This is a genomic window from Streptomyces sp. BRA346, from assembly GCF_052851135.1.
In genome coordinates, this window is record NZ_JAIWIH010000005.1 from 225,350 (window position 1) to 456,035 (window position 230,686).

Annotated in this window: 168 protein-coding genes, 1 tRNA gene and 8 pseudogenes (2 of these 177 cut by a window edge); 96 read left to right on the forward strand and 81 right to left on the reverse strand. The window is 71.8% G+C overall.

The features are described from left to right. On the reverse strand, positions 1-68 hold the start of the coding sequence (locus LCH29_RS07880) for a quinone oxidoreductase family protein (RefSeq protein WP_446460974.1). 862 nt of this gene lie to the left of the window's left edge; only the first 68 of its 930 coding nucleotides appear in the window; its start codon is at positions 66-68; its stop codon lies beyond the left edge, outside the window. Positions 69-174: 106 nt separating this feature from the next. Here LCH29_RS07880 and LCH29_RS07885 point away from each other — a divergent pair, with 106 nt between their 5' ends. Next, positions 175-633, forward strand: coding sequence for a MarR family winged helix-turn-helix transcriptional regulator (locus LCH29_RS07885; RefSeq protein WP_446460975.1), 459 nt, complete (start codon positions 175-177; stop codon positions 631-633). A 64-nt stretch (positions 634-697) separates the two neighbouring features. On the opposite strand, the gene LCH29_RS07890 is transcribed toward LCH29_RS07885, so the two are convergent. The 6 genes from LCH29_RS07890 to fdhD all read right to left on the reverse strand — a co-directional run bounded on the left by LCH29_RS07890 (position 698) and on the right by fdhD (position 6,212). Continuing rightward, positions 698-1,060 (reverse strand): MerR family transcriptional regulator, encoded by a 363-nt coding sequence (locus tag LCH29_RS07890; RefSeq protein WP_446460976.1) that lies wholly within the window; start codon positions 1,058-1,060, stop codon positions 698-700. Positions 1,061-1,094: 34 nt separating this feature from the next. After that, positions 1,095-2,333 carry a serine hydrolase domain-containing protein gene (locus LCH29_RS07895; protein ID WP_446460977.1) on the reverse strand — a complete coding sequence of 413 codons (1,239 nt, stop codon included), beginning with the start codon at positions 2,331-2,333 and terminating at the stop codon, positions 1,095-1,097. A gap of 106 nt (positions 2,334-2,439) precedes the next feature. Beyond that, positions 2,440-3,198, reverse strand: a complete 759-nt coding sequence (locus LCH29_RS07900; protein ID WP_446460978.1) for an SDR family NAD(P)-dependent oxidoreductase — start codon at positions 3,196-3,198, stop codon at positions 2,440-2,442. Continuing rightward, positions 3,195-4,589 (reverse strand): MFS transporter, encoded by a 1,395-nt coding sequence (locus LCH29_RS07905; RefSeq protein ID WP_446460979.1) that lies wholly within the window; start codon positions 4,587-4,589, stop codon positions 3,195-3,197. Before LCH29_RS07905 ends, LCH29_RS07900 begins: the two co-directional genes overlap by 4 nt. A gap of 119 nt (positions 4,590-4,708) precedes the next feature. After that, positions 4,709-5,293 carry a TetR/AcrR family transcriptional regulator gene (locus LCH29_RS07910; protein ID WP_446460980.1) on the reverse strand — a complete coding sequence of 195 codons (585 nt, stop codon included), beginning with the start codon at positions 5,291-5,293 and terminating at the stop codon, positions 4,709-4,711. A 67-nt stretch (positions 5,294-5,360) separates the two neighbouring features. After that, complete coding sequence (gene fdhD, locus LCH29_RS07915; protein WP_446460981.1) at positions 5,361-6,212, reverse strand: formate dehydrogenase accessory sulfurtransferase FdhD; 852 nt, start codon at positions 6,210-6,212, stop codon at positions 5,361-5,363. Positions 6,213-6,376: 164 nt separating this feature from the next. Here fdhD and LCH29_RS07920 point away from each other — a divergent pair, with 164 nt between their 5' ends. After that, complete coding sequence (locus LCH29_RS07920; protein ID WP_446460982.1) at positions 6,377-7,054, forward strand: GntR family transcriptional regulator; 678 nt, start codon at positions 6,377-6,379, stop codon at positions 7,052-7,054. Between the two features lie 68 nt (positions 7,055-7,122). Here the strand turns inward: LCH29_RS07920 and LCH29_RS07925 are convergent, their stop codons facing one another. Next, positions 7,123-7,410 carry a ribosomal protein L7/L12 gene (locus tag LCH29_RS07925; RefSeq protein WP_446460983.1) on the reverse strand — a complete coding sequence of 96 codons (288 nt, stop codon included), beginning with the start codon at positions 7,408-7,410 and terminating at the stop codon, positions 7,123-7,125. A 191-nt stretch (positions 7,411-7,601) separates the two neighbouring features. Here LCH29_RS07925 and LCH29_RS07930 point away from each other — a divergent pair, with 191 nt between their 5' ends. The 16 genes from LCH29_RS07930 (at position 7,602) to LCH29_RS08005 (ending at position 29,745) form a co-directional block, all read left to right on the forward strand. Further along, on the forward strand, positions 7,602-8,783 hold the full coding sequence (locus tag LCH29_RS07930) for an ROK family protein (protein ID WP_446460984.1): 1,182 nt from the start codon (positions 7,602-7,604) through the stop codon (positions 8,781-8,783). A 1,360-nt stretch (positions 8,784-10,143) separates the two neighbouring features. Beyond that, a complete protein-coding gene (locus LCH29_RS07935) occupies positions 10,144-11,721 on the forward strand; it encodes a sugar ABC transporter ATP-binding protein (protein WP_446460985.1) in 1,578 nt (525 codons plus the stop codon). Continuing rightward, complete coding sequence (locus tag LCH29_RS07940; protein WP_446461282.1) at positions 11,718-12,809, forward strand: ABC transporter permease; 1,092 nt, start codon at positions 11,718-11,720, stop codon at positions 12,807-12,809. The genes LCH29_RS07935 and LCH29_RS07940 overlap by 4 nt, the downstream gene beginning before the upstream one ends. Then, on the forward strand, positions 12,806-13,858 hold the full coding sequence (locus LCH29_RS07945; RefSeq protein ID WP_446460986.1) for a substrate-binding domain-containing protein: 1,053 nt from the start codon (positions 12,806-12,808) through the stop codon (positions 13,856-13,858). The genes LCH29_RS07940 and LCH29_RS07945 overlap by 4 nt, the downstream gene beginning before the upstream one ends. 44 nt (positions 13,859-13,902) lie before the next feature. After that, on the forward strand, positions 13,903-15,114 hold the full coding sequence (locus tag LCH29_RS07950) for a Gfo/Idh/MocA family protein (protein ID WP_446460987.1): 1,212 nt from the start codon (positions 13,903-13,905) through the stop codon (positions 15,112-15,114). 13 nt (positions 15,115-15,127) lie between these two features. Next, entirely contained in the window at positions 15,128-16,129 is a 1,002-nt protein-coding gene (locus tag LCH29_RS07955) for a sugar phosphate isomerase/epimerase family protein (protein ID WP_446460988.1), read from the forward strand. An 868-nt stretch (positions 16,130-16,997) separates the two neighbouring features. Beyond that, positions 16,998-19,436: a PQQ-dependent sugar dehydrogenase gene (locus LCH29_RS07960; protein ID WP_446460989.1), complete on the forward strand. Its 2,439-nt coding sequence runs from the start codon at positions 16,998-17,000 to the stop codon at positions 19,434-19,436. Positions 19,437-19,517: 81 nt separating this feature from the next. Beyond that, positions 19,518-20,885 (forward strand): ThuA domain-containing protein, encoded by a 1,368-nt coding sequence (locus LCH29_RS07965; protein ID WP_446460990.1) that lies wholly within the window; start codon positions 19,518-19,520, stop codon positions 20,883-20,885. A 265-nt stretch (positions 20,886-21,150) separates the two neighbouring features. Next, on the forward strand, positions 21,151-22,239 hold the full coding sequence (locus LCH29_RS07970) for an inositol-3-phosphate synthase (RefSeq protein WP_446461283.1): 1,089 nt from the start codon (positions 21,151-21,153) through the stop codon (positions 22,237-22,239). Beyond that, the gene (locus tag LCH29_RS07975) at positions 22,236-23,684 is read left to right on the forward strand and encodes an SCO3242 family prenyltransferase (RefSeq protein ID WP_446460991.1); all 1,449 of its coding nucleotides are present in this window, start codon (positions 22,236-22,238) and stop codon (positions 23,682-23,684) included. The genes LCH29_RS07970 and LCH29_RS07975 overlap by 4 nt, the downstream gene beginning before the upstream one ends. Then, on the forward strand, positions 23,681-24,583 hold the full coding sequence (locus LCH29_RS07980) for a sugar phosphate isomerase/epimerase family protein (protein WP_446460992.1): 903 nt from the start codon (positions 23,681-23,683) through the stop codon (positions 24,581-24,583). The genes LCH29_RS07975 and LCH29_RS07980 overlap by 4 nt, the downstream gene beginning before the upstream one ends. Next, positions 24,577-25,176 (forward strand): EboA domain-containing protein, encoded by a 600-nt coding sequence (locus LCH29_RS07985; RefSeq protein WP_446460993.1) that lies wholly within the window; start codon positions 24,577-24,579, stop codon positions 25,174-25,176. The genes LCH29_RS07980 and LCH29_RS07985 overlap by 7 nt, the downstream gene beginning before the upstream one ends. Next, positions 25,176-26,063, forward strand: coding sequence for a TatD family hydrolase (locus LCH29_RS07990; RefSeq protein ID WP_446460994.1), 888 nt, complete (start codon positions 25,176-25,178; stop codon positions 26,061-26,063). The genes LCH29_RS07985 and LCH29_RS07990 overlap by 1 nt, the downstream gene beginning before the upstream one ends. 4 nt (positions 26,064-26,067) lie before the next feature. After that, on the forward strand, positions 26,068-27,252 hold the full coding sequence (eboE, locus tag LCH29_RS07995; protein WP_446460995.1) for a metabolite traffic protein EboE: 1,185 nt from the start codon (positions 26,068-26,070) through the stop codon (positions 27,250-27,252). After that, a complete protein-coding gene (locus tag LCH29_RS08000) occupies positions 27,249-28,643 on the forward strand; it encodes an alkaline phosphatase family protein (RefSeq protein ID WP_446460996.1) in 1,395 nt (464 codons plus the stop codon). Before eboE ends, LCH29_RS08000 begins: the two co-directional genes overlap by 4 nt. Positions 28,644-28,737: 94 nt before the next feature. Continuing rightward, positions 28,738-29,745, forward strand: coding sequence for a sugar phosphate isomerase/epimerase family protein (locus LCH29_RS08005; protein WP_446460997.1), 1,008 nt, complete (start codon positions 28,738-28,740; stop codon positions 29,743-29,745). Positions 29,746-29,769: 24 nt separating this feature from the next. Here LCH29_RS08005 and LCH29_RS08010 read toward each other — a convergent pair whose 3' ends face one another. After that, positions 29,770-30,924: an MFS transporter gene (locus LCH29_RS08010; RefSeq protein WP_446460998.1), complete on the reverse strand. Its 1,155-nt coding sequence runs from the start codon at positions 30,922-30,924 to the stop codon at positions 29,770-29,772. A gap of 2 nt (positions 30,925-30,926) precedes the next feature. Continuing rightward, a complete protein-coding gene (gene frc, locus LCH29_RS08015) occupies positions 30,927-32,096 on the reverse strand; it encodes a formyl-CoA transferase (protein WP_446460999.1) in 1,170 nt (389 codons plus the stop codon). Positions 32,097-32,233: 137 nt separating this feature from the next. Here frc and LCH29_RS08020 point away from each other — a divergent pair. Continuing rightward, a tRNA-Leu gene (locus tag LCH29_RS08020) sits at positions 32,234-32,318 on the forward strand. 140 nt (positions 32,319-32,458) lie between these two features. Here the strand turns inward: LCH29_RS08020 and LCH29_RS08025 are convergent. Then, entirely contained in the window at positions 32,459-33,085 is a 627-nt protein-coding gene (locus LCH29_RS08025) for a recombinase zinc beta ribbon domain-containing protein (RefSeq protein WP_446461000.1), read from the reverse strand. A 25-nt stretch (positions 33,086-33,110) separates the two neighbouring features. On the opposite strand from LCH29_RS08025, the gene LCH29_RS08030 reads away from it, so the two are divergent. Beyond that, positions 33,111-34,310: a hypothetical protein gene (locus LCH29_RS08030; RefSeq protein WP_446461001.1), complete on the forward strand. Its 1,200-nt coding sequence runs from the start codon at positions 33,111-33,113 to the stop codon at positions 34,308-34,310. 25 nt (positions 34,311-34,335) lie between these two features. Here the strand turns inward: LCH29_RS08030 and LCH29_RS08035 are convergent, their stop codons facing one another. Next, positions 34,336-34,593 (reverse strand): hypothetical protein, encoded by a 258-nt coding sequence (locus LCH29_RS08035; protein ID WP_446461002.1) that lies wholly within the window; start codon positions 34,591-34,593, stop codon positions 34,336-34,338. A 36-nt stretch (positions 34,594-34,629) separates the two neighbouring features. Between LCH29_RS08035 and LCH29_RS08040 the strand changes: the two genes are divergently transcribed. Continuing rightward, the gene (locus LCH29_RS08040; RefSeq protein ID WP_446461003.1) at positions 34,630-34,953 is read left to right on the forward strand and encodes a DUF6177 family protein; all 324 of its coding nucleotides are present in this window, start codon (positions 34,630-34,632) and stop codon (positions 34,951-34,953) included. Positions 34,954-35,222: 269 nt separating this feature from the next. After that, positions 35,223-36,887, forward strand: coding sequence for an N-6 DNA methylase (locus LCH29_RS08045; RefSeq protein ID WP_446461004.1), 1,665 nt, complete (start codon positions 35,223-35,225; stop codon positions 36,885-36,887). Here the strand turns inward: LCH29_RS08045 and LCH29_RS08050 are convergent. The 3 genes from LCH29_RS08050 to LCH29_RS08060 are packed head-to-tail and all read right to left on the reverse strand — an operon-like array spanning position 36,884 to position 42,170. Continuing rightward, complete coding sequence (locus LCH29_RS08050) at positions 36,884-39,043, reverse strand: UvrD-helicase domain-containing protein (RefSeq protein WP_446461005.1); 2,160 nt, start codon at positions 39,041-39,043, stop codon at positions 36,884-36,886. The genes LCH29_RS08045 and LCH29_RS08050 overlap by 4 nt on opposite strands. A 41-nt stretch (positions 39,044-39,084) precedes the next feature. Next, positions 39,085-40,344 carry an McrC family protein gene (locus LCH29_RS08055; RefSeq protein ID WP_446461284.1) on the reverse strand — a complete coding sequence of 420 codons (1,260 nt, stop codon included), beginning with the start codon at positions 40,342-40,344 and terminating at the stop codon, positions 39,085-39,087. A gap of 8 nt (positions 40,345-40,352) precedes the next feature. Next, positions 40,353-42,170 (reverse strand): DUF4357 domain-containing protein, encoded by a 1,818-nt coding sequence (locus tag LCH29_RS08060; protein WP_446461006.1) that lies wholly within the window; start codon positions 42,168-42,170, stop codon positions 40,353-40,355. A 134-nt stretch (positions 42,171-42,304) separates the two neighbouring features. Between LCH29_RS08060 and LCH29_RS08065 the strand changes: the two genes are divergently transcribed. Together LCH29_RS08065 and LCH29_RS08070 are read left to right on the forward strand one after the other, a co-directional pair. Further along, complete coding sequence (locus tag LCH29_RS08065) at positions 42,305-43,492, forward strand: helix-turn-helix domain-containing protein (RefSeq protein ID WP_446461007.1); 1,188 nt, start codon at positions 42,305-42,307, stop codon at positions 43,490-43,492. After that, positions 43,489-44,043, forward strand: coding sequence for a hypothetical protein (locus LCH29_RS08070; RefSeq protein ID WP_446461008.1), 555 nt, complete (start codon positions 43,489-43,491; stop codon positions 44,041-44,043). Before LCH29_RS08065 ends, LCH29_RS08070 begins: the two co-directional genes overlap by 4 nt. 215 nt (positions 44,044-44,258) lie before the next feature. Here the strand turns inward: LCH29_RS08070 and LCH29_RS08075 are convergent, their stop codons facing one another. Beyond that, positions 44,259-44,711, reverse strand: coding sequence for an ATP-binding protein (locus LCH29_RS08075; protein ID WP_446461009.1), 453 nt, complete (start codon positions 44,709-44,711; stop codon positions 44,259-44,261). Between the two features lie 162 nt (positions 44,712-44,873). Between LCH29_RS08075 and LCH29_RS08080 the strand changes: the two genes are divergently transcribed. Next, on the forward strand, positions 44,874-45,731 hold the full coding sequence (locus LCH29_RS08080; RefSeq protein ID WP_446461010.1) for a helix-turn-helix domain-containing protein: 858 nt from the start codon (positions 44,874-44,876) through the stop codon (positions 45,729-45,731). Further along, the gene (locus tag LCH29_RS08085) at positions 45,728-45,913 is read left to right on the forward strand and encodes a DUF397 domain-containing protein (RefSeq protein ID WP_446461011.1); all 186 of its coding nucleotides are present in this window, start codon (positions 45,728-45,730) and stop codon (positions 45,911-45,913) included. The genes LCH29_RS08080 and LCH29_RS08085 overlap by 4 nt, the downstream gene beginning before the upstream one ends. A 26-nt stretch (positions 45,914-45,939) precedes the next feature. Here the strand turns inward: LCH29_RS08085 and LCH29_RS08090 are convergent, their stop codons facing one another. Genes LCH29_RS08090 through LCH29_RS08105 form a run of 4 tightly spaced genes read right to left on the reverse strand, consistent with a single transcriptional unit; the run spans position 45,940 to position 59,890 of the window. Continuing rightward, positions 45,940-46,431 (reverse strand): hypothetical protein, encoded by a 492-nt coding sequence (locus LCH29_RS08090; RefSeq protein ID WP_446461012.1) that lies wholly within the window; start codon positions 46,429-46,431, stop codon positions 45,940-45,942. A 27-nt stretch (positions 46,432-46,458) separates the two neighbouring features. Continuing rightward, on the reverse strand, positions 46,459-50,520 hold the full coding sequence (locus tag LCH29_RS08095) for an Eco57I restriction-modification methylase domain-containing protein (protein WP_446461013.1): 4,062 nt from the start codon (positions 50,518-50,520) through the stop codon (positions 46,459-46,461). After that, complete coding sequence (locus tag LCH29_RS08100; protein ID WP_446461014.1) at positions 50,520-53,555, reverse strand: helicase-related protein; 3,036 nt, start codon at positions 53,553-53,555, stop codon at positions 50,520-50,522. The genes LCH29_RS08095 and LCH29_RS08100 overlap by 1 nt, the downstream gene beginning before the upstream one ends. Before the next feature lie 29 nt (positions 53,556-53,584). Next, positions 53,585-59,890 carry a protein kinase domain-containing protein gene (locus tag LCH29_RS08105; RefSeq protein WP_446461015.1) on the reverse strand — a complete coding sequence of 2,102 codons (6,306 nt, stop codon included), beginning with the start codon at positions 59,888-59,890 and terminating at the stop codon, positions 53,585-53,587. Between the two features lie 440 nt (positions 59,891-60,330). On the opposite strand from LCH29_RS08105, the gene LCH29_RS08110 reads away from it, so the two are divergent. The 6 genes and pseudogenes from LCH29_RS08110 (at position 60,331) to LCH29_RS08135 (ending at position 67,312) form a co-directional block, all read left to right on the forward strand. Then, positions 60,331-60,546 (forward strand): hypothetical protein, encoded by a 216-nt coding sequence (locus tag LCH29_RS08110; RefSeq protein WP_446461016.1) that lies wholly within the window; start codon positions 60,331-60,333, stop codon positions 60,544-60,546. Between the two features lie 426 nt (positions 60,547-60,972). Beyond that, a pseudogene (locus tag LCH29_RS08115) lies at positions 60,973-61,875 on the forward strand (non-reducing end alpha-L-arabinofuranosidase family hydrolase); the annotation flags it as partial. 349 nt (positions 61,876-62,224) lie between these two features. Beyond that, entirely contained in the window at positions 62,225-62,422 is a 198-nt protein-coding gene (locus tag LCH29_RS08120) for a hypothetical protein (RefSeq protein ID WP_446461017.1), read from the forward strand. Next, the gene (locus LCH29_RS08125) at positions 62,419-64,251 is read left to right on the forward strand and encodes an RICIN domain-containing protein (RefSeq protein ID WP_446461018.1); all 1,833 of its coding nucleotides are present in this window, start codon (positions 62,419-62,421) and stop codon (positions 64,249-64,251) included. Before LCH29_RS08120 ends, LCH29_RS08125 begins: the two co-directional genes overlap by 4 nt. Positions 64,252-64,295: 44 nt before the next feature. After that, on the forward strand, positions 64,296-65,276 hold the full coding sequence (locus tag LCH29_RS08130; protein ID WP_446461019.1) for an RICIN domain-containing protein: 981 nt from the start codon (positions 64,296-64,298) through the stop codon (positions 65,274-65,276). 53 nt (positions 65,277-65,329) lie between these two features. Next, complete coding sequence (locus tag LCH29_RS08135; RefSeq protein WP_446461020.1) at positions 65,330-67,312, forward strand: alpha-L-fucosidase; 1,983 nt, start codon at positions 65,330-65,332, stop codon at positions 67,310-67,312. A 24-nt stretch (positions 67,313-67,336) separates the two neighbouring features. On the opposite strand, the gene LCH29_RS08140 is transcribed toward LCH29_RS08135, so the two are convergent. Beyond that, positions 67,337-68,047, reverse strand: coding sequence for a FadR/GntR family transcriptional regulator (locus LCH29_RS08140; RefSeq protein WP_446461021.1), 711 nt, complete (start codon positions 68,045-68,047; stop codon positions 67,337-67,339). 290 nt (positions 68,048-68,337) lie between these two features. Between LCH29_RS08140 and LCH29_RS08145 the strand changes: the two genes are divergently transcribed. The 4 genes and pseudogenes from LCH29_RS08145 to LCH29_RS08160 all read left to right on the forward strand — a co-directional run. Continuing rightward, the gene (locus tag LCH29_RS08145) at positions 68,338-69,303 is read left to right on the forward strand and encodes a glycoside hydrolase family 6 protein (protein ID WP_446461022.1); all 966 of its coding nucleotides are present in this window, start codon (positions 68,338-68,340) and stop codon (positions 69,301-69,303) included. A gap of 248 nt (positions 69,304-69,551) precedes the next feature. Further along, positions 69,552-69,863, forward strand: a pseudogene (locus tag LCH29_RS08150) (arabinofuranosidase catalytic domain-containing protein); the annotation flags it as partial. Between the two features lie 181 nt (positions 69,864-70,044). Beyond that, positions 70,045-71,409 carry a glycoside hydrolase family 43 protein gene (locus tag LCH29_RS08155; protein WP_446461285.1) on the forward strand — a complete coding sequence of 455 codons (1,365 nt, stop codon included), beginning with the start codon at positions 70,045-70,047 and terminating at the stop codon, positions 71,407-71,409. A gap of 368 nt (positions 71,410-71,777) precedes the next feature. Next, positions 71,778-72,230: pseudogene (locus LCH29_RS08160) on the forward strand (alpha/beta hydrolase); the annotation flags it as partial. A gap of 35 nt (positions 72,231-72,265) precedes the next feature. Here LCH29_RS08160 and LCH29_RS08165 read toward each other — a convergent pair. The 4 genes from LCH29_RS08165 to LCH29_RS08180 all read right to left on the reverse strand — a co-directional run bounded on the left by LCH29_RS08165 (position 72,266) and on the right by LCH29_RS08180 (position 75,918). Beyond that, positions 72,266-73,009 carry a hypothetical protein gene (locus LCH29_RS08165; protein ID WP_446461023.1) on the reverse strand — a complete coding sequence of 248 codons (744 nt, stop codon included), beginning with the start codon at positions 73,007-73,009 and terminating at the stop codon, positions 72,266-72,268. 129 nt (positions 73,010-73,138) lie between these two features. Then, positions 73,139-74,464 (reverse strand): MFS transporter, encoded by a 1,326-nt coding sequence (locus tag LCH29_RS08170; RefSeq protein ID WP_446461024.1) that lies wholly within the window; start codon positions 74,462-74,464, stop codon positions 73,139-73,141. Next, positions 74,464-75,609 (reverse strand): PLP-dependent cysteine synthase family protein, encoded by a 1,146-nt coding sequence (locus LCH29_RS08175; protein ID WP_446461025.1) that lies wholly within the window; start codon positions 75,607-75,609, stop codon positions 74,464-74,466. The genes LCH29_RS08170 and LCH29_RS08175 overlap by 1 nt, the downstream gene beginning before the upstream one ends. A 123-nt stretch (positions 75,610-75,732) precedes the next feature. Then, positions 75,733-75,918, reverse strand: coding sequence for a hypothetical protein (locus LCH29_RS08180; RefSeq protein WP_446461026.1), 186 nt, complete (start codon positions 75,916-75,918; stop codon positions 75,733-75,735). A gap of 1,551 nt (positions 75,919-77,469) precedes the next feature. Here LCH29_RS08180 and LCH29_RS08185 point away from each other — a divergent pair. The 3 genes from LCH29_RS08185 (at position 77,470) to LCH29_RS08195 (ending at position 79,742) form a co-directional block, all read left to right on the forward strand. Next, positions 77,470-77,922 carry a DUF6153 family protein gene (locus tag LCH29_RS08185; protein WP_446461027.1) on the forward strand — a complete coding sequence of 151 codons (453 nt, stop codon included), beginning with the start codon at positions 77,470-77,472 and terminating at the stop codon, positions 77,920-77,922. Positions 77,923-78,008: 86 nt separating this feature from the next. Further along, positions 78,009-78,713: a DUF305 domain-containing protein gene (locus LCH29_RS08190; protein WP_446461028.1), complete on the forward strand. Its 705-nt coding sequence runs from the start codon at positions 78,009-78,011 to the stop codon at positions 78,711-78,713. A 132-nt stretch (positions 78,714-78,845) separates the two neighbouring features. Next, positions 78,846-79,742 (forward strand): F510_1955 family glycosylhydrolase, encoded by an 897-nt coding sequence (locus LCH29_RS08195; protein ID WP_446461029.1) that lies wholly within the window; start codon positions 78,846-78,848, stop codon positions 79,740-79,742. Between the two features lie 138 nt (positions 79,743-79,880). Here the strand turns inward: LCH29_RS08195 and LCH29_RS08200 are convergent, their stop codons facing one another. From LCH29_RS08200 to LCH29_RS08225, 6 genes are all read right to left on the reverse strand, one after another. Beyond that, complete coding sequence (locus LCH29_RS08200) at positions 79,881-81,917, reverse strand: MBL fold metallo-hydrolase (protein WP_446461030.1); 2,037 nt, start codon at positions 81,915-81,917, stop codon at positions 79,881-79,883. 5 nt (positions 81,918-81,922) lie between these two features. Then, a complete protein-coding gene (locus LCH29_RS08205; RefSeq protein WP_446461031.1) occupies positions 81,923-88,441 on the reverse strand; it encodes a hypothetical protein in 6,519 nt (2,172 codons plus the stop codon). A 53-nt stretch (positions 88,442-88,494) separates the two neighbouring features. Continuing rightward, positions 88,495-89,619: a DMT family transporter gene (locus LCH29_RS08210; protein WP_446461032.1), complete on the reverse strand. Its 1,125-nt coding sequence runs from the start codon at positions 89,617-89,619 to the stop codon at positions 88,495-88,497. Beyond that, entirely contained in the window at positions 89,616-90,929 is a 1,314-nt protein-coding gene (locus LCH29_RS08215; protein ID WP_446461033.1) for a family 43 glycosylhydrolase, read from the reverse strand. The genes LCH29_RS08210 and LCH29_RS08215 overlap by 4 nt, the downstream gene beginning before the upstream one ends. Before the next feature lie 353 nt (positions 90,930-91,282). Next, positions 91,283-94,354, reverse strand: a complete 3,072-nt coding sequence (locus LCH29_RS08220; protein ID WP_446461034.1) for an FAD-binding and (Fe-S)-binding domain-containing protein — start codon at positions 94,352-94,354, stop codon at positions 91,283-91,285. Positions 94,355-94,621: 267 nt separating this feature from the next. Continuing rightward, positions 94,622-94,894, reverse strand: coding sequence for a hypothetical protein (locus LCH29_RS08225; protein WP_446461035.1), 273 nt, complete (start codon positions 94,892-94,894; stop codon positions 94,622-94,624). Between LCH29_RS08225 and LCH29_RS08230 the strand changes: the two genes are divergently transcribed. The 3 genes and pseudogenes from LCH29_RS08230 to LCH29_RS08240 all read left to right on the forward strand — a co-directional run bounded on the left by LCH29_RS08230 (position 94,886) and on the right by LCH29_RS08240 (position 96,788). After that, the gene (locus LCH29_RS08230; protein ID WP_446461036.1) at positions 94,886-95,200 is read left to right on the forward strand and encodes a TetR family transcriptional regulator C-terminal domain-containing protein; all 315 of its coding nucleotides are present in this window, start codon (positions 94,886-94,888) and stop codon (positions 95,198-95,200) included. The two genes, LCH29_RS08225 and LCH29_RS08230, sit on opposite strands and share 9 nt — an antisense overlap. 56 nt (positions 95,201-95,256) lie before the next feature. Further along, positions 95,257-95,547 (forward strand): annotated as a pseudogene (locus LCH29_RS08235) (ornithine decarboxylase); the annotation flags it as partial. Between the two features lie 248 nt (positions 95,548-95,795). After that, positions 95,796-96,788: a Rieske 2Fe-2S domain-containing protein gene (locus tag LCH29_RS08240; protein ID WP_446461037.1), complete on the forward strand. Its 993-nt coding sequence runs from the start codon at positions 95,796-95,798 to the stop codon at positions 96,786-96,788. A 157-nt stretch (positions 96,789-96,945) separates the two neighbouring features. Here LCH29_RS08240 and LCH29_RS08245 read toward each other — a convergent pair whose 3' ends face one another. From LCH29_RS08245 to LCH29_RS08285, 9 genes are read right to left on the reverse strand one after another with little or no spacing between them, the layout of a single operon-like run. Further along, a complete protein-coding gene (locus LCH29_RS08245; protein ID WP_446461038.1) occupies positions 96,946-97,434 on the reverse strand; it encodes a hypothetical protein in 489 nt (162 codons plus the stop codon). After that, the gene (locus LCH29_RS08250) at positions 97,431-99,122 is read right to left on the reverse strand and encodes an AMP-binding protein (RefSeq protein WP_446461039.1); all 1,692 of its coding nucleotides are present in this window, start codon (positions 99,120-99,122) and stop codon (positions 97,431-97,433) included. The genes LCH29_RS08245 and LCH29_RS08250 overlap by 4 nt, the downstream gene beginning before the upstream one ends. Continuing rightward, positions 99,119-99,715 carry a hypothetical protein gene (locus LCH29_RS08255; protein ID WP_446461040.1) on the reverse strand — a complete coding sequence of 199 codons (597 nt, stop codon included), beginning with the start codon at positions 99,713-99,715 and terminating at the stop codon, positions 99,119-99,121. The genes LCH29_RS08250 and LCH29_RS08255 overlap by 4 nt, the downstream gene beginning before the upstream one ends. Further along, on the reverse strand, positions 99,712-100,869 hold the full coding sequence (locus LCH29_RS08260) for a beta-ketoacyl-[acyl-carrier-protein] synthase family protein (RefSeq protein ID WP_446461041.1): 1,158 nt from the start codon (positions 100,867-100,869) through the stop codon (positions 99,712-99,714). Before LCH29_RS08260 ends, LCH29_RS08255 begins: the two co-directional genes overlap by 4 nt. Further along, positions 100,866-101,138, reverse strand: coding sequence for a phosphopantetheine-binding protein (locus tag LCH29_RS08265; RefSeq protein WP_446461042.1), 273 nt, complete (start codon positions 101,136-101,138; stop codon positions 100,866-100,868). Before LCH29_RS08265 ends, LCH29_RS08260 begins: the two co-directional genes overlap by 4 nt. Further along, positions 101,135-101,407, reverse strand: coding sequence for an acyl carrier protein (locus LCH29_RS08270; protein WP_009713973.1), 273 nt, complete (start codon positions 101,405-101,407; stop codon positions 101,135-101,137). Before LCH29_RS08270 ends, LCH29_RS08265 begins: the two co-directional genes overlap by 4 nt. Positions 101,408-101,448: 41 nt before the next feature. Further along, a complete protein-coding gene (locus LCH29_RS08275) occupies positions 101,449-102,822 on the reverse strand; it encodes a class I adenylate-forming enzyme family protein (RefSeq protein WP_446461043.1) in 1,374 nt (457 codons plus the stop codon). A gap of 11 nt (positions 102,823-102,833) precedes the next feature. After that, positions 102,834-103,874 (reverse strand): 3-dehydroquinate synthase II, encoded by a 1,041-nt coding sequence (locus tag LCH29_RS08280; RefSeq protein ID WP_446461044.1) that lies wholly within the window; start codon positions 103,872-103,874, stop codon positions 102,834-102,836. Further along, positions 103,871-104,677 (reverse strand): 2-amino-3,7-dideoxy-D-threo-hept-6-ulosonate synthase, encoded by an 807-nt coding sequence (locus tag LCH29_RS08285; protein ID WP_446461045.1) that lies wholly within the window; start codon positions 104,675-104,677, stop codon positions 103,871-103,873. Before LCH29_RS08285 ends, LCH29_RS08280 begins: the two co-directional genes overlap by 4 nt. Positions 104,678-104,917: 240 nt before the next feature. Between LCH29_RS08285 and LCH29_RS08290 the strand changes: the two genes are divergently transcribed. The 3 genes from LCH29_RS08290 to LCH29_RS08300 are packed head-to-tail and all read left to right on the forward strand — an operon-like array spanning position 104,918 to position 107,932. Beyond that, positions 104,918-105,514, forward strand: a complete 597-nt coding sequence (locus LCH29_RS08290) for a flavodoxin family protein (RefSeq protein WP_446461286.1) — start codon at positions 104,918-104,920, stop codon at positions 105,512-105,514. Then, positions 105,511-107,070: an MFS transporter gene (locus LCH29_RS08295; RefSeq protein ID WP_446461046.1), complete on the forward strand. Its 1,560-nt coding sequence runs from the start codon at positions 105,511-105,513 to the stop codon at positions 107,068-107,070. Before LCH29_RS08290 ends, LCH29_RS08295 begins: the two co-directional genes overlap by 4 nt. Continuing rightward, a complete protein-coding gene (locus tag LCH29_RS08300) occupies positions 107,030-107,932 on the forward strand; it encodes a LysR family transcriptional regulator (RefSeq protein ID WP_446461047.1) in 903 nt (300 codons plus the stop codon). Before LCH29_RS08295 ends, LCH29_RS08300 begins: the two co-directional genes overlap by 41 nt. 208 nt (positions 107,933-108,140) lie before the next feature. Here the strand turns inward: LCH29_RS08300 and LCH29_RS08305 are convergent, their stop codons facing one another. The 3 genes from LCH29_RS08305 to LCH29_RS08315 all read right to left on the reverse strand — a co-directional run bounded on the left by LCH29_RS08305 (position 108,141) and on the right by LCH29_RS08315 (position 111,032). Continuing rightward, on the reverse strand, positions 108,141-109,499 hold the full coding sequence (locus LCH29_RS08305; RefSeq protein ID WP_446461048.1) for a sensor histidine kinase: 1,359 nt from the start codon (positions 109,497-109,499) through the stop codon (positions 108,141-108,143). Then, positions 109,496-110,200, reverse strand: coding sequence for a response regulator transcription factor (locus LCH29_RS08310; protein ID WP_446461049.1), 705 nt, complete (start codon positions 110,198-110,200; stop codon positions 109,496-109,498). Before LCH29_RS08310 ends, LCH29_RS08305 begins: the two co-directional genes overlap by 4 nt. A 67-nt stretch (positions 110,201-110,267) precedes the next feature. Then, positions 110,268-111,032, reverse strand: a complete 765-nt coding sequence (locus tag LCH29_RS08315) for a thioesterase II family protein (RefSeq protein ID WP_446461050.1) — start codon at positions 111,030-111,032, stop codon at positions 110,268-110,270. 234 nt (positions 111,033-111,266) lie between these two features. On the opposite strand from LCH29_RS08315, the gene fabD reads away from it, so the two are divergent. The 6 genes from fabD to LCH29_RS08345 are packed head-to-tail and all read left to right on the forward strand — an operon-like array spanning position 111,267 to position 135,653. Beyond that, positions 111,267-112,226, forward strand: coding sequence for an ACP S-malonyltransferase (gene fabD / locus LCH29_RS08320; RefSeq protein ID WP_446461051.1), 960 nt, complete (start codon positions 111,267-111,269; stop codon positions 112,224-112,226). 1 nt (position 112,227) lies between these two features. Continuing rightward, positions 112,228-112,485 carry a phosphopantetheine-binding protein gene (locus LCH29_RS08325; RefSeq protein ID WP_446461052.1) on the forward strand — a complete coding sequence of 86 codons (258 nt, stop codon included), beginning with the start codon at positions 112,228-112,230 and terminating at the stop codon, positions 112,483-112,485. A gap of 44 nt (positions 112,486-112,529) precedes the next feature. Continuing rightward, a complete protein-coding gene (gene asnB, locus LCH29_RS08330; RefSeq protein ID WP_446461053.1) occupies positions 112,530-114,521 on the forward strand; it encodes an asparagine synthase (glutamine-hydrolyzing) in 1,992 nt (663 codons plus the stop codon). Further along, positions 114,518-133,525 carry an SDR family NAD(P)-dependent oxidoreductase gene (locus tag LCH29_RS08335; RefSeq protein ID WP_446461054.1) on the forward strand — a complete coding sequence of 6,336 codons (19,008 nt, stop codon included), beginning with the start codon at positions 114,518-114,520 and terminating at the stop codon, positions 133,523-133,525. Before asnB ends, LCH29_RS08335 begins: the two co-directional genes overlap by 4 nt. Continuing rightward, positions 133,525-134,154 (forward strand): non-oxidative hydroxyarylic acid decarboxylases subunit B, encoded by a 630-nt coding sequence (locus tag LCH29_RS08340; RefSeq protein ID WP_446461055.1) that lies wholly within the window; start codon positions 133,525-133,527, stop codon positions 134,152-134,154. The genes LCH29_RS08335 and LCH29_RS08340 overlap by 1 nt, the downstream gene beginning before the upstream one ends. 23 nt (positions 134,155-134,177) lie before the next feature. Next, entirely contained in the window at positions 134,178-135,653 is a 1,476-nt protein-coding gene (locus LCH29_RS08345; protein WP_446461056.1) for a UbiD family decarboxylase, read from the forward strand. Here the strand turns inward: LCH29_RS08345 and LCH29_RS08350 are convergent. The 8 genes and pseudogenes from LCH29_RS08350 to LCH29_RS08385 form a co-directional block, all read right to left on the reverse strand. Further along, positions 135,643-135,930 (reverse strand): annotated as a pseudogene (locus LCH29_RS08350) (response regulator transcription factor); the annotation flags it as partial. The gene LCH29_RS08345 and the pseudogene LCH29_RS08350 sit on opposite strands and share 11 nt — an antisense overlap. A gap of 54 nt (positions 135,931-135,984) precedes the next feature. Then, positions 135,985-137,145, reverse strand: coding sequence for an LLM class flavin-dependent oxidoreductase (locus LCH29_RS08355; protein WP_446461057.1), 1,161 nt, complete (start codon positions 137,143-137,145; stop codon positions 135,985-135,987). Between the two features lie 36 nt (positions 137,146-137,181). Beyond that, entirely contained in the window at positions 137,182-138,381 is a 1,200-nt protein-coding gene (locus LCH29_RS08360; protein WP_446461058.1) for an SfnB family sulfur acquisition oxidoreductase, read from the reverse strand. 6 nt (positions 138,382-138,387) lie between these two features. After that, positions 138,388-138,942: an NADPH-dependent FMN reductase gene (gene ssuE, locus LCH29_RS08365; RefSeq protein WP_446461059.1), complete on the reverse strand. Its 555-nt coding sequence runs from the start codon at positions 138,940-138,942 to the stop codon at positions 138,388-138,390. 42 nt (positions 138,943-138,984) lie between these two features. Continuing rightward, positions 138,985-140,202, reverse strand: a complete 1,218-nt coding sequence (locus tag LCH29_RS08370) for an acyl-CoA dehydrogenase family protein (protein ID WP_446461060.1) — start codon at positions 140,200-140,202, stop codon at positions 138,985-138,987. 31 nt (positions 140,203-140,233) lie between these two features. Next, positions 140,234-141,373 (reverse strand): dimethylsulfone monooxygenase SfnG, encoded by a 1,140-nt coding sequence (gene sfnG, locus LCH29_RS08375; protein WP_446461061.1) that lies wholly within the window; start codon positions 141,371-141,373, stop codon positions 140,234-140,236. 451 nt (positions 141,374-141,824) lie between these two features. Further along, positions 141,825-142,787 carry an LLM class F420-dependent oxidoreductase gene (locus LCH29_RS08380; RefSeq protein ID WP_446461062.1) on the reverse strand — a complete coding sequence of 321 codons (963 nt, stop codon included), beginning with the start codon at positions 142,785-142,787 and terminating at the stop codon, positions 141,825-141,827. A 74-nt stretch (positions 142,788-142,861) separates the two neighbouring features. Next, complete coding sequence (locus LCH29_RS08385; protein WP_446461063.1) at positions 142,862-143,515, reverse strand: polysaccharide lyase family 7 protein; 654 nt, start codon at positions 143,513-143,515, stop codon at positions 142,862-142,864. A gap of 128 nt (positions 143,516-143,643) precedes the next feature. On the opposite strand from LCH29_RS08385, the gene LCH29_RS08390 reads away from it, so the two are divergent. Further along, positions 143,644-144,180, forward strand: a complete 537-nt coding sequence (locus LCH29_RS08390) for a DinB family protein (protein WP_446461064.1) — start codon at positions 143,644-143,646, stop codon at positions 144,178-144,180. On the opposite strand, the gene LCH29_RS08395 is transcribed toward LCH29_RS08390, so the two are convergent. After that, positions 144,172-144,585: a winged helix-turn-helix transcriptional regulator gene (locus LCH29_RS08395; RefSeq protein ID WP_009713940.1), complete on the reverse strand. Its 414-nt coding sequence runs from the start codon at positions 144,583-144,585 to the stop codon at positions 144,172-144,174. The genes LCH29_RS08390 and LCH29_RS08395 overlap by 9 nt on opposite strands. A gap of 98 nt (positions 144,586-144,683) precedes the next feature. On the opposite strand from LCH29_RS08395, the gene LCH29_RS08400 reads away from it, so the two are divergent. Then, positions 144,684-145,538 carry an alpha/beta fold hydrolase gene (locus LCH29_RS08400; protein ID WP_446461065.1) on the forward strand — a complete coding sequence of 285 codons (855 nt, stop codon included), beginning with the start codon at positions 144,684-144,686 and terminating at the stop codon, positions 145,536-145,538. 10 nt (positions 145,539-145,548) lie between these two features. Here LCH29_RS08400 and LCH29_RS08405 read toward each other — a convergent pair whose 3' ends face one another. Continuing rightward, a complete protein-coding gene (locus LCH29_RS08405; RefSeq protein ID WP_446461066.1) occupies positions 145,549-145,752 on the reverse strand; it encodes a hypothetical protein in 204 nt (67 codons plus the stop codon). A 70-nt stretch (positions 145,753-145,822) separates the two neighbouring features. After that, complete coding sequence (locus LCH29_RS08410; protein ID WP_446461067.1) at positions 145,823-147,295, reverse strand: MFS transporter; 1,473 nt, start codon at positions 147,293-147,295, stop codon at positions 145,823-145,825. A gap of 103 nt (positions 147,296-147,398) precedes the next feature. On the opposite strand from LCH29_RS08410, the gene LCH29_RS08415 reads away from it, so the two are divergent. Continuing rightward, a complete protein-coding gene (locus LCH29_RS08415; protein ID WP_446461068.1) occupies positions 147,399-148,268 on the forward strand; it encodes a helix-turn-helix transcriptional regulator in 870 nt (289 codons plus the stop codon). Here LCH29_RS08415 and LCH29_RS08420 read toward each other — a convergent pair. The 5 genes from LCH29_RS08420 to LCH29_RS08440 form a co-directional block, all read right to left on the reverse strand. After that, positions 148,244-148,951, reverse strand: a complete 708-nt coding sequence (locus LCH29_RS08420; RefSeq protein ID WP_446461069.1) for an AAA family ATPase — start codon at positions 148,949-148,951, stop codon at positions 148,244-148,246. The genes LCH29_RS08415 and LCH29_RS08420 overlap by 25 nt on opposite strands. Before the next feature lie 51 nt (positions 148,952-149,002). After that, positions 149,003-150,982, reverse strand: coding sequence for a GDSL-type esterase/lipase family protein (locus LCH29_RS08425; RefSeq protein WP_446461070.1), 1,980 nt, complete (start codon positions 150,980-150,982; stop codon positions 149,003-149,005). Positions 150,983-151,167: 185 nt separating this feature from the next. Further along, positions 151,168-152,499, reverse strand: coding sequence for a glucarate dehydratase family protein (locus tag LCH29_RS08430; protein ID WP_446461071.1), 1,332 nt, complete (start codon positions 152,497-152,499; stop codon positions 151,168-151,170). Continuing rightward, positions 152,496-153,476, reverse strand: coding sequence for a 5-dehydro-4-deoxyglucarate dehydratase (locus tag LCH29_RS08435; protein WP_446461072.1), 981 nt, complete (start codon positions 153,474-153,476; stop codon positions 152,496-152,498). Before LCH29_RS08435 ends, LCH29_RS08430 begins: the two co-directional genes overlap by 4 nt. Before the next feature lie 147 nt (positions 153,477-153,623). Further along, positions 153,624-153,833, reverse strand: a complete 210-nt coding sequence (locus LCH29_RS08440; RefSeq protein ID WP_446461073.1) for a hypothetical protein — start codon at positions 153,831-153,833, stop codon at positions 153,624-153,626. 52 nt (positions 153,834-153,885) lie between these two features. Here LCH29_RS08440 and LCH29_RS08445 point away from each other — a divergent pair, with 52 nt between their 5' ends. After that, positions 153,886-154,680 carry an IclR family transcriptional regulator gene (locus LCH29_RS08445; RefSeq protein WP_446461074.1) on the forward strand — a complete coding sequence of 265 codons (795 nt, stop codon included), beginning with the start codon at positions 153,886-153,888 and terminating at the stop codon, positions 154,678-154,680. A 483-nt stretch (positions 154,681-155,163) separates the two neighbouring features. Here LCH29_RS08445 and LCH29_RS08450 read toward each other — a convergent pair. Both LCH29_RS08450 and LCH29_RS08455 read right to left on the reverse strand, forming a co-directional pair. Further along, a pseudogene (locus LCH29_RS08450) lies at positions 155,164-155,709 on the reverse strand (amino acid permease); the annotation flags it as partial. Beyond that, positions 155,706-157,175, reverse strand: a complete 1,470-nt coding sequence (locus LCH29_RS08455; RefSeq protein WP_446461075.1) for an aldehyde dehydrogenase family protein — start codon at positions 157,173-157,175, stop codon at positions 155,706-155,708. The pseudogene LCH29_RS08450 and the gene LCH29_RS08455, both read right to left, overlap by 4 nt. Before the next feature lie 216 nt (positions 157,176-157,391). On the opposite strand from LCH29_RS08455, the gene LCH29_RS08460 reads away from it, so the two are divergent. Both LCH29_RS08460 and LCH29_RS08465 read left to right on the forward strand, forming a co-directional pair. Next, positions 157,392-158,030 carry a DUF1266 domain-containing protein gene (locus tag LCH29_RS08460; RefSeq protein ID WP_446461076.1) on the forward strand — a complete coding sequence of 213 codons (639 nt, stop codon included), beginning with the start codon at positions 157,392-157,394 and terminating at the stop codon, positions 158,028-158,030. Positions 158,031-158,072: 42 nt separating this feature from the next. Further along, the gene (locus LCH29_RS08465; RefSeq protein ID WP_446461077.1) at positions 158,073-161,495 is read left to right on the forward strand and encodes a hypothetical protein; all 3,423 of its coding nucleotides are present in this window, start codon (positions 158,073-158,075) and stop codon (positions 161,493-161,495) included. A gap of 17 nt (positions 161,496-161,512) precedes the next feature. Here the strand turns inward: LCH29_RS08465 and LCH29_RS08470 are convergent, their stop codons facing one another. Further along, the gene (locus LCH29_RS08470) at positions 161,513-163,096 is read right to left on the reverse strand and encodes a helix-turn-helix domain-containing protein (protein ID WP_446461078.1); all 1,584 of its coding nucleotides are present in this window, start codon (positions 163,094-163,096) and stop codon (positions 161,513-161,515) included. Positions 163,097-163,306: 210 nt separating this feature from the next. On the opposite strand from LCH29_RS08470, the gene LCH29_RS08475 reads away from it, so the two are divergent. Beyond that, positions 163,307-163,924, forward strand: a complete 618-nt coding sequence (locus LCH29_RS08475) for a hypothetical protein (RefSeq protein WP_446461079.1) — start codon at positions 163,307-163,309, stop codon at positions 163,922-163,924. Between the two features lie 115 nt (positions 163,925-164,039). Beyond that, a complete protein-coding gene (locus LCH29_RS08480; RefSeq protein ID WP_446461080.1) occupies positions 164,040-164,723 on the forward strand; it encodes a GOLPH3/VPS74 family protein in 684 nt (227 codons plus the stop codon). Positions 164,724-164,789: 66 nt separating this feature from the next. Here the strand turns inward: LCH29_RS08480 and LCH29_RS08485 are convergent, their stop codons facing one another. Continuing rightward, on the reverse strand, positions 164,790-165,206 hold the full coding sequence (locus tag LCH29_RS08485) for an SsgA family sporulation/cell division regulator (RefSeq protein WP_123099731.1): 417 nt from the start codon (positions 165,204-165,206) through the stop codon (positions 164,790-164,792). Positions 165,207-165,453: 247 nt separating this feature from the next. Here LCH29_RS08485 and LCH29_RS08490 point away from each other — a divergent pair, with 247 nt between their 5' ends. The 3 genes from LCH29_RS08490 to LCH29_RS08500 all read left to right on the forward strand — a co-directional run bounded on the left by LCH29_RS08490 (position 165,454) and on the right by LCH29_RS08500 (position 168,899). Continuing rightward, complete coding sequence (locus LCH29_RS08490; protein WP_446461081.1) at positions 165,454-166,977, forward strand: RNA polymerase sigma factor; 1,524 nt, start codon at positions 165,454-165,456, stop codon at positions 166,975-166,977. A gap of 108 nt (positions 166,978-167,085) precedes the next feature. Further along, positions 167,086-168,168 (forward strand): WD40/YVTN/BNR-like repeat-containing protein, encoded by a 1,083-nt coding sequence (locus LCH29_RS08495; protein WP_446461287.1) that lies wholly within the window; start codon positions 167,086-167,088, stop codon positions 168,166-168,168. 11 nt (positions 168,169-168,179) lie between these two features. After that, positions 168,180-168,899 (forward strand): endonuclease V, encoded by a 720-nt coding sequence (locus tag LCH29_RS08500; RefSeq protein ID WP_446461082.1) that lies wholly within the window; start codon positions 168,180-168,182, stop codon positions 168,897-168,899. A gap of 26 nt (positions 168,900-168,925) precedes the next feature. Here the strand turns inward: LCH29_RS08500 and LCH29_RS08505 are convergent, their stop codons facing one another. Continuing rightward, positions 168,926-170,203, reverse strand: coding sequence for a hypothetical protein (locus LCH29_RS08505; protein WP_446461083.1), 1,278 nt, complete (start codon positions 170,201-170,203; stop codon positions 168,926-168,928). A 221-nt stretch (positions 170,204-170,424) separates the two neighbouring features. Here LCH29_RS08505 and LCH29_RS08510 point away from each other — a divergent pair, with 221 nt between their 5' ends. Next, on the forward strand, positions 170,425-170,649 hold the full coding sequence (locus tag LCH29_RS08510; protein ID WP_446461084.1) for a lasso RiPP family leader peptide-containing protein: 225 nt from the start codon (positions 170,425-170,427) through the stop codon (positions 170,647-170,649). Between the two features lie 71 nt (positions 170,650-170,720). Here the strand turns inward: LCH29_RS08510 and LCH29_RS08515 are convergent, their stop codons facing one another. The 7 genes from LCH29_RS08515 to LCH29_RS08545 all read right to left on the reverse strand — a co-directional run bounded on the left by LCH29_RS08515 (position 170,721) and on the right by LCH29_RS08545 (position 177,616). Continuing rightward, a complete protein-coding gene (locus LCH29_RS08515; protein ID WP_446461085.1) occupies positions 170,721-172,610 on the reverse strand; it encodes an ATP-binding cassette domain-containing protein in 1,890 nt (629 codons plus the stop codon). Between the two features lie 179 nt (positions 172,611-172,789). Continuing rightward, a complete protein-coding gene (locus LCH29_RS08520) occupies positions 172,790-173,206 on the reverse strand; it encodes a lasso peptide biosynthesis B2 protein (protein WP_446461086.1) in 417 nt (138 codons plus the stop codon). Continuing rightward, complete coding sequence (locus tag LCH29_RS08525) at positions 173,203-173,499, reverse strand: PqqD family protein (RefSeq protein ID WP_446461087.1); 297 nt, start codon at positions 173,497-173,499, stop codon at positions 173,203-173,205. The genes LCH29_RS08520 and LCH29_RS08525 overlap by 4 nt, the downstream gene beginning before the upstream one ends. Then, positions 173,493-175,238 (reverse strand): asparagine synthase-related protein, encoded by a 1,746-nt coding sequence (locus LCH29_RS08530; RefSeq protein WP_446461088.1) that lies wholly within the window; start codon positions 175,236-175,238, stop codon positions 173,493-173,495. The genes LCH29_RS08525 and LCH29_RS08530 overlap by 7 nt, the downstream gene beginning before the upstream one ends. An 85-nt stretch (positions 175,239-175,323) precedes the next feature. Further along, entirely contained in the window at positions 175,324-175,494 is a 171-nt protein-coding gene (locus LCH29_RS08535) for a hypothetical protein (RefSeq protein ID WP_446461089.1), read from the reverse strand. A gap of 137 nt (positions 175,495-175,631) precedes the next feature. Continuing rightward, on the reverse strand, positions 175,632-176,822 hold the full coding sequence (locus LCH29_RS08540; RefSeq protein WP_446461090.1) for a M20 family metallopeptidase: 1,191 nt from the start codon (positions 176,820-176,822) through the stop codon (positions 175,632-175,634). A gap of 17 nt (positions 176,823-176,839) precedes the next feature. Continuing rightward, on the reverse strand, positions 176,840-177,616 hold the full coding sequence (locus tag LCH29_RS08545) for an XRE family transcriptional regulator (RefSeq protein ID WP_446461091.1): 777 nt from the start codon (positions 177,614-177,616) through the stop codon (positions 176,840-176,842). Between the two features lie 136 nt (positions 177,617-177,752). Here LCH29_RS08545 and LCH29_RS08550 point away from each other — a divergent pair, with 136 nt between their 5' ends. The 4 genes from LCH29_RS08550 to LCH29_RS08565 all read left to right on the forward strand — a co-directional run bounded on the left by LCH29_RS08550 (position 177,753) and on the right by LCH29_RS08565 (position 180,129). After that, positions 177,753-178,313 (forward strand): asparagine synthase-related protein, encoded by a 561-nt coding sequence (locus tag LCH29_RS08550; protein WP_446461092.1) that lies wholly within the window; start codon positions 177,753-177,755, stop codon positions 178,311-178,313. Next, positions 178,297-178,596 carry a PqqD family peptide modification chaperone gene (locus tag LCH29_RS08555; protein WP_446461093.1) on the forward strand — a complete coding sequence of 100 codons (300 nt, stop codon included), beginning with the start codon at positions 178,297-178,299 and terminating at the stop codon, positions 178,594-178,596. The genes LCH29_RS08550 and LCH29_RS08555 overlap by 17 nt, the downstream gene beginning before the upstream one ends. Continuing rightward, a complete protein-coding gene (locus LCH29_RS08560; protein WP_446461094.1) occupies positions 178,593-179,015 on the forward strand; it encodes a lasso peptide biosynthesis B2 protein in 423 nt (140 codons plus the stop codon). Before LCH29_RS08555 ends, LCH29_RS08560 begins: the two co-directional genes overlap by 4 nt. A gap of 88 nt (positions 179,016-179,103) precedes the next feature. Continuing rightward, positions 179,104-180,129, forward strand: a complete 1,026-nt coding sequence (locus tag LCH29_RS08565; protein WP_446461095.1) for a protein-L-isoaspartate O-methyltransferase family protein — start codon at positions 179,104-179,106, stop codon at positions 180,127-180,129. A 69-nt stretch (positions 180,130-180,198) separates the two neighbouring features. On the opposite strand, the gene LCH29_RS08570 is transcribed toward LCH29_RS08565, so the two are convergent. Beyond that, positions 180,199-180,699 carry a DUF1203 domain-containing protein gene (locus tag LCH29_RS08570; protein WP_446461096.1) on the reverse strand — a complete coding sequence of 167 codons (501 nt, stop codon included), beginning with the start codon at positions 180,697-180,699 and terminating at the stop codon, positions 180,199-180,201. A gap of 158 nt (positions 180,700-180,857) precedes the next feature. On the opposite strand from LCH29_RS08570, the gene LCH29_RS08575 reads away from it, so the two are divergent. From LCH29_RS08575 to LCH29_RS08600, 6 genes are all read left to right on the forward strand, one after another. After that, entirely contained in the window at positions 180,858-181,796 is a 939-nt protein-coding gene (locus LCH29_RS08575; RefSeq protein WP_446461097.1) for a dihydrodipicolinate synthase family protein, read from the forward strand. Then, on the forward strand, positions 181,793-183,241 hold the full coding sequence (locus LCH29_RS08580; RefSeq protein ID WP_446461098.1) for a sialate:H+ symport family MFS transporter: 1,449 nt from the start codon (positions 181,793-181,795) through the stop codon (positions 183,239-183,241). Before LCH29_RS08575 ends, LCH29_RS08580 begins: the two co-directional genes overlap by 4 nt. 100 nt (positions 183,242-183,341) lie before the next feature. Beyond that, on the forward strand, positions 183,342-184,508 hold the full coding sequence (locus LCH29_RS08585; RefSeq protein WP_446461099.1) for a CaiB/BaiF CoA transferase family protein: 1,167 nt from the start codon (positions 183,342-183,344) through the stop codon (positions 184,506-184,508). Positions 184,509-184,536: 28 nt separating this feature from the next. Then, a complete protein-coding gene (locus LCH29_RS08590; protein WP_446461100.1) occupies positions 184,537-185,751 on the forward strand; it encodes an acetyl-CoA C-acetyltransferase in 1,215 nt (404 codons plus the stop codon). 791 nt (positions 185,752-186,542) lie between these two features. Then, entirely contained in the window at positions 186,543-188,726 is a 2,184-nt protein-coding gene (locus LCH29_RS08595) for a 3-hydroxyacyl-CoA dehydrogenase NAD-binding domain-containing protein (RefSeq protein WP_446461101.1), read from the forward strand. 103 nt (positions 188,727-188,829) lie between these two features. Then, positions 188,830-189,690, forward strand: coding sequence for an alpha/beta fold hydrolase (locus tag LCH29_RS08600; protein WP_446461102.1), 861 nt, complete (start codon positions 188,830-188,832; stop codon positions 189,688-189,690). Between the two features lie 11 nt (positions 189,691-189,701). On the opposite strand, the gene LCH29_RS08605 is transcribed toward LCH29_RS08600, so the two are convergent. Further along, on the reverse strand, positions 189,702-190,439 hold the full coding sequence (locus LCH29_RS08605; protein WP_446461103.1) for a MerR family transcriptional regulator: 738 nt from the start codon (positions 190,437-190,439) through the stop codon (positions 189,702-189,704). Positions 190,440-190,637: 198 nt separating this feature from the next. Between LCH29_RS08605 and LCH29_RS08610 the strand changes: the two genes are divergently transcribed. Both LCH29_RS08610 and LCH29_RS08615 read left to right on the forward strand, forming a co-directional pair. Continuing rightward, positions 190,638-194,393 (forward strand): glycoside hydrolase family 2 TIM barrel-domain containing protein, encoded by a 3,756-nt coding sequence (locus LCH29_RS08610; protein WP_446461104.1) that lies wholly within the window; start codon positions 190,638-190,640, stop codon positions 194,391-194,393. 77 nt (positions 194,394-194,470) lie between these two features. Then, positions 194,471-195,319 carry an oxygenase MpaB family protein gene (locus LCH29_RS08615; RefSeq protein ID WP_446461105.1) on the forward strand — a complete coding sequence of 283 codons (849 nt, stop codon included), beginning with the start codon at positions 194,471-194,473 and terminating at the stop codon, positions 195,317-195,319. Between the two features lie 30 nt (positions 195,320-195,349). Here the strand turns inward: LCH29_RS08615 and LCH29_RS08620 are convergent, their stop codons facing one another. Next, a complete protein-coding gene (locus LCH29_RS08620) occupies positions 195,350-196,834 on the reverse strand; it encodes a M1 family metallopeptidase (RefSeq protein ID WP_446461106.1) in 1,485 nt (494 codons plus the stop codon). Between the two features lie 188 nt (positions 196,835-197,022). On the opposite strand from LCH29_RS08620, the gene LCH29_RS08625 reads away from it, so the two are divergent. The 5 genes from LCH29_RS08625 (at position 197,023) to LCH29_RS08645 (ending at position 205,656) form a co-directional block, all read left to right on the forward strand. Continuing rightward, positions 197,023-198,999: a Xaa-Pro dipeptidyl-peptidase gene (locus LCH29_RS08625; protein ID WP_446461107.1), complete on the forward strand. Its 1,977-nt coding sequence runs from the start codon at positions 197,023-197,025 to the stop codon at positions 198,997-198,999. Between the two features lie 87 nt (positions 199,000-199,086). Beyond that, positions 199,087-200,415: a M14 family metallopeptidase gene (locus LCH29_RS08630; protein WP_446461108.1), complete on the forward strand. Its 1,329-nt coding sequence runs from the start codon at positions 199,087-199,089 to the stop codon at positions 200,413-200,415. A 99-nt stretch (positions 200,416-200,514) separates the two neighbouring features. Continuing rightward, positions 200,515-202,317: a BCCT family transporter gene (locus tag LCH29_RS08635; RefSeq protein ID WP_446461109.1), complete on the forward strand. Its 1,803-nt coding sequence runs from the start codon at positions 200,515-200,517 to the stop codon at positions 202,315-202,317. A 198-nt stretch (positions 202,318-202,515) separates the two neighbouring features. Next, positions 202,516-203,550: an oxidoreductase gene (locus LCH29_RS08640; RefSeq protein ID WP_446461110.1), complete on the forward strand. Its 1,035-nt coding sequence runs from the start codon at positions 202,516-202,518 to the stop codon at positions 203,548-203,550. Positions 203,551-204,018: 468 nt separating this feature from the next. After that, positions 204,019-205,656, forward strand: a complete 1,638-nt coding sequence (locus tag LCH29_RS08645; protein WP_446461111.1) for an ABC-F family ATP-binding cassette domain-containing protein — start codon at positions 204,019-204,021, stop codon at positions 205,654-205,656. Positions 205,657-206,070: 414 nt separating this feature from the next. Here LCH29_RS08645 and LCH29_RS08650 read toward each other — a convergent pair whose 3' ends face one another. The 4 genes from LCH29_RS08650 to LCH29_RS08665 form a co-directional block, all read right to left on the reverse strand. Next, entirely contained in the window at positions 206,071-208,455 is a 2,385-nt protein-coding gene (locus LCH29_RS08650) for a Tex family protein (RefSeq protein ID WP_446461112.1), read from the reverse strand. 118 nt (positions 208,456-208,573) lie between these two features. After that, positions 208,574-208,717 (reverse strand): LPFR motif small protein, encoded by a 144-nt coding sequence (locus tag LCH29_RS08655; protein WP_446461113.1) that lies wholly within the window; start codon positions 208,715-208,717, stop codon positions 208,574-208,576. 188 nt (positions 208,718-208,905) lie between these two features. After that, positions 208,906-209,769, reverse strand: a complete 864-nt coding sequence (locus LCH29_RS08660; RefSeq protein WP_446461114.1) for an SCO6745 family protein — start codon at positions 209,767-209,769, stop codon at positions 208,906-208,908. A gap of 80 nt (positions 209,770-209,849) precedes the next feature. Then, positions 209,850-210,608 carry an enoyl-CoA hydratase/isomerase family protein gene (locus LCH29_RS08665; RefSeq protein WP_446461115.1) on the reverse strand — a complete coding sequence of 253 codons (759 nt, stop codon included), beginning with the start codon at positions 210,606-210,608 and terminating at the stop codon, positions 209,850-209,852. Between the two features lie 254 nt (positions 210,609-210,862). Here LCH29_RS08665 and LCH29_RS08670 point away from each other — a divergent pair, with 254 nt between their 5' ends. Continuing rightward, the gene (locus tag LCH29_RS08670; protein ID WP_446461116.1) at positions 210,863-211,447 is read left to right on the forward strand and encodes an ATP-binding protein; all 585 of its coding nucleotides are present in this window, start codon (positions 210,863-210,865) and stop codon (positions 211,445-211,447) included. Here the strand turns inward: LCH29_RS08670 and idi are convergent. The 3 genes from idi to galE form a co-directional block, all read right to left on the reverse strand. Further along, the gene (idi, locus tag LCH29_RS08675) at positions 211,380-211,994 is read right to left on the reverse strand and encodes an isopentenyl-diphosphate Delta-isomerase (RefSeq protein ID WP_446461117.1); all 615 of its coding nucleotides are present in this window, start codon (positions 211,992-211,994) and stop codon (positions 211,380-211,382) included. The two genes, LCH29_RS08670 and idi, sit on opposite strands and share 68 nt — an antisense overlap. A 54-nt stretch (positions 211,995-212,048) precedes the next feature. Then, on the reverse strand, positions 212,049-212,960 hold the full coding sequence (locus tag LCH29_RS08680) for a cation diffusion facilitator family transporter (RefSeq protein ID WP_446461118.1): 912 nt from the start codon (positions 212,958-212,960) through the stop codon (positions 212,049-212,051). Positions 212,961-213,070: 110 nt separating this feature from the next. Continuing rightward, on the reverse strand, positions 213,071-214,051 hold the full coding sequence (gene galE, locus LCH29_RS08685; protein WP_446461119.1) for a UDP-glucose 4-epimerase GalE: 981 nt from the start codon (positions 214,049-214,051) through the stop codon (positions 213,071-213,073). A gap of 404 nt (positions 214,052-214,455) precedes the next feature. Here galE and LCH29_RS08690 point away from each other — a divergent pair, with 404 nt between their 5' ends. From LCH29_RS08690 to hpnH, 15 genes and pseudogenes are all read left to right on the forward strand, one after another. Further along, the gene (locus LCH29_RS08690) at positions 214,456-216,372 is read left to right on the forward strand and encodes a DUF5941 domain-containing protein (RefSeq protein ID WP_446461288.1); all 1,917 of its coding nucleotides are present in this window, start codon (positions 214,456-214,458) and stop codon (positions 216,370-216,372) included. Continuing rightward, complete coding sequence (locus LCH29_RS08695; RefSeq protein WP_123106337.1) at positions 216,369-217,106, forward strand: phosphocholine cytidylyltransferase family protein; 738 nt, start codon at positions 216,369-216,371, stop codon at positions 217,104-217,106. The genes LCH29_RS08690 and LCH29_RS08695 overlap by 4 nt, the downstream gene beginning before the upstream one ends. Then, positions 217,094-218,167, forward strand: coding sequence for an iron-containing alcohol dehydrogenase family protein (locus tag LCH29_RS08700; RefSeq protein WP_179937639.1), 1,074 nt, complete (start codon positions 217,094-217,096; stop codon positions 218,165-218,167). Before LCH29_RS08695 ends, LCH29_RS08700 begins: the two co-directional genes overlap by 13 nt. After that, positions 218,133-218,924: a CDP-alcohol phosphatidyltransferase family protein gene (locus LCH29_RS08705; RefSeq protein ID WP_446461120.1), complete on the forward strand. Its 792-nt coding sequence runs from the start codon at positions 218,133-218,135 to the stop codon at positions 218,922-218,924. Before LCH29_RS08700 ends, LCH29_RS08705 begins: the two co-directional genes overlap by 35 nt. 11 nt (positions 218,925-218,935) lie before the next feature. After that, positions 218,936-219,808 carry a glycosyltransferase family 2 protein gene (locus tag LCH29_RS08710; RefSeq protein WP_446461289.1) on the forward strand — a complete coding sequence of 291 codons (873 nt, stop codon included), beginning with the start codon at positions 218,936-218,938 and terminating at the stop codon, positions 219,806-219,808. A 79-nt stretch (positions 219,809-219,887) separates the two neighbouring features. Next, positions 219,888-220,823, forward strand: a complete 936-nt coding sequence (locus tag LCH29_RS08715) for an ABC transporter permease (RefSeq protein WP_446461121.1) — start codon at positions 219,888-219,890, stop codon at positions 220,821-220,823. Then, positions 220,816-221,622 carry an ABC transporter ATP-binding protein gene (locus tag LCH29_RS08720; protein ID WP_446461122.1) on the forward strand — a complete coding sequence of 269 codons (807 nt, stop codon included), beginning with the start codon at positions 220,816-220,818 and terminating at the stop codon, positions 221,620-221,622. The genes LCH29_RS08715 and LCH29_RS08720 overlap by 8 nt, the downstream gene beginning before the upstream one ends. Before the next feature lie 474 nt (positions 221,623-222,096). Continuing rightward, positions 222,097-222,837, forward strand: coding sequence for a TetR/AcrR family transcriptional regulator (locus LCH29_RS08725; protein WP_039936968.1), 741 nt, complete (start codon positions 222,097-222,099; stop codon positions 222,835-222,837). Between the two features lie 368 nt (positions 222,838-223,205). Beyond that, on the forward strand, positions 223,206-224,117 hold the full coding sequence (gene hpnC, locus LCH29_RS08730; protein ID WP_446461290.1) for a squalene synthase HpnC: 912 nt from the start codon (positions 223,206-223,208) through the stop codon (positions 224,115-224,117). Next, entirely contained in the window at positions 224,114-225,064 is a 951-nt protein-coding gene (gene hpnD / locus LCH29_RS08735; protein ID WP_446461123.1) for a presqualene diphosphate synthase HpnD, read from the forward strand. Before hpnC ends, hpnD begins: the two co-directional genes overlap by 4 nt. Before the next feature lie 55 nt (positions 225,065-225,119). Then, positions 225,120-226,553 (forward strand): annotated as a pseudogene (hpnE, locus tag LCH29_RS08740) (hydroxysqualene dehydroxylase HpnE); the annotation flags it as partial. A 432-nt stretch (positions 226,554-226,985) separates the two neighbouring features. Beyond that, a pseudogene (locus LCH29_RS08745) lies at positions 226,986-227,864 on the forward strand (polyprenyl synthetase family protein); the annotation flags it as partial. A 124-nt stretch (positions 227,865-227,988) separates the two neighbouring features. Further along, a complete protein-coding gene (gene shc, locus LCH29_RS08750; RefSeq protein ID WP_446461124.1) occupies positions 227,989-229,932 on the forward strand; it encodes a squalene--hopene cyclase in 1,944 nt (647 codons plus the stop codon). Then, the gene (locus tag LCH29_RS08755) at positions 229,932-230,678 is read left to right on the forward strand and encodes a phosphorylase family protein (protein ID WP_446461125.1); all 747 of its coding nucleotides are present in this window, start codon (positions 229,932-229,934) and stop codon (positions 230,676-230,678) included. Before shc ends, LCH29_RS08755 begins: the two co-directional genes overlap by 1 nt. After that, positions 230,629-230,686: the 5' portion of an adenosyl-hopene transferase HpnH gene (gene hpnH / locus LCH29_RS08760; RefSeq protein WP_446461126.1), read on the forward strand. It continues 959 nt past the right edge of the window; 58 of the gene's 1,017 nt are visible here — the first part of the coding sequence; its start codon is at positions 230,629-230,631; the stop codon falls past the right edge of the window. Before LCH29_RS08755 ends, hpnH begins: the two co-directional genes overlap by 50 nt.

The following is a 230,686-nucleotide window of genomic DNA, read 5'->3' on the forward strand; positions in this document are numbered from 1 at the left end:
GGCGGATCGGCCTTCTCCAGGCGGAGGACGTCCGGGCCGCCGTGGGCGTGGAAACGGACGCGGCGCATGGGGCCTCCTGGGGCAAGGGAATTCATTGGGCGACCCAACGGTAGCGGGATTCATTGGGAATGCCAACGTTGGGAGTTCCCATGGTGTGCCGGGTACGCTGAGGCCATGCCCGAGACCCCGTTCGCCCCCGCCCGCATCCGCTCCCTGCCCAGCTGGCTCCTCGGTCGCGCCGCCGCCCGGGGGCACCGTCTGGTGGCGGAGGCGCTGGCCCGGGAAGGGATGCGGATGATGCATCACGCGGTGCTGTCCGCCGTCGCGGAGCTGGGCCCCGTATCGCAGGCGGAGCTGGGGCGCAGCCTCGGCATCGACCCCAAGGACATGGTGGGGATCGTCGGCGACCTGGAGGGCGAGGGCCTCGTCACCCGCAGCCCCGATCCGCGCGACCGCCGGAAGAACGCGATCGCCATCTCGGAGGAGGGCGAGCGGCGGCTGGTGCGGACGCGGCGGCTGGGCGACGAGGCCAACGACGAGCTGACGGCGGGGCTGAGCGCGGCGGAGCGCGAGCAACTGATGGCGCTGCTGCGGCGGGTGGCCGAGCCGGTCGAGCCGTGCCGCGAGGCGTAGGGGCCCAGGGGGTGTCTCGCCGATCATGCCGGGCTCCCGACGCCTGGCACGTGGGGGGCGCGGGTCAGTCCGTGGCGGACTGACCCGCCGTGATCACCAGGTCCAGCAGCGACCGCGATGTCTCCAGATCCTCGATCGCGGTCGTCATCCGGTCCCGCTCCCGCCGCAGTTGGCCCAGCAGATCCTGACAGGTCGGGACCAACCGCTCGCCGTCGTCGCGGACACACGGCAGGACCTGGGAGATGACCGCGGTGGACAGGCCCGCGGCGAGGAGGGCGCGGATGCGGTGCACCGTCCGCACATCGGACTCGCGGTAGACGCGGTAGCCGCTGGGCAGCCGGTCGGGCCGGAGCAGGCCCTGCTCTTCGTAGTAGCGCAGCAGGCGTTCGTTCACCCCGGTGCGCCGGGACAGCTCGCCGATGCGCATGGACTTCTCTCCTCCGGCTTCCCGACCTCCGCCGTCAGAGTTTACGAGCGCACATCACGTCGTCGAGCAGCGCCTGGACTTTCTGCTCGGCCGCGAGGAGCTGTTCGTCGTCGGACGTCGTGCCCGTGGTCATGACCACGACCGAGCGCCGCCCGTGGGCGTCGGTGGTGGCCCTGATCGTCCCGCCCGCCAGGTCGCCGCCGTGACCCCAGCGGGATCCGCCGCAGGTCAGCGGCTGCTCGGCCAGCCCGAGGCCGTAGCGCATCCCGGGGAAGGCCTTCTCGTAGTCCGCGTTGACGGCGACGGTCCGGCGCATCTCGGCGAGCTGCGGCGGCAGCAGCAGCTTCCCGCCCAACAGGGCGGCGTAGAACCGGCTCAGATCGCGATCGGTGCTGATCAGGGAGCCCGCGGCCCCCGCCCAGTTCACATTGCGGACGGTGGTGTCGGTCCACTCGGTCGAACCGGGGAAGCGCTCGTACGTATGCGCGTGCGGACCCCTCAGATAAGGGTCGTCGCCGGGCGCGTACGTGCCGGTCAGGCCCAGCGGGCGGACGATCCGTTCCTGGACCTCCTTGTCCCATGTTTTCCCGGTGACCTTCTTGATGATCATTCCGGCGAGGAGGTAGCCGGGATTGGAGTAACTCCACCGCGGATTCGGCTCGTCCTCGTCGGCGGGCGGGAAGTCGGGCCGGTGCTTCATCGCTCCGGCGACGATCTCCGCGGGGTCGATGTGGCGGTACCGGTTCTGCTCGAACGCCTCGGCCGTGTCCCCGGTCTCCTCCGTGGGGTCGTAGCGGTAGATGCCGCTGGTGTGCTGGAGCAGGTTGCGGATGGTGATCCGGCTGCCGTCGTTGCCGTTGCCGCTCACCACGCCCGGCAGCCACTTCTCCACCGGATCGCTCAGCGACAGCTTCCCCTCGGCGACCAGCTGGAGCACGACCGTGGCCACGAAGGTCTTGGTGACGCTCGCGGCCCGGTAGTTCGCCCCGTACGGCATGGGGCGGCCGGTGTTCCGCTCGGCCACGCCCGCGCGGGCACGGACCTCGCGGCGGCCGTCCCGAACCTCCACGGTGATGCCGGTGTATCCGGCGTCCCGGAGGATCCGGGCCACCCGCTGGTGCAACTCCTTCGAGGTGAGCGTGGTGGCCGCGGCGGACGCGGTGCGGTGATCGGCCGTGGCCGCCGGGACGGCGGCGGCGCCGACGAGCAGGGCGGCGGCCGCCGTGGCGGCCGCGGCGAGACGTAAACGGGCTGTTCTGATACGTCTGTTCATGTCGCCCCAGCCTGCCGGGGCGAGGGGGCCCGGACCATGGAGACGACCCCCGGACCCGGGTGGGGGCAGGCCCCGGGCCCTGGTGGGGGCAGCCCTACGGGTGAGATCAGGCCGAGGAGCCACTGTCCACGACCAGATCGGTGCCGACCACGGAACCCGCCGCCGGGGAGGCGAGGTAGAGCACCGCCGCCGCGATCTCGTCCGCCTCGGCGAGTCGGCCCAGCGGAGTCTGCGTCTTCATCCGCTCGGCACGGTCGGCCTCGGTCTCGCCGGGCAGCAGGGACATGGGGCCGTCGGAGGCGCCGGGGCTGACCGCGTTGATCCGGACGCCCTGGTGGATGTGGTCGAGCGCGGCCGCCCGGGTCAGTGCGGACACCGCCGCCTTCGAGGTGCTGTACGCGCCGACGCCCGGAACCCGGAGGTGGGCGCCGAGGTTGGACGAGATGTTGACGATGGCCCCGCCGCCGTTCTCCTTCATGTGGGCGATCTGGTGCTTCATGGCCAGCCAGACGCCCGTCACATTGGTGCGCAGCACCGCGTCCCAGTCCTCCTCGCTGACCTCGCCGACCGGCCCCTGGCCGCGGAGTATCCCGGCGTTGTTGACCGCGATGTCCAGCCCACCGAAGCGGCTGACGGCCTCGCGCACCAGATCGCGCAGTCGGTCGGAGTCGGTGACATCGGCGGTGACGGCGGCGGCCCGGCCGCCCGCGGCCTCGATGAGGCGGACCGTCTCGGCCAGGGTGGCTTCGGTGCGCCCCGCGGCCACGACGGACGCGCCCTCGGCGGCGAAGGCGAGCGCGATGGCACGGCCGAGGCCGGAGCCCGCGCCGGTGACGAGGGCGGTCTTGGCGGTGAAGCGGTTCATCGTATGGCTCCTTGTGCGGTGGAGGAGGGACGGCTCCGCTGGATGCGGAGGTTCAGGGCGGCGGCGGCCGCGAGCGCGGCCCCCGTCGCGGCGAGGGAGAAGGAGTCGCTGCCGAAGGTGAGCACGATGGCGAAGACCACCGTCGGACCCAGCTCCATCGCCGTGTTCAGCACCCCGCCGGCGAGCCCGGTCCGCCCGGGCGGCACACCGTCGGTGGTGAGGACCGCGGCCCCGGCGAAGGAGGCCGCCGTACCGGTCGGCAGCAGCATCAGCCCGGGCAGCAGCCCCGACGCGTACGGGGCGTGGGGGTCGAGCCCGGTGAAAGCCAGCAGGACGAGCCCGGCAGCGGCCGTGGCCAGCCCGGCGGCGGTGACCTTCCGTGGCCCGAAGCGGGCTATGAGCCCTCCCGCCAACCGGCCCGAGGCGAGCAGGGCGACGGCGAACGGCAGGAAGGCGGCCGAGGTCCGCAGCGGGGACCAGTCGCGGTCCTGCTGGAGGTGGAGCGAGAACGTCACGAAGGTCATCGCGGTCGCGCAGGCGCTCAACGCGATGGCCGTGAGGGCGAGGGCCCGCTGCCGGTCCGCCAGGAAGCGGGGCGGCAGGAGCGGATCTCCGGCCCGGCGCTCGGCGTACCAGAACGCGGTGAGCAGCGCGGCTCCGAGGAGCAGCGGCACCAGCACCCCGGCCGACGACCAGGGCAGGGCGTCGGTGACGACGAGCCCGTGACTGGCGAGCGTGATCCCCGCGGTGGCCAGCAGCGCGCCCGGCAGATCGAGCGTCCGGCCCGGGGTCGGCGCGGTGTCCGGAAGCAGCCTCGGCGCGAGCGCCAGGGCGGCCGCGGCCACCGCGAACGGTATGGCGAAGCTCCAACGCCAGGACAGCAGTTCCGCTATGACGCCGGAGAGCACGTTGCCCGCGGTCGCGCCGAGCACCGAGAGCCCGCCCCAGGACGCCATCGCCCTCCCGTACGCCGCGGGGGAGGGGAAGACGGCGCGCAGCACGGCCATCGCGGCGGGCGCGATCAGCGCCGCTCCCGCGCCCTGGGCGAAGCGTGCCGCGAGGAGGGTGCCGATGCCGGGGGCGAACGGGGCGGCGGCCGAGGCCGCGGCGAAGAGCGTGAGCCCGGCGCCGAGGGCTCGTCGCCCGCCGTAGCGGTCGGCGATGCGGCCACCGAAGAGCAGCAGCCCGGCGAAGGTCAGTCCGTAGGCGGCGCTCAGCAGGATCAGATCGGCGCGCTCCAGGCCGAATGCGCGCCCGATCTCGGGCAGCGGCACGGCGATCGCGGCGAGCGTGAAGATCAGCGTGATCTGGACGGAGCCGAGCAGGGCGAACGCCTGGCGCCGGCGCGTGCCGGTGGTGGTATCGCATGCGGCATCCGTGGCGGTGGTCATCCTCGTCCCCCAATTTTGACCGATCAGTTCAATATGTGGACATGAAAAAGGAGCGGCGAGGCGTCGCTCTTTCCTCAGTCCAGCAGTGCTCAGTCCAGCAGTGCTCAGTCCAGCAGTGCTCAGTCCAGCAGTGCCAGCGCCTGCTCCGCCGCGTCCCGTACCCGGGCGGGGTCGTCCGACGCCTTGCCCACCACCCGGAGCCCCTGGAGCAGGACGAACAGCATCCGCGCCAGCGCGCGGGGGTCGCGGTCCTCGGGAAGCTCCCCCTGGGCCTGGGCCCGTATCAACGCGGAGTGCAGCGGGGTCTCCACATGGTCCCAGCTCACTTCCACTCGGCGGGCCATCACCGGGTCGTGCGGGGCGAGTTCGGCCGCGGTGTTGGTCACCAGGCAGCCAGCCAGCCGCTGCTCCGGGGAGGCGGCCTCCTCGGCGAAGCGGTGCACCAGCGCCCGCACCGCGGGCAGTGCGGGGCCCGGCTGGGACAACTCGGCCAGCAGGGACGGGTCGCGGGTCTCCGCGTAGCGGTCCATCGCCTTCAGATACAGCTCGCGCTTGTTTCCGAAGGTCGCGTAGATGCTGGCGCGGCCGATGCCGAGGTGCTCGACGAGGTCCGCCATCGAGGTCGCTTCATAGCCGCGCCGCCAGAACAGCTCGAGAGCCGACTGGAGTGCGGCCTCCGGATCGAATTCCTTCGTTCTGGCCATGGGGAAACCCTAGCACCTATCCAGAACGGTCGGTCAATAACTCTTTCGAGGGACGGGGGCAGTGCCGTCAGGCGCCGCCGACCGCCGTCGGCAGGGCGAGCCGGTGCTCGCCCGCGTACACGTTCATCGACGTGCCGCGCAGGAAGCCGACCAGCGTCAGCCCCGCCTCGTCCGCCAGGTCCACGGCCAGCGAGGACGGCGCCGAGACCGCGGCCAGCACCGGGATTCCCGCCATGACCGCCTTCTGCGCCAGCTCGAAGGAGGCCCGGCCGGAGACCAGCAGCACGGCCCCGGACAGCGGCAGCAGTCCCTGCTGGACGGCTCGCCCGACCAGCTTGTCCACCGCGTTGTGGCGGCCCACGTCCTCCCGGACGTCCAGCAGCTCGCCCTCCGGCGTGAACAGCGCCGCCGCGTGCAGCCCGCCGGTGCGGTCGAAGACGCGCTGCGCGGCGCGCAGCCGGTCGGGCAGGGCGGTCAGGGTCTCGGGGGTGATACGGATGGGGGCGTGAGTGTCGTCCAGCCGCCAGCGCGCCGTGGTGCGGACGGCGTCCAGGCTGGCCTTGCCGCACAGGCCGCACGACGAGGTCGTGTAGACGTTGCGTTCGAGGGTGATGTCGGGGACGGGTACGCCCGGGGCGAGCTTCACGTCCACCACGTTGTAGGTGTTGGAGCCGTCCTCGGTCGCGCCCGCGCAGTAGACGATGTTCGCCAGTTCGTCCGCGCTGCCGAGCACGCCCTCGCTCACCAGGAAACCGGCGGCCAGCGCGAAGTCGTCACCCGGTGTGCGCATGGTGATCGCCAGTGGCCGTCCGTTCAGCCGGATCTCCAGCGGCTCCTCGGCCACCAAGGTGTCCGGGCGGGGGCTGACCACCCCGTCCCGGAGGCGGATGACGCGGCGTCGCTCAGTGACCCGTCCCATGTCGATCAGTCCCGGTTCTGTGCGTGGATTGCGTGCGGGGATGCGTGCGTGCTGGGAGGTCTCATTGTCCTGCACGTGACCCTGAGACCGTAGCCCCGGTGTGCGTAAACTGTAGACAATAACCAATCCGGGAATCCGGCCGACACCGATCCACAGGGGGCGCGATGCTGTCCAAGGGGCTGCCGCAGGGCGCGGTGCCGAGGCTGGAGCGGCCCGGGCCGCTGCGCGAGCGCGTCTACGAGGCGCTGCTCGAACTCATCACCACCCGCGCCCTCCGGCCCGGCCAGCACCTCGTCGAGAGCGAACTGGCGAGCCAGCTCGGTGTTTCCCGGCAGCCGGTGCGCGAGGCGCTCCAGCGGCTCAACACCGAGGGGTGGGTCGATCTGCGCCCGGCGCAGGGCGCGTTCGTCCACGAGCCCACGGAGGAGGAGGCCGACCAGCTCCTCACCGTCCGCACCCTGCTGGAAGCCGAGGCCGCGCGGCTGGCCGCCGCGGGCGCGGGACCGGAGGGGGTCGCGGCGCTGGAGGAGGTGTGCGCCACCGGTGAACGGGCCGTCCTGGACGACGACGTGGACGGCGCGGTGGCCGCGAACGCCGAGTTCCATGCCACGGTGATGGCGCTCGCCGGGAACGCGGTGCTGGCGGACCTGGCCGCCCAGGTGCACCGCCGGGTCCGCTGGTACTACACCCCGGTGGCCCGGCAGCGCGGCAAGCAGTCCTGGACCGAGCACCGCGAGCTGATCGCCGCCATCGCGGAGCGCGACGAACGGCGCGCCACGGAGATCATGCGCGCGCACACGGAGCACACGCGCCGCAGCTATCACGAGCGCCCCAGCGACTGACCGCCGAGCGCACCGGCTCCGCCGAGTGTCCCGGCGACTGACCGCTGGTCGGGCCCGTGCCCATGGCCTCAGCCGCGGGTCCCGTCCATGCGCTCGACCGCCTCCTTGGCCTCCTTGAGGTCCGCGTTCGTGATCTCGCGGTACTCCTTGATGGCCTGGATCTTCTTGTCCTCGCGCAGCAGGGCCGTCACCCGCTCCATGCCCGGCTCCTCCTGACGGATGCCCAGGTGATCGAGGATCAGGTCCGCCTTGCGCTCCAGTCGGGCGTTCCGGCGCTCCAGTCGCTTGAGGCGGGCTTCCAGGCTGCCGTACACCAGGACGACGACCACGAGGGTGGCAAAGCTGGCTATTTCCATGCCCGGAATGATAGCGGCGCGGCCCTGACGAGAAATCGCCCCTGCCGCCCCTCTAGTTTGTCCTTCCACAGGAGAAAGTCCGCATGGATTGCGGCGCAAGTTCTTCCCACCCCCGACAACCGCTGCTACGTTCCCCGTGAAAGCCCGACCATGTGCATGCCGATGACGGCGGGAGGGGCGGCGTGAGGCGCATGACGGCACGACCCGCGAACGCGCATCAGGCCCGGCTGCTCCGCCTGTTGCGCGACGGCGGCCCCAACTCCCGGGCTCAACTGGGCGATCAGATCGACCTCTCGCGTTCCAAGCTCGCCGTCGAGATCGACCGGTTGCTGGAGACCGGGCTGGTGATCGCCGACGGCCTCGCCGCCTCACGGGGCGGGCGCCGCTCGCACAACATACGGCTCGCGCCCGCCCTGCGGCTGCTCGGCGTCGACATCGGCGCCACCTCCGTCGACGTGGCCGTGACCAACGCGGAACTGGAGATTCTCGGCCACCTCACGCAGCCCATGGACGTCCGCGAGGGCCCGGTCGCGGTGTTCGAACAGGTGCTGGCCATGGCCGCCAAGCTCCGCGCCTCCGGCGTCGCGGAGGGGTTCGACGGCGCGGGCATCGGAGTGCCGGGGCCCGTCCGGTACCCCGAGGGCGTGCCCGTCGCGCCGCCGATCATGCCGGGCTGGGACGGCTTCCCCGTACGGGAGGCACTCAGCCAGGAACTGGGCTGCCCCGTCATGGTCGACAACGACGTGAACCTCATGGCCATGGGGGAGCAGCAAGCCGGAGTCGCCCGCTCCGTCAAGGACTTCCTCTGCGTCAAGATCGGCACCGGCATCGGCTGCGGCATCGTGGTCGGGGGTGATGTCTACCGCGGTACGACCGGCAGCGCGGGCGACATCGGACACATCCAGGCCGAGCCCGACGGCCGCCCCTGCGCCTGCGGCAACCACGGCTGCCTGGAGGCCTACTTCGGCGGCGCGGCCCTCGCCCGCGACGCCGAGGCCGCCGCCCGCGACGGCCGCTCCGCCGAACTCGCCGCGCGGCTGGAGGCCGCGGGGCACCTCGCCGCCACGGACGTCGCGGCGGCGGCCTCCGCCGGTGACGCCGCCGCCCTCGAGCTCATCCGCGAGGGCGGCATGCGCACCGGTCAGGTCATCGCCGGTCTCGTCAGCTTCTTCAACCCGGGCCTGGTCGTGATCGGCGGCGGCGTCACCGGCCTCGGCCACACGCTCCTCGCCGCCATCCGCACCCAGGTCTACCGTCAGTCCCTTCCGCTTGCCACCGGCAACCTCCCCATCGTGCTGGGCGAATTGGGCCCGGCCGCGGGGGTCACCGGCGCGGCCCGTCTGATCAGCGACCACCTCTTCTCCCCGGCCTGACCCTTCCCACCGGGCGGCCCCGCCCGGCCCCGTCCCTACGGCCCGCCCCGCGGAACGGACCGTACCGAGGCACAGCGCCCTTTCCCCACCCCGCCCCTTCCCGATTCCCACCGACCCGTTCCACCCCGGGCCCCCGGCCCGGGGCCCACTCCCGACCTCCGAGGCCGGGGCCCGGGGTAGGGGCTCCGCCCCGGGCCTCCGGGGTCAGGGGTTCCGCCCCCTGGCGGTGGACCCGGACCTGGACCCGGACCCGCACTTGGGCCCGGATCCCGGACCCGGACCTGGACCTGGACCCGGACCGGCACTTGGGCCCGGATTCCGGACCCGGACCTGGACCTGGACCCGGACCGGCACTTGGGCCCGGATTCCGGAACCGGAGCCCGGACCCGGACCGGAACTTGGGCCCGGATCCTGGACCCGGACCCCGGAATCGGACCGGAACTTGGGCCCGGATCCTGGACCTGGACCCGGACCGGCACTTGGGCCCGGATTCCGGAACCGGACCCCGGAACCGGACCGGAACTTGGGCCCGGATCCCGGAACCGGACTCGGACCCCGGAACCGGACCTGGACCCGGACCGGCACTTGGGCCCGGATCCTGGACCCGGACCCCGGAACCCCGGACCCCGGAACCGGGCGCCGGGCCCGGACCCGGACCGGCACTTGGACCTGGACCCGGACCGGCACTCGGGCCCGGACCCCGGCCCCCGGCCCCCGGCCCCCGGTGCTCGGCTCGGACCTGGGCCTGGGCCCGGACTTGGGCCCGGTCCCGGGTCTGGATCCAGACCCGGGCCTGGGTCTCGGCCCGGGCCAGGAAACCCGAAAGCGGGTCCGGGACCGGAGCCTCGGGCCCGAGGCTCCCCCGGAGCCCTGGTCCTGGAGCCGGACGCCTGGGCCCGGACCCGGATGACCGGGGACGTGCCCGGAGCCCCGGAGGTCCCCTGAGCCGGAGCACCGGAGCCTGGCCCCGGCCCAGGGACCCGGTGCCTCGGACCGAGGTACCGAACACCGGGCACCCCGGGGCCCTGGGCCCGGACCCGGTCCCGGACTTGGGTCCGGTCCCGGTCCCGGTCCCGGATCCGGGTGCCCGGCGGGCGACCCGGAGCACCCGGTTCCCCCGGGGCACCTGCCCCGGTGGCCGGGGGCTTTGCACCGGCAGCCCCTCCGGCGTTTGAGGAGCGGGGTCCGGGGCGGAGCCCCGGGGTCGGGGAGGGGCGGGGTGGGGGAGAGCACCACCCGCACCACCCGCACGGCACCAGCAAACGGCACCCCCGCACCGCCACAGCACCCCGCACCCGCCACCGCACCGCGCACACCGCACCCCGCACCGGCCACAGCGACCCGCCCGAGGAGGCTCGCCATGGCACCACCCGAACCGCGTCAGACGAACCCGCCCCCGCTCCTCACCATGTCCGGCATCACCAAGTCCTTCCCCGGCGTACGGGCCCTCGACGGCGTCGATCTCGACGTCCAGGCGGGCGAGGTGCACTGCCTGCTGGGGCAGAACGGCGCGGGTAAGTCCACGCTGATCAAGGTGCTGGCCGGGGCCCATCAACCCGACGGCGGCGAGATCGTCTGGCAGGGCGCGCCGGTCACGCTCAAGTCGCCCGTCGCCGCCATGCGCCTCGGCATCGCCACCATCTACCAGGAACTCGACCTGGTGGAGGGCCTGTCCGTGGCGGAGAACATCTTCCTCGGCCACGAGCCCGCCACCGCGGGCTTCGTACGGTCCCGGGCCGCCCGGGCCACCGCCGCCGAGTTGCTGGCCCGCCTCGGCCACCCCGAGATCGACCCGCGGCGGCTGGTGGGCGAACTCTCCGCCGCCGCACAGCAGATCGTGTCCATGGCCCGCGCCCTCTCGCACGACGTACGGCTGATCGTCATGGACGAGCCGTCGGCCGCGCTCGACCCCGACGAGGTGGACAACCTCTTCCGTATCGTCGGCGACCTCACGACCGGCGGCGTGGCGGTCGTCTACATCTCGCACCGGCTGGAGGAGATCCGCCGTATCGGCGACCGCGTCACCGTGCTGAAGGACGGGCGCGTCGCCGCCCGCGGGCTGCCCGCCCGTACGACGCCCACGCGTGACGTCGTCGCGCTGATGACGGGGCGTGATGTCGAGTACGCGTTCCCCCGCCGGGCCCCACAAGAACCACAAGAACCACAAGAACCGCAAGAAACACGAGAAACACGAGAACCACAGGAACCCGTGCTGCGCCTCCAAGGGCTGGCCAGAACAGGGGAGTTCGAGCCGGTCGACCTCGATCTGGCGCCCGGCGAGATCGTGGGGCTCGCCGGACTCGTCGGCTCCGGCCGGTCCGAGATCCTGGAGACCGTCTACGGTGCCCGCCGCCCCACCGCGGGCCGCGTCCTCGTCGACGGCCGCCCGCTGCGCCCCGGCAGCGTGTCCGCCGCCGTGCGGGCCGGGCTCGGGCTGGCGCCCGAGGAGCGCAAGGCGCAGGCGCTGCTGATGCTGGAGTCCGTCACCCGTAACGTCTCCGTCTCCTCCCTCGCCCGCTTTTCCCGGGCCGGTTGGCTGGACCGCGGCGCCGAGCGGGACGCGGCCCGCCGCAGCGTGCGCGACCTGTCGCTGCACCCGGACGACCCGGAGCGGCCGGTGCGCACGCTGTCCGGCGGCAATCAGCAGAAGGCGGTGCTCGCGCGCTGGCTGCTGCGCGGCTGCCGGGTGCTGCTGCTGGACGAGCCCACCCGCGGGGTGGATGTCGGCGCCCGCGCCGAGCTGTACGCGGTGATCCGCCGCCTCGCCGACGACGGCATGGCGGTGCTGCTGGTCTCCAGCGAACTGCCCGAAGTCCTCGGCCTCGCCGACCGGGTGCTGGTGCTCCGCGAGGGGCGTGTCGTGCATACGGCGCCCGCGGGCGAACTGGACGAGCACCGCGTCCTCGATCTCGTGATGGAAGGGAGCCCGTCGTGCTGAACTCTCCCGGAGGCGCCGACACCGGGTCCGACACCGGGTCCGACACCGGGCCCGACACCGGGTCGGACGCCGTCCCCGGCGCCGCCGCCACGCTCACGAAGGCGGCCGGACCCGGGCCCGCCGCCGGACCACCGGCCAAGGGCGGCGGCCTCAGACGCCTCGCCGACGTCCGTAACCTCTCCCTCCTCGGCGTGCTCGCCGTCCTCGTCGCCGTGGGCGGCATCACCAAGCCCGACGCGTTCCTGAGCACAGACAACCTGCAACTCGTCCTCACCCAGGCGTCCGTCATCGGCGTCGTCACCGTCGGCGTGACGTTCGTCATCACCAGCGGCGGCATCGATCTGTCCGTCGGCGCGATCGTCGCGCTCGCCTCGGTGTGGGCCACCACGCTCGCCACCCAGGACTACGGGTTCGGCGGCATCCTGATGTGCGCCGTGCTCGTGGGGCTCGGCTGCGGCCTGGTCAACGGTGTGCTCATCGCGTACGGCGGCATAGTCCCGTTCATCGTCACCCTCGCCATGCTGGCGTCCGCGCGCGGCCTCGCGCTCCAGATCAGCGACGGCAAGACGCAGGTCGTCACCGTCAAGCCGGTCCTGGACCTCGGGCTCCGCGACTCCTACGTGCTCGGCATCCCGCCGCTGGTGATGATCTTCGCGGCGGTCACGGTCCTGGGCTGGCTGCTGCTGGGCCGTACGACCTTCGGGCGGCGCACCGTCGCCATCGGCGGCAACCCGGAGGCGGCCCGGCTCGCGGGCATCGACGTACGGCGCCAGCGGCTGCTGCTGTACCTGCTGTCCGGGCTGTGCTGCGGCATCGCCGCGTTCATGCTGGTCATCCTCACCGGCTCCGGCCAGAACACCAACGGCAACCTGTACGAACTCGACGCCATCGCCGCCGCCATCATCGGCGGCACCCTGCTCAGCGGCGGCCGCGGCACCATCACCGGCTCCGTCCTCGGCGTCCTCGTCTTCACCACCATCACCAACCTCTTCGCCCTGAACAACCTCGAGACCGATGTCCAGCAGATCGCCAAGGGCGCGATCATCGTCGCCGCCGTCCTGGTACAGAAGGGTCGTTCGACGTCATGAACCACACCCCGGGAAACACCACCAGCCGCAGAAACCTCCTCCTGGGCACCGCCGCGGCGGGCGCGCTGTTCGCGGCCGGCTGCACCAGCAACGAGAACAACGACAGCAAGGACGAGGGCAAGCAGCCCGCCGGCGCCGCCGACAAGAAACGCGGCAAGAAGGTCACCATCGGCTTCGCCGGGCCGCAGGCCGACCACGGCTGGCTCAACGCCATCAACGAGCAGGCCAAGCGCCGCGCCAAGGAGTACCAGGACGTCTCGCTGGTCAGCACGGAGGGCTCCAACGACACCGCCCAGCAGATCGGGCAGATCGAAACCCTCATCAACAAGAAGGTCGACGTCCTGGTCATCCTGCCCGCCGACGGCAAGGCCCTCACCCAGGTCGGGCTGAAGGCCATGGAGTCGGGCATCCCCGTCGTCAACCTCGACCGCGTCTTCGCCTCCCCGCAGGCGTACCGCTGCTGGATCGGCGGCGACAACTACGGCATGGGCCTCAACGCCGGTCGCTACATCGGTGAACAGCTCAAGGGCAAGAAGAACGCCAAGGTGGTGGAGCTGGCCGGGCTGGACAACCTGGAACTGACCCGCCAGCGCACGGCCGGTTTCGACGACGCCCTCAAGAACTACCCCAACATCAAGAAGGTGGGCCGCCAGGCCGCCGAATTCACCGTCGAGTCCGGGCAGTCGAAGATGGCCCAGCTGCTCCAGGCCCACTCCGGCTTCGACGCCCTGTGGAACCACGACGACGACCAGGGCGTCGGCGCCGAACGCGCCATCCAGCAGGCCGGACGCGACGACTTCCTGATGGTCGGCGGCGCTGGCGCCAAGCGCGCCATGGACGCCATCAAGGCCGACAACACCGTCCTCAAGGCCACCGTCCTGTACCCGCCGACGATGGCCGCCTCCGCCATCGACCTGGCCCGCGCGCTCGGCCAGGGCAACGGCGTCGGGGGCCTGGCCGAACTGGAGATTCCCGCGTCCCTGACCCTCTACTCGGCCGTCGTGACCAAGGACAACGTGGACGAGTACCTCCCTACCGGGTTCAGCTAGGCCCCATCTCCCCCTCGCATCCGCCGCGATCTGAGAGGAGCCTCATGGAAAACCCCGAAGCGCAAGGCGCCGAAGCGCGACAGGCCGGAACACATGGCCTCGGCGTCGGCATGGTCGGCTACGCCTTCATGGGTGCCGCCCACTCCCAGGGCTGGCGCACCGCGGCCCGCGTCTTCGACCTGCCCCTCCGCCCCGCCATGGCCGCCATCTGCGGCCGCGACCCGGACGCCGTCCGGGCCGCCGCGGACAAACACGGCTGGGCGGCCGCCGAGACCGACTGGCGCGATCTGATCGCCCGGGACGATGTGCACCTGGTCGACGTCTGCACCCCCGGCGACAGCCACGCCGAGATCGCGATCGCCGCGCTGGAGGCCGGTAAGCATGTGCTGTGCGAGAAGCCCCTCGCCAACTCGGTCGCCGAAGCGGAAGCCATGGTGGCCGCCGCCCGCCGCGCCCGGGCGCGCGGACAGCGGGCGATGGTGGGCTTCAACTACCGCCGTACGCCCGCGATCGCGCAGGCCCGCCGCATGGTGGCCGACGGCCGGATCGGCGTCCTGCGCCACGTACGGGTCACCTACCTCCAGGACTGGATCGTGGATCCGGAATTCCCCCTGGTGTGGCGGCTGCGCCGGGAACTGGCGGGCTCCGGCGCGCTCGGCGACCTCGGGGCGCACATCGTGGACCTCGCGCAGTACCTGGCGGGGGAGCGGCTGGTCGGCGTCTCGGCGCTCACCGAGACCTTCGTACGGGACCGTCCGCTTCCGGGCGCCGCGGGCGCCACGGGCTCCGGTGGCGCGGCGGCGCGCGGCGCGGTCACGGTCGACGACGCCGCCCTGTTCACCGGTCGGCTCGCCTCCGGCGCGCTGGCCTCCTTCGAGGCCAGCCGCTTCGCCGCCGGACGCAAGAACTCGCTGCGCATCGAGCTCAACGGCGACCACGGCTCGCTCGCCTTCGACCTCGAACGGCTCAACGAGCTGTCGTTCCACGACCACACCGCCCCCGCCGCCGACTCCGGCTTCCGCCGCATCCTCGTCACCGAACCCGACCACCCCTACCTGGAGGCCTGGTGGCCCCCGGGCCACGGGCTCGGCTACGACCACACCTTCGTCCACCAGGCGCGCGACATGGTGGCGGCCATCGCCGCCGGAACGGACCCCGAACCGTCCTTCGAGGACGGGCTCCAAGTGCAGCGGGTGCTGGCCGCGGTCGAGGACAGCGCCGAGAAGAACTGCGTCTACACACCCGTGCCCGCCTGAGGAGGAGGCCCCCATGCCCAGACCCTTCACCCTCTTCACCGGCCAGTGGGCGGACCTGCCCTTGGAGGAGGTCTGCCGCCACGCCCGCGACTTCGGCTACGACGGCCTCGAACTCGCCTGCTGGGGCGACCACTTCGAGGTCGATCGCGCGCTCGGCGAGCCCGGCTACCTCGACGGGCGCCGCCGGCTCCTCGACAAGTACGGCCTCCAGTGCTGGGCCGTCTCCAACCACCTGGTCGGCCAGGCCGTCTGCGACCACCCCATCGACGAACGCCACCAGGCCATCCTCCCCGCCCGCATCTGGGGCGACGGCGACGCGGAAGGCGTACGGCAGCGGGCCGCCGCCGAAATGGCCGACACGGCCCGCGCCGCGGCCGCCTTCGGCGTACGCACCGTCATCGGCTTCACCGGCTCGTCCATCTGGCACCTGGTCGCCATGTTCCCGCCGGTGCCGCCGGGCATGATCGACCGCGGCTACGAGGACTTCGCCACGCGCTGGAACCCCATCCTCGACGTCTTCGACGCCGAGGGCGTGCGCTTCGCCCACGAGGTCCATCCGAGCGAGATCGCGTACGACTACTGGACGACCCACCGCGCCCTCGAAGCCGTCGGCCACCGCCCCGCCTTCGGCCTCAACTTCGACCCCAGCCACTTCGTCTGGCAGGACCTCGACCCGGTCGGCTTCCTGTGGGACTTCCGCGACCGGATCTACCACGTCGACTGCAAGGAGGCCCGCCGCCGCCTCGACGGCCGCAACGGCCGCCTGGGCTCCCACCTCCCCTGGGGCGACCCCCGCCGCGGCTGGGACTTCGTCTCCGCGGGCCACGGCGACGTGCCCTGGGAGGACGTCTTCCGCATGCTGCGCTCCATCGCGTACGACGGCCCGATCTCGGTGGAGTGGGAGGACGCGGGCATGGACCGCCTGACGGGTGCCCCTGAGGCCCTGCACCACCTGAAGTCCTACGACTTCGACCCCCCGACGTCCTCCTTCGACGCCGCCTTCGGCACCGACTGAGGCCCCCGACCGGGCCGCCTCTTCCCCCACCCCGCCCCTTCCCGAAACCGGGGGCAAGCCCCCAGCCCCCCCGTCGCGGACGCGGACGGTACGCGCGAGGGCGCGCACACCGGCCCCCGCCCGGGCCGCAGTCCGTGCCGGTCCAGCAGAGGCGGCGCCGGGCGCGGGCCCGGCCCAGGGCCCCACCGGGAAGGGGCCGGGGGAGCCGCACCGCACCCGCTCCCGCCGGGTCCGAGCCCCGGTTCGGCGGAGCTGACCGCCAGGCTTCGGGCCCACGCCGGGGTCCGGGTGCCGGGTTACTTACCCCGGTCGGGGCCGAGGCCTGTCCCGGGGGCGGGCACGGGCTCGGCAGGGCGGTTGCCGGATCGCGGGTCCATGCCGGAGTCGGGGTACCGGGCCGCCTGGCCGGGCCGGGAACTGGGGGCCTGCCCCCGGCCCGGCGGGGGTGGTTGCCGGGCTTCGGCACATGCCGGGGCCGGGCGCCGGGCCGCCCGTCTCGGGCCGGGGGCTGGGGGCTTGCCCCCGGTTTCGGGAAGGGCGGGGTGGGGAAATGACGCCGGGCCCGTTGCACCGCACCGCCGGGGCGGGGGCTGGGGGCCTGCCCCCAGTTCGGGAAGGGGCGGGGTGGGGGAAACCGCACCCGCGCCCAACCCCACCGGCTTTGTCCTCCCCGCGGACCAAGCCAACCCACCTCGTGTCAAAGGGGTTTCCGAACCGGACAAACCACGCTACCGTCCTTGAGATGTACCGGTCACATGGGCCCCTCACCCAGAACCGGTCACCGAACGGCGCGACGGCGCGCGCCTGTGCCAGGTCGGGCGGCCAACGGCCCCCGTCCGTACACCCCCTCTTTTCCCGGAGGATCAGCGTGCACAGGAAACGGCATGGACTGCGCGGCTCCCTCGCGCTCGTCACGAGCTCCCTGCTCGTGGGCGCGGGGCTCGCGTTCACCGCATCCCCACCGGCGGGAGCGGACCAGGCGGAGGAGAAGTTCCAGCAGGTCACGCTCGCCAAGGGCGCGGCCGAGACCGGTGAGCCCATGTCGCTCGCCGTCCTCCCCGACCGCTCGGTGCTGCACACGTCCCGCGACGGCACCCTCCGCCTCACCGACGCGGGCGGCGACACCAAGGTGTCCGGCAAGCTCCCGGTCTACTCGCACGACGAGGAGGGGCTCCAGGGCGTCGGCATCGACCCCGGGTTCGCGGAGAACCGCGCCATCTACCTCTACTACGCACCCCCGATGGACACCCCCGCGGGCGACGCCCCCAACGAGGGCACGGCGGCCGACTTCGCGAAGTTCGACGGCGTCAACCGCCTGTCCCGCTTCACCCTCAACACCGACGGCACCCTCAACACCGCCAGCGAGAAGAAGATCCTCGACGTCCCCGCCTCCCGCGGCACCTGCTGCCACGTCGGCGGCGACATCGACTTCGACGCCGACGGCAACCTCTACCTCTCGACCGGCGACGACACCAACCCGTTCGCCTCCGACGGCTTCACCCCCATCGACGAGCGGCCGAACCGCAACCCCGCCTACGACGCCCGCCGCTCCGCGGGCAACACCAACGACCTGCGCGGCAAGATCCTCCGTATCAAGGTGGCCGCGGACGGCTCGTACACCGTCCCGGACGGCAATCTCTTCGCGCCCGGCACCGAGAAGACCCGCCCCGAGATCTACGCGATGGGCTTCCGCAATCCGTTCCGGATGAACATCGACAAGCCGACCGGCACGATCTACGTCGGCGACTACGGGCCGGACGCGGGCGCCGCCGACCCGAACCGCGGCCCGGCGGGCATGGTCGAGTTCGCGCGCGTCACCAAGCCCGGCAACTTCGGCTGGCCGTACTGCGTCGGCGACAACAAGCCGTACCGGGACTACGACTTCGCCACCGGCACCTCCGGCCCCGCCTTCGACTGCGCCGCGCCGAAGAACACCTCGCCGCACAACACCGGGCTGAGCGAGCTGCCGCCCGCCCAGCCCGCCTGGATCCCGTACGACGACAACTCCGTCCCCGAGTTCGGCACCGGCTCCGAGTCGCCGATGGGCGGCCCGGTCTACCGTTACGACGCCTCGCTCGACTCGCCGGTCAAGTTCCCGGAAAGCTACGACGGGGACTTCTTCGCCACCGAGTTCGGCCGCCAGTGGATCAAGCGCATCGAGCAGGGCGCCGACGGCACCGTGGAGAAGATCAACGACTTCCCGTGGACCGGCACCCAGGTGATGGACTCCGCCTTCGGCCCGGACGGCGCGCTGTACGTCCTCGACTATGGGCTGAACTGGTTCGGCGGCGACGAACACTCCGCCCTCTACCGCATCGAGAACGCCACCGACGGCTACTCGCCGGTCGCCGAGGCCGCCGCCGACCGCACGTCCGGCAAGGCGCCCCTGAAGGTCGCGTTCAGCTCGGCGGGCACCGCCGACGCCGACGGCGACACACTCACGTATCGCTGGAACTTCGGCGACGGCCACACCGCCACCGCCCCGAACCCCACCCACCGGTACACCAAGAACGGCACCTACACCGCCACCGTCACCGCCACGGACCCCACCGGCCGCAGCGGCAGCGCCAGCGTGCACCTCACGGTCGGCAACACCGCCCCCAAGGTGACGCTGCAACTCCCCGGCGACGGCCAGCTGTTCACCTTCGGTGACGAGGTGCCGTTCAAGGTGAAGGTGACCGACCCCGAGGACGGGACCATCGACTGCGCCAAGGTCAAGGTCACCCACGTCCTCGGCCACGACAGCCACGGCCACCCCGTCACCTCGGCCACCGGCTGCTCCGGAACGCTTCTGACCAGCGCCGACAGCGAACACGACCCCAACGCCAACATCTTCGGGGTCTTCGACGCCGAGTACACCGACAACGGCGGGGGCGGCCAGCCGTCGCTGACCACCCACGACCAGAACGTCGTCCAGCCCCGCCACCGCCAGGCCGAGCACTACGACGACTCCCAGGGCGTCTCCCTCATCAGCCACGCCCCGGCCAACGGCGGCAAGACGGTCGGCGACATCGACAACGGCGACTGGATCGCGTTCACCCCGTACCTCCTCGGCAACGCCAAGGACCTCACCGCACGCGTCTCCTCCGCGGGCGCGGGCGGCACCCTCGAAGTGCGCGCCGGCTCCCCGACCGGGCAGCTGCTGGGCCGGGCCACCGTGCCGGTGACCGGCGACTGGGAGACGTTCCAGGACGTCAAGACGGCGCTGCGCAAGCCCCCGGCCCGTACCACCACGCTCTACCTCGTCTTCAAGGGCGGGGCGGGAGCGCTGTACGACGTGGACGACTTCACCATCGGCACCGGCTGACCGCCCGCCCGCAGCCCGGGGCGGCGGCGCGCCCGTCCGCCCCGGGCCCGGGTCCGCACCCGGAGGAAGGAGTACCCGGCCATGCCCCCGCACCCCCGCCGCTCCAGACCCCGCCTCGCCCTCCTACGCGCATCCGCCGTGGCCGCGCTGCTGCTCGCCGCCACGGCCCTGCCCCCGGAGGCGGCCTCCGCCGCGCCTGCGCCCCGGGGTGACCGCGTCCTCGTCTTCTCCAAGACGGCCGCCTTCCGCCACGACGCGATCCCCGACGGCATCGCCGCCATCCGCGAACTCGGCGACCGGCACGGCTTCGCCGTCGACGCCACCGAGGACGCCGCCGCCTTCACCCGCGCCAACCTCGCCCGCTACGACGCCGTCGTCTTCCTCTCCACCACCGGCGACGTCCTCGACGCCGCGCAGCAGTCCGCCTTCGAGCGCTACATCCGGGCGGGCGGCGGATTCGCCGGGGTGCACGCGGCCGCCGACACCGAGTACGACTGGCCGTTCTACGGCGGCCTCGTCGGCGCGTACTTCCGGACCCACCCCGCCATCCAGCAGGCCACCCTCGCCGTCGAGGACCGCGCCCACCCGGCCACCGCGCACCTGGGCGCGGAGTGGCAGCGCACCGACGAGTGGTACGACTACCGCAGCAACCCGCGCGACGGAGTCCGCGTCCTCGCCACCCTCGACGAAACCTCCTACGACGGCGGCGGGATGGGGGAGGACCACCCCATCGCCTGGTGCCAGGACTACCGCGGCGGCCGCGCCTTCTACACCGGCCTCGGCCACACCAAGGAGTCCTACGCCGACCCCGCCTTCCGGCAGCACCTGCTCGGCGGCATCCGCTACGCCACCGGGGCTCTTCAGGCGGACTGCCGCCCGGAGCGCGGCTACCGGCCCCTCTTCGACGGCGCGTCGGTGGCGGGCTGGAAACAGGCCGGACCGGGCGGCTTCACCCTCGACCCGGCCACCGGCACCCTCGCCTCGGCGGGCGGCATGGGCCTGCTCTGGTACGAGGCGCGGGAAATGCGGTCGTACTCCCTGAAGCTGGACTGGCGGATGGCCGGGGCCGCGGGGGACGACAACTCGGGCGTCTTCGTCGGCTTCCCCGCCTCCGACGACCCCTGGTCCGCGGTCGACCGCGGCTACGAGATCCAGATCGACGCGACGGACACCCCCGATCGCACCACCGGCGCGGTGTACGGCTTCCAGTCCGCCGACCTGGCGAAGCGGGACGCGGCGCTGAACCCGCCGGGGGACTGGAACACGTACGAGATCCGGGTGCGCGGCGAACGGCTCCAGGTCTGGCTCAACGGCGTACGGATCAACGACTTCACCAACCACGATCCGGCCCGCAGCCTGCGCCGCGGCCACGTCGGCATCCAGAACCACGGGGACGGCGACGAGGTCGCCTTCCGCAACATCCGCGTCAAGGAACTCCCGCCGTCCTGACGAACCCGACCGGCCCTGATCGGCCGCCCAACGGCCCGAGGGGAGCCGTAGGGCGGCATCAGGCGGCGGGGAGGAGTACGCCGCCTCCTCCCCGCCGCCGCGCGGGCCCACGGCCCGCACCACACTGCGACACCGCCACGCCACCGCGTACCCGCGTATCCGCGCAACCGTCACACCCGGGAGGCAGCCCGTGACCACCGGCCCCGACACCCCGAACCCCCGCCAACACCCCACCGGCACCCCGGGCGGTGGTCTCCGCACCGGCATGTGGCTCATCGGCGCGCGCGGTTCGGTCGCCACCACCGCCGTCGTCGGGTGCGCCGCCGTCGCGGCTGGGCTTCAGCCCCCGACCGGGATGGTGACCGAGACCGCGCCGTTCGCGGACAGCGGTCTGCCCGCGCTCGGCGATCTGGTCTTCGGCGGCCACGACACCGCCACCACCCCGCTCCCCAAGCGCGCCGAGGCGCTGGCCGCCGAGGGGGTGCTGCCGTACGGGCTCCCCGACGCCGTACGCGCCGAACTGACCGCCGCCGACGACGCGATCCGCCCCGGCGGCCCGCAGCCCGGGGACACCCGCGGCGACGAGGCGCTGATCGACGCCTTCGCCCGCGACCTCGACGCGTTCCGCCGCAACCACGACCTCGCCCGCGTGGTCGTCGTCAACGTCGCCTCCACCGAACCCGTCCCCACCGACGGTGACCGGCTGCCGCCCAGCTCCCTCTACGCCTCGGCCGCGCTCCGCGCCGGGTGCCCGTACGTCAACTTCACCCCGTCCACCGGGCTGCACCACCCCCGGCTGCGCGCCGAGGCGGCCCGCTCCGGGCTGCCGTACGCCGGGCGCGACGGCAAGACGGGGCAGACGCTGCTGCGGTCCGTGCTCGCGCCGATGTTCGCGCAGCGCGCCCTGCCCGTACGGGCGTGGTCCGGCACCAACCTGCTGGGCGGCGGCGACGGCGCCGCGCTCGCCGACCCCGCCGCCGCGGCCGCGAAGAACGCGGGCAAGGCGCGGGTCCTCGCCGATACCCTCGGCGAACTCCCGGACGGCGACCTGCACATCGACAACGTGCCCGCGCTCGGCGACTGGAAGACGGCGTGGGACCACGTCGCGTTCGAGGGCTTCCTCGGCTCCCGCATGGTCCTCCAGACCATCTGGCAGGGCTGCGACTCGGCCCTCGCCGCACCCCTCGTCCTGGACCTGGCCCGCCTCACGGCCCGCGCCCACGAGGCGGGGCTCACCGGGCCACTCACCGAACTCGGCTTCTACTTCAAGGACCCCGACGGCGGCCCGTCCGGCCTCGCCGACCAGTACACGGCCCTCACCGGTTTCGCCGCCCGGCTGCGGGAGCGGTCGTGACGACGGTGCGCGCCTGGGCGGAACTGCTCAGGGTCTCCGCCCTGTTCACGGTCCCCGGCGACGCCCTCGCGGGCGCGGCGGCCACCCGGACCGCCCCGAACCGCGGCACCGCGCTCGCCGTGGGCGCGTCGCTGTGCCTGTACGAGGCGGGCATGGCGCTCAACGACTGGGCGGACCGCGACCTCGACGCCGTCGAACGCCCCGGCCGCCCCCTGCCGTCGGGCCGGATCGCCCCGGCCGCCGCCCTGACCGCCGCGACCGGCCTGACGGGGGCGGGGCTGGTGTGCGCGGCGCTGGCGGGCCGCCGGGCGCTCGCCACGGCCGCGGCCCTGGCGGGCACGGTGTGGGCGTACGACCTGGGGCTGAAGAACACCCCGGCGGGCCCGTACGCGATGGCCACGGCCCGTTCGCTGGACCTGCTCCTGGGCGCCACGGCCACGTACGCCCCCGCCGCCCACCAGGCCGTCGCCCCGGCCGCCCTGCTGGGCGCGCACACGCTCGCCGTGACCGGCGTCTCCCGCCACGAGACGACCGGCGGCTCGTCGAAGGCCCCCCTGGCGGCCCTGGCCACGTCCGCGGCGATCGCCTGGGCGGCCACGAGAGTCCCCGCCCCTGCGACAAGGCGCGGCCACCCGCCAACCACCACAACCGTCCAGGCCACGGCCCCGGGCAGCCCGGTCACCCGCCCACGGGCGGCCGACGGTCCCACGGCCACGTCCGTGTTCCGGGGGCGTGGTGTTGCGCCCGACAGCCGCGCCGGGTCGGCCGCGGCAGCCCACTCGCGGCCGGGCCGGACCCGGGCGCTTGCCCATCGCGGCGCCGCCGCCATGGCCAGCAGCCTCCCGTCGGCACCGCCCGTGGCAGTGGACCGTGCCGCCGCGCCGGGCAGCGCCGTCGCGGCCCTCGGCCCGCGGCTGCCGGGCGTCGAGCCCCCGGCCGACAGCCGCGCCGGGTCGGCCGCGGCAGCCCACTCGCGGCCGACCTGGACCCGGGCGCTTGCCCGGCGAACTGCCGCGCCCGTAGCCAGCCGCTCCCCGGCATCCCGTGGCAGCCTGCCCGCGACCCGTCCGGCCTTGCGGGGTCCGGCCTCGGCGGTGGCCCGTGCCGCCGCATCGGACCGCTCCCCGGCCAACGGCCCACGGCCGACGGGGGCAGGTCGCACGGGGCCGCGGCGCGCCACGCCCCCCACCCCGCCATCCACCCGCTCCCTCGCCGCCGCCGCGCTCGCCGCCACGTACCTCGCCACCGCCGCGCGCCCCCTCGCGCACGCCGCGCTCAACCCGTCCCCCCACCTCCTCCAGCGCGCCGTCGGCGGTGGCATCCGGGCCATGATTCCGCTTCAGGCGGCGCTTGCCTCGCGGGCCGGGGCGGGGCGGGCGGGAGCGGGGTTGCTCCTGCTGATGCCCGTCGCGCGGCGACTGTCCAGAAAGGTCAGCCCGACATGACGACCCCGACCCCGAACCCGACACCGGCCGCCACCGACCTCCGCTTCGCCTACGGCACCAACGGACTGACCGACCTCCGGCTCGACGATGCCCTCGCCCTGCTCGCCGACCTCGGCTACGACGGGGTGTCGCTGACGCTCGACCACATGCACCTCGACCCGCTCGCCCCGGATCTGGACGCCCGCACCCGCCGGGTCGGGCAGCGACTGGCCCGGCTCGGGCTGACCGTGGCCATCGAGACCGGGGCCCGCTACGTGCTCGACCCGGGCCGCAAGCACCACCCCACGCTGCTCGATCCCGACCCCGGGGCCCGCGCCGCCCGGGTGGATCTGCTGGTGCGCGCCGTACGGGTGGCCGCGGAGCTGGGGGCGCACGCCGTGCACTGCTTCAGCGGGGTGCGACCGCCGGGGACGGCGGAGGACACCGCGTGGCGGCGGTTGCGCGATGCTCTCCAACCGGTGCTGGAGGCCGCCACGTCCGCCGGCGTTCCGCTGGCCGTCGAGCCCGAGCCGGGGCATCTGCTGGCGGATCTCGCCGGGTTTCACCGGCTCCGCCGGGAACTGGGCGATCCGCCCGCGCTCGGACTGACACTCGACATCGGCCACTGCCAGTGCCTGGAACCGGCCGCGCCCGCCGACTGCGTACGCGCCGCCGCGCCATGGATCCGCCATGTGCAGATCGAGGACATGCGGCGCGGAGTGCACGAGCACCTGCCGTTCGGGGAAGGCGAGATGGACGTCCCGCCGGTGCTGGAGGCGCTGCGCGCCATGGACTACCGGGGCCTGGTCGGCGTGGAGCTGCCCCGCCACTCGCACGCCGGGCCCGCACTGGCCCGCTCCTCCCTCGCGTACCTCAAGGCGGCGGAACGCACGGCCGCGAGGGGAGGCGTCGCGTGCTGATCGCTGACCTGCGCACGGCCGTACGCGAGCGCCTGGATCCCGACGCCGCCGCCTGGCTGGAACGCGCCCTCGCCGAGGCGGCGACCACTCCCCGCTGGGAGGCGGACTTCGCCGCCGCGGCCCGCCACTGCCGCCGCGGCCAGAACAGCGAACTCGCCGATGCCACCCGCATCCTGCTCCTCCACGCGGCCCGCCCCGACATCCCCACGCTCACCCGCCTCTACACGCACGGCACGGCCGCCGAACGCCGGGCCGTCCTCCTCGCACTGGCCCATGTCGAAGACATCGGCCCGGACGCCCTCCCCCTGGTCGAGGACGCGCTGCGCACCAACGACACCCGCCTGGTGGCCGCCGCGGTCGGCCCGTACGCGGCGCGCCACCTCGACGCGCACGGCTGGCGGCAGGCCGTACTGAAGTGCCTGTTCACCGGGGTGCCCCTGGACGCCGTGGCCGAGTGGCCCGCCCGCGCCCGGGGCGACGCCGAGCTGGCCCGCATGCTGACCGACTACGCGCGCGAACGCACCGCCGCCGGGCGGGACGTGCCCGCGGATCTGACCCGCGTCCTGGCCCACACCACCCCCGAGGAGCCCTGATGCGCATCTTCGACCCGCACATCCACATGACCTCCCGCACCACGGACGACTACGAGGCCATGTACGCCGCGGGCGTGCGCGCCCTCGTCGAGCCGTCGTTCTGGCTCGGCCAGCCCCGCACCTCGCCCGCCAGCTTCTACGACTACTTCGACGCCCTCCTCGGCTGGGAACCCTTCCGCGCCGCGCAGCACGGCATCGCCCACCACTGCACCCTCGCCCTCAACCCCAAGGAGGCCAACGACCCCCGCTGCCTCCCCGTCCTGGACGAGCTGCCGCGCTATCTCGTGAAGGACGGCGTGGTCGCCGTCGGCGAGATCGGCTATGACGCGATGACCCCCGCCGAGGACACCGCGCTCGCCGCGCAGCTCCAGCTCGCCGCCGACCACGGGCTGCCCGCCCTCGTGCACACCCCGCACCGCGACAAGGCCGCGGGCCTGGCCCGCACGCTCGACGTCGTCCACGAATCCGCCCTCCCCACCGACCGCGTCCTGCTCGACCACCTCAACGAGACCACCGTAAGGGCGGCCACCGACAGCGGCTGCTGGCTCGGTTTCTCGATCTACCCGGACACCAAGATGGACCCGGACCGCATGGTGCGCGTCCTGCGCGAATACGCCAGCGAAAAAACCCGCATCCTGGTGAACTCCGCGGCCGACTGGGGCCGCAGCGATCCGCTGAAGACCCGCGCGGTGGGGGAGGCGATGCTGGCGGCGGGCTTCACCGACGACGACGTCGACCAGGTGCTGTGGCGCAACCCGGTGGCGTTCTACGGGCTCAGCGGGCGGCTGGACCTCGACGTCGAGGACACCACACCCCACGCCACCCACGAGGGGAACTCCATCCTCCGCGGCGCCCCGGTGACCACCGCCACCACCGAAGGCCGGTGACCCCATGCGCTTCCGCCACCCCGACGGCTCCACCGTCCACCTCGCCTACTGCACCAACGTCCACCCCGCCGAAGACCTCGACGGCGTCGTGGACCAGCTCCGCCACCACTGCGAGCCGGTACGCCGCCGCCTGGGCCGCGACCGGCTCGGCATCGGCCTGTGGCTGGCCCGCGACGCCGCCCGCACCCTGACCGCCGACCCGGCCGCCCTGCGACGGCTGCGCACCGAACTCGACCGGCGCGGTCTGGAGGTCGTCACCCTCAACGGCTTCCCGTACGAGGGATTCGGCGCCGAGGAGGTCAAGTACCGCGTGTACCGGCCGGACTGGACGGAGACCGAACGGCTGACCCACACCGGCCACCTCGCCCGGCTGCTGGCCGCCCTGCTCCCGGACGACGTCACCGAGGGCAGCGTCTCGACCCTCCCGCTCGCCTGGCGCGCGCCGTTCGACAGCACAAGGCGGCGGGCCGCGCTCGACCACCTCACCACGCTCGCGACGCGCCTCGACGCGCTCCAGGACCTCACCGGCCGCTCGATCCGCATCGGCCTGGAACCCGAGCCGGGCTGCACCGTCGAGACCACCGCCCAGGCCATCGACGCGCTCACCGCGCTCCCCGAGGGCGCACCCCGCCGCCGCATCGGCCTCTGCCTGGACACCTGTCACCTGGCGACGCAGTTCGAGGACCCGCACGCCGCCACCGCCGCCCTCACCGCGGCCGGTGTTCCCGTCGTCAAGGCGCAGCTGTCCGCCGCCCTGCACGCCGAGGAGCCGCACCGCCCCGCCGTACGCACCGCCCTGGCGGCGTTCGCCGAGCCGCGCTTCCTGCACCAGACCCGTACCCGCACCCCCGCGGACGGCGTACGCGGCACCGACGACCTCGACCAGGCCCTCGCGCCGGGCGGGCTCGACACCACCGCCCCCTGGCGCTCCCACTTCCACGTCCCCCTGCACGCCCCGCCCGAGCCGCCGCTCACCTCCACCCTGCCCGTCCTCACGGACGCCCTCGCCCGGCTGGTCGGCGGCCCGGCGCCGCTCACCGGCCACCTGGAGGTCGAGACGTACACCTGGCAGGCGCTGCCGCCCGAGCTGCGGCCCCGCAACCGCGACCGGCTGGCCGACGGCATCGCGGCCGAACTCGCCCTGGCCCGCGACCTGTTGACCGACCTCGGCCTCAAGGAGCTGCCGTGAGCGCCCCGGGGAAGCCCACCCCCCTCCTCGTCCTCGACGTCGTCGGCCTCACCCCGCGCCTGCTCGCCCACATGCCCCGGCTGCGCGCCCTGGCCGACTCCGGTTCGTACGCCCCGCTCGGCACCGTGCTGCCCGCCGTCACCTGCGCCGCCCAGTCGACGTTCCTCACCGGCGCGACCCCCGCCGAACACGGCATCGTCGGCAACGGCTGGTACTTCCGCGAGCAGGGCGACGTCCTGCTGTGGCGGCAGCACAACGGCCTGGTCGGCGGCGACAAGCTGTGGGACGCGGCCCGCCGCGCCCACCCCGGCTACACGGTCGCCAACATCTGCTGGTGGTACGCGATGGGCGCGGACACCGACATCACCGTCACCCCGCGCCCCGTGTACTACGCCGACGGCCGCAAGGAGCCCGACTGCTACACCCGGCCGCCCGCCCTCCACGACGAACTCACCGCCGCCCACGGCACCTTCCCCCTGTTCCACTTCTGGGGCCCGGGGGCCGATCTGGTCTCCTCCCAGTGGATCATCGACGCGACCCGCCACATCCTGCGCCACCACCCCACCGACCTCACCCTCACCTACCTGCCCCACCTCGACTACGACCTCCAGCGCCACGGCCCCGACGACCCCCGCGCGCACGCCGCCGCGACCGCGCTGGACACCGCCCTCGCACCGCTGCTGGACGACGCGCGGGCTCAGGGCCGTACGGTCGTGGCGCTGTCCGAGTACGGCATCACCCGCGTGTCCCGCCCCGTGGACATCAACCGGGCGCTGCGCCGCGCCGGGCTGCTGGAGGTGCACACCCAGGACGGCATGGAGTACCTGGATCCGGGCGCTTCCCGCGCGTTCGCGGTCGCCGACCACCAGCTCGCGCACGTCTACGTACGCCGCACCGAGGACCTGGCCGCCACCCGGGCCGCCCTCGACGGCCTGCCGGGGCTCGCCGAACTCCTCGACGACGAGGGGAAGAAGGCGCACGGCCTGGACCACCCACGCGCGGGCGAACTGGTCGCGGTGGCCGATCCGGACGCCTGGTTCACGTACTACTACTGGCTGCACGACGACCGCGCGCCCGACTTCGCCCGGCTGGTGGAGATCCACCGCAAGCCCGGCTACGACCCGGCCGAACTCTTCCTCGACCCCGTCGACCCGTATGTGCGCGTCAGGGCGGCCACCGCGCTGGCCCGCAAGAAGCTCGGGATGCGCTACCGGATGGCCGTCGTCCCGCTCGATCCGTCCCCGGTGCGCGGCAGCCACGGCCGGCTGCCGGACCGGGACGAGGACGGGCCGGTGCTCATCTGCTCCCGGCCGGACACCGTGCCCGGCCGGGTGGCCGCCACCGACGTCAAGTCCCTGCTGCTCCACCTCGCCGGTCTCGATGACAGCTGACAGATAACAGATAGCCCATATCAGCTATCAGTTAGCAGATATCGGCTGACAACTCACAGCTGACGACTGACAATTCACAGGAGGCACGCACGCCATGAGCGCCCAGCACCCGGAACTCGCCGCCGCCCTCCGCCGCCGGAGATTCCTCGGTGTCGCCGCCGGAGCCACCGCCGCCACCCTGCTCGGCACCACCACCGCGCACGCCACCAGCGGTGGCAAGGGCGGCCCGATCGTGCCGCGCGGCCACCTCGGCATCCAGCTCTACACCCTCCGCGACCAGGTGCAGTCCATCGGCTTCGCCCGCGTCTTCGAGGAGCTGGCGGCTTACGGCTACGACCAGGTGGAGTTCGCCGGATACACCCAGGGGTCGGCGGGCGCCATCACCCTCAAGCAGCTGAAGCGGCTGCTGCGCGACAACGGGCTGCGCGGCATCGGCAGCCACGTCGGCTACTACTCCGACGATCCGAACGCCTACACCTTCGCCACCAACCTCACCAAGGTGCTGGACGACGCCCAGGCCCTCGGCCTGCCGCACGTCGGCACCGCGTCCGGCCCCTGGCGCTACGGCACGACGGTCGACGGCTGGAAGCGCTGCGCCGAGGACTTCAACACCTACGGCGCGGCCGCGAAGGCGCGCGGGATGAAGTTCTACCAGCACAACCACGCCGAGGAGTTCTCCTTCGCCACCGACCGGCCGGACGTCCGCCTCTACGACGTGCTGCTCGCCGAGACCGACCCGGAGCTGGTCCACCTGGAGATGGACATCTACTGGGCGTACGTCGCCCAGCACCGCTTCGGCAAACGCGCCGACGGCACCCCGGCGCCCTTCGAACCGCTCGACTACGTCCTGGCCGACCCGGACCGCTATCCGCTGTTCCACGTCAAGGACGGCGAGCGCGACGAAACCGTCCCCGACGGCTACCGCATGGTGGACGTCGGGGACGGTGACATCGACTACGTACGGTTCCTCGGCAAGGTCGGCAAGACCCACGGGGGGCGCCGGAACCACCACTGGATGGTGGAGCACGACAACCCGGCCGACTCGCTCACCACCGCCCGTCGCTCCGCCCGCTATCTGCATACGGGGCGCTGCGGCGACTGAGCACCGAGCGGTCTCTTCGAGGTCTCACACCGCCTCGCGGCTGATCGGCTGCGGGTTCGGGGCGATGTCCCGGACCCGCGTCCGGCCCGGCTGGCGCAGCAGCAGGGCGACCGCGGCGGCCAGCATGGAGATGCCGCCCGCGAGCGCGTACGCCCCGTCGTAGCCCCAGTCGTCGACCACCATCGAGCCGAGCCCGCCGCCGAACAGCCCGCTGATCAGCTTTCCGCTGTACACCAGGCCGTAGTTGGTGGCGTTGTCGTTCTCGCCGAAATAGTCCGGGGTCAGCGCCGCGAACATCGGGTAGAAGGCGCCGCCGCCGAATCCGGAGAGGAAGGCGAAGAACGGGAACAGCCACTCGCTGCGGATGTTGCCCGCCCAGATCACCCCGAATTGCGCCAGCCCCAGCACCACGATGACGAACACCAGGGTCGTCTTGCGTCCCCAGTAGTCCGAGAGCCACCCCACCAATCCGCGGCCCACGCCGGGCAGCACCGGCAGCGTCCGCGCGTACTCCAGCATCTCGTTCAGCCCCGGCGCCCTGAGCACCCCGGCCTGCCGCAGGATGTCGTCGTACACCGCGTCGTCCCCGGCCAGCGCCCCGGTGTGCGAGCCCGCGGCCCCGCCGCGCACCCCGCGCAGCACCTCGGCGGCCCGGATCCCGTCCAGCATCGACAGCGCGTCGTCCCGGCTCGCCGGGGCCAGCCGGAAGGTGATGTCCTTCAGCACCTCCACCAGCACCCCGCCGAGCCCGAAGGCGACCACCTTCCCGAACGTCGGATCGGTGACCGCGCCGACGATCACCTCCTGCCCGCCGCCCGGCACCATCTGCTGCACCTGCACGCCCTGGATGCGTGCCGTCGGGGCGTACGCGCGGGCGTTCGCGACGATCGCGGTGTACGCGCCGCGCACCTCGGCCGACGAGCCCAGCCCGACCCGTACGCCGCCCGCGTCCGTCTTGTGCGAGATGTCCGGCGAGACGACCTTCAGCACCACCGGGAAGCCGATCCGGTCGGCGAGCGCCACCGCGTCGTCCGCGGACTCGGCCAGCCCCTCGGCCGGGGTCGGTATGCCGTACGCGTCGGTGATCCTCTTGCCCTCGGGCGCGGTCAGAGCGGTGCGCCCCTCGGTGCGTACGGCGTCCAGCACCGCGCGTACGGCGTCCTTCTCGTATGTGCTCATCGTCAGATCACCCCGTTCGCCTTGAGCAGCCGCACTTCGTCGTCGCCGATCCCCAGCTCGCCGTACACGTCCGCGTTGTGCTCACCCAGCAGCGGAGACCGGTCGACCTCGACGGGGGAGTCGGAGAGCTTGAGCGGGGAGCCGACCGTGGTGAACGCCCCGCGCTCCGGATGGTCGACGCGGACGACCATCTCGTTGGCCGCCAGCGACGCGTCCTCGACGATCTCCTTGGTGGACAGGATCGGCCCGCACGGGATGTTGTGGGCGTTCAGCTGCTCCAGCACCTCCCATTTGGGCAGCGTGCTGGACCACTCCTCGATCAGCTGGAACATCTTCCCCAGCTTCGGCAGCCGCACCTCCGGCGTCGCCCACTCCGGGTCCTCGGCCAGCTCCGGCCGCCCGATGAGCCGGGTGATCGGCTCCCAGCCGACGGGCTGCACGATCACATACACATAGTCGTTGGGGCCGCCGGGCGCGCACTTGACCGCCCAGCCGGGCTGCCCGCCGCCGCTCGCGTTGCCGCTGCGCGGCACCTCGTCGCCGAAGCTGTCGTTCGGGTACTCGGCGAGCGGCCCGTGCGTCAGCCGCTGCTGGTCGCGCAGCTTGACCCGGCACAGATTGAGCACCGCGTGCTGCATGGCCACGTTGACCCGCTGGCCGCGCCCGGTGCGGGTGCGCTGGTAGAGCGCGGCCAGGATGCCCGCCACACAGTGCACCCCGGTGCCCGAATCGCCGATCTGGGCGCCGGTCGCCAGCGGCGGCCCGTCCTCGAAGCCGGTCGTGGACATCGACCCGCCCATGGCCTGCGCGACCACCTCGTACGCCTTGAACTTGGTGTACGGGCCCTCGCCGAACCCCTTGATCGAGGCGTACACGATCCGCGGGTTGATCTCCTGGATGCGTTCCCAGGTGAAGCCCATCCGGTCCACCGCGCCCGGCCCGAAGTTCTCCACCATCGCATCGCTGCGGCGGATCAGCTCGGTCAGGATCTCCTTGCCGCGCTCGGACTTGGTGTTGAGGGTGATGCTCCGCTTGTTGCAGTTGAGCATCGTGAAGTAGAGCGAGTCGACGTCCGGGAGGTCGCGCAGCTGCTTGCGCGTGATGTCACCGGTCGGGGAGTCGCCACAGGCCGATGCCCACGGAACCCACCCCTCGTCACCCTCCGTAACCATAGGTGTCCGCACCCCGCCCGCCCCCACGTCACCGCAGGTCGTCGCGGGACTGGGCGGCACGCATACGCTGGTGAAACGCACCCCAAAACCTTGGTATCGTTGTCCATGTCGCCGCGGGGAACCGCGGGGCGCACCTTGTCCGGGTGGCGGAATGGCAGACGCGCTAGCTTGAGGTGCTAGTGCCCTTTATCGGGCGTGGGGGTTCAAGTCCCCCCTCGGACACAACCTTCTCCCGCACTGTCCGTTTCCAGGGCAGGCGGAATTGGCACCCGTCTCCGGCTCCCGGCCGGACGCGGGTGTTCTTCGTTTCGGCCCTCTCCTGGGCTTCTCCCTCCGTCGGGGGCTCGGTGGTCGGGCTCCGGTCAGCCGATCGTGATCCTTTCTGCTCGTGGGGTGTCCGCGGTCAGGGAGCTGGCCGCCGGGTCATAGGTCAGCGAGATCGCCTCGCTGCGGAGGTGCGCGACAGCGTCGGCCGGCGAGAGCGGCGCCGCACTTGCGATCAGGGCCATCGGCTCGGCTCCGTCCGGGTCGTCGTGAGTGAGGCGGAGGAGCAGAGCGGGCAGGTGCGGCAGAACGTGGTCCTCGCGCAGGTAGGTGTTGGGAGTGCGACCGGGCATGGGCCCAGTGGCGCTGGTGTGGCCGTGGCGGCACCGGTAGGCAGGGCGACGGCGAGCCCAGCGGGATTCCATCCGACGCCCGCAAACGCCGCAGCGCAGCAGCCCCGCCAGGAGATAGATGCGCCCGGGAGCCGTCTCCCGGGCGGTGCTGAGGTGTTGAACGGCGATGAAGTCGGCCTCCCTGACCAGCGCCGGGTGCGCGGGCTGGGCCGAGATGATCCAGTCGGCAGTGGTGTTCCACCGCGTCACGTCGCGGTGTCCGAGAGTGGTGTTGGCCGCATCGATCAGGTCGTGGTCGGTGCGCTGGCGGTTCCAGACCTGGTGGCCGGTGTAGCGGGGGTTGGCCAGGATGGCCCGCACCGTGGGCAGCACCCAACGCTGACCGTTCCGGTGCGCGGTGCTCGCGGATCCGCTCGCGCGGTGGGAGCGGGCCTTCGAGGCGTTCTTCGAGCTGCGGGGCCCACTGTTGGGCGGCCCCAACGGGTACGACGCCACTTCGATGCTGTTCGACGTGTACCAGGACGTGCTGCCCGACGTCCTCAACACTCTCTACGGCCTTCCGTACCCGATGCCCTGGCCCCGGCTTCGCGACTCGGTCCACCTCGCCTACCGGATGACCTTCCACCTCGGCGCGGCGACGGAGGGTGAGCAGCGGGCGTGGCTGCTGGACGCCGACCACGACCTGCGCCGCGTCCTGGACGTCCTGGAATGCTTCGGCGCGATCACCCGCGAGCGGGGCATGGCCGACCCCGTCTTCCTGGACACCGCGCTCGATGAGCCTCCGACCGGCCCGCAACTGCCCGCCGGGATGCCCGCGGAACTCGCCCAGTTGCTGGACCCCCTCCCGGCCGCCCCGGACCCGGGCGCCACCGCCCGGGCGAAGGAGCTGCGCGAGGAACTGGCATCGGGCCCCGTGGAGTTGATCCGTCTCACCGATCTGGGCACCCGCGCCGTCCGGCAGCGGCTGCTCGCACAGGGCCGCAGCGCACCACTGGTGGGCGAGCTCACCCACGCGCCCGCCGCCGGGCTGCTGGGCGTGCTGGCCCAGGAATACGACCCCGAACACGCCGAAGCCGAACTCGCCGCCTGGACCGCCGCCCACGACAGCCGCGAGGCCGCCCGGCGCCTACTCCTGGACGCGATACGCACCACCCCCTTCCGCACCCGCGCCGCCGCCCTGCTCGACACCCTGACCACCGCCCTGCCCGACGGCACGGAACTGCTGCGCTCCCTGCGCGGCGACCCGGACCTGGCCCCCACCGCCCTCACGGTCCTCACCCAGCGCGGCGCCCTCGACCACGAGGACCTAACCGACATCGAAGCCGCGTTGATGGTCGCCGAAAGCCTCCTCCAACTCCTCGACTTGGGCGGTGAGGAGGCCCTCCTGGAAGCCCTGCTCGCGCAGGGCCGCGCGGAAGCCGAGACGGCGATCGGGGCCGCACTCGCCTCCAGTCATCCCGACCAGGCCGGACTCGACACCCTGCGCCGCCTCGCCGACGGCCCCCTTCGGGCCAAGGCGACCCAACTCGGACGTCTCAACGCGGCCCGCGCCCGCCAAGGGCGCAGCACAGCGAAGAAGCGCAAGCGCCGCCGCTGACCTCTCGACCCGCACCCTCCTCTGGTTACCACCCCGGGGCGTACGGAGTGGGCCGGGCCCGACTGGAACCCGCACGTGGCGCAGGCCGGTAGTCGTGATCAGCGAGCCAGGCCCGGGCCCGGCCGTGCTGGCGTTCCGCGCTGAACAACCAGTAACGGCGCTGCTCGGCCGGTGAGGCGGCCAGCACGTCCTTGAACCGGCGGAACGACCCCCGGCCCCTGGTCGCGGTGGCCAAGGCGTCGGCGAGGCTCCGGTCGTCGAGTACGGCGATGAAGTCCTCCATGTCCCGGTAAGCGTCTTGTGACCCCGCGCAGGCCACATGCAGCCACCGCTCGGTGTCCTCCGGCTCTCCTTCACCCCGGGGTTCCCCGAAGTCCGCCCTCATCGGCCGGCACTCGCCAGTCTTCAGGTCGACCCAGCCACCTGGCACCACCTCACCGGTGCCCCACCCGCCGGATGGAGCACCGCCGAGCCCGTCAACCTGCCCTGGTCCACCCGCCAGCTGACCGACCTCGCCCGCCAGCGCGCACCCCAACCCACCTGGCTGATCGCTGTCGGCCACACCGACCGCCCGCACGGGAACCTGACCCGACTGTTCAGACCCTCGTGCCACGGACCGCAGCACACTCATGGCGAGTGGTGACGCGAGTACAAGGCGTCTGGAAGTACGGGCCCTACCCGCACATCCCACAGTGTGCACGGCTGTCGGCGCAGTGCTTGCTGGTATCCGGCCAAGCGGCTGAGGACTCCGATGGACCAGGCAGCGATCCGTCCTCCCTGGGCTCTTCGCATACCGCGAGCTCCCCATCTCGTTACCCTCGTCCGTCGACATACGACCCCCGTACACGCTTGTGTACATAGTCAACAGTTTATTGCTGGAAGTGAACCGGCATTCCGTGTACGTTTGGGGCCATGAGAGAAGATGCCGCCCCCACGGCCGATCTCCTCGTCTCCGGCTCGGAGATCGCCCGTCTCGCGGGGGTCACCCGAGCCGCGGTCTCCAACTGGAGACGGCGCTACGACGACTTCCCCGCGCCTGCGGGGGGCGGTGCGAACAGCCCACTGTTCGCTCTGCCGGATGTGGAGGCGTGGCTGGACCGACAGCGCAAGGGGCAGGGAGTCTCCGAGGAGGTCCAGCTCTGGCAAGTGCTGCGCGGAGCCTACGGTGAGGAGATCCTCGGCGGAATCGCCGCCGTCCTCCGCCTGCTTGCCGATGGAAGACAGGCGCACGGATTGCCGGAGAAGGCTGCCCGGCTGGCGCGGAACCTCGCCGCGAGTACCTCCGCGGGCGACGTGGCCGATGCTCTCTGCGAGCGCTTCACCGACTCGGTGCGCCGGGTCGGCTCGGACCAGGTCACCTCGCCTCGTGTGGTCCGTGCCGTGCGCCACTTCGCCGGCGAGGTGGCGAGTGACGCGACCGTTTTCGACCCGGCCTGCGGCATCGGCACGCTCCTCCTCGCCGTCGCCCCCGAGGGAACAGGCGAGCGGTACGGGCAGGAATCGGACCCCCGGAGCGCGGATGTCGCGCGGATGCGCGCCGACCTGACGGGCCGAACGGACGTCACCGTCGCCACGGGCGACTCCCTGCGCGACGACCAGTGGCCGGACATCGAGGCCGAACTCGTCGTATGTGACCCCCCGGCGGGTGTCACCGACTGGGGGCGGGCGGAGCTGCTTCTCGACTCCCGCTGGGAACTGGGTACCCCCTCACGTGCCGAGGGCGAACTCGCCTGGCTCCAGCACGCCTACGCCCACACGGCCCCCGGCGGTCGCGTTCTCATGGTGATGCCCGCCTCGGTCGCCTACCGCAAGGCCGGTCGCCGCATCCGCGCCGCGCTCGTACGGCGTGGCATCCTCACGCATGTCATCGCCCTGCCACCCGGCACCTCGGCCGCCCACGCCCTCCCCGTCCACCTCTGGCAACTGCGCAGGCCCGCATCGCCCGATGACGCCGCCACGTCCGTAACGCTGACCGATCTGACCGCGGGTGACCCGGACGGTTCCCTGGAGCCCGGCCCCGGCCAGGTCGTGGACGTACCGCTCGTCGAGCTGCTGGATGACGCGGTGGACCTCACACCCGGCCGCCACGTCGCGGAGCCGCATCGTGATCTCGCCGCCGAATACCGCTCTCTGCGGCAGGAGCTGGCACAGCAGCTCCAGGGGATCGAGGAGCTGCTGCCGGCGCTGACCGCGGGCGACGGCCCTGCCTCTCCGGACGGGCCCACGATCAGTGTCGCGGAGCTCGCTCGCGCCGGACTCGTCGCGTACACCGACCCTGAGCCGGTCTCGGTGACGGACCAGCTCGACACCGACTACCTGCGGGGTTTCCTGCGCAGCGCGGCGAACAACCGTCGCTCCACGAGCGCCAGCGGCACCTTCCGCCTCGACGGCCGAGGCGCCCGTATCCCTCGGATGGACATCGCCGACCAGCGCCGTTACGGAACCGCCTTCCGCGCGCTCCAGGAGTTCGAGGAGCGTACGCGGCGGCTGGCGGAGCTGAGCCGGGACGCGGCGGCGCTCGCCAGGGACGGGCTGGGCAACGGCACCCTCGTTCCCGAGGGCGGCAAGGACGGTTAGCCCTCGGCTGGTCCGGGCTGTGCGGAGCCGCGCGGTACGAACGAACTGGCCCGGCCGCTCCACGACACGGTCAGCGCTTCCCGCGCCCGGGTGCACGCCACGAACAGCAGGCACCGCTCCCGCAGCAGATCCGCATCGTGCTGGAGCGCATCCACATCCGCCGGTGTGACCTCGCGGGCGAAGGGCATCGCGCTCGCCGTCACCCCGAGCACGGCGACGCACCGGAACTCCAGGCCCTTCATGGCGTGCATGGTGGCGAGCCGCACCCCCGCCACGTCCGGCCCCGGGGCGTCCCTGACCCGGACCACCGGCACCCCGGCCGCGGTCAACTTGTCGTACGCCTTGTCGAGGAGCACGTTGAAGCGGGCGCACACGCCGATCTCGGACGGGCGTATGCCCTGGGCGATCCAGTCCTCGACGCGTTCCACCAGCGCCGCGACCTCCGCCTGCTCGGAACCGTACCCGTCCACCCACGGCCTGCGGCCGTGCAGCAGCGAGCGGTAGCCGGCCAGCGTGTCACTGCCTTCGCCGCCCAGGTCGTCGACCGACACGGGGCTGAGGATGCCGGTCGACCAGGACAGGATCTCCTCCGTGGAGCGGTAGTTGACGCGCAGACGGCTGGTGCGCCCGGCCACCGGGATACCGAGCGAGCCCAGGGAGACCCGTGAGTCGTAGATGCGCTGATGCGGGTCGCCCGTGATGAACAGGTCGTCGTGTCCCGGCGCCACGGCGCCGCGCAGAACGCGCCACTGCGCGGGGTGCAGATCCTGCGCCTCGTCGACCACGACGTGGTCGAACGCCGGTGCCGTACGGGCCAGGAGCTCCGCCGCGCGGGCGCAGACCCGCAGATGCGTGGTCCTCCCCTGTTCGCGCAGCATCGACTCGAACAGCTCGACGGCGGGCCAGAGCCGCTCACGCCGCCCGGTCGGCAGTGGACTTCCGCGCCCGCGCCGGGACGCGGCCCGGTAGGCGTCCAGGTCGCGGATGTCCTGCGCGAGGATGACGTGCCGGTATTCCTGGGCCAGGAACTGTTCCGTCCAGGGGAGCCCGAGCTTCTTGACGACCCGCTGCCACAGCTCCCGCTCCGCCCGGTCCCTGATGGGGGAGGGGGCCCTGCCGTCGAGGCGGCTCACGAGGCCGTACGCGTAGGAGTCGACCGTCGTCACCTCCACCCGGCCGAGCAGCGACGGGTCGTGGTCGAGGAGGAGGGCCAGGTTCTCGCGGAGCGCGGCGGCCAGGGCGCCTGTGTACGTGGTGAGCAGGATGCGCGTTTCGGGGGCGCGGGTGAGGAGGTGCTTGACACGGTGCAGCGCCACGACTGTCTTGCCCGTGCCGGGACCGCCCGTGACCTGCGCCGGACCGCCGTACGACGTCCGGTAGGCCACGCGCCGCTGCGACGGGTGCAGGAACACCCGCCAGGCTGCGAACGGCTTCTCCAGGATGTCGGTCAGTTCTTGGGGGCCGGTGACCAGGGTGATACGGCTCGTGGTGTTGGAGATCGCGATGGCCAGGCTCTCGTCCGCCTCGGGCGCCGCGTCGGCCGGGCGGCGTACGGCGACCACGTCGCGGTACACCTCCTCCGCGCTGAACCCCTCGGCGAGGTACTGGAGGGCCTCGAACTGGTCCTCCGGCAGCAGGGTGCCGAAGGCCTCCAGCTGCGGTTTGTCGGTGATCGTCCGCACCGCCCGCATCACCTGGTCGTCGATGCCCAGCTCGCGCAGGACCGTGTCGGAGTACTTCGCGAACAGCAGCGAAGGGGCCTTGGCGGCGGCCTTCTCCAGGGCGGGGGTGAGCTGCTCGATCGCGGCCACGTTGCGTACCTCGAGGCCGCGCGTCGCGGAGTTCGTCGTGTAGAGCCGCTTGGCCGCCCAGGTGTACGCGTCGTCGTGCGGGACGACGTTGACGAGCAGGAACACATCGCTGCCGTCGTCCGGCGCGAGGACGACGCCGCGCCAGAAGTCGTTGATGCGGATGGTCCGCATCCGTGGGTCGCGCGCCTTGTCGACGTTTTCCAGGTGGAGCCCCTTGTCCGCGCGCAGTTCGGCCACGGTGAGCCGCTGGAACTTCTCCATGGCCTTGCGCACGCCGGATTTGACGGGCTTCTCCAGGACGTCGTAGCTCTCCCAGAAGCTGTTGGCGAACGCGAGCTGCGGCACGAGTGACCTCCCCCACCCCTGAACGGACACTCCGCAGTCGATCACACGCGCAGAGTGGTGTCCATCCGCCGGGCCACGGCCGCGATGTCCATGAGCAGCCCGGCCGGTTCCTGATCGAGATCGACGGCGTGCTGGTGGATGACGATACCGGCGTGCCGCACCCGGTGCGCGGCGTGCGCGGCATTGCCCTTCGCGTACACCAGATGCCCCTCCCCGAGTCCCAGGGCCGTGCAGTAGGCCAGCATCTGATACAGGTCGGCGTCCGGATAGCCGTCCCGTTTCTCCGCCTTGTACTTGGCGTCCACCACCGCCGACGGGGTGCCGTCCGCCCCGTACAGCACGAAGTCCGGCTTCATGCGGATCGCGGACGCCTCGTCGAGGTGGTGCGGGTCCTGGAGGCGGGCCGCGCGGCCCGAGCCCCGGAAGGCCTCCCGCAGGGCGACCGTCACGAAGTCCTCGAAGAGCTTGTTCATGTCGAACAGGAAGCCGTCGACGCGCAGTCCGCCGGGTGCGTGCTCGGGGGAGGCACCGTCCAGGACGGCACGCGCCAGGCGCAGGGCATGGTGGTAGCGGGCGTTGAGCCGGGTGGGATGCCAGTCGGGGAGCGGCCCGCCGCGCGGAAGCGGGCTGACGTCGGCGAGGCGGGCGCGCTGGTGCAGCAGCCTGCGGCGCACGTCACGCGGTACGCCGGGCAGACGCAGCAGTCGCTCCACGGCCGTGCGCAGGATGCGGTTCTCCGCGATGTCCGTGGTGAACTCGTCGTACGCCACCTCCACGGGCAGCGTCGCGCCGAAGTGACGGCGGATCTGCTCGGCCTCCCGGACGCGTCCGCGGACGACGAAGGTGGTCTCCTCCGTCGCCCGGTACCCCTGGAGGAGTCCCTGCCGCAGCGCCCTGTCCACCTGGCGCTCCACGGCGTGCGCGACCGCGGGCAGCAGGCCGTGGTGGTCCGCGGCCTCCACCTCTCCGTCGCGCCAGCCGCCGCGCGGGTCGAGGCTGTAGCCGAGCAGGAAGAAGAGGCGGGCGATGGGTACCTTGGGCGTGACGCGGACGGTGAACGGCAGGCCGCCACCCGGCACGGCGACGGAGACCGCCCCGACCTTGCTGCCCGCCCGCAGCGACCAGTGTCCCGGCGCGTACGGGTCGGGGGCGGCGTCCACGACCCGGGCGGCGGCCAGTGCCCGGCCGACCGTGTCCGGCAGCGGCACGGAACGGGCCGGTGCGTGCTCCACCAGCTCGACGGTGCTGGGCGCCTCGGGACGTACCGCGGGATCCGGCGCGGGGTTCCCCTCGGGGTGCACCGTGGAGCTCACGCCAGCGACTCCCGCAGCGCCGCGAGCCCGTACCGCTTCTCGATGTCGATGCCCTCGCCGTAATGGTGCTCCTCCAGCAGCGGCAGGATCTTCGTCCGCCAGGTCCGCTCCAGCCCGCCCTCGCGGTAGACACCTTTCTTCATCAGGTACGAGGGGCCGATCCGGAAGTCGGCGTCGTCGATGCGGGAGTTGAGCGCGTCGAGCAGATCGGCGGGCTCGGCGTCCTTCCCCTCCCTCGCCAGCCAGCGCCGCAGCAGCCCGCTGGTCGGCTCGGTGCCCGGGGACAGCTCCACGAAGGCGAACCGGCGGCGCATCGCCGCGTCCACGAGCGCGATGGACCGGTCCGCGGTGTTCATCGTGCCGATCACGAAGAGGTTCGGCGGCAGCGCGAAGTCGTCGCCGGAGTAGGTGAGCCGCACGGACTTGTTCCGGTATTCGAGGAGGAAGTACAGCTCGCCGAAGACCTTCGCCAGGTTGGCCCGGTTGATCTCGTCGATGATCAGGAAGTGCGGGACGTGCCGGTTGCCCTCACGCGAGGCCAGGTCCGCCAGCTCCCGCAGCGGCCCGGCGGTCAGCCGGAAGGCGACCTCCCGCGTCTCGGGGTCCTCCCGCGGACGGAACCCCTCGAAGAAGTCCTCGTACGCGTACGAGGGGTGGAACTGCACGAGCTTCACCTGCTCGGGCCCGCCGCCCAGGAACTCCGCGAGCTTCAGCGCGAGGTAGGTCTTGCCCGTGCCCGGCGGGCCGTACAGCACCAGCTGCCGCTCGTCCGCCAGCAGGCCGCGCACCTCACGGAGCCATGCGATGTCGTGGACCAGCAGTTCGGCGGCCAGCCCGGCGGTGGGTTCGGGCAGCTCGGGGTCGCGGCGGGCGGTGATCGCCGACATCGCCGCGCTCGGGTCGCGCTCGGTGGCCTCGGCCTCCTCGGCCAGTTCCTCATCGCTCAGGCCGAGCCCTTCGACGAGGGCCTGCACCGAGGTGAGGTCGACGACGTCGTGCTGGACGGACAGCTTCTGCTGGAGCTCCTCGGGCAGGGTGTCGTAGGGGAAGCCCTCGCCCCGCCAGTCGGCCTTCCGCCGCAGATTGGACAAGCCGCCGTCGGACTCGACCTGTTCGAGGTCGCCGGTGACCGTGCCGACGTACAACTGCCCATCGGAGATCGTGCACAGCGTGTCTCCGCGCCGCATCTGGGTGAGGAAGCAGTGCAGCTCATCGACCATGGCCTGCTTCTGGCTGTACGAGGTGGTGGCGTCGTACCCCTCCTGGACGTACCGCCGCAGGGTGCTCTTCGTCGGTTCCGGTTCGGCCAGCGGCGGCAGGTGCGAGGCCGCCAGGGTGACCCAGCCCTCGGACACCCACAGCCGCTTCACGAGGTCGCGGCCCGAGACGTTGGAGCCGCGCACCAGCCAGGTCTTGTGCGGGATGCGCCAGGTGTGGCCGAGGTAGTCGGCCAGGGGAAAGCCGTCCTCGGTGCGCCATTCGGACAGCCCGTCGGAGCTCCGCCCGGCCACCACCGAACCGGCGGCGGAGGGAGAGTTGCACTCGATGTCCCGCGTGGCCTCCAGATACCCGGCCCACCGGTCCGACGGGCGGACGCCGCCGTCGCCCCACAGCCGCTCCCGCTGTGCCGCCGCGTGACGCCCGATGCCGGGCATGGTCTCCGCGCGGAGCGGCGATCCGGCGAGGACGAGGAACTTCAGGCTCCCGTTCATCCCCTTCTCCGGCAGGACGCGCCCTCGTGCGTACGGCCCTCCGTTCGGCAGCCGCAGCCGGAACTCCGGGTATTCCGCATACTCCGTTTGTCGGTCGATCACCGCTCGCCCTCCCCAGACAGATGATCCACGGCAACGGTAGGGCCTCGCACTGACAAACGTCCCGGCCCGGAGTCTCGTCACCCTTCCGAGTGCGACCAATTGCGATTTTCGCAATCAGCGATTACGGTGCCCTCATGAACGAGACTGTGACCGACCGTGTACGCAAGGTCATGAGCGCAGCCTCCCTCTCGCAGGCCGCGTTCGCCGAGCGCATCGGGCTCACCGCCGACAAGCTGTCCAAGTCGCTGAGCGGCACGCGCCGCTTCACCTCGCTCGATCTGGCCCGCATCGCGGAGCTGGGGCAGACCACGGTGGACTGGCTGCTCACCGGCCGCGAGCCGCGGCGCCCCGACTTCGCGGCACGCACCAGCGGACCCCTCTCCGGCGCCGACGACGCCGTCGCTCTGAAGGGCCTCGTCCAGCGGTTCACCACCGCGTACGACGTGCTCGACCTCATGGGCCGCTCCCGCTCGCTGCCCGCCCTGCCCCGCCCCAGGGCCGACCTCGACCGCTACGTCGACCAAGGGGAAGCCCTGGCCCGGGACGCCCTGACGGCGCTGGCCTCCCAGGGGGTGAAGTCGGTGGTCGCCTGCGAGACCTCCGACCTCGCCCGCGCGCTCGAAGAGCACTTCGGAATCGATGTGGCGCAGACGCACCTCCCGCAAGGCCTCGACGGGGTCGCCTGGCAGTCGGACCGCTTCCGGCTCGTCCTCCTCGCGCGCACCGGTGTGTGGACCCGTCAGCGCTTCACCTTGGCCCATGAGCTCGGCCACATCCTGGCCTGCGACGCCCAGAAGATGCTCACTGAAACCCATCTGGCTCCCGGCAGGCAGAAGGACTACACCGAGGTCCGCGCCAACGTCTTCGCGTCGAACTTCCTCATGCCGGAGGGGGAGATCCGAGCGGCAGTGGACGCCGAGTCGCCCGGCCCTCCTGTGTCCGACGATGTCTTCCGGGCTCTTGTCGTGCGGTTCAAGGTCTCTCCGAGCGCGCTCGCCGCGCGGCTGCACCAACTCGGCCTGGCCACCGCCGACAGCAGAAACCGCCTTCGCGGTGTGTCCACCGAGGTCTGCCACCTCTTGGCCCAGCACGCCGACCTCCACGAGAAGCGTGTCGCCGCCGCCCGGGCCGGCCGCCTCCCCTTCGGCCCGGCCCGTGGTCTCTACGAGGGCTACCTGGCCGGCGACACCACGTTGCGCCCGCTCGCGGCCTACTTCGACATGGACCCCGACGAACTGCATGACGCCTTGGAGCCGGAACCAGTCGCGACCACCGCGCCCACCGCGGACGCGGAGAAGGGCGACTTGATCTTCCAGCCATGACGGTCACGACACGCACCTGGTGGTTCCCCGACAACACGGTCCTGTGCAACTTTGCCGCCGTTGACCGGCTGAGCCTCCTGGAGAAGGTCCTCGACAGCCGGGGCCGCTGGACCCAGGCCGTCGCCCACGAGGCCGCCTGTTCGGCGCGCTACTTACCGAGGCTGCACGCGGTCACCGCCGACGGCTGGCTCGGCGAACCGATCGAGATCGACGACCCGCGTGAGACCGAACTCGTCGACCGCTTACGCCGGTTGGTCTTCGCCGGTGACCCAAGACTCCCTCTCCAGCACCTCGGTGAGGCCGAGACTTTGGTGCTGATCCAAAACCGCCCCGAATTCGCGGGCTCGGTCTGGGTCACCGACGACGGGGAGGCCGGCCGCTTCGCCCGCCGCAAGGGGATCACGGTTCGCGACACCGTGGACATCGTCCGGGAAGCCGTGGTCGAGGGGCTTGTCGTGGCGCACGAAGGACACCGTCTCCTGCACGCCATGACGGAGCAGGGCCGTCATCTGCGAGGCATACCCAGGCGGCCCGAGGATCTACAGCAGTGACCGGCGGGCGGGACTGCCCTTCGGCATGCGGCGAGAGAGACGATGCGGCGGCCGAGGCGGCCGAGGCGGCCGGGGAGCCGGTGCTCGACCCCACCACCAGGCCCACACTCGTCGAGGCCGCCACCCGGGCCGAAGCCGAGGCGCACGCGAGCCTGGGTACGCCGGAGGTACGGGACGCGATCGACGACGCACGGGCGGGGGCCGCTGACCGTCACTCATGCCCGGCCGGAAGGGGGCGTGGTGGAGTCCAACTCGGCCCAGATGGTCTTGCCCACGGGCTCGTGAGGCTCCGTGCCCCAGCGGTCGGCGAGGGCCACGACCAGGAGCAGGCCCCGCCCGGACTCCCGGTCCGGCGGCGGGACCGGCTGGAGCGCGGGCAGTTTCTCGCCGCGCGTGTCGGTGACCTCGATGCGGAGGGTCCCCGTTGCTTCCTGGAGCGTGAGGCCGAGCCGGAAGTCCCGGCCGGGGACGCGCGCGTGCAGCGCCGCGTTGCTGGCCAGCTCGGCGATGACCCCCTCGGCGCGTTCGGCGATGGTCGGCGGCACCGGCCAGGTGCGGAGCTGTTCGGTGGCGAGCAGCCGGGCGAGCCGGGCCCCGCGCCGGGTCGAAGACAGGCGTTGGGTGAAGGTGCGGGTACCGGCCGGGAGTTGGGACGTGCTTGCGTTCATGCGGCCACGGTGGCGGTTGATCACCGGCCTTCGCCAGCACCGCGCCGCGTACGCAGGGTCAGCGTACATGCGCGTTCGGTGGACGGTACGCCGGTTGATCCGTCACCCTGGGTGAGTCGAGCGCGGGGGCCCTCGCACGTACGCACCTGGAGGTGTCCGCGTATGACGATTGACCATGCCTGTGCGGCCGGAGACGGCGACTGGGAACGGGAGCCCGATCCTTCCGACAGTCTGCGGACCTTCGGGGCCGTCGTCCAGGCCTTGCGCGAGCACGCGGGCCTCACCCGGGCGCAGTTCGGGGAGCTGGTCCGGTTCTCGAAGCACACCGTGGCGTCGGTGGAGCTGGGGCGGCGCATGCCGGACGAGTCGTTCGTGGAGCGGGCGGAGGAGGCCACGGGCAACACGGGCGCGTTGCGGAAGGCGGCCGAGTTCCTGACGCGGGGCGACCCGGGGTTCGCGGCGTGGTTCCGTCGGTGGGCACGGCTGGAGCGGATCGCGGTGAGCCTGTGCACGTATGAGTGTCGGCTGGTTCCGGGGCTGTTGCAGTCGGAAGGGTACGTGCGGGCCCTCTACGAGAACGATATCCCGCCACTGACTGACCATGAGCTGGACGAACTGGCCACCGCACGCGTGGAGCGGCAGCGGTTGCTCCACGAAAGACCCAACACCACGTTCGACTTCATCGTTGAGGAAGCCGTCTTCATGCGTCGCCTCGGCGGAGTCGCGGTGACCCGCGAACTGCTCGACCTCATCCTTGAGCTCGTCTCCTTGCGGAACGTCACGCTTCAGATCATGCCCGCGAACGCCGAACAGCACGCCTGCCTCGCCGGGCCTGTGCGACTACTGGAGACCCCGGACGGGCGGCGCTTCGCCTACTCCGAAGGGCAGCAGAACGGCCGCCTGATTGCCGCCCCGAAAGAGGTGTGCCGGATCCAGATGCGCTATGCGAGACTGCGCTCGCAGGCCCTCTCCCCGAAGGACTCCACGGGCCTGCTGGAGCGGATGCGAGGAGCCCTATGAGCATGCCTGAACTCGACTGGTTCAAGTCCAGCTACAGCAGCGCCCAGAACGACGACTGCGTGGAGGTGGCCGTCACCGACCAGTCCATCCACGTCCGTGACTCCAAGGACACGACCCGCCCCCACTTCACCGTCGGTCGTGAGGGCTGGACAGAGTTCGTACGGTTCGCGTCGGAGAACTGAGATTGAGGCGTACCGTTCGGCCTCCCTTACCGGGGCCAGCGGTACGCCTCAACCACGTCCGCGTACGGCTTGAGGAGCGGACGCAACTCGTCCCGGAGTACGTCGGCGTCAGCCGCCGGGAGCGACAGGGAGGCCCGTCGCATGCGAACACTCCAGTGCTTCGGCTCCGGGAAGACGGTGAGCCGGTCTACGTGATCGCGAAGCGCGACGCCCTCACGGAAGGGTGCGAGGCCGTGGACGGTCAGTTCGCATCCCTCAGTGAAGCGTCGCTCGCCGAAGACGATGGGGTCGGCGAGGCTGCGCACGGGTGAGGACACGGTGGCGTGGCCGATGATCCGTCCCAGATCGCGCGTCGGGTTCCCGAAGCAGCCTCGCGTGGAGTACAGCAGCACCTCGTCGCCCTCTGCGATGGCCTGCGCCGCACGCGCCCGGCCGGGAGGGAAGGCCATGCGCTGCTCGGTGAGCACCCAACTCAGGGCGGTGCGGTCGCTGATGATCACGAGGTGGGTCGTCGGCATGCGGCCACGATATCCGTGTGCCCCGGGTCAGGCCGGGTGGCGAGGTCCGTGGCCTGGGGGCGGGTTGAGCGTGGAGGTGTAGTTCTCGCCGTCCACCAACGGGTTCTCCAGACTGACTCCGGCTGCGGCCATGCGGTCGTACTCGGCGAGGATCAGTTCCTTGGTGCGGTAAGAGCCGTACTTGGCCTCGTCCTTGCGGCGAACGATGGGAAAGGTATCGAGGATGTAGTCGGCATCCTCGCGGGTGATTCCGTAGAGGTGGAAGAACAGGGCGTCGAGCTCTGCACGTATGACCTTGCGGCGCGCCTCGTTCCAGTGGAATGGAGCACCAAAGTCTCCCAAATCACGCGCAAATGGAGTAACGTCGTCCGCATTATAGGACAGCTCGACAACTCGCCTGGCGATGAAAGCGTTGTGGGGATCCAGTGCCTTCGGGGAAAGCACAGGAAACTGATTACAGATGAAAAAGTTCAGATGTAGCCCACCAACCTTCAGGCGCGCCACGAAATCGAGCACGAAGGAGTTCATGCACGCCACTAGACCGCCTATGCGATCGACGTTTTCCGGCTGCACGAGCGAGACCGGCAAACTATTTGCGGCCGCAGCCTTGGGGATTGCGCTCACAATAACTGTTCGCTCATTTGTTGAACTAGTTACATCCCTCCATCCAATGAACCATTCTCTACCCCATGCTCGAGATTCGATTTTACGTGAGACTTGCACATCCGACACCCAACTATTGGGCATAACTACACGCACTCGCGACTTCAGATCGTCAGAAGTCAGGTAGTGCGGCTGGTTCTGTCGTTGCGCTGCGCTCTCACTCTTCACAACGTCCGCTGCTCGGTGATTGAAGGAATCAATCATCTTCGCCTCATAGAGCGGCAACATAGTGACCGATGCCTTCGTGAACGTATTTCCGAGAGCGGTCCACCCATCACGCTCAAGCTTGTCGCGACTATGGAATAGCTCGGATTCGTGAGACATATCAAACATGCGCAGAAAGGACAGGCCCCATGGATTCCCCTTTGAGTCCCCTTCCTTCACGAGCACTGGTATCCGACGGTAGATGCCAATGGTAATTTCAGCATCCCTGCGGGAACGGAAGATCGGAAGCGTCCCGGTGTTTGGGTTGAGCAGCGCAATCTCCTCCGGAGTCAGCGCGAACGACTTATTCGCATTGTCCAGCTCGGCTGGGTCGTGGAGGAAGAACGCAAATCGCGCTGCCGGTTCGCGCAGGCACCGGCCGGTAACTGACAGAATGCTGAACTTCATGCGCGAGTCCACGGCCGGGAAGAGGCCAGCACGGTTCTCGAAGTCGTACAGCGCTGCAATTGCCCCACTCTGCACCAGATCCTTGAAGAAGAACTGCGTCCGCGAGTCCGTGGCGATTCCTGTCGGGACGATCACCCCAGCCCGCCCCTTCGGGCCGAGCAGAATGCGATCCGTCTCCGTGAAGACGGAGTAGGTGTTGAGGTTTCCCTGACCCGTTAGCGGAACCCGGCCTGCACGGCGAAGAAAGTGGCTCTCAGCATACACGGCCCGCTTAGCCGCCTCGAACTCCGCGTACAGCAGGAGAGTATCTGGGGAGTTCTTGAGTGCCTCGATCATCTTCTTCCGCACCGCCGTGCGTGATGCCTTGGCAATCTCTGGCGCCCGCTGCGCGAAGAACTCCTGCTCACGGAACTCCACGCTGTCCCAAGGCGGGTTGCCCAACACACAGTCGAATCCGCCTGCCCAGCCGGTCGCTGGGGAGACGCCCTGGCCACTTTCCGGAACGGAGAAGACCTCGGGGAACTCCAAGTGCCAGTGAAAGAAGTCGTACTGGTCGCGCAGGCGAGCTATCTCGGCCGTCGTCTCAGGCGTGGCCCCCGCGCTGCTGGGGCCCTCCAATGCCTTGAACACCGAGTGGGTCACCGCGCGCGGCGCTTCTGGCGTCTTGAGCCAGACGAAGGCGGCGCACCACGCATCGGCGACCCACAGGGAACGCCGGTACGCTGAGGAACGAGTCCATTCGCTGAACGCAGCCTCTTGGCGACGTACGTCAGTCAATTCTTCCGACGACGCCAAGGTGATGGACCTTAAGCCGTTGGCGAAGGCGGTGTTGGCGACTCGTACTGCCTCGTCGTCGATGTCGAACAGACTGCCCTGCCCAATCCGCTCCTGCTTGTTGATCTTCCCTAGGGCCTTCGCGTGCTCCTTGTTATCGCCCTCTGTGGGCGTGAAGGCCTCGTCGGGTATGCCGTTTCGCAGCAGCTTCGGCGTAGCCCCTATGAGCGCATTGCCGTGCTTCACGTGCGCATCCAGGAAGTTCAGCGCCTTACCCGGCTCCAGCGCCTCCAGCCACAGCGACACCTTCGCCAGCTCCACGGCCATCGGGTTGAGGTCGACGCCATAAATGCAGCGGGCGACCACCTCGTGCAAGGCGTGGCGAACCGCCTCCAGCGTCGGCTCAGGGTTGTGCTCTCGGACCGCCGCCACCTGCTTAGCGATGCGTCGCGCTGCCGCGACCAGAAAATGGCCGGAGCCACACGCTGGGTCGCACACGGTCAGGGACAGCAGCTCGTTGACGATGGAATCTGCCGGATCGATGGCACCCGCCTTCGAGGCGGCGGCCTCGCCCCGCTTCACCGCGTCCTGGATGACCGGGTCCAGGGTCGTGTCCAGCAAGCACTCGATGAGGGCAGACGGCGTGTAGTAACTGCCCGTTGTCTTACGAGTGTTGCCCGCAACCTCCACCAGAGCGAACTTCCGGTCCGAGGCACTGTGCTTCGGTTCCAGCTCCAGCAGCGACTCGTAGACGGATCCCAGTTCCTCCGCGTCCAAGTGGCGGTAGTCCACCGCCCGCCAACGGCGCGAACTGCCGTCCTGGACCTGGGAGAGGTGGCGAACGGCCGTCAGCAGGGCCTCATTGGACAACTTCAGATCGCGCAGCGGGGCGTCCGCCTCAGTGTCGTTGAACAGGCCGCCGAGACCGGGCAGGCCCAGCTCGGGGCGGCCGGCCTCGTCTCCGAGTGCTGTGAGCACCAACCGCAATGCCTCATACAGGTCCCCGTGCGCCGTGCCGCGTCGCTTCCTCGCATGCGCCCGCAGCCGTGCGGACGAGAAGTACTTGTCGTATCGGTCCCGCGCCTGCGGGGCGGCCTTCGGTGACAGCAGCGCGTCGCGGTCCTCTGCCACGAAGACGAACAACAGTCGGTACACCAGGCGCAGCAGGGCCAACTGAAGGGCCTTCGGCTGGATGGTCTCGCGCAGTGCGCCGTTCTCCGGGTGGCGTAGAAAGCCCGTGCCCAGGGCGGTGATCGCTTCCTGCACGCCCTTGCGGAGCTGGTCCAGCGCCCTCGTGCCCGACGCGATCGCCTCTGTGCGCCACTTCTCCAGCCAGCACGCCGACGGGGTCGCGTCCTCCGCCACGTCGAACCGCGTCACATGCAGCAGCCGGTACAGCAGCACGAACTCGCTGAACAGCTCACCATCGAAGATGGCCTCAAGGTCGAACTCAACGTAAGAAGCCGTGGCCAGCGCGCTGGAGTCGCGCAGCAGACGGACCTGGCGGCCGTTGGTGAGCATTCCCCACAGGTGCGCCTCCGTCCGGTTCAGGCACTCCTGGAGCATCGACTGCGGCGGGACCGTGCCCGCCCCGCCGGGCCGCTTGTCCAGCTCGGCTTGCCAGGCCGTCTGGTGGATGAGGGCGTGCCGCCAGCGGTGGGAGACGTCGAAGCGCTTTTCGGCGTCGGAGTCGGCGGTAATGGCTGCCGCGCCGAGCGGTGTCAGCGGGCCGAAGCCCAGTTCGCGCCAGAGAGGGACTAACCAGTCGCTCACAGTGAGGCCGGTCGAGTCGATCGCCGGGAGGCCCGTGGCCGGGTCCTCGGGGAGCCGCTTGCGCAGCTCGCGCCAGAGCGGCTTGAGGTATTCCCAGCTGCGCTCGGCCTCGTCCCGTACCGAGCGGGACGACGGCAGGCCGTAGTCGGCGGGCTTCGAGCCGGGGACGTCCTTGCCCTCGGAGATCCGGACCAGCATGTCGGCCGGGAGCAGCGCGCCGACCGTGTGGACGGCGGAGAACACCTGGTTGCGGGTGGTGGCGGACATCAGGCGGACACTCCAGCGGAAGCGGCGGAACCGGAAGCGGCGGAACCGGAAGCGGCGGAACCGGACGTGGCGGCGCCGGTGGCGGCGGGCCCCGGGGCGGGCGCGGCAGGCGTGGCGGGCAGGTAGACGTACGCGCCGAGAACGTCGGCGGGCTTCTGGGCGGTGACGGACAGGCCCCGGACGATCTCGCCGGAGGCGGACCGCACCCGGCGGTGCGAGGCGTCCAGCTCGGCGGCCAGCTCGTCGCCGTATGCCTCCAGGTGCCCCGAGGCGTCGGGGAGCTGGGCGAGTATCCGGGTCATGGTGCGCTCGCCGAAGTGCGGATCGGTGTTCTCGGAGGCCGTCGCGTCCAGCAGGGCCGCCGCCTCCTCCGGCGGCAGCCACACCGCGTTCTTCGGGGAGCCCTGGAAGGCCAGCAGCCGGGCGTCCTCCGCGACGAGCTGCTTCTCGCCGCGCCGGGACGGCAGGGTGAGGTGGAAGCGGTAGCGGACCAGCAGCAGCGTCGTACGCGTCGCCACCGCGTCCGTGGTGATGACGCCGCAGCGGCGGGCCGGGCGCGCGCCGTCGGCCTGGGTGTCCAGGGCGGCGTTCAGGACGTGGGCGGCGAGGGCGCCGACGACGGGGTCGGTGCGCACCAGGGCGGCTTCGCCGCGCGCGACCGCCGGGTCGGTGCGGAACGGGATCGGGCGGTCCTTCTCGATGGCCTCCGGTCCGACGACGGGCGCCAGCGCGTCCCGCAGGCCCGCGGGGGCGCCGCCCACCTGGGCCGTGAAGTCGTCACCGTCCCCCCGCAGCACCGCGTTGAGCGCGCCGAGCGATTCCCGTACGAAGGTGTGGATCTCGCCCGCGCCACCCAGCGCGTCCCGGATCGCGGCGACCTCGCGGGCCACCTCCTCCGGGTGGATGGAGCGCTGCGCGAACCGCGAACGGGACGCCTTCTCGCGGTCGGCGGCCGAGTTCCAGTCCTTGTCCAGGTCCGCGAAGCTCTGCTGGAAGTCGTCCGAGTCGAACAGGGTCTGCTGCTCGCCCTGACGGCCGCGCACCAGCAGCCACTCCACGATGGCGTCCGTGACGCCGGTGGACATCTCGTCGGGGACGGAGACGGAGATGCCGAGGTCCTTCTTGATCTGCCGGTGCTTCTTGATGAGGACTTCGAGGACCTTGCCGTCGATCCCGTTGTCGCCGCCGTACAGGGTGACGACGCGGACCTGGTCCTTCTTCTGGCCGTACCGGTCGACGCGGCCCTCGCGCTGGTCGTGGCGGGTCGGGTTCCAGGCCAGGTCGTAGTGGAGGACGGCGTCGAAGTGGTGCTGGAGGTTGACGCCCTCGGACAGGCAGTCGGTGGCGATCAGGACACGGCGGGCGGCCGGGTCGTCGCCCGCCTCCGTCGCGAGCTGTTCGATGCGCTCCACGCGCTGCTGCGGGGAGAGGGTGCCGGTGACCGCCTTCACCACGGTCCTCGCGCCGAGCGGGCCCCGCTTCTTCGTCTCCGGGTCGTTGGCCAGATGTGCGGCCAGGTATTCCGCGGTCGGGATGTAGCGGCAGAACACGATCGGGTTGTGGCCGTCGGCGAGCAGCGCCTGAAGGTGCTTGATGAGCGCCTTCAGCTTCAGGTCATGCTTCACGCCCTCCAACTGCGCTGCCCGGTCCGCGAGTTCGGCCAGGCGCGATCCGGCGTTCTCCGCCGTCGCTTCGGTGTCCGTCTCCGCGCCGGGCGCCACGTCCATGCCTTCCAGCGCGTCGCTGTCCGCCGAGTCGCTGGTCAGCGGGGCGCCCAGCCGGTCGGCCTCCTCCGCTGACGCGGCTACCGCCGCGGCCGAGCGGGTCCGCAGCGTCTGCGCCGCCGCCCGGGGCGAGGACACCAGCGAACGCAGCAGGGCGATGGCCGACCACCAGGCGATCCGCGCCTCCCGACGGCCCTGGCTGTCGGCCGCCTCGACGCGCTCGCTCGCGTACGCGATGGCGTCGTCGAGCAGGGCGCGGTAGGCCGGGGACAGCTTGTACGTCTCGTCCTTGAAGTAGCGGTCCGAGGGGAACGCGGTCCGCTCGGCGAGGCTGTCGTCGCCGAGTCCGTCCTCCTTGGTGAGGTACTGGCGTACGTCCGCCCGCTTGCGCGCCACGAAGTGCTGGGCGAGGAGCGTCCGTCCGGCTTTCGACTCCAGGCTCACGGTCGCCAGTTCCGGCTTGACCAGGCCCAGCAGGTTGCGGAACGCGGACTCCTTGCCGCTGTGCGGCGTCGCCGTGACCAGGAGCAGGTGCCGGGTCTCGTCCTGCGCGACGCGGCGCAGGAGTTCGTAGCGGAGCTGGTTCTGCGACCCGGCGGAGGTGTCGTCGGCGGCCACGCACGTGTGTGCCTCGTCCACGATCACCAGGTCGGGGCAGTGCCGGACGAAGTCGTCTCGGTGACGCGTGGACTTGATGAAGTCCGTGGAGACGATGACGTGCGGATACTTGTCGAAGAGGGACTGGCCCAGGTCCAGGCCGCGCTCCAGGCGGGACACCGTGGACGCGAGGACGAGTTCCGCGTCGATGCCGAACTTGCCGCGCAGCTCCTGCTGCCACTGCTCGGCGAGCGCCGGGGAGCAGAGCACGGCTAATCCGGTCGCCTCGCCCTGCGCGAGGAGTTCGCTCGCGATCAGGCCCGCCTCGATCGTCTTGCCGATCCCGACGTCGTCGGAGATCAGCATGCGTACGGTCTGCTGGCGCACGGCCATCAGCAGGGGCACGAGCTGGTACGCGCGGGGCTCCACCGCGATCCCGGCCAGGGAGCGGAACGGGCCCGCCCCTGAGCGGAAACCGATGCGCAGCGCCGTGCGCAACAGGCCCGCCGCGCGCTGGTCGCCGAGGTCACTCGGCTCGGGGGGAGCGAACTCGGCGCCCGTCACCTTCTCGATCGCGGGGAACACGGCGGCGATGTCGTCGTCGGAGCCGCCGAGCGGGCGCAGCACGAGCAGGTCGGGTTCGCTCTCCGGGAGCACCACCCATTCGCGGCCGCGGGCGGTCACCAGGGATCCGGCGGAGTATGTGGGTGCCATGTGGGTCGTCAAGTCCTCGGGGGATGCGTTCAGCGGGCGGACGGCGTGCCGAAGTAGCGGGGGTGGGGTGCGACGATGTCGTCCCAGTCGGCGTCGTGCGGGAAGCGGATGACGTCCCAGCGCGCGTCGAGCAGCCGCTCCTCGGCCTCCTCGTCGCGCAGCGCCGTCGTCTCGGTGTCCGGCAGGTCGACGAACACGGCGAGGTTGACCCCGGGCAGCCGGTACACGTAGTCCGCCAGGACGTTGGCCTCGGTGATCAGCGTTTCGCCCTCGTCGGGGAGCCGGAGGCCGCGGGCCTTCAGCCAGGTGAGGAGGTTGTCCTGCGCGACGGCCTCGCGGACCGCGGTTTCCACCGCCGTGGGCGTCGCGGGCACCTGGTCGAGGAGCCGCTTGAACCGCTCGGAACGGGACTCGCTCCGCGCTTCCTTCGCCGCCGTCGCCGACGCGAGCCGCACCAGCAGGTCGCGCGCCGCGTGCCGGTTGATCAGGGCGTGGTTGAGCTGGTTGCCGTAGGTCAGCAGGCACTCGTAGCAGCCGAGCGCGCACGGCCGGTCCGGATGCGGGCCGCCCTGGTCGGTGCCGTCCGTATCGAAGTGGCAGATGGCGAGGGCCTGCCGGGCCGCCTTCGCCAGTGCGTCCTTCTCCGACTGGAGACGGCGCAGCACACCCGCGCCGCCCTCGGCGGCCTCCATGAACAGGATGCGGTTACGGGGGCCGTCGTCCGGTGGCAGGAGTTCGCCGGACAGCTCCACGTCCTCCAGTTCGAACGCGGCCTCGATGCCCCGTTCGAGGGCGTACATCACGGACACCGCGACCGGTTCCGGCAGCGGCTCGTCGAGGGTCACGACGAGGATGTTGCGGCGGTCCTCCACGAACGGGATGACCCGCTTCTTACGGCGCCGCTCGTTGCCGTCCGCGTCGATCCTGGGCAGCTCGCCGGAGTCGCCCGACGCCTCGGCGGCGTCCTTGTCGTTCATCCAGCGGCCGTCGGCCAGGTCGAGCCAGTAGCCCGGCGGCTCGTCGTTCTTGGCGCGCACCCGGCTGGTGTTGGTGATGCGCACCGTCGCCGAGTCCCCGTACGCCAGCTCGGCGACCGGTGCGCCGGAGGCGTCGGAGACGGATGCGTTCAGCCGGCCCTTGCGGGCGCCGTGGTCGTGGAAGCGGTACGACGTCTCCAGCCTGTAGCCGGCGCGGCGCCGCTCCTCCTCGTCGGAGGAGATCCGCTCACGGCGTGTGGTGTACACGGTGTGCAGGTGCAGCAGGCCGTAGGTCGCCGCGCCCAGGGGCTCGCCGCACATCTCGCAGCGGTCGGCGCGCTCTTCCGGGTCGTGGTGGTAACCGCACTGCGCGCAGCGGCGGGCCTGGCTGGTGGCCAGGTCGCCGGAGGAGTCCGGCGGGAGCTGGATGCGCGTGACCTGGTAGCGGGCGCCCTCGTGGTAGATGAGGGCCCCGGGACCGAACTCCCGGATGGCGAGGAAGCGGGGCCGCTGGAGGTAGTCGCCGTCACCTCGGCGGCGTCCCACCGTGGGGATGTACGCGGCGAGCGGCAGTCGCGGGAAGCTGTAGCCGGGCAGGAAGCCCTCGGACGCCAGGTACCGGTAGGGGTTGAAGTCCGAGAGGACCGACTTGCTGTCGGCGCTCTCGTTCATCAGCAGGTTGAGCTGCGTCTCCGCCTCACGGCGGCGGGCGTTGGCCCGGTTGCGGTCGCTCTCGGTGAGGCTGTAGTCGAGGCGGCGCTTGTTCTGGATGTACTGGTCGTCGAGCGCGGCCCGGAACAGCTTGCGCCACCGCTCGAAGGCATCGTCGAACCGCTCCGGCACGGTGCGGACCTTGTCCTGGATCCAGTCGTCGTGCCACCACGTCGTGTCCACGAAGTCCGGCAGCAGCGGGCCCAGGACCCGTAAGGCGGCGTCGACGGTGCGTCGCTGGGCGCTCTCGTCGCGGGAGGCCGCCAGGATGTCGGGCAGCAGCTCCAGGGCGGGGTCCGGGCGGTCGCCGGTGTCCGGGTACGACACGTCGAGGACTTCGGGAATGGCACGGCCCAGCTTCAGGCCGGCCTCGGCGATCCAGATGCCCTGGAGGTGGGAGAGGACCAGGTCCTCGTTGGCGAGGTCCAGGCGGGGCGGGGCGACCGCGCCCGCCACCATCCGCTCCGAGCGGCGGAAGTAGTACTGGTCGTGGCTGTTGCCCGTCGCGCAGTACGTGGTCACCAGGGCGGGCTGGCCGCTGCGGCCCGCACGGCCCGAGCGCTGCGCGTAGTTCGCGGGCGTGGGCGGCACGTTGCGCATCATCACCGCGTTCAGCGAGGAGATGTCGACGCCCAGCTCCATCGTCGGCGAGCAGTACAGCAGTTTCAGCTTCGCCTTGCGGAACGCCTCCTCGCGCTTCTCCCGCTCCTCCGGCGCGACCTGCGCGGTGTGCTCGCGGGCGAACAGCCCGGACAGCGCACGCGCGGCGTCCTGGTACAGGTCACGGAAGAACGTGTTCACGCGCGGCCCTTCACCGCTGGGGTAGGTGCGGGTCAGCGGGTCGTGGGTGCCCGTCTCGCCCTTGCCCGCACGCCAGATGAGCGACTGCGCGGCCACCCGGTAGCCGGTCGCGGCGGGGGCGGTCGGCCTGCGGTAGCGGCCCGCGCGCTGCGGAGCGTCGGAGACCTCCTTCACCAGGCCCGCCTTGCTCAGGACCTTCAGCAACTCCTCGATGACGAGCTGGAGATCGCCGGTGTCCAGCTCCTTGAAGGACCGGTCCGCGCGCCGCAGGTACTTGCCGAACTTGCCGCGTGCGGACAGGAACAGACTGGAGCGGTCCAGACCCGGACGCGAGGGATGGGGATAGGCGGTGCCGACCCTCGGCTTGTCGGACGCCGACAACACCCACGGGTCCACCAGACGCTCCTCGCTCGCCCGCTGGAGCGAGTCGAAGTCGTCGCGGAAGTAGGAGACGTCGATGGCGAGGGAGCGGCGCATCTCGTTGAGCAGCGCCTTCATGATCTCGGCGCGCAGTGCCGGGTCCGCGTCGCGCAGCGCCTGATGCGTTCCCTCCCACCGGTCCTGCTTGTCCGCCACCCAGGTCAGATCCTCGTAGTCGATCTCCAGCAGGCCGGTCTGCTCCAGGTTGGGCATGGTGATGCGCCAGCCGCGCTCCAGGTCCAGATAGAGACGGAAGGCGATCACATCGCGGAGCGTCTTGGCGGCGTTGCGGGCGAGCGACGGCGCAAGGTCGCTCTCTCCGGTGTAGTCGGCCGGGTCGATGGCGAGCGCGTTCGTCACCGCGGAGGCCAGATCCTCGTGGTGGATGCCGTCCTCGCCCGCGTCCGCGGCCGCCCGGTACAGCGCGCCGCGCAACTGGGTGATCTGGACGAAGTCGTTGAAGTGGCCCGCCTGGAGGGACGCGTCCTGCCGGTTGTCGACGAAGGTGAGGAGCTTGCGCGCCTCCTCGTCCAGGGCTTCTCGCGGCACCGACTTCAGCGACCGCACCACCGACGCCGATATCAGGGAGGTCGCCGAGGACCGGCCCTCCTGGTCGAGCGTCGCCAGCTTCGCGAAGTCCCGGCCGCGCGTCTGCTCGTACGCCACCCCGCAGTGCAGGCAGAACAGGAACGGGGACGGGATGAACGCGGCTTGGAGCTCGCCCCGGCCCTCGTAGCCGAGCGGATCGACGGTGACGGCACGCGGCACCCGGTCGCGATACGACTTCCTCACCACCTCCTGGCCCTTGTCGTCCAGCTCCAGCCAGGACTCGGGCAGCCGGCGGTCGTCCACCGCGTACTGGGTGTTGGACGGCCAGCCGCGCTCGTGGTCGACGTACAGATAGCCGTCGCCCTGCCGCCCGCCGGTCGCCGAGGTGTCACGGCGCGCCTCGTACCGGACCTCACCGTCCTTCTCGTTGCGCCACACCGTCAGGTACTCCTGGCCGCACTCGCGGCAGAACGCCAGCGGCATCAGCAGCTTGCCACCGCTGCCCGGCTGTTCGAGCTGGTAGGAGCGGGTGAGATGACGGGAGAGCTTGCCTTCCAGGGTGACGTACACGGTGTCGCCCTTGGAGAGGAACTGGTGCAGCCGGAACGCGAACAGCGGCCGGTCCGTCACCGGATGCCGCGCCTGCGAACCGGCCTCCAGGGTGGCGCGGATGGCGGCGGCGCACTCGTCCTCGCCGACCCCGGACTCCTCGGCCAGCTCCGCCGCGGCGACCTCGATCTTCGTGGGCCGCCGGCGCACCAGCCGCCCCGTGGCCTCGTCGGTGGCCAGGCCGAAACGGGTCTCGATCCAGCGGGCCAGCGGGTCGCGCACCAGATCGTCGTACGCGCGCGGCGCGGCGGGTGAGGTGAGGCGGCCGGCGGGGACGGTGCCCGGCGTATCGCCGGTCGCGCGGACCAGGGTCTCGCCGATGACGTGCCCGGGGCGCACCGTCGTACCGAACAAGGTGCTCGCCACACCGGCGACGACCTTCTTCTGGTCGTCGAGGGGCCCTTCCGTCGACATGGTGGCCGACGTGCCGATGCATTGCAGGTCCGCCGCCTGGCAGGCCTCGCGGACGCGACGGATCAGCAGGGCCACGTCGGCGCCCTGCCTGCCGCGGTAGGTGTGCAGCTCGTCGAAGACCAGGAATTCCAGGCCGCGCGCCATCGTGATGAGGCTGGCCCGGTCGGCGGGGCGGGTCAGCATCAGTTCCAGCATCACGTAGTTCGTGAGCAGGATGTCGGGCGGATTGTCGCGGATCTCCTTGCGCTTCTCGTCGTCCTCCTGACCCGTGTACCGGGCGAAGGTGACCGGCTCGCGTCCCGCGCCGTAACCGTCGCGCAGATACTTCTCCAGCTCCCTGAGCTGGCTGTTGGCGAGCGCGTTCATCGGATACACGATGATGGCCCGCACTCGCTTGCGGGCCGTGGGCCCTTCGGCGTCCCGCTGCCGGAGCACCTTGTTCACGATCGGGACGATGTACGCCAGCGACTTGCCGGAACCGGTGCCTGTCGTCAGCACGTACGACGCGCCGGACGCGGCGGCCTCGACGGCCGCGCGCTGGTGCTGGTGGAGCGTCAGGGGACGGCCGTCGCACACCGTGCCGCCTTCGGTCTTCCCGGCCTGGAAGATCCGGGCGCACTCCTCGTGCAGCACGCCCTGTCCGGACAGTTCGGCGACCGTGCCGCCGCTCCTGAAGAACGGGTTGAGCGAGAGCCAGGGGTTGGGCCACTGCGACTTGGCGTTGAGGTCATCCTCGACGAACGCCTCGATGCGCTCATCCCGGATGACCGTGCCGCCTTCGGTGAAGAGGCGGTAGTCCTCGATGAGCGTGCGATGGACGCCGAAGACATCCATGCCGGCTCCGGAAGCGGTCACCGGCACGGGCTGCGGGGCGGGCTCCGGGGCGGTGGCCGGACGGGCGGGGGCCCGGGCGCCGTCCTCGCGCAGGGGACGGGTCGGATCCAAAGCGCTCCAGTGCGGCATCTGCGAGGCGTTGCCCTCGGCCCTTCCGGTTAACGGAAGCAGCGCGTCACGGACGGCCACGGCATCCACGGGGCGGTCTGCCGGATCCTTGGCGAGCAGCCGGTCGACGAGACGCGCGAGCTCGGCGGGGACCCCCGTGCGGATCACCGCGATGGGCGTCGGAGCTTCCCCCACATGCTTACGGGCGAGTTCGTAGGGGGACTCGCTTGTGAACGGGGGTACGCCGACGAGCATTTCGTAGAGGACGCAGCCCAGCGCGTACAGATCGGCGGCCTGAGTGACCTGGTTGGCCCGGAACTGCTCGGGAGCCATGTACCGGGCGGTGCCCACGCTGACGCCCGTACTGGTCAACCGGGTCTCGTCGGGGTCGTCGACGATGCGGCCCATTCCGAAGTCGAGGACCTTGACCGTGCCGCCCTGGGTCAGCATGACGTTGGCGGGCTTCAGGTCACGGTGGACGATGCCGGCGGTGTGCGCGGCGGCGAGGCCGTCCGCGATCTGGGCGCCGATGGCGGCGACCCAGGAGATGGGGAGCTGCCGCTCCTCCTCGACGAGGTCACGTAACGTCTCGCCGTCCAGGAACTCCATCGCGAGATAGGGCAGGCCGTCATTGTCCTCGGCGACTCCGCCGTCGATGAGCCGCGTGAGGTTGCGGTGGTCGAGGCGGCGCATGATCCGCACCTCGCGGGCGAAACGCTCCACGGCCTTGGGGTCGGCGGCGGTGTCGATCCGGGTGCCCGTGCGGCGGCGCAGAATCGTCTTGACGGCGACTCTTCGTTCGGGGGTGCCGTCCGCGGCCTGGAGATCTTCCGCTCGGTGAACCTCCCCCATGTTGCCCTTGCCGATGACGTTACCTATGCGGAACCGGCCATCGATCAATTCGTGGCTCACAGCCGCCCCCCATTGCTCTGTTCGCGCCGTTCCCCAGCAGAACGCGCCCCCTGTACCTGCTGTCACACAACCGCCATCGTGACACAGCGGAGCGTGTGGAAGCCGTCACCGTTCACCATCGATGACGTTATTTGCCGCTCAGTGATTCGTTGACATTGTCAACGAGTCAACTTATGCGCAGCCATGTCGTCACGCAAGGGGATGGACGGCATCGGGTCTCGAATCATCAGCAGCGCTGGCTCCGGCGTTCGGCCGTGAACGGCGCCACGCCGAACGCGCCTTCGCGCCGCATGCCTGCACGCTGGACCCCCGTAGTGCCGAGCGTGACCGCCCGCGGGATGAGCCGGTTCGGCCAGGGTTGCCGGGTGACGCGATGAAGGCGCATGTGGATGCTGACTACACAGATACGGTAAAGGTTGTGCGAAAGATAAGAAGAACATGTGTCTGATCGGGTGAGGTGGTGCGGGCGCTGCCGCGGCGGCACCTGGGGCGCGGCGGCGCTGCGGACCGGGACGAAGGGGCGCCGCGGGCCGGAGCCGCTGGAGGAGCTGGAGCAGTCCTTCCTCGCCCTGGCTCGTGCCGCGATACCGCTGACCATGTCCGCGCGCCTGGTGTGTGACGAGCCGTCGGAGGAGCCGTGGCCGGTGTTGCGGTGAAAGCGAGCCTTGCGAGAGATTTCGACGCTGCTCGCGAACCTTGCGAGGGGTATTGACGCGGCTCACTGGTCCCCTACTATCCAGGTTGCTCGATACTTCGGCCTTTGTTCGACATCGCGAACGAGGTAGAGCTGCTCCACCCGCACAGCAGGGCATCTCCGGGTCATAGCCGTCGAAATGACGGAGACGCAAGAGGCTGATATGTCATGGCCCCATCAAGTCGCCCAAGCGAGTCACCGTATCGACAGTCCGGACAGCCCTGACGGGGCCGACCGGAACCGCTTGCTCAAGAATCAAGAGGTCCTCATGCGCAGAGGAAGTTTCAGCCGCAAACGTCTGTCCGTGATGCTCGCCGCCGCCGCTGCCGCCCTGGTTTCGTTGGCGGCGACGCTCGTCGCCAACCCGGCTCAGGCGGCCACCAGCGCGTGTCCTCTCCCGTCGACGTACCGGTGGACGTCGACGGGTGTGTTGGCGCAGCCGGCGAACGGGTGGGTCTCGCTGAAGGACTTCACCAACGTGGTGTACAACGGCAAGCACTTGGTCTACGCGTCGAACGTGTCGGGATCGTCTTACGGCTCGATGAGGTTCAGCCCCTTCACGAACTGGTCGGACATGGCGTCGGCCGGCCAGGCCGGGATGAGCCAGGCCGCGGTGGCGCCCACGCTGTTCTACTTCGCACCCAAGAACATCTGGGTGCTGGCGTACCAGTGGGGTGCGTGGCCCTTCATCTACCGCACGTCGAGCGACCCCACCAACCCCAACGGCTGGTCCTCACCGCAGCCGCTGTTCACCGGTAGCATCTCCGGCTCCGGCACCGGCCCGATCGACCAGACCCTGATCGGTGACGGCCAGAACATGTACCTGTTCTTCGCCGGTGACAACGGCAAGATCTACCGAGCGAGCATGCCGCTCGCGAACTTCCCGGGCAGCTTCGGCTCGTCGTACACGACGGTCATGAGCGACTCGAGGAACAACCTGTTCGAGGGGGTGCAGGTCTACAAGATTCAGGACCAGAACCAGTACCTCATGATCGTTGAGGCGATCGGTGCGAATGGGCGCTACTTCCGCTCGTTCACGGCCTCCAGCCTGAGCGGTTCGTGGACCCCGCAGGCCAGCACCGAAAGGAACCCCTTCGCGGGCAAGGCCAACAGCGGTGCCACGTGGACCAACGACATCAGCCACGGTGACCTGGTCCGCAACAACCCCGACCAGACCATGACCATCGACCCCTGCAACTTGCAGTTCCTCTACCAGGGCAAGTCCCCCTCCGCGGGCGGCCCCTACGATCAACTGCCCTGGCGGCCGGGCGTCCTTACCCTCCAGCGCTGACCTGCCTGATCCACGGTGAATCGCGATCCGGTGCGGTCTACCGGCGCGTGGACGAGGGGTTGACGGCGTGGGCGACTTCCACCTGCTGACCGGTACTCACCGCTTCGGAGAACCCCAGCCGTGTGCCGGCTGGGGTTCCGCTCGGTGACCGGCGTCTTCGCCGACGTGAGGTGGCTTGGTGCGGGCGATTGACCAGCGCAAAGGAAACATGGGATGGATCGGGTCCCGATTGGGAGAGACGTGTCTATTGACAGTGCAAAGGGCCGGTGGAATCACTAGGGGACATGGGATGTCTGAGAGTTCTTTGTGGATCCTCTCGGGCGCGCTGTCCCCGAGGGAGAGTCACCCCATGACCTCATCAGGATCCCGCCCGCCGGAGATCTGGAGCCGCAACGGCCAGGCCGACCAGCAGCGGACGCTGAACTCCAACGGCACGGTCACCGGCGCCCGGCCCGGCCTGTGCCTGGGGCACCGCCCCCGGAAGCCGGCCCCCGTCCATCACCCGCGCCGCAACCCAGCAGCGCCGAACCGCAGGAGGATCGGATGAGGACGAGAGCGAGACCCGGCCGTCTGGCACTGGTGGCCGGCATCGTGCTGGCGCTCGTGCTGCCGCTGCTGTCGACAGCCACGAGCCAGGCCGCCTCGGACAAGTCGCTGAGCGTGAACCTGGCATCGACCCGCGGGCCGTCGACCGGCGTGGGTGAGGGGTTCCTCTACGGCATCAGCGAGGACGGCAGCCGGCCGGCGGACCAGTTCCTCCAGCCGCTGGGGATCAACGCCTTCCGCGGCGGCGGATGGTTCTCCGGCGGCTGGATCAGGGACGGCTACCAGTACGGCTCGGCCACCCGGGCCGACATCGACTCGATCGTCGCGCAGGCGAAACGGCTCACCCAGCCGCCGTATCACGCGCAGTACCAGGTGCTGGTGAGCGACATCTACGGCGCGAACGGCGGCCAGCCGTCGAACACGAGGTATCCGTGCGACAACGGCGACTGCTCCAACTGGGTCCGCTTCATCGACTCCACGGTGGGAGCGCTGCGGGACTCGGGGCTCACGTTCTCCTACGACATCTGGAACGAGCCGGACATCTCCGCCTTCTGGACCCGGGGGGTGAACAGCGCCCAGTACTTCCAGATGTGGGACACCGCCTACCGCGAGATCCGGCGCATCGCCCCCGGAGCGCAGATCGTCGGGCCGTCATTCGCGTTCACCCCGGAGCGCAACCCGGGCCAATGGCGGACCTGGCTCGCGCATGTGAAGGCGGCCGGGACGGTGCCGGACATGATCGCCAACCACAACGAGGGCGATGTCGACGACCCGGTCACCGTCTCGCGGGCCCTGAACGGCGCCCTGACCGCGGCGGGCATCGGTCCGCTGCCGCTCTCCTCGAACGAGTACCAGCCGGCCGACCGGCAGACCGCCGGGGTGACCGCCTGGTACCTGGCGCGGTTCGCGCAGTCCGGGTACACCAACGCGATGCGCGGCAATTGGGTGTGCTGCGTCATCCCGAACCTGACCGGAGTCCTGACCCAGAGCGGGGGCAGCTGGCAGCCGACCGGCAACTGGTGGGCGCTTCGGGACTATGCCGATATGACCGGCACCCTCGTGGACACCTCCGGCCAGGTCGGCTCGACGGCGATCTCGGCCGCCGAGGACTCCTCCGCCAAGCGAGCGGTGGCGGTCATCGGCGACTCCAACGGGTACACCGGCGCCGCGTCCGTGACCTTCGACGGGCTGTCCTCCGTACCCTGGCTGGCGAACGCCGGCGGCGTGCACGTCACCGTGCACCGCATCCCGGACCAGGCGCCGCTGAGTGCGCCACAGACCGTATACGACCAGAATGTGAGCACCTCGAGCGGCTCGATCACCGTGCCGTTCACGTTCCAGGGGTCGCACGACGCGTTCGCCGTCTATCTGACACCCGCCTCGTCGGGCGGCGACGGCTTCCCTGACGGCTACCACCAATTCGTGGTCGCCAGCGACAACTTGTGCATGGATGTGTACGGCAACTCCGGCAGCGCGGGCGCCGCGATCGACCAGTGGGCCTGCAACGGACAGGGCAACCAGCAGTTCCGGTTCGTAACCGCCTCGGGCGGCTACGGCGAACTGCGGGCCCAGAACTCCGGCCTGGACGTGGCGGTGGCCGACAGTTCCACGGCGGCGGGCGTACCGGACATCGTCCAGCAGGCCCCCGGCACCGCGGCCAACCGCCTCTGGCTGCCCGTGCGGCAGTCCGACGGCTCCTACGCGTTCCAGAACAAGAACAGCGGCCTGTGCCTGGACGTCTACGGCGCCGGCGACAACCCGGGGCAGCAACTGGACCAGTGGCCGTGCAAGAACACGCCCGGCACGAACCAGGCCTTCATCCTCCGCTGACCGCGGCACCACGGGACACCTCCGACCTGCGAAAGGAACCCACCGTGTCAGCATTGAGACGGGTGTTACGGCGCCTGCGCGCCTCGACGGCCGTGCTCGCGGGCCTCCTCCTGACCGCCGGCGGCATCGTGGGTACGGCCGCCGCACCGGCCCAGGCCGCCACTTCCATCACGATCAACGGCGCGTCCGGCGGCCGGACCTTCGACGGCGTCGGCGCGATCAGCGGCGGGGGCGGCAACAGCAGACTCCTGATCGACTATCCCGAGCCCCAGCGTGGCCAGATCCTCGACTACCTGTTCCGGCCCGGCTACGGCGCCTCCCTCCAGATCCTCAAGGCCGAGATCGGCGGTGACACCAACTCCACCTCGGGGGCCGAGCCGAGTCACCAGCACACCCGGTCCGACCTGAACTGCGACCGGGGCTACGAATGGTGGCTGATGGAGCAGGCCAAGGCGCGCAACCCTGACATCAAGCTGTACGGACTCGCCTGGGGAGCGCCCGGCTGGATCGGCGGCGGGAACTTCTGGTCCACCGACACCTGGGCCGCCGGGCAGATCGGCTACGGGACCAGTCAGGGCGAGACCGCGCAGTTCGACAACCTGTCCATCACTCCCGGCAGCGGCGGCAACGACGGCGGCACGAGTGGCGCGATCGTCGGGGTCGGCTCCGGCCGGTGCGTGGACGTGCCGAACCAGTCGCAGACGCCCGGAACCCAGGTGGAGCTGTGGGACTGCAACGGCGGAAGCAACCAGCAGTGGACGGACACCTCGGCCGGCGAGCTGCGCGTCTACGGCAGCGACTGCCTGGACGCCTCGGGCCAGGGCACCAGCCCCGGCACCAAGGTGGTCATCTGGGACTGCAACGGCGCAAGCAATCAGCAGTGGACGATCCGTGCCGACGGCACGATCGCCGGTGTCCAGTCCGGCCTGTGCCTGGACGCCACCGGTGCGGGAACGGCCAACGGCACCTTGCTCCAGCTATGGACCTGCAACGGCAGCAGCAACCAGAAGTGGACGCGCGACTGATCCGGTGACCGGTTCCAGCAACCACCTCCGTCAATTCCCCCGAGAGGCCCCCCATGTCTTCCTCCTCCCTGCCGCTCAGCCGGCGCCGACTGCTGGCGGCGGCCGGCGCGGCCACGGCCTTCGGCCTGCTGCGATTCGCCCCCGAGGCCGCCGCGACCGACGGCCCCGGGAGCTACACCCCGAGCTGGTCCTCCGTGGACCAGCACCCCCCGGCCCCGGCCTGGTTCCAGGACGCCAAGTTCGGCATCTACTACCACTGGGGTGCCTTCAGCGTCCCCGCGTTCGGGAACGAGTGGTATCCGCGCAACATGTACATCGGCGGCTCGGCCGAGAACCGGCACCACATCGCCACCTACGGCGACCCCTCGGCCTGGCCGTACCACAACTTCATCGACGGCGCCCGCGACAAGGCCGGCAACTACGTGCAGTTCGCGCCGAAACTCGCCTCCCAGGGCGGCACGTTCGATCCGGACGCCTGGGCGCGGTTGTTCAAGGCCGCGGGCGCCAGGTTCGCCGGTCCGGTCGCCGAGCACCACGACGGCTTCTCCATGTGGAACAGCCGCTCCAACCCGTGGAACTCGGTCCAGCGCGGCCCGAGGCTCGACCTGGTGGGACTGCACGCGCAGGCCATCCGGGGGCAGGGGCTGAAGTTCATGGCCTCGTTGCACCACGCCTACAACTTCAACGGCTACTACGACCATGTGCCGTCCCAGTCGGACCCGACGCTGCGCATCCTCTACGGCCAGCTGGGCTCGGCGGCGGAGAACAAGCTCTGGTACGACAAGCTGGTCGAGATCATCGACGGCTACCAGCCGGACCTGGTCTGGCAGGACTTCGCCCTGGACCGGGTGCAGGAGTCCTACCGGCTCGAGTTCCTCGCGCACTACTACAACCAGGCCGTCGCGTGGAACAAGGACGTGGTCGCGACCTACAAGGACGGCCTCAACAACAAGGGGGAGGTCTTCGACTTCGAGCGCGGCGGTCCGGCAGGGCTGCTCACCCCCTACTGGCTGACCGACGACAGCATCTCCTCCTCCAGCTGGTGCTACACGGTGGGCATCGGCTACTACTCGACGCAGGCACTGCTCCACTCGCTGATCGACCGGGTCAGCAAGGGCGGCAGCATGCTGCTGAACATCGCTCCGATGGCCGACGGCACCATCCCCTCCGGGCAGCGGTCGATCCTGCTCGCCATGGGCGACTGGCTCGGCCGCTTCGGAGAGGCGGTCTATGCCACCCGCGCCTGGGCCAGTTATGGCGAGGGCCCCACCAAGATGGGCGGAGGCTCGTTCACCGGACCGGTGGCCGGCAAACCGCAGGACATCCGGTTCACCCGCAGCCGGGACAACAAGGTGCTCTACGCCACTGCGCTGGGCTGGCAGGGCGGCACCATGACCATCACGACGCTGAACTCGAACAGGATCAACCTCAGCAGCCTGACCGGCGCCAAACTGCTCGACAACACCGCCGGCTCCTTCATCAACCTGCCCGCTCCGACCCAGGATGCCTCCGGCCTGCACCTCACCATGCCCTCGTCCAACCCGCCGTTCAGTGCGCTGGCGTACACGGTCAAGCTCACGTTCTCCGGTGAGATCCCCGTCCTGGGCCCGCCGGGCGGCTCCACCACCTGGGTGAAGATCGCCAACGTGACCAGCGGACTGGTACTCGACAGCGGGGGCGACGTCGCATCCGGCTCCAACCTCAAGCAGTGGAACTACGACGGGAGTCCCAATCTCCAGTGGCAGCTGATCGACCTCGGCAACGGCTACTACCGCATCATGAACCGCACCAACGGCATGGCCGCCGACAGTTGGGGCGATTCCGCCAACGGCGCTCCTGCCCGGCAGGAGGCATGGAACGGTGGCAACAACCAGCAGTGGTCACTCAACAGCCTCGGCGGCAACCGCTACCAGATCATCAATCGGGGCACCGGTACCGCCCTTGACGGCAGGGGCAGCACCACGGTCGGCTCGACCGCGGTGATGTGGACTCCGAACTCCAGCACCAACAACGAATGGACCATCACCGGCGTCTGAACCATCCCGCAGGCGAACTGCCGGTCATTCTCGTACGGCGCCACTCCGCGTTTCGCCGTGGCCGAGGTGCTGACGCAGCCACTGCTCCGTCGTGCTCACATGCATCAGCGCCGCGGCCTCGGCCAGTGCGGAGTCCCTGCGCAGCAGGGCGGCGTAGATTGCCTCGTGCTCGGCGATGGTCCGGTCACCGGCATGGTCGTCGGCCATGCCCCGCCAGACCCGGGCGCGCACGGTGCGGCTGGAGATGCCCTCCAGCAGCGTAGCCAGGGTCCTGTTCCCGGCGGCTGCGATCACCGCGCTGTGGAAGGCGGCGTCGTGCTCGTTGAGCAGCTCGGCATCGTCGCGGACGGCCCTCATCGCGTCAAGGTGGTGCCTGACCCCGACGAGGTCGTCGTCGGAGATCCGGGTGGCGGCGAGCCCCGTGGCGATCGGCTCGAAGAGCCTGCGCACTTCGGTCAGTTCCAGCAGGGTGTCACCGTGGAGCAATTCCACCGCCGAGCCCAGCCCCTCGAGCAGCAGTGCGGGCTCCAGACTCGTCACATAGGTCCCGTCTCCCCGCCTGACATCCAGGACCCGCGCGACAACAAGCGCTCTGACCGCCTCACGCATCAGGTTCCTGGACAGACCGAGCTCTGTGGCCAGTTGCTGCTCGGGCGGCAGCTTGGCGCCCGGCGGCAGTTCGCCGGACTGGATCATCTCCCTGATGCGTGCGATTGCCTTGTCGGTCAATGACATGGGCGGACTCCACACCCCCTGCTCGCCCCGTGAAGGGTGAGTCGTACGTGGACCCTTGACACTTTCACCAGCCCGCAACACGATACCTCCCACACCCCGAGTACTCTCAGCGCCTGGGAGCGCTCCCAAATGGGAGCGCTCCCAACGTTCGCCGCCGCCCTCGACCCTGTCGTCCCCGCCGGGGAGCCGCCGGTGCAAGGGGGCCTCGTACCACCGCACTTCCTCAGCGCGTCGCTCGCCCGTGACCGAGAGCGTGCGGCGCATCCCTGTCAGGAAACCGAGGTACAGTCATGCGCCACGGACTCCGCGCCCTGGTGGCAGCGTTCTTCGCTCTGCCGCTGGCGCTCGCCATCGCACCGTCCGCCCACGCGGCCGACCCGACCACCATGACCAACGGGTTCTACGCGGACCCCGACTCCAGCGCGAAGAGGTGGGTCGCCGCAAACCCCGGCGACGGCCGGGCGTCCGCGATCAACGTCTCCATCGCCAATACCCCGATGGCCCGCTGGTTCGGCTCCTGGAGCGGCACCATCGGCACCGCCACCGGCGCGTACGTGGGCGCCGCGGACAGTCGGGACAGACTACCCATCCTCGTCGCCTACAACATATACAACCGCGACTACTGCGGCGGGCACTCCGCGGGCGGGGCCGCTTCGCCGTCCGCCTACGCGACCTGGATCGCCCAGTTCGCCGGCGGGATCGCCAACCGCCCGGCTGTCGTGATCCTCGAACCGGACTCCCTCGGGGACTACGGATGCATGACCCAGGCTCAGATCGACGAACGCGAGGGCATGCTCACCGGCGCCCTCGCCCAGTTCAACCGTCAGGCCCCCAACACCTGGGTCTACCTCGACGCCGGCAACCCGGGCTGGGCGGACCCGGCGACCATGGCCCGGCGCCTCCACGAAGCCGGTCTCCGGCAGGCCCACGGCTTCTCCCTCAACGTCTCCAACTACTTCACCACGGCCGAGAACACCGCCTACGGCAACCGCGTCAACAGCGAACTCAACGCCCGCTACGGCTACACCAAGCCGTTCGTCGTGGACACCAGTCGCAACGGCAACGGATCCAACGGCCAGTGGTGCAATCCGTCGGGCCGCCGCATCGGCACCCCCACCCAGCTGGGCGGAGGCGCCGAGATGCTCTTGTGGATCAAGACCCCGGGCGAGTCCGACGGCAACTGCGGCGTCGGATCCGGCTCCTCGGCCGGCCAGTTCCTCCCCGAGGCCGCCTACAAGATGATCTACGGCTACTGATGCTGTGTCCTCGGGCTCGGCCTAGTGCCGCGTCAGTCAAGGTTTGCCCGGTAGCGAGGCGTCCTGGTGCGGTCAGATGCAAGGCGCCGGATCGGCCTCGTAGTGGGCCTACTCGGTCCGAGCGGGGTGAACCTTGGCTGACGCGGCACTAGCGGGCGGCGGGGGCCGCCCGCCGGGCTCGATGCCGGCCCGGTCCATGACCTGCCGTGCGGCCGTCGGCCAGTTGCCGCCGCTCACCTGGACGTTTCCAGCGGGCCTTCACCAGCAAGTTCGTCACCGCCACCCTGAAGAACAACGGCACCTCCCGCTTCGCCATCAAGGGCAGCGATGCCCAGACCGGCAACCTGACCACCCTGTGGGACGGCGGCCTGCCGGACGGCTACAGCCCCATGAAGAAGCAGGGCGCCATCGTCCTGGGCAGCGGCGGCGACTGCTGCAAGCCCGGCGGCGCCAACCTCAGCGCCGGCACCTTCTACGAGGGCGCCATGGCCGCGGGCTATCCCTCCGACCAGATGGAGAGCGCCGTCCAGGCCAACGTGGTCGCCGCCGGCTACCGCTGACCCGCTCATTCCGAGCCGAGGCCGGCCGTCGCCCGCGTCCTGATCGCGGCGGGGCCGTCTCGGCTGTCACCTCCCGCGTAAGCCACTGCCTTTGGAGCCGACGATGACCTACGCCCGACCGCTTTCGCCAGCGTTACCGTTTTCGGCCGGCAGGAGACTCAGGCGAGCAGTCGCCTGGGTGGTGGGCCTCATGCTCGCCCTCGCCGTCCCCGCCGTCGTCCAGCCCACCGCGGCAAGGGCGGACAACCCGATCGTGCAGACCATCTTCACCGCAGACCCCGCGCCGCTGGTCCACAACGGCCGGGTGTACCTCTACACCGGGCACGACGAGGACAACTCCACCAACTACACCATGAAGGAATGGCGGGTGTGGTCCTCCGGCGACATGGTCAACTGGACCGACCACGGCTCCCCGCTCAGCCTGTCCTCCTTCAGCTGGGCATCCTCCAACGCCTGGGCGGGACAGGCCGTCTACCGCAACGGCAAGTTCTACTGGTACGTGCCGATGACGAACCGGGCGACCGGCCGGATGGCCATCGGCGTGGCGGTGGCCGACAGCCCCACCGGGCCGTTCCGTGACGCCCTCGGCCATCCCCTGGTGGAGAACGGCCAGATCGACCCGACGGTCTTCATCGACGACGACGGCCAGGCATACCTGTACTGGGGGAACCCGGACCTGTGGTACGTCAAGCTGAACGCGGACATGACCTCCTACGCGGGCAGCCCCACCAAGATCCCGCTCACCACCGCGGGCTTCGGCACCCGTACGGGAGACGCCAACCGGCCCACCCTGTTCGAAGAGGGGCCCTGGGTCTACAAGCGGGGCGGCCTGTACTACATCGTCTTCGCGGCCAAGTGCTGCTCGGAGTTCATCGCCTATTCGACCGCCCCCGGCCCGACCGGGCCGTGGACCTACCGAGGCACGGTCATGCCCACCCAGGGCCGCAGCTTCACCAATCACCCGGGTATCACCGACTTCAAGGGGAATTCCTACTTCTTCTACCACAACGGCGCCCTCACGGGTGGGGGCGGCTACACGCGCTCGGTCGCCGTGGAGAAGTTCTCCTACACATCCGACGGCGCGATCCCGACGATCAACATGACCAACGCCGGGGCGCCTCAGGTCGGCACGCTCGATCCGTACACACGTCAGGAAGCCGAGACGATCGCCTGGGAGTCGGGAGTCGAGACCGAGCCGTCCGGCGACGGAGGGCTGAACGTCGGGTACATCGACAACGGCGACTACATCAAGGTCAAGGGCGTCGGGTTCGGTGCGGGTGCGTCGTCCTTCACGGCACGCGTGGCCTCGACGGTCGGCGGCAGCGCCGTCGAACTGCGCCTGGGCGGCCCCAGCGGGACCGTGGCGGGCCGGTGCGGTGTGCCGAACACCGGTGGGTGGCAGACCTGGACGACGGTGTCCTGTCCGGTCAGCGGCGCGACGGGCACCCAGGACCTGTACCTGAGGTTCACCGGCGGCAGTGGCTATCTGCTCAACATGAATTGGTGGCGGTTCACCGCCGCCTCCGCGGCGACAGCGTCGAAGTAGCGCCGCGCCGAGGTGCTCGGGCGGCTGAATCCCGGCCACCACATCCCCCCATCATCCACCACCAGGAGTCATCGATGTCGATGCGACGGCGCACCTTCCTCGGCACGGCCGCAGCGGCCGGCGTGGGCTTATCCGCGCTCGGCGGCCCTGCGGTCGCCGGCACCCCCACACCTCGGACGGCCTCCCCGCGGCAGGCGCCCACCCAGAAGTTCCCCATCGGGGTACGGCAGTACAACTGGTCCCGCGGCGGGCGCCAGCTCCTCACCAAGATCTTCTACCCGGCCGCCACCGGCAACCCGGGCGGCAACCCCATCCCGGACGCCCCCATCGCGAGCGGCGTCTTCCCCATCGCCGAGTGGAGCCACGGCATGGGGTGCAACTCCGACTGCTACTCCTCGCAGACCCACGACCTGGCCGCCGCCGGCTTCATCTGCCCCGCTCCCTCGTTCTCCGACAACACCAACATCGGCAGCGTCTACAACGGCAACTGGTCGAAGGACGTCTCCGAGGTCCTCACCCGGACACTGGCGCTGAACACGGGCAGCCCGTTCGCCGGACACATCGACACCAGGACCGGTGTCGGCGTCTCCGGCCACTCGATGGGCGGGATGACCACCCACGGCCTGCTCACCGCCTGGCCGGACAACCGCATCGTCGCCGCCGTCCCGGTCGCCTGCGTGGACATGGGCAACCCCGCCGGCCTCAAAGCCAAGGTGCTGTTCATCCACGGCAGCAACGACGGGACCTGCCCCATCAACTCGGCGCGACAGGCGTACAGCGAACTCCCCGCGCCGAAGGCGTTCCTCACCCAGAACGGCGCCGACCACGGCTCGTTCCTGACACCGCAGTACCCGTACTACGCCCAGACGGAGAACACCTTCCTGGACTGGTTCCGCTGGGGCCTGTACGGCGACACCGCCGCCCGTGACCGCCTCCGCGGCGACGCCACGAGCAACGGAACGTCCTGGGTCGCGGCCCTGTGACAGCGATGAACGACACGTCGCCCTGCCCGCCGCGGCAACCGTAGCGGGCAGGCGTCCGCCACCTCTCTCACCGGCAGCGGCACCAACTCCGGTGGTGGCGGGTGGCGGCGGTAACACCGGACCGCTCCGCGGCGTGGGTTCCCAACGCTGCCTGGACATACCGAACGCGAACACCACCAACGGAGTCCAGACCGCGATCTGGAACTGCACCGGCGGCAGCAACCAGAAAAGGACCCGCCAGTAGCGGGTACGTCGGCCTGCGGAATGTTCCGCGCGGTGGCGATGAGCGGGCCGCAGGCGAGCTCGGCGGCGGTGACGATGTTGGAGGTCGGGGCGTTGACGACCATGACGCCGGCCTGGGTGGCGGCGGAGACGTCGACGTTGTCGAGGCCGACACCGGCGCGGGCGACGACCTTCAGCTTCTTGGCGGCGGCGAAGGCTTCCGCGTCGACCGTGGTCGCGCTGCGCACCAGGAGCGCGTCGGCATCCGCGATCGCGGTGAGCAGTTCGGCTCGGTCGGCGCCATCGCGGAGCCGGATTTCAAAGTCCGGGCCCAGGGCGCCGACAGTGGCGGGCGACAGTTTCTCGGCCACCAGTACGACGGGTTTCGAGCTCACGGTGAATTTCCATCCCTAATGGTTCGTTGAGGAACGGCCGCCCCGGCGGCCGCATTCGGTGGAGGCTTCGACGCATGGCCGGCAGGGAGGACGAAGGAAGGCTCGTCCTCCCTGCCGTAGGACCATCGGTCAGGTGGGCACCGACTCGGGCTGTGTATCGCGTACCGGCGGCGCGAGGCGGCCGGTGCGGTGCAGTCCGTACAGGGCGGCGGCACAGACCAGGCCGAGCGCGCAGAGCACGATCCACGGGAGCGCGGAGACGCCGGCCGCGCGGGCGGCGTCCAGAGAGGCCCCGGTCAGCAGGTTTCCGAGCGTGATGCCGACGCCGCAGATGGTGTTGTAGAGCCCGTAGTGGGTGGCGACCAGGCGGTCACCGGAGAGTCGGACGATGGTGTCCATCTCGAACGGGTAGGCGATCATCGTCCCCACCGCCAGGAGCAGAGCGGAGAGCGCGGGCGGGACGGCCGCGAGCAGCCACAACGCCACTCCGCCCTCCGGCACGGGCACGGCCGTCGGTACCAGCAGGGGCAGGAAGGCCACGCCCATGGTGAACAGGCCCCAGGCAAGGGCCCGGCCCGGCTCCATGCGGGCCTTGCACCACGCGGTCACCTTGGTCTGGAAGAGGATCGTGCTCAGGCCCGAAACGGCGAAGAGCATCGCCACCGCCGCTGTCCCGGACGTTCCGTCGCCGCCCAGGCGCCGCACTTCCAGCGGCAGGGCGAGATAGACCTGGAACTGCATGACGTAGAAGCCGATCATGGCGACCGAGAACAGCAGGAACGGCCGGTTGGCCACGATGGTGCGCCACTGGGACAGCACGCCGTCCTGCCTGCCGCTTCCCTTGGTGGTCGGCGCGTCGTGTGCCCGGCGGGCGGGCAGACTGCGGAGCTGCACGATGCTCAGCAGCGCGAAGATCCCGGCCGACACCAGGCAGGCGACGCGGAAGTCGACACCGGTGAGCACCATGCCGACGAGGGGACCGAGCAGGATGCCGGCCTGGTAGAAGATGTTGAACAGCCCGAACGCTTCGACCCTGCGCTCCCCGGCGTCCGCCGCCAGATAGGCCCTGACCGCCGGGTTGAACAGGGCGCCCGCCAGCCCGGTCGCCGCGGATGCGGCGAGCAGCGCGGGCAGCGCGTCCACCAGGCCGAGGGTCGCGAAACCGACAATGCGGAGCATCAGCCCGGCGATGATCAGCGGCTTGTAGCCGAGCCGGTCGGCCAGGGTTCCGCCGACCAGGAACATCCCCTGCTGGCTGAAGTTGCGTATGCCGAGTACGAGCCCGACGGCCCAGCCGGCCAGCCCGACCGTGCCGGACAGGTGCGCGGCCAAGTACGGCATCAGCATGTAGAAGCCGAGGTTGATGGAGAACTGGTTCACCATCAACAACTCGACGCTGCGCGGGTAGGAGCGCAGCTGCGCCAGGGTTCCTCCGGAAAGTGACTGCCGGTCCATCACCGGTCTCCCTCCACCTGAGCGTCGAACTCAGGGAGCTCGGCAGCGTCGTTCTCCCGTGCCGGATCGGACAGGGTGAGCGGGTCGACCACGGTGGTGCACCGGGTCCAGCGGCTGACTTCCTTCTCGTCCAGGCGGCCGATCGTCTCCGGTTCGACGGGCGGCGGGGAGTCGAGCAGACCGTGGGCGGCGCAGTAGTCGTCGTCGTAGACCGTGCCGAGATAGCGTTGCGGGCCGTCGGGGAAGATCGCCGCGATCTTCGTGTCCGCGGGCAGGGTGCGGGCCAGCCAGCCCGCCACCAGGGAGACCGCGCCGACGCTCCAGCCGCCGCTGGCGTAGTGGGAGGCGGCGAGCTGGCGGCAGGTCCACACCGCCTCGGCCGGTGCCACCCAGTGCACCTCGCTGAAGTTGTCGTAGGCGACGTTGCGGGGATAGATGCTCGACCCCAGGCCGCGCATCAGCCGGGTGCGGGCGGGCTGCCCGAAGATGGTCGAGCCGATGGTGTCGACGCCGACGAGCTTCAGCTCCGGGTACAGGGCCTGCAACACCCGGGAGACACCGGCGGAGTGACCGCCGGTACCCACGCTGCACACGAGCACGTCGAGGTGGCCCAGTTCGGAGGCCAGCTCCAGCGCGAGTGGGGTGTAGGCGGTGGTGTTGTCGGGGTTGTTGTACTGGTCGGGGCACCACGAGCCGGGGTGCTGCGCCATGAGCTGAGCCACTCGCTCGCGCCGCGCCTGCTGCCAGCCGCCGGTGGGGTGGGGTTCGGGGACGACGTCGACCCGGGCTCCGTAGGTGGTCAGCAGCTGGGTCATGGACCGCTCCAGCCCCGGGTCGGTGACCAGGGCGACGGGGTGGCCGTAGACCATGCCGGCCAGGGCCAGTCCCAGGCCGAGGGTGCCGCTGGTGGATTCGATGATCCTGGCGCCGGGGCGCAGATCACCACGGGCGCGGGCCCGCTCGACCATGTACAGGCCGGGCCGGTCCTTGATCCCGCCGGGGTTGAAACCCTCCAGCTTCGCCCAGAACCCCCGGTCAGCGGGGGTGAGGGGCTCGGAGATCCGGAGAACCGGGGTGTCGCCCACGAGCCCGGACAGGGCCGAGCGGGTGGGAAGTGTGCTCTCGGTTGTGGTCTGCGGGTGCATCTTCCGCTCTCATCGGTGGTGTGACGGGTATGCGTCGGGCGTGCTGTCCGACCCAGGAAGAGGCATCCGCCTCGGGACCTGGTGGCAGCACGGCGGCCCGTGTCGTTGGCCGCGAAGGCCCGTCTAGATCCGCCACCGGCAGACGACGGCGAGGGTGGACCGGCCTGAGCGCCGTATCCGGGGTCTGCTTCCTCCGTGGTGAGCGGCCCACTGCTGGCCGGCCACGGCGGCGGTCACTCCGGCCGCCACTCCGGCGAAGACGGCGATGACCGCCGTCTCCGTGAACAACTGCCGTGCTTGCGGGGCCACTTGGCCGACCGGGTACGGCGCGCAATGTGCACCGGAGTGTGGATGCGGTCCATGGGGCATCGCACGCTCGGTGTCTGCCGCCGACGCGAGCGGGACCGGATCGGCCGAGGCCGAGGGTCGGCCCTGCGTATGGCTGTCGTCAGCGTGCGTGGCAGAACAGTCGAACGCCCACAGCAGTGAGACTCCGAGGACGAAGACCAGCAGGCGCAGCAGCCGAGCCCTGGCAGCCGGGCGGCTGATGTGAGTGTGGGAAAGGGGGTGGAACGGCACGGTTCCTCCGGGTGGCGGCCGTCGCTCCCACGGTGTGGGGAGGGAGCGGCGGATCGGGATCAGCAGGCATCCGAGCAGGCAGGCGCCCGGGAGCGGTCCGTTCAACGCGAGGAAGCGTGGCTACGGACGTCCAAGGTGCCGGGAACTGACCGCATGTGGCCGACCCGTCCCGCAGAACGGGGGCTGTCATTTCTCAGGAGAGCGGCGGCCAGTGGGGGGGACGCCGGAATCTAGACCTGCTGAACCACGGAGACTCTCGAAGCCGTCAACGAAGGAACGGTCGGCCCCGATCGGAAGGGGCCGGACTTCCCCAACGCAAACGCGTGCGTCGATGGCACAGGACCCCAGGTCGACAGACTGGGAGCGGCCAGGTGCAGGTCCTGCTGGGGCTGGCCGGAGACGCAGTCTTCGACCGGGTGGTGCGAGCCATCATCCTCGTGCTGGCCATCGGCTGCCGCAATGTCAGGCGACTCGCTCGCGGCAGTGCAGCCTCCTCCGGATCCGCTCGTGTGACCTGCATGAATCACGGCGGACGCGTGTGTGGGCGCGGTTGCACCGGCCCCTGTGTGCCCCTGGGCGCTCTCGGCACTCGCGCCGTGCGCGACCAGGACACCGAGCACCAGAACGGCCAGCCACAGCAGACGCAACGGCCCCGCAGAGCGGGGCCGCAGCATGCCGGAGCGCGACCAAGCCGTAACCATGCCGTGATCGTAACCATTGCTCGACGGCGCGGCGCAAACTTCTCTCGGAAACGCCGAGTTAACAGCGGTACACAGATTTCACGCGATGGATCAGGCTGACGCTTCGGGTCTTATGAAACGGCAGGTCGTCCCACCCTCGGCACCCTTTCGCACGGGCCACGGTCCGCTGGCCGCCGTCAGACGTGATCCGCCTCACGGTCCTGTCGACGGCCTCGTGGCCTCAGACGCCCAGTGTGGTCCCGGCGCCTGCGCGCAGGATGCCGTCGACCAAGTGGCCGTAGGTCAACGCGTGTTCTCCGAGCGCCGTCCCCGGCGGGAACTCCGGTGCTGCCTGTGCCATGTCCTCCAAGCTTGTCCCGCGGGACGGCCGCGAGGTCGTCCCGCCGGACACCGGGTGGGCCGATACCGGCCATCGCCGCCACCCACTGACGTGGCGTCCAGGTGCGCATGCGTTCGCCCTCTGCCGTTACCATCACTACCAAACAGCTTAGTAGGTCACTCCCGCGCCCGACCCGCGCGGCATGATCCGGTCCGCTTCGGTAACGTCGGAGAGCGGAGCGACCACAGATGGAGTCCCGACGTGCATGTGAGCCGATACGTACGCACAGGAGGTGCCCTCGGGCACCTGCTGCTCGTCGTCGCGCTCGCGATGGGCCTCTTCGTGATGCACTCGATGGGCCATCCCGACAGCGCCTCCCACACGAGCATGGGAGCGGCTCACTCATCGGCCACGACCGCCCACACCGACGGCGGATTGTCCTCGCCGCGGGACGTTGCCGTCTCCGCGCGCACGTCGGATTCCCATCAGGACAGCAAGGCGTCCTCCCACTCCCCGGCCATGGGGATGGACATGGCCTCGCTGTGCGTGGCCGTGCTCGGCACGTGGATTCTCGCCGGTCTTCTCCGCGCGGTTCTGAGCCGCAGGACGGACTGGCTGGCGCGGCTTCGCGATGGCGCCATGGCGGCCCTGCGCCCCAATCCCCCTCCGCGTAGACCGCCTGACCTCGCTCAACTGTCAGTCCTGCGGATCTAGGCCGAACGCCACCGTGGGCGGTTCGTGCTGCCCGCGCACCCCGTTCGACCACCTTTCCGCAGAACAGACACCACGAGGTTTTCGACATGACTGCCATCAAGCGCAGCGCGCTCCGTCCGCGCGTCCGCCGCATCGCTCTCGTCAGCACCGTCGCCGCCGCAGGCTTGGTCCTCGCCGCCTGTGGCAACGACGACGACATGAGCGGCATGGACCACGGAAGCAAGAGCTCCGCCTCGGCGAGCGCGAGCAGCGGGGAGAACCCCGCACCGGGCGCGTTCAACGACGCGGACGTGAAATTCGCGCAGATGATGATCCCCCACCACGAGCAGGCCATCGAGATGTCCGAGCTCGCCGACGAGCGTGCCGAGGACGCCAAGATCAAGACCCTCGCCGGGGACATCGAGAAGGCGCAGGATCCCGAGATCAGGAAGATGAAGTCCTGGCTCAAGGCCTGGGGCAAGCCCGAGTCGGGCAGCAGCATGCCCGGCATGGACCACGGTTCCGGCAGCAGCATGCCCGGTATGGATCACGGTTCCGGCAGCTCCGACGACTCGGGCATGGCCGGGATGATGTCCGACAAGGACATGAAGGAGCTGAAGGCCGCCAAGGGCACGGACTTCGACAAGATGTTCGTGGAGATGATGATCGGCCACCACAACGGGGCGATCGACATGGCGAAGGACGAGCAGAAGAGCGGTAAGAACGCCACCGCGAAGAAGCTCGCCGACGATGTCGTCAAGGACCAGACCGCTGAGGTCAAGCAGCTCCAGGGCATCCTCGACAAGCTCTGATCCGATCACAACGCTGACCGTTCCGGGCTCAGCCGGTCACTCCGGGGGCCCGGGGCGGTCGCCCCCCCTCACACCCCTTACTTGGGTCGCGCCCGGTCATATCCCGGCCCGCCCCACGATTCCCGAGGACTCATGAAGACGCACCGCGCCGTCCAGGCAGCCACCGCCGTCACCCTCGGCCTCACACTGGCCGCCTGCTCCGGCGGAGACGGCGACACGGACTCGTCCGCTGCCGTCACCACTGTCAGCCACATCCACGGACTCGGGCTGGACCCGTCCGGCCAGCGCCTGTACGTCGCGACCCACGAAGGCATCTACACCCCCGACTCCAAGGGCAATCCCGAGCTGGTGGGCAACAGCAAGGACGATTTCATGGGCTTCACGGTGGCCCAGGGCAAGACCTTCTACGCCAGCGGCCACCCCGCCTCCGGGTCGGACGGTCCCGGCAACAAGGGACTGATCAAGAGCACCGACGCGGGCAGGACCTGGCGATCGCTCTCCCTCTCGGGGAAGTCCGACTTCCACGCCCTGGACTACGCACACGGCACCATCTACGGCTACGACTCCACCAACGGCCTGCTCCGCACCAGCAAGGACGGCACCACCTGGAAGGACGGAGCAACGTTCCAGGCGCTCGACATCGCGGTCGACCCGGACGACGCAGACCTCGTCCTCGCCACCACCTCGGACGGTGTCGCCCGCAGTACCGACGGCGGCAAGACCTTCGCCGGGACCAGGCAGCCGGTGATGGCCTTCCTCTCCTGGAAGGCCAAGAACGCCCTCTACGGCGTCGACACCTCCGGCGTGCTGAGCCGCAGCGCCGACGGCGGCGCCACGTGGAAGAAGCTCGCCACCGTCCCCGGTGGACAGCCTCAGGCGCTCACCGCCGTCGATGCCCAGCACGTCCTGGCCGCGACGCAGAGCGGCGTGTACGAGGTGAAGGACGGCGGCAAGACCTTTACCAAGCGCCTCGCCGTCGAGTCGAGCGGCGGCCACGGACCCGCTGCGGCTACGCCAGCACCGTCGTGAGGGGTGCGAGCCGTGGGGTATTGGTCCAGATACCCCCTCGGACACCATGAAGCGTGTGGGTGCTGGTCGAGTCTCGACCAGCACCTTCTGCGTTCCATGATCGTAGCTGCGCGGGCGCCCAACGCCGTCCAGGAACGATCAGCCGCGCGCAGGACTCCAGGCCGCGGTATCCACCGGGCGGTCTCCGCGTTCCCGCAGCAGTCGGCGGAATCGCCGCTGGGCTTCCTCTCGCCCGTGAACCAGCATGATCTCCTGGGGCTGTACCGCATCGATGACCCGGAGGAGGCCGCGCCGGTCGGCGTGGGCGCCGAGCTGGAACTGACGCACCGCGGCTCGCACCTCGACCGGGCCGTCCGGGAGATCCAGGGTGCCGCTGCCGTCGGCCAGTTCGAGCAGGCGGCGTCCTGGGGCGTCCTCGTCCTGGTAGCCGCAGATGAACAGGGCGTTGGCCGGATCCGGCAGAATGTCCCGCGCCCAGATGACGGCAGGACCGCCGCGCAGTGTGCCGGCGGTGGAGACGACCACTCCCTGACGGAAGGTGAGCTGCTCGGCCCGGCGGTCTTTCACTCGTCGGACCCGGTCGGACAGCACCGCCCGTTCCGCCGCGGTCGCCTCGGCGTGGCGGCCGTACGTCTCGGCGACATTCCCGGCCAGCCCGTCGATGAGGACCGGAAGGTCCGGCAGTCGCGAACTGAGGGTCAGCGCGATCTCCTGGGCCCGGCCGAGGGCCGTGGCCGGGATGAGTACCCGTCCACCGTTCTCGCAGACGTCCCGGACCGAGCGCACCAGATCCTCGACCATCGCCTCGCGTGACGTGTGGAGGGCGTCGCAGCACGTCGACTCCATGACCAGCAGGTCGGTCTCCTCGGTGGTGACCGGAAGGCTCAGCGGTTCGGCTCCCAGCTGGCGTTCGACCGACACGTCACCGCTGACCACGATGCGTCGCCCGGCACCGCGGACCACTACCCCGGCGGAGCCGAGGATGTGCCCGGCGGGGAAGAGCTCGATGTCCAGGTCGCCGATCGGGACGCGGAACCCGAACGGCAGATCTTCGATGGCACGGCTCGCGGCATTGACCTCGGCCCGCCCGTACGGCGCGTCGGCGCTCCGCTCGCCCCACCTCCGGCGCTCATCGGCCCGACGGCGCATCAGCTGGGCGGTGTCCTGCCACATGAGGGGGAGGAGCTCGGCCGTCGCCGACGAGCACAGTACGCGCGCCCCCGGCCAGCGCCGGACGACGGCCGGTACCCAGCCGCCGTGATCGTTGTGGGCGTGGGTGACGACGACGGCGGTGACCGGTGGCCCGGAGGCCAGTTCCGTGTCGAGCAGGCGGGGCGCCACATGGTCGGTACGGTCGTCGTTCCGGATGCCCGCGTCGACGAGCACGCGCGTGTCGCCGAGTTCCACCAGGATGCACGAACCACCGATTTCGGTTCCTCCGCCGAGGGGAACCACCCGTGGGCCGGTCACGACGGACGTTTCCACCGGGCCTGCCGGGGCCGCCCCGGGCAGATCGGGGACGAGGAGCGCGTCGAGGGTCTTCAGCAGGCCTTCCCGGTCGCCCCCGGCGCTCTCGATCAGTTCCAGCAGCGGGCGCACCGAGGGATGGGCCCGCAGGATGTCGGTCCCGGGCGCAGCCGATTCCCTCGGGTCGGAGGAGCGGGCGGCGGCCGCGGATCGCAGGGCACGGTGCACCGTGCGCAGGGCACGCACCGGGTCGTTCGCGCGGGCGGACAGGATGTCACGCTCCATCGCGACGATGGTGGCGGTCTCCTCCGCCTCCCGGGACCGCTCGCCGCTCTCCTCCAGCCGCGTGCGCAACGCGTCGACCTCGTCCTGGGCCCGTTCGGCCCGGCCGCGGTACAGCCGTGCTCGTTCCTTGGCTTCGGCCAGTTGTCCCTTGAGGCGCTGGACCTGCCGCTCCCCGGCGCTCGGTCGACGCGCCCCGGGCACGGCAGAGGACGAGGAGGGGACGGCACGATCGCTGCCCAACGCTCCGACGGTCCGCCGCAACGCGGCCGAACCGTCCCAGAGGCGGCGGAGCGTCCCCTCCTGCTCGGCTGCGTACCGTTCGGGCGAGGTGGCGGCCGCGACGCCCGCCATGGCCGGGCGGGACAGCACGATCTCGGCGGCCCGCAGCAACTGCGCAGGGGTGGGAGGCGTGGCCGGTTCCATGGCGGTCACTGCGGCTGCGCCGTACGGGAGCAGGCCTGTTCCAGTCTGGTCAGCAGGGGCTCGGTCATCAGCAGACCGGAGGTGTCCTCCACGAGCGCGCCGAGGAGGCGAAGCACTTCGACCACGTCGCGCAGGGAACCGTAGCCGTCGCTCCGCAGGACATCGGGGGCCAAGTCCGGGTCCTCGGACATCGGGAGCAACTCGCAGAAGAGCTCGGGGTCCTGTCCCTCCTTCTCTCCCAGCGCGACCAGCTGGCGCCAGGCGGCGCTCAGCGAGCGGTTGGCGCGCAGCCCGCAGCGCGCGAGCATCGCTTCCGGGGCCTGCGCCAGTGCGGCTTCCGTGCGGGCGTAGGCGTCGTCGCGGTCCTTGGCCTCGCGGGAGACGTAGGACTCGATGACCTGGTGGACCAGGTAGGGCCACGCTCCGGTGCGTTGCAGCAGCTCGGCCTGGAGCCGGGGCTCCTGGAACGGCAGCTCCGCGTCCCACATCCACAGCCGGATGCCGGCCGGGTCGAAGCGGTGCACCGAGACGATCTCCGTGTGGTCCCCGGGTTCACCGGCCCACAGGAAGCTCTGCTGCGGGCCGGTCACCAGGACCACGGCCCGGGTGTCGTCCTCCCGCGTTCCCTCGGGTACGCCGACACGCTCCCTGGCGAGCGCCACCATCTCTCGGGCCTGCTCGGGGGCCGCGTCGAGGAGGTTGACCACCATGACCCGGTGGCCCACTCCGGCCGGTTTGAGCAGCGCCTTGGACAGTTCCGCCGTGGAGCAGTCGACCCGCTGCACCTGCCGGACCGCGGCGCCGTCCTTGTGGGCCTCTTCCAGGGCGCGAGGCACCCGGCTGACCTGGACGGCTTCGGAGCCGGTGACGATGAAGCAGCCGTTGGCGGGCCGGAAGAGCCGACCGATCTGCCCGGTCGTCAGCGGCGACCGCTCCGAAGGACGGCCGCCGTACGGCGCCCGGTAGGACGTGCCCTCGAAGCGGCGCGGAAGCTGGAGGTGCTCCGACGCCTGATCGAGTTCCTCCTCGATCTGCTCCCGGGTGCCCAGCAGTCTGAGCAGATTGGGGGTGCGCAGCCGGAACCGATTGCCGTCGGTGCCGAGCACACCGAGTTCGACGCACTCACCGAGCAGACCGGCGAACTCCTCCCCGCTGCACTCGCTGAAACCCTCCGGCCATCTGCCGCGACACGTCTCCATCAGCTCCCGGCCGGTCGCGGATGCCGCAGCGCCGTCGTTGAGCGCCATGCGAGCGATGCAGTAGGCGATGACCCGGTAGCGGTTGTCCAGGTTGAGCGTCCACAGGAACCGCTCGCGGAAGTCCGCCATGAGCTTGCGGTCCTCCCAGACCGCGTCTATGTCGGCCCGGGTGATGACGGACGGCGGCGCGTCCGGTGCGACGGTGGCCGAACGCATCCGCTCCAGCAAGGCGGTGGCGAACAGCTGGACGAGCGCCGGGGCGTTGTTGGCCAGGGCGAGCACACGGGCCGGCACGGAGCTGTCCGGGAAGGTGTACCCGAGAGCCCCCAGCGGCCGGGTGAGCAGCCGGTAGGCGTCGCGGGGCTTCAGGGGGCCGATGGACAGCGGCGCTCCGAAGTGCGCGAGCGGCTGATTGGGCAGCTTCTCGAAACGCACCGTGCTGTGCAGTCCGGCGAACACCACCTTCGCGCGGCGCCCTGTGTCCTCCATGATCTTGCGGATGATGTGCACATTGGCGAAGGACCGCTCTTCCGCGTCGAAGCGCAGGAAGTCGTCCGCCTCATCCAGCAGGATGAGCAGCTGACGGGAGTCACCCGCGTCCACCCAGGCGAGGATGCCCCGGTGCACCGCCTCGCCGACATCCTTCATCGGCGGCTGGCCGCTCAGGACTCCGGCGTCGGCCAGCTTGGGCCACAGCACGTTCCACAGGTGATCCGAGGAGCCCGGCTGCTTGCCGACGGAGTAGATGCTCTCCAGGATGACCAGCCGGTTCGGGGCGGTGGCCCGGACCCGGCGCCGTGCCGCACGCAGCAGCGCCGACTTGCCCAGCTGCCGTCCGCCGTAGACGAAGCAGGATCCGTGCCGGTCGAGCACCTCGTCGAGTTCCTTGTCCCGGCCGAAGAACATTTCCTCCGGCACGTCCCCGGCCGCCTTCGGGGTGTACGGGTCGGCGGACGTGAACGGCGCGAGGATCCCGGTGAGCAGACCGATGTCCGGCACCTGGCGCAGCAGGAGGTGGAGCAGCGCGGCGATGTCCAGGACCGCGACGACGCTGCGTCGGCGGCGGGCGGTCTGGGCCAACTCCCGCCACTGCTGCGGCTGGAGAACACCGAGGTACAGCACGATGACCGTTTCCTCGGCGGGGCAGTACCTGGTGTAGTCGAGCAGCTGACTGGGCTCGGAGGCGTTCCACACCAGCAGCACGCGCAGCGTCCGGCCGGTGGGGCTCACGAGGCTCCCGAACTGCGGCAGCACCGGCTCGCCCTGGAGCCGCAGATCGGACAGCCGCATCCACAGCCGGCCGGCGCCGTTCTCCGCGTCCTGGATGGGCCGTACGGTGCCGGACTCGACGCCCAGGGCGTTGAACACCTGCCGGATGTTGTCGAGATGGGTGATGTCGGCGCGGGTGCCGAAGCGATGTCCCTGTGTGAGGTTCCTCAGCTGGCCGAGGGCCTTGCGGGTAACGGCCAGCCGGTCCGTGCTGAGACGGCCCCGGTCGCCCAGCACCGCCATGACACCGGCGAGTTGATCGGGGACCTTGCTGTGGGCGGACTCCAGGGTCTTGCGCACCTGGATGATGAGGTCGGTCACCCCGGCGGCCTGGGAACCGGCGGGACCCAGATACCTGCTGACGGCGTCCGGCACGGCGGGGAAGAAGCTCTCGATGCCGATGGGATCGTCATCGTCGGGAGGCAGTTCCTTCCCGGCTTCCGCCTGGGCGAGGAACTCGTCGGCCGTGGTCAGGTCGTCGGCCGCGATGCGCGCGCTGATACGGTCCGCGACCTCGGCGACGTGGGGGTTGGCCGTCGCCTTGTCGAGTCGCTCGCGGAGGTCTCGGCGCGCCCGCTCGCAGTGGGTCTCGAGATCGGCGGCGAGGGCCGCGGCCTCCTCGGGGATCCGGTTGAAGTCGTAGCGGTCGGGGTCGTCCAGGTCGCGGTAGCGCGCCGTCAGCACCGACCAGTCGTTGGACTGGAGCAGGCCGTTGCGCAGGCCCGAGTCGATGCGGTCGGACAGCGCGCGGAGCTGCCCGCGCAACTTCTCGCGCCGGGTCTTGATGTGGTGCTCGCGGCGGGCCCGCAGCTCCTGGGCCAGACGGGGATCGTCGACCCGTACGACACGGATGATCTCGCCGGTGCCCACGTGGTCGCCGTACCGTGCGCGCGCTTCGAAGGCCATGGCGTAGTCCGGGCGCGTCTGTGCGAGCTCGGCGAGCGCGGGCAGGAACGTGGCGTCGACAGGAACCAGCGGCTGCAACGACCGTCGGCTGACCGGGAGGTTGCTCAGCAGGAGGAGGTCACCGCGGAGCACGACATCGACGATGTCGCTGGCGACCGGTTGTGGCTGACCGTCCAGCAGGTTGAACGCACTCTGGAGGACGAGCTGCGCGGCCTCGGCGGCGGCCGCCTCCAGGGGATCACCGCCGGTCGCACCGGTCCGCAGAAGATCCTCCCGTACCGGCTCGCGGAACCGCTGGACGTTGCCGCGCAGCTCGTTGATCCGCCGGACCAGCCACGCGTTGCTGTCCTGGTAGCCCTCCTTCAAGTGCAGGCGTCCGGTCAGGTCGGCCCAGGTGGCCGCCACCGTGACCGCTTCGCCGATCAGGGAGCGCAGCTTTTCCCGGGCGCCGTAGTCCACCCGCTTGCGTCCCTTGGCGACGTGCCGGGTGGCCTGGTCGATCTCCCGTTCCACCGCGTCGGTGGAACGCAGCAGGGCGACCTCTTGGCGGACCTCGGCCAGCTCGGCGGGGTCGTCCCGCGCGACGCGGGCGCAGAGGGTGCCGACGACTCCACCGGCGCCGACGAGGTGGTGCCAGACTTCGGTGGCAAGCTGGTAGCGGATCTTGCGCTGCGGCCCGGAGTGGAAGATCTCCTCCGCCTGCTGCGCCGCCGTCCGCCGCTGCTCCTCGGCCTCGGCCTCGTCCCGGACGGTCCCGAGTATCTCGGGCACGATGAAGGTGCCCTGCTGCACGGCCTCGGCCAGCACCTCGGAGAGCGCGATGACCGACCGGCTTCCCCGTGCCGCGTACGGGGACAGGTCGCGGATCAAGGCGGTGATCTGGGCATTCGGCGCGATGAGGCCCACCCGGATGGCGACCGCCCAGGTCAGGATGGCGCCGGCCCGGTCGTCGGCGAAGTGGTCCGGGGTCAGCCCGTCCAGCAGCACCTGGCAGCGGTGGGCGATGTCACCGGTCGCGCTGTTGAGGTGGCTTGCGAGGGCCGCGGCCTCCCGGACCTGCACCGCGGCGCTCGTGTCTCCCGATGCCCGGCGGATCCAGGCGGCCAACGCGAAGCGCCCGGCGCGGAGAGCGGCGGCTTCCGGACCGGTCGCGTCGCTGCGGTCCTGTGCCGTGGCAACGATCGGATCCGCAGGGGTGGGGCGCCCGGCGTTCGCCCGGTCCGGGGCGCCGGTGGTCTCTTCGGACGGATCGGAGGTCGAATCGGAGGTCCGGAGCGCCACACCGCCCTCGGCGGTCCGGGATTCAGGCGTGCTGACGCCGCCCCGCTCGGCCGGGTGCTTCTGCGCGTCGTCGTGCGCGGCGGGCTCGTCGGCGAGCGCCGCGGTGTCCGGCGAGCCGCTCGTTGCCGGGTCCTGGCGCGGTGCCTCCGGCTGTCCGCTTCCGGACCCGGCATCGCCCGACTCCTCGTCGGGTGCCGTTGGTGCGGCAAGGTCTTCGCGCGCCGGTGGGACGTCATCCACAGGGGCAGGGTCCGCCTGCGCCGGTGCCGTCGTCGGGTCGGCGAGCAGGATTGCGGCAATGTCCTGGTCGAGCAGGTCGATGTCGTCGGGGGCCGCCTCCGATTCCCCGCTCTCGACGTCGCCGACGTCGTGGACGTCGGTCTCCAGCGCGATGGGGTCCTGATCGGCGGATCCGGGGTTGTCCGCGAGGTCGGCGGGCGAGGCGATCGGCGCGTGGGCCCGCCGGATACCGTCCGGCACGGAGAGGCCCGGGGCGTCTGACTCGGTCGGCTGCGCGGAGCGGACGGCAGGGAGGTTCAGCTGGCGCATGGCCGCGACGGCCAGAAGCGGTATCCAGGTCCCCGGCAGACGTTCGGACAGCAACGGCATCAGCCGCTGGGTCTCGGCTTGGCCGCCGTCGTCGTCGGCCGCGGACTGGCGGATGAAGTTGGACAGGGCTACGAGATCGGCCGCGTCCGGCTGTTCCGTGGAGGCGGTCTCCTCGACCAGCTCGCGGGCCCGCCGGCGTACGTGCTCCAGCTTGGACTCGCACCAGGCGGGACCGGTGAGCCCGGTCAGCGCGATGAGCTCGGCCCGTGTCTCACTGAGCCGTTCGGCGCTTTCCCACGTGTCATGGAAGGCGGCCAGGTTCCACTCCTCCGGCGGGAGGTCCGTGCGCAACTCGCCCGCCACGGTGCGGAAGAGCCGGGCGGCCTCGTCGACCATGGCCAAGTCGGTCGGCAGTGGGTATCGGTTCTCGTGCAGCGCGGCCGCGGCACGTTCCGCAGCGAGAGCCGCGGGACCGACTGACGCGGCCAGGCGTTCGAGAAGACGGCCGGTGGTCTCCGGGGCCTGAGGCTCGGACGCCGGGGAATCCGCCGGAGCCGGTTCGTCGAGTTCCTCACCCATAGGGCCAGTGCCCGTTCGGCCATTGCGCGGGGAGGGGTTTCCCAGAGGTACGACGAGGGAGTCCAACGCACTCCACCCGATCGGCTCCTCCGGCAGCTCGGGAAAAGACACGATCATTTCCTTCCACGCCGCGTTCAGCGCGTCGGCGACGGAAGCCGGGAACGCGGCGTGGTCTCCGCGGAGCAGCCCCAGCGCCAAGGCGCCGTAAGGGCAGTTCGGCTGTCCGGCCGCCATGGCCAGATCCCGCCAGATACACGATTTCGCGAATTCCCGGACGCTGCGCATCGTCTGTGGCCCCCTCTCCGCGCCGCGGAGCAGAGCGAGCGCCGCGTCTCCTCCTGCCAGAAGAGCGGCGACGGCGGGCAGGGACGACAGAGCGGGATCGCTGAGCAGTAACCTCAGGGCCCGGATGCCCGGAAAGCTCGCCGCCGCCGACCCGGCAGGGGGCGTACCGGACGGACCGGTCGAGGACTGCGGGAAGGCTTCGACGGGGTGGCAATGGGCCACATCGGTGGGGACGCTCGCCACGACCGTCGCGGAGTTCTGCCTCTCCGAGACGGCTTCGAGATGACGGGCCTGTTCGGGGGTGATCCGGCGGGCGAGCTCATCGCCGACTTTCCTCAGGTCGTGGCGGCGCAGCAGGTCGCGCGGCACCGGGAAATCCGCGAGGCCGGCGTCTTCGGCCCCGCTGGGCTTGCGATGGGCGCGCTCCCGGCGCCAGGGATTCCTTGCATGCGTCATTGGCCCCCCAGCCACACCCGCCGTCGATGACCAGACGGCGATTCTGACGCCAGTTATATACCGGAAGCGGTGCCTTCCAGGACCACAATTGCGAAGAAGGTCGGGAGGTGCTGTGGCAGGGCAGCGGTCGGCCTCCGCCAGGGCCCGTGCTCCCGTCGTGAACCGCGCCGGTTCACCGTGGTAGGCGAGACGCCCCTGGCCGGGAGCCGCACGAGGGTCTGTCGCCGCGGCTTCGGGGGCTTCTCCTCTCCGCGTCGACGACCGAGAAGCTGACGAACACGCCGCCGACGACCAGCACCGCGCCCCAGAACTCGTGGGGCCGCGGGCATGCGCTGCTCCCAGAGCAGGTGGAAGAGGGCCCCGAACACCGCCTCCATCCCGATGATCGGCTCCATCACCGTCGACGGCAGCCGCGGGTGCGCGATGTTCCAGAACCAGGTGGCGCACCAGGAGCCCAGCACCGCGAACGCCGCGCACCAGGCCAGGAACGCCCCCAGGGTGCCCGGGTCGGCGAAGGGGGACGTGCCTCCAAAGGACGCGGCCAGGGGGAGCAGGGCCAGCGAACCGCAGAAGGCTCCGATGCCGATGCAGGCCGTCCAGATGCTGTTGTCGAGGACGGAGGCCCGCCGCCTCATGGTGATCCGGTTGGCGATGACGAAGTAGGACCACGCCAGGCAGGCGGCGAATCCGAGCCCGGCGGCGGTGAGTTGTCCGCGTCCGTCCCCCTCCGCGCGGAAGGCGTCGGCGCCGCCGTTCACCAGGAACAGGCCGACGGAGATGACCCCGATGGGCAGGAGGCAACGGTGCCACGGGAAGACCTTCTCCAGGGCGTTGGAGATCAGCGAGACCATGAGGGGGATCAGGCCCGTCATGGTCGAGGCGAGAACACCGCCGCCGACGGACGCGGACATCGACAGCAGGAGATAGAAGCCGATGTAGCCCACGACGCCCAGGTGCATCGCGGTGAGGACGCCGCGGACACCGAGGGCGCGGAGCGTGTCCCGCCGGGTCGCCAGCACCGCCACCGACATGAGCCCGAAGACCGTGTACCGGCCCAGTACGAGGCAGTAGATGTTCACCGGGGCGACGGCGGCCGGGCCGAGGAAGGTGAACCCCCACAAGGCCGTCGCGACCAGCGCGGCCGACAGCCCGACGAGCGCCGTCGTGCGGGGCGTCACCGGCGCTGGACGTAGAGGCGGTTGCCCGTCGGGCCGGTCCATTCCAGCCGTACGACACCCGGCACGGCGGCGTCGGCGACGCGCGACGGGGCGGACCAGTAGCCGGAGGCCGGGTTGCGGAAGAACGTGGCCCACAGGTCGCCGCGGTGGTCGGCGAAGAAGTTGTTGTGGCCCGCGCCGACACCCGCCGTCCACCGCGGGGAGTACGGGCCCTCGAAGCGGTCCGAGGCGGCGACGATCGCGTCGTACTGGTACTGCACGCGGCCGGGGCCGGGCGGGTCGTAGGCGTGGCGGGTGGCGCCGTCGGCGTTGACCGAGGTGCGGTTCCACGCGGCGTGGAGGAGGTAGTACGTGCCCCGGTGCTTGAACACGTACGCGCCTTCGAGATACGGCTCGGGGGAGTACGGCGTCTGCCGGAAGCGCGGGAGGTTCGTCGTCGGGACGATGTCCTCCATGTCGTCCCGGAACTTCGCGTACAGGTCGTTGTGCAGCACCAGCCACGCGTCGTCGCCCTCGGCGTAGAGGCTGCCGTCGATGTGGTGGTAGGCGCCGGGCTCGATGAAGTCCGGCCCGCCGGGGGCCAGGTCGCCGAAGGGCTTGTCGAGATTGCCCTCGACCAGCCGGTACGGCCCCTCGACCCCGCCCTCGCTCACCAGCAGGAACGAGCCCACCTTCCGGGAGTGGTCGCCCATGCACGCGACGATGTACCACCGGCCGCGGACGTGGTGCACCTCCGGCGCCCAGACATCGCCGCGCTTGCCGAAACGGTCGTCGTGCCAGTACTCCTGCCACGGGGCGACGACCGTGCGGCCGGGCCGGTTCTCGCCGACGAACTCCGGCGACCACACCTTCCCCCGCTCGGCCCCGGGCCGGATGCCGGTCGTGTCGACCAGCCTCCACGGCCCCCGCAGCGACCGGGCCACCCACACGAAGATGCCGTCGTTCCACGGCCCGGCCGCATCGAGCCCGGCCGCGCGCGTGGTGCCGGTGGCGACGTACAGCGGACGGCCGTCGAGGGTGGCGCAGTTGACGTAGGTGTCCCGCATCCACACCCGGCCCTGCCCCTTGTCGCGGGGGCGCAACTCGAGCGGGAGGACGAAGGAGTTGTCCTCCCGCGGCCACAGGTCCAGCCGGGTGTCCGCGAGCCCGTAGGGCTCGGGGTCCGGCCAGTTCGCCGGATGCCGCCCTCCCCGCCGCGGCGGCGCCGCCTGCGCGGCGGCCCCGGGCAGCGCCGCCGCGCCCAAAGAGCCCGCGACACCGGCCAGGAGGAACCGCCGGTCGAGGGGTAATCCGTGCTCGGAGTCGGCCATCAGTGCGTCCTTCCCGGTCGTGCAGGACACCGGCGCCCTGCCTGGGAGGCCACGTTAGAGATCCGTTCCGGCGGTGAACAGACACCCCCGCCCGGGGCGCCGCTCAGGGGGCGGCGACCTGCGGGTCCGGGGCGGGGCGGGTGATGCCGTGGGCGTGGGTCATCCACCTCTCCTCGCGTGACGCGTTGCTCTCGGCGGTCGCCGATCGCATGACGGAGAAGGTGGCGGAGGAGATGGACGCCGCGGGAGCCGATGAGGGTCCGGCGCTCCTTTCGCCGTAGCGCGAGAATGGCCGTCCGACGGAGCACCGGAGCCGGGGAGGCGTGGCGCCGAGGACGGCACCGCATGGTGCCCTACCTGGCACGCACGCGGAACGCGACGTAGGCGCCCGCGGCGGCGGTCGCGGCGGTCGCGGCGAGGGCGGCGGTGGCGGCCGTGGTGGTCCAGCGGGCCGTGGGGGAGGGCGGGGAGGGGCGTTCGGCGAGGCGTTCGGGGTAGTGGCTGGGCAGCGATCCGCCGAGCGCCAGGGCCAGGGCTTCGGCCAGGTGGAGGGCCCGGCGGCCGGTGTCGCCCTGCTCGATCTGGGTGCGGCAGCTGAAGCCGTCGGCGAGGAGCAGGCTGCCCGGGGCGGCCGCGCGGACGGCGGGCAGGACGCCGTGTTCGGCGATGGCCATGGAGACCTCGTGGTGGCCGCGTTCGAAGCCGAAGTTGCCTGCCAGGCCGCAGCAGCCCTCGTCGAGGACGTCGGCGACGAGATGGGCGCGGCGCATGAGTTCGCGGTCCGGGTCGTCCTTCATGACGGCGTGCTGGTGGCAGTGGGTCTGGACGACGGCCTGCCGGGCGAGTGCGGGGGGCTGCCAGCCGTTCGGGGCGTGGTGGACGAGGTGTTCGGCGAAGGTGCGGAACTGGCCGGACAGCCGCCGCATGTCCTGGTCGGCGGGCATCAGTGCGGGCGCGTCGGCGCGGAACACGGCGGTGCAGGAGGGTTCGAGGCCGATGACCGGGGTGCCCGCTTCGAGGTAGGGGCGAAGGACGCGGAGCGTACGGCGCAGCACCTTCTTCGCGGTGGTCAGCTGGCCGGTGGAGATCCAGGTCAGGCCGCAGCACACCGGTGTGGTCGGTACGGCGACCCGGAAGCCGGCGTCCTCCAGCACGCGCACGGCAGAGATGGCGACCGAGGGGTGGAAGTAGGTGCTGAAGGTGTCCGGCCAGAGCACCACGGTGTGCGGGTCGGCCGGGTCCGGTTCCTCGGCGGCGTCTGTGGCGCGGGCGCGCCACCACTGGAGGAAGGACTGCCGGGCGAACAGGGGCGCCGGGCGTGCGCTGTCGACTCCGGCCAGCCGTTTGCCGAGGCGGGCCAGGCCCGGCGCCTGGGTCGCCGCGTCGACCAGCGGGGGCGCGATACGGGAGAGGCGGGCCCACAGCGGGAGCCAGCCCATGGAGTAGTGCGCGGCCGGGCGCGGGCGTCCCGCGTAGTGGTGTGAGAGGAACTCGGCCTTGTACGTCGCCATGTCGACACCGGTCGGGCAGTCCGACGCGCAGCCCTTGCACGCCAGGCACAGGTCCAGGGCGTCGCGGACCTCGGTGGAGCGCCAGCCGTCGGTGACGGGGGAGTCCGCGTGGCCGTCGAGCATCTCGAACAGCAGCCGCGCCCGGCCGCGCGTGGAGTGCTCCTCCTCCTGGGTGGCCCGGTACGAGGGGCACATCACGCCGCCGTGGTGGCTGCGGCAGTTGCCGATGCCGACGCAGCGCATGACGGCGCGGGTGAAGGAGTGTTCGTCGTCGGGGTAGTCGAACTCGGTGGCGGGGGTGAACGGCCGCCACCCCGGGCCCAGCCGCAGCTGGCCGTCGACCGGGTTCGGGTTCGTGACCTTGCCGGGGTTCATCCGGTCGTCCGGGTCGAACAGGGCCTTGACCTCGCCGAACGCGGCCACCAGACGCTCACCGAACATGCGGGTCAGCAGCGCGCCCCGGGCCTGCCCGTCCCCGTGTTCGCCGGACAGGGAGCCGCCGTAGGAGGACACCAGATCGGCGGCGCGCTCCAGGAAGTGGCGGAAGTCGGCCACGCCCTCGGCGGTCTTCAGCCCGAACGGGATACGGGTGTGCACACAGCCCTGCCCGAAGTGCCCGTACAGCGAGGGGTGGTCATAGCCGAATTCATGGAACAGGTTCTTCAGCTCGCGGAGGTAGTCGCCCAGCCGCTCGGGCGGGACGGCGGAGTCCTCCCAGCCCTCCCAGGTCTCCCGGTCGTCGGGCGGGCGCGCGGTCACGCCGAGGCCCGCCTCCCGGGCCCTGAGCATCCGCTGCTCGCGCGCGGGGTCGTCGGAGAAGGCCACGGTGGCGTCCTTCTCGTCCCGGCCCACCGCGTGCAGCAGCGCGTACCCCTGCTCGTCGACGTCCCGCTGGCTGTCCCCGCTGAACTGCACCAGCAGCCAACTGCCGCCGTCCGGAAGGGCGTTGAGCGACGCGAGATAGGCGTGTTCCTCGCGCATCAGCTGGGCCATCCGCCCGTCCAGGGCCTCCAGCGCGGTGGGCGCGCAGTGTTCCAGCAGCCGGGGCACATCGTCGGCGGCGGTGCAGATGTCGTCGTAGCCGAGCACCAGCAGCGACTGGTACGGCGGTACGGGCACCAGGTCGACCTCGGCGCGCAGGACGGTCGCCAGGGTGCCCTCGCTGCCCACCAGGGCGCGGGCCAGGTCGAACCCGTTCTCGGGCAGGAGCGAGTCCAGGTTGTAGCCCGAGACGCGGCGCGGGATCTTCGGGTAGCCGCGCCGGATGTCCGCGAGGTACGCGCCGACGATGCGGTCCAGCCCGTCGTAGATCTCGGCCCGGCGGCCGCCCTCGGCCGCGATCCGCGCGCGCTCGGCCGCGGAGGTGGGCCCGACCCACATGCGCACCCCGTCGTAGGTGAGGATCTCCAGGCGGCGCACGTTGTCCACGGTCTTGCCGTACGCCTGGGCCGAGGAGCCGCACGAGTTGTTGCCGATCATGCCGCCCAGGGCGCAGTGGCTGTGCGTGGACGGCTCGGGCCCGAACTTCAGTGCGTGCCCGGCCAGTTGGCGGTTCAGCTCGTCCAGGACGATTCCGGGCTCGACCACGCAGGTGCGCGCGTCGGGGTCGACCGAGATCAGGGCGTGGCAGTACTTGCTCCAGTCGATGACCACGGCGGTGTTCGTGGTCTGCCCGGCGAGGCTGGTGCCCCCGCCCCGTGACAGGACGGGCGCGCCGAAGCGGGCGCACACGCCCACCGCCCGCGCGCCGTCCTCCACGGTGCGGGGCACGACGACGCCGATGGGCACCTGACGGTAGTTGGACCCGTCGGTGGCGTACGCGCCCCGGCTGCCCACGTCGAACCGGACCTCGCCGTCCACCTCGTCACGCAGTGCCTGCTCCAGCTCGCCGACGTCCGCCGATACCTGAGTCACGGCACCTCCTCGGTAGCGCTGCAGGAAGTACTCGCACAGGGGTAGCCCCTGGTGGGGCGGATAAACCCGGCGCCACCACGGGTTTGCCCGGCGGCTGCCCGCATGGCCCGCGGCCGGTCAGGGCCCCCGGCCGCCGGTCGGCCCATGCGACGGAACGCCGACGACGGCCGACGAGGGGCGCCGCCTCGGTGGGGACCGGTGAGCACGGGCCCCCGCGCGGCCCGGGGCCGATGGGCCTCGGGCCGCGCGGGGCCGACGGTCGGCGGCTCAGCTGGCGATGCGCTTCTTCAGTAGCTGTTTGCCCAGCTCAGCACCCTTGCGGCTGTCCGCCTGGGCCTTGCGGAACAGCTCCGCGACCTCGGTGTCCTTCTCGCGCTCCGCGTCCTGGATGCACGTCTCCATCCGCAGCGCGTTGCTCAGGCATGCCTCGACGTACCAGACCAGGTTGTAGGGCTCGACGGCCTGCCACCTGGCCTGGAGCGTCTCCTGCGGCTGATCGACGGTTACGTCGGAGCGCTGGGCCGGGCGGGTGTGGCGCATCAGGCGTTCCTGCTGCTCTGGGCCGAGGCCGCCACCGCGTCCGAACTGGCCCCGATCTTCCGTGAGCGGGACGAGGCGTTCCGGGCCGGTCTGCGCGAGGACGTGGCCGCCGCTGTCGCCGACGGCACCATCCGCCCCGAGGTCGTACCCGACGAGGCCGCGATCGCCCTCGTCGGGCAACTCCGCGGAATCGGGCTGCAACGGCTGCTCGCGCCCGAGACCGTCGACACCGAACGGCTGCGGCACTCGGTCACCGAGCACTGGCGCCGGGCGCTGGCGCGGGCGCTGGCCAGCGCCCGCGACTGATGCCGCGCGCCCCCACGGTGCCGTTTTCCTGCCCGGCGGCGGGGCACTCGTCGCGCATGGATCACACCGAGGCTCCCGTCCTGGAGGCCCTGGCTCGATACCACGAGCGGGGGTTCCTCCCGTTCACCCCGCCCGGGCACAAGCAGGGCCGGGGCGCCGACCCGGAGGCGCGCAAGATCCTGGGCGACGAGGTGTTCCGCGCCGACGTCCTCGCCTTCGGCGGGCTCGACGACCGGCTCCAGTCGGGCAAGGTGCTGGAGCGCGCCGAGGAGCTGATGGCCGACGCGGTGCGCGCCGAGCACACGTTCTTCTCCACCTGCGGCAGCTGCCTCGACCACCGGTGCGCTGCTGGCGGCGCTCCGCGACCTCGTCGACCACGCGGACGAGCTGCGGCCCGCGCCCGAGGTGGCCGTGCCGACCCCGGGAGAGCTGCGGATGGTCCAGTCCCATCTGCCGCGGGACGCCTACTTCGGCTCCGTGGAGGACGTCCCCCTGGACAGAGCGGAGGGCCGGGTGGCGGCCGAGAGGGGACCTGACGGGTATCGGCGCCCGACCGCGTGGCCGGGCGCCGGAGGTACGGCACTAGCATCGGCGCATGCCATTACGCCGCAGCCATGACAAGCTCGCCGACCTGCCGCGCGACCCGCGCGCCGACGCGTACCCGATGCCGCCCGTTCCCCACGGCTGGTACGCCGTGCTCCGCAGCGGCGAGCTGCGGCCGGGGAAGGTCGTCAGCCTGCACTACTTCGGGCGCGCCCTCATCGCGTTCCGCGGAGCGGACGGGCGGGCGGCGGTGCGCGACGCCCACTGCCCGCACTACGGCGCGCATCTGGGCGCCGGAGGGAAGGTCGTCGGCGGCACCGTGGAGTGCCCGTTCCACGGGTGGCGCTTCGGGGTGGACGGCCAGTGCACCCATGCGCCGTTCGCCGTCCGCACCCCCAAGGTGTCCCTCGGAGGGTTCCCGGTACGCGAGCACAGCGGACTCGTCTTCGTGTACTACGGCCCCACCGCGCCCTCGTGGGAGGTGCCGGACATCCCGGAGACGACCGCCCGGGACTTCGCGGCCCCGATCGACGACGTGTGCCGGGCGCGCATCCACATCCAGGAGATGCGCGAGAACATCGTGGACGAGTCCCACTTCCACTTCATCCACGGCCAGAGTGAACCCCCGGTCCAGGAGCTGCGGCCGGACGGCCCCTTCGCCGAGGTCCGTGGCCGGATCCACCGGCGTGTTCTCGGCCGGGACATCAACAACACCTTCGATGTGTTCATGTACGGGCCGGGCGTGATGGTGGTACGCGTCCTCGGCCCTGTTCTGTCGGTGACCGCCGTTGCCCTCACCACCCCCATCGACGACCGTACGAGCGAGATGCGGATGCTGTATTACGTCCGCAAGCCCGCCCGACTGCCGTTCCTGGCACCGGTGTTGAAGCTGGTCTTCCGTGCGGAAGCCCTGAGGGAGGTGCGGGAGGAGGTACGGATCTGGGATCACAAAGTGCACCAGCCGCGCCCCGTCCTGCTCCCGCACGAGAAGGGCATCAGGGCGCTGCGCCGCTGGTACGCCCAGTTCTATCCGGCCGACGCCTGACGGAGGCATCCCGTGACGACGACCGTCAGCCAGCCGCCCTCGCCACCCGAGAGGTCTTCAGCGCCCAGGGCATCGCCCGGATGATGGTCGGCGACGCGTAGTGCCGTGAGCGGCCGAGCCCGGCGGAGGGGGCTCGGCCGCCCGTTGCTGATGTGCGTCAGCCGACACGCATCAGCAACCGGCAGGCGGGGTCGCCGTTGCGCAGGCACGCGGTGGCGCAGTTGCGGGTGAGTTCGACGCCGAGCCCCTCCGACCAGCCCGCGTGGATGTCCGTACACGGGCAGTCGTAGCCGTCCAGCGAACCGGCCATGCGGACCATGGTCACGGCGAAGTTCTGCCGCATGGTCAGCTCGATGTCGCCGTCCGGGAGCACGGCGGTGCCGCCGTCGCGGAGTTCGCTCGGGAACATCCACTCCGAGCAGTCGTCGTACCGTTGCCGGAGTTCTTCGAGGTCGGCGGCGGGCTTTCCGCCGTGCTGGCGGGCGATGCGCTTGCCGACCTGGACGGCCACGTAGCGCAGCGCCTCGGCGTTGATCTCGTTGGCCACCGCATGGCCGAAGCGCTTCGCCACGCCCTGGTACCAGCGGGCGTCGTGCAGCCACCACTGGCGGTACACATCCATGGATTGGGGGCGGGGAGTCGTCATCGTCCCGCCTCTCCCAGCGCGCGCCCGCCTGCCAGCCGGGCCCGGAAGCGTTCGCGCATCTCCCGTTTGAGCACCTTGCCGGTGGCTCCCTTCACCACGTCGTTCGCGTCCATCCGGAGCGCACCGGTGAGGGGCGGGAAACCCTCGGTGGCGAGGGCCCGGTTGACCTTGACCGTCCAGTCGTCGGTGTCCGCCGCGCCCGGGCGCACCTGGAGCAGGACGTACGCGTCGGCGGTGCCGTCGCCGTCCCAGTCGGCCGTCACGCCCTCGGGGGCGACGGCCACCACCGTGCAGTCGTCGAGTTCGGGCAGCTCGCGCAGCAGCAACTCCTCGGTGCGGGTGCTGAACACCAGCCCCGCGGCCGTGCGGATGGCGTCGGGGGCGCGGTCGAGGTGGTAGAAGTTGCCTTCCTCGTCCCGGTAGGAGAGGTCGCCGGTGAGCCAGTAGCCGCTGAGCCGCAGCCGGTGGAACGTCAGCGAGTCGTTCCAGTAGCCGGGGGTCAGGGTGGGCGACCGTACGCCGAGGCGGCCCACCTCGCCGGGTGGCAGCGGGGTGCCGTCCTCGGAGAGCACCGCGGCCTCGGCGAAGCTCATCGGCTTGCCGACGCAGCGGGAGAACGACGAGCGGCCGGGCTTGTGGCCGTTGTGGAAGAGCGAGTAGCCGGTCTCGGAGGAGCCGAGCCCGTCGGTGAACACGGAACCGGGGACGCGGCAGCGCTTGAGGTCCTGGCCGACCGTATCGTGGCTGCCCTGCGCGATGAGTGCCCTGATGTGTGCTTCGTGCGCCGCGTCGCCGGTGTTGTACCAGGCCTCGACGCTGGACAGATCGCGCGCGGAGAGGTCCTGCGCCGCCATCTCCCCGTACGTTCCGGCGAACGCGAACACCGTGGTGGGGCGGAACGACTCCATCGCGTCCAGGACGTCGACGCCGCGCTGGCTGGACAGCAGCAGCACGGGCGAGCGCAGCAGGAAGCCGAACAGCATGACCGAGATGGACGCGTTGTGCGAGCCGGGCATCGCGACCAGCAGCCTGCCCATCGCGGAGCCCACCGACAGCTTCAGCCGGTGCAGTTGCGCGTACAGCAGAGTCTCATGGGTGTGCGGGACGGCCTTCGGCATGCCGGTGGTGCCCGAGGAGTGGGAGATGATGATCGGGTCGGTGGGGTGGTGGGCGTACGGGTACGACGCCGGGAGCGGGCCGCGGGCCGTGTCCGCGCGGATGTCGGCCGCGGTGGCGCAGAAGCCGAGGCCCAGTTCGGCCCGGTGGGGAGCCATGACCGGGCGGTGGGCCTGATCGGTGAGGGCGCCCACCGCGCCCTGGCGGCGCACGTATTCGCGGGCGATCTCGGGGCGGAGGTTGCCGTTGACGAAGGACGGGATGGCGCCGAGGGAGGTGAGCGCGAGGAAGTTGATGGCGAACTCGGTGCTGGAGTACGTCTGGATCGCCACCGGATCCCGCGGCCGCACGCCGTGTGCGTGGTACCAGGCCGCGTAGGTGGCCACGACCTCGTGCAGCTCACCCAGGGTCAGCACCTCGGGGTGGTCGCCGTCCGGGGCCTGCCAGATGGTGTCGGTCCACAGCACCTGCTCGTCGAGCGGTCTGCCGTACGCCTTCAGCCGGTGGATCACGTTTCCGGCACCCAAGGCGGCGTCCTCGCCGATCTGCGCGCGTTCTTCCTTGGTGATCATGGGTTGTTTCCTTGGATTCGGGCGGCCAGCTCGACCAGGCCGCGGAGGGTGCCGTGCTCGGTGGAGTGGACGGACGGGGGACGGGGGTGCGGTTCGTTCCGGTCGAGCACGAGGGCCACGGCCTGGTCGGTGGCGGGCGGGCCTGGGCTGCGCAGGTTGCGGTACGCCGCGGTGGTGCGCCCGGTGCCACTCAGCTCGACGCCGACGAGTACGACGCGGTCCAACTCCTCGTCCTCCAGCAGGAGTTCGGCCGTCGCCAGCAGCGCCCCGGCCAGGTCCGCCACGGTGGACAGACAGAGCAGCGGCCCGGTGATGGCGAAGTCCCGGCTGAGCTGGCCGAGGATCGCGTTGGCGGTGCTCTGCATGAACAGCAGCGGATTGTGCACCTGCCCGGACACGAGGCGACGGCTGCCGAGGTCGAGGGTGGCGGCATCGCCCATCGTGCTGGCCAGCACCATCGCGGTCCGGGAGCCGTCCCCGGGGTGGGCGCTCAGACACCGTTCGACGGCCTGGTGCACGAGCGGATTGAACGCGGACTCCACGAAACCGGCGACGGGCGGAGCGGCCTCCGGCCCGGACATCGCGGCGATCATGCCCGCTCCAGGATCAGCGCGGTGTTGGCACCGCCGAACGCGGCGTTGACGGTGAGCGCCCGCCGGATGTCGGCCTTGTGGGGGCGATGCGGTACGTAGTCGAGGTCGCAGGCCGGGTCAGGTTCGGTGAACCCGGCGGTGGGCGGCAGAACGCCGTCTTGCAGCGCGAGCAGGGTGATCACGAGTTCCACCACTCCGGACGCCTCCAGCAGGTGTCCCGTCGTGCTCTTGGTCGAGCTGACCGGCACGTGGGGCGCGTCCGGGCCGAAGAGCGTGTGCAGTCCGCGCGTCTCGGCGGGGTCGTTGGACTTGGTCGCGGTGCCGTGCGCGTTGACGTAGTCGATGCGCGGACCGCCCGCCCGCCGCAGCGCCCGCCGCGCGGCGGTGACCAGCCCGTTGCCGTCGGGGTGCGGCCGCGCGATGTGGTGCGCGTCGGACGCGCCACCCCACCCGGTCACCGCCCCGAGCACCCGCGCGCCCCTGCGCCGGGCACTCTCGGCCGATTCGAGCACCACGGCGGCGGCCCCGTCCCCGAGCAGCAGCCCGCTGCGGTCGGCACAGAACGGCCGCACCACCCCGTCGCGGGAGAGCGCGAACCCGGAGCCGAACTTGGCCAGGTTCTCCTCCTCCACCAGGTAAGCCCCCGCACAGATCACGATGTCGGCCCGCCCGGAGGCGATGATCTGGCACCCGTGCGCGATGGCGCTGGCGGAGGCGACACACGCGTTGGTGAACGCCAGCCGTGGCCCCCGCACCCCGAGCACATCGCCCAGCGCCTCGGCCTGCCACGCGGGCACGGTCTCGACGGCCCGGTCGAGCGGGTCGGGTGCGGCGCCGTCGCCCGATGCCGTCGCGCGCCAGAAGTGGGTCAGGGCGGTGAAGTCGCCCGCGGTGCCTACCAGGACGGTTGCCTCCGTGCCCGGGCGCAGGCCGGCCATTCCTACCGCCGCGCCCGCCACCTCGGCCAGAACGTCCCGTAGCGGGGCGGCCGGGCCGCTCGCCGCGGCCAGGTTCGTACGGTACGGGGCGGGGTCGAAACGTGTGATCGGGGCGAACGCGGGGCTTCCGTCGAATACGCCCTCCCGCAGCGCGTCCGCCCCGGGGCCGAAGGCCGTGCGTACGCCGAAGCCCGTCAGCAGCACCTCGTGGGTCATGGACGGTCCGCCAGGTGATGGTCGTTCAGGTAGTCGGTGATCCGCCGTACCGAGGTGAACTCGGCGAGGAACGCCTCGGCCGGTTCGATCTCCACGCCGTAGCGCAGCTCCAGCTGGTGCAGGAACCACACCAGGCCGAGCGAGTCCAGCGCCAGGTCGGCGTCGTCGTCCATCGCGTCCGGCAGGGCGGCGAAGATCTTGGGGTCGGACAGCAGCTCCCGTACCACGTCAACGGTGATACGCGGTCGGGCCTCGGATTCCGCGGTCATGCCGTGGCGCCCCGCTTGATGACGTCGTCGACCAGATCGCCGAGGTTCATCGCGCCGACCGGTTCGAAATCGGTGTCCGGGAACTTCACGCCGAACCGGCGCTCGATCCGCAGGACCAGCTCGATCAGGCTCAGCGAGTCGATGTCGATGCCACCGGTGCCCAGCGGGCTGTCATCGGTGATCGTGTCCGCGTCGAGCGGGTGGTTCATGTCGTCGCTGATCGTGCTCAGCACGAACTGACGGATCTCCTTCTCCAACGTCGTCTGCATGGTGCGAAACCCTTCTGTGGCAGGCGGATGGGCAAACGTGGTCAGCGGCCGGGGGAGCGGGCCAGCAGGGCGTCGCGGCGGCGGATGAGCTTGCCGTTGGAGGTGCGGGGCAGGTCCGGGAGGACCTGGATGACGCGCGGCACCTTGTAGTCGGCCAGCCGGTCCCGGCACCAGCGCAGCAGCTCCCCGGACGAGGGCCCGTCCGGTTCGGTGGACACGTACGCCTCGGTGGCACCGGCGTGGACGACGACGGCCCCGCTGACCCCGGGGTGGTGGCGCAGCACGTCCTCCACCTCGGTCAGGTCGACCTTGAGGCCGCCGATGACCACGAGGGAGTCGCCGCGGCCCAGCAGCCGCACACCGCCGTCGGGGTCCAGCGAGGCGCGGTCGCGGGTGTGCAGCCAGCCGTCGGCGTACCGGCCGCCGCCGGAGGCGTGCAGATACGGGGAGCCGTCCGGTAGCAGGACGTCCAGCTCGCCGTCGTGGATGCGCAACTGCACACCGGGGGCCGCCCGCCCGACCGTGGGCCGCGAGGCGCCGCTGACCTCCATCGCGATGACGCCCGTCTCGGTGGTTCCGTACGATTCGCCGACTCCGATGCCGAACCGGTCGGCGAACCGCGCGGCCGTCTCCGGGGGCATGATCTCGCCGCCGGACACCGCCGCCCGCAACAAGGGGAGAGGGGGCAACTCCCTTGCGGTGCTGAGCAGTTCGTAGTGAAAGGGAGTGCCGAATATCGCGTGGACATCGTGGCGCCCGGCGGCGGCGAGGATGTCCTTGGCCGACACCCGGCGGGCGAACACGGCCGCGACACCCGCCGTGAGCGAGTGCAGCACTCCGGCGATCAGCCCGAAGCTGTGCGCGGTGGAGCTGAGCAGCAGCACCCGCTCGCCGAGGGTGGGCATGCCGTCGATCCGGGTGAAGCGTTCGATCTCGGCGGCCAGGGAGGCCGGGGTGCGCCCGATCACCTTGGGCAGGCCGGTGGAGCCGGAGCTGAACTGCACCAGCCGGTGGTCGGTCGCCGCGGTCCGGCCGTCCGGGAACCGGGAGGTGACCACCTCGTACCGGGGCTCGAACCGCAGCGGTGGGCGGTCCGCCGTACCCGCGCTGACCAGGAACTGCGGATGGCACAGGGCTCGCAGGGCCTCCACCTCGGACGGCTTGAGCCGGTGGTCGATCAGCATCACCTGGGCGCCCAGCCGCCACAGCGCGAGCAGCACCTCGATCTGGGTGAAGCTCGGCGGTATCCGGAGCATCACCGTGGTGCCCTCGCCGATGCCGTACTCGGCGAAGACGTCCGCCTCGGTGGCCGCGGCGGCGCGTACCTCGGCGCGGCTCACGGGGTGGTCGCCGTGTACGAGGTAGGGCAGGTCGCCGGGGTGGGCGTCGAACAGCGTCTCCACAAGTGTGCGCATGCCGCCGCCCATCACTGTTCCCGGCAGAACTCGCCGATGGGAAAGCCCACATGGCGCTGGTCGGTGGCCAGGTATCCGAGCAGTTCGTCGCCGGGCCGCAGCTCGGTGACGTTGTGGACCGATCCGCCGGGCCCGAGCACCCGCACGTGCCAGTCGTCCTGGACGGTCAGGCTCACCACGGTGCCCTCGGGGGAGCGCGCGGTGATGGTCAGCAGCGGCCGGGACTCCAGCTTGGCGCGGCCGATCAGGACGGGCCGGGTCCGGCCCTCGGCGTCGACGGCCAACGTGGTGCGGCCCGCGCGCAGTTCGCTGAGGTAGTTGGTGCGGTTGTCCGGGCCGAGGACGTAGGAGTGGAGGGCGCCCGCGTTGACCCGGAAGGGGCGGGTCGGCATGTACGGCAGCGGGTGGGTCTCGCTACAGCACAGGATGAAGCCGGTCGAGTACGAGCCGACGAGGATGCCCTCGTCCTCGGCGAAGTGGCTGCACGTGTCCACGCACACCCGGTCGCCGAGGCCGTGGTGCTCGATGCCGTCGACGGTCAGCGTGGTCAGGTTCAGCGGTGCCGTACCGGCCTCCAGCAGCCGGGCCAGCGCGAACACCTCACCGGCATCCGAAGGGGCCAACAGGACGCCGTCCGAGCCGCGTTCCAGCACGTCGAGGACGGTGGCGGCCTCTTCCAGGTCCGCGCACACCGTGATCAGCCTGCCCTCGGAGCGGTCCGCGGCGGCGAGCACGATCTCCAGCGGGATCTTGGTCGGGTCGGCGAAGCGGACCACGGTGAAGGGCAGCGCGACGGCGGCGGCGCACGCCAGCCGCAGCGACGGTTCGTCGTGGACGTCGACCCAGCCCGCGGTGTCGGCGTCGAGGCCGTGCAGCTGCTTCTCGTCGGTCACCGGGGTGGTGGTGACGCCGGTGACGGTCGGCGGCAGCGCCTTGAGGACGGATTCGTCGTCGCTGAGCACGCCCCGCATCCGGGTGTGGATGGCGGCGTCCACGACGGACTCCAGCTTGTCCTGCGGAACGGTTCTGAGGTCGATCCAGGCGAACTTCATGCGGCACCTGTCGCAATCGTCGGGGGATGGGGGGCCGTTCCGGTGTCGGCGGCGTGGACGACGGCCGCGAGCCGTAACACCAGCGAGGCGGGGGAGGGCGAGGTGAAGATCCGGCGGCCGACGGCGAGGCCCCGGCAGCCTGCGAGCATCAACGAGGTCGCGTGGCCGATCAGGTCCGAGCCGTCGGGCGGGCCGCCCGCGGCGAGGACCGGCAGCGGGCTGCTGTCCACCACCTCGGCCATCCGCTCCAGCGGCAGCGCCACCGAGGTCTTCACCAGGTCGGCGCCGAGATCAGCGGCGATGTTGACGGCGTGGGCGAGCAGCGCCGGGTCGTGCGGATCGGCGATCCGCGGGCCCCTCGGATAGATCATCGCGAGGAGCGGCATGTTCCATGTGTCGCACGCGGCGGCGACGGTGCCGAGGTCGGTGAGCTGCCGGTGTTCGGTGTCCGAGCCGAGGTTCACGTGCACGCTCACCGCGTCCGCGCCCAGCCGTACCGCCTCTTCCACCTCGCCCACGAGCACCTTGGCGTCGGCGTCGGCCGCGTACACGGTTCCGGCGCTCAAGTGCACCACCAGTGCGCAGTGGCGCAGCACACCCGGTGCGATCGTGCGCGCCCGGCCCTTGTGGACGATGATCGCGTCCGCGCCGCCGTCCACCAGCGCGCTCAGCAGCCCGTTCCAGCGGGCCTGGGGCACCACCGGCCCGTCGGACACGCTGTGGTCGAGCGGGACGAAGAGATATCTCCCGTCCCCCACGGCGGAGAGCCTCCGCATCCGGAGTGATTTACCCACATCGGTCATGTGCCGGGAACACCTCTTCCAACGGGTGGACGGTGCTTCGGGATTGCCGAGTCAGAATGGCACGCCCGTGCGAAGGCGAGCAGATATCGAATCTCCATCACTCCGCGGTTATGCGGCTCTGAGAAACCTCTGAGACTCCTGTGGCAGGCTGGCCGACGCTCTGCGGACACCCGTGGAATCTGCGGACACCCCTGGAACCGGACCCGGAACGGCGTTTTCGAGGAGGCCGGCTTGACCGCCCTGACCGACCCGGTACACATCGCCATCGCCTGCCACGGCGGACGCGGACACACCGCCACGCTGGGAGAGGCCGTACGCGCCGGGGCGAGCCGGGCCCCGGACACCAAGGTCACCCCCGTCCGGGTCGACCGGACCACCGATGAGGACTGGCAACTGCTCGACGACGCCCACGCGATCGTCTTCGGCGCGCCGACGTACATGGGCACGGCCTCCGCCGCGTTCCACACCTTCGCCGAGGCCAGCGCCCGGCGCTGGCTCACCCGCCGCTGGCAGGACAAGGTGGCGGCGGGATTCACCAACTCCGGCTCCATGGCCGGGGACAAGGCGGGCACCCTCGGCTACTTCGCCACCCTCGCCGCCCAGCACGGCATGCTCTGGGTCACCCTCGGCCTGCCCTCCGGCTGGAACTCCACCCGCGGCAGCGCATCCGACCTGAACCGGCTCGGCTTCTACCAGGGCGCGGGCGCGCAGTCCCCCGTGGACGACCGGTCGGGCACGGTGCACCCGTCCGACCTCGCCACCGCGGAACACCTCGGCCAGCGGGTCGCGGAGGTCACCCGGACGCTCGTCGCGGGCAGACGAGCGCTGACACCGTGACACACCGGTCCACGCGCCCGTGGTGGACCGTGGCCGTGGCGGTCCTGGCGCAGACGCTGGTCCTGCTGGACAACACGGTCCTCAACGTGGCGATGGAAACCCTCGCCGATCCGGTACGCGGCCTCGGCGCCTCCTCCGCGGAGCTGGCGTGGGCCAACGCCTCGTACTCGCTGGTCTTCGCCGCGGGCAGCTTCGCCGGTGGCGCCCTCGCCGACCGCTACGGGCCGCGCCGCACCCTGACCGCCGGGCTGCTGCTCCTGGCCGTCGCCTCCACACTGGCCGCGTTCTCGCCCGGCGCCACCGAACTCATCGTCACCCGCGGGTTCATGGGCGCGGGCGGCGCGCTCATCACCCCGGCCACGCTGGCGCTCGTCACCCGCGGCACCGCGCCCGCCCACCGCACCCGGGCCATCGCGGTGTGGGCCTCCGCGGGCGGCGCGGCCGTCGCGCTCGGGCCGGTGGTGGGCGGTGCGCTGCTGACCCGGTTCTGGTGGGGCTCGGTGTTCCTCGTCAACCTGCCGGTGGTGGCCGTGTGCCTGGCCGGGGTGGCGCTGCTGGTGCCCGAGCTGCGGTACGCCGAGCGCAGGGTGCTCGACCCGGTGGCGCTGCTGCTCTCCGTCCTGGGGCTCGGCCTGGTGGTGTACGGCGTCATCCAGGGCGGCCGCCCGTCCGGCTGGTCGAGCCCGGCCGCGCTGCCGCCACTGGTGGCGGGGCTCGCCCTGCTGGCGGTGTTCGTAACGACGCAGAGCCGCCGCGAGGCGCCGGGGTTCGACGTGCGCCTGTTCACCGAGCCGCGCTTCGCGGGCGGCAGCGTGACCCTCCTGCTGCTCTTCTTCGGCCTGGCCGGGCAGCTCTTCTACTGCGCCTTCTACCTGCAAGGGGTGCACGGCCTGTCGGCGCTGGCCGCCGGGGCCGTGATGGCATCCGCCGCGGGCGGCATCGTCCTCGGCAATCAGATCTCCCCGGGGCTGGCGCGGCTGCTGACCGTCCGCTGGTGCGCGGTCGCCGGAGTCCTCCTGTCGAGCGCGACCTTCGGCGCCTACGTGTTCTTCGACGCCGGCACCCCGGTGGCCGCGATCGCCGGGGTGCTGCTCGCGCAGGGCGCCGGTATCGGGCTGGTGGTGGCGCCGATGACGGCGGAGATGATGGCCGTCCTGCCCGCGCGGTACACCGGCGCGGGCGCCGCCATCAGCGCCGCCACCCGGCCCGTGGGCAGCACGCTCGGGGTCGCGGTCCTGGGCTCGGTGCTCGCCACCTCCTACCGCGGGGAGGTCCGGCCCGCGCTCGACGGGCTGTCCCCCGGGGCGCGGGACCGGGCGCTGGACTCCGCGGAGGCCACCCGGGCGGTGGCGGCGTCGCTGCACCGGCCCGATCTCCTCGCCGCCGCCGACCGGGCCTATCTGCACGCCCTGTACGTCACCGCCACCTGGACGGCGCTGCTGTCCCTGGCGGGTGCCGTGCTCGTCATCGGCTATTTCCGGCCACGACCATCACCGACGGAGGCAGGAAGTGGATATGGGTCTGCGCCACCTGCGGATCGTGCTCACCGTGGCTGAATCCGGCAGTATCAGCCGCGCGGCCGCCACGCTGAAAATCGCGCAATCCGGCCTCTCCACCCAACTCAGACGGATCGAGCAGGAGTTGGGCGGGCCGCTGTTCCGGCGCCGCCCGCAGGGTGTCGTACCGACGGAGCTGGGCGTCCATGTGGTGGGCCGGGCCCGGGAGTTGCTCGACGAGTTCGGGAATCTGCTCGCCACGGCGCGTACGCTCGCCCAGCCGGCCGAACCGCCGCAGGCCGTCGCGCTGGGCGGCGTGGACAACCCCTGGGTGCCGCGGATCGCCGCCCTCATCCGGGAGCGGCTGCCGCACCACGAACAGCTGACCTACCTGGAACCCTCCTCCCAGGCCGTGCTGGAGCTGCTGCGCACCGAGAAGATCGCGCTCGCGGTCATCAGCGAGTTCCCGGACGTCGGGCCGCCCGTGGTCCGCGAGTTCACCGTGCGCGACCTCGGCACCGAACCCGTGCTCATCGGACTGGCCCCCGGCCACCGGCTGGCCCACCGGCAGCTGATCACCCTCGAAGAGCTGGCCGACGAGATCTGGGTCGCCCCCGGAGACCGCTCCGACGGCCTCGGCCTGAGCCTGCGGATCGCCTGCGAGCGGGCCGGGTTCACCCCGCGGTTCCGGTACTTCGGCGCCGACCAGACCACCGCGGCGGCCATCGTCGGCGCCGGGGACGCGGTCGGCGTCTTCGTCGGACCGGGCGACCGCTGCCCGGGCATCGCCCTGAAGCGGCCGGCAGGCGGGCGGCTGTGGCGCCGGACCCGGCTGGCGTGGGCGGCGGACTCTCCGCTGGCCGGGCTCGCCGAGGACATCGACGGCGGCGCGCTCGACTGGTGCCGCCCGCGGGTGTCGTGAGCGCGGGCGTGCCTAGGGGGTGTCCGCAAAGTCCCGTCGGGCCCGCGACGCCTGGCACGCTCCCCCAGCTACCGCTGGGAGGTGCCCCCTCTCGCTGCGTTGTCGGGGTCCCGGCTACCGCTCGGAGGTGCCCCCTGACGCCGCGGGCTGATCCGACGCGACTTTGCGGACACCCCCTAGTGCCGTCGGCGGTGCGTTGGGACGGGGCTCAGCGCCCCGGGCCGCCCGGCTGGCGGGCGACCACGGACAGGCACGCCGAGATCGACCGCTGCCGCGGAATGGCGTCACTGGTGGTGTCACCCGCCGCGTCGCCCGTCACGTCCGCCGTCCGCGCCGCCGGGAGTTCGACGGTGAACAGCGCGCCGTGCCCCGGCCGCCCGCCGGCGGTGATCCGCCCCCGATGGCTCTCGACCACCTCCCGGGCCAGCGCCAGACCGAGCCCGAACCGCCTGCCCTGCCCGGCCGTCCCCCGGGCGAACCGTTCGAAGAGGCGATCGGCCTCCTCGGGCGCGAACCCCACCCCGGTGTCGCGTACGGACAGCGATACGACACCGGCACGCGGGGCGTCCACGGACACCACGACCTCCCCGCCGGGCGGGGTGTGCCCCATCGCGTTGTCGACCAGCGCGGCGATCACCCGGCGCAGCGCCGGTGCGGTGCCCATCACCACATGCGTCCCCTGGCCCTGCCGCAGCCGCACGACCAGCCCCATGGACTGGGCCCGCGCGTCCTCGGCGGCCACCGCCTCCTCGGCGAGCGCGGCGACGTCCACCGGATCGCGCGACCCCGGCGACTGGGACAGCCGCGCCGACAGCAGCAGGTCGTCGATGACGTCACCGAGCTGCCGGGTCCCGGTCACCAGGCGCTGGAGCTCGGCCGTCAGCGCTTGCGGGTGCTCCGCACCGGAGCAGCGGCGGGCCAGCAGCTGGGCGCGGGTGTGCAACTGGGTGAGCGGGGTGCGCAGTTCATGGCTGGCGTCCGCGACGAACCGCCGCTGCCGGTCCAGGGCGTCGGACAGCGGCGTCATCGCCCGCCGCGCGAGCATGCCGCTCGCCGCGGCGACGAGCAGCAGGCCGATCGACTCGGCCGTCGCGAAGGCCAGCAGCAGATGCTCGCGGTCGGCGCGCTGGAACCGTTCGCCGTACGCCGCCTGTACGACCGCGTCGCCGCGCCACGCGGTGCGCACCGTGTACTGCTCGCCGCCGCGCTCCACCCGCTCCAGCACCGGGGGCGCGCCCGCGCGGACCGCGGTCAGGCTGGACTGCACGGGCAGGCCGTCCGGGAGGCCGCGGGTGCTGCGGACCACCCCGTCCCGTTCCACCGTGATCCACATGCAGACCGGCGGGCTGTCGACGGTGTTGTGCCGGATGCCCCACCGCGTCTCGCGCTCGGCGTCGGCGCGTTGGGCGAACAGCACGACGGAGTAGACGATGGCCACGACCAGCAGCATGATCACCGACATCACCAGCGAGATGCGCCAGGTGATCGACCACTGGGCGGAGGCGAGCCTGCGCCGCTCGGGGCTCCGGGCCGTACGGCGCGGGATGCGGACCGGAAGGGAGATCACAGCGTGCCCATCTGGTAGCCGCGCCCCCGCACGGTACGGACGACATCACGGCCCAGTTTCCGCCGCAGATAGTAGACATACGTATCGACGATGGACTCCGCCGAGGTATCGGGGAACACGCGCTCGCGCAGGTGGGAGCGGTCGTGCACCCGCTTGGGGCCGTCCGCGAGCGCGTGCAGCAGGCCGAACTCGCGCAACGACAGCTCGACGCGGCTGCCGTCGGCGAGGCAGACCTCGTGGCGCCGCAGGTCCAGCTGTCCGCCGTCCCCGTCGCCGAGCGGCAGGACTTCGGCGTCCGCGAGGTCGCGCCGGTGCAGCGCCCGCACCCTGGCCAGCAGTTCGTCCACCTCGAAGGGCTTGACCAGGTAGTCGTCCGCTCCGGAGTCGAGGCCGGTGACCCGGTCGCCCAGCTCACCCAGCGCGGTCAGCACCAGGACCCGGGTGGTGACACCGACCCGCCGTAATCGCTTCACCAGGTCCAGGCCGTCGAGGCCGGGCAGCATCCGGTCGACGATCATCACCTGATGGCGGCGGCCGAGCCCGAGATGGAGCCCCCGGTGGCCGTCGAATGCCACATCGACGGCGTAGCCCTCTGAGACGAACAATTCGGCCAGCATGTCTGCGGTCTCCCGGTCGTCCTCGACCAGTAACAGCCGTGTCTGATCCGCAGTCGACCGTTGTGTATCGGCTGGGTAGATCATTCGCTCATCTTGGCAGCCCCGCTCCGGGGGCGGAGCGTCCTATCTCGGCCGTCGGCCGACCCCGCGGCTACAGCGCGCGCCGGATGGCCTCCGCCACCGTGTCGACGTGTGCGGAGAGCGCGAAATGACCGCCGCTCAGGTGGACGCGGTCGCGGACGTCGACGACATCGCCCCAGGCAGCGACCTCGGCGGGGGAGAAGACCGGGTCGTCGTCCGCGGCGACGAGGACGACCGGGGACTTGGTCCAGGCGCGGTCGGTCATGGCGGCGAGGCCCTCGCCCAGGAGGAGGTCGGACCGCAGGGGCGGGAGGAGGTATTCGGCCACCAGGGCGTCGTCCAGTTCGGCCAGCCCGGGGGTGTCCAGGGAGCGCAGGAAGGCGAAGAGGTCGTCGGTGTCGAGTTCGGCGGCCGGCTTGCCGAGGGGCTGCCGTACGAACCGGCCGGGAACCGGCCATGCGGAGAGGACGACGAGATCCGGGGGCGCGGGCGCACGGGTGGCCAGGAGGTGGGTCATGGCGGCGCCCATGCTGTGGCCCATGAAGATCAGCCGACCGTCGGTGGGCGGCAGCTTGTCGAGCGCGGTGAGGACGCCGTCCACGGCCTCCTCGGGCACGGTGACGGCCGGTGTACGGCGGCGGTTGGCCCGGCCCGGGGGCTGCACGGCCCAGACGTCGGCCTCCGGGAGTGCGGCGGCGAAGGCGTGGAAGAAGGTGGCGGAGCCGCCCGCGGGCGGCCAGCACACCAGCCGGTCCCGGCGCTCCGGAGCCACCGCGGCGGACTGAGCGGGGGGTCGCAGCGGCTGGAGCCAGGGGTCGGTGATCGGGGCGCTCATGGTGGGACCTTCCGGTGGCGGGTGCGCGTGAAGTCGTCCGATGGCGGGGTGACGTGATGGCGGGGGCGCGGGGCGGGAATTCAGTAATCCTGTGATGCGCGGTGGCTGTCAAGTACGCGAATTAGTCAGGGCAGTCTCAATTCCGTCGCTGTCCAGGGAGAACTAGGGGCATCCCTAGTTTGGCAAAATGCGACAGTGTAACGTTCACCACATGAGTGCCCCTTGCATGCGTCGATGCGTTTCCTCGATGCTGATTTAGGGCCGACCTCATTAACCGGCTCTTCTTCTGGTGTCCACCCGAAAGGCGCCATGGTTTTCGCGATTCTTTTTCCCGGGCAGGGTTCGCAATTCCGGGGAATGGGTAAGGATGCCTTCGAGTGCTATCCCGGACTCACCCAATTCGCCTGTGACGTGCTGGACTACGACCTCGTCGCCCTGTGCCGTGACAACCCCGACGACGCGCTGTCCCGCACGGAATACACCCAGCCCGCGCTCTACACCGTCAACGCATTACAGATGTTCGAGCGCGCACGGCGCGAGGAACGACCCGCCGACTGCTATCTCGGGCACAGCCTCGGCGAATACAACGCCCTGCTGGCGGCTGGGGTGTTCGACTTCGAGACCGGCCTCAGGCTCGTCAAGAAGCGCGGCGAGCTGATGGCGGCGGCCTCCGGCGGCGGCATGACGGCCGTGATGGACACACCGGCGCCGCAACTCCTCGACATCCTCGGGCAGGACGGTGTCGAAGGCCTGGACATCGCGGGCTTCAATACCGACGCCCAGCTCGTCATCGCCGGTCCGGCCGAGGCGCTGCGCGCCGCCCACGCCGCGTTCAGGGAACGCGGCATCCGCTTCGCCCCGCTGCGGGTCAGCGCCCCGTTCCACTCCCGGTACATGGAGCCGGCCCGCGCGGAGTTCGAGCGCTACCTCAAGGAATTCACCTTCGCCGAGCCCACGGTCGAGGTGGTCGCGAACGTCAGCGGGCGCCCGTACGAAAAGGGCGCGATCGTGGCGACGCTGAGCCAGCAGCTCGTCGAACCGGTGCGCTGGACGGACAGCGTCCGCCATCTGCTCGCCCGCGACCCCCGGTTCGCCTGCGAGGAAGTGGGCGGAAAATCCCTCCTTCGCATGGTGGAAAAGATCCGTGCGGCCGCACTCCCCGCCCCGTCCCCGACCGAGAAATCAGGGCCCTGATATGAGCAGGACAGAGAAGATCCAGCAGTACATCGAGGAACGCTTTCTGGTCGAGTTCGGCGGCGAGCTGGACGCCGACACCGATCTCTTCAAGGCCGGGGTCATCGACTCCTTCGGCTACATCCAGCTCATGAACTTCCTGGAGGACGAGTTCGCGTTCCAGATGGACGAGGCCGACATCCTCACCGATGTCTTCGTCTCGCTCTCCTCGATCGACGACTTCGTGGCCCGCAAGCTCGCCGAGCCGAACCGCCGGTAACGCGCCGAGCCCGCCCCCGACCCCGTAAGAGGACTGCCACTGCCATGTGCGGACTTGCCGGTTTCCTTTCCGCTGAACTCCAGGGTGATGCCGTGCCGCGGGTCATCACCTCGATGCTGTCACTCATTCACCACCGCGGCCCGGACGAGGCGGGGTACTACCTCGACGACGGCATCGCGATGGGGGCCGTCCGCCTGTCGATCATCGATCTCGCCGGGGGCTCACAGCCGATGGCGGACCGTACCGGGCGGTACTGGATCTGCTTCAACGGCGAGCTGTACAACCACATCGAGCTGCGCGACGAGTTACGCGGGCTCGGCCGGACGTTCCGCACCCACTCCGACACCGAAGTCGTGCTCCAGGCGTGGATCCAGTGGGGGCCCGCCTGCCTCACCCGCTTCAACGGCGCCTTCGGCCTGGCGGTCCGGGACGCGGCCACCGGCGAACTCTTCCTCGCCCGCGACCGGTACGGCAAACGCCCGCTCTTCTACGCCGACCGCCCCGACGCGTTCCTCTTCGCCTCCGAGATGAAGGCGTTCCGCGCGTTCCCCGGCTTCCGCTTCGAGCTGGATCCCCGGGAGCTGGCGTCGATCTTCGCCGTCTGGACGCCGCTGCCCGACCGCACCCCGTTCCGCGGCATCCGCCAGGTCCCGGTGGGCGGCCTCCTCACCGTCCGCGGGGAGCGGCGCACGCTGAGCACGTACGAACAGCTGCGCGTCGACGCGCCGCCGTTCACCGGAACCGAGGAGGACGCGGCCGCCTTCGTCCGCGAGGAGCTGCGCAAGAGCGTCGGGCTGCGGCTGCGCAGCGATGTCGAGGTCGGCGTCTACTTGAGCGGCGGACTCGACTCGTCCATCGTCACCAAGCTCGCCACCGACCTCTCCCGCAACCAGGTGCGCACCTTCTCGGTGGAGTTCGAGGACAAGACCTTCGACGAGTCGGGCAGCCAGCGCAGCGTCGCCGCGCACCTCGGCACGCTCCACTCCTCGCTCGCCATATCGAGCGCCGACATCGCGGAGAACTTCCCCGCAGCCGTCTATCACGCCGAAGTCCCCGCCTTCCGCACCGCGTTCGTCCCGATGTATCTGCTGTCGCGCCATGTGCGGGACAGCGGAATCAAGGTGATCCTGAGCGGCGAGGGGGCCGACGAGGCGTTCCTCGGCTATTCGCTGTTCCGCGAGACCCTGCTGCGTACGTCGTGGAACGAGCTGTCGGACGAGGAGAAGGCGGCCAAGCTCGGCAGCCTCTACCCCGAACTCGGCCATTTCGGACCCGGTCACCGTAAGCATCTGACCGGACTCTTCAGCCAGTTCTCCACCGAGCGGCTGCCGGGCCTCTTCTCGCACGAACTCCGCTACCAGAACGGCCGGTTCGCGGTACGACTGCTGAAAGACCGCGACGAGCCGTTCGGGGACGTCCTCGACCTCGTCCGGACCACCCCCGGCTACGCCGCGCTGTCGCCTACCCAGAAGGCGCAGTGGCTCGAATACAAGACGCTCCTCGCGGGCTATCTGCTGTCCACGCAGGGCGAGCGGATGAGCCTCGCGCACAGCGTGGAGAACCGCTGCCCGTTCCTCGATCCGGCCGTGGTGCGGGCGGCGGCGTCCGTGAATCTCGGTTACGACGACGGATTCCAGGAGAAGGCCATCCTCAAGAAGGCGTTCCACGGCGAACTGCCCCAATCCAGCCTCACCCGGCCCAAACAGCCGTATCGCGCACCGGGCGCCGCCGCGTTCAAGGACCGGCGCCCGGACTACATGGAACTGCTGCTCTCGGACACCGAACTCGGCCATCTCGACTGCGTCGACCCGGTCTTCGCGCGCAAGCTCGTCAACAAGGTCATGTCGACGCCCGATCCCGAGATCAGCACCAAAGAGGATCAGGCGTTCGTCTATCTGCTCTCCACGGCCGTGCTCAATCACCAGTACGTGCGGAACCAGGAGGAGCGCGTGAGCGCGGAGCCCGCGGCGCGCATGGAGATACGGACCGCTGTCGACCACCGTCTGTCCCGGCTGTCCGTCGGAGGAACGCGATGAATCCCGCCGCCACGCCGCCCGTTTCTGCTGAAGACATCGCCGTCATCGGTCTCGCGCTGCGGCTTCCCGGAGCCGACACCCTCCACGAGCTGTTCGGGCATCTGACCGCGGGCCGCTCGCTCATCTCCGAAGTGCCGCCCGAGCGGTGGTCGAAGGAGCGCCACTTCGGCGATCCGCGGCGCGGCGCCGAAAAGACCAGCAGCGTCTGGGGCGGCTTCATCGACCACGCCGACTGCTTCGACGCCGCGTTCTTCCGCATCTCCCCGCGCGAGGCGGAGAGCATGGACCCGCAGCAGCGTTTCGCGCTCGAACTCGCCTGGAAGGCCATCGAGGACGCGGGATACCGGGCGAGCGAGTTCGCCGGGACCTCGACCGGCGTCTTCATGGGCGTGTGCCACGCGGACTACGCGGAGCTGATGGAACGCGACCGGGCGAAAACCGACGCCTATTTCCCCACCGGCACCGCCTATTCCATCATCGCCAACCGGGTCTCCTACTTCTTCGACTTCCAGGGCCCGAGCATCACCAACGACACCGCCTGCTCCAGCTCGCTGGTGTCCGTGTACGAGGCGGTGTCCGCCCTCCAGCGCGGCGAATGCGGGCTCGCCCTCGCCGGGGGCGTCAACCTGTGCTGGTCGCCCAAGCACTTCATCGCCTTCAGCCAGGCCGGGATGCTCTCCCGCACCGGCCGCAGCCGCGCCTTCGACCAGGACGCGGACGGCTATGTGCGCGGCGAGGGCGGCGCCGTCCTGCTGCTGAAACCCCTCGCCCGGGCCATCGAGGACCGGGACCCCGTCCACGCCGTCATCAAGGGCATCGCGACCAACCACGGCGGCCGGACCAGCTCCCTCACGGTCACCAACCCCGTCGCCCAGGCCCAGCTCATCGAGGGGCTGTACACCCGCGCCGGAATCCGCCCGGAGACCGTCACCTACATCGAGGCCCACGGGCCGGGTACGCCCGTCGGCGACCCGATCGAGATCATCGCGCTCAAGCGGGCGTTCCAGAACCTGCACGCGGCTCAGGGCACCGAGGCGCGCCCGGCGACCTGCGGGGTCGGCTCGGTCAAGACCAACATCGGCCACCTGGAGGGGGCCGCGGGCGTCGCCGGAATGGCCAAGGTGATCGCCTCCCTGGCGGGCCGGACCCTGCCCGCGACCGCCGGTTTCGAGGCGCAGAACAAGCTCATCAAGCTGGACGGCAGCCCCTTCTTCATCGTGCGCGACACCCAGCCGTGGGGCGACCCCGGGGGGCAGGACGGGCCGCTGCGGGCGGGCGTCAGCTCGTTCGGCTTCGGCGGTACGAACGCCCATGTGGTCCTGGAGGAGTACGTACGCCCACGGGACGACGACGAGCGCGTCGATGACGTGGCGGGCGCGGAGGTCGTGCCGCTCTCCGCCCGGACGCCCGAGCAACTGCGCGAGGTCGCCCGGGAGCTGCGGAACCATCTGCGCACCCCGCACACCGGTGACGGCGCGGCGCGGCGGCTCGCCGACATCGCGTACACCCTTCAGGTCGGCCGCGAGCCGATGCCCGCGCGTGTCGCGTTCGTCGTCGCGAACCTGTCCGAACTCGGCGCGTCGCTCGCCGGGTTCGCGGACGGCGCGCTCGCCGCGTCGGCGGTGCACGGGGACGCCCACGACACGCCGGGGCTGCTGCGCGCGGCGACCCGCTGGGTCGAGGGCGAGACGGAGACGATCGACGTGGCCGCGGTGCACGACGGGTACGGGGAGCGGCGGCGCGTCCGGCTTCCCACGTACCCCTTCGCGCGGGAGCGCCACTGGTTCCGGGGGCGTGAGGCGTCGAGGGAGGGCGGTGCCGGTGCGCTCCTGCCCCCTTCCGCGCTCGTCCAGCGGAACACCTCCGACGCGCACGAGCAGCGCTACAGCTCGACGTTCACCGGAGACGAACCCTTCCTCGCCGCGCACCAGGTGCGGGGCGCCCGGGTGCTGCCCGCCGCCGCCCATCTGGAGCTGGCGCGGGCGGCGGTGCACGATGCGGCGGGCGCGGGCACAACTGGTCTGCGGCTGCGCGATGTCACCTTCCTGCGGCCCGTGGTGGCGGACGACGGCTCGCTCGACGTCCATTTGGGCCTCGTCCCCGGGGACGGGCGCGGCTTCGGCTACCAGGTCTACACGGGCGCGTCGGCGCACGACCCGTCGTGCGTGATCCACAGCCGTGGCACCGCCGAGGTGGGCGGGCTCGACACACCCGAGCCGGTCGATCTGGCGGCGCGGCGCGCGGCGTGTTCGGCGCGGCGCATGCCCGACGACGTCTACGCCGCGTTCCATGACCAGGGTCTGGAGTACGGCGCCGCGATGCGCGGACTGGCCGAGATCTCCGTCGGGACGGACGAACTCGTCGCCCGCATCGCCCGACCGGGCCCGGGGGCGGGCGGCGTCCTGCCGCCGAGCGTCCTGGACGCGGCGCTTCAGGGATCGGTGCTGTTGCTGCACGAGGCGGCCGGCGGTGACGTACGGCCCCAGGGCCCGGCGCTCCCGTTCGCCCTGGAGGCGCTGGAGGTCCATGCCCCCTGCCCGGACGACACCTGGGCCTGGGTCCGCCGCCGCGCGGCGGCCGCTTCCCTGGACACGTTCGACATCGACCTGTGCGACGCGGAGGGCGTCGTCGCCGTACGGCTGCGCGGCCTGGTCCAGCGCCGGGCCCCGGTCGCCGATGCGCGGGCGGCGTCGAGTGCCGGGGCGGGCGCGGCACATGAGGGCGCGCCCGGCGCCGTGGCCCCTCGCGGCGTTGCGTCCGGCGCTCACGCGCCTGGCGAGCGCAGCACCACGGGACACGTCGTCACGGCCACCTGCCGATGGGTCGACGCACCGCTCGTGGCGACGGCGGGGCCGGGTGAAGGCGGCCCCGCCGCGCATGCCTCGACGGGTGGTGGCGCAGACGTACAGGTCCCGACCGGGGGCGGCACCGCCGCGGATGGCATGGCTGGGCACGGTCCGGCCGTGCACGGCTTCATCGCTGGGGACAGCTTGGCCACAGACGTGGCGGGCGGCTCGCTCACGCGGCTGCCGGACATCCCCCGCGACCGCGTCGCCGACGGCATCGATGCCGTGCTGGGCGTCGTCTTCGGCCGCGTTCAGGAACTGATGCGGTCGCGCCCGCGACACGCGCACCGTGTCATCGTCCTCGTCGACGGCCGCGTCCCCCGCCACTTCCACGCCCCGCTCGCCGGTCTCCTCCGAACCGCAGCCACCGAGAACCCTCTCGTCTCCGGGCGTGTCGTGCGTATCGCCGGGCTCGACACCGCCACGCCCGAGCGTGTCGCCGCCATCGTGGCCGCCGAGGCGGCCGACCCCGCGGGAGCCGGCGAGGTCCGGTACGCCCACGACGGCTCCCGCCAGGAGTGGCGGCCCGTGGACGTCGACCTGGGCGAGGGACCGCGGGTCCCGCCGCTGAAGGACGGCGGGGTGTACTGGCTGACGGGCGGACTCGGCGGACTGGGACGGCACGTCGCGCGGTACTTCGCGCGATCCGGCCGGGTCACCGTCGTCCTGAGCGGGCGGTCGGCGGCCGGGGCCGCGAGCGACGCGGCGCTGCGCGAGCTGCGGGCAGCGGGCGTGGACGCGCACTACCGGGCCGTCGACGTCGGCCGCCGGGAGGACGTGGAGCACGCAGTCCGCGCCATCACCCGCGACCACGGCTCGCTCGACGGGATCGTGCACGCCGCGGGCGTGTTGCGCGACGGCTACCTCCTCACCAAGGACGCGGCCGAGCTGCCCGCCGTGCTGGAGCCGAAGGTGCGGGGCGCGGTGCACCTCGACGCCGCCACGCGCGACCTCGCGCTCGACTTCTTCGCCGTCTTCTCGTCCGTCGCCGGGGTGTACGGCAACGCCGGGCAGGCCGACTACGCGGCGGCGAACGCCTTCCTGGACGCCTTCGCCCACCATCGGCAGGCGCTGGTGGACGTGGGGGAGCGGGCCGGGCGGACCGTCGCCGTCAGCTGGCCGCTGTGGGCGGACGGCGGGATGACGGTCGACGCCGTGACCCGCGAATCGATGCGCAAACAGCGCGGCTGGGAACCACTGCCGACGGAGGACGGACTGCGCGTGTTCGGCCGCGTGCTGGGCGAGGCGCCCGGGCATGTCGTCGTCGCGTACGGCTCGGACGCCACGCTCTCGCCCGCGCGGCGCGACGAGCAGCGGCCCGCCGCACCCGCAACGGCGGCTGTCGCACCGGCCGTCGCACCGGCGGGCGGTGACCTGGCGGGCGGTGACCCGACGGAGCAGACCGAGGAACTGCTGACGCGGATCCTCGGCGAGGTGCTGCACCACGATCCCGCCGCGATGGACGCCACGGTCAACCTGGTCGAGTACGGCATCGACTCGCTCGCCATCCTGGAGACCACCGCGCGCCTTGAGGAACTCTTCGGTCCGCTACCGAAGACGATCTTCTTCGAGTACGTCACCATCGAAGGCGTCGCGGGCTACTTCCTCGCCTCGCACCGCGCGACGCTGGACACGATCCTGGGCGGGGAGGCCCAGGCCGAAGCCCCCGCTGAGACCTCGACCGAGGCCGTAGCCGTCGCCGAAGCCCCGGCCGAGGCGCCCGCAGCCCCCGAGCCCCGCCCGCGCCGCGATGACGACGACTACCACGACATCGCCGTCATCGGCATCTCCGGCACCTACCCCGGCGCCGACACCATGGACGAGCTGTGGTCGCTGCTCGAAGAGGGACGGCACGGCTTCGAAGAGGTCCCGCGCGACCGCTGGGACCACGACGCGATCTACAGCCGCGACCGCGCCGTCCTCGGCAAGAGCTCCATCCGCACCGGCACGTTCCTGCGCGGCATCGACGCCTTCGACCCCCGCTACTTCCGCATCTCCAAGCGCGACGCCGAGCACATGTCGCCGGAGGTCCGGCTGTTCCTCCAAACCGGCGTCGAGGCGCTGGAGGACGCCGGGTATTCGCGCGAGACCATCCAGCGGCAGTACGGCGGCGACGTCGGTGTGCTCGTCGGCGCGATGAGCAACCACTACGGCCTCTACGGCTTCCAGAACAGCCTGACCCGGGGCTCCGCGGCGAGCGGCAGCTACACCGGCACGCTCCCCAACATGCTCTCGTACTTCTACGGGCTCACCGGGCCGTCGATCTTCCTGGACACCATGTGCTCGGGGTCCTCGGCCTGCATCCACCAGGCCGTGCAGATGCTGCGCGCCCGCGAGTGCCCGATGGTCGTGGCCGGGGGAGTGAACCTCCTCCTCCACCCGTACAACCTCATCTCCTCCTCCCAGGAGCACTTCACCACCGCGACCTCCGATGTGATCCGCAGCTTCGGGCTCGGCGCGGACGGCACGATCCTGGGCGAGGGTGTGGGAGCCGTCGTCCTCAAGCCGCTGGTCGAGGCCGAGCGCGACGGCGACCAGGTGTACGCGGTCATCAAGGGCACCGCGCTCACCAACGCGGGCGTACGCAACGGCTTCACCGTGCCCAGCCCCCACGCGCAGGCGCGGGCGATCGAGAAGGCGATCGACGACGCGGGCGTGGACCCGCGGACGATCAGCTACGTCGAGGGGCACGGCTCGGGTACGTCGCTCGGTGACCCGATCGAGGTCAAGGCGCTCACCGACGCGTTCCGCAAACACACCGAGGACACCCAGTTCTGCGCCCTCGGCTCGGTCAAGTCGAACCTGGGGCATCTGCTGCACGCGGCCGGAATGATCGGCTTCGCGAAGGTGATCCTCCAGCTCCAGAAGGGCAAGCTGGCGCCCTCGCTGCACAGCGACCAACTCAACCCGGACATCGACTTCGACGGAACCCCGTTCCGCGTTCAGCGCACCCTCGCCCCATGGGATCCGGCGGCGGTCAGGGCGGCCGACGGGCGTGTCGTCACCCCTCCCCGACGCGCCGGAATCACCTCGATCGGCGCGGGCGGCATGAACTCGCACATGATTCTGGAGGAGTACGCGGGACGGCCCGGCGACGCGCACGATGTCCGCGACGGGCGCGACGAGTTGTTCGTCTTCTCGGCGATGACGGATGCCGCGCTGGACACCTCCCTCGCCCGTTTCCGCGCGTATCTGACCGAGGCGGACGAGTCCGATCTGCCGTCGATCGCGTTCACGCTGCGCGTGGGCAAGAACGAACTCCCGCGGCGGTGGGCCTTCTTCGCGTCCGACATCCGCGGCGCCATCGAGGCCATCGACCGCTACCTCGCGGGCGATCGCGACCTCACCACCGCGCTGAGCAGCGACGACCCACGAGCGGCGGCCGCGCGCGACCTCGGTACGGTCTGGGCGGGCGGCAAGAGCGTCGACTGGGCGCGGCTCGGCGATCCGCGGCGACTGCGGCGTGTCTCGCTCCCCGCCTATCCCTTCGACCGCGTGTCGTGCTGGGTGACCCCGGAGCCCGGCGCGCCGAGCGTGCTCGCGCCCCTCGCCCTCCGCGACAAGCTCCACCCGTTCCTGGGCCGCAACGCGTCCGATGTCGAGGGGCTGCGCTACACCCTCGACGTCCACCTCGACGACCTGCTCGACTACGGATACCAGCGGGGCAGGGACCGGGACATCGTCCCGGCGTTCGCGCTGGACGTGGCGCTCGCCGCCGCGCGGATCTCCGGACTCGCCGCCGATCCGGCCGCCGTGCGGGTCCGCGATCTCCGTGTCCTCGGCCCCGTCGAGTGGACCGCCACGGAGCGTCTGATCACCACGCTGGACACGACACGCCCCGAGGCGGCCCGGGGCGCGGTGTTCGCCGAGGACGCGTCGGGGACACGTACGCGGGTCGTGGAGTTCGACCTCGGCGCGGACGGCACGCCCGGCGCGGCGATGCCCCGCGCCTCCCTCCGCTTCGACGCCGTACGCACCCTCGACCAGCCGCAGACACTCGCCGAACTCGCCGAGGGCGGGCTCGACTACGAGCCCATGCTGTGCGGGATCGACAGCGCGCTCTGGCTGCGGGACGGACGGCTGGTGCTCACGCTCACCGCCCCCGAGCTCCAGCGGGATCACACCAAGCCCCATGTCACCCTCGCCCCGCATGTCCTCGCGGCCCTCGACCAGGGCGCGCACCTCGCGGCGAAGAGCGCCGGGATGCCGCACTGGGAGCGGCAGACCTGGCGGCACGCCGCCGACGTCCGCCTCCACACCGGCGCGCCGGACGTGGCGTACGCCGTGCTCGACCTGGCCGCCGAGGGCGGAGCCCTGTCCGGGAGCATCACCCTGCTGGGACCCGGCGGCGAGGTCGGGGTGGAGCTGACGGGCGTGCGTTACGGGGACCACGACGCACCCGGGCAGGACGTGCCCCGGCACGAGGCACCCAGGCACGACACACCGCACGACGGCGGAATCGTCTCCTTCGTCGTGGACGAACTCCGCGGCATCGCCTCGGGCATCCTCAAGTTCGACGCGGACGAGCTGGACGTCCACACGGGCTTCGACGCCTTCGGCTTCGACTCGATCTCGCTGGTCACCTTCTCGAAGCGCATCCACGAGCGGTTCGGCATCGACGTGAGCCCCGCGGTCTTCTTCGACGTCCGCACCTTCGACGCGCTGGGCCGCCACCTCGCCGAGGAGTACGAGCAGCCGGTCCGCGCCGCGCACGAGGCGACGCGAACACCACAGTCGGCACAGGCACCACAGGCACCACAGGCGGCACAAGCGGCACAGGCGCCGCGCCGCGAGGTGGCGAGCGCCGCCGCGCCCGTGGCGAGCCCTGTCCCGGACCGGCGTAAGGACGACACGCCGATGCCCATCGCCGTCATCGGCGCGGCGGGACGCTTCCCCGGCGCGCCCGACCTCGACACCTACTGGGCGAATCTCCTCCAGGGCAAGGACTCGGTCGCGGAGTTCCCGGCCCACCGCTACGACGCCACCTACGCACGCATCGTGGACGAGGCCGACTTCCCGCGCCACGCGGGCGTCCTCGACGACGTGGACGCGTTCGACGCGGGCTTCTTCCGGATCTATCCGCGCGAGGCCGAGCTGATGGACCCGCAGCACCGGCTGGCCCTCGAAACGGTGTGGGGCGCGCTGGAGGACAGCGCGTACACCCGCGCCGACCTCCCCACCAACACCGGGCTGTTCCTGGGCGTGTCGGGGACGGACTACGCCACGCTGCTCACCACGTACGGCGTGGAGCCGGACGCGTTCACCTCCACCGGCAACGCGCACTCGATGCTCGTCAACCGCGTGTCGTACGTGCTCGACATCCGCGGCCCGAGCCAGCCCGTCGACACCGCCTGCTCCAGCTCCCTCATCGCCGTCCACCGCGCCCTCGACGCCCTGCGCTCCGGCGCCTGCGATGTGGCGATCGCGGGCGGGGTGAACCTGTTGCTCAGCGTCGACACGTTCGTGAGCGCGCAGCGCGCGGGCATGCTCAGCCCGGACGGCCGGTGCAAGACCTTCGCCCGGGACGCGGACGGCTACGTACGCGGCGAGGGCGTCGGCGCCGTCGTCCTCAAGCCCCTGGCGGACGCGGAGCGGGACGGGGACGCGATCCTCGCGGTGCTGCGCGGCAGCGCCGAGAACCACGGCGGCCGGGCCAACTCGCTCACCGCGCCCAACGCCGACGCCCAGACCGAGCTGGTCACGGCGGCGCTGGGCGACCTCGACCCGGACACCATCGGCTACATCGAGACGCACGGCACGGGCACCGCGCTCGGCGATCCCGTCGAGGTACGGGCGCTGCAAGGCGCCTTCCGGCGACTGGGCGCCGGGGACACGGCCAGCTGTGGTCTCGGCTCGGTGAAGTCGAACATCGGCCATCTGGAGGCCGCCGCGGGCATCGCCGGTCTGCTGAAGGTGATCCTGGCCCTGCGCCACGGGGTGCTCCCGGCAACCCGCCACTGCGCGGAGATCAATCCGTTCATCCAGCTGGACGACGGCCCCTTCCACATCGTGCGTGAGAACGAGCCGTGGCCGCGCCCGGACGACGGCGGTGATGGCGGTGGCCGTGGCGCGGTCACGCCGCGCCGCGCGGGCGTCAGCAGCTTCGGCTTCGGCGGCTCCAACTGCCATGTGGTGGTGGAGGAGTACGTGCCCAAGGCCGACGCACGCGGCGACGCCGGGCCGTCCGAGGGAGCGAGCGTCATCGTTCCGCTCTCGGCCCGTACGGACGAACAGCTCCGGCAGGTCGCGAGCCGACTCCTCGCGCACCTCAGCGATCCCGGCCGGTCCGACGCGCTGCCCTCGATCGCCTGGACGCTGCAAACCGGGCGCGAGGCGATGGAGCGGCGCGCCGCCTGGGTGGTGGCGTCGCGGGAGGAACTCGCCGACAGGCTACGGGCGTTCGTGGAGCGCGGCGAACGCGGCGGCGCGCCGGACGGTGACCTCGGGCGGTTGCTCACCCGCTGGACCGAGGGCGGCACCGTCGAGTGGCGCACGCTGTACGGCGCGGACACCCCGCTCCGGGCCCATCTGCCCACGTACCCCTTCGCCCGCGAGCGCTACTGGATTCCCGGCACCGAAACCCCTACTCAGACCGATACCGACTCCGACGCATCGGCGCAGAGTCTCCTGCCCGTCATCGGGACGACCCTGCTCGTGCCCCGGTGGACCCCGCAGCCCGCACCGTCGGCGCCGGGCGAGCACACCTACGCCCGCCACCTGGTGATCCTGTGCGGGGCGACCGCCACCGCGCGCGCCGCCGTCGAGCGACGCGTCCCGGGCGCCCGCTGCCACACCGTCACCACGGCCAAGCAGCGCCTCGACAGCCGCTTCACGGACGTCTCACGGCAGGTCTTCGAGGCCGTCCGCGACCTCGCCGCCGAGCCGTCGAGTGGCGCCACCCTCGTGCAGGTGGTGGTCTCGACGGACGGCGACGACGCGACCCAGCTGGCCCTCGCGGGCCTGCTGCGCACGGCGGCGCTCGAAAGCCCCCGGTTCATGGGCCAGGTGATCGGCCTGGACGGCGCGGCCACGGACGACGACACCGTGGCCACCGTCGTCGCGGACAACGCACCCGCCACGGACGGCGATATGATCCGCTACGACGACGGCGTACGCACCGTCCAGACCTGGGACGTCCCGGCCCCGAACGCGGCGGCGGGCATCCCGTGGCGCGCGGGCGGAAGGTACCTCATCACGGGGGGCGCGAGCGGCATCGGCGCCATCGTCGCCCGCCACATCGCCCACGGTGTGGAGCGCCCGACCCTCGTCCTGGTCGGCAGGCGGCCGAAGAACGGCCGCATCGACACGCTCCTCGACGAGCTGCGCGCCGCCGGTGCCGTGGCCCGCTACGAGCGCGCCGACCTCTCGCGCTGGGAGGAGGTCCGCCACCTGGTCGCCCACGTCCGCGGGGAAGTCGGCGAGCTGCACGGCATCGTGCACTCCGCCGGTGTCATCCGTGACGCGGCGCTCGCGAAGAAGACGGCGGAGGAGTGGGACGACGTCCTCGCGCCCAAGGCCGACGGCCTCGTCCACCTCGACCGGGCCACCGCGGCCGAACCGCTCGACTTCGTCCTCACCTTCTCCTCCGGCTCCGCCCTCACCGGCAACCCCGGCCAGGCGGACTACGCCACCGCCAACGCCTTCCTGGATGCCTTCGCCACGCTCCGCACCGCCCGCGTGGCCGCCGGGGAGCGCTCCGGGCGCACCCTGTCGATCGCGTGGCCGCTGTGGAAGGACGGCGGGATGGCGGTGGACGACGCGACGCTCGCGTACCTCTGGCACAGCCGCGGCCTCGTCCCCATGGAGTCGGCCGACGGGCTCGCCGCCCTCGTCCGCGCGTGGCGGCTCGGCGCGGAGCGGGTGTGGGTGCACTACGGCGACCCGGACCAGGCGCTGCACTCGGCAACGTTCAGCGCACCGGGCACACCGGCCCGTACGCGGAACACCGCCCCCGCCCCGTGGCCACGGCCGAGGCGCGCCGCCCCCGAGCGTGCCGGGCGCGAGGCGCTGCACCACCTCCTCGACCTCTTCGCCCGCGTCACCAAGGTTCCGCGTGACGCCGTGGACGCCGACGAGCCGATCGGTGCGACGGGACTCGACTCGATCATGGTCGTGCAGCTCAACAAGGAGCTTGCCGCCCGGTACGGCGATGTCTCGAAGACCCTCTTCTACGAACACCCGACGCTGCGCGCGGTCGCCGGACACCTCGCGACGGAGCATGCGTCACCGGCCCCCGAGGACACCACCCCCGAGGACACCACCCCCGAGGACACCGCCCCTGTGGACACCGCCCCCGTGGAGACCACCGTGACACCCGACCCCGCACCGCGACCCGCGACTCCAGCCCCCTCGCCCGGGCCGCGGGAGCCCATCGCCATCATCGGCATGAGCGGCCGCTACCCGCAGGCCGAGAACATCACCGCCTTCTGGGAGAACCTGACGGCGGGCCGCGACTGCGTCGGCGAGATCCCGGCCGACCGCTGGTCGCTGGACGGCTTCTACGAGCCGGACCGCGCGACGGCCGTCGCCACCGGCCGCAGCTACAGCAAGTGGGGCGGTTTCCTGGAGGACTTCGCGGCGTTCGACCCGCTCCTGTTCCAGATCGCGCCGCGCGATGCGTACGCCATGGACCCGCAGGAGCGGCTGTTCCTCCAGGCGTCGTGGGAGGTGCTGGAGGACGCCGGGTACGCACGCGAGGAGCTGGCGCGCCGCCACCGGCGCCGCGTCGGTGTGTTCGCGGGCGTCACCAAGACGGGCCACGCCCGCCACGGTGTGCGGCGGCTGCCGTCGGGCGAGACGACGACCCCGGTGGTCTCCTTCGCCTCGCTCAGCGCCCGTACCTCGTACGTCCTCGACCTGCGCGGGCCGAGTCTGACGCTCGACACGATGTGCTCGGCGTCGCTCACCGCCGTCCACGAGGCGTGCGAGCATCTGCACCAGGGCGCGTGCGAGCTGGCCATCGCCGGTGGCGTCAACCTCTATCTGCATCCGCAGGACTACATCGAACTGTCCGGCTCCACCATGCTGTCGTCCGACGCGCGGTGCCGGAGCTTCGGCAGCGGTGGCGACGGTTTCGTACCCGGTGAGGGCGTCGGCTGTGTCCTGCTGAAGCCGCTGTCGCGCGCCCTCGCCGACGGGGACCGTGTGCTCGCGGTGATCCGCGGCACGAGCATCAACCACGGTGGCCGCTCCAACGGCTACACCGTGCCGAACCCCGCCGCCCAGGCCGAGCTGATCCGGGACGCGATGACCCGCGCCGGGGTTTCCGCCCGCGAGGTGGGCTACGTCGAGGCGCACGGCACCGGTACGGAGCTGGGCGACCCGATCGAGGTGAAGGGGCTGACGCTCGCCTTCGGAGAGGACACGTCGGACACGCAGTACTGCGCACTGGGCTCGGTGAAGTCGGCGATCGGCCACCTGGAGGCCGCGGCGGGCATCGCCGGGCTGACGAAGGCCGTACTCCAGCTGCGCCACGGGCAGCTCGTGCCGAGCCTCCACGCCGAGGAGCCGAACCCCAACATCGCCTTCGAGCGGACCCCGTTCCTCGTCCAGCGCGAGCTGACGGCGTGGGAGCCGGACGGCCCCCGTATCGCGTCCGTCTCGTCGTTCGGCGCGGGCGGATCCAACGCGCATGTGATCCTGGAGGAGTACGCCACCGAGCAGCCGCCTCCCGCGGGCGCGGCCGACGGCGCCGAGCACATCGTCGTCCTCTCGGCCCGTACGCCGGAGCAGCTGCACGCCTCGGCCGGGCGCCTCGCCGCGTTCCTCGACACCCAGGACGTCCGGCTGGCCGATCTCGCCTTCACCCTCCAGGTCGGGCGCGAAGCCATGAAGGAACGGCTCGCGGTGGTCGCGGCGTCGGTGCCGGAGCTGCGCGACGCGCTGCGTGCGTACGTCGACGGTGACGTGGACGGCGGTGGCGGGGCCGACGGGGTGCCGGGCGTGTACCGGGCCACCGTGGGCCGCGCGCAGGGCGCCCTCGCCGAGATCGCCGCCGACGACGACCTCCGGGAACTCCTGGTCCAGCGCTGGGCCAAGGCCGGGAAGACGGCCAAGCTCGCGGCCCTGTGGGTCGAGGGCCTGGAGCCCGACTGGCATGCGCTGCACGCCCCGGCGGCGCCGCGGCGGATCGCGCTGCCCACGTATCCGTTCGCCAAGGACCGGTACTGGGTCGGGGACCTCGATCCGGTGGCGGACACGGCACCCGTGGCCCTCGAACGACCCACCGAGCAACCCACCGAGCAACCCACCGAGCAACCCGCCGAACCGGCCGCGGCCGCCCCGCAGGAGCCGCTCGCAGCGCAGGTGGCCCGCGTGGTGCGGGACAAGCTCGCCAAGGCGCTCGCGATGCGGGAGAGCGAGGTCGAGGGCGGCCACGCCTTCGCCGACTACGGACTCGACTCCATCCTCGGCGTCCGCCTCGTCCACGAACTCAACGAAACCCTCGCGCTCGACCTCCCGACGAGCGTCATCTACGACCACAGCACGGCGGACCGCCTCATCGCCCACATCCTGGGCGCCCACCGTCCCGTCGTCACCCGCGCCGAGCCCCGGCCGGTCCCGGGCGTCGCCACGACACCGACACCACCCGCGGCGCCACGGCCGCCGATCGCCATCGTCGGCATCAGCGGCCGGTTCGCCGGATCCGACTCCCCGGCCGACCTGTGGGAACACCTCGCGGCGGGCCACGACCTCGTCGGCGAGGCCACCCGCTGGGATCTGAAGGCCACGGGCAACGGTGCGGCGAAGCGCTGCACACGCGGTGGTTTCCTCGACCGCATCGATGAGTTCGACCCGCTGTTCTTCAACATCTCCGGCGTCGAGGCCGCCATCATGGACCCGCAGCAGCGGCTGCTGCTCGAGGAATCCTGGAAGGCCCTGGAGGACGCGGGCTACGCGGGCCACCGGATGAGCGACGTCCGCTGCGGCGTCTACGTCGGCTGCTGGGACGGCGACTACCAGGAGCTGCTGGGCGAGGACGCGCCCGCCCAGGCGTTCTGGGGCAACACGGCCTCGTTCATCCCCAGCCGGATCTCCTACTTCCTCAACCTCAAGGGCCCCGCCATCGCGGTGGACACCTCCTGCTCCAGCTCCCTCGTCGCCATCGACCTGGCCTGCAAGGACCTGGCGTCGGGCGAGACCGCGATGGCGCTCGCGGGCGGTGTGTACGTCCAGTCGACACCGCGGCTGTACGACCTGGCCGGGCGCGCCGGGATGCTCTCGCCGACCGGCCGCTGCCACACCTTCGACCACCGCGCCGACGGTTTCGTACCGGGCGAGGCGGTCGGCGCGCTGGTGCTCAAGCGGCTGGACGACGCCCTCGCCGACGGGGACCACGTCTACGGCGTGATCCGCGCCTCCGGCGTCAACCACGACGGCGCGACCAACGGCATCACCGCGCCCAGTTCCGCGTCCCAGGAGAGCCTGCTGCGCGAGGTGTACGACGCGTACGGCATCGACGCGGAGCACATCCAGCTCGTCGAGGCACACGGCACGGGCACCAAGCTGGGCGATCCGATCGAGTTCCAGGCGCTCACCCGGGCGTTCCGCGAGCACACCGACAAGGCGGGTTACTGCGCCCTGGGTTCGGTGAAGACGAACCTCGGCCACACCCAGCACGCGGCGGGCGTCGCGGGTGTCGTCAAGGTGCTGCTGGCGCTGAAGCACCGCCAGATCCCCGCCTCGCTGCACTTCGAGACCGCCAACGAGGCGGTGGCGCTCGACGGCAGCCCGTTCTACGTGAGCACCCGCACCCACCGCTGGGACACGGCCCCGGGGGTGCCGCGGCGCGCCGTGGTCAGCTCGTTCGGCGCGAGCGGCACCAACGCGCACCTCGTCATCGACGAAGGGCCCGCGCCCGCGCGCGTCCCGGCGCCGCGGCCCGCGTACCTCGTCGTCCTCTCGGCACACTCGCGCGACCAGCTCGCTCAAGCGCTGACCCGACTGGCCGCCCACCTCCGCCGCGAACCCCGGCTCGACTGCGGCGACATCGCGCACACGCTCATCGCCGGGCGCGAACACTTCGCGTACCGTTTCGCCTGCGTCGTCCGCGACCGCGAGGAGCTGGTCCGGGTCCTGGACGAAGGGCTCGGCGGGGCGCGCGCGTTCACGGGGGAGGCGGTGGCGGCGAGCGGTACGGGACACGGCACGGACGGCACCCGGCTCGGCGAGGAGAGCCTGCGGCGCTGCTCCGGCGGTACGGCGCACACCGACGCACCGCTCGCCTACCGCACGGATCTCGAACTGCTCGCAGAACTGTTCGTCCAGGGCGTGGCGCTCGACTACGCCGCGGTGTTCCCCGAGGGCGCGCGGCGCCGGGTGCCGCTGCCGACGTACCCGTTCGCCCGCGAGCGCCACTGGCCGACGACGGCCGAGGCGGCGGCCCCGGCCCCCGAAGTCCCCGCCGTACGCCACCCCATGATCCCCCGGCCCGCACCCGACGCGGACGACGGCCACCGCGCCACCGCCACGCTGACCGGGGACGAATCCTATCTGCGCGACCACACGGTCCACGGCCGCCGGATCCTGCCCGGGGTGGCCCACCTCGAAATGGCGCGGGAGACCGCGGTCCACGCGCTCGGCGCGGACGCCACCACCCCGCTGCGGATGCGCAACGTCACCTGGGTGCAGGCGCTCGCCGTCGAGGGGGCACCCGTGGACGTCGAGGTCCGGGTGAGGCCGGTCCAGGACGGCGGTGTCTCCTTCGAAGTCGCCTCCCGGACCGGCGAGTCGTCCGTCCACAGCGAAGGCCGCGTCGCGCGCTCGGACACCCCGCGACCGGCGCCCCTCGACCTCGCGTCCCTGCGAGCCGACTGCCCGACCACGGTGTCCGCGGCGCGTGTCGCCGGTGCGCTGCGGACCATGGGCATCGTGCACGGCGCGTCGCTGCGCGCCATCGAGGAGGCGTACGTCGGCCCCGGCGTCGTCGTCGCCCGGCTCGCCCTCCCCGACGCGGCCGAGCACCCTGACGGACCGTACGTCCTGCACCCGGCCATGATGGACTCCGCCATCCAGGCGTCGATGGCGCTGCACCTGGCGGAAGGGGAGGGGCCCCGGGACACCGCGATCCCCTTCGCGCTCGACCGGCTCGAACTCTTCGCCCCGTGCACCTCGGCGATGTGGGCCGTCGTCCGCGTCGCGGACGGCGCGCAGCCGGTCACGGCCCTCAGCAGGCTCGACATCGACCTCGTGGACGACACCGGCGCGGTGTGCGTGGCCATGACCGGCTACACCTCGCGCCGGGTGCCCGAGCCGGTGCCGTCGCTGTACGCGCCCGTGTGGGAGCCGCTCGCGCCCGCCGCGTTCGGCGCGCCCGTACCGTCCGCCGCGGACCGCGTCCTGGTCGTCGGCGGCACCGCCGAACAGCAGGCGGCGATCACCGCGCAGTGCCCGCACACCACCGTGTGGAGCCTCACGCCGGACGCGTCGATCGACGAGGTGGCCGACGCGCTGCAAGCCGCCGGTCCGCTCGGCCACCTGGTGTGGATCGCGCCCGACACCGAGCTGGAAACCACCGACGCGGCCGGTCTCGTCGCCGCCCAACGGGACGGTGTCCTCGCGGCCTTCCGCATGGTCAAGGCGCTGCTGCGGACCCGGCACGACGCCCGGCCGCTGGGCCTGACCCTGGTCACCCGGCGCGCCGTTCCGGCCCATGCCGCCGATGAGATCCGGCCCGTCCACGCCGGGCTGCACGGTCTCTTCGGCTCACTCGGCCAGGAGTACCCGAACTGGACCGTCCGCCGGCTCGACCTGGACGGCGACACCGCGTGGCCCGCGGATCTCACCGCACTGCCCGCGCATTCGCACGGCGACACCTGGGTGCGCCGCGCGGGCCAGTGGCTCGGCCGCCGACTCGCCCCGTGCGACGCGGCGGCCACCGCCACCGGGCAGCGCTACCGCGAGGGCGGCGTCTACGTCGTCATCGGCGGCGCGGGCGGCCTGGGCGCGGCCTGGACCGAGCATGTGGTCGAGCGCTACGGCGCGCGGGTCGTGTGGATCGGACGCCGTGAGCGCGACGCGGAGATCGACGCCAGGCTGCGTGGCATCCGGGGCGAGGTCGGCTACCTCGCCGCCGACGCCACCGACCCCGCGGCCCTGGCCCGCGCCCACGCCGAGGTCGTCGAACGGTACGGGCGGATCGACGGAGTCGTGCAGGCGGCCCTGGTGCTCCGCGACCAGGGCCTCGCCACCATGGACGAGGACACGTTCCGCGCGAGCCTGGCGGCCAAGGTCGACGTGAGCGCGGCCATGGCGGCGGTGTTCGCCGACGACGACCTCGACTTCGCCCTCTTCTTCTCCTCGATCCAGTCGTTCACGACCGCGGCCGGGCAGAGCAACTACGCGTCGGGGTGCACCTTCGCCGACGCCTACGCCCACGCCCTGTCCGGGCAGTGGCCGGGCCCGGTGAAGGTGATGAACTGGGGCTGGTGGGGCAGCATCGGCAGCGTCGCCTCCGACTTCCACCGCGAGCGCATGGCCCGCTGGGGGCTGCTGTCCATCGAACCGCCGGAGGCCATGGCCGCGCTCGACACCCTGCTCGGCGGCCCGCAGCAGCAGCTCAGCTACGTCAAGCTCACCGAACCGGACGGGCTCCGGCCGATCGACCCGGCCACCCGCGTCACCGTCTACGAACGCGACCCGGCCGCCCGCATCCCCGCCGACGCCCTGATGGCCCGCTCCGGCCTCGCCGACAGCCAGGAGATCCTGCGGACGGTGGCCGACTGGCGCGCCGAGCGCGACGCCCTGCTCGGCCGCATGACCCGCGGCCACCTGACGGCCATGGGCGTCGTACGGGACGGCGAGACGTACGACGACACCACAGGGGCCGCGTCCGACCTCACCGCGCTCCGCGCACGCGGCGGCATCCTCGACCGCTACACCACCTGGCTGGAGCACGCGCTGCGGACGATGCCCGCCACGGCCCCGCCGCTGGATGCCCTGAACCAGGAGTGGAAGGAGCGCTGCGCCGAGTGGTCCGCCGACCCCGACAAGCGGGCCGAACTGCGGCTCGTCGACGCCACGCTCGCCGCCCTGCCCGACATCCTGACCGGCCGCACCCGGCCGACCGACATCATGTTCCCGCGCGGCTCCCTCGAACTCGTCGAGGGCTGCTACAAGAACAACCGCGTGGCGGACACCTTCAACCGCGCCATGGCCGACGCCGCCATCGGCGTCGTGTCCGAGCGGCTGCGCCGTAACCCCGACGCGCGGTTGCGCATCCTGGAGATCGGTGCGGGCACCGGCGGCACGAGCGTGGGGCTGTTCGCGGCGCTGCGCCCGTACCAGGACCACATCGAGAAGTACCTCTACACCGACCTGTCGAAGGCGTTCCTGAACCACGCGCAGAGCGCGTACGGGCCCGACGTCCCGTACCTGGACACCGCGCGCCTCGACGCCGAACAGCCGCTCGCCGGGCAGGGCATCGAGGTCGGTACCTACGACCTCGTCGTCGCCGCCAACGTCCTGCACGCCACCCGGGACACCCGCACCACCCTCCGCAACGCCAAGTCGGCGCTGCGGGACGGCGGTTGGCTGCTGCTCAACGAGCTGTGCTCGTTCGATGTGTTCAGCCACCTCACCTTCGGGCTGCTGGAGGGGTGGTGGCTGTTCGAGGACGCGTCGCTGCGCATCCCCGGCTCGCCCGCGCTGTCGCCCGAGAGCTGGCGGGACGTCCTCCACGGCGAGGGGTTCCCGTCGGTGGTCCTCGTCCTGCCGCAGGCCCGGGCGCTCGGACAGCAGATCATCGCGGCCGAGAGCGACGGCATCGCCCGCAGGCCGGTGCCCGTGGCCGACGCCCGCCCCGCCCCCGTACCCAACCCGCCCGTGGCCGCAGAGCCCACGCCCTCTCATCAGCCCGAGCCCGCCGGACCCTCCGACGAGGCCCGCGCCGCGACGATGGTGGCGTACCTGAAGGAGAAGGCCGCGGCCACGCTGAAGATCCCGGCGGAGAAGATCGATCCGTCGGTGTCGCTCATCCACTACGGCATGGACTCGATCCTCGTCCTCCAGCTCGCCAACGCGCTGCGCGAGGACTTCGACGACGTCTCGCCCACCCTCCTCTTCGACGCCGAATCGGTCGACGAGCTGTCCGCCCACTTCCTCGACACCTACCGCGACCGCGTCGACGCCCTCGTGCTCCGACGCCACCAGGAGGCGTGATGGCGCTGCCGATGGACGACCCCGCACCCGCCAGGATCGTGGTGGGCCTCACCGGCGCCACCGGGGCCGTGCTGGGGGTGCGGCTGCTGCAGCGGCTGCGCGAACACGGCGGGGTGGAAACCCATCTGGTGATCAGCCGTTGGGCCCGGTCCACCATCGAGTACGAGACGTCGATGAGCGTCCGCGAGGTGGCCGCGCTCGCCGACGTCACCCACAACCCCGAGGACCAGGGCGCGGCCATCTCCTCCGGCTCCTTCCGCACGGACGGCATGGTGATCGTCCCGTGCAGCATGAAGACCCTCGCGGCGATCCGCATGGGCTTCGCCGACGGACTGGTGGCCCGCGCCGCCGACGTCACCCTGAAGGAACGCCGCAAGCTGGTGCTGGTGCCCAGGGAAACCCCGCTGAGCGACATCCACCTGGAGAACATGCTCGCGCTGTCCCGCATGGGCTCGGTGATCCTGCCCCCGATGCCCGCCTTCTACCAGCACCCGGAGACGGCCGACGACATCGTCGACCACACCGTGACCCGCGTGCTCGACCAGTTCGGCATCGACACGCCCAAGGCCGTCCGCTGGAACGGGATGCGCGACGGCCGGCAGCACGCCCGACCCCGACCCCGATCCTGACTCCGAGGCGAGGACGAAACCCCATGAATCACCTGTCCAGTCTGCGCGACTACCTGGACGCCCTGGCCAAGCTCGACGATCTGCGGGTCATCGACGACGAGGTGGACGCCGAGCTGGAGATCGGCGCGATCGCCCGCTACGCCACCGAGCACCGCGCCCCGGCCCATCTGCTGTCCCGCATCCGGGGCTTCACGCCCGGCTTCCGGGTCCTCACCGCGCCCGCCGCGTACAGCAGCGTCCCCGACACCCCGTACGCCCGGGTCGCGCTCTCCCTCGGGCTCGACCCGGACACCCGGCCGCTGCGCCTGCTGGACGGGCTGGTAGCCGCCCAGTCGGCCGCCCCCGTCCCGCCCGTCACGGTGGCGTCGGGCCCCTGCCAGGAGAACGTCCTGCTCGGCGCGGACGCCGACCTGACCCGCTTCCCGTTCCCGCTGCTGCACCACGGCGACGGCGGACGGTACGTGAACACCATCGGCACCTTCGTGCTGCGCAGCCCCGACCGCCGCTGGACCAACTGGGGCCTCGCCCGGGCCATGCTGCACGACGCCCACCGCATGGCCACCTTCACCGGCTCACCTCAGCACATCGGCGTCATCGACGACATGTGGCGCGAACGCGGGGAGCGCACCCCCTTCGCGCTGGTCCTCGGCGCCGAGCCCGCCGTCCCGTTCGTGTCCACCATGTCGCTGCCGGAGGAGGTGGACGAGGCCGCCTACCTCGGCGCCTACTACGGCCGCCCGGTGGAACTGGTCCGCTGCCGGACCGTCGACCTGGAGGTGCCCGCCACCGCCGAGATCGTCATCGAGGGGTACATCAACCACGACGAGCTGATACCGGAAGGCCCGATGGGCGAGTTCGCGGGCTACGTCCCCGACTGGCAGGTGGAGCTGCCCGCGTACACCGTCACCGCCATCACCCACCGCGACGACCCGATCATGCCGGTGGTGTGCGCGGGCAAGCCGGTCGACGAGGACCACACCCTCGTCGGGCTGACCCACTCCGCCCGCTGGACCCACTACCTGCGCGAGGCCGGACTGCCCATCGCCGCGTCCTGGATGATCCCGGAGACCGCGGTCCACGTCCTGGCCGTCACCGTCGACCGCGACTGGCGCGAACGCACCGGCTTCACCTCCTCCGAGCAGCTGTGCCGGGCCATCGGCGAGGCGTGCGACGCCTTTCCGCACGGCGGCTGGTGGGTCACCCGCATCATGGTCCTCGACCACGACATCGACCCCACCGACCTGCGCGACGTCCTGTGGGGCTTCGCCACCCGCTCCCACCCCACCACCGGCATCCACGTCCTCCCCGACACCGCCATCATGCATCTGATGGTGTGCTACACCGACGAGGAGCGGGAGACCGGCCGCGGCCCGACCGTCCTGTTCGACTGCCTCCGCGAGGACGACCTGAACATCGCCTCCTTCGCCGAGAACTACCCGTCGGCGGTCCAGGAGCGCACCCGCCAACTCCTCGCGAGCGCACGGCCGGTCAGTTGGTGATCCCCGCGTCACGTGCCAGGAGGGCGGCTTGGACGCGGTTGGCGACGTCGAGCGCGGCCAGGATGCGGCTGACGTGGGCCTTGACGGTGCTTTCCCGCATGGCGAGGCGGGTCGCAATCTCCGCGTTGGGGTCGCCCCGGGCCAGCAGCGTCAGCACATCGCGCTCCCGCGGTGTGAGCCGGTCCAGCCGGGCCCGGGCCGCGGTGACCTTCGGCCGGGTGGTGGCGTGGTAGCGGTCGATGAGTCGGCGGGCCGCGGTGGGGTGGAGCGCACGGGACACATCGACCTCTTTGCCGTCATGGTGATCGCGGCGGGCGCCGTCGTCGGGCCGTCATCGGCTCCCGGACGCGGCGAACGGCACCTGCGCGGCGGGCTGCGGGGCGGAGATGGGGCGGGCCGGGTGCGACCACAGCCCCTGCTGCCGCAAGCGCGGCAGCACGCCCTCGCCGAACCAGTACGCCTCCTCCAGATGCGGATAGCCGGACAGCACGAACTCGTCGATCCCGATCCGGTGGTACTCCGCGATCCGCTCCGCCACTTCCTCATGGCTGCCGACCAGCGCCGTACCGGCGCCGCCGCGCACCAGGCCGATTCCCGCCCACAGATTGGGGTGGATCTCCAGCCCGTCCCGGCCGCCGCCGTGCAGCGCGAGCATGCGCTTCTGCCCCTCGGACTCGCTGCGTGCGAGCCCGGCCTGCACGGACTTCACCGTCTCCGGGTCGAAGCCGTCCAGCAGCCGTCGCGCCTCCGCCCACGCCTGCTCGCTGGTGTCGCGGGTGATGACGTGCAGCCGGATGCCGAAGCGGATCCTACGGCCCTCCTCGGCCGCGAGCCCCCGGATCCAGTTGATCTTCTCCGCGACCTGGGCGGGCGGCTCGCCCCAGGTAAGGTACACATCCACATGGCGCGCCGCCACCTCACCGGCGATGGGGGAGGAGCCGCCGAAGTACACCTCCGGCACCGGGTCGGGCAGCCGGGCGAGCGAGGCGTCCGCCACCTGGAGGTGCTCGCCCGCATGACCCACCGTCTTGCCGTCCCACAGCCCGCGCACGATCTCCAGGAACTCATCGGTGCGCCGGTAGCGCCCCTCCTTGTCGAGGAAGTCGCCGTACGCCCGCTGCTCATGGCTCTCGCCGCCGGTGACCACGTTCAGCAGCAGCCGGCCGCCCGTCTGCCGCTGGTACGTCGAGGCCATCTGCGCGGCGAGCGTGGGGGAGACGAAGCCCGGACGGAACGCCACCAGGAACTTCAGCCGCTCGGTGTTCTGGCTGACCATCGCGGTCGTCAGCCACGCGTCCTCGCACCATGCCCCGGTCGGCGTCAGCGCCCCGACGAAGCCCAGGTCCTCGGCGGCGCGGGCGATCTGGGTGAGGTAGCCGACGGACGGCGGACGGTCGCCACCGGCCGCGGTGACGGGCGTTCCGTGGCCGCCGCCGACGACATGGCGGCTGTCGCCGTTGGTGGGCAGGAACCAGTGAAAGGTGAGGGACATGGATGCGGCTCCGATCAGGGGTTTTCTTGAGGGGGATTACAGAAGGCCGTGCCGGGGCGGCCGGGTGCCGTTCAGCACGTAGCGGCCGATGTGCTGGACCTTCCAGCGGGGCGGGTCGTGCAGGGTGTGCGTACGGGCGTCCCGCCAGTGGCGGTGGAGGTTGAGGGAGTCCAGCGCCGAGCGGGTGCCGGACACCTCGAAGAGCGCACTGCCCGCCTCCACCGCCGTGGCGGCCGCCGACACCTTCGCGGTGGCCACGGCGATGGACGCCTCGGCCGCGGTGTCGTCGGTGAGATCCGCGCGGGCGGTGTCCACCGCCCGCGCGGCGGTGGACAGCAGCGCCTCGGCCGCCCGCACCTGGATCGCCAGTTCGCCGAAGCGCTGGATGAGCAGCGGGTCCTCGGCGGCCGTCTCGAAGCCGCTCTCGAACCACGGACGGCTCTTGGTGCGGACGAACGCCACCGCCTCAGCGAGCGCGCCCGAGGCGATCCCCGCGTCGATGGCGGCGTGCAGCAACTGGGCCACGGCGCCGTGCAGTTGGGGGCCGTGGAAGGTGAGGTGATGCGGCACCACGCGGTCGGCGGGCACGGCCACGCCCTCCAGCCGTACGGTGCCGCTGGCGGTCGTACGCTGCCCCATGCCGTCCCAGTCGTCCACGACGCTCACCCCGGGCGCGTCCCGTGGCACGTACGCCACGTACAGCTCCTCGTCGGCGCCGCGCGCCAGCACCGGGATCCAGTCGGCGAACAGGGCGCCGGTGGAGTAGTGCTTGACGCCGGTCAGCTCGTACGAACCATCGGGCCGTGGCTCCAGGCGGGTGCGGATGTCCTGGATGTGCTTCGTCCCCGCCTCCGACTGGGCGTTGCCGAACCGCCTGCCCGCCAGCGCCTCCGCGAAGAAGAACGCCTGCTGCTCCGGCGTGCCCTGACGGCGCAGCACGTTGAGGTACACGAAGTGGCTCTGCGGAATCTGGGCGAGGCTGGCGTCCGCGGCCGCCAGCAGCCGGAACACCTCGGCGAGGGTGATCGCCGAGACGTCCGCGCCACCGTGTTCGTCCGGCACGTTGATCGCCAGCAGCCCGGACGCCGACAGCCGGTCCAGCTCGGCGCGCGGCAGGGTGCGGTCCGCGTCGCGCCCGGCCGCGCCCGTACGGAACTCCTCGGCGAGCTTCGCGGCCACCGCCAGTGCCTCCGCGTCGTCGGTGATGCGGTGGGCGGTATCGGGGTCCCTGGTCATGGGTGTTCAGCTCGCCGCCGCGAGCAGGGGCTGATGGCCCAGCGCCACGGAGAACTGGTCGACGACCTGCTCCAGCGCCTCGGCCGCGGCGGGGGTCACGATCACCCCGCCGTCGGGGGTGGCGGTGATGTCCTTGTCGAGCGTGAACCAGCCCTGCACGATGTGCGCGGCGCCCATCGAGGACAGCACCGGCCGCAGCGCGTAGTCGATGGCCAGCACGTGCGCCGTGGTGCCGCCGGTGGCCAGCGGCAGCACGGTCTTGCCCGCCAGCGCGTACTGCGGCAGCAGATCCAGCAGGGACTTCAGCAGCCCGGAGTAGGCGGCCTTGTAGACGGGGGTGCCGACGATGACCCCGTCCGCCTGCTCGACCAGTGTCCTGGCCCGGACGATGTCCGGATGCGCGAAGTCGGCGCCGAGCAGGGCGGTGGCGGGGATGGTGCGGACGTCGAGCGGGATCACCTCATGGCCCTGGTCGGTGAGGCGCCCGTCGAGGTGGCGCAGCAGCCGGCCGGTGCGGGAGGTGGCGGAGGGGGAGCCGGAGATGGACAGGATGGTGGCCATGGTGGTCCCTTTCGAGGAGGTGGCGAGGGGTGTGGCGGGCGGTCAGGAGTACCAGGTGGGCTCCGGGAGTTCGGCGGTCAGCACATGGCGGCCCACCTCGCGGCGCTTGTAGGCCACCGGGTCGTGCAGGGTGTGGGTGCGGACGTTGCGCCAGAAGCGGTCCAGGCCCTCGGCGGAGGCAGTGGAGCGGGCCCCGGTGACCTCGAAGATGCGGCTGGTCACCTCCAGGGCGACGTCGGTGGCCCGCGCCTTCACCGCGGCCACCCTGATCTCGAACTCGCCGCGGGCCTGCTCGGTGACCGCGTCCGGGTCCTCGTGCAGCCGCTGCCCCTCGGCCGCCACCGTGTCCGCGAGCGCCTCGGCGGCCCACAGCTTGGCGGTGAGGTCGCCGTAGGTGTCGATGACATGCGGCTCGTCGACCGCCGCGTCGAACCCGCCGTGCAGCCAGGGCCGGGACTTGTCGCGGGTGTACACGGCCGCGGTCTCCAGCGCACCGGCCGCGATGCCCAGGTAGAAGGCGACGAAGACCAGCTGGATCGTCGGCACGTTGAGGGTGTTGTAGACGCGGGGCTGGAACTCCTTGTCCACGTATCCGGCGGCCGCCGCCCACGGGACCGTCACGCCGTCGAGCGTGACGCTGCCGCTCTCGGTGAGCCGCTGGCCGATGTTGTCCCAGTCGTCGTGGAAGGTCAGGCCCTCGCTGTCGGACGGGACGATGGCGAACACATGGCGGTCGGTGCCCTCGAAGACCCCCTCCAGGACGGTGACGTCGGAGACCTTGCTGCCGGTGGAGAAGGACTTGTGGCCGGTGAAGGTGATGCTGTCGCCCTCGTCCCGGACGACCACGTCGTTGTCGCGCGGGTTGACGGCGCCACCGAAGAACCACTGGTTCCGGGCCGCGTCGGCCTCGACCTGCTCCCACTGCTCGCGGGTGCCGACCAGCCGGGCGGCCCAGTTCCACAGATAGTGGTAGCCGAGCAGCTGGCCGATGGAGCCGTCGGCCTTGGCGATCTCCCGGACCACGCGGTACGCGGTCGGCCAGTCCTGGCCGCCGCCCCCGTGCGCGGCGGGGCCGAGGAGGGTGACCAGGCCCGAGTCCTTCAGCAGCTGGACCTCGGCGTACGGGGTGGCGCCGGCCTTGTCGCGGGCGGCCGCGTCGGTGGCCAGGACACCGGCGACCTCGGCGGCGCGCCCGATCCAGCCGTCGGCGTCGGTGGGGCGGGGGCGGGTCTGCCAGTCGGTGCGGGTGGCGGTGCTCATGAGTGTTCCCTTCCGGGCGTGGTTGCGGGGATCAGATGAGGACGGGCGCGGGCGCGGTGTCCGGCTGCTGTGCCTCCAGCTCGCGCACCAGCGGCAGCACACGTTTGCCGAAGTACTCGACCTCCTCCAGGTAGTGGAGGAAGCCGAGGAGGAACAGATCGACGCCGAGCCGCTTGTAGGCGACGATGCGCTCGGCGATCTGCTCGGGGGTGCCGATCAGCCCGGTGCGGAAGCCGTCGTTGTACTGCACCAGGTCCTCGAAGCTGGAGTCCTGCCACATGCCCTTGCCGTCGGCGGTGGACTGACCCGCCTGCTGCACCGCGTCGCGGAAGCCGTGCACGGCGTCGGAGTTGGCCTTGGAGACGATCTCGCGCAGGGTGTCGCGGGCCTCGGCCTCGGTGTCGCGGGCGATGAGGAACGCGTTGAGACCGAAGCGGGGCGCCGGGCGGCCCGCGGTGGCGGCGGAGGCGCGTACGTCCCGGAGTTGCTCGGTGACGCCGTCGAAGTCCTTGCCGTTGCTGAAGTACCAGTCGGAGACCCGCCCGGCCATGGCGCGGGCCGCGGTGGAGTTGCCGCCCTGGAAGATCTCCGGATGCGGGCGTTCCGTGCTGTTCAGCGGCTTGGGCTTGAGGGAGAAGTCACGGATCCGGTAGAAGTCCCCGGCCACTTCGGCGTGGTCCTCGGTCCAGATGGTGCGCAGGGTGTGGATGAACTCCTCGGCGCGGCGGTAGCGCTCGTCGTGCTCCAGCCACGGTTCGCCGAGCGCGGTGAACTCGCCCTTGAACCAGCCGCTGACGACGTTCACTGCGAAGCGCCCGCCGGAGAGCTGATCGGCGGTGGCGCCCAGCTTGGCCAGGACGCCCGGATGCCACAGCCCGGGATGGACGGCGGCGATGACCTTCAGCCGCTGGGTGGCGAGCAGCAGCGCGAGGCTGAAGCTGGTCGACTCGTGCTGGTACTCGGCGCCGTAGCTGGCCATGTACCGCACCTGGCTGAGGGCGTAGTCGAAGCCGTTGTTCTCCGCGAGCACGGCCAGCTCGCGGTTGTAGTCGTAGCCCCAGTCGGTGCGCTGCTCGATGGTGCTGGTGACCAGACCGCCGCTGACATTGGGCACCCAATAGGCGAACTGAAGCGGGTCGTTGCGGAATTCGGTGGCGGGATCTGCGGGCATGGGGAACTCCCGGAATGTGCATACGGGCATGGCGAATCAGCGCCTGGCGAGGAATTCAGGCGCGCGCGGAAAAGGGCCGACGCGTGGCGGTCAGGACGTCATGCGTGAAGGGCGGATGACGACGCGGAGGGGCGGCGGCCGGTGCGGAACAGCCCTGGACCGCTGGTCAGAGATGCTGAGGAGAGAGGGGCGGCGACGCGGAAGGGCGTTGCGGAGATCCGTTGGCGTGCGCTCAGGCCCGACAGCAACAGGACGCGCTGGAGACACGCGCAAGGTCGACGTGGCGTCGCCGCGTGAGGTCCTGTCGATTCATGTCACCGATCCAAGCAGGGGAAAGTCCGGGTGGTCAAGAAGTCCGGGCCCGGATTCCATATCCCGGACACACACAAAAAAGCGGCTGGGCCACGGAATCCCGTAGCCCAGCCGGTGTTGGTCGCGTCGCCCCCCGGGGCTACAGCTCCCTGAGCGCGGGCAGCAGCCGCTTCTCGGCCCAGTCGAAGAAGGGGGCCTGGTGGCCCCCGCCGATCTGGACCAGGGCCACGTCCGTGAAGCCCGCGTCGACGAAGGGGCGGATCTTCTCCGTGAACTCGGTGACGTCATCGCCGCACGGGATGGACGCGGCCACGTCCTCGGGCCGTACGTACTGCGTGGCGCCCTCGAAGGAGGCCGGACCCGGCAGCTCGGAGTTGACCTTCCAGCCGCCGCCGAACCAGCGGAACTGGTCGTGGGCCCGGGTGATCGCCGCGTCCCGGTCGGTGTCGTACGCGATCGGCAGCTGCCCGATGCGGGGCTTCCCGCCGCCGCCGTGCCGCTCGAAGGCGTCCACCAGACCGGGCTTCGGCTCGGTGGCGATCAGCATGTCCGCCAGCCGCCCGGCAAGCTTGCAGGACGCCTCTCCGGAGGCGGCCAGCCCGATGGGCGGCGCCTCGTCGGGCAGGTCCCACAGCTTGGCGGACTCGACGTCGAAGTGGGTGCCCCGGTGGTTGACGTAGCCGCCCCGGAACAGCTCGCGGATGATCTCCACGGCCTCCTCCAGCATCTCCTGCCGGATGTCGGCCGACGGCCAGCGCGTGCCCACGACGTGTTCGTTCAGGTTCTCGCCGGAGCCCAGGCCCAGCCGGAACCGGCCCTCGGACAGCAGCTGCATCGTGGCGGCCTTCTGCGCCACCACCGCCGGGTGGTAGCGGACACTCGGGCAGGTGACGAACGTCGTCAGCGGGATCCGCGACGTGGCCTGCGCGGCCGCCCCCAGCACACTCCAGGCGTAGGGGGAGTGCCCCTGGGAATCGAGCCACGGAAAGTAGTGGTCGGAGGTCACCGAGAAGTCGAAACCGACCTGCTCGGCCCGGACCACGTCCTCCACGAGCTGGCGTGGTCCGGCTTGCTCGGTCATCATCGTGTATCCCCATCGCATGGCCCCCGGGTACCGGTTTGCCCCGCTTTCAAACCGGCCTCCCCGGTCCTCGTTGCCGCCCGCGCCACCTGGGGTTACTTACGGTAAAGGTGGATGTTCCGCACATAACAGTCGGAGCGCGCGGACATCCCGTCGCGACCGTACAGGCCGCACTTGAAGTAGTGCGTCCCCGCGCCGTGGTCCTTGTAGGTGACCTGGAACTCCCGGTTGACGAAGACGTGCACCGAGCGCGCGGTGGTGTCGTGCACGACGTTCAGCCGCAGCGTGGTGTCGTAGACCGGCCGGTAGATGACCTGGTCGGTCTTGCCGTAGTAGGCGAGGCTGTTGTTGTTCATGGCCAGGGCCATGAACGCGGTCGCCTGCGTCGACGCGCCGAAGACCTGGAAGACGCAGACCCGGTGCGCGGACGACTTCACCGTCATGTCGCACTCGAACTGCGCCTGCCCGGAGGTGTAGTCGTTCTTGAACCGCAGCTCGCTGCGGGGCCCCGAATCCCGCCCCGGGAAGGTGCTCGGGTCGGAGTCGTAGACCCAGAAGTGGTGCTCCCCGGTGGAGCTGTCGTACGTGTGGCGCGTCGCGCCGGGCGGCTGGTGGACGGAGTACCCGGGGTTGATCTCCGTCCAGCCGGATCCGATGGGCGATGCCTGAGCGGGTGCCGCCGACAGGCCGACGCCCGTCAGCCCCAACCCGGTCGCGGCCGCGCCGCCGAGCAGTGTCCGTCTGCGCATGTCCACCCCTCCAGTTGCTAAAGGTCCAGACCTGATGTGGCGTCAGGAAGCTAGGGCAAACATCGGATGTCGTCAAGGAGTTGGATAACCATTTCCCGGGATGCGCGCGGGCGTGCCAGGGTCGGCAGATGACTGTTCCCCCTGCTTCCCGATGTGACTTGTTGCGCTGGCAGTTCGACCTGACCTGGTCACTCTTCGAATACCACCTGGAGCGACTGGAGCCAGGGGACTTCCTCTGGGAGCCCGCGTCCCACTGCTGGACGATGCGTCAGGCATCCGACGGCACCTGGGTGCCGGACTGGGCCGACACCGAACCCGATCCCGTTCCGGTTCCCACCATCGGCTGGGTGAGCTGGCACATCGGCTGGTGGTGGAGCGTGACCATCGACCACGCCCGGGGCCGGGAGCCCCGGGAGCGGACGGAGATCGTCTGGCCGGGCGGCGGCACGGCGGCCATCGCGTGGCTGCGCGGGCTGCGCGACGACTGGCTGGCGGTGCTGGACGGGCTCGCCGACACCGAACTGGACGCCACCGCCCCGTTCCCCTGGCAGGACGACCCGCACTACACCGTCGCCCATATGGTCGCCTGGGTGAACGCCGAACTCATGAAGAACGTCACCGAGATCGGCCAACTCCGCCTGCTGCGCGCCGCGTCGTCAGGGTGACGTTCCGTTGGGCTCCTCGCTGAGCCGGTTGGCGCGGTCGATCTCGGCCATGTGCTCCTCGGCCCATGCCCGGACCGCGGCCAGGGGCCCTTCCAGCGAGAGCCCCAGCGGGGTGAGCCGATAGTGCACGCGCGGCGGCACCGTCGGCTCCACCCGGCGGCCGACCAGGCCGTCCCGGGTCAGGCTCTGGAGCGTGGCGGAGAGCATCTTCTGTGACACCCCCGGCATCCGGCGCCGCAGCTCCGCGAAGCGCACCTCGTCCGGCGACGCCTCCGCCAGCACCTTGATGGCCATCGACGTCCACTTCGTGCCGATCCGGTCGAGCAGACGGCGGGTCGGGCACTGCGGGGAGAACAGATCGCCGCGTGCCCCCTCGGAGGCGGTCCCCGACGGGGAGGAGGTCACCTGAAGCTCACCACCTGAGGCAGAAGTGCGGTCTTGGCGGGCCCAGTCTAGGAACCTAGCGTTCCCTTGTCACCATTGGTAACCGCCTGGGAGTCCTCGTGCCCGCCACCCCGCACCCCACCGTCGAACTGCGCCGCGTCACGGCGGGCGGTATCACCCTCAACGTCGCGCTCACCGGCGAAGGCCCCGCCGTCCTGCTGCTGCACGGCTTCCCGCACACCTGGGAGCTGTGGACCGACATCCTCGACGGCCTCGCCGCGCACCACCGCGTGATCGCACCGGACATGCGCGGCATCGGCGCGAGCGACTCCGCCGCGGACGGCTACGACGCGGGGACCCTCGCCACCGACGCCGAAGCGCTCCTCGAAGCCCTCGGCGAGACCTCCGCCACCGTGGTCGGCATCGACGCGGGAACCCCGCCCGCCTTCCTGCTCGCCATGCGCCGCCCCGAACTCGTCCGACGACTGGTGCTCATGGAGGCGCTGCTCGGCAGACTGCCGGGCGCCGAAGGGTTCCTCGCCCATGGGGCACCCTGGTGGTTCGGCTTCCACGCCGAACCAGGCCTCGCCGAATCCGTATTGCCCGGTCACGAAGCGCGCTACATCGACTGGTTCCTCGACTCCGGCACCCTCGGCCACGGGGTGCGCCCCGCCCTCCGCGACGCGTTCGTCCGCGCCCACACCGGGAGCGAGGCCCTGCGCCGCGCCTTCTCCTCGTACCGCGCGCTGGCCACCAGCGCACAGCAGGTCCAGGCCGAGGCGGACAGCGGCCGTCGCCTCACCATGCCCACGATGACCATCGGGGCCCACCCGGTGGGCACCGCACTCGAACACCAAGTGCGGCCCCTCGCCGACGACCTCACCGGCCATCTCATCGAGGACTGCGGCCACATCATCCCGCTCCACCGCCCCGATGTGCTGCTCGGCCTGCTGCGGCCCTTTCTCGCAACCTGATGGTGCGCGTTCAGCTGTCCCCGTCGTCCCCCGAGTTCTGGCCCGAACTCCGGTTGCTGCGCTTCGAGGCGGCGCTCGCCACCTCACTCACCGCCAGGGTCACCCTGGACACCCCGCGCACCCATCGCGGACTGTCACCCCGCGCCGCCCAGAAGACGCAGACGCACCCTCCCACGACGAGCACGAGGACACCGACCAAGAGGAGCACGATCATGCACATCACTCTCCTTCTGTTGTGATCGCGTCATCCTCTCAGCCCTCCCAACAGGCTGTCCCCCGGCGTCTCACCGACGGGGACCGCCCGTGGTGCGCAGCCATCGCAAGGCCACGGCCCCCAGCGCGGCATGCAGCAACCCGGCCACCACGGCGACGGTGTGCAGACCGGTGACGAAGGCCGCCTTCGCGTCGCGTGCCGCGGCGGGGGCGAGGCCGGGCAGCTGGAGGGTTTCATCGAGCGCGGGGGCGAGGCCGGGCCCCTGGAGCCGGAAGACCAGCGTGGCGAGCGAGCCGAGGAGCGCGATCCCGAGGGCATTGCCGATCTCGTTGCTGGTCTCGGCGATCGCGCCCGCCGCCCCCGCCCGTTCCGCGGGGACCGCCGCGACCGCGGTGTCGGCGACGACGCTGAACGAGATGCCGAAGCCGACGCCCGCGAGCGCCGTCGACGCGACGTACCAGCCGACCCCGCCGGTGACCGTGGTCGGCAGCAACAGCACCACACCGGCCGCGATGGAGAAGTGGCACACGATGAGCGCGGCCCGCTTGCCGAAGCGGCCGACGGCCATCGGCGTGACGACGCACGTGACGGTGAGGACGACCGCGCCGGGCAGCGCCAGGAGCGCCGCGTGCAGAACGGTCAGGCCCAGGACCGACTGGAGATAGACACCGGTCAGGTACGCCGCCACCGACCACGCCGCCAGCGGCAGCAGACCGGTGATGATCGCGATCGTGAACACGCGGTCGCGGAAGAGCGAGAAGTCGATCAGCGGGTGGTCCAGGTGCCGCTGCCGACGGGCGAACCACACCAGCGACGCGGCGCCGAAGGCCATCGCCACGACCGGCGGGACCGACACCCCCTGCGCGGCCACGTGCTTGAGCCCGTAGACCGTGAGCAGCAGACCTCCGGCGGAAGTCACCAGGCTGAGCCCGTCGACCCGGCCGTGGCGCGTCTCGCGCACCTCGCCCAGCAGGATGGGCGCGACCGCGACGAACACGGCGATGGCCGGGAGGTTGACCAGGAAGACCGACCCCCACCAGAACCGCTCCAGCAGGGCGCCGCCGACGATCGGACCCACCGCGAACCCCGCGGCGAACGCGGCCGCGAAGATGCCGATGGCCCGCGCCCGGAGCCGCGGGTCGGGAAACAGCTCGCTCAACACGGCCAGCGCCGAGGGCAGCAGCGTCGCCCCCGCCACACCCATGACCGCCCGGCACACGATGAGAAGCTCCGGACCCGGCGCGAACGCCGCCCCGGCGGACCCCGCGCCGAACACGGTCGCCCCGATCAGCAGCAGCTTCAGCCGACCGTAGCGGTCGCCGAGGTTGCCGAAGGCGATCAGCAGCGAGCCGACGGCGAAGCCGTACACGTCCAGGATCCACAACGCCTGATCGGCGGTCGGGGCGAGGGCCTGGCTGATCCGTGGCATCGCCAGAAACAGGATCGATCCGTCCATGGAGACGAGGAGCACCGGTCCGAGGATCACCACGAGCCCGAGCCAGGACCGCAGGCCGGGGGAGTGGTGCGCACGCTGTTGAGTCATGGTGCCGACCGTCCCCAGGACCGGGCGCGGCAGCCATCCCCGTGCCGTGGGTATCCCCAGCAGGTACACCCACCGGCCGTGACCACGGCCTAGGCTCGGCCGCGTGGAGAACCTGGGTACGTTCCTCAAGCGCCGCCGTGACCGCATCACCCCGGCCGAGATCGGCCTGCGCACGTACGGCACCTCCCGGCGCGTCCCCGGTCTGCGGCGTGAGGAGCTGGCCCAGCTCGCCGGAATGAGCGCGGGCTACTACACCCGCCTGGAGCAGGGCCAGGCCGACACCGCCTCCGAGCAAGTCCTCGGCGCACTCGCCCGGGTGCTCCGGCTCGACCGGGTCGAGACCATCCACCTCCACAACCTCGCCCGGCAATCCGCGAAGACCGGCCTCCGCGAACCGCCGCCGGAGCAGCCCCACCCGCGCGTCCTCGCCCTCCTGGAGTCCCTCGGCGAGGCCACCCCGGCGATCGTCCTCGGCCGACGGGGTGACGTCCTCGCCTGGAACCGCACCGGCAACGCCCTCGTGGCCGAGCACATCGCCTTCGACGCACCCCAGGACCCGGCCCGGCGCCCGTCGATCCCCCGGATGTTCTTCCTCGACCCCCTCACCCGCGACCTGCACCGCAACTGGCCCGAACTCGCCCGTATCCACGTCGCCTACCTGCGCCTCACCGCGGGCCGCCACCCCACGGACGCGCGCCTGGCCGAGCTGATCGGGGAAATCACGATGCGCAGCGACGACTTCGCGGCGATGTGGGCCACCGGCGACGTCGCCGACTGCACCACCGGCACCATGCGCCTGCGCCACTCCACGGTCGGCGCCCTCGACGTGTCCTACCAGGTCTGGCTCCAGCCCGACAGCCCCGACCACCGGCTGGAGATCTACACCCCGGACGACCCGGCGTCCGCGGACGCGTTGCGCATCCTGGCCCACCAGGCGGCCGGTGACCGTCAGCCGAGGACGTGTCTCAGGTAGCTGTGCGGGTCGGTGAGGTAGCGGCGCCAGTGGTCGACCAGGGTGAGGTCCTGCCAGGTTGTGCGGCGCAGGCCGTGCTCCCCGACCTCGATGATGTCCGCGCCGGGCAGGGCGGTGAGCAGGGGGGAGTGGGTGGCGCAGATGATCTGGCCGCCGCTTTCCGCCAACTGGTCGAGGTGGCCCAGCAGTTCCAGGCACGACGTGAAGGAGAGAGCCGCCTCCGGCTCGTCCATGACGTACAGGCCGGGCTGGAGGAACTTCTCCCGGAAGGCCGCGAGGAAACCCTCGCCATGGCTGACCGAGTGCGGAGCGAGCCTTTCCCGCTCCAACGCGTCCAGCGCCGTCTCGGCGCGCAGGAAGAAGCCCTTGCGGGCGGACCAGCTTCCGAGCATGCGCCGCCCGCGGGGAGCCGCGTCGAAGCGGAGCCGCTCGCCCAGCGGCGACTTGGGGCGGTGGCTGGCGTAGCGCCAGTCGTGGGAGCCGCCGTAGGAGTCCAGGCCGAAGCCCTCCGCGAGCGCTTCGACGAGGGTGGACTTGCCGGAGCCGTTCTCGCCGACGAGGAAGGTCACCGGCGCGGTGAAGCGGAGTCCGTCCGTGAGGAGCCCGCGTACGCAGGGCACCGACCAGGGCCAGGTGTCCTCGTCGTACGACGTCAGGTGTGCGTACGCGCGTTCGATGATCACATGCCGAGTTTCTCATGGGAGTTGTTCCGGGATCCGGAGGCTTGGCGGCATTCAGCTGCGGAGCCTGGCGGAGATGATGGGCGCCAGGCGGGTGGTGATGGTGCGGTGGCCCTGGTCGTTCGGGTGGACGGAGTCGGAGAGGTCACCGGCGGCCAGCCAGCCGGTGGTGTCGACGTAACTGGCCCTGGCGTCGCCGAAGGCGGTGACGGCGGCCTGGGTCTCGGTGCCGAAGCGGCCGCTGAAGGTGCGCAGCGCGAAGATCCAGGCGCCCGGGTAGGCGGTGCGGACCTTGCGGAGCAGGCTGGTGTACGACGCCTGGAACTGTGCGGAACTCACGCCGCGCCCCACGTCGTTGGTGCCGAGGTTGATGACCACGGCGTTCGCCTGGTAGCGGGAGAAGTCCCAGGCGGGCGTGGTGGCGTTGGGGTTGAGCTTGGTGAACTGCTGCTCCAGGCTCATCCGGTCGTCCGCCGTGTCGACGAGCGCGGCGCCGCCCTGGGCGATCTGGGTGTGGTCGGCGCCGAGGCGTTCGCCGATGAGCCAGCCGTAGGCGGTGCGGGCGTTCTGGGAGGTGGTGGTGCCGACGGTGATGGAGTCGCCGACGAACTCGATCAGCTTCTTCGGGGCGGGCGGGGCGAAGGTGGTGGCGCCGCTGTCGAGGGTCAGGCCCTGGAAGACCGCGTCGCCGTGGTAACTGCCCGCGACGACCTGGTAGTTGACCTGGAGGGTGTGGTTTCCGGCGGCGAGCGGGGTGGGGGTGAGGTTCACCGTGCCCTTGGCCTCGTTGAAGAAGACGGCGGGGCCGCCGTCGATGCTGGCCCACAGGTCGATGGCGTTCCGCTGCTTGAGCTTGACGGTGCGGCCGGTGAAGCCGGTGCGGAAGTACGCGCCCGCCCAGTAGGGGGTGTGGGCGGTGGCGGAGGTCGTGGTGTCCCAGCGGCCGCTGAGCTTGATGTTGGGGTCGCCCGGCTGGCCGGGAGCCGCGGCGGTGGCGGCCTTCAGCGGCGCGGAGCCGAGCTTCGCGGAGATGACCGGGGCCAGGCGGTTGGCGAACTTGGTGTGGCCCGCCTCGTTGGGGTGGCCGTTGCCGTCCTCGTAGTCGGCGCCGTCGGTGAGCCAGCCGGTGGTGTCGACGTAGTACACCTTCGCGTCGCCCGCGCCGTTGCGCGCGCTCACCGCCGCCTTGGTCTCCGTCAGGTAGCGCTTCTTGAGGGTCTGGACGGCGAACAGGGCCGCGTTCGGGTACTTACCGCGGATGTCGCGGAGGAGGGCGGTGTACGCCGACTGGAACTCAGGCCCGGTGACGCCGTGCCCGATGTCGTTCGTACCGAGGTTGATGACGACGGCGTTCGCCTGGTAAAGGGAGAAGTCCCAGCCTTGGTCGCCGGTGGAGCCCGTCTTGAAGAACTGCGTGGCCAGGCCCACGCAGCCGTCCTTGCCGACCAGGCAGTAGCCCGCGCGGGCGATCTGGGTGTGGCGCATGCCGAGTTGCTCGCCGGTCTTCCAGCCGTACGAGTCGAGCGCGAGCCGGTCGGTGAGGGCGCCGGCGGTGATGGAGTCGCCGACGAACTCGACGAGCTTGCCGGGCACGCGCGGGGCGGTCGTGCCCGCGCCCGCGTCGAGGACCAGGCCCTGGAAGACGGTGTCGCCGGAGCGGTAGGAGACGCGGAGGGTGTGGGTGCCCTGGGGGAGGGGCGTCGGGGTGAGGTTGACGGTGCCCTTGACGCCCGCGTGGAAGACATCGGCGCCGCCGTCGATGCTGACGTAGAAGTTCACCGCGTTCCGGGCCTTGACCTTCACCGTCGTCCCGGTGAACGCGGTCCGGAGGTAGCCGCCGGTCCAGTTGGGGACGGCGGCGGTGGCGGAACTGAGGTCCCAGCGGCCGGTGTAGACGATGTTCGGGTCGGTCACCGAGCCGTCCCCCAGGGCCTTGGCGGGGGTGGCGGGCGCGGCGTGGGCGGTGGCGGTGCTCAGGCTCAGCCCCAGCAGGAGCAAGGTCGTGGCCATGACGAACGCTAAGAGTCTGCGCATGGGAGGGGATCCTCTCGCGGAGGGGGGTGAGGGTGTGCCTGGGAGCGCTCCCAGGCGCGGGGTGCGGTCACGATGGAAGCGATGGATCGGTTCAACGTCAAGGTGGAGTGCACACCTTCGGGCGCACCTCCGGTCCGGGCCGTCCCCTCGGCGGCCCGGACCGGGTCGAAGGCTGAGCGGGCGGACTACCAGCGCGGAATGGCCGGGGTCACCCAGTCGGGGTCGGCGACCCGCATCGCGGCGGCATCGTCGCGGTCCCGCATCGTGCCGTCGTCGTCCAGCCAGCGCTGGTGCAGTACGGCGAGCCGCTCACGGTCGAGCTCGACGCCGAGCCCGGGGGCGTCGGGGACGTCGAGACGGCCGTCCCGGAAGGTGAGGCGCTCGGTGATCACGTCCTCGGTCTGCCACGGGTAGTGGCTGTCGCAGGCGTAGTCCAGGTTGGGCACGGTGGCCGCGACATGCGTCATGGCGGCCAGGCTGATGCCCAGGTGGGTGTTGGAGTGCATGGACAGGCCGACGCCGAAGGTGCGGCAGATGGCGGCCAGTTCACGGGTGTTGCGCAGCCCGCCCCAGTAGTGGTGGTCGGAGAGGACGACCTGGACCGCGCCCTTGGTGAACGCCTCCCGGATCTCCCCGAAGGTGGTCACGCACATGTTGGTGGCCAGCGGGACCCCGGCGGACGCGGCGACCTCGGCCATCCCGGGCGTACCGCTGGTCGGGTCCTCCAGGTACTCCAGGACGTCCCGCAGCTCCTCCGCCACGTGCAGCGACGTGGGCACGGACCAGGCGCCGTTGGGGTCCAGCCGCATCGGCTGACCGGGGAAGCGCTCGGCCAGGGCGCGGATCGCGGCGATCTCCTGGTCGGGCTCGAAGACGCCGCCCTTGAGCTTGAAGGAGGTGAAGCCGTAGTCGCGGGCGAAGCGCTCGGCCTGGGCGACCACTCCGGCCGGGCCTGTGGCCGCGTCCCAGTCGTCGGGCTCACAGGCGACGCCGTCCGGGTGCTCGGCCCAGCGGTAGAAGAGGTACGCGCTGTACTCGACGCGGTCGCGGACCTTGCCACCGAGCAGCGCGTGCACCGGCAGGCCCGTCGCCTTGCCCCAGGCGTCGAGACAGGCCACCTCGAAGCCGGAGACGATCGACAGCCGCAGCTTGTCGGCCGTCTGGACGCCGCGCAGGCCGCCGACGTCGACCGAGTTCTCGACCCGGGAGGCGTCCACCGCGACCTCGTCGGCCAGGGTGAACAGCCCGTTCAGGTCGGTCACGCTGTGGCCGGGGAGCTTCTCGGCCAGCGGGCGGGCCAGGTCGAGGTACTTGGTGTCGCCGTACGTCTCGCCGACGCCGGTCGCCCCGCCCTCGGTGACCACCTCGATGATCAGCCGGGGGGTGTACGGCTGGTGGACGCCCTGGGTGTTCAGCAGCGGCGGGTCGGCGACGAGGATGGGCGTCAGCCGCACCTCGGCGATGGCGAGGGCTTCGGCTTGCGTCGTCTGCGCCTGAGTCTGCGTCGTCTGAGTCAACGTGTGGCTCCCACGAGGTCGAGTCCGGTGGTCAGAAGGGCTTCGAGGTCGGCCAGATCGTCCGGGCCGGGGTCGGCGAGCGGTGCGCGCACCGGGCCGACCGGCCGCCCGCGCAGCCGCGCCGCGGCCTTGACCAGCGAGACGGCGTAGCCGGGGACGCGGTCGCGCAGCTCGACCAGGGGTACGTAGAAGTCACGCAGCAGCCGTTCCACCGTAGCGTCGTCGCCGTCGCGCTGGGCGGTGAAGAAGGCGTTCGCGATCTCGGGGGCGAAGGCGTGCACGGCCGACGAGTACGCGGTGATGCCGATGCCGGCGTACGGGCGGGCCTGGACTTCGGCGGTCGCGGCGCCGTTGAAGAACAGGAAGTCCTCCGGCGCGGCCAGCTTCAGGCGCTGGAGCCGGTCCAGATCGCTGTGCCCGTCCTTGAGCCCGATGACGCCCGGGATCGTGACCAGCTCGCGCAGCCCGTCCATGGTGAAGGCGACCTGGTCGCGCTGGTACGCGATCAGCGGCAGCCGGGTGCGGGCGGCGATCTGCCGGATCTGCTCGACCAGCCCCGACTGCGGGCCCTTCACCAGATAGTGCGGCAGGACGAGCGCGGCGTCCGCGCCCGCCTCCTCCGCGATCCGGGCGAACCGCGCCGCCTGGGCCCAGCCGTAGCCGATCCCGGCGACGACCGGCAGCCGGCCGTCGGCCTCGCGGACGGCCGCGGTGATGACCTCGCGGTACTCGTCCTCGTCCAGGGAGAAGAACTCCCCCGTACCGCACGCGGGGAAGATCGCGCCCGGCCCGGTCTCGATCTGCATCGCGAGGTAATCGCGGAACGCGGGCAGATCGAGCGCGCCCGCGCCCCCCTTACCGCCCTCGTCCCCCCTGCCGCCGGTGAAGCTGGTCAGCGGGAACGAGAGCACGCCGCTCGCCATCCCGTCGCGCAGCCGGGCCGCCGTCGTCGCCGCATCGGCCGTGAGGGCCGTCATGACTCGTCTCCCTATGTAGATGGCGTCTACGTATGAAGATAGAGATTAGGAATGCGCACGCGGGGGCGTCAATAGGCGGGACGCGGCTGCGGCTACGCGGAAGACCCCCGCACCCGTCACTCGGGTCCGGGGGCCTTGTGCTGCCGATCAGCGCTCGGGCCGTGCGCCGGGTCGATCGGTGCGGGCCACGCCGCGCGCCATCGTGGCCGCGCTGCCGAGATAGCGGGCGGGGTCGCACAGCTCGGCGATCCGGTCGTCCGCGAACAGCTCGTCGGGGTGTCCCGGCCGGACCCGGTCGTACAGCTCCGGCACCTCGTCGAACACCCGGCCGAGGCCGCGTGGGTTCGGATCTGTCATCGCATCCTCCCGTCGTCATTGTTCACGGCGGCCGAGCATTACGATGCGACCCATGGCGGAAACCGGAGGCGTACGCGAAGTGAAGTCGGCGGGCCGCACCGTGCAGCTCCTCGAACTGCTCGCGGCCCGCGGCGACCAGCCCGCCCGGCTCCGGGAGCTGGCCGAGGAGATGGACGTGCCGCGCAGCAGCATGTACGCGCTGCTCCAGACGCTCATCGACCGCGGGTGGGTGCGCACCGACGTCACCGGCTCGTTGTACGGCATCGGCATCCGGGCCCTGCTCACGGGGACGAGCTACCTCGACAGCGACCCGCGGGTGCGGGCCGCACGGCCCTATCTGGACGAGGCGTCCGACGCCCTCGGCGAGACCATCCACTTCGCCCGGCTGGACGGCGGCGACGTCGTCTACCTCGCCACCCGCGAGTCGCACGAATACCTGCGGCCCTTCAGCCGGGTCGGCCGCCGTCTCCCCTCGTACGCCGGAGCCCTCGGCAAGGCGCTGCTCGCGGAACGCCCCGACGACGAACTCCCGCTGCCGGAAGGCCCCTTGGAGCCGCTGACCCCAAAGACCCACCGGGATCGGGCCGCCCTGACCGCCGACCTGGCCCGCACCCGGGAACGGGGCTATGCGGTCGACCGCGAGGAGGGCGTCACCGGCATCGTGGGCTTCGGCTTCGCCCTGCGGTACGACGACCCGGCGGTCGACGCCATCAGCTGCTCGGTGCCGACGGCCCGCCTGGGCGCGGCGGGCCGGGAGGAGCGGATCGTGGCGGTGATGCGGGAGATTCGCGAAAAGATCGAGGCCGTGGCCCCGAGAGCGGCCGGGTCGGCCACGCAGTGGCGCTAGCGGCGGCCTTCCCCACCCCACCCCGCCCCTTCCCGAAACCGGGGGCAAGCCCCCGGACCCCGGCCCGGTTCCACGTCGCGGGCGTCCGCGGCCCGGTGACGGTGACCGTGTCACCGGTGATCAGGGTGACCGTGTGCTCTTGCGTACGAACCGGTGGGGCCTTCGGGGCGGACCGGGACGGCTGGGCGCCGACCGCCGGTGCGGCCATGGCGGCGGCCACCACACCGGCGGCACCCACCACGGCCACGAGGCGACGCACTCTTCGCATCGGCTGGCTTCCTCCCTCATCGCATCCGATTCTCCCGTCGGAAGGTGCGATCAGAGTGGTCGCCGGGGGTGTGCGGGCTCAAGGGAATCCTGTGGCCGCGCGGTGCCAACGCCTTGATTGGCCACCGGAGTTACGCCGGTGAGCGGGATGCCGTCACGGGTGGCGGCGCTTGAGCATGTCGGCGCACTTCTCGCCGATCATCATCGTGGTGATGCCCCGAAGCCGTTCACCAGGGTGGTGAACAGGACCAGGATCGAGCCGAGCACGACCGCGTTGGCCGCCCGATCGGTGCCGGTGCTGCCGTCGCCGACGAGCTGGAGCCACGAGGAGATCTGCGGCAGCGTGATCTGGTACGCGAGCGCCACCGCCGCCAGTGACACCATCGACGCGGTCATCATCATCCAGCCGCCCAGCCAGCCGACGTGCGGACCGCCCAGCAGCTTGGACCAGTTGTACACCGACCCGCCACCGGATAGCGCACCGCCAGCTCGCAGAAGCACAGCGCCACCATCAGCTGCCCGAGGAACACCATCGGCCAGGACCACCAGTACGCCGGGCCGCCGTGCGTCACGCCGAAGTAGAAGAGCTGGAAGGTGCCGGTGAGGATGGAGATGTAGCTGACCCCGGCGGCGAAGGTGTGAAACTTGCCGAGCGTGCTTGAGTTCCGGCCGGTAGCCGAGTTCGGCGAGCGAGTCGTCGTCGTGTGCGGTGTCCGCCCGGGGACCGGGACGGGGTGGTTCGGTGGGACCGGCAGCCGTCACGTGAACCACCGCTGGGGACGGGGTGCGGTGTTGCGCCAGATGTGCTTGGCCTCCTGGTACTCGTGCAGCCCCGCGGGGCCCAGTTCACGGCCGATGCCCGACTGCTTCATCCCTCCCCACTCGGCCTGCGGGACGTACGGATGGAAGTCGTTGATCCAGACCGTTCCGGCGCGCAGCCGCGACGCCACCCGGTGGGCCTTCTCCGCGTCCTGCGTCCACACCGCGCCCGCCAGCCCGTACACCGTGTCGTTGGCGAGCGCCAGCGCCTCCTCCTCGTCCCGGAAGCGCTCCACCGTGAGCACCGGGCCGAACGACTCCTCCTGCACCACCGTCATGTCCGGTGTGCAGTCGTCCAGCACCGTCGGCAGGTAGTAGTGGCCGCCCGCGAGCGACGGTTCGTCGGGCGGCGCGCCGCCGCAGCGCAGCACCGCGCCCTCGTCGATCCCCGCCGCCACGTAACTGGCCACCTTGTCGCGGTGCGCGGCCGAGATCAGCGGGCCGGTGCGGGCGTTCTCGTCGAACGGGCCGCCGAGCCGGATCGCCCGGGCGCGGGCCACCACCTCGTCCACGAACGCGTCGTGCACCTGCTCCTGGACCAGCAGCCGCGCACCCGCCGAGCACACCTGGCCGGAGTGCAGGAACACGGCCGTCAGCGCGTAGTCGACGGCGGTGTCGAAATCGGAGTCGGTGAAGACGATGTTGGGGTTCTTGCCGCCCAGCTCCAGGGCGAGCTTCTTGACCGTGGGCGCGGCCGCCGCCATGATCCACCGCCCGGTCATCACCCCGCCGGTGAAGGACACCATGTCCACGCGCTCGTCCGTGACCAGCGGCGCACCCGTCGTGGACCCGGCCCCCAGGACGAGATTGGCCGCGCCCGGCGGCACCCCCGCCTCGGTGAGCAGTCGCAGCAGCCCGATCGCGGTGTGCGGGGTCAGCTCGCTGGGCTTGAGGACGAACGTGTTCCCGGCGGCCAGCGCGGGCGCCACCTTCCAGGCCGTCTGGAGGAGCGGATAGTTCCACGGTGTGATCAGGGCGCACACCCCGACCGGTTCGTGCACCACCCGGCTGTCGATCTCCGGGCTGCCCGTGTCCAGCACCCGGTCCGCGCCACCGGTGGCGACCAGATGGCCGAAGTAGCGGAAGCACCCCGCGATGTCGTCGAGGTCGTACTCGCTCTCCACCAGCCGCTTCCCCGTGTCCAGGGACTCGGCGCGGGCCAGATCCGCCCTGTCGCGCTCCAGCAGGTCCGCCACGCGCAGCAGCAGCCGCCCGCGCTCGGCGGCCGGAGTGCCCGGCCACGGCCCGCGGTCGAACGCGTCCCGGGCCGCCGCGACGGCCACGGCCACGTCCTTCGGCCCGGCCTCGTCCACCGTGGCCACCAGGGACCCGTCCGCCGGGCAGCGGATCTCGCGCGTGTGTCCGTCGAGGGCGGCGGTCCACTGTCCGCCGATGAACAGCTCCGGCATGTCTACCCCCTCGTTTCGGGGCTGTACGGCCGGTCGGGCGGGGTCGCGCGAGCACCGGACGCACCCATGGTCGCGCGAGCGCCGGACGCACCCAGCCAGGGGGTGGCCGACGCACGGCCGACCCACACCATGAGCGTAAGTGCCACCGGACGCCCCCGCACGGCGTACGGACCCCGGTTGACCGCGGGCGGCGGCTCTGCCAGCATCATTCGCCTTATGGCCGGCTGGATACAGTTCGGCGGCACCCTGGTCAAGATGGCCGTGGGCCCGTCGGCGAAGAAGCGCTACCCCACCCCGCTGACCTCCCACCAGCGGTGGATGGTCTCGCTCGCGGCGATCCTCGCCGAGCGCACCCCGGGGCACTCGCATACCCTGCTGTACCCGCTCAAGCGCATCGACGTGTCGACCTCCCGGGGACGGCTCTCGGAGAGCTGGGGCATCACCACCACGGAGGACCTGCACGGCGTCCTGCACCGGCTGGCGACCACGGGACACCGGACGCGGATGGCCGCGGCCATCGGGCACCCGCCGCTGGCCTGGGACATCGCCCGCTACGCGGACATCACCCGCTACGGCCTCGCCTCCGGGTACATCGACGAGCCCACCGCATGGCGGCTGCTGCGCGAGGTCGTGGCGCCGGTCGCGCGCACGTACGGCTCGTGGAAGGAGTACGCGGACGACTTCATGACCGGCCGACTGGCCTGGATGCGCGCCCTCAGCGGCACCGAGGACGAGGACTGGGCGGTGTCGCAGGAGGAGACGGCGCGGGCGGTGCAGCGGCTGGTGGACCCGATGAACCAGGACAGCCCCTGGCAGCGGACCCCCTGGGAGACCATCTACCAGCCGGACGTCTGACCCGTCGCGTCTCCGGCCACCGGGCCGGGGAGAATCCTCCGCATGGTGTACGACCCCGACGCGCCCCGCGCCCTCGCCGACGAACTGATCGCCGCCCTCGACCCCCTGCCCTATCCGCGGCGCATGCGGGAGCTGGCCGCGCGGGTGCGGGCGGCCAGCGCCCAGGGCCAACTGGCCGGGCTCGTCGGGGAGTTGACGGGGCGCGGGGCGTACGAGGAGCGGCTGGCCGCCGCCGCGGCCGCCATCGGCGGGCGGACCGGCCACCTGGAGACGCTGCTCACCGACCCCGACCCCCTGGTGCGGTGTCACGCCCTGAGAGGTGCCGGGTCCGGGGCGCGGGTCCGGGACGAGGCGCTGGAGGCGGCGTTCGAGGACGCGCCCGCCGCCGTACGGCGCCAGCTGATCCGCGCCGTCGTCGCCCAGCGCCGCACCGCCCTCGCCGACCGGCTGATCGACCCGCTGCGGGAACGCTGGGGCGACGCCGAGGCGGCCCGGCTGCTGCCCGGTTGCGGGGCGGACACCGTCGTACGGCTGCTGCCCGCGCTGTTCCACGCGGTCGGCAGCTGGCGGCCCCTCACCACCCGCCACCCCGCCGCCGTCCTCGACGAGGCCGAACGGCAGCTGACCGCGCTGCCCGTGGCGCTGCGTACCGACTGGTGGCTGCGGTACGCGCCCGGCGTGGCGCTCGCCGCCCGCGCCGAACCCCACCGTGTCCTGGACCTGCTGGAGCGGCGGTGCCACGGCCAACTGCCCCCACCGCTCCGGCACCGGCTGGGCACGCTGGTGGCCGCCGACCCCGGACGTACGCTCGATCTGCTGCTCACGCCCGAACACGCGCAGCTGCAGCGCGGCCGGGGGCTGGAACGGGCCGTACTGCGCCGCCTGGTGAGGGCCGACCCGCCCGAACTCGACGCCCTGGGCCGGGCCCTGGCCCACGACGCGGAGGCCCTGGCGCGGCTGCTCGCCGCCCTGCCGCCCGCCCGCCGCGCCGCCTTCTTCGACGCCGCCACCGCCGAACACGACGCCTCCCACGCCGTCCTGGCACCCGCCGTCCTCGACGCCCTGCCGCGCCCGCGCCGCCAGGCGGAGGCGCGCCGCATGGCCACGCAGGCGCGCGAGCGCGGCGCGCACTGGACCACGGTGCTCGAAGCGGTCGCGTACCTGCCGGTCGAGGAGGCGCGGGAGGAGCTGCTGGCGGCCACCCGCCGCCCCGCCGCGGACGACCGCGCCACCGCCTACCCGCTGCTGATCCGCAACGCCGCCCGTTCCGGCGACCCGGACGCCGTCACCGCGCTGCTGGGGCAGTTGGAGCGGCTGCGCAACGAGCAGGACCCGGTGCGCCACGCCGCCCTCGACGCGCTCGCCGCGACCCCGCCCGCCCTGTTCACCGACGACGCCGCCGAACTCCTGGACCGGGTCGCCACCGACGCCATCCAGGCCCGCGACTCCTCCACCGCCACCCGGCAGGCGCTGCGCCGCCTCGCCGTCGCCCTGCTGCGCGAACACGCCGCCACCGGGCGGCGCGAACTGCTCGGCTGGGCGCTGCGCACCGTCACCCGGCTCGCGGGCAGCGTCGGCGCCGCCGACCTCGGCCGCCTCGACCACCGGCTGCGGCGCGGCCAGGAACACACCGTCTTCGAGGCGCTGCGCCCCTGGCTGGAGGCGGGCGCCGAACGCGTCGACCACGAGCTGACCTTCGCCCTCGCCCGCTCCCTCGGACGGCGCGCCCACACCATGTCCGAGCTTCAGGAACTGCTGTGGCAGGCCATCGCCTTCGGCCGCGGCGAAACCGCCCGCACCGCGATCGCCCGGTGGCTGGAGCCGCCACGCGAACGGGACGACCGGGTGGCCGAACTCCTCGCCCAGGAGCCCTCGGCCGCCGTCCTGCCCCCGGTCCTGGCCGTGCTGACCCGGCGCCGCACCGACCTGCTCGACCTCGTGCTCGGCGACACCCCGCCCTACGGCCGCTTCCTCACCCACGGCACCCACTGGACGCCGCCCACCGGCCGCGACACCGCCCGCTGGCTGCCCCGCCAACAGACCGCCGCCGCCCGCCTGCTGGCCAGGGCCGCCGCCGACACCACTCTGCCGCAGCCCGAACGCGCCTCCGCGATCGCCCGCGCCGCGCCGCTGGACGAGGGCACCCCGCTGGTCAGGACGTGGGCCGCCGCCGAGGACGTGGTGCTCGCCGAGGCCGCGCTCGCCGCCCTGCCCCACACCCGGCGCCCCGGGGACGCCCTGCCGCTGCTGCTCGCCCACGCGGGCGGCGACCGCGCGCGGGTGGCGGTGTACGCGGCGGCCAGGGCCGCCCGGTACGTCGCACCGTCCCGGCTGGACCGGCTCATCCGCGGCGTCCTCGCGCCCGACGGCGTCGCCACCGCCGTACCGTCCGTCCCGGCCAAGGTCACCAGCCGCAAGGAGGCCGCCCGGATCGCCGCCACCCACCTCCCCGCACCCGACGCTGCCACCCTCCTCGCCGACGCCCAGGGGCTCCCCGGCCAGCACCCCGACGTCCAGGCCGTCTGCGTCCGCTTCGCGACCCGGCTGCTCGGCACCAAACGCGCCTGGGAACTGCTGACCGCCGCCGCCGGCGGGCGCCGCGAACTGCGCCACGCCGTCCTGCACGCCCGGCCGCTCGACCTCCCCGAACTCCACCGCGAGCGCTACGCCCAGCTCATCCGCGTCGTCTGCGACACCGAGGACCCCGAGGTGGCCGCCTCCGGCCACGCGGCGCTCGCCCGCTGGTCGCCCTGGGCACCGGACGCGGCCGCGCTGCTGGTCGCGGCCGTCACCGACCTCGGCAACCGGGCCAGTTGGCGGTCCGCCGCCGACGCCCTGCTCGCCCTCATGGCCGCCGCGCCCGACGGCACCTCCGAGGACAACCCGCTCGCCTGGGCGCTGGCCGCCCTCGTCACCGCCGACGCCCGCACCGGCATGCCCGACGCCGAACCGGACCGCGACCGGCCCGCCCGCCAGCGCATCCGCCACCTGGCCACCCGGCTCGCCCGGCACGGGCGGACGCGGCCGCGGGAGATGCGGCGCCACGCGCTGGGCGCCGCCGAACTCCTCGCCGGATACGAGACGTTCGTCCCCGAGGCCGCCCAGGTCCTCGTCCACGCCCTCGACCTGGACGCCCGGCCGAGCGCGCTCACCGCCGCGCTCGCCCGCCTCGCCCGGCTGCACACCTCCCGCCCCGCGCTCGCCGCCCGCACCGCCGACGTCCTGCGGGACCGGCTCGACGCGGCGTCCCGGCCGGGCGGGCGGGAGGGGCTGCTGCGCGCCGCGTGGCAGCTGGAGGAGGACGGCGGACACGCCGCCGGGCTCTTCGCCGCGGTGCTCACCGGCGTCGGCGGCCCCCGTACGGAATGGGCGGAGCCCTGGCGGGAGCGGGTGCGGGGCCTGCGGCGGCATCCGCACCCGGATGTGCGGGACGCGGCGCTGCGGCTGACGACGGCGGGGGAGTAGGGGCCTTCAGCCGCTCCTCAGCCGCCCTCGCGCCAGGCCCCTTCGCCGTAGTCGTACCCGTACGTGGGACGGCCCTTGATGCCGCTGGTGCGGAACGGCGCGCCGTTGTCGTCGATCCGCACCGTCCCGGAGCGGTCCCCGCTCGTCCAGTCCAGCTCCAGGTACCAGCGGCAGTCGCAGCCCGCCGTACGGGCGTTGATCAGCAGCACCTCCGGGTCCGACGCCGAGACGCGGTACGGGAAGCGGACGGCGGGGATCGGCTTGCCCTCGTCGTTGCCGTCGGTGGGGCGGGCCTGCGGGCGGGCGGCGTCCAGGTCGACGGAGAAGGCGCGCGGGGTGAGGGCGCCGCCGCAGCCGTTCTCCATGGCGAACGACGACCAGGCGAGCGGCGTACGGCGCCCCACGACCCGTACGTGCAGGGCCCGCAGCACGACCGCGGACTCCGCCCGCCCCTGAACGGTCGCCTCGACGTTGGTGGTCCCGCCGTGCACCGCGTCATGGGCGGCGGCCCAGGCCGGGGCGTCCCGCTCGGTGGGCGGCGGGGCGACGTCGGCGGGCGACCGGTCGATGAGGTAGCGGTGGTCGCAGCCGTTCTCCCAGACGTGGGAGCGGGTGCTGAGGGTGAGGGGCAGGCGGGCGGAACCGTTCCGGGGCGGGCGGGACGCGCCGGGCGTGGCCGTCGCCTCGCCGTCGCGCCGTCCCGGCTTCCCGCTGTGCGGCGCGCCCGACGGTGTCTTGTCGCCGAGCTCCTTACGGAGATGGCCGCGGGCGGTGGGCCCGGCGGCGGGCGGACGCGTGGCGGGGGCCTTGGGCGTCGCCGATGCCGGGGGCGAGGCGGCGGCGTGGTGCCCCGGCGCGCCGCCACCGCCCGACGACCGCACCTCCACGGCCGTGACGGCGAGGACCACGACGGCCGCCGCGCCCGCCACCAGCGCCCACGGCCGGGTACGCCACGCGGCGCGGGCCGTACCGCCTGACGCCGCGTCGCCTGACGCCGCCCCGTCTGACGCTGTCCCGCCTGACGCCGCGTCGCCTGTCGCCGTCCCGCCTGACGCCGCCTGGCCTGACGCCACGTCGGCCGAGACGGCCCGTAAGTGCGCCCGCGTGGTGCCGCCGGTCGCCGAGTCGGCCCGGGCGGCCCCGGCAAGCGGCCGGACCCGCCCCTGCGCCGCCGCCCGGATCTGCCCTCCGGTCTGCCCGTCCCCGGTCTGCCCGGCCTTGGCCCGCCCGGTCCCGGGCCCTCCTCCGGCGTCCGGCCGACCCTCGGCGGGACCGGCGGGCGTAGCCGTCGCCGCGCCCGGTCCGTCGGGCTCGTCCGCCGGAGCCGTCCGCCGCGCAGACCGGTGCGCCGACCGGTGCGCGTCGGCGAGGACCCAGCGGCGGTGGAGGGCGATCAGCTCCTCCGGGGTCGCGCCGCACAGGCGGGCGAAGCGCTCCACCGGGGCGTAGTCCGTGGGGACCGCGTCGCCGTTGCAGTAGCGGTGCAGCGTGGACGGGCTGACGTGCAGGCGTGTGGCCAAGACCCCGTAGCTGCGGCCCGAACGCTCCTTCAGCGCACGCAGGCTCTCCGCGAACTCCTCGACCTCATCGGCTCTGCCCACCGGCCCCATCCCCCTCCTCGTACCGCTGGAACGTCCCGCGGGCGCGTTCCAGGGTGGTGTCATCCCCCCAAGTCAGCGTACGTGGAGGCATTCCCGCGTCCCGGATGCCACGCCTGCCGTAGCGGCCGCGGCGCGGCGCCGCGCAGGCTCGTCGCATCGATTCGCACTCCTGCGAACTCCTACGCACTCCTACGAAGCGGGGAACCTTCCATGCGCATGTCTTCGCAACGCCTCCGCGCCGCCGCCCTCGGCGCCCTCACCGCGGCCGCCCTGGTGGCGGGGTCCGCGACCGCCACCGCGGCCCCGGGCACGCCCGGCCACCTCGTACCGAAGGACCTGCCGCCGCACCCGTCGTCGGACTGGTACGCGAGCGACGTCACCCCGGGGCTGCCCGGACACGTCCCCTTCTGCGTCGAGGACACGCTGCCCTCGGCCGGGGCCACCCATCGGACCTTCTGGACCGAGTACGACACGTCCGCGAGCCAGATCGTGGTCAAGGCCGCCACCGTGGACGCCGCGCGCAAGCTCGCCGCGGCGGCCGAGAAGAAGGTGCGGAACTGCGCCGCCGACTGGGAGGGCGACTTCCCCGAGGGCACGGCGTCCTGGCGGGACTACGGCACGCTCCCGGCCGAGGACGGTGCCCATGTGTACGGCGTCCACACCTCGTACCCGGACTCGGAGCCGGGCATCCACCTGTACGGGGTCGGGCGGGACGGGCGGACCGTCACCGTCGTCGCGTGGGGCGAGATGGGGACGTACGAGCACGCTCCGGTCGACGCGTTCCGGCGGACGACCACCACGGCGGTCGTGAAGCTGTACCACCCGTAACGGTGGTGCGGGGGCGACGCGCACACACAGGGGGGTGCGCGTCGCCGTCGCCGGGGGAGGGCACTCGCCCTAAGGTCGGTGCACCCGCCCGACCGGATCATGCCCGGAGGATCCCGTGCCGAACGGTTCGCTCTCGCTCGCCGCCACCCTCTACCTGCTCGCCTTCGACCCGGGCAGCGGCAAGCCCGTCACCCATCTGGGCTATCTCGTCCAGGCCGGGGCGCTCACCGAACTCGCGCAGCGCGAGCTGCTCGTCGACGCGGAGGGCTGTCCGAAGCCGCTGCCGGACGCGCGGACCGGGGACCCGGCGCTGGACGGGCTGCTGGAGGTGATCGAGGAGTCCCGGCCGCGCACCTGGGGGACCTGGGTGGGGCATCACGCGCAGCTGACGGAGAAGGCGGTACGGCACCAGCTGCGGGCGGCCGGGTATGTGCACGTGACCTCACGGCGGGTGCTCGGTGTGTTCCCGGTCAAGGAGTACGGGCTGGAACGGTCGCAGCTGGTCGCGGAGATGCGGGACGAGGCGGTGCGCGTCCTGTATGGGGCACAGCCCGCGGCCGAGGTGTCCGAGCGGGACGCCGCGCTGATCGCGCTCGCCGCGGCGGGCGGGGTGACGACCGTCGTCACCCACAAGGACATCAAGGCGCACCGGAGGCGGATCGCGGAGCTGGAGGCGCGCAGCGGCGCGCCGGGGGCCGCGCTGGGGGGCGTGGTCGACCATGTGCGGGCGGGACTCGCCGCCGCGGTCGCCACGGCGCTGTCGGCGGCGACCACCGCCGCGGCCACGACCACCAACTGACCCGGTTGCCGGGCGAACGGATTTCTCGCGGTTTCTCTGGGTTTCTCCGGGTTCCTTGGGTTTCCCTCAGGAGCAGTCTCTGAGCAGGGACGCCAGCCCGTCGTCCAGGTCCAGCTCCCCGCCCTCGGCCCCCTCCGGCACCACCGCGTACGAGCGGCCCAGGAACCGCCGCAGGTCCGCGGTGTCGAACTGCACCATCGCCATGCCCTCGGGCGCGTGGAACTCCAGCACGGTGCGCTGCGTTCCGCACGGCCACATCTGGACGTCCCCGCTGCCCGCGGGGCCGCGCAGTCCGGCAGCGAGCAGTTCGCGCCCGAAGGTCCACTCCACGGCGGAACCGTCGAGGGACGCGGTGGGCGGGAAGGAGACGCGGACGGCGAACGGGTCGTCGCGCTCGTAGCGCAGGCACGCCGGGATGGCGCGTGCTTCCGGGGTCGACGCGATGAGGTGGGCCTGGACTGCTTGGTCGATGACAGTGGTCACAACGCCTGCTCCCTTGCGATTGCGATCGGTGCGGGTCCTCGCCGTCTCTACGTCCATAAGACGTACGGGCTCACTGGCCAGTGCACCCGCGCGGGGCGTGACGTGCGTCACGACCGGTTTTTCGGGGGGACATACGGCATTTAGGCTTGCGAAATCCATGCACGGTCTCGGGTGCCGTGCGGAGCTGTTACAAAACTTCCGCCGCACTCCGCTCTCCCGAGGCACCCACCCCAGGGGTTGTTCCACCATGACCGAACGTCCAGCGGCGCCGGACGCGGCCGCGTACACCCGGCTCTACGAATCCGAATATCCACGACTTGTCGGGTACGCCCGCACCCTCACCGGCAACCCCTGGACGGCGGGAGACCTCGTCGCCGAGGCGCACTTCCGCGTCTGGCGGCGGCTGCGCGCGGGGGAGGCCATCGACGTCGACGCCATACCGGGCGAACTGACGGGCGTCATCCGCGGGCTCGCCGTGGCCTCGGTGAACTGGGGCCCGCCGCAGCAGTCCTCGCTGCTCGAACCGCTGATACGGGTCCTCGGCGAGCTGCCGCAGCGCTGGGTCACGGCGCTCTGGCTCGCCGAGGCGGAGGACCTGTCGCCGGAGGAGGCGGCCCGTCGTACGCGGACGACCGGCGAGGCCGCGGCCGCGCTCGTGGAGCGGGCCCGGGAGAGCCTGCGCCGCGAGTTCCTGCGCGCGCAGCCGGGTACCGCGGCGAGCGCGGCGTGCGGTGGCCACTGGGACGCGCTGCCCGGCCATGTGCAGGGCACGGACGACCCGCACCAGGCCGAGCGGATCGCCGTGCACATCGACGGCTGCCGGGACTGCCGGTCCCGGATGGAGCGGCTGGTGGCGGCCGACGGCCGACTGGCCGCGCTGACCGGCCCGGCGCTGCTGGCGCTGTACGACCGGGGCACCGCGCCGTATCTGCGGCCACTGGTCGCCGCGGGCGGCTGGGCCGCGACGGGCGCCGCGGCCGCGGGCGCCGGGACCGCTGGGGTGGGCGGTCCGGCGACCGTGCCGATCGGTGCTTCGCACGCGGCTCCGGCGAACGGCCCGCTGGTCTCCAGCCGCCGGTCGATGCGTCACTTGATGCACGGGCAGGTGCGCGAGGCGGGGCCGGTCGCGGTCGCGGTGGCCGGGGCCGGGGTGCTGTTCGTCGCGGGTGCGGCGGTCATGACGGGGCTCGCCCTCACCAATGGCGGCGCGGCGGAGGCGGGTCAGCCCGCGGCGGCGTCGGCGCCGAGTCACAAGCCTTCCGACTCCTCGCCTTCGTCGGGTTCGTCCGGTACGGGCGCGGCCGACGCCGCGTCGCGGAAGCCGGACGCGCCGCGGACGGACGGCACGCGTGAGGCGTCCCGGAGCAAGCCGTCCACGAAGACGCCGGGCCCGTCGGACGTGCCGTCGAGCGCGGTGTCCCCCTCGCGGTCCACGCCGTCGTCCGCTCCTTCGGACCCGTCGTCGGACGCGCCGTCGGACGCGCCGTCGGAGAACCCGACGGAATCCTCGAAGCCGACCAAGTCGCCCAACCCCTCTGAATCCGGGTCGACTCCGACATCCGACCCCACCTCCGACCCCTCGTCGCCCTCGCAGGACCCGACGGACGGCGGCGGCTCGGACAGCGGTTCCGGCGGCGGCGGCGACAGCGACGGTGGCGGCACGAGCGACTCGCAGGGAACGCCGAGCCAGCCCGACAACCCGACCTCGGCGCCCACCGACGACTCGCAGAACTGCGTATCGCTGCTGGTGAAGCTCTGCGTGAACAAGTGACCCGGCACGGCTGACGGCCGATCGGCGGCGCCCGCGGATTCTCCGCGGGCGCCGCCGCGTTCTGGACGGCGTATCGCCCAGGGACTAGCTTCCCGCCCCATGACGGGCATGGGGATCATGGGCATGATGAGACGCATGGTGGCCGCCGGACTCTGCGGGGCGGCGCTCGCCGCCGCCCTCGCCTCGCCCGCGCAGGGCGAACCGGCCGGTGCGGCGGACGGCTTACGCGCCGGTTGGCGGCTGAAGGACAGCGGCACCGACGCCCGCTTCCGGGGACTCGCCGCCGTGAGCCGCCGGACCGCCTGGGTCGCGGGAACGAAGGGCACGGTGCTGCGGACCCGCGACGGGGGCCGCAGCTGGCGGAACGTGTCCCCGCCCGGTGCGGAGGGGCTGGAGTTCCGCGACATCGAGGCGTTCGGGGCGCGGCGCGCGGTGGTGCTGGCCATCGGCGAGGGCGAGGCGTCGCGCGTCTTCGTCACGGACGACGGCGGCACCACCTGGAGCGAGACGTTCCGTAACCCCGATCCGCGCGCCTTCTACGACTGCCTGACCTTCTTCGACGCGCGCCACGGCATCGCGCTCAGCGACCCGGTCGACGGCACGTACCGCATCCTCGGCACCGGTGACGGCGGCCGCACCTGGCGCGTGCTGCCCTCCGGCGGGATGCCCGCCGCGCAGCCGAGCGAGTCCGCGTTCGCCGCGAGCGGGCAGTGCCTGGTGAGCGCCGGACGCCGGGACGCGTGGTTCGCCACCGGAGGCGCCGCCACCGCCCGGGTCTTCCACACCGCCGACCGCGGCCGTACCTGGACCGTCGCCGACGCGCCGCTCCCCGCCGGTGACCCGGCCCGCGGCGTATTCGCCCTCGCCTTCCGCGACACCCGTCACGGCCTCGCCGTGGGCGGCGACTACCGTCCCGACCAGCCGTCCCCGCGCGCGGCCTGGACCCCGGCCACCCAGCCCCCGCCCGCCTACCGTTCGGGCGTCGCCTGGTTCCCGTACGGCCACCGCGCCGCTCTCGCGGTCGGACCGACCGGCACGGACGTGACGGCGGACGGCGGGCGCACCTGGCGCGCCCTCGATCCGGGCTCGTACGACGCGGTGGACTGCGCAGGGGACGGCGGTTGCTGGGCGTCGGGCGAGAAGGGCCGCATCGCCCGCCTGGAGCCGACCCGGGCAGGTGAGGGGCGGTAGCGTGACCGGTCATGACGAGCGCCATCGATCCCCGCTATGAACTCCCGCGCGACTGGCCCGCGACCGAGGCCGAGGCGACGGCCGTGCAGGAGCGGCTGCGGGGATCCGTCCGCGCGGAGGGCGGGGTCGTACCCGCCCCCGGCGGCGGAGCCGGGGCGGTCGTCGGGGTGGATGTGGCGTACGACGACGAACGCGGCGTCGTCGCGGCGGCCGCCGTCGCGCTGGACGCCCGCACCCTCGCCCTCGTCGGGGAGACGACGGCGGTCGGCCCGGTCACCTTCCCGTACGTGCCCGGGCTGCTGGCGTTCCGCGAGATCCCGGCCGTGCTGGACGCGCTCGGCGCCCTCGACCGGCTCGGCCACCGCCCCGACGTCGTGGTCTGCGACGGCTACGGCCTCGCCCACCCCCGCCGCTTCGGGCTGGCCAGCCACCTGGGGGTGCTCACCGGGCTGCCCGCGATCGGTGTCGCCAAGAACCCGTTCACCTTCCGCCACGACCCGCCCGGCCCGCGACGCGGCGACTGGGCGCCACTGCTCGACGGGGACGAGGAGGTCGGCCGGGCGCTGCGCACCCGGGACGGGGTGAAGCCGGTGTTCGTGTCCGTCGGCCACCGGGTGACCCTCGACGAGGCCTGCGCGTACACCCTCCACCTGGCCCGCGACTACCGGCAGCCCGAGACCACCCGCCGTGCCGACGCGCTGTGCCGCCGCGCGCTGGCGGATGCCCGCTGACGTCGAGTTCCCGGCACCGCACGTGATCACCGGAGCCGCAGAAACTCGACGGCTCGCTCATCCAGTTCAGCCGCACAGCGCACGCCGCGGGCACGGAAGCGGGCGAGATCCCTGCGCATCCGGGCCACTGCCTCACGGGTCCGGAGCGACCGCACCTCGTTCATGTGGTCCATCGCCCGGTTCCACGTGGCGCACGCCTGCTCGATGCCACCGTCCTTGAGCTGCATCTCGGCCCTCGCCACCAGGTCGAGGGCGACAATCCGTGCATAGCCCGCGGGGCGTGACGAGGCCGCGCGCGCGTACTGCTCCGCCGAGGCCTTCCGGTCCCCCAACGTCTCGTAGACCTTGGCATTGCGCGAGTAGACCGATGCGGCAGGCGGACCCCAGGTGAGAGCCCAGAACGGCACCTCGTCTCCACAGTCGGCGGCCAGGAGAGTACGCGCCCGCTCAGCCTCGGCAACAGCTGCATGTCGCTGCCGGGACTTGGCCAGGGTATGGGCGTGCACGACGCGGAAGAGGGCTTCGGTCTGCACATCGACCTTGCCCTTGGCACGGTTCAGCCCGGTCTCGGCCAGGGCCTGGCAGTGCTCGGGCCGGTGCAGCTTGAGCCCTTGCATGGCCATGGTGCGCATCACGAACCCATCGTGTCCGGGAATACCGGACTCGACGGCGAGTGCGTAGGACTGAAGGTAATAGCGCTGGGCCAGACCCTGCTGACCTGCGTCGTAGGATTTCCAGCCGATCAGGTGCACGCCTCGGCTGGCGGCGGAGAGCATGTGCTGGCGGATCTTGTCGCTATGGAAGCGACCGCGGCACAGAGGCGCGACGTCATCGCGCAGATACTGCACCAGGGCGCTACGTCCGTGCTGCCCACCGTGGCGTTCATCCATCTCGGAGAATAGCCGCACCATGTCGCGGACCGCTTCGACTTCCGCCATCCCGATGGTCTGGCCGGTGCGAGCTGCGGCGGTGCGGTCGGCGATCTCTCGGACGTACGACAGCGGCAGACTGGCAGCGGCGACCGAGTAGGCGGACGTGGTGAGGAAGCGGCGCCGGTTCAATTCTTGGCTCCACATCGGTAGCAGGGCATCCAGTGGATCTTCGCCGAGGGACAGGCCGAGGCTGTCGTCGTCCTCTTCGTACGGCGCGAGGCCCAGATCGTGAAGGGCCAGCAGGCGCCCGAGTCGGCGGGAGAGCGCTACGGCGAGATAGCGGCCGGTATCTCCTGCGGGGACGACACCGCTGATCCAGTGCTCGATGGTGGATTTGTTGGTCCGTAACGCCGTCCCGCACTCGGCGGCCACGGCGCATACCTCCTTGGCCAAGGACTGGTACGTCAGCCCGGACTCGGCGACGAGGTTTCGCAGCTGGTGATTCGGCGTGCGCTTGGCGATGAGTACCTGCCCATATACCCGATATACCGCTTGCCCTGCCCGACACCGTACCGCTGGCGCCGCGGCCTGAGTTGACTGTTCGCGTGCCCACTCCCGGGCACGACGGACTGAACACTACGGAGGTAGGAATCATGAACACGCAGACCACCGCTCCCGTCTACACCGCTCCGGTCGTTCTGGATGCCGGTGACGTCGTCGAGGTGACGCTGGGCACGAACAACTTCGACACCGCCGACGACTTCTCTGTCAAGTCCTGCGTGTTGAAGTTGGATGCGGCAGCAACGGCACACCCTCCACCTCGCGTAGAGTCCACACAGCTCAACGCTTCAGCCCGTCCCCTTGGGGGGACGGGCTGAAGCGTTGTCGGGCTCGCACTCCTCAGTTCATGGCCTCGCCGGGAATTCGATTGCGCGTGGGGCTTACTGGGTCACTGGTCTTCTTGGAGTTTGAGGAGTTCGTGGAATAGCCCTTGGTGTGCCAGTTCGTCGTACGTACCCATCTGCTCGATGCGGCCCTGGTGGAGCACGACGATGCGATCGGCGAGGCGAGTGTTGGCCAGACGGTGGGTGATGAATACGGTCGCCCGTCCTTCGGCGAGCGCCCTGAGCCGGGTGTAGATCCGGTGCTCGGCACGGGCGTCGAGCGCGGCGGTCGGCTCGTCCATCACCAGCACGGGGGCATCGCGGTGGAAGGCGCGAGCAACGGCGACGCGCTGCCACTGCCCTCCGGAGAGGTCGTGTCCTCCCCACCAGGAGCGGGCCAGGGAGGTGTCCAACCCGTGCGGCAGTGCGGCGATGACGGTGTCGGCGCCAGCTGCCTGGGCGGCGGCGTGCACGGCCGTGTCGCCTTCGGGCCGGGGCTGGCCGAGGGTGATGTTCTCCCGGGCGGCCAGCGGCCAGCGGGTGTAATCCTGCGGCACGAGCGCCACCTTCGACAGCACCTCGGCCGCGTCGGCGTCCGCCAGGTCCACGCCGTCCCACCTCACCGACCCGTTCGTGGGCAGGAACAGCCCGGTCAGCACGCGGGCCAGGGTGCTCTTGCCCGCGCCGTTCTCGCCGACCAGCGCGATGACCTCGCCGCGCTTGAGGTCCAGGTCGATGCCGTCGAGCGCGGGGGTGTCGGCACCGGGGTAGGTGAAGGAGACGTCCGTGGCGGTGATCACCTGCGGTCCGTCCTGGTCGACCGGGGCTGAACCACGGCGGGTCGTCCACGGCTTGGCCACGGCCAGGAAGCGGGCCCAGTCGTCCAGCGACAGCGAGGTGCGGAACAGCCGAGCGCCGGACCGCACCGTCGTGGCCAGCGCCGCGCCGGAAGTGCGTACGGCCAGGGCTGCGGTCCCGGCCGCGGCTAGTTCCATCCGGCCCGTGGCCACCAGGAGCACGAGCACGCCCCAGGTCGCGGCGGTGCCGACGGCCGTGAGCGCGTCGCCGATGCCTTGGACGACCAGGGCCTGCCTCGTCGCGCGGAGTTGTTCGGCCTCCAAGCGGCCGGAGACGATGCGGTACTGCCGAATGAGGAACCCGGCCATGGTGCCGGCGCGGACCTCGTCAGCGGTGGCCCGCTCCGTGGTGTACGCGCGGAAGACGTTGCGCAGGCGGGAGTCGGCGAGGTTGCGGTGGTGGGCGGCGTGCTCGATCCGCGCCCCCCGTACGGCGCCCCACGCACAGGGGATGACCGAAGCGACGAGCAGGGGCAGCATCACCGGGTGCAGCACGGTGACGACCGTCGCAGCGGCGGCCATCTGGGCCGCGGCCGAGGTCAGCTGCTGTGCGTCGAGGATGAGGTCGCCGGTCTTCTCGGCGCCGTCGGAGGCGGCTGCGTGGGCGTCCTCGAAGTCCGGGTCCTCGTACGCCACCAGCTCGGCGGCGGTGGCCGCGGTGATGACCTCCAAGTCGGCCTCGCGGACCACCTTCGGCGCAAGGCGAGCGGCGGACGCGCGGGCGGCGGCGTCCAGCAGGTAGCGGCCGGAGGCGGCGAGGACGAGCACGACCACGGCGGTCAGGTTCTCGCGCAACCCGGCGGCGATGTCGGGCCCGGTAAACACGGCAGACAGAACACGGGTGGTGGCCGCCAGCGCGGTCGCGGTGAGGGCAGCAGCGCCGATCTGGCAGGTGAGCAGGGTCAGAACGGCGTGGTGGTCGGTGCGCCAGCCGAGCCGGGCGGCCTGGGCGAGGGTGTGCGGGAGTCGGCGGGCTATCGCCCACGTGGACAGGTTGACGCTCGCCTCGAAGTGCCGGTCGGACGCCAGGCGCATGACCGGCGGCTGGCCCGCCGTGGTGGCGGGAGGAGCGGATACGGAAGAACTCACGCGCCCCATGAGGAAGCCGAACCAGGGGGCTGGGCAACGGGATTGTTCCCGCCGGACCGGGGATCACCCCTGGTCACCCAGCCCGCACCCGTCAGCGATGCTGCCAGCATTTCATCCGAACGGGTGACGCCGTGGTCCAGGGCCGGGGAGGCTCGGACTGGCCCCGGACCACAGCGGCACGGGAGCCGCTACGGAACGGCCAGGACCGGCATCCAGGGGCGGTCGACGGCGTCGGCTATGTCGCGGCCGACCGCGCCTTCGGGGACCTCGGCCCATGCGTGTGCGGCGTGGGGCAGGAAGCGGGCGCCGTGTACCCAGCGGGCCTGGCGGCCGGTGAGCGCGGTCGCGATGACGGTGGCGAGGCTCAGTTCCGCACACGCGATCCGGCCCGGCCACCACGAGGGAATCACCGCCAGCACCGCCGTATACAGGGCTTCCAGCCGGGCCAGGCGCGCGTACGGCAGGCCGCGCAGCAGCCGCACGGCGGCGAGTTTCCAGCGCAGCGGCAGCGGGCTCACGGTCAGGGAGCAGGCGAGTGCGACCGCGGCCACCAGGCGGTCGCGCCGCGGTGCGGTGGGCCGGGCGGTGGGGACTATGACCGTCATCGCCGCCACCACCTTCGCCGCACTCGCCGGGGCCGGTCTGTGTCGACGAGGACGCCGCCGGCCACCAGCTCGTCGACGAATGCGGCGATCTGGCTGCTGACCTGCTGCGGGTCCTGCCCGGTGGGGATGGCGATCTCGTCGGCGAGACCGGTGATGCCGCCGCGGACGGTGATGGCGTGCCAGATCCTGGAGGCGTCCTTATCGAGCATCAGCCACGTCTCCCGCTTCACGTCGAGCACTGCCGTGCCGTCCGGGCCCGTGGCGTGGTGGATGTGGTCGGCCGGGGTCAGCATGCCGCCTCCAGCGCGGTCGTCTGCCCGCTCAGCCACCAGCACGTGACGATGAGCTGGTGCAGGTCGGCGATCACCGTGGCGCTCTGGCCCCGGGCCGCCTGCGCGAGGGCGGCACGCACGGCCACGGGGTCGATCAGCCCGCCGGCCGCGAGCGGGCTGGAAGCGATCAGCTCGTCGAGCCATGTCCGGTGCCGGGCGAGTCCGGCGATGCGCTGGGCGGTGAACGATCCCTTCGAGCGGCGGGAGGTCAGCCAGTCCGGCAGTTGCGGCAGCCCGGCCCGCAGCAGCGGCTTGTACATCACCAATCCACGCCGGGCGAGGGCCGGGACGGCGAACGCGGCGCGGACGACGTTGTTGTCCAGGTAGGGATACACCGGCTTCACGCCGAGCGCGTCACCGTACGGGGCCCAACCCCGGGCCGAGGAGCCCACCGACCGCAGGGCGGCCCACTGGTCGAACTCGTCGGCCAGCTCCGGTTGCTGGTCGCGGATGGCCTGCCGCAGCAGCGCGGCGACCTGGTGGCGGCCGTATCCAGTCAGCCAGGACGCTCCGGCGCCCAGGCGGCACCACGACCAGCCTGTCACGGCGCCCTCCGGCGTGATGGGCCCGCGCTCCAAGTGCTCGGCGGAGCGTTCGAGGGAGCCGGCCCGGCCGAGGGCTGCGGCGTCCTTGAGGGCCTTCCAGTACGGGCCTGGGGCGGTGTTGCGCAGCCGGGCGAACGCTACGACCTGGCGGTGGGCCTCGCGGCGGCGGCCGTCCTGGAGCAGGCGGAGCCAACAGGAGCTCGATGCGTCCAGCACGACGTCGCCGCCGTGCCCGGTCAGGTGCAGCGGCAGTCCTCGTACGGGGCGCAGGTACGAGGCATCCATGCCGTACATCGCCGCCTCCAACACCGGCTCCACGCCGGTCGGCTGCCCGGCCGGAAAGCCGAACGGCAGCTGCACGTCGCCTCCGCGGGCCACCGTGTGCGCCACCCCCGTGTGCTCGGCGACGCGTGAGGCGAACGCCATGTCCTCCGCGCTGGTGAAGCCGTCCGTGTACGTGACCGCATGCACGGCCTGGGCGTCGGCGGCGAGCACGACGGCCGCCGAGGAGTCCAGCCCGCCGGACAGGTCCGCCCCCACAATCTCGCCGGCGGCGCGGACGCGGTGCTGGACGGCGTCGGTGAGCGCCTGCCCGAACAGCTCGGCGCCCTCTCGGAGCTCGTCCACGGGCTCGACGCCGGAGATGTCGACGAGCTGCGGCGGCCCTCCGGGCCTGAGCAGCAGTCCGAACCCGCCGGGCACCAGCCGGACCTCCTCGTACGGGCTGCGGTGCGGCCAGTGGTGCTCGCCCACCGTGAGCCGGGCCGCCAGGTGCGGCAGGTCCGGCACGAGCGGGCGTCCCAGCAGGCGGGCTTCGGTCGCCCACGCCGTCCCTTCGTCGCCGCGCAGCGTGTAGTACACGGCCCGGATGCCTGCCAGGTCGCCGCACACGAATCGCTGCCGCCCGTCGTCCGCAACCACCCAGTACGAGCCCGGCCACCGGGTCAGCTCGACCCACCGGCCCGCCCGCACGGCCGAAAGCGCGGCGGTCAGCTCCTGCTTGGTTGCCGGGCAGTCGCCCACGACGACGAGGGCGACCGGCCCCTCGGCGACCGCGCGCACCCGCGCGGCCGTGGCCCGGCGGACATCGCCGAGCCCGTCGATCGTCAATCCGTCCACGACGGCGGTGCCGCCGGTCATCCACTCCCGTTCCATCTGTTCGCCTCCCCTGTGACGCGCCCGGGGGCCGACCGCCGTAGCGGCCGGCCCCCGGGGTGCTCGGTCAGGTCTTGCGGGCTTGTCAGCCCTCGAAGTAGTTGGACTTGTCCGAGTCGTTGAACGTCTGGCGGCCCAGGGTGAGGGTCGCCACCGGGTGGGTGCTGATCTGCGGCGCGAAGCCGCCGGTGCTCGGCGCCGCGGCGGGCTTGTCCTCGACGGCGGGCTGGGTGGTGACGGTGGTCTGCTCGGCCATGACCGGCCTCCCTTGTCATCGGTGGATGTGAGGTGGTGCTGCCTCTATGTCACCGCGAGACAAAGTCCGTTCCCAGAGACGGAGTTGGGCAGTTGCTGGGAGTGGATCTGGGAGAAATCTGGGACGGGCCTGGGATGTCAGCCCGCCCGGAGGAGGTCGAGCACGGCGCGCTGATAGACGGCGTACACCGTGGGGAGTTGCGCGAGGTGGGCGCGCTCATCGATGCCGTGCAGGCCCTCGTACGGCAGGCCGAAGCCGGCGGTGGCCGGGATGCCCTCGCCTGCCAGGAGGTTGCCAATGTTCGACGGCCCCGCGGTCTTCGCCCGCACTGTCAGCCCCGCCTCGGCGGCGGCGCCCAGCAGGGCGGCAGCGGGCTGTTCGCCCTCGGTGAGACGGAAGGGCGGCCACGTGGCGACCGGAGTGACTTCGGTGGGCTTCGGGGCGGGCACCTCCGCGTCGAGTTCGGCGACGGCCTTGCTGACGAGCGTCTCGGCGTCGTGGCCGTCGAAGGTCGGGGTGGTGCGGATGTCGACGTTGAGTTCGCACCGGTCGGGGGTGACCGAGAAGCCCTGGCCGCCATGGAAGGCGGTCACCGACAGCTTCGGCGGCAGCGGGAACCCCGAGGCCCCGTCGATACGGGGCAGATCGGCCGTGTCCAGAAGGCGTACGAGGTGCGCGGCCCGGGAGATCGCGCCGACCACGGTCTTGCTGGAACCGGAGTGTCCGGAGGGGGCGTGCACGACGAGGGTGGCCCGCCACAGGCCACGGCCGCCGACCACGACTTCGTCCAGGCCCGGGTAGCCGATCATCACCCCGGCCGGCCGGGCCGCCTGTGGGTCAGCGAGGTAGGCGCGGGCGCCGCCGAAGCCGCCGGTGTGCTCGTCGACGTCCAACAGCACAGCGAGCCCGCCGTGCAGGGCCTCGGCGCGGGGGGCCAGGTCGGCGGCGATGTGGCAGAACATCGCCGCGGCGAGCTTGGAGTCCGCCGAGCCGCGGCCCAGCAGCCAGCCGTCGGCGATTTCACCGCTGGCCGGCGGGAACGACCAGGCGGTCTCGTCTCCGTACGGGGCGGTGTCCACGCACGCATCCAGCGTCCACCATGGGCCGGGACGACCGCCGGGAATCTCCACCAGCAGCCCCACCAGTTCCCCGGCGGCGTCGTGCAGTCGACGGTGCGGCAGGCCGCGGGAGGCGAGCCAGTCCTCCAGCACGCTAAGGACGGGCCCGTAATCGTCGATCCCGCCCCTGCTCGGCCGCCGGATGAGCTCCCGGGCGAGCTCCACCACGGACGCCGTACGGGCTGCGGCCTGCGACACGTTCTCGATCACGTTTCTCCCTCGCCCCCTCAGTTGTGCCGTACCGGCAGCGCGCGGACGGCCTCGATCGTCTCTACCGGCCGCGCGGACGCGCACGCCTCCCGACCATGGTGGACCAGTCCGACGGCCGCCTCCCGGCTGAGTAAGACGCCGCAGTCGAACCCCTCCGCCCCGTGGAACGACGGCAGCGGCACGACCGCGGCGGTCTCCGAGGCCACGAAGAACCGTTCCAGTGCCTCGGTCGGCTCCACCATCCTGATATGGAGGGTCTTGACGCCGTTGCGGCGCGCGGATGGGTCGCGCAGCTCCAGCAGCCGCACCAGGTGGTCGGCGAGCGCCCGGTGCCGCGGCGGTCCGTACAGCACGCGGTAGTGGACCAGGTCCGGGTGTTGGGCCACCGCCGTCTCGATCGCCGCCAGATACGCCTTCTCCCGGCTGCGGGAGCCGGTGACGACCAAGTGCTCACGCGCTCCGGCCGCGACGTCCACCATCGCCTCGACCAGGTCCGTCCAGCGGGTGAGCATCTTGACCACCACCGCGGTGCCGGAGGTCTCCAGCACGCTCGTGGCCGCCGCGCCGTCCTGATGCGCGAACAGCACCTCCGGGCGCTCTCGGTACAGCTGGCATAGCCCAGCCCGGTTCCGCTTGCCGGTCCGGCGCCGCCCGGACTCCCATGCGCTCATCAGACTCGCGTCGGCCGCCCCGCCGGTGATCGCGTTGAGCGCGTCGGCGGCTTCCTCCAGCGTCATGTTCCGCGCCAACCGTGCCCGCTTGAGCGCCGACTCCCCGCTTGTCAGCCCGGCCACGGTCATCCTCCCGCCTGGTGATACGTGGTCGGTTCAGCGCACATGGATTCCACCGCACGTCCCCCTTCATCGGCCATCCTTCGTACTCATCCCCGTATACAGCTGTCCGCATCCCACACCGCCTGGCAGGGACTCGATGTCTCGTCAGCGGCTGGACGAGCTGTCCGAGGAACCCCGTCACCTGACGGCGTGGACGGACCGCCAGGATCTCGCGCGAGTCGGGGCGAACACCACCGGGTGGCGCGAGATCGCACTTACCCGCCACGGCGTCGAGATCGCCGCCCCCTTCCTGGACAACGAGGTCATCCGGGCCTGCCTGGCCGTGCCCGCAGACCGACGTGGCACCCCGGGCCGGTACAAGCCGCTGCTCAGCGAGGCATTCGTCCACACCAACGTTCTGCCGAACTTCGTCCTGTCCCGTACGACCAAGGGCGGCTTCAACGCACTCGCCTACGCGGGACTCACCCGTCACGCCCCGGTCCTTGCCCGGTTGCTCGGCCCCTCCTCCCGGCTGGCCGCCGCCGGACTGATCACCCGAGCACCCGCAACGGGCATGCTCCAGCGCGCAGCCGCCGGACAGCCAACAGCCCAGGGCGCCTTGCACCTGGCCATCAGCGCCGAGGTGTGGCTGCGCCAGCTCGAGACCACCACCCCCGCCTCATGGTGGGAGGTGACCGACTATGTGGCAGCTGCGTGAGACCACTCGCGCGGTGCTCGCCGACGACGGCGGCGCCATCCTCGACGAGCGCACCGGCCGCTGGACCCATCTGACCCCGACCGCCGCAGCTGCGGTCATGCTCCTGCTGTCCGGCACCACCGAGCACCAGGCCGCTGAACAGTACGCCGTCCGCTACGGCATCAGCCTTGAGCGCGCCGCCACCGATGTCCGCACGGTCGCTGACGCCCTCACTGCCCGGGGGCTCGCCGCCACCGAGGCCAACAGCTGGGACTGTCCCCGCCGGTGGGGGCTGTGGCGATGACGAGCATGGAGACCTACTCCACCGTCCGCACCGGCACCGCCGCCGAGCGCTGCGTCGCGGCCGTCGGGCTTGTACTGGCCCTGGTGCTGCTTCGGCTGCCGTTCCGGCACACCGTCCATGCGGTCCGCTGGGCCCGGCGGGCAGGTGGTCGGCCGCTGACCGCGGCAAAGGCCGAAGCACTGGTCATGGCGGTCAGGCACACCGGTCGTCTGTGGCCCGGCCGGGTCGCGTGCATGGAGGCCTCGCTCGGCGCGGTCCTGGCCGCCGGGCTGCTCGGCCGCCGTCTGCACTGGTGCCTCGGCGTGCGGTTCTCCCCGCCGCCGGTTGAGTACCACGCCTGGGCCGAACTCCCGGGGTACGGCCCGGTCGGTGAGTACACCGAGGCAGGCTGGCACCACCACACCGCCCTCACCATCTGAGCGCCGCCGCTTCGCGGGCAGCGTGTCCTTCACTCGCCCGGAGCAGTTGACGCATACGCGTACCCCACCCCCCTCTAAGGAGTGAGCCGTGAGCGATATCGCCCTGGCCGCCGTATCGGTTCCTGAGCGTCACTACGCCCATCACGAAGGCCGCGGCGCCACCCCGCACCGCTCGAACCCCGCCGTCATCCACCGAGAGCTGGGCACGCTGGACGTCAGGCCGGGCATGAACGTCGCCGAATTCGGCACCGGCTCCGGCTACTCCGGCGCCTTGCTCGCGCGACTCGTCGGCTCCCACGGGTTCGTCGTCAGCCTCGACGTCGACACCTACCTGACCCGCTGGGCCAACCTCATCCACCTGGAGCGGGGCCTGCGCAACATCCGTTGCCACACCGCCGATGGCACAGCGGGCTTTCCCGACCGCGCCCCGTACGACCGGATGGTGGCCTGGTGCACCCCGTCGCTGCTGCCCCAGGCGTGGGTGGAGCAGGTGGCCGACGGTGGCCTCATCGTCGCTCCGCTGCCGATCGCGCCCCTGCCCAACATGACCGTGGTCGCCAAGATCCGTGCCCGTGGCAGGCAGCCCCTGGTGGAGGCCGTGTTCACGGGCGGCTACATCGAGGCGACCACCTCGCCGAAAGGCAATCTCGACCTGCCGGGCAGGTGGGTCGACTGGGAGAACCGTGTCCCGGGACCCTCCTGGATCTCCATCGCGTGGCGCGGAAAGGATGACTGGCGGAACGACGGCGCCCGCACCACCCTGGACCGCCTGTTGAAGGAGCCGTACACCGAGCCGTACGAGGGGCCTGAGGTCGACTGGCCGTCCTGGCGAACCTTCGTCGCCGCCATCGACAGCCCCTATCTGACGATGGCCGGATTGAGCCCGGACCTGTGGGCTATCGGGCACTCGACCCGGACCACAGCCGCCGTTATCCGGCAGGACGGCACCGTCCTGGCCGATGGACCCAAGTCGCCGTCCCTGACCGTTCTGCACGGATGGCTGAATGACTGGGAGGCGGCAGGCCGTCCTGCCCCCGAGACCTACACCCCGAGTCTGGTCAGACATGACGCCAGTCAGGGCCCGGCTGGCTGGACACTGCGCCTCTCGCGATGATGCCTCAGTGGTGACGCGGGTAGTCGTGGTCGTCACCTGGGGCACAGGGCGACACGTCGAGCGGCGCGCCTAACCCACCCGCCGCGTTTCGGCCACGAAGCAGCCGAACTCGACGCAGCGCACATGCACCGCGGCCACCTCGGGGTCCGCGTACAGCTCCGCCAGGGTCTCCTCGCACGCCTCCTGCCCGCCGCCGGTCAGCAGGCGGCCGCCGAGGATATTGCCCTGCGCGGAGTAGGCGCGCAGCACCCGGTGGTCGCCCCACATGCCGGACGGGAAGCCGGGGCCGGTCCAGCCGTCGCACTCCTCGGCATGCAGGTAGACCGGGCCCTGCTCGTCGTACGGGCCGGGCTCGGCGCCCGTCTCCTCGGCCCAGCGGCGCAGCGGGGCGTAGGAGACGAGAGCGATGGTCTCGCCGGGGAGGCTCCGGCCCAGACAGCAGCGCAGCGGGCTGTTGCCCTCCTCGTCCGCCACCATGCGCGGCGGGTTGCCCGCGTCGTCCTGGATGCGTAGGCGCTTCGCCACCTCGGGTGCGATGGCCCGGATCTCGTAGGTCATGGTGTCGCTCATGCGTTTCATCGTCGGCCGTGGGCGCCGCGATGGCTGGCGGTATTCGGACGGGGCGCTGGAGGCAGGCGTACTTGACAGGGGGATGGTGCTCCGTCAGATTCTCCCCACACATCGGACATCCGACGTCCGGATTGCCCCATAAGGAAGGCAGGGTCCAGATGAGTCTTCCGGCTCCGCTCACCGGTGTCGTCCCGCCCCTGTGCACCCCCCTCACCCCCGCCGGTGAGGTCGACCGGGCCTCCCTCGCCGCGCTCGCCGAGCGGCTGATCGACGCGGGCGTGAGCGGCCTGTTCGCGCTCGGCTCCAGCGGCGAGGCCGCGTATCTGGGCGACGGCAGGCGCCGTACCGTCCTGGAGACGGTGATCGAGGCGGCGGCCGGGCGGGTGCCGGTGCTCGCCGGGGCGATCGACATGGCGACCGAGCGGGTCGTGGACCACGCCCGTACCGCCGCCGCGCTGGGCGCGGACGCGATCGTGGCCACCGCGCCGTTCTACACCCGCACCCACCCGGTGGAGATCGCCGACCACTTCCGGCGGGTGCGCGAGGGTGCGGGGCTGCCGCTGTTCGCGTACGACATCCCGGCCTCCGTCCACTCCAAGCTGACGCCGCGGATCGTGCTGCCGCTGGCCGCCGACGGCACGCTCGCCGGGCTCAAGGACAGCAGCGGCGACGACGGGGCGCTGCGGCGGCTGCTGGTGGAGGCCCGCCGCCGCGGCCTCACCGACTCCTTCTCCGTACTCACCGGTTCCGAACTCGCCGTGGACGGCGCCCTGCTGGCCGGTGCCCACGGCGTCGTCCCCGGGCTGGGCAACGTCGACCCGGCGGGCTACGTACGGCTCTACGCGCACGCCCGCGCGGGCCGCTGGGGCCGGGCGCGGGCTGAACAGGACCGGCTGGCGGCGCTGTTCGCCCTCACCGACGCCGGGGATCCGGCCGCGATGGGCGGCAGTTCCTCGGCGCTCGGCGCGTTCAAGGCGGCGCTGCATCTGCTGGGCGTCATCGCCTGCCCGGCGACGGCCGCGCCGCAGGTGCCGCTGGGGGACGACGCGGTGAAGACGGTGCGTCAACTGCTGGAAGAGGGAGGGCTGTTGCCGTGACGGCCGAGGCATTACGCGGGCCCTGGTACCGCCAGGTCTCCCGGCGGCAGTGGAAGTCGCTGTTCGCCGCCTGGATCGGCTATCTGCTCGACGGTTTCGACTTCGTGCTCATCACGCTCGTGCTGACCGAGATAGCCGACGAGTTCGACGTGAGCGCGGCGTCGGCGGCGAGCCTGGTCTCGGGTGCCTTCATCACCCGCTGGCTCGGCGGCGCGCTGCTGGGGGCGATGGGGGACCGGTACGGGCGCAAGCCCGCGATGATCGCCAGCATTCTGCTCTACTCCCTGGGCACCTTCGCGTGCGGCTTCGCCTGGAACTACTTCAGTCTGTTCGCCGCCCGGCTGCTGATTGGCATGGGCATGGCTGGCGAGTACAGCGCGAGCGCGACGTACGCCCTGGAGAGCTGGCCCGCCCCCTTGCGCAACCGCGCCTCCGGCTTCCTGATCTCCGGCTACGCGGGCGGCACGATCCTCGCCGCCGAGCTGTACAAGTGGGTCGTACCCGCCTGGGGCTGGCGCTGGATGTTCTACATCGGCGTCCTGCCCGTGTTCGTCGCGCTGTGGGTGCGGCGCGCGCTCCCCGAGGCGGGGGACTGGCGCGAGGAGGTGGCCGCGTCCGGCGCCGCCCGGCCCAACCCGTTCCGCCCCCTGTTCACCGGCCGCCTCGGGTACCTCAACGCGGCCCTGGCGGTGGCCGCGAGCGCCGCCCTGTTCTGCGTCTTCACCCCGCTGGGGGCGGGCTGGCGGTGGCCGCTGTCGCTGCTGGCGGCGGGCGCCCTGCTCGCCTTCGCCGCCCAGCTCGGCGGACGGCGCGGCTGGCTGCTGTACGTGGCGCTGATGTGCACCGTCTTCTGCGCCTTCCTCTACAGCTGGCCCATCCAGGCGCTGCTGCCCACCTACCTCAAGACCGAGCTGGGGTACGCGCCCTCCGAGGTCACCGACGCGATGTTCTACGCGGGCTTCGGCACCATGGCCGGCTGCTGGCTGGCCGGGTTCGCCGGTGACCGGTTCGGGACCCGGCGGGCCTACGCGTACACCCTGCTCGCCTCGCTGTGCTTCGTCTTCCCGGTGTTCGCGGTGCGGGACACGCTGGTGGGGCTCGGGGTGCTGCTGTTCTGTCTGCTCGCCCTGAGCCAGGGGATCTCCGGCATCCTGCCGAAGTACATCGCGAGCCACTTCCCCACGGAGAGCCGCGCCGCGTCGCTCGGCTTCGTCTACAACACCGGCGCCCTCGGCGGCGCGGTGGCCCCCGTGCTGGGCGCGCACCTGGCGGAGGGCATGCCGCTCGGGCAGGCCCTGGCGGTGCTGACGTCCGGTCTGACGCTGGTGGTGATCGTGCTGGTGGGAGCGGATGTCCCGCGTCGACTGGGCCGTCTGGTGGACCCGGAGCTCACGGGCGACCACCTGCTGCGGGACCGCCCGCTCCCGGCGGACACGCCGGGCTGAACACCCCGCTCCGGGTGGGGGCTTGTGGAATGGGGGGCGCGTTCCTAGCATCGGCGGTGTTACAGCGGTGGTGTCATACTTCAGGCTAGGGCGGACCCGGATGGCGGCGGCAGCAGACGTGGGCGGAGCGACGGGGCACGGGCCGCTGGCCGGGGTGCGGGTGGTGGAGCTGGCCGGAATCGGGCCCGGCCCTTTCGCGGCCATGCTCCTCGGCGACCTGGGCGCCGATGTCGTACGGGTCGACCGCCCCGACCGCCCCGGGGGCCTGAAGGTCGACCCGGCGTACGACCTCGCCAACCGCAACAAGCGCTCCGTCCTGCTCGACCTGAAGTCCACGCGCGGCCGGGACGCCGCGCTCGGCCTGATCGAGCGGGCCGACATCCTCATCGAGGGCTACCGCCCCGGCGTCGCCGAGCGGCTGGGCCTCGGCCCGGACACCTGCCTGGAGCGCAACCCCCGGCTCGTCTACGGCCGGATGACCGGCTGGGGCCAGGAGGGCCCGCTGTCCGAAACGGCCGGGCACGACATCGGCTACATCGCCATCACCGGCGCGCTGGGCATGACCGGGGAGGCAGACGGCCCGCCGGTGGCGCCCGCGAACCTGCTCGGGGACTACGCGGGCGGCTCGCTCTACCTCGTCATCGGGGTCCTCGCCGCCCTCCAGCACGCCCGCTCCGGCGGCACCGGCCAAGTGGTGGACGCGGCGATCGTGGACGGCACCGCGCATCTGACCGCCGTCCTCCACGGCATGATGGCGGCCGGCGGCTGGCAGGACCGGCGCGGCAGCAACCTCCTCGACGGCGGCTGCCCCTTCTACGGCACGTACGAGACCGCCGACGGCGGCCACATGGCGGTCGGCGCGTTGGAGCCCGCGTTCTACACCGAGTTCATCGACCTGCTCGGGGTCGCCGACGAGGCGCCCGCCCGCAAGGACATCGACAGCTGGGACCGGCTGCGCGCCGTCATCGCCGCCCGCTTCAAGGAGCGCACCCGCGAGGAGTGGACGGCCGTGTTCGCCGGGTCGGACGCCTGCGTCGCGCCCGTCCTGTCGCTGCGCGAGGCCCCCCGCCATCCGCAACTCGCCGCCCGCGGCACCTTCGTCGACGAGGCGGGCATCACCCAGCCCGCGCCCGCCCCGCGCTTCTCCGCCACCCCCGGCCGGGTGCGCGGCGGCCCCGCCCGGCCCGGCGCCCACGCCGCCGAGGTGGCCCGCGACTGGGGCGTTCCCGACGTACTGCCGACGACGCCCACCGACTCGGCCTCCTGATCCGCCCACCCCCGAAAGGCAGCCTGACGTGAGCACCGAAGCGTACGTGTACGACGCCATCCGCACCCCGCGCGGACGCGGCAAGGCCGACGGCGCCCTGCACGGCACCAAGCCCGTCGACCTCGTCGTGGGCCTCATCCACGAGATCCGGCGCCGTTTCCCCGAACTGGACCCGTCCGCGATCGACGATGTGGTGCTCGGCGTCGTCAGCCCGCTCGGTGACCAGGGCTCCGACATCGCCAAGGTCGCCGCCATCGCGGCGGGGCTCCCGGTCACCGTGGCGGGTGTCCAGGAGAACCGCTTCTGCGCCTCGGGTCTGGAGGCCGTCAACCTCGCTGCGGCCAAGGTCCGTTCGGGATGGGAGGACCTGGTGCTGGCGGGCGGCGTCGAGTCGATGTCGCGCGTGAAGATGGGCTCCGACGGCGGCGCCTGGTTCGCCGACCCGATGACCAACTACGAGACCGGCTTCGTCCCCCAGGGCATCGGCGCCGACCTCATCGCCACGCTCGGGGGATTCACCCGCCATGACGTGGACACCTTCGCCGCGCTGTCCCAGGAGCGGGCGACCCTGGCCTGGAAGGAGGGGCGCTTCGACCGCTCCGTCGTCCCGGTCCGCGACCGCGCCGGGCTGACCGTCCTCGACCGCGACGAGCACATCCGCCCCGGCACCACCCCCGAGACCCTGGCCGGACTCAAGCCGTCGTTCGCCACGATCGGCGAGGCGGGCGGCTTCGACGCGGTGGCGCTCCAGAAGTACCACTGGGTGGAGGCCATCGACCACGTCCACCACGCGGGCAACTCCTCCGGCATCGTGGACGGCGCGGCCCTCGTCGCCATCGGCAACCGCGAGACCGGCGAGCGCTACGGGCTCAACCCCCGCGCCCGCATCGTCTCCGCCGCCGTCTCCGGCGCCGACCCGACCATCATGCTCACCGGCCCGGCCCCCGCCTCCCGCAAGGCACTGGCCAAGGCCGGGCTGACCATCGACGACATCGACCTGGTCGAGATCAACGAGGCGTTCGCGGCGGTCGTGCTGCGCTTCGCCGAGGACATGGGCCTCGACCTGGACAAGGTCAACGTCAACGGCGGCGCGATCGCCATGGGCCACCCCCTGGGCGCCACCGGCGCGATGATCCTCGGCACGCTGGTGGACGAGCTGGAACGGCGCGGCGAGCGGTACGGGCTGGCGACGCTGTGCGTGGGGGGTGGCATGGGCATCGCGACGGTGGTCGAACGGCTGTAGTGGTGGCCGGGCTTTTCCCCACCCCGCCCCTTCCCGACCCCGGGGCTCCGCCCCGGCCCCCCGGGGGCTCCGCCCCTCGACCCCGCCGGGGGCTCCGCCCCTGGACCCCATGGGGTTCCGCCGGTGGACCCCACGGGGTTCGTCCGCCGGGGCGTTGTCCTGGGGTCCGTCGGGCTTCGCCCCGGCCTCACGGGGTTCCGCCCCTGGGCCCGGTCCGGGGCTTCGATCCTGGTCCCTGCCGGGGTTCCGCTCCTGGGCCTCACGGGGTTTCCGCCGTTGGGTTCGCCGGGGCGTTGCCCTGGGGCCCGTTGGGGTTCCGCCTCTGGATCCGCCGGGGCTGGCCCCGACCCCCGGGCTTCGTCCCTGGACCGCCAGGGCTCGGGCCCCCGGGCTCTGCCTGGTTCTGGGGCTCGGCCTCACCAGGCTCCGCCTCTGGGCCGTACGGGGCCCCGGGGGCCATACCGGGGCCCCGGGCCCGGGCCGAGCCGGGCTCCGGGGCTGGGCTCCCACCCGGGGCTTCGGCCTTGGGCCCTCCGGGGCTCCGGTCCCGATCCCAACCGGGGCTCTGCCCGTGGGCCTTCCGGGGCTCCGCCCCTGGACCCTCCGGGTTCCACCCGGGCTTCGCCCGCGGCCCCAACCGGGGCTTCGCTCCTGGACCTCACCGGGGCCCGCGCGGCGGGGCCGCGGCGGGGCCCGGTGGGAGCCGGGGGCGGGAGGAGCCCGCACCGTCCGCATCCGCATCCGCATCCGACCCGCTTCCGTTCCGCCCCCTCGCCTCTGGAGACCGTGAGATGAGCAACGCCACCGCCTCGACCATCCGCTGGGAGCAGGGCGACGACGGCGTCGTCACCCTCGTGCTCGACGACCCCGGCCAGTCCGCCAACACCATGAACGCCGCCTTCATCGCCTCCCTCGACGCGGTCGCCGACCGGCTGGAGGCGGAACAGGAGGCGATCCGCGGCGTCATCGTCACCTCCGCCAAGAAGACCTTCTTCGCGGGCGGCGACCTCAAGGACATGGTCACGCTGGGGCCCGACCAGGCCCAGCAGGCGTTCGAGACCAACCTGCGCATCAAGCGCGGACTGCGCCGCATCGAAACCCTCGGCAAGCCGGTCGTCGCCGCGATCAACGGCGCGGCGCTCGGCGGCGGTTTCGAGATCGCCCTCGCCTGTCACCACCGGGTCGCGCTCGACACCTCCGCGTCGCGGATCGGCTTCCCCGAGGTCACCCTGGGCCTGCTGCCGGGCAGCGGCGGGGTCGTCCGCTCGGTGCGGCTGCTCGGCGTGGCCGACGCGCTGCTCAAGGTGCTGCTCCAGGGCACCCGGTACGCCCCGCGCCGGGCGCTGGAGGCGGGTCTTGTGCACGAGGTCGTGGACACGCCGGAGGAGATGCTGGCCAGGGCGCGCGCCTTCATCGACGCCCACCCCGAGTCGCGGCAGCCCTGGGACGAGAAGGGCTACCGGATCCCCGGCGGCACCCCGGCGGACCCGAAGTTCGCGGTCAACCTGCCCGCCTTCCCGGCCAATCTGCGCAAGCAGCTGAACGGCGCCCCCTACCCGGCGCCGCGCAACATCCTCGCCGCCGCCGTCGAGGGCTCGCAGGTCGACTTCGAGACGGCGCAGACCATCGAGGCCCGCTACTTCACCGAACTGGTCGTCGGTCAGACCGCCAAGAACATGATCCAGGCGTTCTTCTTCGACCTCCAGGCGGTCAACTCCGGTGCCAACCGGCCACAGGGGATCGAGCCGCGCACGGTCCGCAAGGTCGCGGTGCTGGGCGCAGGGATGATGGGCGCGGGCATCGCCTACGCCTGTGCCAAGGCCGGTATCGAGGTCGTCCTGAAGGACGTCTCCGACGAGGCGGCCGCCAAGGGCAAGGCGTACGCGGAAGGGCTGCTGGCCAAGGCGGTCGCCAAGGGCCGTACGACCGAGGCCCGGCGCGACGCGCTGCTGGCGCTCATCACCCCGACCGCCGACCCGCGCGACCTCGCGGGCTGTGACGCCGTCATCGAGGCGGTCTTCGAGGACCCGGCGCTCAAGCACAAGGTCTTCCAGGAGATCGAGTCCATCGTCGCGCCGGACGCTCTGCTGTGCTCCAACACCTCCACCCTGCCGATCACGATGCTGGCGGAGGGGGTGGAGCGCGCCGGTGACTTCATCGGGCTGCACTTCTTCTCACCCGTCGACAAGATGCCGCTGGTCGAGATCATCAAGGGCGAGCGCACCGGGGAGGAGGCGCTGGCCCGCGCCTTCGACCTGGTGCGGCAGATCAGCAAGACCCCGATCGTCGTCAGCGACTCCCGCGGCTTCTTCACCTCGCGCGTCATCGGGCACTTCATCAACGAGGGCGTGGCGATGGTCGGCGAGGGCATCGACCCGGCCTCGGTCGAACAGGCCGCGGCCCAGGCGGGCTACCCCGCCAAGGTGCTCTCCCTGATGGACGAGCTCACCCTGACCCTCCCGCGCAGGATCCGCGAGGAGACGCGGCGCGCGACGCTGGAGGCGGGCGGCGAGTGGCGGCCGCACCCGGCCGACGAAGTCATCGACCGCATGGTGGAGGAGTTCGGCCGCCCGGGGCGCAGCGGGGGAGCGGGCTTCTACGAGTACGACGCGGCCACCGGCAAGCGCCTGCGGCTGTGGCCGGGGCTGCGCGAACACTTCGGCACCACCTCCGACAACAGCATCCCCTTCGAGGACATGAAGGAGCGCATGCTCTTCCGCGAGGCCCTCGACACGGTGCGGCTGCTCGAGGAGGGCGTGCTGACGTCCGTCGCCGACGCCAACATCGGCTCGATCCTGGGCATCGGCTTCCCCGGCTGGACGGGCGGGGTGCTCCAGTACATCAACGGCTACGAGGGCGGCGTGGCGGGCTTCGTGGCCCGCGCCCGGGAACTCGAGGCGGCGTACGGGGAGCGCTTCGCGCCGTCGCCGCTGCTGCTGGAGAAGGCGGAGTGCGGCGAACGCTTCACGGACTAGCGGGCGTTCATCGGACCGGGGTGTCGATATCTGGCCGATATCGGCACCCCGTTGGCGAGATATAGCCATGCATCAGCGCGCGCCGAGCGGGTGGACTGGCCCCATGAGCAACATGAGAAACGAACACCCCACCGGCACCCTCTTCGTCCTGGTCCACGGGGCCTGGCACTCCTCCTGGCAGTGGGCGCCCACCCAGCGCGCCCTGGCCGGGCTCGGCGCGGTGAGCCTCGCCGTCGATCTGCCGGGGCACGGCTTCGACGCCCCGGTGCCCTCGGGCTATCACGCCCCCGGCCAGCCGGGTCTCGCGACCGAGAAGTCCGCGCTGGCCGGGCTGACCCTGGAGGAGTGCGCCGGGTCCGTCGTCTCGGCGCTGCGCGCGGTGCGCGGCCACCGGCGGGTCGTCCTGGTCTCGCACAGCGCCGGTGGCCTCTCCGCCTCCCTGGCCGCGGAGCAGGCTCCGGAACTGGTCGACGAGCTGGTCTACCTGTCGTCCGTCGTGCCCGCTGGACGCCCCCGCTTCGCCGACTACATGACGTCCCCGGAGCAGGCCGCGACCACGCGCGGCCAGGGGCTGATGGTGGGCGACCCGGAGGCCATCGGCGCGTTCCGCATCAATCCGCTGTCCGCCGACCCGGAGTACGCGGAGGGGCTGCGGCGGGCCTACTACCACGACGTCCCCGCCGGATCCTTCGCCCGCTGGCGCCATGCCCTGAGCCCCGACATGCCGTTCGCGATACCGACCACCCCGGTCGCCCTCACCCGGGAGCGGTGGGGCCGTATCCCGCGGACCTTCATCCGGTGCGCGGAGGACTGGGCCCTCACGCCCGCCGTGCAGGACCTGATGATCGCGGAGGCGGACGCGGCGATGCCGGACCAGCCGTTCACGGTGCGCACGCTGCCGGGCGGTCATTCGCCGTTCGCCGTCCGCCCCGCCGAGCTGGCCGCCGCCCTCGTACGGACCTGAGCACACAGGGGTCAGTCGGTCCCGTACCAGGCGCGCAGCTCCTGCTTCATCGACCGCTGAAACGCGATCACCAGCGCCTGCACCACCAGCGGCTGCATGTCCGCCGACAGCGACTTCTTCGCCGCCACCCGCTCCGCCCCGCCGCCCGACTCCGGCTCCCGCTCCGGGCCCCACACCTCGTCGCGGAAGAGGCGGCCCAGCTCGCGGGCCACGGAGCGGCTGTGCTCCAGCACGACGGTGTGGGCGGCCAGGATCGTCTCCAGGTCGATCGGGACGTCCAGCAGCCGCAGGCCCAGGTGGAGCACTCCGGGGTCGACGCGGAAGACGTCCGGCCGGTCCGTGCGCTCCAGCGCGTGGAGGGCGGCCAGCCGGTCGACGTCCTCGTCCGACAGCTCGCGCCCCGCCCGCCGGGCCAGTTGTTCGCGGGTCGCCTCCTCGGGTGCCTCGGGCGCCCAGGAGGCGACGAGGGCGCGGTGGATGGCGAGGTCGTCCGCGCTCAGGTCCTCCGGGAGCTGCCGCAGATAGCGCTCGATGGCGGAGAGGGTCATGCCGTGGTGCTGCAACTCCTCGATCAGCGCCAGCCGCGACAGGTGCCCGGGCCCGTAGAGCCCCACCCGGCGCGGGCCGATGGCGGGCGGCGGAAGCAGTCCGCGGGTGCCGTAGAAGCGGATCGTACGGACGGTCACGCCGGCCCGGGCCGCCAGCTCGTCGACGGTGAGGGTCGGTTCCTCGCTGTCGGGGGTGCTCATGGGCGCGCCTCGCTCTCCGGTGTGCTGCCCGCTCAGGCGTATCAGTATTGCTGTCTCATCATCACTGTGAAACCTTGCGGCCTTATCCGATCGCACAGAGATCCGTCCGCACCGTTGACGCTCTCTTTACCCGGCCCATAGCGTGCATCGCTGTTCAGCTGTGTTGGTTTTCTTGCGAATATGTGAGGTGGGGTCGGATTGGGCACGGTACGCGGCAGATACGGCACACGACTGATCGCGGTGGCGGCTGCCATGGCCACCGCGCTCGGTGCCGCCCTCACCACGGCGGACAGCGCCGCCGGAAGGGCACCGGACGCGGGCAAGTTCCCCGCCGATGTGCACCGTTACCTCGAGGACCCGGAGAAGACGGGTGAGGGCCAGGAGCCCCCGCACACCCGGCTGAAGCCCACCGGGCCGGACGCGGAGAAGTGGCAGCGCAGCCTCGACGGCAGCTGGCGGTTCGCCCTCGCCGACAAGCCCGAGAACGCGCCCGCGGGCTTCTGGAAGGAGGGCTACGACGCGTCCTCTTCCCAGGGATTCCAGCGCGTGAAGGTCCCGCACACCTGGCAGACCGACGACCTCGACCACCCGATCTTCCGCAACATCGACGGCGAGATCGTCCCCGAGAACCCGCCGAAGGTCCCGCGCGACGTCAACCCCACCGGGGCGTACCTCAGGGACGTCCAGGTGCCGAAGAGCTGGGACGGGCGGCGGCAGGTGCTCCGCTTCGACGGGATGACCTCCGCCGCGTTCGTCTGGGTCAACGGCGCTTACGTCGGCTACGACCAGGGCGGCTACGTCCCGGCCGAGTTCGACGTCACCGACTATCTGCGGCCCGGCCACAACCGCGTCGCCGTCCAGGTGCACCGCTGGAGCGCGGGTTCGTACCTGGAGGACTACGACCAGTGGCGCTTCGCGGGCATCTTCCGCTCCGTGTCGCTGTACTCCACCCCCAAGACCCGGATGGAGGACGCGTACGTCACCACCGACCTCGACGCCGACTACCGGGACGCCACGCTGCGCACCGAAGTCGACATCGCGCGCACCGAGGGCGGGACGAAGGACAAGCAGCGGGTCACGGGCGTGCTGTACGACCCGCGCGGCCGCGAGGTGCGGCGGCTGTCCGCCGAGGAAGCGGACGGCAAGGCCGAGCTGACGGCGGAGGTGAAGAACCCCGCCAAGTGGTCCGACGAGACGCCGAACCTGTACCAGCTGGTGCTGAAGCTGCGCGACGCCGATGGCAAGGTCACCCAGACCGCCCGGCAGAGCGTCGGCTTCCGCGAGGTCGAGGTCGAGGACAAGCAGCTCAAGCTCAACGGCAAGCGCATCCTCATCCGCGGCGTCAACCGCGCCGAGACCGACCCCACCACCGGCCGGTACGCCACCCGGGAGCGCATGGAGCAGGACGTCCGGCTGATGAAGCGGCTGAACGTCAACGCGATCCGCACCTCCCACTACCCCTCGGACCCCTACCTCTACGAACTCGCCGACCGTGAGGGCATCCTCATCGACGACGAGATGGAGGTGGAGACCCACAGCTTCGAGAACTGCCCGGACGACTGCCTCGCCGAGAAGCCCGAGTGGCAGAAGGCGTTCCTCGAACGCCACCAGGGCATGGTCGAGCGCGACAAGAACCACCCCAGCGTCATCATGTGGGACACCGGCAACGAGGCCGGGCTCGGCAAGGCGCACTACACCATGGCCGAGTGGACGAAGAAGAACGAGCCGACCCGGCCGCTGTACCACCAGCCCAACCGGCCCGACGGCGACGCCCCCTTCGCCGACATCGCGGGGCCCCGCTACCCGACGCCCGCGAAGCTCGAAGACAAGGCCAAGACCTTCACCAAGCCGATCGTGATGGGCGAATACGCGCACGCGATGGGCAACAGCCTCGGCAACTTCCGGGAGTTCTGGGAGGTCATGCGGAAATACCCCAGCGCCCAGGGCGGCTTCATCTGGGACTGGGCCGAGCAGAACATCAAGCGCCCCCTGATCACCACCCCCGACTCCTCCGGCAACCGCGTCGCCGCGAGCCTGTCCGGCAAGCCGAAGGTGGTCGACGGCCACAGCGGCAAGGCGCTGTACCTGTCCGGACTCGACGACTTCGTGGAGACCTACCGCGATCCGAAGCTGGACCTGACCGGCAAGGAGGTCACCCTCGACGCCCAGGTCAAGCCCGCCGAGGAGTTCACCGGCGACTTCACCATGGTCAGCAAGGGCGACCAGTACGTGCTGCGGATGAAGGACGCCGACACCCTGGAGTTCACGATCACCAGCGAGGGCAAGCCCCGCACGGTGACCGCGGACGTCCCCCAGGGCTGGACCGGCGCCTGGCACCGCGTCACCGGCACCTACGACGGGGGGCACTTGCGCCTCTACGTCGACGGCAAGCAGCTCGCCGAGACCGCCTGGAGCGGACCGCTGGACTACACCGGTTACGACCTCGGCGTCGGCCGCAACGCCGACACGATGGAGGACGGCTACCCCGGACGTACCGCCAAGGGCACCATCGACCAGGTCCGCGTCTACGACACGGCCCTCGGCGCGGCCCGGCTCGCCGCCGGTGAGGACCCCAAGCGGGACGCCCTGATCGCCCTGGACTTCGACACCTTCCAGCGCAAGGGCGACTATCTGTCGTACGGCCTCTACGAGTCCGGCGTGGACGGACTGGTCACCGCCGACCGCACGCCGGAGCCCGAGACCGCCCAGCTCGCCTGGGTGCAGGCGCCGATCCGGATCACCGACGCCGACGCCCGCGGCGGCAAGGTCAAGATCACCAACGAGCGCGTCTTCACCGGCACCTCCGACCTGCGCTTGCGCTGGAAGGTGACCGAGGGCGCGAAGACCGTCGCGAGCGGCACCCGCGGCCTGGACGTCGGGCCGGACGCGAGCGAGGAGGTCCAGCTGCCCGCCCCGCCCGCGAACCCTGGCGGCTACGAGCGCCACCTCACCGTCGAGGCCGTGACCGCCCACGACGCGAACTGGGCGAAGGCCGGACACGTGGTCTCCTTCGGGCAGTTCGCGGTCGGCGGGACGAAGGTCCCCGAGCCCGAGCGGGCGCGTAACCACGGCGCCAAGGCCACGTCCACGGTCAAGGGCGACACGGTCGAGGTCACCGGACCGGACTTCCGCTACACCTTCGACAAGAAGAAGGGCACGCTCACCTCGATGCGCGCGGGCGGCCGAGAACTGATCACCTCCGGCCCCGAACTCGACGTCTGGCGCGCCCCGATCAGCAACGAGCGCTCCGAATGGGGCACCGCCGAAGGCAAGCAGTGGCGCTCCCTCGGCCTCGACCGGCTGCGCGCCACCGTCGTCGGCATGGACGTGACCCCGGGCGACGACGGCACTGTCACCGTCGCCTTCCGCACCACCGTGACCCCGCCCGAGGTGACCGACGCGTCCTTCGACCAGACCATGACGTACCGCGTCGACGGCTCCGGAGAGATCGGCATCCGGCACCAGGTCCAGGCGCGCGACGAGGCGGCCAAGCTGTCGTACCTGCCGCGGGTGGGCATGAAGCTGAAGGTGCCGGAGCGGTACGACACGTTCCGGTGGTACGGCCGCGGTCCGGTCGAGAACTACAACGACCGGAAGGACGGCACGCCCATGGGCGTCTGGTCCTCCTCCGTCGAGGACCAGTACACCGAGTACCTGAAGCCGCAGGACCACGGCAACCACGACGACGTGCGCTGGGCCTCGCTCACCGACGGCCGCAGCGGTGGCCTGCTGGTCTCGGGCGACCTGGAGGTGGGCGCGAGCGCGTACGACGACCTCGACCGCGCGGCCTACCCCCACCTCCTGAAGCGCAACGACGGCTGGAACACCCTGCACGCCGACCACGCCGTCACCGGCGTCGGCGACACCCCGAACCCGGTGCGCGACCAGTACCGGGTCAAGGCCGACAAGGCGTACGACTACACCCTCACGCTGCGTCCCCTGTCCGCGGACTGACAGCGACCGCCCCCAGCCGGTGCCCGGGCCGCGGCCCGGGCACCGGCGCGTTCTCCGGCGCGCGTCACGATGGAGGTATGAGCACCACACGCCACACCCCGCCGGAGCCGCCGCCCGTCGGCGGCATCCTGTGGTCCATCGCGGGTGACATACGCAGCGTCCTCGCCCTGCCCGCCGCCACGGCCATGCAGGTGGCGCACCCGGGCGTCGGCGCGGGCGTGGACCAGCACTCCGCCTTCCGCACCGACCCCTGGGGGCGTGGCGAGCGCTCCCTCCAGTCGGTCCAGTTGTGGGTGTACGGCGGGGAGCGGGCGGCGCGGGAGGGACGGCGGCTGCGGACGGCCCACGAACCGATCCGGGGCGTGGACGCGCACGGGCGCCCGTACCACGCGCTCGATCCCGCGCTCTACGCCTGGGTGCACGCCACCGCTTTCCCCGCCTACCTGCACGCACAGCGCTATCTGGGCCGCCGCCCGTTCACCGGGGCGGAGGAGCGGCAGCTCTACGCGGAGCTGCTCCGGGTCGGCCGGATCCTCGGCCTCGAGGACCGCGACATGCCGGGGACGGTCGAGGAGTTCTGGCCGTACTACCGGCGGGTGCTGCGCGAGGAGCTGGAGGCGACGGCCGTCGTACGGGAGCTCGTCGCGGCCGACGCGCCCCTGCCCCCGCCCGCCGCTCCGCTGCCGCGCGCCGCCTGGCCGCTGCTGCGCCCGCTGTTCAACCGCTTCCGGGCGTTCCTGACGGCAGGGCTGATGCCGCCCGACGCCCGCGAGGCGATCGGGCTGCCGTGGACGGCGGCGCGGGAGCGGCGGCTGCGCCGGTTCGGGCTCGCTGTGCGGGTGGTGGTGCCGCTGCTGCCGGAGCGGTGGCGGTACCTCCCGATCGCCCGCGAGGCCCGCCGCGCCGCCCGCCGCCGGACCCCCTAGAACACCAGGGGCCCGGCGGCCGACGCGACGTCACCGCTCGGAGTGCGCCGCCTGGATCTTCTGCCAGGACTTCGGCCGCACCGGCGCCTTCGCCGGGCTCAGCTCCACCGCCCGGGCCTGCGTCGCCCCCGGCTTGGACGGGGTGAACAGCCAGGTGTCGAAGAGCGCGGCCAGCGGCTCGCCCGAGACCTTCTCGGCGTACGCGACGAAGTCCTTCACCGAGGCGTTGCCGTACCGATTCTTCGCCGTCCAGCCCTTCAGGATCGCGAAGAAGTCCTTGTCGCCGACGCGGTTCCGCAGCGCCTGGAGCGCCAGCGCGCCCCGGTCGTACACCGCATCGTGGAACTGGTTCTCCGCACCCGGGTCGCCCGGCTCGACCTTCCAGAACGGGTCGTCGGCCGGGTAGGAGTCGTACGTGTAGTCCGCCAGCTCCTGCGCCGTGCCCTCGCCCTCCTTCTCCGACCACAGCCACTGCGCGTAGCTCGCGAAGCCCTCGTTGATCCAGATGTCGCGCCAGTCCTTCACCGAGACGCTGTCGCCGAACCACTGGTGCGCCAGCTCGTGCACGACCACCGACACGTTCGAGCCCTTGGCGAACTTCTTCGGGCCGTAGAAGGGCCGGGTCTGGGTCTCCAGGGCGAATCCGGCGGACACGTTCGGCACATAGCCGCCCAGCGCCTCGAAGGGGTACGGGCCGAAGACCGTGGACTCCCAGTCGGCGATCTCGGCCGTCCGCTCGATGCTGGCCCGCGCCGCGCCCGCGTTCTCGCCCAGGTCCTTGCTGTAGGCGTTGAGGACGGGCAGCCCGTTCGCGGTGGTGTCCGTCGTGATGTCGAACGTGCCGACCGCGAGCGTGGCCAGATAGGTGGCCTGCGGCTTGCTGGAGCGCCAGTTGTAGCGGGTCCAGCCCAGCTGCGAGCTGTTCGACGTCAGGACGCCGTTGCTGATGGCCTGCGTACCGTCCGGCACCGCGACCGAGACGTCGTACGTGGCCTTGTCCAGCGGATGGTCGTTGCTCGGGAACCACCACCACGCCGACTCCGGCTCATTGGCCGCGACCCCGCCGTCCGGCGTCCGCTGCCAGCCCGTGAAGCCGCCCGCCTCCACCTTCGACGGCGTGCCGCTGTAGCGCACCACGACGGTGAAGGGGCGGCCGGAGTCGAGCGCCGCGGACGGGGTGATCTCCAGCTCGTGGTCGCCGGTCCTGGTGAACGCCGCCTTCTTGCCGCCCACCAGCACCTCGCGCACATCGAGCGCGAAGTCGAGGTTGAAGCGGGACAGATCCTGCTTGGCGTTGGCGACGATCGTCGCCGTGCCCTCCAGGCGGTCCGTCTTCGGCTGGTACTTCAGCCGCAGGTCGTAGTGGGAGACGTCGTATCCGCCGTTGCCGTACGAGGCGTAGTAGGAGTCCCCGATGCCGGGCGCGCCGGGTGCCGGTTCGGCCGCCGACGCCGGGATCGCCAGCAGCAGGCAGGCCGCGGCCGCGCTCGGGACGATGAGTCTGTGGTGACGCACGAGTCCTCCAACTCGTAGGGGAGAACGATCACTCGCGACTCTATGTACTCCCTGTGCGCACTTCCCGTCCATCGGTCATCTGACATGCAATCGACATCCAGCCGCCACAAGGCCCCGCCTTATTCATCAGGGCGCCGCGCCGTCCGCCCTCTTCTGTACAAGAGTTCACTCGCGCTAACGTCCGGCCCGTGCTGCTACGTAGGCGGAATCCCCGCATCCACTGGGTAAGGCACCTCGCTCCGGCGGTCACCGCACTGGTGGCCGCCACCCTCTTACCGCTGTCTCCCCTCGGCACCTCACCGGCCCACGCGGCCACGGTGCGGGAGAGCAGACCCGTGTACTCCTACGACGACGCCATACGCGAATCCGTATGGGTGGACACGAAGCTCGACGGCGACGCGGACGGCAGGACCGACCGGGTCGCCGTCGACATCGTGCGGCCGCGCGAAGCCGCCCGGCAGGGCCGCAAGGTCCCCGTGATCATGGACGCCAGTCCGTACTACTCCTGCTGCGGACGCGGCAACGAGAGCCAGACCAAGACCTATGACGCCCACGGCAAACCGGTCCGGTTCCCGCTCTTCTACGACAACTACTTCGTCCCGCGCGGCTATGCCACCGTCCTCGTCGACCTCGCCGGAACCAATCGCTCCGACGGCTGTGTCGACGTCGGCGGCCGCTCCGACATCCAGTCCGCCAAGGCCGTCGTCGACTGGCTGAACGGCCGCGCCACCGGATACAGCGCCGCGGCGGGCGGCAAGCGGGTCAAGGCCTCATGGAGCAACGGCCGCACCGGCATGATCGGCAAGAGCTACGACGGCACCATCGCCAACGGCGTCGCCGCCACCGGCGTCAAGGGCCTGAAGACCATCGTGCCCATCGGCGCCATCTCCTCCTGGTACGACTACTACTTCGCCAAGGGCGCCGCCCTCTTCGGCTCAGGCCCCGACGGGCTCGCCTACCGGGTCGAGAGCGACGCTGCGCACGGGCGCTGCGACGCCGTACAGAAACGTCTCGTCGACGGTGCCCCGCGCAGCGGCGACTGGACCGGGCTGTGGAGCGCGCGTGACTACGTCCCCGACGCCCGCACGGTGCGCGCCAGCGTCTTCGCCATTCACGGGATGCAGGACCTCAACGTCCGCACCAAGCACCTCGGACAGTGGTGGAACGCGCTCGCCGACGCGGGCGTGGAGCGCAAGATCTGGCTCTCCCAGACCGGACACGTCGACCCGTTCGACTTCCGGCGCGGCACCTGGGTCACGACGCTGCACCGCTGGTTCGACCACTACCTCCTCGGCATCGACAACGGCATCGAGCGCACCCCCATGGCCGACATCGAGCGCGCCCCCGACCAGTGGTCCACCGACCGCGTCTGGCCCCCGTCCGGTACGCGGCAGGCCACCCTGCGCCCGGCTCCGGGCAAGACCCCCGGCGTCGGGGTCCTCGGCACCGAGCGGGCGCGGCCCGGCGCCACCGCGGCCTTCACCGACGACCCCCGGCTGAGCGAGACCGACTGGGCCGCCGACATCGACCGCCCGACCGCGGCCAAGGCGGGCTTCAGCACACCGCCGCTGACGAAGGACCTGCGGCTGTCCGGCTCCGGCACCGTGACGGTCACGGCCACCCCGTCCACCACCAGCGCCCACCTGAGCGCGGTCCTGGTCGACCTCGGCCCCGACACCATCCGCGACTACGGCGCGGCGGGCGAGGGCATCGTCACCCTCGACGACCGCACCTGCTGGGGGAGCAGCACGGCGGGCGACAGCGCCTGCTTCAAGGTGACCGCGGCCGACACGGAGGCCGTCGACCACACCGTCTTCAGCCGCGGCTGGGCCGACCTCGGCCACTACGCCGACGCCCGCAAGGGCCGTCCGCTGACTCCCGGCAAGCCGTACACCATCACCCTCGACCTGGCCGCCACCGATCACGTCGTCCCGGCGGGCCACCGGCTGGGCCTGATCATCGCCGGTACGGATGCCGGACTCCTCGAACCGCCCACCAGCACACCCCGGGTGACCCTCGACCTGAACCGCACCTCGGCCCGTCTCCCGCTCGTCGGCTCCCTGCGGGCCGACGCCGCCGCGTCCGACGCCGCCCCGTCCCCGACCCCGGAGCGGCTGCGCGGCATCCGCACCCCGCACATCGAGTCGCCCCTGCCCCTGCGCTGACGTAACCCGGCACGCACCGGTGAGGCCGCCCGCACCCGGACGGCCTCGCCGGGCACCACCGCACCGTGACCACAGGAGGTCCGCACCGTGTTCTCACCCGCACCCCTCATCCGCACCGCCGTCACCTGCGGCGCGCTCGGCGCGCTGCTCACCGGATCGCTCCTGGCCGCGCCCGCCCGGGCCGAGCCGGGAGCGCCGCCGCGCACCGGGTTCGAGACCAGCAAGGGTGCGCGCTGGACGACGCAGGACGAGGAGGCGGACTTCCTCGCGGCCGTCGACAAGGCCAGTGCGCGCGTGGCCGTGGACACCATCGGCGCCACCGCACAGGGCCGCCCCCTGAACCTGGTGCGGATCGGCGCCCCCGCCGCGCCCGCCGACGCCGCCCGGGCCGCCCGTGGCAACTCCCTGATGCTCATCTGCTCCCAGCACGGTGACGAGCCGTCAGGCCGCGAGGCCTGCCTGACCACCATCCGCGACCTCGCCTACGCCAGGGACCCGGGGACCCGCCGCTTCCTGGAGCGTACGAACGTCCTCGTCGTGCCCACCGCCAACCCCGACGGCCGGGCCGCCGACACCCGCGGCAACTCCGAGGGCACGGACATCAACCGCGACCACATCACGCTCGCCACCGCCGAGTCCCGCGCGATGGCGCGCGTCATCCGCGACTGGCGCCCGGACACCGTGTACGACCTGCACGAGTACGGGGCCACCGTCCCGTACTACATGAAGGACCTGCTGGCCCTGTGGCCGCGCAACCTCAACACCGCAACTCCCGTACACCGCGAGGCGCGTACCCTCTCGGACCGTTACGTGCGCCCGCACGCCGAGGCCGCGGGCTTCTCCACCGGCGTCTACGGCATCTGGACCGACCCCGAGACCGGCGAGCCGGTCAAGCAGGTGGCGGGCGACGGCCAGGAGCGCATCCTGCGGAACGCGGCCGGGACCAAGAACATGGTCGGGCAGCTCGTCGAGACCCGTGTCGACCCGCTCACCGACGCCGAGAAGGCCGACGCCGTCAACAACAAGCGCCGGGTTGGCTCCCAACTCGCCGCCCTGGACGGCGCGTTCGACTTCGTGGCGGAGCGCCGTCCGCGGATCGAGGCCGCCACGACCGCGGCCCGGCTCGCCGGGTACGCGGACCGGGGTCCGGTGTACCTCGGCGGTGCGGACAACGACCCGGCCGGGGAGGGCGACGTCCTCCAGGACCCGCCGTGCGGCTACCGGCTGGACGCCGCGCAGTACGACGGCATACGGGATGAACTCGCCCTGCACGGGATACGGACGCGGGCCCTCCGTGGCGCGGGTCACGAGGTCCTCGTCCCGCTGCGGCAGCCGCTGCGCGCCCTCGTCCCGCTGCTGCTGGACGGCCGCGCAGCCTATCACCTCACCGCTGGTCAGCCCGTGAACACGTGCTGACACAACGGGTGTCGTATTGACATACGTATCCGACTACTGGGTAGCCGCATATTCGTTCCAGTAAACCCAGTGAAAACAAACACAGTGAAAGGTTCATGCGTGACGGAGACACAGAAGGACACGGGGGACGTAAGAAACGACCCTCCGGTCACGGCAGACCTTCCCGGTAGTCCCGACCCGACTCCGGCTCCCCAGACCGACCGCGTGGTGTTCGGCGTATCCGCCGGCCTCACCCTCGCGTTCGTGGTCTGGGGAGCCGTGTTCACCGGCGCGCTCGAGTCTGTCTCGGACAGCATGCTGTCCGGGCTGATCCACAACGGTGGCTGGGCGTTCATCCTCGCCGCCACCGGCTTCGTGATCTTCGCGCTGTGGCTGGCGATGAGCCGCTACGGCAAGATCACGCTCGGGAAGGAAGGCGAGGAGCCCGAGTTCAAGACCGTCTCATGGGTCGCGATGATGTTCAGCGCGGGCATGGGCATCGGCTTGATGTTCTACGGGGTGAGTGAGCCGCTGGCGCACTTCGTCACCCCGCCGCCCGGGACCGACCCCGGCAGCGCGGCCGAGAAGATGCAGGTCGCCATGTCCACGACGCTGTTCCACTGGACGCTCCACCCGTGGGCGATCTACGCGGTCGTGGGCCTCGCCATCGCGTACAGCACCTTCCGCCGTGGCCGCCGCCAGACCATCAGCGCCGTCTTCACCCCGCTGATCGGCAGCAGGAACGCCAACGGCGCGGGCGGCCGCGTCATCGACATCCTCGCCATCTTCGCCACCCTCTTCGGCTCCGCCGCGTCCCTCGGGCTCGGCGCGCTCCAGATCGGCAGTGGCATCGAGGTGCTCGGCTGGAAGAGCGACGTCGGCACCGGGCTGCTGGTCGCCGTGATCGCGGTGCTCACGGTCGCGTTCATCGCCTCCGCCGTGTCGGGTGTCGCCAAGGGCATCCAGTGGCTGTCCAACATCAACATGGTGCTGGCGCTGTTCCTGGCCGTGTTCGTCTTCGTGGCCGGTCCGACGATCATCATCCTGGACCTGCTGCCGACGTCCATCGGCTCCTACATCGGTGACCTGCCGCAGCTGGTCGGCCGCACCGAGGCGACCGGCGGCGACACCGTCGCGACCTGGCTGAGCGACTGGACCGTCTTCTACTGGGCCTGGTGGATCTCCTGGACGCCGTTCGTCGGCATGTTCATCGCGCGTATCAGCCGCGGCCGCACCATCCGGCAGTTCGTCGGCGGTGTGATCCTGGTGCCGAGTACCGTCAGCCTGATCTGGTTCGCCATCTTCGGCGGCTCGTCGATGAAGCTCCAGGCCGCCGGGAAGCTGGGCAAGGAGACCACGCCGGAGGGTCAGCTGTTCGGCGTGCTCGACCAGTACCCGATGGCGAGCATCATGAGCGTCATCGTGATGATCCTCGTCGGCATCTTCTTCGTCTCCGGCGCGGACGCGGCCTCGATCGTCATGGGCACCCTCTCGCAGAAGGGTTCCTTCGAGCCGAGCCGCTTCGTCGTCATCTTCTGGGGCGTCGTCACGGGCGCCGTCGCGGCCGTCATGCTGCTCGTCGGCGGCGGCGGTGACGACGCGCTCACCGGCTTGCAGAACCTGACGATCCTGGTGGCCGCACCCTTCACCCTGGTGATGGTCGGCCTGTGTTGGGCCCTGCTGAAGGACCTGCGCCGCGACCCGCTCATCGTGCGCGGCGAGAAGGGCGAGGAAGCGGTCGAGATGGCCGTCATCGCCGGACACGAGAAGTACGACGGCGAGTTCGAGATCCGGATCGGCCCGGCCGCTCCCGCCGAGAACATCGACGGCGCCGCGGGGACGGGCGAGGCCGAGGCCTCGACCACGGACGCCGCGAAGGACGGCGCGGGCGAGGACCGGGTCTCCACGGGCGAGACCCGCTAGCCAGCCCCTCCCGTCCCACCCATGCGGTGGGACGACGCCTTCTCGCCGGACCCCCGGCCCCGGTCTCCCGGGGCAGCGGGGCTCCGGCGAGAGGCGGTCCCGGCCCCGCGCCGCCGGGGGTCACCCCTGCGCACTCCGCTTTTCTCCCGTTATAGGCGAGTCGCGGTGACGCTGCCCCGATGGGGGAATACTTGGGGCATGACCTCCGAGTACGCCACCTTCGGGCTGGTACCGGCCATGCGCGCCGGCGGCGTCCTGTCCGACGGCGCGTACCAAATGCACCGCGACTTCCTGGACTTCGAGGTGAACGGCAGACCCCTGCTGCCGCGCCTCGCCGACCTCGACGCCGTCTCCCCGCTCACCTCCGACCTCGGCCACGCCGTCTTCGCCGAGCAGGTCCACAGGCTCCTGCTGGAGACCGAGCCACCGCTCGACGGCGGACGGCACGTCATCTACGGCTGCCCCGATTGCGAAGGGCTGGCTTGCGGCGCGGTCACCGCCGTCATCGAGCGGGACGGGCCCGACATCGTCTGGCGGGACTTCCTCTGGCAGACCGACCGGACCACCCCCGACCCCGAACGCGACGGCTACCACGGCATCGGCCCCTACCGCTTCCACGGCGACCAATACCGCGCCGAACTGACCCGGCTGCTGCGCACCGCCGACGCCCACGACCTCTCCGGCCACCGCCGCGTCCTCCTCATCGGCCGACGCGCCGCCCTCCTCGCCAAGCTCGCCGCCGCGCTGCGGCGCACCGGCCTCGGCGCCGAGATCACCCTCGACGCGGCCGGCGCCCACGCGGGCGAACTCCGCCGCTACGCCGTGGTGTTCTTCGGCCGGACGATCCGTCAGGACGAGCGCGACGCCGTACGGGACGCCTTCGCGAAGGCCCGCTCCGACGCCGTCTTCATCACCGGCCTCGCCCCCATCGTTCCCCTGCTCGTCGCCCAGGTCGAACAGGCCCTGGACCGCACCCCGCCGGACCGCCGCCGCCTGGTCCGGCTCGCCGCGCGGGGCGGCGAAGCGCTCGTCGAGGTGGCCGCCGAGTGCCGCGTCCGCCTCGCCGCCCACCGCCTGGACCGCCTCTCCCGCCCCCACACCCTCGACGTCTACGACGCCCCCCTGCCCCCGGGCGTCCACCGCCTGCCCCTCCCGCCGAAGGCGGCCCGCGGAGAGTCCTTCCTGGTGGCACGCACGACGGACACGGTCCTGACGGCGGCGGCTGTGCCGTAGGGGTGGGTGCGGGGGCCGGGGCCTCCGGGGCGGGGCCCTGGACCGTCTATTCACGGCGCCGTTGCTCGGAAGCGTGAAGTGACCGTCGGGCGATGGGCGCCACACATACACGTGGTGTCCAGGACCCCACCCCTCCGACCCCGACCCCCTCCCGTCGAGTCGCGAACCACTGGCCGGTGGCCCCGGCTCCGGAGCGGTCGTGGTCTGCGGCGGGGGTGGCGGGTGCCCGGGCGGGGGTGGGCGCGACCCTGGCTCCCTCTCGTCGAGTCGTGCACCAGTGGCCGGTGGCCTCGGCTCCGGAGCGGTCGTGGTCTGCGCCGGGGGTGGCGGGTGCCGGGCGGGGGTGGGCGCGACCCTGGCTCCCTCTCGTCGAGTCGTGCACCAGTGGCCGGTGGCCTCGGCTCCGGAGCGGTCGCGATCCGCGCCGGGGGTGGCGGGCGCCGGGCGACGGTTAGGATCGGGCCTCTTATGACTGCCACTCTCGTCGCCAAGGATCTGGCCGCCGGACACGGTGACCGCCCCCTCTTCTCCGGGCTCGACCTCGTCGTCGCACCGGGCGAGGTCATCGGCCTCGTCGGGGTCAACGGGGCGGGGAAGTCGACCCTGCTGCGGTTGCTGGCCGGGCTCACCGACCCCGAACAGGGCGCCATCCGGATCAGCCCGCCGCACGCCACGGTCGGCCACCTTCCGCAGGAGCCCGAGCGGCGGGCGGGGGAGAGCGTACGGGCGTTTCTGGCCCGCCGTACCGGCGTGGCCGCCGCGCAGGCCGACCTCGACGCCACCACCCAGGCACTCGCGGACGGCGCCCCCGGCGCGGACGACGCGTACGCCGTCGCCCTGGAGCGCTGGCTGTCGCTCGGCGCTGCCGACCTCGACGAACGCGCCGACGAGGTCGCCGCCTCCCTCGGGCTCGACGTATCGCTCGACCGCCCCATGACCGCCCTCTCCGGCGGTCAGGCGGCGCGCGCCGGTCTCGCCTCGCTGCTGCTCAGCCGGTACGACGTCTTCCTGCTCGACGAGCCGACGAACGACCTCGACCTCGATGGCCTCCAGCGGCTGGAGACGTTCGTCAAGGGACTGCGCGCGGGCACGGTGCTCGTCAGCCACGACCGCGAGTTCCTGGCCCGTACCGTCGACAAGGTCCTCGAACTCGACCTTGCCCAGCAGCAGGTGAACCTGTTCGGCGGCGGCTACACCGCCTACTTGGAGGAGCGGGAGACCGCCCGCCGCCACGCCCGCGAACGCTACGAGGAGTACGCGGACACCCGCGCCTCCCTGGAGGCCCGGGCGCGGACCCAGCGCGCCTGGATGGAGAAGGGCGTCAAGAACGCCCGCCGCAAAGCCCCCGACGGCGACAAGGTCGCCCGGAACGCCCGCGTCGAGTCCACCGAGAAGCAGGCCGCCAAGGCGCGCCAGACGGATCGGCTGATCGAGCGGCTGGAGGTGGTCGAGGAGCCGCGCAAGGAGTGGGAACTGCGGATGGAGATCGCCGCGGCACCGCGCTCGGGCGCGGTCGTGGCGACTCTGCGCGGGGCCGAGGTACAGCGCGGCGACTTCCACTTCGGCCCGGTCGACCTCCAGGTCGACTGGGCCGACCGGATCGCGGTGACCGGCGCGAACGGCTCCGGCAAGTCCACCCTGCTGGCCGCCCTCCTCGGCCGCCTCCCGCTGGACGAGGGCCATGCGTCCCTCGGGCCGGGCGTGGTGGTGGGTGAGGTCGACCAGGCCCGCGCGCTGTTCTTCGGCGGCGAGGCGCTGCTGGACGCTTTCGGCGCGGCGGTGCCGGAGATGGCGCCCGCGGACGTACGGACCCTGCTGGCCAAGTTCGGCCTCAAGGCGGCCCATGTGCTGCGTCCCGCGTCCACGCTGTCCCCGGGCGAGCGCACCCGCGCGGCCCTGGCCCTGCTCCAGGCCCGGGGCGTCAACCTGCTGGTCCTGGACGAGCCCACCAACCACCTGGACCTGCCCGCGATCGAGCAACTGGAGTCCGCCCTGGCCTCCTACAAGGGCACGCTGCTCCTGGTCACCCACGACCGCCGCATGCTGGAAGCGGTCCACACCACCCGCCGCTTCGAGGTAGCGGATGGCCAAGTAACCGAGTCCTGAGGGGGTTACTACCCGCCCCTCCGCCTTCCCGGGCTGCCACCCAGCCCGCCCGGTCTCCGGCCCTTGCGGCCCGCCGCGCGTCCGGAACCGGAGCCGGGGCGGTGGCCCACCACCCAGCCCGTCCCACATCCGTAACCGGGCCCGGGCGGTGGCCCACCACCCAGCCCGGGGCCCCGCCGTCCGGGGCCTACGCAGCCCACCCGCCCTCCGGGGCCACCACCCAGCCCGCCCGGCCTCCGGCCCTTGCGGCCCGCCGCGCGTCCGGAACCGCGCCTGGGGCGGAGCCCACCACCCAGCCCGTCCGGCGTTTGAGGACCGGGGTCCGGGGCGGAGCCCGCCACGCGGCGGAGCCGCATATCGAATGCTGCGGGAAGGGGCGGGGTGGGGAACAACCCACCCCGCACCCCCCAACGGCTACCGCCGCTTCGGATCCACCAGCCCGGCCCGCCGCAACGCATCCGCCATCGCCCCATTGGCAGGCGCGGCATCACGCCCGCCACCCCCACCACGCTGACCGCCCCGCGAACCGCCGCCACCGCCACCACGGCCGCCGCCACCCTGCCGCTGCTTGGGGGCGGAACGGCGCCCGCCACCACCCTGCTCGGAGGAGCGGCCGCCACCACCGGCCTCGTCGTCCAGCCGCAGCGTCAGCGAGATCCGCTTCCGCGGAATGTCCACGTCCAGGACCTTCACCCGCACGATGTCACCCGGCTTCACCACATCCCGCGGGTCCTTGACGAACGTCTTGGACATCGCGGAGACGTGCACCAGCCCGTCCTGGTGCACCCCGACGTCCACGAACGCCCCGAACGCGGCCACGTTCGTGACGACACCCTCCAGGATCATCCCGGACGCCAGGTCGCCGATCTTCTCGACGCCTTCCTTGAAGGTCGCGGTCTTGAAGGCGGGACGCGGGTCACGGCCCGGCTTCTCCAGCTCCTTCAGGATGTCGGTGACGGTCGGCAGACCGAAGGCGTCGTCCACGAAATCATCCGCCCGAAGCGACCGCAGCGTGGCCGTGTTGCCGATGAGCGTGGTCACATCACCGCCCGCGGAGGTGACCATGCGGCGCACCACCGGGTAGGCCTCGGGGTGCACGCTGGACGCGTCCAGCGGGTCGTCGCCGCCGCGGATGCGGAGGAAGCCCGCGCACTGCTCGTACGCCTTGGGGCCGAGCCGGGCCACGTCCTTGAGGGCCTTGCGGCTCCGGAAGGGCCCGTTGGTGTCGCGGTGGGCGACGATGTTCTCCGCGAGCCCGGCGCCGATGCCGGACACCCGGCTGAGGAGCGGCGCGGAGGCGGTGTTGACGTCCACCCCGACGCCGTTCACACAGTCCTCGACCACCGCGTCGAGCGAGCGCGACAGCTTCACCTCGGACAGATCGTGCTGATACTGGCCGACCCCGATCGACTTGGGGTCGATCTTGACCAGCTCGGCCAGCGGGTCCTGGAGCCGTCGGGCGATCGACACCGCACCGCGCAGCGAGACGTCGAGGTCCGGCAGCTCCTGGGAGGCGAACGCGGAGGCGGAGTACACGGAGGCGCCCGCCTCCGAGACCATCACCTTGGTCAGCTTCAGCTCCGGGTGCTGGGCGCACAGCTCGCCCGCGAGCTTGTCGGTCTCCCGGGACGCCGTGCCGTTGCCGATGGCGATCAGCTCGACGTCGTGCTCGCGGGCCAGCGTGGCGAGCCGGTCCAGCGACACCTTCCACTGGTTCTTGGGCACGTGCGGATAGATCGTGTCGGTCGCGGCCACCTTGCCGGTCGCGTCGACGACGGCCACCTTCACGCCGGTGCGGAAGCCGGGGTCGAGACCCATCGTGGCGCGCGTACCGGCGGGGGCGGCGAGCAGCAGGTCGCGGAGGTTGGCGGCGAAGACGCGCACGGCCTCGTCCTCGGCGGCCTGCCGCAGCCGCAGCCGCAGATCGATGCCGAGGTGGACCAGGACGCGGGTGCGCCAGGCCCATCGCACGGTGTCGGCCAGCCACTTGTCGGCCGGGCGCCCGCGGTCGGCGATGCCGAAGCGGTGCGCGATGGACCGCTCGTACGAGGTGGGGCCGGGGTCCTCGGACGGCTCCTCCGGCTCCAGGGTGAGGTCCAGGACCTCTTCCTTCTCGCCGCGGAACATGGCCAGCACCCGGTGCGAGGGCAGCTCGGTGAAGGGCTCGGCGAAGTCGAAGTAGTCGGCGAACTTGGCGCCCGCCTCCTCCTTGCCCTCCCTCACCTTGGTGGCGACCCGGCCGCGCTCCCACATGCGCTCGCGCAGCTCACCGATGAGGTCGGCGTCCTCCCCGAACCGCTCGGTGAGGATCGCCCGCGCGCCCTCCAGCGCGGCGGCCGGGTCCGCGACGCCCTTGTCGGCGTCCACGAACGCGGCGGCGGCCGCCGTCGGCTCCACGGTCGGGTCGCCGAGCAGCCCGTCGGCGAGCGGTTCGAGACCGGCCTCGCGGGCGATCTGCGCCTTCGTACGGCGCTTCGGCTTGAAGGGGAGGTAGATGTCCTCCAGCCGGGCCTTGGAGTCGGCGGCGAGGATCTGCGCCTCCAGCGCCTCGTCCAGCTTCCCCTGCGACCGCACCGATTCGAGGATCGCGGCGCGCCGCTCCTCCAGTTCCCGCAGATAGCGCAGCCGCTCCTCCAGGGAGCGCAGCTGCGCATCGTCGAGCATCTCCGTCGCTTCCTTGCGGTAGCGCGCGATGAACGGCACGGTGGAGCCGCCGTCGAGCAGCTCGACGGCGGCCTTGACCTGCCGTTCCCGTACGCCGAGTTCTTCGGCGATCCTGCCTTCGATGGACGTCGTCACGATCACGCTCCGCTTTCGGTCTGCACTGCATCTGCATTGTGGCAGGTGGCACTGACGAAGCGGTCACGGACGACGTGTTCGGCGGGTGTCGGAGGACATTCCCCAGGACGTACGGGGCTCAGACGTGCCTACGGCGGCCCGCGCGGCCGGCCGTGTCGGCGGCCCCGCCGAACAGCCGGGCCACGGCACGGAACGGAAGCGTCACCACCGTGGCGATCGCGGATCCGATGGCGCGGAGCACATCGGCAACAGCTCGCAGCACTTCAGACCTCCCATCGGGTCGGGAGCGGGACGACAGCCGCCGCCGGGCGCCGCACGTACGCGGAGCACGGGCACTCGCCGGCGTGCGCGGCGCGCGGTTGGGCGCCCGGTGAAAAGGGCGGCCGATCACTCAACAAGCGGGTATCCCGCCTCACCGCGCACAAACCCGCCCCGACCCCCGGGGGAGCGTCAGCGCTTGCTCAGGAGGTCCGCCGGGAAGGCGCCCGCCTCCATGGCCCGCGCCGTGAACGCCCCGGCCAGCTCCGTCAGCCGGGCCACCCCCGCGGCGCCCAGGTGCTCGTACGGGGCGGAGTCCAGGCGGTCCGTCTCGTCCTCCACGGACTCGCGCAGCGCGAGTCCGGCTTCGGTCAGCTCGCCCGCCTCGTCCAGCAGCCCGCGCGCCCGCAGCCGGTCCTGTCCGGCGGCCAGCTCCTCGGCGGTCCAGCCGCGGGTCGCCAGGAGCCACTTCGGAGACATGCCCTTGCCGGTCGCCGTGTGGCTGACCAGGGCCTCCACCGCGTCGAGCCCGGCGGCGGTGAGGGCCATCAGATGGGTGTCGCCGCGGTGCTCGCGCAGCAGGGTGGCGGCGTGCCACAGGGCCAGGTGCGGGGCCTCGGGCACGGGGAGGTCGGCGTGGGCGGCGTAGAGGGGGCGCGCGGAGCGGGAACACGCCTCGGTGGCGCGCAGCGCCAGCTCGGCCGTCTCGGCCATCTCCTTCGAGGCGAGCGCGTCGTCCCCGAGCAGCCGCCGCAGCACGGAGTCGGCCGCCCGCAGCCGGGCCTCGAGGGCATCCTCGGGGGAGACCACGTCCCAGGCGCGCGGGATGTGGCGGGCTACCAGGTCGTGCTTGAAGTTGAAGAAGGTCGCAGTGACGGTCCCCGCACCCACCCGGCCGAACGCCGCCGCACGGCCCACGAAGTAGACGGCCCCGCGCTCCTCCAGGCCCAGTGCGGCCAGTTCGTCTGCGTAGTCCGGGGCGAAGTAGACGGTGGAGTGCAGCGGATTGACGACGGAGTGGCAGCGCCGTACGGCGCGCTCGGGAAGTGTGGTCATGGAGCGCACGCTACCGGCTGGTAAGGGGAGTCGGCAGCCGGGTCCGGCAGTCCGGGACCGGGTGGCCGGTTCCGGTGTGGTCAGGCGACCGGCGGGGTCCATGCGAAGCGCGGCGCCCGGCGCCCCAGGAAGGCGGCGATCCCCTCCCCGGCCTCACCGCTGACCCGCGCCTGCTCCTGCCAGTACGCGATCCGCTCCGCGTCGGCGGGCCCGGCCGCGAACTCCTTGGCCGCCGCCTGCGTGAGCTGCGAGCGGGACACCAGCACCCGCGTGAACTCCGCGACCCGCTTGTCCAGCTCGCCCGTCGGCAGCACCTCGTCGACCAGACCGGTGCGCAGCGCCCGCTCGGTGCCGATCAGCTCGCCCGAGAACAGCAGGTACTTGGTGCTGGCGGGCCCGATCAGCTCCACCAGCCGCCGCGTGGAGCCGGGGGCGTAGACGATGCCGAGCTTGGCCGGGGTGACCCCGAAGAGCGCGCCCTCCTCCGCGAACCGCAGATCGCAGGCGGCGGCCAGCTGGCAGCCGCCGCCCACGCAGTAGCCGCGCACCGCGGCCAGCGTCGGCTTGGGGAAGGCCGCGAGGGCCTCCTCGGCGGGCAGCGCGAGACCGGTCGACTGCTCGTACGTCGCGCTCAGCGAGCCGATGTCGGCGCCCGCGCAGAAGGTGTCCCCGTGGCCGGTGAGCACGAGCGCCCGTACGGCGGGGTCGGCGGCGAGCCGGTCGAGCAGCGGGGGCAGCGCGCTCCACATGGCGGGGGTCAGCGCGTTGCGCTTGGCGGGATTGCGGATGACGACGGTCGCTATGCCGTCCGTGACGTCGTGCCGCAGGCAGGGCTCCATGCGGCGGATCGTATCCGGCCGCCCGGCCCCACCTCCCGAGGACTTCGGACCGGGCCTTCGGGCCGGGTCAAGCCATAGGCACCAGGGGGCGTCATTCAGACGGGCAGGAACAGTCGAGCGAGTGACCCTGGCATACGCCAACGAACAAAATCGGTCGATAGGCGTTAAGTTGTGCTCACTTCGCCGGTCCGTACCAGACCATTCCCAACACTCGACCCGAGAGGTCGAGCCGTGGCGATGGGTGGGTGTCGGGCATGGAGATCGTCGGGAGAGTCCCCTCCGAACCGGGGCACGCCCCGCCGCGCGGACCGGCGGTCGGCGAGGGGGTGTGGCGGTTCACCGCACCGGCCCTGGAGTCCTCCGTACCGCAGGCCCGGCACGCGGTGCGCGACCTGCTGGCCCATCAGGGGGTGTCCGGGCAGGGCGATCTGGTGCCGAATCTGCTGCTGATCGTCTCCGAGCTCGTCACCAACGCGGTGCGGCACGCCGCGCTGCTCTCCCCGCAGATCGGGGTCGAGGTGTCGATCGGCCGGGGCTGGGTGCGCGTCGCCGTCGAGGACAACCATCCGTACCGGCCCAGACCCCTGGAGCTGGAGGCGGATCAGGGGCGGACCGGCGGCCGCGGACTGCTGCTGGTGCAGGCGATCGCGGAGGAGTCCGGCGGGCGGTACGACGTCGATCACACGGCGAGCGGCGGCAAGGCGGTCTGGGCGGCCCTGCCGCTGACCTCCGCCGCCCCCGCCCCCGACCCCGTGCCCGGCGGCGGGCCGCTCACCAGCCTGCGGCCGCCCCGGTCAGCTCCCGGATCGCCGGCCGGGCCGCGTCCAGCACGGTCATGAACCACGCCGAGAACGGGCCCTCCGCGCGCAGCTTCGCCAGCTCGTCCGGCGTGACGAAGGCCGTCTCGCCGATCTCCTGCGGATCCGGCCGCGGCGTCTCCTTCGACAGCCCGACGAACAGGTGGTTGTACTCCTGCTCGACCAGCCCCGAGTCCGGGTCCGGGTGGTTGTAGCGGACCGTGCCCGCCTCGCCGAGCAGCGCGGGCGCGATGCCCAGCTCCTCGCCGGTGCGGCGGGCCGCGGCCACGAACGGCGGCTCACCGGGGTACGGGTGGCCGCAGCAGGTGTTCGACCAGACGCCGGGGGAGTGGTACTTGCCCAGCGCCCGGCGCTGGAGCAGCAGCCGCCCCCGCTCGTCGAAGAGGAAGACCGAGAACGCCCGGTGCAACTGCCCGGGCGCCAGGTGCGCCGCGAGCTTCTCCGCGGTGCCGATCGTGGTGCCGGCCTCGTCGACCAGTTCGAGCATGATCGATTCCGACGAGCCGTTCGGCGCGGGGGGCGCGGCGGCGGACTCGGCGGAGGGGCCGCTTGCGGGTGTGATCGGCATGACCGTCCTCATAGTTCCGACTTTGGCCCCAAGTCTGCCGCACCCATGCCCGTGTCACTGGCACAGCCGGGCTTCGTGATCAGCATGTCCACCCGGTTCCAGCTGAAACGTGCAGTGTGCGACGTCGAAATGCTCCCCCAGACACCCCTGGAGATCGTGCAGCAGCCGCTCATGACTCACCGCGTCGAGCACCGGTCGCCCGACCACCACATGCGCGGAGAGCACCGGCATCCCGGAGGTGATCGTCCACACGTGGAGGTCGTGCAGCCCCTCCACGCCGGGCAGGGCGAGGATGTGGGCGCGCACCGCGGCCATGTCGACGTTCCGCGGCGCCGCCTCCAGGAGGACGTTCAGCGTCTCCCGGAGCAGGGTGTACGTACGCGGCACGATCATGAGCGCGATCCCGAGCGAGGCGATCGGATCGGCCGCCTGCCACCCCGTGGCCACGATGATCCCGGCCGACACCAGCACCGCGACCGACCCCAGGGCGTCCGCCAGCACCTCCAGGAACGCGCCCCGCACGTTCAGGCTCTCCCGCTGCCCGCCCCGCAGCAGGGCCAGCGACACCAGGTTCGCGGCCAGGCCGACCGTGCCGAAGGCGATCACCAGGCCGCCCCGGGTGGCGGCGGGTTCGAGGAAGCGCAGCACCGCCTCGTAGAGGATGTAGCCGCCGACGCCGAACAGCAGCAGACAGTTCGCGAGCGCCGCCAGGATCTCGGCGCGCGCGTATCCATACGTACGCCGCGGGCTGGGCGGCCGCCCGGCGAAGTGGATCGCCAGCAGCGACATGGCCAGCCCGAGCGCGTCGGTCGCCATGTGCCCGGCGTCCGCGAGCAGCGCGAGCGAATCGGCGAGCAGCCCGCCGACGATCTCCACGACCATCACGGTGACGGTGATGACGAGCGCGATCCGCAGCCGCCACCGATGCCCGGTGCCCGCGGTGCGGTGGTCATGACCTGCGCCCATGTCGGTACGGCCCTCCTACCCGGGACGGCCCCCGTCCCCAGTGAACTACGCGGGGGCCGCGCCCCGGGCAGGGATACCGCCGTCCGGTCGAGCCGTGCTGGGGCCGAGGGTCAGCGCGCCTCGGGGTGGTGGAGGCACCAGCCCTCCCAGGCCGACTCCACCATCGCGCGGACGTCGTGCCGGGCGCTCCAGCCCAGTTCCTTGGCGATCAGGTCGGTCGATCCGACGACCCGGGCGGGATCGCCGGGGCGACGGGGCTCGACCACGGGGGCGCGCTCGCGGCGGCCGGTGACCTCGGCGATCAAGTCGGCCATCTCGCGCACCGAGACGCCCTGACCGGTGCCGATGTTCACCGTCAGATCGCCCGCGCCCGGCCGCGCGGCCAGTCGGCGGGCCACGGCGAGATGGGCGGAGGCCAGGTCCTCGACGTGGATGTAGTCGCGGATGCAGGTGCCGTCCGGGGTCGGATAGTCATCACCGAAGATCCTCGGAGCCTCCCCACGTGTGATCCGCTCGAACATCATCGGGATGATGTTGGACACCCCGGTGTCGGACAGCTCGGGCCGCGTGGCACCCGCCACATTGAAGTAGCGCAGACAGGCCGTCGAGATCGAATGCGCCGCCCCCACGGCCCTGACCAGCCATTCTCCGGCGAGCTTGGTCTCTCCGTACGGGTTCATCGGGACGCACGGGGTGTCCTCGGTGACCAGTTCCACATCCGGCATGCCGTAGACGGCGGCGGAGGAGGAGAAGAGGAAGCTGCCGATCCCGGCGGCGGCCACGGCCTCCAGCAGCACGGTGAGGCCGTGCACATTCTCCCGGTAGTACCGCAGCGGCTGCTCGACCGACTCCCCGACCTGCTTCTTCGCCGCCAGATGCACCACGCCGGTGATGTCCATCTCGGCGAACGTACGGTCCAGTAGCTCACGGTCGAGCGTGGAGCCGCGCACGAGCGGAACGTCCTCGGGCAGCCGCTCGGGGATTCCGCTGGAGATGTCGTCGAGGACGGCCACCCGCTCGCCGGCCCGGGCCATCGCCCGCACGACATGCGATCCGATATATCCGGCACCACCTGTGATCAGCCATGTCATGACGGCACCCTATCCACAGGTCAGGGCGGCGCCCGTTTGTCGAGGGGACACGCCATCCACCATGATGATCGACGGCGCGCGGAAGCGGTCGTTCCCCCGATCGTGTGGTGAATGTGCGGTGAACGGTCGCTTCCATCGATCCGATAGCCTCTGCCGACATGCCGCCCGCCCCACCCGGGACCGGGATGCGCGATGCCCCTGTGCCAGGGGGTGTCCGCACAGTCGCGTCGGGTCAGCCCGCGGCGTCTGGTGCGTGCGATCGCAAGGCGGAGGGTCGTCCTCATGGGGGCACCTCCCGGACGGAGTCCGGGGGCGGGCCTACTTGGACGGGCCCGACAACGCAGCGAGCGTGCGTGCCAGGCGTCGCGGGCCCGGCGGGACTGGCTGCCAAGGAGTGAGTTCGTCTGTCGACCGCGATTCTCACCGGTGCCCCGGTCGCCGGCTCGTCTCTCCAGGACGACCTGCGGTCGCTGGGTTTCGACGTGCGCACGGCGATCGACGCGGCCGGGGTGGCGACGGAGCTGGCCGCCGTCCCGCCGCGTGAGCGGGTGGCCCTCGTCGACCACCGTTTCGTCGGCCACGGCCACGCCCTCCGGCTGGCGCTGACCGACCCCCGCTTCCCCGTCGCCGCCGTGTCCGGCGCGCTGACGGCGCAGCCGGAGGCGCGGGCCGCGCTGGACCGCGCCGTCGCGGCCGCCGCGGCGGCCCCCGGCGCCGCCGGGCAGGCCGACCGCGCGCCGTCGCCCGCGGGCGCCGCCGGAGCGGTGGCGACGGTCGGCAGCGCCGAGGAGACGGCTGAGGAAACGGCCGAGGCCCGTACGCCCTCGCTCGTGGACGACATCGCGGCCGCCCTCGACGCCGAAGGCACCACCCCCCACCGGCCCGAGCTGGGCGTGCTCGTCGCCACCGTGCCCGCGGACGAGGAGCGGCGGACGGCGGCGCTGGCGGAGACCGCCGCGGTGGACGAGGAGAAGGTGCGGCTGCGCACCGCCGTGAAGGCGCGGGACGGCTTCTTCACGACCTTCTGCATCAGCCCCTACTCCCGCTACATCGCCCGCTGGTGCGCCCGTCGCGGGCTGACGCCCAATCAGGTCACCACGGCCTCCCTCCTCACCGCCCTCATCGCCGCGGGCTGCGCCGCGACCGGCACCCGGCCCGGGTTCGTCGCGGCCGGGGTGCTGCTGATCGCCTCGTTCGTCCTCGACTGCACCGACGGCCAGCTGGCCCGCTACTCGCTCCAGTACTCCACCCTCGGCGCCTGGCTGGACGCGACGTTCGACCGCGCCAAGGAGTACGCGTACTACGCGGGCCTCGCCCTCGGCGCCGCGAACGCCGACGGCGATGACGTCTGGGCGCTCGCGCTGGGCGCGATGGTGCTCCAGACCTGCCGCCACGTCGTGGACTTCTCCTTCAACGAGGCCAACCACGACGCCACCGGCAACAGCAGCCCCACCGCCGCCCTCTCCGACCGCCTCAACAGCGTCGGCTGGACGGTCTGGGTGCGGCGCATGATCGTGCTGCCGATCGGCGAGCGCTGGGCGATGATCGCCGTGCTGACCGCGCTCACCACGCCCCGCATCACCTTCTACGTCCTGCTCATAGGCTGTGCGCTGGCCGCCTGCTACACCACCGCCGGGCGCGTGCTGCGCTCGCTCACCCGCAAGGCGCGGCGCACCGACCGGGCCGCGCAGGCCCTCGCCGACCTCGCGGACTCCGGCCCGCTGGCGGAGCTGGTCGCCAAGGCGGCCGCCCGTAAGCCACACAACTACCTGGCCCCGGTCGTGGCCGCCCTCGGCGCCGCGCTCCTCGTTGCCGGTGCCGCCGCGCTGCCCGCCGGGTCCTGGCTCGCCGTCGCGGGCGCCGCGCTCTACGCCGTCCTCGCCGGCTGCGCCGTCGCCGCACCGCTGAAGGGCCCGCTCGACTGGCTGGTGCCGCCCCTCTTCCGGGCCGCCGAATACGGGACCGTCCTCATTCTCGCGGCACGGTCGCAGGTGAACGGAGCATTGCCCGCTGCTTTCGGGCTGGTGGCGGCCGTCGCCTACCATCACTACGACACGGTGTACCGCATCCGCGGCGGCACCGGGGCGCCCCCGCACGGGCTGGTGCGGGCGATCGGCGGGCACGAGGGGCGGATCCTGGTGGTCACGGCCATCGCCGTGCTGCTGCTCGGCTCGGGCCAGGGCGACCCGAACCAAGGTTTCACCATCGTGCTGACCGCGCTCGCCGTGGTCATCGCGCTGACGGTGCTCATCGAGAGCATCCGCTTCTGGGTGTCCTCCGGAGCACCCGCTGTCCACGACGAAACAGGAGAACCCGCATGATCGGCCTCGTGCTGGCGGCCGGCGCCGGACGGCGTCTGCGCCCCTACACCGACACCCTCCCCAAGGCCCTGGTGCCGGTCGACGGTGAGACCACCGTCCTCGACCTGACCCTCGGCAACTTCGCGGAGGTCGGCCTGACCGAGGTCGCGATCGTGGTCGGCTACCGCAAGGAAGCGGTGTACGAGCGCAAGGAGGCCCTGGAGCAGAAGTACGGCCTCAAGCTCACCCTGATCGACAACGACAAGGCCGAGGAGTGGAACAACGCCTACTCCCTGTGGTGCGCCCGTGACGCGATCAAGCACACCGTGATCCTCGCCAACGGCGACACCGTGCACCCGGTCTCCGTCGAGAAGACCCTGCTCGCCGCGCAGGGCAACGGCCAGAAGATCATCCTCGCCCTCGATACGGTGAAGCAGCTCGCCGACGAGGAGATGAAGGTCGTCGCGGACCCGGCCAAGGGCGTCCAGAAGATCACCAAGCTCATGGACCCGGCCGAGGCCACCGGTGAGTACATCGGCGTCACCCTCATCGAGGGCGAGGCCGCCGCCGATCTCGCCGACGCGCTGAAGACCACCTTCGAGCGCGACCCCGACCTCTACTACGAGGACGGCTACCAGGAGCTGGTCAACCGCGGCTTCAAGGTCGACGTGGCCCCGATCGGCGACGTCAAGTGGGTCGAGATCGACAACCATGACGACCTGGCGAAGGGCCGTGAGATCGCGTGCCAGTACTGACGAGGCTCATCCCCTCGCCGCTCGTCGTCGACATCCGCGCGGGCGCCCTGGACGACCTGGCGGACGTCCTGGCCGACCAGCGGATCTCGTCCTCCGGTAAGCTCGCCGTCGCGATCAGCGGCGGCTCCGGGGCCCTGCTGCGCGAGCGGCTGGCCCCGGCGCTGCCCGGCGCGAGCTGGTACGAGGTGGGCGGCGGCACCCTCGATGACGCGATCAAGCTCGCCGACCGGATGAAGTCCGGGCACTACGACGCGGTCGTGGGACTCGGCGGTGGCAAGATCATCGACTGTGCGAAGTTCGCCGCGGCGCGCATCGGTCTCCCGCTGGTCGCCGTCGCCACGAACCTCTCGCACGACGGTCTGTGCTCACCGGTCGCGACCCTCGACAACGACGCGGGCCGCGGCTCGTACGGTGTGCCGAACCCGATCGCCGTGGTCATCGACCTCGATGTGATCCGCGAGGCACCGGTCCGGTTCGTCCGCTCCGGCATCGGCGACGCGCTCTCCAACATCTCCGCCGTCGCGGACTGGGAGCTGTCCGCCCGCGAGACGGGCGAGCAGATCGACGGACTCGCGGCCGCCATGGCGCGCCAGGCGGGCGAGGCCGTGCTGCGCCACCCCGGCGGCGTCGGCGACGACGGCTTCCTCCAGGTGCTGGCCGAGGGCCTGGTCCTCACGGGCATCTCGATGTCGGTCGCGGGGGACTCCCGCCCGGCGTCCGGTGCCTGCCACGAGATCAACCACGCCTTCGACCTCATGTTCCCCAAGCGCGCGGCGAGCCACGGCGAGCAGTGCGGTCTCGGCGGGGCGTTCGCGATGTACCTGCGCGGGGAGCACGAGCAGTCGGCGTTCATGGCCGAAGTGCTGCACCGGCACGGTCTTCCGGTGCTGCCCGAGGAGATCGGCTTCACCGTGGACGAGTTCGTCCAGGTCGTGGAGTACGCGCCGAAGACCCGCCCCGGGCGCTACACGATCCTCGAGCACCTCGACCTCTCATCCGACGCGATCAGGGACGCATACGCCGACTATGCCAAAGCAGTCAGTCAAGCCATCAGTGGCTGAACTCCGCCCGGTCGTTCACCCCGCGGGGGTGAAGGACCGGCGGAGCGGTGAGCACTGGGCCGGGCGCCTGTACATGCGGGAAATCTCGCTGCGCTGCGACCGGCACCTGGTGAACACCCGGGTCACGCCCAATCAGCTGACGTATCTGATGACCGTCTTCGGCGTCCTCGCCGCTCCGGCCCTGCTGGTGCCGGGGATCGCGGGCGCCGTGCTCGGCGTGCTGATGGTCCAGCTCTACCTGCTGCTGGACTGCGTCGACGGTGAGATAGCCCGCTGGAAGAAGCAGTTCTCGCTGAGCGGTGTGTACCTGGACCGCGTCGGCGCGTACCTGTGCGACGCCGCGGTGCTCGTCGGCTTCGGCCTGCGGGCCGCCGACCTGTGGGGCTCCGGGCGGATCGACTGGCTGTGGGCGTTCCTCGGCACCCTCGCCGCGCTCGGTGCCGTCCTGATCAAGGCCGAGACCGACCTCGTCGGGGTCGCCCGGCACCAGGGCGGTCTTCCCCCGGTCAAGGAGGCGGCTTCCGAGCCGCGCTCGTCCGGTGTGGCGCTGGCCCGCAGGGCGGCCGCGGCGCTCCAGTTCCACCGGCTGATCCTCGGGATCGAGGCATCGCTGCTCGTCCTGGCGCTGGCGGTCGTGGACCAGGTGCGCGGCGACCTGTTCTTCACCCGGCTGGGCGTGGCCGTACTGGCCGGTATCGCCCTTCTGCAAACCCTGCTTCACCTGGTGTCCATCCTCGCGTCGAGCAGGCTCAAGTGACGGGCGGCACGATGAAGGTCGGAGCGGTTGTCCTCACGATGGGCAACCGCCCCGAGGAGCTGCGCGCACTGCTCGACTCGGTCGCCAAGCAGGACGGCGACCCGATCGAGGTGGTGGTCGTCGGCAACGGCTCGCCGCTTCCGGCGCTGCCCGAGGCCGTACGGACCATCGAGCTGCCCGAGAACGTGGGCATCCCGGCGGGGCGCAACGTCGGCATCGAGGCGTTCGGACCAGGCGGCCGCGACGTCGACGTCCTGCTGTTCCTGGACGACGACGGGCTGCTGCCGGGCACCGACACGGCCGAGCTGTGCCGGGAGGCGTTCGCCGCCGACCCGGAGCTGGGCATCATCTCGTTCCGCATCGCCGACCCCGATACGGGCGTCACCCAGCGCCGTCACGTGCCCCGGCTGCGCGCCGCCGACCCGATGCGGTCCTCGCGGGTCACCACCTTCCTCGGTGGTGCCAACGCGGTCCGCACCGCGGTCTTCGAGCAGGTCGGAGGGTTGCCGGACGACTTCTTCTACGCCCATGAGGAGACCGATCTGGCCTGGCGGGCCCTGGATGCCGGGTGGATGATCGATTACCGGTCGGACATGGTGCTGCACCACCCGACCACCGCGCCCAGCAGGCACGCGGTCTACCACCGCATGGTCGCGCGCAACCGGGTCTGGCTGGCCCGGCGAAACCTTCCGGCCCTGCTCGTACCCGTGTATCTGGGCGTCTGGCTGCTGCTCACACTGGCCAGGCGACCCTCCAAAACCGCGCTTCGTGCCTGGTTGGGAGGGTTCCGCGAAGGCTGGAAGACCCCTTGCGGTCCACGGCGGCCCATGAAGTGGCGTACGGTATGGCGCCTGACCCGACTGGGCCGGCCTCCTGTCATCTGACAAGCTCGTATCAGATACGCATCGAGCGCGACCGGGGCGCGGCCCCGCTCAGCGCACCCTGAAGACGAAAGTGTCAACTGTGAGCGAGACTACGCACGACAGTGCGGTCGCCGTGAGTGCTCCGCCCTCACCCGACGACGGCCTGTCCCCGGCCGAGCTGGCGAAGAAGTACGGGCTGTCGGTGAGCGGCGCCCGGGTGGGCCTCGGCGCGTACATCCGCCAGATCTGGGGCCGGCGCCACTTCATCCTGGCCTTCTCGTCGGCCAAGCTGACCGCGCAGTACAGCCAGGCCAAGCTGGGGCAGGTGTGGCAGGTCGCGACGCCGCTCCTGAACGCGCTGGTGTACTACCTCATCTTCGGGTTGCTGCTGGGCACCAATCGCGGAATGTCGCGCGAGGTGTTCATTCCGTTCCTGGTGACGGGTGTCTTCGTCTTCACCTTCACCCAGAGCTCGGTCCTCGCCGGTGTGAGGTCCATCTCGGGGAATCTCGGTCTGGTCAGGGCCCTGCACTTCCCACGCGCCTCGCTGCCGATCTCGTTCTCGCTCCAGCAGCTCCAGCAGCTGCTGTTCTCGATGATCGTGCTGGTCGTCATCATGGTCGCGTTCGGCAGCTACCCCGGTCTGTCGTGGCTGCTGGTGATCCCGGCGCTGGCGCTGCAGTTCGTGTTCAACACCGGTCTCGCGCTGGTCGTCGCCCGCATGGGGGCCAAGACGCCGGACCTCGCGCAGCTGATGCCGTTCCTCCTGCGGACGTGGATGTACGCGTCCGGGGTGATGTTCAGCATCCCGCACATGCTGGCGGACAAGCAGGTGCCCGGCTGGGTCACCGACGTCCTGCAGTGGAACCCGGCGGCCATCTACATGGACCTCATCCGGTTCGCCTTGATCGACGGGTATTCCGGAAAGAACCTGCCGGACCATGTCTGGGCCTTCGCACTCGGCTGGGCGGTCCTGGTCGGCTCGGCGGGCTTCGTGTATTTCTGGAAGGCGGAGGAGCAGTACGGCCGTGGCTGAACAGACACTCGAAACCATCGAGCCGACCACGCCCGCCGGGGCGCGCGTGCCCACCGTCATCGCCGATGACGTCCACATCGTCTACCGCGTCAACGGCGGGCCCAAGGGCAAGGGCAGTGCCACCGCCGCCCTGAGCCGCATCATGCGCCGCAAGGGCGCCCCCGGCATGCGCGAGGTGCACGCCGTGCGCGGCGTCACCTTCGTGGCTTATCGCGGCGAGTCCATCGGCCTGATCGGCTCCAACGGTTCCGGCAAGTCGACCCTCCTCAAGGCCGTGGCGGGCCTCCTGCCCACCGAGCGCGGCAGCGTCTACACCGACGGCCAGCCGTCGCTGCTGGGCGTCAACGCGGCCCTGATGAACGACCTCACCGGTGAGCGGAACGTCATACTGGGCGGTCTGGCCATGGGGATGTCGCGCGAGCAGATCCGCGAGCGCTACGCGGACATCGTGGACTTCTCGGGCATCAACGAGAAGGGTGACTTCATCACCCTCCCGATGCGCACCTACTCCTCCGGTATGGCGGCCCGCCTCCGCTTCTCCATCGCGGCGGCCAAGGACCACGACGTCCTGATGATCGACGAGGCCCTGGCCACCGGTGACCGGAAGTTCCAGAAGCGCTCCGAGGCCCGCATTCGCGAGCTGCGCAAGGATGCCGGAACGGTCTTCCTCGTCAGCCACAACAACAAGTCCATCCGGGACACCTGTGACCGGGTGCTGTGGCTGGAGAAGGGCGAGCTGTTGATGGACGGCCCGACGGACGAGGTCATCAAGGCGTACGAGAAGGAGACCGGCAAGTAGCCGAAAACCCGCCGGGGGCCGGGGCCGCGAGGCGGTCCCGGCCCCTTGTCGTGCCCCGACCTGTGGAAAAGCTCACGCACTGTCACCCCGCCCCACTAAGGTGGTGGTCAGAGATTCATCGGGCTTACGGGGGGTGACGCATGCGACCGCTGCCGGGGATTGACCACCGCGGGCGAAGCGGAAGCTGTATTCCGCATCAGGGGAGGGACGTGGTGAACACACGTCCACCAGGGGCAATTTGGCCCCGCTGCCAGGGTGCGGGCGGGCCGTCCGGGGCGGCCCGGGGCACCGCGGCAGGCCGCCGACCGGCCGTCCCTCGGTTCCGGCCGCCGTCGCGCGGTCTCCCCGGGGGCCGTTCGCGGACCGTGAGTGACGCGGAGGTACCGCCGCTGCCGCTGTTCACTAAACGGAGGCGCTGTATCGTGTGCGTGTACGCCGGGTTGCCGAGCGGCGGGGTATGAGGGAGGGGGACGCGTGTCGCCAGGGGAAGCGCACGTCGCACCGTACTCACGGCGCGAGCGGTTGCGCATTGCGACCATCCGCGAGATCAAGGACGTCGCCCGGACGCTCCTGGTTCAGGAGGGCCCGGAGAATGTGACCATCCGGGCCATCGCGCGTGAGATGGGCATGACCGCGCCGGCCGTGTATCGCTACTTCAGCAGCAGGGACGCGCTGATCCTTCAGCTGCGGGTGGACATCTTCGCGGAAATGGCCCGCTACATGCGCGGGGTCATCGGGCAGCTCCCCGAGGGCGAGCCCGGCCGCAGACTGATCGGCGGCGCCCGGGCGCTGCGCGTCTGGGCCATCAAGCACCCGCATGAGTTCGGGCTCATCCTCGGACCCTGGGCCCCGGGCCTCGGGCGCGAGGAGACCAAGCCGGAGCGCACCATGGGCTGGGTCTTCGGGTCGGTCTTCTCCGACCTGGTTTCCGACCTGTGGCGGGTGCGGGGCTTCCCCGCCCCCGAGGAGGGCGAGCTGGAACCGGCGCTCGCCCGCCAGCTCGGGGCGCTCAGCGAGGACCAGGGCGTCGACATGCCGCCCGGGGCCATCGCCGTCATGCTGCGCTGCTGGGCGCGGCTGTACGGGGTGATCTCCATGGAGGCGCTGGGGCACATGTCGTTCGGGCTGTCGGAGGGGAAGTCGTTCTTCGAGTTCGAGCTGCGCGACCTGTGCACCATGCTCGACATCACCGAGTTCTACGACGAGGCCGCCTGACCCCGTCCCCGGGCAGGGCCGGGCGGTCCGGCAGGGTACGGGGCCGCTCGGGGTGTGGCCCCGTACGCGTGTGCGCCGAGGGGCGTAAGCTGTAGCAATGCCCAACCGGTTCATGTCGGACGTGTGCGGCTGTCCCCTGTTCGGGGGTGCGCGGCCGGACGCCGTTGACGTGTCGGCGCGGCGTGTCCGGATCGTGTCGGCCCTGGTAACCGGTGTAGAACGGGGGATGTGACGGCATTGGCTCCACGGCCCATCTCCAGTACGCCCACGGGCCCCGGTCACCGGGATCCGCGCGGCGTCGTGACCCTCGCCCGTACGCCTGGCTGTCCACGGTGACCGCGGAGGACGAGCGCAGCGGGTCCTCCACCATGTCGGGCAGCCTGAGCGGCGGACAGGACGCCGCGCGCGCCGTGCTCGACAAGGCCGCGCACGAGAACTTCCCCGTGGCCCCCTTCTTCGTCCCCCGCGCCTGGCGCGCCGACCTCATGGCCGTCTACGGCTACGCCCGGCTGGTCGACGACATCGGCGACGGCGATCTGCCGCCCGGCGGCGCCGACGCCGAGCTGCTGGGCCTCGACCGGTCCCTCGCCGACGACTCCGTAGCGATGCTCGACGCCTTCGAGGCCGACCTCGACCGCGTCTTCGACACCGCCTCCGCCGCGCCTCCCCGCCATCCGCTGCTGCGCGCGCTGCGCCCCACCGTCCGCCGCAACGGACTCACCCCGGCGCCCTTCCGCGGGCTGATCGAGGCCAACCGCCAGGACCAGCGGGTCCGGCGGTATGCCACCTTCCAGGAGCTGCTGGACTACTGCGAGCTGTCCGCCAACCCGGTGGGGCGGCTCGTCCTCGGCATCACCGGTACCGCCACCCCCGAGCGGGTCCGCCGCTCCGACGCGATCTGCACCGCCCTCCAGATCATCGAGCACCTCCAGGACGTCTCCGAGGACCTCCGCAGGGACCGCGTCTACCTCCCGGCGGAGGACATGAAACGCTTCGGGGTGACCGAGGCCGACCTCGCCGCCCCGAAGGGTGGCGCATCGGTGTGTGCCCTGGTCGCGTACGAGGCGGAACGCGCCCGAGACCTGCTGAATGAAGGCACCCCCCTGGTGGGTAGCGTCCACGGCAGGCTCAAGGTGTTGCTCGCCGGATTCGTGGCCGGGGGGCTGGCCGCCCTGCGGGCGGTCGCGGCCGCGGGACATGACGTACTCCCTGGACCGCCCAGGCCCACCAAGCTCAGCCTGCTGCGCGAGGTGGGGGCGACACTGCGAAGAGAGGGGTGAGCCGGACCGTGGACGGTTTTCCGCACGCGTCCGCGCCAGTGCTCGCGGCATACCGCTACTGCGAGGCCGTGACCGGGCACCAGGCCCGCAACTTCGCCTACGGCATCAAGCTGCTGCCCACCGAGAAGCGCCACGCCATGTCGGCGCTCTACGCCTTCTCGCGCCGCATCGACGACATCGGCGACGGCCCGCTGCCCGCGGACGCCAAGCGGGCCCGGCTCAACCAGACCCGCGCTCTGCTCGACCGGATCCGCGGCGGCGCGATCGAGGAGGACGACACCGACCCGGTGGCCGTCGCGCTCACCCACGCCTCCCGGCGCTTCCCGATCCCGCTCGGCGGGCTCGACGAGCTGATCGACGGCGTGCTGAAGGACGTGGCCGGGGAGACGTACGAGACCTGGGACGACCTCAAGGACTACTGCCGCTGTGTGGCGGGCGCCATCGGGCGGCTCTCCCTCGGCGTCTTCGGCACCGCACCCGGCGCGCGCGACGCCTCCCGCGCCCCCGAATACGCCGATACGCTCGGCCTCGCACTGCAACTGACGAACATCCTGCGCGACGTCCGCGAGGACGCCGCGACCGGCCGCACCTATCTGCCCGCCGAGGACCTCGCCAAGTTCGGCTGCACCACGGCCTTCCACACCTCGGTCGCCCCGGCCGACGCCGACCTCACCGGGCTGGTGCAGTTCGAGGTCCGGCGCGCCCGGGCGCTGTTCGCCGAGGGATACCGGCTGCTGCCCATGCTGGACCGGCGCAGCGGGGCGTGCGTGGCCGCCATGGCGGGCATCTACCGCAGACTCCTGGAGCGCATCGCCCATGACCCGGCGGCCGTCCTGCGCGGCCGTGTTTCGCTGCCGGGCCACGAGAAGGCGTACGTCGCGGTGCGCGGCCTCGCCGGGCTCGACACCCGCGCCGCCGTCCGCCGCGGAGCCGGGGGGATCCGGTGAGCCACGCAACCTCGCGGCCCGGCGCCGCGTCGTGTTCACCCGAGGGGGTGAACACATGACCGTCCGCACCGCACACTCCGCCGACCGGCCGGGGCCGGACCCGGCAGGCCGCCCCGAGGGGGCGGCCGCGCTTGTCATCGGCGGAGGGCTCGCCGGGACCACCGCGGCGCTCGCGCTCGCCGACGCCGGGGTGCGCGTCACGCTGGTCGAAGGGCGCCCCCGGCTCGGCGGGCTCGCCTTCTCGTTCCGCCGCCCCTCACCGGCCGGTGAGCTGACCGTCGACAACGGCCAGCACGTCTACCTGCGCTGCTGCACCGCGTACCAGTGGTTCCTGGACCGGATCGGCGCCGCCCGGCTCGCCCCGCTCCAGGGCCGGCTGGACGTGCCCGTCGTGGACGCCGCCGCGCGGCCCGGACGGCGGCTCGGGCGGCTGCGCCGCACCGGCCTCCCGGTGCCGCTGCACCTGGCCGCGAGCCTCGCCACCTACCCGCACCTCTCGCTCGCCGAGCGCGCCCTGGTGGGCCGCGCCGCGCTCGCCCTGGGGCGGCTCGACCCGCTGGACCCGGCGCTGGACGCGGAGGACTTCGCGGGCTGGCTGCGCCGCCACGGCCAGTCGCCGCGCGCCGTCGAGGCGCTGTGGGACCTGGTGGGCGTGGCCACCCTCAACGCCACCGCCGGAGACGCCTCGCTGGGCCTGGCCGCGATGGTCTTCAAGACCGGGCTGCTCTCCGAGGCGGGCGCCGCCGACATCGGCTGGGCGAGTGCCCCGCTCGGAGAGCTGCACGACACCCTCGCCCGTGCCGCCCTGGACGCGGCGGGCGTGACGACCGAGCTGCGCACCCGGGTGTCCGCCATCACCGCCGACGGGGGCCGCTGGACCGCGCACACCGACCGCGGCCCGCTGCACGAGCCGGTGGACACCGTGGTCCTGGCCGTACCGCAGCGGGACGCCCACGCCCTGCTGCCCGACGGCGCCCTCGACGACCCGGACCGGCTGCTGCGGATCGGCACCGCGCCCATCCTCAACCTGCACGTCGTCTACGACCGCACCGTGCTGCGCCGCCCGTTCTTCGCCGCGCTCGGCAGCCCCGTCCAGTGGGTCTTCGACCGCACCGACGCCTCGGGGCTGCGGGAGGCGCCGGGGGCCGGGGACAGCCAGTACCTGGCGGTGTCGCAGTCCGCGGCGCAGGACGACATCGACCGCCCGGTCGCCGAGCTGCGCGCCCGCTATCTGCCGGAGCTGGAGCGGCTGCTCCCGGCCGCCCGCGGCGCGGAGGTACGGGACTTCTTCGTCACCCGGGAGCGCACCGCGACGTTCGCCCCGGTCCCCGGCGTCGGCCGGCTGCGGCCGAACGCCCCCACCAACGCGCCCGGCCTCTATCTGGCCGGTGCGTGGACCGCCACCGGCTGGCCCGCGACCATGGAAGGCGCCGTGCGCAGCGGGCTCACCGCGGCCCGTGCGGCCCTCTCAGAACGAGGCCCTGTCCGGTGGATCTTCGCGGATCAGCCCGCGGCGTCTGGTGCGGTGGATCGCAAGGCGGAGGGTCGTCCTCGTACCGGGTCGTACTCGGACGAGCCCGACAACGCAGCGAGGCGCCGTACCAGGCGTCGCGGGCCCGCGAAGATCCGCCGGACAGGGCCTGGGCCGCCCACATGTGATTCCGCTTCCCGCCGTCGGCGGGGGGACGCCCAAGGAGGCGGCATGAGCACCACCACAGAAACCAGAGGAGAGACCGTGACCCCGGCGACCCCAGCTGTCGACTCCGCAGGCGTGCATGCGCTGCTGGAGCGCGGCCGTACGCTTGCCACGCCGGTGCTGCGCGCGGCGGTGGACCGGCTGGCTCCGCCCATGGACACCGTCGCCGCCTACCACTTCGGCTGGATCGACGCCGACGGCCGGCCCGCCGCGGGCGACGGCGGCAAGGCGGTGCGCCCGGCGCTCGCGCTGCTGTCCGCGCAGGCCGCCGGGGCGGACCCGGAGGTCGGGGTGCCCGGCGCGGTCGCGGTCGAGCTGGTGCACAACTTCTCGCTGCTGCACGACGACCTGATGGACGGCGACGAGCAGCGCCGCCACCGCGACACGGTGTGGAAGGTGCACGGACCGGCCCAGGCGATCCTGGTCGGGGACGCGCTCTTCGCCCTCGCCGGGGAAATACTGCTGGAGCTGGGCACCGTGGAGGCGGGCCGGGCCACCCGGCGGCTCACCTCCGCGACCCGCAAGCTGATCGACGGCCAGGCGCAGGACATCTCCTACGAGCACCGGGAACGGGTCACCGTCGAGGAGTGCCTGGAGATGGAGGGCAACAAGACGGGCGCCCTGCTCGCCTGCGCCGCCTCCATCGGTGCCGTGCTCGGCGGCGCCGACGACCGCACCGCCGACACCCTGGAGCGGTACGGCTACCACCTGGGGCTCGCCTTCCAGGCCGTGGACGACGTGCTCGGCATCTGGGGCGACCCGGTCTCCACCGGCAAGCAGACCTGGAGCGATCTGCGGCAGCGCAAGAAGTCGCTGCCCGTGGTCGCCGCCCTGGCCGCCGGGGGCCGTGCATCCGAGGACCTGGCCCAGATCCTCGCGGCCGACGCCCACAAGCCGGAGGACGAGTTCGCCGACTTCAGCGAGGAGGAGTTCGCCACCCGCGCCGCGCTGATCGAGGAGGCGGGCGGCCGGGACTGGACCTCGGCGGAGGCCCGACGGCAGTACGCGACGGCCATCGAGGCCCTCGACGAGGTGGACATGCCCGGCGAGGTACGAGACCAGTTCGTGGCGCTCGCGGACTTCGTCGTCGTCCGGGAGAGATGATCAATCACTGACCGCGCCTAGGCCCGTAGGAGTAGGACCAGGCTCGCAGTCGCCGGCCGGCACCAGCCCGGTGCCGGCCGACGGAGGCCCCAACGACGGCAGATCACACTGCAGAGGGGAAGCCATGACAGCGACAACCGTCCAACCGTCCGAGTCATCCGAGTCCGAGACGTTAGTGCTCGCCCGCAAGGCGACGGCCCGCGCGGTCCAGCACCTGCTCTCCCGCCAGGACGAGCAGGGCTGGTGGAAAGGCGACCTGGAGACCAACGTCACCATGGACGCCGAGGACCTGATGCTCCGGCACTTCCTCGGCATCCAGAACCCCGACGTGCTCGACGCCGCAGGCCGCTACATCCGTTCGCAGCAGGCCGCGGACGGCACCTGGGCCACCTTCCACGGCGGCCCGCCCGAGCTGTCCGCCACGATCGAGGCGTACGTCGCCCTCCGGCTGGCCGGTGACGCGCCCGACGCACCCCACATGGCGGCCGCCTCGGCCTGGGTGCGGAACAACGGGGGCGTCGCGAGCAGCCGCGTGTTCACCCGCATCTGGCTGGCGCTCTTCGGCTGGTGGCGCTGGGAGGACCTGCCCGAGCTGCCACCGGAGATCATCTACTTCCCGTCGTGGCTGCCGCTCAACCTCTACGACTTCGGCTGCTGGGCGCGGCAGACCATCGTGCCGCTCACCATCGTCTCCGCGAAGCGCCCGGTGCGCCCCGCCCCGTTCTCCCTCGACGAGCTGCACGCCGACCCGCGAAGACCCAATCCGCCGCGCCCCGCCGCCCCCCTCGCCTCCTGGGACGGCGCCTTCCAGCGGCTGGACCGGGCCCTCCACCTCTACCGCAAGGTGGCGCTGCGTCCGCTGCGCCGGGCCGCGCTGCGCTCCTGCGCCCGCTGGATCGTGGAGCGGCAGGAGAACGACGGCTGCTGGGGAGGCATCCAGCCGCCCGCCGTGTACTCCGTGATCGCACTCCACCTCCTCGGCTACGACCTCGACCACCCGGTGATGCGTGCCGGACTGGAGTCGCTGGACCGCTTCGCCGTGTGGCGCGAGGACGGCAGCCGCATGATCGAGGCCTGTCAGTCCCCGGTCTGGGACACCTGTCTGGCCGTCATCGCGCTCGCCGACGCCGGGCTCGCGCCCGACCACCCCGCCCTGGTCAAGAGCGCCGACTGGATGCTCGCCGAGCAGATCGACCGGCCCGGCGACTGGTCGGTCAAGCGGCCCCGGCTCGCCCCCGGCGGCTGGGCGTTCGAGTTCGACAACGACAACTACCCCGACATCGACGACACCGCCGAGGTCATCCTCGCGCTGCGCCGCGTCGACCACCCCCGGCCCGAGCGGATCGCGGCGGCCGTGCGGCGCGGGGTGCGCTGGACGCTGGGCATGCAGTCCCGGAACGGGGCGTGGGGCGCGTTCGACGTCGACAACACCAGCCCGCTGCCCAACCGGCTGCCGTTCTGCGACTTCGGCGAGGTCATCGACCCACCGTCGGCCGACGTCACCGCCCACGTCGTGGAGATGCTGGCCCACGAGGGCGGCGCCCGCGATCCGCGCACCCGGCGCGCCGTCGCCTGGCTGCTGGCCGAGCAGGAGCCCAGCGGCGCCTGGTTCGGCCGCTGGGGCACCAACTATGTGTACGGGACCGGCTCCGTCGTCCCCGCCCTGGTCGCCGCCGGGATCCCGGCCTCCCACCCGGCCGTCCGCCGGGCCGTGCGCTGGCTGGAGAGCGTGCAGAACGAGGACGGCGGCTGGGGCGAGGACCAGCGCTCGTACCCCGACCCCGAGTGGATCGGCCACGGCGCCTCCACCGCCTCCCAGACCGCGTGGGCGCTGCTGGCGCTGCTGGCGGCGGGGGAGCGGGAGAGCAAGGCGGTCGAGCGCGCGGTCGGCTGGCTCGCGGCCACCCAGGACCAGGACGGCTCCTGGGACGAGCCGTATTTCACCGGGACCGGCTTCCCCTGGGACTTCTCCATCAACTACCACCTGTACCGGCTGGTCTTCCCGCTCACCGCGCTCGGGCGCTATGTGAGCGGTGAGGCCACCGGCGCGCGGCCCCGGAGGACCTGATGGACTCCGGACCGGCCCCGGACACCGGCGCTGCCCCGCTGCTGATCGCCTGCGCGCTCGGCATCGAGCGGTTCGCGCTGCGGGGGGTCGGTCTCGGCGCGGCCGGTTCCGGGGCCGCCGCCGGGCCGGTGACGGTGCTGCGCACCGGCATGGGCCCCCAGGCGGCCGAGCGGGCGGTGAGCCGTGCGCTGGCCGGGGGGCCGGGCCGGGGCGTCCGTACCGCCGTCGTCGCCACCGGTTTCTGCGCCGGGCTGGCGCCGGGGATGCATCCGGGGGACCTGGTGGTGGCCGACGAGACCCGCGACCCGGCCGGTCGCACCCCGTGCCACGGCAGCCGGTTCCTCGCCGAGGCGCTGGCCCGCCACGCCCGGCGGGCCCGCGGCGGCGCCGGGCGCACCGTTCACATCGGGCCCGTCGCCGGATCCAACCATGTGGTGCGGGGTGCGGAGCGGGCCGAACTGCACGCCACCGGGGCCATCGCGGTGGACATGGAATCCGCCGCCACCCTGCGCAGCGCGGTGCGCGGCGGGGCACGCCCGGTTGCGGCCGTCCGGGTGATCGTGGACGCTCCTGAACATGAGCTGGTCCGCATCGGGACGCTGCGCGGTGGAATATCGGCTTTCCGGGTACTACGAACTGTTCTTCCCGCTTTCTTCGATTGGCACCGTTCCTCTTTCCTCTCAGGAGATGAGCTAGATGGCCATGCCGCTCCGCCAGACCATCCGGGTCGCGACGTATCTCTTTGACCAGAAGG

What these genes read in the sequence shown, in the direction of transcription:
- LCH29_RS08310 (WP_446461049.1), bottom strand. Translation starts at nt 110,200, where the DNA reads ATGATCTACCCAGCCGATACACAACGGTCGACTGCGGATCAGACACGG.
- LCH29_RS08140 (WP_446461021.1), bottom strand. Translation starts at nt 68,047, where the DNA reads ATGTCATTGACCGACAAGGCAATCGCACGCATCAGGGAGATGATCCAG.
- LCH29_RS07900 (WP_446460978.1), bottom strand. Translation starts at nt 3,198, where the DNA reads ATGAACCGCTTCACCGCCAAGACCGCCCTCGTCACCGGCGCGGGCTCC.
- LCH29_RS08520 (WP_446461086.1), bottom strand. Translation starts at nt 173,206, where the DNA reads ATGACGGTCATAGTCCCCACCGCCCGGCCCACCGCACCGCGGCGCGAC.
- LCH29_RS08075 (WP_446461009.1), bottom strand. Translation starts at nt 44,711, where the DNA reads ATGAACGCAAGCACGTCCCAACTCCCGGCCGGTACCCGCACCTTCACC.
- LCH29_RS08260 (WP_446461041.1), bottom strand. Translation starts at nt 100,869, where the DNA reads ATGACCCACGAGGTGCTGCTGACGGGCTTCGGCGTACGCACGGCCTTC.
- LCH29_RS08680 (WP_446461118.1), bottom strand. Translation starts at nt 212,960, where the DNA reads ATGGGCGCAGGTCATGACCACCGCACCGCGGGCACCGGGCATCGGTGG.
- LCH29_RS08495 (WP_446461287.1), top strand. Translation starts at nt 167,086, where the DNA reads ATGGGGATCATGGGCATGATGAGACGCATGGTGGCCGCCGGACTCTGC.
- LCH29_RS08255 (WP_446461040.1), bottom strand. Translation starts at nt 99,715, where the DNA reads ATGATCGCCGCGATGTCCGGGCCGGAGGCCGCTCCGCCCGTCGCCGGT.
- LCH29_RS08355 (WP_446461057.1), bottom strand. Translation starts at nt 137,145, where the DNA reads ATGTCCCTCACCTTTCACTGGTTCCTGCCCACCAACGGCGACAGCCGC.
- LCH29_RS08335 (WP_446461054.1), top strand. Translation starts at nt 114,518, where the DNA reads ATGAATCCCGCCGCCACGCCGCCCGTTTCTGCTGAAGACATCGCCGTC.
- LCH29_RS08710 (WP_446461289.1), top strand. Translation starts at nt 218,936, where the DNA reads ATGAAGGTCGGAGCGGTTGTCCTCACGATGGGCAACCGCCCCGAGGAG.
- LCH29_RS08695 (WP_123106337.1), top strand. Translation starts at nt 216,369, where the DNA reads ATGATCGGCCTCGTGCTGGCGGCCGGCGCCGGACGGCGTCTGCGCCCC.
- LCH29_RS08405 (WP_446461066.1), bottom strand. Translation starts at nt 145,752, where the DNA reads ATGATCGTGCTCCTCTTGGTCGGTGTCCTCGTGCTCGTCGTGGGAGGG.
- LCH29_RS08460 (WP_446461076.1), top strand. Translation starts at nt 157,392, where the DNA reads ATGGCCGGCTGGATACAGTTCGGCGGCACCCTGGTCAAGATGGCCGTG.
- LCH29_RS08095 (WP_446461013.1), bottom strand. Translation starts at nt 50,520, where the DNA reads ATGTCCGCCACCACCCGCAACCAGGTGTTCTCCGCCGTCCACACGGTC.
- LCH29_RS08125 (WP_446461018.1), top strand. Translation starts at nt 62,419, where the DNA reads ATGAGGACGAGAGCGAGACCCGGCCGTCTGGCACTGGTGGCCGGCATC.
- LCH29_RS08190 (WP_446461028.1), top strand. Translation starts at nt 78,009, where the DNA reads ATGACTGCCATCAAGCGCAGCGCGCTCCGTCCGCGCGTCCGCCGCATC.
- LCH29_RS08665 (WP_446461115.1), bottom strand. Translation starts at nt 210,608, where the DNA reads ATGGAGCCCTGCCTGCGGCACGACGTCACGGACGGCATAGCGACCGTC.
- LCH29_RS08570 (WP_446461096.1), bottom strand. Translation starts at nt 180,699, where the DNA reads ATGAGCGACACCATGACCTACGAGATCCGGGCCATCGCACCCGAGGTG.
- LCH29_RS08560 (WP_446461094.1), top strand. Translation starts at nt 178,593, where the DNA reads ATGACGAGCATGGAGACCTACTCCACCGTCCGCACCGGCACCGCCGCC.
- LCH29_RS08280 (WP_446461044.1), bottom strand. Translation starts at nt 103,874, where the DNA reads ATGAAGTTCGCCTGGATCGACCTCAGAACCGTTCCGCAGGACAAGCTG.
- LCH29_RS08245 (WP_446461038.1), bottom strand. Translation starts at nt 97,434, where the DNA reads ATGACGACTCCCCGCCCCCAATCCATGGATGTGTACCGCCAGTGGTGG.
- LCH29_RS08385 (WP_446461063.1), bottom strand. Translation starts at nt 143,515, where the DNA reads ATGCGCAGACGGACACTGCTCGGCGGCGCGGCCGCGACCGGGTTGGGG.
- LCH29_RS08440 (WP_446461073.1), bottom strand. Translation starts at nt 153,833, where the DNA reads ATGACAGATCCGAACCCACGCGGCCTCGGCCGGGTGTTCGACGAGGTG.
- LCH29_RS07955 (WP_446460988.1), top strand. Translation starts at nt 15,128, where the DNA reads ATGCCCAGACCCTTCACCCTCTTCACCGGCCAGTGGGCGGACCTGCCC.
- hpnC (WP_446461290.1), top strand. Translation starts at nt 223,206, where the DNA reads ATGTCGGGCAGCCTGAGCGGCGGACAGGACGCCGCGCGCGCCGTGCTC.
- LCH29_RS08145 (WP_446461022.1), top strand. Translation starts at nt 68,338, where the DNA reads ATGCGCCACGGACTCCGCGCCCTGGTGGCAGCGTTCTTCGCTCTGCCG.
- LCH29_RS08315 (WP_446461050.1), bottom strand. Translation starts at nt 111,032, where the DNA reads ATGAGCGCCCCGATCACCGACCCCTGGCTCCAGCCGCTGCGACCCCCC.
- galE (WP_446461119.1), bottom strand. Translation starts at nt 214,051, where the DNA reads ATGACATGGCTGATCACAGGTGGTGCCGGATATATCGGATCGCATGTC.
- LCH29_RS07965 (WP_446460990.1), top strand. Translation starts at nt 19,518, where the DNA reads ATGCCCCCGCACCCCCGCCGCTCCAGACCCCGCCTCGCCCTCCTACGC.
- shc (WP_446461124.1), top strand. Translation starts at nt 227,989, where the DNA reads ATGACAGCGACAACCGTCCAACCGTCCGAGTCATCCGAGTCCGAGACG.
- LCH29_RS08550 (WP_446461092.1), top strand. Translation starts at nt 177,753, where the DNA reads ATGTCTCGTCAGCGGCTGGACGAGCTGTCCGAGGAACCCCGTCACCTG.
- LCH29_RS08705 (WP_446461120.1), top strand. Translation starts at nt 218,133, where the DNA reads ATGCCAAAGCAGTCAGTCAAGCCATCAGTGGCTGAACTCCGCCCGGTC.
- LCH29_RS08575 (WP_446461097.1), top strand. Translation starts at nt 180,858, where the DNA reads ATGAGTCTTCCGGCTCCGCTCACCGGTGTCGTCCCGCCCCTGTGCACC.
- LCH29_RS08325 (WP_446461052.1), top strand. Translation starts at nt 112,228, where the DNA reads ATGAGCAGGACAGAGAAGATCCAGCAGTACATCGAGGAACGCTTTCTG.
- LCH29_RS08660 (WP_446461114.1), bottom strand. Translation starts at nt 209,769, where the DNA reads ATGACCACACTTCCCGAGCGCGCCGTACGGCGCTGCCACTCCGTCGTC.
- LCH29_RS08240 (WP_446461037.1), top strand. Translation starts at nt 95,796, where the DNA reads ATGCCATTACGCCGCAGCCATGACAAGCTCGCCGACCTGCCGCGCGAC.
- LCH29_RS08410 (WP_446461067.1), bottom strand. Translation starts at nt 147,295, where the DNA reads ATGACTCAACAGCGTGCGCACCACTCCCCCGGCCTGCGGTCCTGGCTC.
- LCH29_RS08215 (WP_446461033.1), bottom strand. Translation starts at nt 90,929, where the DNA reads ATGGCCGACTCCGAGCACGGATTACCCCTCGACCGGCGGTTCCTCCTG.
- LCH29_RS08435 (WP_446461072.1), bottom strand. Translation starts at nt 153,476, where the DNA reads ATGACGGCCCTCACGGCCGATGCGGCGACGACGGCGGCCCGGCTGCGC.
- ssuE (WP_446461059.1), bottom strand. Translation starts at nt 138,942, where the DNA reads ATGGCCACCATCCTGTCCATCTCCGGCTCCCCCTCCGCCACCTCCCGC.
- LCH29_RS08045 (WP_446461004.1), top strand. Translation starts at nt 35,223, where the DNA reads ATGAGAGAAGATGCCGCCCCCACGGCCGATCTCCTCGTCTCCGGCTCG.
- LCH29_RS07885 (WP_446460975.1), top strand. Translation starts at nt 175, where the DNA reads ATGCCCGAGACCCCGTTCGCCCCCGCCCGCATCCGCTCCCTGCCCAGC.
- LCH29_RS08225 (WP_446461035.1), bottom strand. Translation starts at nt 94,894, where the DNA reads ATGCGCCACACCCGCCCGGCCCAGCGCTCCGACGTAACCGTCGATCAG.
- LCH29_RS08390 (WP_446461064.1), top strand. Translation starts at nt 143,644, where the DNA reads ATGACTGTTCCCCCTGCTTCCCGATGTGACTTGTTGCGCTGGCAGTTC.
- LCH29_RS07920 (WP_446460982.1), top strand. Translation starts at nt 6,377, where the DNA reads ATGCTGTCCAAGGGGCTGCCGCAGGGCGCGGTGCCGAGGCTGGAGCGG.
- idi (WP_446461117.1), bottom strand. Translation starts at nt 211,994, where the DNA reads ATGCCGATCACACCCGCAAGCGGCCCCTCCGCCGAGTCCGCCGCCGCG.
- LCH29_RS08490 (WP_446461081.1), top strand. Translation starts at nt 165,454, where the DNA reads ATGACCGAACGTCCAGCGGCGCCGGACGCGGCCGCGTACACCCGGCTC.
- LCH29_RS08285 (WP_446461045.1), bottom strand. Translation starts at nt 104,677, where the DNA reads ATGACCGATGTGGGTAAATCACTCCGGATGCGGAGGCTCTCCGCCGTG.
- asnB (WP_446461053.1), top strand. Translation starts at nt 112,530, where the DNA reads ATGTGCGGACTTGCCGGTTTCCTTTCCGCTGAACTCCAGGGTGATGCC.
- LCH29_RS08175 (WP_446461025.1), bottom strand. Translation starts at nt 75,609, where the DNA reads ATGCACCCGCAGACCACAACCGAGAGCACACTTCCCACCCGCTCGGCC.
- LCH29_RS07905 (WP_446460979.1), bottom strand. Translation starts at nt 4,589, where the DNA reads ATGACCACCGCCACGGATGCCGCATGCGATACCACCACCGGCACGCGC.
- LCH29_RS08535 (WP_446461089.1), bottom strand. Translation starts at nt 175,494, where the DNA reads ATGGCCGAGCAGACCACCGTCACCACCCAGCCCGCCGTCGAGGACAAG.
- LCH29_RS08250 (WP_446461039.1), bottom strand. Translation starts at nt 99,122, where the DNA reads ATGATCACCAAGGAAGAACGCGCGCAGATCGGCGAGGACGCCGCCTTG.
- LCH29_RS08585 (WP_446461099.1), top strand. Translation starts at nt 183,342, where the DNA reads ATGGCGGCGGCAGCAGACGTGGGCGGAGCGACGGGGCACGGGCCGCTG.
- LCH29_RS08600 (WP_446461102.1), top strand. Translation starts at nt 188,830, where the DNA reads ATGAGCAACATGAGAAACGAACACCCCACCGGCACCCTCTTCGTCCTG.
- LCH29_RS08100 (WP_446461014.1), bottom strand. Translation starts at nt 53,555, where the DNA reads ATGGCACCCACATACTCCGCCGGATCCCTGGTGACCGCCCGCGGCCGC.
- fdhD (WP_446460981.1), bottom strand. Translation starts at nt 6,212, where the DNA reads ATGGGACGGGTCACTGAGCGACGCCGCGTCATCCGCCTCCGGGACGGG.
- LCH29_RS08595 (WP_446461101.1), top strand. Translation starts at nt 186,543, where the DNA reads ATGAGCAACGCCACCGCCTCGACCATCCGCTGGGAGCAGGGCGACGAC.
- LCH29_RS07890 (WP_446460976.1), bottom strand. Translation starts at nt 1,060, where the DNA reads ATGCGCATCGGCGAGCTGTCCCGGCGCACCGGGGTGAACGAACGCCTG.
- frc (WP_446460999.1), bottom strand. Translation starts at nt 32,096, where the DNA reads ATGGTTACGGAGGGTGACGAGGGGTGGGTTCCGTGGGCATCGGCCTGT.
- LCH29_RS08340 (WP_446461055.1), top strand. Translation starts at nt 133,525, where the DNA reads ATGGCGCTGCCGATGGACGACCCCGCACCCGCCAGGATCGTGGTGGGC.
- LCH29_RS08205 (WP_446461031.1), bottom strand. Translation starts at nt 88,441, where the DNA reads ATGACGCATGCAAGGAATCCCTGGCGCCGGGAGCGCGCCCATCGCAAG.
- LCH29_RS08270 (WP_009713973.1), bottom strand. Translation starts at nt 101,407, where the DNA reads ATGCAGACGACGTTGGAGAAGGAGATCCGTCAGTTCGTGCTGAGCACG.
- LCH29_RS08425 (WP_446461070.1), bottom strand. Translation starts at nt 150,982, where the DNA reads ATGCGCAGACTCTTAGCGTTCGTCATGGCCACGACCTTGCTCCTGCTG.
- LCH29_RS08275 (WP_446461043.1), bottom strand. Translation starts at nt 102,822, where the DNA reads ATGCGCACACTTGTGGAGACGCTGTTCGACGCCCACCCCGGCGACCTG.
- LCH29_RS08525 (WP_446461087.1), bottom strand. Translation starts at nt 173,499, where the DNA reads ATGCTGACCCCGGCCGACCACATCCACCACGCCACGGGCCCGGACGGC.
- LCH29_RS08035 (WP_446461002.1), bottom strand. Translation starts at nt 34,593, where the DNA reads ATGGAGGACTTCATCGCCGTACTCGACGACCGGAGCCTCGCCGACGCC.
- LCH29_RS08085 (WP_446461011.1), top strand. Translation starts at nt 45,728, where the DNA reads ATGAGCATGCCTGAACTCGACTGGTTCAAGTCCAGCTACAGCAGCGCC.
- LCH29_RS08555 (WP_446461093.1), top strand. Translation starts at nt 178,297, where the DNA reads ATGTGGCAGCTGCGTGAGACCACTCGCGCGGTGCTCGCCGACGACGGC.
- LCH29_RS08640 (WP_446461110.1), top strand. Translation starts at nt 202,516, where the DNA reads ATGACCTCCGAGTACGCCACCTTCGGGCTGGTACCGGCCATGCGCGCC.
- LCH29_RS08345 (WP_446461056.1), top strand. Translation starts at nt 134,178, where the DNA reads ATGAATCACCTGTCCAGTCTGCGCGACTACCTGGACGCCCTGGCCAAG.
- LCH29_RS08300 (WP_446461047.1), top strand. Translation starts at nt 107,030, where the DNA reads ATGGGTCTGCGCCACCTGCGGATCGTGCTCACCGTGGCTGAATCCGGC.
- LCH29_RS08515 (WP_446461085.1), bottom strand. Translation starts at nt 172,610, where the DNA reads ATGGGGCGCGTGAGTTCTTCCGTATCCGCTCCTCCCGCCACCACGGCG.
- LCH29_RS07925 (WP_446460983.1), bottom strand. Translation starts at nt 7,410, where the DNA reads ATGGAAATAGCCAGCTTTGCCACCCTCGTGGTCGTCGTCCTGGTGTAC.
- LCH29_RS08465 (WP_446461077.1), top strand. Translation starts at nt 158,073, where the DNA reads ATGGTGTACGACCCCGACGCGCCCCGCGCCCTCGCCGACGAACTGATC.
- LCH29_RS08135 (WP_446461020.1), top strand. Translation starts at nt 65,330, where the DNA reads ATGTCTTCCTCCTCCCTGCCGCTCAGCCGGCGCCGACTGCTGGCGGCG.
- LCH29_RS08500 (WP_446461082.1), top strand. Translation starts at nt 168,180, where the DNA reads ATGACGAGCGCCATCGATCCCCGCTATGAACTCCCGCGCGACTGGCCC.
- LCH29_RS08670 (WP_446461116.1), top strand. Translation starts at nt 210,863, where the DNA reads ATGGAGATCGTCGGGAGAGTCCCCTCCGAACCGGGGCACGCCCCGCCG.
- LCH29_RS08265 (WP_446461042.1), bottom strand. Translation starts at nt 101,138, where the DNA reads ATGACCGCGGAATCCGAGGCCCGACCGCGTATCACCGTTGACGTGGTA.
- LCH29_RS08080 (WP_446461010.1), top strand. Translation starts at nt 44,874, where the DNA reads ATGACGATTGACCATGCCTGTGCGGCCGGAGACGGCGACTGGGAACGG.
- LCH29_RS08475 (WP_446461079.1), top strand. Translation starts at nt 163,307, where the DNA reads ATGCGCATGTCTTCGCAACGCCTCCGCGCCGCCGCCCTCGGCGCCCTC.
- LCH29_RS08065 (WP_446461007.1), top strand. Translation starts at nt 42,305, where the DNA reads ATGAACGAGACTGTGACCGACCGTGTACGCAAGGTCATGAGCGCAGCC.
- LCH29_RS08070 (WP_446461008.1), top strand. Translation starts at nt 43,489, where the DNA reads ATGACGGTCACGACACGCACCTGGTGGTTCCCCGACAACACGGTCCTG.
- LCH29_RS08445 (WP_446461074.1), top strand. Translation starts at nt 153,886, where the DNA reads ATGGCGGAAACCGGAGGCGTACGCGAAGTGAAGTCGGCGGGCCGCACC.
- LCH29_RS08005 (WP_446460997.1), top strand. Translation starts at nt 28,738, where the DNA reads ATGAGCGCCCAGCACCCGGAACTCGCCGCCGCCCTCCGCCGCCGGAGA.
- LCH29_RS08200 (WP_446461030.1), bottom strand. Translation starts at nt 81,917, where the DNA reads ATGGAACCGGCCACGCCTCCCACCCCTGCGCAGTTGCTGCGGGCCGCC.
- sfnG (WP_446461061.1), bottom strand. Translation starts at nt 141,373, where the DNA reads ATGCCCGCAGATCCCGCCACCGAATTCCGCAACGACCCGCTTCAGTTC.
- LCH29_RS08755 (WP_446461125.1), top strand. Translation starts at nt 229,932, where the DNA reads ATGGACTCCGGACCGGCCCCGGACACCGGCGCTGCCCCGCTGCTGATC.
- LCH29_RS07950 (WP_446460987.1), top strand. Translation starts at nt 13,903, where the DNA reads ATGGAAAACCCCGAAGCGCAAGGCGCCGAAGCGCGACAGGCCGGAACA.
- LCH29_RS07970 (WP_446461283.1), top strand. Translation starts at nt 21,151, where the DNA reads ATGTGGCTCATCGGCGCGCGCGGTTCGGTCGCCACCACCGCCGTCGTC.
- LCH29_RS08605 (WP_446461103.1), bottom strand. Translation starts at nt 190,439, where the DNA reads ATGAGCACCCCCGACAGCGAGGAACCGACCCTCACCGTCGACGAGCTG.
- LCH29_RS08120 (WP_446461017.1), top strand. Translation starts at nt 62,225, where the DNA reads ATGACCTCATCAGGATCCCGCCCGCCGGAGATCTGGAGCCGCAACGGC.
- LCH29_RS08370 (WP_446461060.1), bottom strand. Translation starts at nt 140,202, where the DNA reads ATGAGCACCGCCACCCGCACCGACTGGCAGACCCGCCCCCGCCCCACC.
- LCH29_RS07895 (WP_446460977.1), bottom strand. Translation starts at nt 2,333, where the DNA reads ATGAACAGACGTATCAGAACAGCCCGTTTACGTCTCGCCGCGGCCGCC.
- LCH29_RS08170 (WP_446461024.1), bottom strand. Translation starts at nt 74,464, where the DNA reads ATGGACCGGCAGTCACTTTCCGGAGGAACCCTGGCGCAGCTGCGCTCC.
- LCH29_RS08040 (WP_446461003.1), top strand. Translation starts at nt 34,630, where the DNA reads ATGCAGCCACCGCTCGGTGTCCTCCGGCTCTCCTTCACCCCGGGGTTC.
- eboE (WP_446460995.1), top strand. Translation starts at nt 26,068, where the DNA reads ATGCGCTTCCGCCACCCCGACGGCTCCACCGTCCACCTCGCCTACTGC.
- LCH29_RS08510 (WP_446461084.1), top strand. Translation starts at nt 170,425, where the DNA reads ATGAACACGCAGACCACCGCTCCCGTCTACACCGCTCCGGTCGTTCTG.
- LCH29_RS08360 (WP_446461058.1), bottom strand. Translation starts at nt 138,381, where the DNA reads ATGACCAGGGACCCCGATACCGCCCACCGCATCACCGACGACGCGGAG.
- LCH29_RS08090 (WP_446461012.1), bottom strand. Translation starts at nt 46,431, where the DNA reads ATGCCGACGACCCACCTCGTGATCATCAGCGACCGCACCGCCCTGAGT.
- fabD (WP_446461051.1), top strand. Translation starts at nt 111,267, where the DNA reads ATGCGTTTCCTCGATGCTGATTTAGGGCCGACCTCATTAACCGGCTCT.
- LCH29_RS07990 (WP_446460994.1), top strand. Translation starts at nt 25,176, where the DNA reads ATGCGCATCTTCGACCCGCACATCCACATGACCTCCCGCACCACGGAC.
- LCH29_RS08010 (WP_446460998.1), bottom strand. Translation starts at nt 30,924, where the DNA reads ATGAGCACATACGAGAAGGACGCCGTACGCGCGGTGCTGGACGCCGTA.
- LCH29_RS07945 (WP_446460986.1), top strand. Translation starts at nt 12,806, where the DNA reads ATGAACCACACCCCGGGAAACACCACCAGCCGCAGAAACCTCCTCCTG.
- LCH29_RS07930 (WP_446460984.1), top strand. Translation starts at nt 7,602, where the DNA reads ATGACGGCACGACCCGCGAACGCGCATCAGGCCCGGCTGCTCCGCCTG.
- LCH29_RS08380 (WP_446461062.1), bottom strand. Translation starts at nt 142,787, where the DNA reads ATGCGATGGGGATACACGATGATGACCGAGCAAGCCGGACCACGCCAG.
- LCH29_RS07910 (WP_446460980.1), bottom strand. Translation starts at nt 5,293, where the DNA reads ATGGCCAGAACGAAGGAATTCGATCCGGAGGCCGCACTCCAGTCGGCT.
- LCH29_RS08645 (WP_446461111.1), top strand. Translation starts at nt 204,019, where the DNA reads ATGACTGCCACTCTCGTCGCCAAGGATCTGGCCGCCGGACACGGTGAC.
- LCH29_RS08615 (WP_446461105.1), top strand. Translation starts at nt 194,471, where the DNA reads ATGAGCACCACACGCCACACCCCGCCGGAGCCGCCGCCCGTCGGCGGC.
- LCH29_RS07935 (WP_446460985.1), top strand. Translation starts at nt 10,144, where the DNA reads ATGGCACCACCCGAACCGCGTCAGACGAACCCGCCCCCGCTCCTCACC.
- LCH29_RS08530 (WP_446461088.1), bottom strand. Translation starts at nt 175,238, where the DNA reads ATGGAACGGGAGTGGATGACCGGCGGCACCGCCGTCGTGGACGGATTG.
- LCH29_RS07980 (WP_446460992.1), top strand. Translation starts at nt 23,681, where the DNA reads ATGACGACCCCGACCCCGAACCCGACACCGGCCGCCACCGACCTCCGC.
- LCH29_RS08195 (WP_446461029.1), top strand. Translation starts at nt 78,846, where the DNA reads ATGAAGACGCACCGCGCCGTCCAGGCAGCCACCGCCGTCACCCTCGGC.
- LCH29_RS08455 (WP_446461075.1), bottom strand. Translation starts at nt 157,175, where the DNA reads ATGCCGGAGCTGTTCATCGGCGGACAGTGGACCGCCGCCCTCGACGGA.